The organism is Fulvimarina endophytica, assembly GCF_003403015.1.
Lineage (GTDB): Bacteria > Pseudomonadota > Alphaproteobacteria > Rhizobiales > Rhizobiaceae > Fulvimarina > Fulvimarina endophytica.
This window is the reverse complement of record NZ_QURL01000003.1, coordinates 225,290-450,153: the sequence shown is the minus strand read 5'-3', so window position 1 is coordinate 450,153 and position 224,864 is coordinate 225,290. Positions and strand designations below refer to the sequence as shown.

Here is a 224,864-nt window from a genome sequence, read left to right as displayed (position 1 = left end):
AAGACGCCCGTGCGGTCGGCGCGCCAGGAGAGCGTGGCGAGAAGGGCGATGGCGCCGCCCCCGCCGAGGGTCAGAACGGCCGAGCCACCGCTGCCGAAGGCGGCGTGCAAAGCGAGCAGGCCGAGATTGAGCCAGAGCAGTCCGAGGATCCACGGTCCGGCGTTGCGGCGCAGGGTTTCGAGCCTCGTCATATGGCGTTTTCCCTCATGCAGGCCTCGGCAAAGCGGCCGTCGAGGACGAGCCAGGCCCCTGCCGCGAACAATCGTTTCGTGAAGTCGTCGCCCTCGCCCTCGGCGACCGCGAGAAAATCGCGCCGTCCCATGGCGACGAGGCGTCCGCCGGCTTCCGTCACGATGCGGACGGGATGCCTGTCGCCGAAGGGCCCCGCCACGACCACGACGCGCGATCCCGTCGGCATGGCGATGGCGGCCACGAGGACGAGGAAGGACATGGCGATGGTGAGCGCGCCCAGAAGCGCGGAGCGGGAGCGGTTGGACATTGCCTGTTTCGGGACGACGACTGCCGGCGGCAGAAGATCAGATGACCTTAGGGATAGACACGAAAAGTTGACGATGGGTTAGCCATGACCGCCCGTGCGTGCAGGGTGGCCGCTTCTGCGGGTGCCGCGCGACAAAACTCCTCACGGGGCACATATTGGCGGAACCTGCCACAGTTAAGTATGCGGACCCTTCGAACGTCCGGACCTTCGACCGAGCCGCCCGAGCCAGCCCTTGAACGACCGCTTCGCCCCGCCCGAGACAGAAGAGACCACCGCCCCGCCGGCGGCTCTGCCCGCGCCGTTCCTCGCCTGGTTCGCGCGCCATGGCTGGGCGCCGCGGCCGCACCAGCTCGATCTTCTGGGGCGGGCGCAGGCCGGGCGCTCGGTGCTTCTCATCGCACCGACCGGGGCGGGCAAGACGCTGGCGGGCTTTCTGCCAGCGCTCACCGATCTGAGCCTTCGGCCGAAGGCGAAGCCGGGCAGCCGCCCGCGCGGCGTCCACACGCTCTACATCTCGCCGCTGAAGGCGCTCGCCACCGATATCCGCCGCAATCTGGAGCGGCCGGTGGAGGAGATGGGCCTGCCGGTGACGATGGAGACGCGCACCGGCGATACCAGCCAGATGAAGCGCCAGCGCCAGAAGCTGAAGCCGCCCGACATCCTGTTGACGACGCCCGAGCAGGTGGCTCTCCTGATCGCCTCCAAGGACGCGGCCGATTTCTTCGCGGACCTGCAATATGTGGTGTTCGACGAGCTGCACGCGCTCGTCACCTCCAAGCGCGGCCATCTCCTCGCCCTCGGCCTTGCCCGGCTGCGCAAGTTGGCGCCGGGCCTGAAGACCGTCGGCCTTTCGGCCACCGTCTCCGAGCCCGCCGAGCTCTGCCGCTGGCTGGTGCCCCAGAGGGCGGACGGGGACGCGATGGCCGATCTCATCCAGGTGACGGGCGGCGCGCGGCCCGAGATCACGATTCTCAAATCGGACCAGCGGGTGCCCTGGCAGGGCCATACCTGCCTCTACGCCATGGGCGAGATCTACGAGACGATCAAGGCGCACGGCACGACGCTGCTCTTCGTCAACACGCGCTTCCAGGCCGAGCTCCTGTTTCAGGAATTGTGGAAGATCAACGACGAGACCCTCGCCATCGCCCTCCATCACGGCTCGCTGGACGTGCAGCAGCGACGACGGGTGGAGGCGGCGATGGCGCGCAACGAACTGAGAGCGGTGGTCGCGACCTCCACCCTCGATCTCGGCATCGACTGGGGGGATGTGGACCTCGTCGTCCATGTGGGCGCGCCCAAGGGGGCCTCGCGCCTCGCCCAGCGCATCGGCCGCTCCAACCACCGGATGGACGAGCCCTCCAAAGCGATCCTCGTGCCCTCCAACCGGTTCGAGGTGATGGAGTGCCAGGCCGCGCTCAACGCCAACTATCTGGGCGACCAGGACACGCCCCCCTTGCGCGACGGCGCGCTCGACGTTCTCGCCCAGCACGTTCTCGGCATGGCGGTGGCCGCGCCCTTCCATGCCGATGCGCTCTACGAGGAGATCACGAGCGCTGCCCCTTACGCCTCGCTCACCTGGGAGACCTTCGAGCAGATCGTCGATTTCGTGGCGACCGGCGGCTACGCCCTCAGGGTCTACGAGCAATATGCCAAGATCCGGCGCACCGAGGACGGGACCTGGCGCATCACCCATCCGCGCATCGCCCAGACCTACCGGATGAATGCCGGCACGATCATCGAGGCGGTAACGCTGGACGTGCGGCTGGTGAAGAAGCGCACGAAATCCTCCATCCAGCGCGGCGGCTTCATCCTCGGCAAGATCGAGGAGGCGTTTCTGGAGACGCTGGGGCCGAACGACACTTTCCTCTTCGGCGGCGAGGTCCTGCGCTTCGAGGGCATCTTCGAGACGAGCTGCCTCGTGACCCGCGCACCCGGCGCCGAGCCCAAGGTGCCCTATTGGGGCGGCTCGAAATTTCCCCTCACCACCTTTCTCGCGGCCGAGGTGCGCGCGATGCTGGCCGATCCGGCCCGCTGGTGCGAGCTTCCCGAGCAGGTGGGGGAATGGCTGGAGCTTCAGGCCGAGAAATCGCTGCTGCCGGGGCCGGACGATCTTCTGGTGGAGACCTTCCCGCGCGGCGAGCAGTTCTTCATGGTGCTCTATCCCTTCGAGGGGCGGATCGCCCACCAGACCCTCGGAATGCTTCTGACGCGCCGGCTGGAGCGGGCACGGGCGAAACCCTTGGGGTTCGTTGCGACGGACTACGCGATCTCGATCTGGGGCAAGGCGGATTTGAGCGCCATGATCGCGGAGGGGCGCCTCTCCCTCGACGATCTCTTCGACGAGGACATGCTGGGCGACGACCTCGAAGCCTGGATGGGCGATTCATGGCTTCTGAAGCGCACCTTCCGCCAGTGCGCGGTGATCTCCCAGCTCGTCCAGCGCAACCAGCCGGGCTCGGAGAAGACCGGGCGTCAGGTGACGGTCTCGACCGATCTCGTCTACGACGTGCTGCGCGCCCACGAGCCGGACCACATCCTCCTGAAGGCCACCTGGGCGGACGCGGCCTCCGGCCTCCTCGACGTCGCCCGCGTCTCCGACCTCCTCGCCCGCATCAAGCACCACATCGTCCACAAGCCGCTGGACAAGATCTCGCCGCTGGCGGTGCCGATCATGCTGGAAGCCGGGCGGGAGAGGGTGGAAGGAGAGGCAAGGGACGCGGTGTTCGAGGAGGCGATGGTGCTGGAGGCGTTGGGGTGAGGGTGGCCACCCTTCTCTCGACATTCAAGGCGTCGCCTCCTCTCAGCGATGGCCGCCCTTAATATTCCGAGTTCACTTTGATATGTCGTCGTTCCAAATTTGCAGACTCGTCAACAAAGTAAGCGACACAATGAAGGGTTGCAGAATTCTGTTTTCTCAGGCCCTATCGCCATATGTCGCTGACTGCCGAAGATGCCCGTTATTATCTTGAGAGTGCGAAGACGCTAACTGGCCCTTTTCGCTGGAATGCCGTTCGGAAAGAAGAGCCTCAGAAAAGGACCGAGATTCAAAAGGAGCGCCCTGCGACTGCTGGTCGTTTGGATCTCTTGTCTCAGCTTGCGATTGGAAAAGCGCAGCCACGAAATATCCGATTGAGGGTTTCCGTTTTCCCGAGAAAGCCGAACGTTGCAACATTCCAACTTGAATGCGCAATGGTTCCGCCGAGAGGTAACCGGATCCATGTTCTTTACAGACTCGAATGGCATCCCTTCTCAGGGCACTCGAACCGCTTCGATTTAGCTGACGGCAATTTGGCTGGCCGGTATTTTGAAAACGGCGAAACCCATGAACATATATGTCTAGATCACGTCGATGATAATGGCGTCGTGAGGGCGGGCGATGTCCACGCAGCTCGGCCTCTTGCAGTTGACCCTCGTGATTTTAATGAAGCGCTGGCCTACGTTTGTGCTAGATTGAGTATCACGAATTGCAGTGAAATTTTACCGCCGGAGGCGCAAGGCGAATTACTATGATGTTGGGTTTGCTTCGATCCGAAAGCCCTGACGTCGCGAAGAGGGTTAGCGACGCGCTTTCTCGCATTGTTCGCGTGGAGGAAGAAGGTGGTAAGTATACAATCAACCTGCCGATCTTGTATCCGAACGGAAATGGATCTGTAGTCGAAATTACGCCTAACGGCGATAAGCTTTTCGTAAGCGATATGGGACTCGGGCACTTCGAAGCCGAATTTTCAGGCGCATCAAGTTACTATGATGCACAAGCCAATAGCGCTGCCTCGCGGTATGGCATTCGATATGACGGGCATAGTGTTTTTGCTATAAAAGTCGGCTTGCACCAAATTGAAGCTGCGATCGGAGCTGTAGCAAACGCATCTGTGCAGGCGGCAACACAGGCTATACATAAGTCTATTGAAGATACATCACGGCGCTGGAACGAAGACGTATTTGATCGCATTACGGATGCTTTCGACAAGAGTCTCATTGCGAAAACCATGGAAATAAATGGATTTCGTGATGCGTGGGAAGTTCACAACGTAGTTACCCTAGAGTCTGGCGGGAAGGCTGTTTTTGAGTTTGTAAGTCCACATACGAACTCAGTCTCGAACAAATTTATGATGTTCAGTGATATAGCCAATTCCGACGAAGCAAACCTTATTTCCCTCAACGGAGTAGTTGAAGACATCCCAAAATTCAATAAGGCGCGCGGAACTATGCTCAGCGATCTTGCTGAAATTATCGCCCTCGACGCGAGCAATGATGAATATCGTAGAGCTGCTTATCGAGTGATTGCAGCTTAAATATATATTCTTTCGGTCGCTGAAAATTACTATAATACCGAAGATATAAACTGCTCAAAAATGTGGAAAGTTGGTATTTTTATCCCGTTATAGCGAAATGGAAGAAGCCGGACTCACGGTGTGGCTCTAAGCTTTTGTTCTGCCGCATGATGCGTTCGGAAGGGTCATTCATTTTTCGCATCATGCTTTAACTGAATGGCACCCCCTAAGAGCGTGCTTAAATGAGCAATTTCGAGAACCGGCGATTAAACAAGTTGAGAGCGATCCGTCTATCTGCCACCTCACAACGCCCGCTCATAAATCCCCAGCGCCGCTTCATACGTCATTGGCCTCGGATTGTTCACCAGCAGGCGCTGCTGTTTCATGGCGTCTTCGGCGAGTTTGGGGAGGTTGTTGTGGCTGACGCCCACCTCGCCGAGGCGGGTGGGGATTTCGAGGGTCTGGCTCAGGGCGCGGAAGCCGTCGGCGAGGCCTTTGGCGGCGTTGGTCTGGGAGAGGCCGGCGAGATGGGGGAAGACGATGGGGCCGAGGTCCGCGTAGTGGGCCTCGGCGGCCTCGCGGTTGTAGTCGAGGACATGGGGCAGGACGAGGGCGTTGGAGAGGCCGTGGGGAACGTGGAAATGGCCTCCGAGCGGATAGGCGAGCGCGTGGACGGCGGCGACGGGGGCGTTGGCGAAGGCCATGCCGGCGAGAAGCGAGCCCAGCAGCATGGCCGCCCGCGCCTCCCGGTTCGACGGCTGTTCGCAGGCGATCCGGATGTTCGCGCCGAGAAGGGCGAGGGCCTCGCGGGCGAGGCAGTCGGAGACCGGGTTCTTCTTGTGGGCCGAGGTATAGGCCTCGATGGCGTGGACCATGGCGTCGATGCCGGTGGCGGCCGTCACCGATTTCGGCAGGCCGAGCGTCAGATCGGCATCGAGGATCGCCCAGTCGGGCAGGAGCTGGGGTGAGACGACGCCCTTCTTCTCCGCTTCGCCCGTGGTGACGATGGCGATCGGCGTCACCTCCGAGCCGGTGCCGGCGGTGGTGGGGGCGAGGACCAGCGGCAGGCGGGCGCCGCGCACCTGTCCGACGCCGTAGATCTCGCCGATCGCCTGCTGACCCGACAGAAGCACGGCGATCAGCTTGGCCGTATCCATGGAGGAGCCGCCGCCCACCGAGGCGATGCCGTCGCAGCCGGCCTTGCGGGCGGTCTCGACGGCCTCCAGCACCATGGCCTCGGGCGGATCGGCGGTGACCTCGGAGAAGATCACGGTCTTGATGCCGACATCGGCGAAGCCGTTGAGGGCCGCATTGGCAAGGCCGAGATCGAGAATGCCCTTGTCGGTCACCAGCATCACCGTGCGGCAGCCCATCTCGGCCATCAGCGGCCCGATTCGCGCGGTCGAGCCGATCTCGGACAGGATCGAGGGCGTGGTCTGGAAGGTGAAGGCGTTCATCGGACGGGTCTCCCGGGGCATGTCATTGCGGCGCCGGCGGAGGGTCTTGCAAAGACGGCCGCCGCCGGTCGGGCTCGACGGTGATATGGCGCGGGCCGGGCGTCAAGCGAGGCGATCGAGGTTCCGATCCCCGTTCGAGGGGCGCCGGAGGACGGGCGAGCGGCCGCGTCAGCCGGTCCTGCCGCGCCGGGACGATGTCGCGGCGGGCGGGCAGCAGGACCCGGCGACCGGGGCGATCGAGGACTGCGAAGCCGGCTGTGCGTGCGGCGCCAGCGTGTGGCGCGAGGCGTGGCGGCAGGAGGCGAGCACGACCTCGGGCAGCGTGTCCAGATGATCGGCGACGAGGCGGGCGAGGACCCGGCTTCCGACATCCACCAGATCGAAGGCGCGATTGCTTTTCAGCCATTCGCCGATCAGCCCGGAGACGGCGCAGAAATAGCCCGATGCGATGGCGCGCGGATCGCAGGCCGGCTGCCCCTCGCCCCTCTCCATCGCCCGGCGCGAGAGGGAATGGTGGAAGATGCGCGCGATCACCGCCCGCATCTCCTCGTCGGCGCTGGTGCGCCGCTCCATGGCCGGCTGCATCTCGCCCACATATTCGCAGCGGAACATGAGAATGGTCATCACCCGCTGGGCGCGCTCGTCGGAAGCCAGGAAGGCGAGCGCCTCCACCGTGTTGTCGTAGAGTTCGCGCACGCTGGGCGGCTCGGCATTGGCGGTGCGGAAGAAGCTCTCCTGGGGCAGGCGCGCCCGGTCCGCCACATCGCGCAACAGGTCGAGCTTGCCGGAAAAGTGCCAGTAAATCGCCCCGCGCGTGAGGCCGGCGGCCGAGGCGATCTGCGCGAGCGAGGTGCCGGCGACGCCGTTCTCGTAGAACAGGGTCTCGGCGGCGTCGAGGATCGCCTCGCGCGTGCGTTCCGCCTCGTCCTTGGTTCGCCGCATGGGGTCCTCCTTGCGCACCTACATTCATGTATGTATGTAATGATCCCGCAATGCAACACAATTGCGTCCCCCGCTTCAGGAAGAGACGGCTCATGCGACCCTTCGCGACATCGATCGGCCTCCCGATCGCCCTCACGCTCGCCGGTATCCTCGTCTGGCCGGTCGCAGGCGCGCTTGCCCAGGCAGGAGGCGGCGCGCCGCCGCCGCCCGCCGTGACGGTGGAGACCGTGAAGACGCGCACCCTGCCCGTCACCTACGAATATGCCGGCCGGGTGGCCGCCTCGCGCGAGGTGCAGATCCGCGCGCGTGTCGGCGGCATCCTCCTCCAGCGCGATTTCGAGGAAGGCTCGCGGGTCGCCGAGGGCGATCTCCTCTTCCGCATCGATCCGGCGACCTACGAGGCGGAAGTCGCGCTCGCCCGCGCGCAGGTGGTGGAGGCCCAGGCCCAGCTCGCCCAGGCAAGGCGCAGCGAGGAGCGCGCCCGCGCGCTCGCCCAGCGCGGCGCCTCCTCCCAGGCCAATCTCGACGACGCGATCTCGGCGCGCGAACTCGGCGAGGCACGGGTGGAGGCCGCGAACGCCCAGCTTCGCAGCGCCAGCCTGCAGCTCGACTATGCGACGGTGGAAGCCCCGGTCGGCGGCATCACCAGCCTCGAACAGGTGCCCGAGGGCAGCCTTCTCCAGACCGGCGACCTTCTGACCCGCATCGACCAGCTCGATCCGATCAACGTCAACTTCTCGGCCGCCGACACCGAGGCCCAGTCGATCCGCGAGCTGATCGAGAACGGCACCCTGAAGGGCGCGAGCGCGCCCGGCGACCTGAAGGTCTCGATCCGCTTCGGCGACGGCTCGACCTATGAGCGCACCGGCACGATCGACTTCACCTCCACCACGATCGACAGCCAGACCGGCACGATCCTGTCGCGCGCCGTCCTGCCCAATCCCGACCAGCGCCTCCTGCCCGGCCAGTTCGTGCGCCTGGTGGTGGAGGGCCTGTCGGTGGAGAACGCGATCACCCTTCCCACCGAAGCCCTGATGCAGGGGCCCCAGGGCACCTTCGTCTATACCCTCAACGCGGAGAACGCCGCCGAGGTGCGCCCGATCACCGTCGCCCGCGATCTCGACGGCTCCATCCTCGTCTCCCAGGGGCTCGAGGAGGGCGACCGGGTGATCACCAAGGGCGTCGTCAAGGTGCGGCCGGGCTCACCGGTCGATCCGCAGGCGGCCGAGGAGCCGGCAGAGCCCGAAGGGGGTGAGCCGGCCGGGAACGGCGCCGACGGCACCGCGCAGGCCGGCGAAGCTTCGGGCGCTGCGGGCGAGCCCGCCGAAAAGGCGACGAACGGCGGAGAGACCGCCGAGCCCGAGGCCGCCCCCGAAAAGGCCGCGAGCCGCAGCGGCCCGCCGGTTCCCCGCTCGGCCCTGCCCGACGGCGAGGCCGTGCGCCTTGCCCAGGGCAATCCGCTGAACCCGAAGGCCGAAGGCCGTGACCGCGCGGAGCTTATCGAATGAACGCCCGCTTCTTCGTCGACCGGCCGATCTTCGCGGCCGTCATCTCCATTTTGATCGTGCTGGGCGGCCTGATGTCGCTCACCTCCCTGCCGATCGAGCAGTATCCCCAGCTCGTGCCGCCCCAGGTGCAGGTGCGCGCCACCTATCCCGGCGCCTCGGCCGAGACCCTCGCCCAGACCGTGTCGGCGCCGATCGAACAGCAGATCAACGGCGTCGAGGACATGCTCTACATGCAGTCCACGAACTCCTCGACGGGTTCGGCGACGATCAACGTGACGTTCGCGGCCGGCACCGATCCCGACCAGGCGACGATCAACGTCAACAACCGCGTCCAGCAGGCGACCGCCTCGCTGCCCGAACAGGTGCAGCGCCTCGGCGTGACGGTGTCGAAGCAGAATTCCTCGATCCTCGCCGTCATCACCATGTCGTCGAACGATCCGCGCTACGACGCGACCTATGTGTCGAACTACGCGCTGCTCAACGTGATGGACGAGCTGAAGCGCCTGCCCGGTATCGGCCAGGCCCAGCTCTTCGGCGCGCGCGACTATTCCATGCGCATCTGGCTGCGGCCCGACGCGCTCGCCCAATACGGCCTGACGCCGGGCGATGTCGCGAACGCGATCCGCGACCAGAACGCCCAGTTCGCCGCCGGCCAGTTCGGCGCCGAGCCGAACAATTCCGATCTCGCCTTCACCTATTCGGTGACGACGGCCGGCCGCCTGCCGGATGCGCAGGCGTTCGAGAACATCATCCTGCGCTCGGACGAGAACGGCTCCTCGCTGCTCCTGAAGGACGTCGCGCGGGTGGAGCTCGGCGCCCAGGACTACGGCTTCAACGCCACCTATAACGGCACGCCGACGGTGCCGATCGGCATCTATCTCCAGCCGGGCGCCAACGCGCTCGACACGCTGGAGGCCGTGCGCACGCGCATGGACGAGCTCTCCGAGGCCTTCCCGGACGGCATCGCCTACGCCATTCCCTATGACACGACCAAGTTCATCCAGGCCTCCATCGAGGAGGTGATCCACACCTTCATCGAGGCGATGATCCTCGTCTTCCTCGTGGTCTTCCTGTTCCTCCAGTCCTTCCGCGCGACGCTGATCCCGATGCTCGCGGTGCCGGTCTCGATCATCGGCACCTTCGGCGCGCTTCTGGCGCTCGGCTTCTCGATCAACCTCCTCACCCTGTTCGGGCTGGTGCTCGCCATCGGTATCGTCGTCGACGATGCGATCGTGGTTCTGGAAAACGTCGAGCGCATCATGACGACGGAGGGGCTCGGCCCCAAGGAGGCGACGGCCAAGGCGATGAGCGAGGTGGCCGGGCCGGTCATCGCGATCGTGCTCGTCCTGTGCGCGGTCTTCGTTCCGGTCGCCTTTCTGGGCGGTCTCGCCGGCACCATGTACCGCCAGTTCGCGATCACCATCGCGGTCTCGGTCTCGATCTCGGGCATCGTCGCCCTGTCGCTGACGCCGGCCCTGTGCAGCGTTCTCCTCAAGAACAAGCATTCGCGGCCGATCGCCCCGTTCCGCTGGTTCAATGCGGGCTTCGACAGGGTGACACGGGCCTATGGGGCGGGCGTCGCCTTCTTCATGCGGCGCGCGCTGCTCTCGCTGGTGCTCTTCGCGGGCCTTGCGGGCGGGTCCTACTACTTCTTCCAGACCATTCCCGGCTCGCTCGTTCCCGAGGAGGACCAGGGCGTCAACTTCGCCGTCGCCATCCTCCCGCCGGCCGCTTCCCTGTCGCGCACGACCGAGGTGATGAACCAGGTCTCCGAGAACGTGCGCCAGCATCCGGCGGTCGCCGACGTCACGGCCTTCGCCGGCTTCGATCTTCTGTCGGGCTCGCAGAAGTCCTCGGCGGGCGTCGCCTTCATCACCCTCAAGGACTGGGCCGAGCGCACCGATCCCTCCCTCGACGCGCGCAATCTCACCGGCCAGTTCATCGGCATGAATGCGGGCATCCAGGACGGCATGGTGCTGGCCTTCAACCCGCCGCCGATCCAGGGCCTGTCGACGACGGGCGGCTTCGATCTCTTCGTGCAGGACCGGCGCGGCGCGGGCACGCAGGCACTTCTTGAGGCGACGAATGCGATGGTCGCGGCGGCCTCCGAGCGGCCGGAACTCGCGGGCGTGCGCACCACCTTCTCGGCCAGCGTTCCCCAATACGAGGTCGAGGTCGACCGGCAGAAGGCCAAAGCCCTCGACGTTCCGATCTCCTCGATCTTCGAGACCATGCAGTCGACCTTCGGCTCGCTCTATGTGAACGACTTCACGCTGATGGGCCGCAATTATCGCGTCTCGCTCCAGTCCGAGGCCGATTTCCGCGAGAAGCCGGACGACCTGCGCTTCGTCTACGTGCAGTCGTCGAGCGGCTCGATGATCCCGCTCGACACCCTGCTCAACGTCAAGCGCATCATCGGCCCCGATCTCCTCGAGCGCTACAACGCGTTCACCTCGGCCAAGATCTCCGGCAATCCCGCGCCGGGCTATTCCTCCGGCCAGGCGCTCGCCGCCATGCAGGAGGTCGCGGCCGCCGAACTGCCCGAGGGCTACGAGATCGCCTGGACGGGATCGGCCTATCAGGAGATCGCCTCGGGCGGCACGGGGCTCGTCGCCATCGGCTTCGGCATCCTGATGGTCTTCCTGATCCTCGCCGCCCAGTACGAAGGCTGGGCGTTGCCGATCGCGGTGCTTCTCGCGGTGCCCTTCGCCATGTTCGGGGCGCTTCTGGCGATCTTCATGCGCGGCATCGACAACGACGTCTATTTCCAGATCGGCCTCGTCACCCTGGTCGGGCTCGCGGCCAAGAACGCCATTCTCATCGTGGAGTTCGCGGTGCTGAAGCGCGAGGAGGGGCTCAACGCCTTCGAGGCGGCGCTGGAAGGGGCCAAGCTCCGCTTCCGGCCGATCGTCATGACCTCCCTCGCCTTCATCCTCGGCGTCGTACCGCTGGCGATCTCGACCGGTGCGGGCTCGGCCTCGCGCCATTCGATCGGTACCGGCGTCATCGGCGGCATGCTGTTTGCGACCTTCGTCGCGATCTTCTTCATTCCGCTGTTCTACAAGCTGCTCTCGCCGAGCGAGAAGACCATGGCGCGGCGGCGCGAGGAGGCGGCCGAGCGCGCCCGGGTGGAAGCCGGGGACGGCCGGGCGGCGCCCTCGCCCGCCGAATGATCCCGCCCGCCCCGCCGCCCTGTCATGGGGCGGTGGGGCGGGGATGCGGCCGCGCGCCGCACCCTTTACGGAGCCGCGGGCGGACGCCCCATCCATCGGATTGAAGGGAAATCCGAAAGGTTTTGGAAAATACCGGAGCCTAGTTTCCGCTGGCGACTAACAGGCGATTCGGTACGGACTATATGACGCTGATTGGGCTCGGGCTCGCGATCGCGGACCTTCTCGCGCCGAAGACGAACCGGCCGGGGCTCGGCGAAGGCTCCGCGCAGGGCGACGGCGAACGCGATCGGCGGCGCCGGCTGATGCGGATCGAGATCGCTCTCGGAACCGCCGTCTATCTCGGCTTCTCGGCGATCGACTGGCTGGTGGTGCCCGGCATAGCGCCGCTGCTCACGGTCCTGAAATTCGGGCTCGCTTTGCCGCTCGCCCTCCTTCTCCTGCGCTTCGTGGCCGACCCGGCGCGGTCGCTTGCCTCGCAGCAGGTCGCGGCGGGCGGCGTCGCGGTCGTGTTCGCCGCGCTCTTCGCCCTCGCACTCGCCCTCTCGAACGATCCGCATGCGCCGGTCTATCTGATGGCGACGAACGGTATCCTGATCTTCGCGGTCTCCCTCCTCGCCCTCCCCTTTCGCCTCGCCTCAAGTGTTGCCGCCTCGATCATCGCGATCGAGGTCGCGGCCGCCTCCGCCGCCCCCTTCGCCTCGGTGACGGCGGTCCTTGCAACCCTCTTCGCCTCGATCAGCATCGCCGCGCTCGCGCTCTACGCCAACGGGCGTCGATCGCAGGAGCGCCGCCGCCATTTCACGATGCTGCGGCGCGAGGAGGTGCGGCTCGCGACGATCGCGCGCCAGCGCGACATGCTCGTGCGGCTGGCCGCGATCGATCCTCTCACCGGGCTCCTCAACCGGCGCGGACTTGAGACAGATCTCGAGGCCAAGCTCGGCCGGGCGGACGGGCGCGACACGATCTCGGTGACGATGATCGATATCGACTGCTTCAAGGCCTATAACGACGCCTATGGCCATCCGGCGGGGGACGAGGTGCTGCGCAAGGTGGCCGCCTGCCTGCGCGAGATCTCGGGCGAGAGCGCATCGGTTGCGCGGTTGGGTGGCGAGGAATTCGTCGTCGTCGAGATCGGGGTCGAGGCATGCCTGCTGCGCCTCTGCGGCGAGCGCCTGCGCCAGAGCATCATGGCGCTGGAGATCGACCATCTCGCCAACACCGCCCTCGACCGGCTGACGGTGTGCATCGGGATCGCCTGCGACACCTGTCGGGGCTGCGATCTTCCCGCGCTCTTCGCGGCCGCCGACGAAGCGCTCTATGCGGCCAAGGCGTCGGGACGCAACCGGGTGGTCGTCGCAGGCACCACGGCCATGGACGGGGAGATCGCCCCGTCCGCCACCTCCGCCGACCCCCAGGCATCCTGACCGCGCATCGAAGCTTCGAGGATGGGGCGGCGCCCGCGGCCTTTACATTCGCCCGGCGATCGAAGACAAGCGGCGGAAACCACGGCGGCGAGACGGAAGGGGAGCGCTCAGATGATGATCATTCGTTCGATCGACGACCGGACCTTCCTGCCGATTATCGGCGCCGGCGCCCTCGCCTGATCGGTCTCGGCCCTCGCAAGAAGGGTCGATGCGACACGAAGAGGCGAGCGCGACCGGCGGGCCGGACCGAGGCGGACGAACGCCCGGCGGCCGAGTGGTCCATTCCACGACATCAGTCCGAGACACGGGGAGCCCGGCCGGCGCGAAAGAACGCGCAACGGGGCCCGTCCGGGGACGCGCCGAGACGGGCCAGCGTTCCGCATCCTAATCCAAGGTTTTCTACGAACCCATGACCGATCCCGAATTCACGCGCGGCGTCGCCGAAGCCGAAACCGCCCTGCGCGACCTCTTCGCCATGACGCCGCTGCAGCTCAACGAGCACCTGTCGGCCAAATACGACGCCCGCATCTTCCTGAAGCGCGAAGACCTGACGCCGGTGCGCTCCTACAAGATCCGCGGCGCCTTCAACTTCATGCGCAAACGCATGGCGAGGGGCGGTACCGATGCCCGCTTCTCCTGCGCTTCGGCCGGCAATCATGCCCAGGGCTTCGCCTTCGCCTGCCGCCATTTCGGCGTGAAGGGCCGCGTCTTCATGCCGGTGACGACCCCCCAGCAGAAGATCGCCAAGACGCGGACCTTCGGCGGGGATGCGATCGAGATCGAACTCGTCGGCGACTTCTTCGACGACTGCTACCGGGCGGCGAAGGCCTATGCGGCGAAAGAGAACGCCGAACTCGTGCCCCCCTTCGACCACGAGAACATCGTGGAGGGCCAGGCGACCGTCGCGCTGGAGACCCTCGCCCAGCTCGGCGGCGAAAGCGCCGACATCGTGGTGATGCCGGTCGGCGGCGGAGGCCTCGCCTCGGGGATGACGCGCTATTTCCACGGCATCGAGGCGGGCCCGCGCGATCTTCGCTTCGTCGAGCCGCTGGGCGCGCCGAGCCTCAAGACCAGCCTCGATTCGAAGGTACTCACCAAGATGGAGAAGATCGACGGCTTCGTCGACGGCGCCTCCGTCGCCGAGATCGGCCAGATCCCTTTCGACATCCTGAAGCGCTTCGACAGCAGCGTCGTGCATCTGGCGCCCGAGGGGCGGCTCTGCGGCACGATGCTGGAAATGCTGAACGTCGAGGGCATCGTGCTCGAACCCGCAGGCGCGCTGACGATCGACGCGCTGAAGGGGTTCGGCGCGAGCCTCAAGGGCAAGACCGTCGTCGCGGTCGTCTCGGGTGGCAATTTCGACTTCGAGCGGCTGCCCGACGTCAAGGAGCGGGCGCTGCGCTTCGAGGGCCTGAAGAAGTATTTCATCCTGCGCCTTGCCCAGCGGCCCGGCGCGCTGAAGGACTTCCTCGGCCTGCTCGGCCCGGACGACGATATTTCCCGCTTCGAATATCTGAAGAAGTCGGCGCGGGACTTCGGCTCGATCCTGCTCGGCATCGAGACCAAGGACCGGGAGAACTTCGCGACGCTGCTCGCACGGTTCGAGGCCTCGGGCATCCGCTACCAGGACATCACCAACGATCCGATCGTCGCCGACCTCCTGATCTGAGGAGGGGCAACACGGATCGCGGGGGCAGGATGGCGTGACGGGGCGGGCTCGGGTCCGCCCCCGAGGCATCAGCCCTGCCCTTCCACGGGCGCCCTTACGGGATCGTCCGGGGCGTTGGCTGGATCGGCTGTGCGACTGCGCCGCGCCGCGCGCGGTAGGAAACGACCGGGGTCCCGGTGCCGGGCCATAGCGAAGATTTTTCGCTCCGAAGGCGCGAAAGACAGGTTTTCTCTTCGCGCGCGGGTCTTATCTAAGGGCATGCTCCGATGGGGACGACCCCCACGGCTTTGCCGCGGAGCCTGTTCGACATCACGGGACGGCCCGATCCTGAAGGAGCCTCACATGGCCTGGGTCATTCTCGTTCTCGCCGGCCTTCTCGAAACCGTCTGGGCTTTCACCATGAAGCTCTCGGAGGGGTTCACGAAACCCTGGCCGACCGTCGTCACCATCGCCACCATGATCGCGAGCTTCGCGCTTCTCGCCACCGCCATGCGCACCCTGCCGCTCGGCACGGCCTATACGGTCTGGACGGGGATCGGCGCGATCGGCGCCTTCGTCGTCGGCATCCTGTTTCTCGGCGAGAGCGCCAACCCCGGACGCCTGATCGGGGCCGGCCTCGTCGTCGCGGGCCTTGCGGTCCTCAACCTGTCGAGTTCGAGCTGATCGCGCCTGCCGAGGCCGCCTGCCGCATCTCGTAGGATTGGAAGCTCGGCGTCCTCACCTCGCGCGTCGCGTAAGGCACGAAGCCGTGCTTGCGGTAGAGGCCGAGGGCGGCGGGATGGTCGAGGGTGTTGGTCTCGATGGTGACCCGTTCGGGCCCCTCGGCAAAGCCTGCCGCGATCGCCTCCTCGAAGACGGGCCCCGCAAGGCCCCGGCCGCGAAAGCCCGGCAGGATGGCGAAATGGACGATCCGCGCCGAACGCGCCATGCGCTTCACCTCGATCTCGAACCAGCCGGCGGTCTCGTGGCCGAGGCTTGCGAGATAGATGCGCGTGCGCGGATTGTGGATCTCGTCGGCCAGCGCCCTGTCGGGCAGGAGCCGCGAGGTCCAGTGATGGGCCGCCCCGACCGCGACGTAGAGCTCGCGATAGCGCTCGAGCGGCAGGCGGGGCACCTCGTCGACCCTGAGATCGTCCCGCCGCGCCGCGACCCGCACGCGGGCGCGGTGGGCCTCGGCGCTCATTTCGAGGCTCGTGACCCGGGTCGTCAGCAGTTCGACAGGCCTCACGAAGCCGTCTCGACCGGCGTATCGGCGGCCGAGCCCCATTCGCTCCACGACCCGTCGTAGAGCTTCACGTCGCGATTGCCGATGGTCTCGAAGGCAAGATTGAGGATCGCGGCGGTCACGCCAGAGCCGCAGCTCGTCACCGCCGGCCCGTCCGGATCGATGCCGGCCTCGCTCATGCGCGCGCGAAGCGCGTCCGCGCTTTTCAAGCGGCCGTTCTCCTGAAGATCGGCGAAGGGCAGATTGGCCGAGCCCGGCATATGGCCGGCGCGCACGCCCGCGCGCGGCTCGGCGACGGTGCCGGCGAAGCGCTCGGCCGGGCGCACATCGACGATTTGGCGCCCGCCGCCCGAGACGAAACCGCGCATGTCGCCGAGCCCGGCAACGGCCGAGGCGTCGAAGTCGGGCCTGAAGATCGCGGTCCCCACCGCCTGGGTTCCGGTTTCGAGCGGCCGGCCCTCGGCGGTCCAGGCCGGCAGCCCGCCATCAAGGACACGCACGTCGCGCGCGCCGAAGACGCGCATCATCCACCAGACGCGCGGGGCCGAGAACAGGCCCATCCCGTCATAGACGACGATCGTATCGGTGGCCGCAATGCCGAGCGCGCCCACTTTGGCGGCGAAGAGCTCCGGCGAGGGCAGCGTATGGGGCAGCGGCGAGCCGGGTTCGACGATCTCGTCCTGATCGAAGAAGACGGCGCCGGGCACGTGGCCCGCCTCGTATTCCGCGCGGGCCGAGCGCCCCTGGGCCGGCAGATACCAGGAGGCGTCGACGATCGACAGCCCGTCGCGGCCGAGTGCGTCCGAAAGGTCGGCGGGCGAGATGAGATGGGGGTTCTGGCTCATGGGACCTTCGCGAATGGGCGCCGGCGTGGGGCCGGCGGAATGTCGTGTAACGGCTTTGCGCGCACCGGGTTCGTCCTCGCCCGGCCGCTGGATGGCCCGGAGGCTCCCTCCCCCCCGAAGATCCTCCGATCGCACGTGCCATGCAAGATCGGCGAAGCGCGAGCGGACGGGAAAGGCGCCGAACGTCCTGGAGCCTCGGACCCGATCGAAGAACCGGGTCCGGGCCTTCGGCTCACCGCCGACGCATCGGATGGTCCGACAACCGGGTCCGCTTCTCCGGCCGATGCTAGAGCGCCCGGCGCGAAAACACCCGAACGCGAAAAAGGCCCGGGATACGACCCCCGAGCCTCTCATAACGATCATCCGTCCGGCACCTGCCCGCGGGCAGCGCCTATGGACGTCTCAGGCCTGGGCCAGCTTGTTCACGCGCTGGGCGAGGCGGGAAATCTTGCGCGAGGCGGTGTTCTTGTGGAACACGCCCTTGGAGGAAGCGCGCATCATCTCCGGCTCGGCCTGGCGGAGGGCCTCGGCCGCGGCACCCTTGTCGCCGGAGGCGAGAGCCTCCTCGACGCGGCGCAGGAAGGTGCGCACACGCGAACGGCGGGCGGTGTTGATCTCGGTACGGCGGGCGATCTTGCGCGCCGCCTTCTTGGCCGAAGGCGTATTGGCCATAGGGCGTCTCTTTCCTGTCTAGACTGATCGTCGTCAGATATGTCCGGTCCGCCCCACGGTCCCGCAGGCCGATCGAATGGCCAGGCACCGCCGCAAGGCGAAAAAGCGCCCGCGAGGGCGCTCAAAGTCTTGGGGCTGCTATAAGGGCCGGCGGCCGCCGCGTCAAGTATCGTCGCGCCCCGCCCCCCACCCGGATGGCCCGCCCGGATGGCGCCAGGGCGGCGTTTCGGATTTCCACATTCTTTTCGCGGCGATGGCGACCGGCCCGTTTCCCGGCCCCGGCGGGAGGGCGCCGGAAGGGTCCGGCCGCACCCCGCCTACGGCGGATCTGCGCAGCCAAGGCAGGAGCCGCGCAGTCGGGGCCGGCCGCAGGCGGCGCCGCGAACCCGTTCGGGGCGCTTTCGAAGGATTTCGGCGGTGGACATGGCTGGCCCGACTTGCGAGTGTTCCCGCACGTCACGGCGAAGGACGCCCCATCGAGGGCGCTCGCGGACAGAACGCGGATCGACCGATCTTGCAGCGCACAAGAATTGCCTCCCGATTGACCGGTCCGCATAAAAACGAGGCAAATAACCGGGTCCGCGATTGTTGCAATGCAACATAGACGCCGATAGTCATCGCGAAACCAAGATGCCCAAACCCAATGAAAAATGTCGGATTTACAATCGTTACCACTTCAAACTCGCCGTATAGCTTAAAAATTCGTGTATCGAATGCCGTGCAGCCCGTTGGGGAGGTGTTGAATGAGCATGACTGATGCCTTGCAGGTCCGGAACCTTTTCAAGGTCTTCGGAGACAAACCGCAGGAGGCGATCGATCTCTACCGGCGGGGCGACGACAAGGACGACATCTTCGCCAAGACCGGCATGATGCTGGGCGTCTGCGACGCCAGCTTCACGGTTCGCGAGGGCGAGATCTTCGTGGTGATGGGGCTTTCGGGCTCCGGCAAGTCCACCCTCGTGCGGATGCTGAACCGGCTGATCGATCCTTCTGCGGGCGAGATCATCGTGGCCGGCCAGGACATCGCGACCCTGAAGGAGGACGAGCTTCTGTCCTTCAGGCGCCAGCACATCTCGATGGTGTTCCAGTCCTTCGCCCTGATGCCGCACATGACCGTGCTTCAGAACGCCGCCTTCGGCCTCGAACTGTCCGGCGTGCCGCAGAAGCAGCGCGAGGAGCGCGCGCTCGACGCGCTCAAGCAGGTGGGCCTCGGGGCCTATGGCAGGAACTATCCCAACCAGCTTTCCGGCGGCATGCAGCAGCGCGTGGGCCTTGCCCGGGCGCTCGCCAACGACCCGACCATCCTCCTGATGGACGAGGCCTTCTCCGCACTCGATCCGCTGATCCGCACCGAGATGCAGGACGAGCTCCTGACGCTTCAGGCCGAGCAGCGCCGCACCATCGTCTTCATCAGCCACGATCTCGACGAGGCCATGCGCATCGGCGACCGGATCGCGATCATGCAGGGCGGACGGGTCGTGCAGGTGGGCACGCCCGAGGACATCCTCAACCGGCCGGCCAACGACTACGTCAAGTCCTTCTTCCGCGGCGTCAACGTGCAGAACGTCATCAGCGTCAAGGACATCGCCCGGACCGACGACATCGCCGTGCTCCAGTCCTCGCAGGCCGCCACCGAGGCGCTGCGGGAGATGGGCCATGCGGGCTTCGGCTTCGTGACCGGCCCCGACGGCCGCTTCGAGGGCGCGGTCTCGCGGGCCTCGCTGGAAGCGCGCGGATCGGGCGGGGATCTCAGCGGCGCCTTCCTGCAGAACGTCGACCCGGTCGGCGGCGATGCGACGCTCACCGATCTCATCCGGCCGGCCGCGCGCCACGAATGCCCGGTGCCGATCGTCGACGCGCGCGGCCTCTTCATCGGGGCCGTCAGCCGCAAGACCCTTCTGGAATCCATGCAACGCGATGGAGCGACCCATGGTTGAGATTGCACAGGCAGACAATCCCTGGGCGACCGGCGGCGCGTCGCAGCCCGCAGCCGGCGCCGCGACGGCCCCGACGGCCAGCGACGCCGCCGCGGCCAATCCCTGGGGCGGCGCAGGTTCGGGCGCACCCGCCGGCACCGACGTCGCCCAGCCGGGCGCGCCCGCCGCGACCCCGGACTGGCTGGCGAACGCAGCCCCCCCGCCCGATGCCCAGGGCTTCGACATCCTCCACCCCTTCGGCCAGCACGGCCATGCGGTGATCCCGCTCGACGACTGGGTGACGACGGGCCTCAACTGGGTGGTCGAAAATCTGCGGCCCATCTTCCAGGCGATCCGCATTCCCGTCGACGGGGTCCTCACCTTCATCGAGGCGACGCTCCAGAGCACGCCGCCGATCCTGATGATCCTTCTCATCGGGCTTCTCGCCTGGCAGATCTCGGGCCGGGGCCTCGCCATCGGCTCGGTGCTCTCGCTGATCTTCGTCGGGCTGATCGGGGCCTGGGAACAGTCGATGGTGACGCTCGCCCTCGTCTTCACCTCGGTCTTCTTTTGCGTCGTCATCGGCCTGCCCACCGGCATCTGGCTGGCGCGCAACGACCGGGCCGCGACGACCATGCGCCCGATCCTCGACGCCATGCAGACGACGCCGGCCTTCGTCTATCTGGTGCCGATCGTCATGCTGTTCGGCATCGGCAACGTGCCGGGCGTCGTCGTCACCATCATCTTCGCGCTGCCGCCGCTGATCCGCCTCACCAATCTGGCGATCCGCCAGGTGCCCGCCGATCTCATCGAGGCCTCGCGCAGCTTCGGCGCCTCCTCGCGCCAGATGCTCTACAAGGTGCAGCTGCCGATCGCGATGCCGACCATCATGGCCGGCGTCAACCAGACGCTGATGCTGGCGCTCTCGATGGTCGTCATCGCCTCGATGATCGCCGTCGGCGGCCTCGGCCAGATGGTGCTGCGCGGCATCGGCCGGCTCGACATGGGCCTTGCGACCGTCGGCGGCGTCGGCATCGTGATCCTCGCGATCCTGATCGACCGCATGACCCAGTCGCTCGCCCGCTCGCGCCGCGATCGCGGCAACAAGGCCTGGCACGAGGTGGGCCCGATCGGCTTCGTGCGCGGCGCGATGAGCCGCGGCTCGGCCGTGGCCGCCACCGAGGAACGCGCGGCCGCCGGCAAGGCTTCGGCCTGACGCCCGCTCCCCGCGTCACGAGAATCGGACCGGTGCCCCGCGCATCGGTCCGCGACCTTGCGGGCGTTCAGCTTCAAGCGAAGGCGCCCGCGATCCATCAACCATCACGAACAGGGAAGAGACCTATGACACTTGCATCCAGACGGACGGTTCTCGCACTTGCGGCCGCCCTCGGCTTCTCGCTCTCCAGCGTCGCGATGCCGGCCTTGGCGCAGGACGCTTCAAAGCCCGGCGAAGGCGTGTCCGTCATTCCGCTGAAGTCCTCGATCGCCGAGGAAACCTTCCAGACCCTTCTCGTCTCCAAGGCGCTCGAAGAACTCGGCTACGATGTCAGCGACATCAAGGAGATCGAATATGCCGCCGGTCACGTGGCGACCGCGAACGGCGACGGCACCTTCATGGCCGACCACTGGGACCCGCTGCATGCCGACTTCTACGCGGCCGCCGGCGGCGACGAGAAGCTCTATCGCGAGGGCGTCTATTCGCCGGGCGCGCTGCAGGGCTACCTCATCGACAAGAAGACGGCCGACGAGCACAACATCACCAATATCGAGCAACTGAAGGACCCGGAGATCGCCAAGCTCTTCGACGCCGACGGCGACGGCAAGGCCGATCTCGCCGGCTGCACGCCCGGCTGGGGCTGCGAGGCGGTGATCGAGCACCAGCTCGACGCCTACGGCCTGCGCGACACGATCACCCACAACCAGGGCGCCTATTCGGCGATCATCGCCGACACGATCACCCGCTACAAGGAAGGCAAGCCGGTTCTCTACTACACCTGGACGCCCTACTGGGTCTCCGGCGTGATGGTGCCCGGCAAGGACGTGACCTGGCTGAACGTGCCGTTCTCCTCGCTGCCCGGCGAGCGCTCCGAGATCGACACCGCCCTGCCGGACGGCTCGAACTACGGCTTCGAGGCGAACAACCAGAAGATCATCGCCAATCGCGCCTTCGCCGAAGCCCATCCCGATGCGGCCAAGCTCTTCGCGATCATGCAGGTCTCCTCGAACGACATCAGCGCCGAGAACCTTCTGATGCAGCAGGGCCAGGATTCGGAAACCGATATCGACGCCCATGCCGATGCCTGGATCGCCGGTCATCAGGAGCAGTGGAACCAGTGGCTCGACGAGGCGCGCGCCGCCGCCAACAAGTCCTGATCGGCGAGAGGCGGGAGCGGACGGGCGCCGGAGCGATCCGGAGCCCGCTCGGGCCGCCTCGGGCGATCATCACCTGAAGAACGAAGGGCCGGACGATCGAGGATCGTCCGGCCCTTTTCGTCTCGCCCCCGGTCCGCGTCGGACGATCTCGGCCTCGAGGCGACGTCTATTTCCGCCGCGACGCCCCGTGACGATCGATCGCGGCGGCGTAGAGGTCGAGCGTTCCGGCGGCAAGGCTTGCCCGCGTGAAGCGGCCGGCGGCGCGAAGGGCCTTGTCGCGAAGGGAGAGGCGCAGATCGCCGTCGGCGATCATCGGGCGCAGCACCTCGGCGAGCGCCGGCCCGCTATCGGCCTTTGCGAGAAGCCCCGCGCCCGCATCCCCGACGAAGCCGCGTGCCGACGGATCGAGGCCAAGGCCCGCCACCGGCCGGCCGAAGGCGAGCGCCTCCTGATAGACGAGACCGAAGGATTCGTAGCGCGAGGGTGCGGCGACGAGATGGGCCCGGCCATAGGCCGCGTCGAGCGCCGCGTCGTCGAGCCGGCCAAGGGGCTCCATCACCGCCCGCACCCCGTCGGAACGCTCAGAAAGATCGCCCGCCTCGATGCCTGCCAGACGCAGGGTGAAGCGCGGCAGGGCGCCGGAAGCGGTCTCGCGGGCGAGGATCTCGGAGGCTTCCATCAGGCAGTCGAAGCCCTTGCGATGCTCGGGCCGGCCGACGAACAGGATCTCGACCGCCTCGCCTGCCGGCGGATAGGGCGCCCTCGCTGCGGCCTCCAGCCGGGCGGGCGGCAGGGACAGGCCGACGACCGCGGACGGCGCGGCATCGCTCAAGCCGTAGAGCGCCCGGACCTTGGCCTCGTGCGGCGCGGTGTTGAAGATGTGCCCGTCCGAGCCCTTCGCGGTGCGCGCTTCGAGGCCGCAGGCGAAACGCCCGTCCAGCCGGTTTCGCAGCCCCTTGCCGGAGAGGGCCCCGCTGGTCGCGGCCGGCGTCGAATGGCGGGTGACGAAGGGCAGGCGGACGATCTGGGTCGCGAGCGCGCCGGGCGCATACCAGTTGGTCGCCTCCACGCAGTCGAACGGGGCCTTCACGTGATGGGCGGCAAGACGCCGGCCGAGCCAGCTCGGCCCGACCAGATGGCCGAGCGCCATGCGCCGGCGCAGGAAGCCCGCGACACCCGACTTCTCAGGCAGGCAGCCGACCACGCGGACGCCGCCATGGGTCTCGGTGCCGGACCGGTCGAGGCAGAACAGCGTCACCTCGACGCCCGCCCCGGCCAGACTCTCGGCGATCTCGCGCGCGGCGATCGCCAGCCCGCTCGCGCTCGGCGGATAGTCCCAGGCGAGGATCGCCGTCCTTCGGATGCTCATTGCGACAGAAGCCTTTCATAGACGGCGAGATAGTCCTCGGCCATGCGCCGGGCGGTGAAGCGGGCCTCGAAACGGGCGCGGATGCGGGCCCGGTCGAGACCGGATGCCTGCTTGAGGGCGTCCGCCGCCTCCTCCTCGGACGAGACGACGAAACCCGTCACCCCATCCTCCACGATCTCGCGCACCGAGCCGCGATCGAAGGCGACGACCGGGGTGCCGCAGGCCATGGCCTCGATCATCACGAGGCCGAAGGGTTCGGGCCAGTCGATGGGAAAGAGGAGCGCGCGGGCGCCTTCGAGAAGGGTCTGCTTGCCCGCATCGTCGAGGGGACCGACGAAGACCGCGTCCTCGCCGAGAAGCGGCTCCACCCGCTCGCGGAAATAGGTGGGATTGCCCACATCGACGGCGCCCGCAAGGCGGATCGGGACGCCGGCACCGCGCGCGATGCGGATCGCGGCATCGGGCTGCTTCTGATCGGTCATGCGGCCGATGAAGGCGGCATGGCCCGCTCGTCCCGAGCCGTGCCGATAGCGATTCGCCGCGATCCCGTGATGGACGACGCCCGCCCGGTTGGCCTCCGGGATGCCGCTCTCCTGGCTTTTGGAGATTCCGACCACCGGAAGGTCCGGAAACAGGGAAAAGAACAGCTGTCTATCAAGTTCGTCGACCCGCCAATGGATGGTCGTCAGCGACCTTTGGCGCCTCTCGCCGAGGAGCGCGGCATGGAAGAATTCGCCATGGCAGTGGACGATGTCGAACTGCGACAGGCGCTGGCGCACGGCCTCCATCTGCGCCGTCTCGAGCACCTGCGGGATCGAGGGCGGGACCCTGCCATGCCGCTCCTCCAGGGCTTTCAGGCTCGGCAGGTCGCCGATGCGCGGAACGTCGCAGCCGCTGTCGGACGGCGCAAAGAGCGTCACCTTCACGCCGAGACCGGACAGCGCGCGGCACAGATCGTCGACGACCCGTTCCGTGCCGCCGGAGGTCTCAGGGGGCGTTGGATAGATGACTGTCGAAACTTGGGCGACTCGAAGCGTTCTCATCGGCATCCATATGGGCGAAAGTTCTGTTTCGTCAGTCAGTCATAGAATCGGAGACGTGCCTTGTTCGTCGTACACGTCGCGCTTCAGGGATGCCTGAAGGCCAGGGATGTCCAATACGGTCTGACGCCGGATACCGGCGGTCATATCAAATATCTCCTGGAACTGGTCGAGGCCCAGGAGCGCGACCCCGCGATCGATCGGATCGTCATCGCCACGCGCGGCTTTCAGAGCGATCTCGGCGATGTCTACCGGGCGGGCTTCGAGAGGGTGAGTTCGAAGGTCTCGATCCTGCGTCTTGAAAGCGCACGGCCCGGCTATCTCGCCAAGGAGGACCTTCACACCGAGACGGCGAGCTATGCCGAGGCGCTCGCCGCCTGGCTCGAACTCCAGGACGCGCGGCCCGCCTATCTCCACGCCCATTACGCGGATGCGGCGACGGTGGCCGCGCGGGTGCGCGAGGCGATGGGCATTCCCTTCGTCTTCACCGCCCATTCGCTGGGCCGGGTGAAGATGGCGACGCTCGCGGGCAGCGCGATCAGCGAGGCGGAGCGCGCGAGCCTCATGGGGCGGATCGCCATCGAGGACGAGGCCTTCGCGAAAGCCGATCTCGTGATCGCCTCCTCGCGCGACGAGGCGGAACTCCAGTATGCCGACTTCGCCAGCTACGATCCCGGCAAGATCCGCATCGTCGAGCCGGGCAGCAATCTTGCGGCCTATCGCGACGCGGTCTGCGAGGACGAGGTGCGCGCCGAGCTCTCCCGCTTCCTGCGCGATCCCGAAAAGCCCGTCGTCCTCGCCATCGCCCGGCCGGTGCAGAAGAAGAACCTGCCCATGCTGGTCGAGGCCTTCGGCGCCGATCCCTGGCTGCGCGAGAACGCCAATCTGGTGATTCTCGCCGGCACGCGCGAGGCGATCTGCGATCTGGAGGGCGAGACGGCCGGCGAGATGCGGCGCATTCTGGAGGCGATCGACACGCACGATCTCTATGGCTGCGTCGCGATCCCGAAGACCCACCGGCCGATGGACGTGCCCTCGGTCTATGCGTTCGCGCGCGAGCGCGGCGGGCTGTTCGTCAATCCGGCACTCAACGAGCCCTTCGGGCTGACGCTTCTGGAGGCGGCCGCGAGCGGCCTGCCGATCGTTGCGACCGACAGCGGCGGGCCGAACGACATCGTCGAATACTGCCGCAACGGACGGCTCGTCGATCCGCGCGCGCCCGAGGCGATCGCGGCGGCCTGCCGGGCGATCCTCGCCGACCCCGCGCTCCATGCCGAATACGCCGCGAACGGGGCGAAGGCGGTGGCGGCCTATGACTGGCGCCGGCATGCCGAACGCTGCCGGATGCTCACCGAACGGCTGACGAAGCAGCCGGTCGGGCAGCCGGTCGGGCAGGCGAGCGGGCGGGCCGCGCAGCGCCATGCCGGATCGCGGGCGGGCCGGCGCAAGGCCGAGGCGCGCCAGCTCCTCGTCTGCGACATCGACAACACGCTGACCGGCTGCGAGAGCTGCATCAAGACCTTTTCGCGCTGGCATTCGCAGGAGAGCGGGCTCGACTTCTCCGTCGCCACCGGCCGTTCCTTCCATTCCGCCCTCTCGATCCTCGAAAAGCAGCACGCGCCCTATCCGCGCCTCATCGTCTCCTCGGTCGGCACCGAGATCCACTGGCTGACCGCGAACGGCATCACCTACGAGCGGGACGAGGACTGGAGCCGGCATATCGAGGAGGGCTGGCGGCGGGCGGAGATCGCCGAGGTGCTGGCGGGCGTTCCGGGGATCGTGCCCCAGGCGCCGCTGGAGCAGCGACGGTTCAAGCTGAGCTTCCTCACCGGCGGCGAGCCGGGCCTCGTGGAGACGATCCGCGCCCGGCTTCAAGCGCGCCACCTGTCGGCCTCCGTCATCCACAGTCACGGGCGCTATCTCGACATCCTGCCGGTGCGCGCCTCCAAGGGCGCGGCGATCACCTATCTGAAGCGGGTGCTGGGCCTCGGCGACGACGCGATCTTCGTGGCCGGCGACAGCGGCAACGATATCGAGATGCTGCGCGCGGTGCCCCAGTCGATCATCGTCGCCAACTATTCCGATGCGCTGGCGGCGCGCTCCGATCTCGCCCATTCCTATGTCTCGCGCGAGAGCTACGCCCTCGGCATCATCGAGGGCGTGCGCCACTTCAGGGGCCGGGCGGCGGCCGGAGCCCTGGCGCAGACCCTTCGATGATCAGCACGCTGACGCTGACGCGCAACCGCCGGGCCCATCTCGTGAACCTGATGGAGAGCCTTGCCCTCCAGACGGTGAAGCCGGACGAGCTGGTCGTCGCCTGCATGCAAGCGACGGTCGAGCCGGACCTGCCGGAGATCGGCATTCCGGTGCGCCAGATCCGCGTTCCCGGCGAGGCGCTGCCGCTCGCCGAGGCTCGCAACCGGGCGGCGGGTGAGGCGCGGGGCAGCGATCTCGTCTTCCTCGACGTGGACTGCATCGCCTCCCCCGGCCTCGTCGAGCGCTATACGGAGGCTCTGAAGGCCGCGCGCGGCCTGTTCCTCGGGGAGGTCCTCTATCTGCCGGAGGGGGCGGTGCGCCTGCCGCTCGATTTCGGCGCGCTGGATGCGGCCGGCATCGCGCACCCCTCCAAGCCCGCAATGCCCGAGACGGGCATTCGCGAGGAACCCGAAACCGGCGAGTTCTGGGGGCTGTCCTTCGCGATCCGCAAGAGCGTCTGGGCCGAACTCGGCGGCATGGACGAGGCCTTCACCGGCTATGGCGGCGAGGAGACCGATCTCGCCGCCCGGCTGGATGGCGCGGGCGTTCCCCTCTACTGGACCGCCGGCGCGCGGGCCTATCACCAGCACCATGCGGTGCACGTGCCCCCGCTTCACCATTTCGGCGCGATCCTTTCCAATGCGACCCGCTTTCACGAGAAGCACGGGCGCTGGTGCATGGACTACTGGCTCGGCCAGTTCGCGGGCGCAGGTCTCATCGAATGGACGCCGGGGGCGGACCGCATCCGCCTGAAGCGCGAGCCTCGCCCCGAGGAGATCGCGGCCACGCGGCAGCCGGGCACGGTGCGGTTCAGCTGACCGGCCGGCTCAGGCCCACAGATCGTCGGTAAGGCGCTCCAGCCAGCCGGCGGCCTTGGCGGCCGCGGCCGGATCGTAGAGCGGGACGATCGCCGTGAGGTCGAGGCGCCGCGCCTCCTCCATCATCGCCCGCCAGCCGGCGAGATCGGCCGGCCAGCCCGGGGCGTGGACGGCGGCGCCGAGCTTCGCCATCGCCTCGGCCTTGCGGGCCTGCTCGCCGAAATAGCGCCATTCGGGAATGACCACGAAGGGCCGGCCGACGCGGGCGATCTCGGTGACCGTGTTGTCGCCGGCGGACGCGATGACGATGTCGGCGGCGGCCAGATGATCGGTGACGTTCGCGACCCAGCCGAGCTCCTTCAGATTGGAGAAGTTGGTCTCGTGGCCCTCCTTGAGAGTCGGGCCGAGCACCAGCCATTCGGCATCCGGCAAGGCCCGCGCGCCGACGGTGAGGGGCGCGTAAGGGGTGCCCGCCCCGCCGCCGCCGGTGAGGACGACGACGATCTCGCGCACCGGATCGAGCCCGAGGCGGGCCCGCGCTTCTTCACGGGACGGAACCGCGTCGCGGGTCGTGCAGAGGCCCCCGGAATAGAAGGTCTTGGCGCGCAGATGGGCCGGATAGTCCCCCTGTTCGAGGCTTTCGTCGAAGGGCGCGAGCATGCCGACGCTCGATTCGTAGGAGCCGAGATGGCCGGCATCGGACCGGTCGCCATGCATGCGGATCTGGGCCGCCGGCACGGAGGCGATGCGCGACAGGAGCGCGATCTCGGAGGAGACGTCCACCACGAAGAGCCCGGTGCCCCGGTCGTCCAGATGGTCGAGAATGGCGCGCATGGTGGCGCGCATCTCGGCAAGGCCGAGGGGCACGCAGTGGAGCGAGGACGGCGTCGGCTCGGCATAGAGGCGCGGCGTCGGCACCGCCGCGCCGATCATGTTGGGCAGGGCGACGAGCTCGATCTCGCGGGAAAAGCCGTCGAAGAGATGGGGCCCCGCCGTCAGTACCGAGACGGGACGGGACTTCGAGAAGGCTTCGACGAGGGCCATGGTACGGTTGGCATGGCCGCGCCCCTGATGGTGGACGAAGAAGGCGATCGGCTTCGTCATCGCGCGTCTCCCCGACATGCGAAAGGAGTTCTGTGCAAGCGGGAATCGTCGTTCGTCATCGGTCCATCATGTCGGCGGGCATCGTCTCGGGCGGGCATCGGTGATCGGCGCGGCGCGCCGGGGGCCCCGAGAGGGAACGGGGCCGCGTCAGGGCCACAGATAGGCCAGCACCGGTGCGGGGTCGGACGGAGTTTGCCTAGCCGGCAAAGCGGCAGGCTCCATGATGTCGCGAAGCCCCCGTCTCAGGCGATCGGATGGAGCCGGATGCGACCTTTCGCCTCGAAGTCCTCGAAGATCGCCCGTTCGCGGGACCAGCGATGGCCGGACCAGCCTTCGAAGCCGAAGCCGAGGACGTCGATCGGACCGGCATAGCGCTCCAGCGCCCAGAGGAGCGTGAGAAGACCGGTCGAGGGCGCGTCCATGCCCCGTTCGGGCCGCTCGTAGCCGATGAGGCGGCAGGCCTTGAGGAAGATCGCGGCGGGCATGACGGCGACCGGCCTGCCGGCCGCCTCCAGCGCATGGACCGCCTCGGCCGCGTAGTTGCGCGCATCCGGCGCCGTGCGTTCGTCCTGCGACAGGGGCGGGTCGGCGAGATCGTCCTTGCCGGGATGGATCGGCAGAAGGATCTCGCCCGCCGTCCGGACCAAGAGGCGGTCCGCAAAGCCCGGCTCGTCCAGCCATTCACGCATCTGGCCGCCGCAATTGACGAGGACGAGATGGGTGGTGCGGGCGCCGTTGACGCCCGAAAAGCCGAAAGCGTTGTTGATGCGGATCACCACCTCGCCCGCATCGACGAAAGCCGCCCGATCGAGGGCTGTCGGCGCATTGCCGACGAGGCGGACGGAGGGGGACGGGGTCATCGCGGGTTCCGGCACCGGTTCCTTGGGGGCTTCGACCTGACAGGGCGCGCCGAGGCTCTAGATTGCGTGCCGACAGCCGATGCCAAGCCCGTTGGAGCCGATCATGCCCCTGCCCCGCTCCATCTTCGTTCTCACCGGTGCCGGCATCTCGGCCGAATCCGGCGTCGAGACCTTTCGCGACACGAACGGCCCCTGGTCGAAGGTCCGCCTCGAGGACGTCGCGACGCCCGAGGCCTTCCGACGCGACCCCGACGGGGTGCAGGCCTTCTACAATGCCCGGCGCGAAGGGCTTCGCCGGGTGAGTGCCAATCCCGCGCACGAGGCCCTGGCGAAGCTGGAGCGGGCGTTTGCGGGCACCCTCACCCTCGTCACCCAGAATATCGACGACCTGCACGAGCGGGGCGGGTCCTCGGCGGTGATCCATATGCATGGCGAGCTGAAAAAGGCCATCTGCGCCGCCTGTGGCTTCCGGCGCGCCCAGGACGGCGACATAAGGGTGGAGGAGGCCTGCCCCGCCTGTTCGCGCACCGGAACCATGCGCCCGGACGTCGTCTGGTTCGGCGAGATGCCCCATCACCTCGACGCGATCTTCGAGCGGCTCGAAGCGGCCGATCTCTTCGTCTCGATCGGCACCAGCGGGGCGGTCTATCCGGCCGCCGGCTTCGTGGCCCATGCGAAGAACGCCGGCATCCGCACGCTGGAGCTCAATCTGGAGCCCTCCGACGGCAGCTGGCAGTTCGACGAAGCGCGGCACGGGACCGCAAGCCGGCTCGTGCCGGCCTTCGTGGACGAGATCCTCTCAGGCCGTTTCGCCTGACGCCGGAAGCCGTCCGGCCGCGCGGTGCCGTTCGAGGGAGGCGAGATCGTCGAGATCTTCCAGAGTCTCGATAAGTGCGAAGCCGTCCCCGAGCAGGCGGGCCGTCACCTCGGCGAGCACCCGGTCCGTCGACCATTCCACGCCCGCAAAGAGATCCGGCGGTGGCCGATCGCGTGCGCCGACCATATAGAAGCCGCCGTCGAGGGCCGGACCGAAGACCATGGGTTTCACGTGAAGCGCGCCGAATGCCCGTTCCACGTGCGCCTTCCCGATCCCCGGAATATCGCTGCCGACGAGGACGACGGGCGCCTCAGGGACGGCCTGTGCGAGCGGCCGCATCATCCGGACGCCGAGATCGCCGCCCCCTTGCGCGATGCGGTCCGGGCCCTCCGGCCAGAGATCGCCGGCCTTTGCCGAACCATCGGGCGTGACGGCGAGAACCGTGCGCCAGCGCGGGTCGGCGAGTTCGCGAACGGTGCGCCGCAGACAATGCCGGTAGAGGGCGAGCGCTTGCGCCTCGCCGATCCCGGCCGCGAGCCGGGTCTTCACCGTTCCAAGGACCGGTGCCTTGGCGAAGACGACGAGGGTCGGGCGGGAAGGATCGAGCGTCATCGCGATTTCAGCCGGCCGTAGACGGCGGCGAGCCGGGCGGGGTGTGCGCCGCACCAATAGGCGAGGCGGAGGGCCCACATGGTCGCGATCGTGCGCAAGGGGCCGTTCGCCTCCCAGCGCCGGCCCGATGTCGAGACGCGCGCGGCAAGGCAGGCGGGGCGCGACAGGCGGCGCAACCGCTTGGACAGGGCGACATCCTCCATCAAGGGAATGTCCGGAAAGCCCCCTTCCGCCTCGAAGGCGCGGCGGGCGACGAAGATCGCCTGATCGCCGGTCGAGACACCCGTGAGGCGCGACCGGCGGTTCATCATCGCGGCAACGAGCCTCAGGATCGGCGGCTCGCCCTCGATCGTCACGTCGAAGCGACCCCAGTCGGCGCCGTCGTCGAGGGCGGCGAGAACGAGGCGTCCGGCATCCTCGGGCAGCCGCGTATCGGCGTGGAGAAAGAGGAGCGCGGTGCCTGCGGCAGAGGCCGCGCCGTCGTTCATCTGGCGGGCGCGGCCCCGGCGGGCCGCGATCACCCGGTCGGCGATCCCGGCCGCGATGGCGGCGGTCGCATCCGTGCTGCCGCCATCGGCAACGAGGATCTCGGCGCCGGGAGCAGCCCGGCGGGCGCTTTCGATCGCGGCGGTGATGCCGGACGCCTCATCGAGGACCGGCATGACGATGGAAAGCCGGGGGGTCGAGGTCTCCCCTTCGAAGCTTAGGCGCGCGTCCGCTTCCGCCGGGTGCGGGCTGGTGGAAAGGCTCGCCACGACGGCTCAGGGAAAGAGGCGGGTCACGATCCAGGGCGTGCCCGGCCCGGCCCGCTCGTAGAGCGCCCGGTCGTGCAGCCGGTATTCGCCGTTCTGCCAGAACTCGATCGCCTGGGGAACCAAGCGGAAGCCGGACCAGTGGGGCGGGCGCGGGATCGCCTCGCCCTCGTAGCGTGCATCCACCTCGGCGACCCGCGCCTCAAGCGCCTCGCGGCTTTGAAGCGGGCGCGACTGCTCCGAGGCACAGGCGCCGATGCGGCTGCCGCGCGGGCGCGAGGCGTAATAGGCGTCGGCCTCCTCGTCGTCGACGATCTCCACCGGCCCGCGCACCCGCACCTGCCGGCGCACGGACTTCCAGTGAAAGGCCATGGCCGCGCGCATGGAGGCGAGAAGCTGCTGGCCCTTGGTGCCCTCGAAATTGGTGTAGAAGACGAAGCCGCGCTCGTCGAAGCCCTTGAGGAGGACGATCCGCACATCGGGTTGGCCGTCCGGAAAGACGGTCGCAAGCGAGAGCGCGTTGGGATCGTTGGGTTCGGAGCGGGAGGCGGCCTCGAACCAGTCGGAGAACAGGGCGAAGGGATCGTCCGGCACGCTCTCGCCGCCGAGGCGCACATCGCCGCGCCGTTCGGTTCCGATGCCGTCCTGTCCGGATGCCGTCCTGTCCATCGCCCGCCCTTCTCCATTCCTTGCCGCAAGACGGTCCCGCTCGCCCGACGGTCCCGCTCGAAAGACATAAGGCGGAGGCGACCGGTTCTCAAAGCTGACCGGTTCTGAAAGCTTCTCTGTTCTGAAACCTTACGGGTCCGGCACCGCCTCTTTCAATGGCGGCGCGGAGGCTCCATATATCCGGTTTTGAACGTGATGCGCTCTCAAGGGAGCCTTCGACGACCCGTTCTCGCCCATGCATAAGGAAGACAAGCGCGATGCGCGATCCCTACTCGGTCCTCGGTGTTTCGAAATCGGCGAGTGAAAAGGAGATCAAGTCCGCTTTCCGCAAGCTCGCCAAGCAGTATCATCCCGACGCCCATCCGAACGACAAGACGGCGGCGGCACGGTTCAACGAGGCGAACCAGGCCTACGAGATCCTCGGCGACAAGGAGAAGCGCGGCCAGTTCGACCGGGGCGAGATCGACGGCGAGGGCAAGCCGAAATTCCAGGGCTTCGGCGGCTCGGGCGGCTTCGGCGGCGGCGCAGGCCCGTTCGGCTCCAGAGCACGGCCGGGCGGCGGCGGTGCGGGCGCGGGCGGCTTCGACTTCTCCTCCTCGCGAGGGGCGGGCTCCCAGTTCGACGCCGAATCGATCTTCTCGGACTTCTTCTCCTCCGCCTTCGGCGGCGCCGGCGCGCGCCGGCCGGGCGCGGCACCGGGCGCAGGACCTGCCGGCGGCGGCTTCTCGGCCGCCCGCGAGGCCTCGCGCAAGGGCGGCGATATCGAGGCCTCCCTCTCGATCACCCTCGAGGACATCGTCTCCGACAAGCGCATCGAGGTGGAGTTCTCCTCCGGCAAGAAGCTCGCGATCAAGCTGCCCGAGGGGGTGGAGGACGGCCAGACCATCCGCCTTCGCGGCCAGGGCCAGCCCGCGCCCGGCCCCTCGGGCCAAGCCGGCGACGCGCTGGTGCGCATCAAGCTCCTGCCGCACGAGCGCTTCCGGGTGGACGGCCGCGATCTTCGCGCCGACGTCTCCGTGCCCCTGAAGACCGCCGTCACCGGCGGCAAGGTGGCGGTGGAGACGCTGGAGGGCCGGGTCAATCTCACCATTCCCGCCTGGACCGATTCCGGCCGCACCTTCCGCCTGAAGGGCAAGGGGCTGACCACCAAGATCGGCACGCGCAACGATCTTCTCGTGACGACCCGCATCGCCCTGCCCGATGCCAAGGACCCCTTGCGCGAGGTTCTGGCCCGCGAACTCGCCCGGGAGGCCGCTGCGGACTGAGGCGCGGACGCCGCAAGGGAAGCGGGATGTCACGCCGTTGACGTCAATTTTCCGTCGAGGTTGCAACACAAGGTGTTCGCGGCGCGGCCCGGCCATTCTTGAAGGCCCGGCGGCGCTATGTCATACCGCACGCTTACGACGAACGAGAACCGCGGTCCCGGGGCCGCGGCAAGGAGTGGCAGCATGACCCAGATGACCGGCCTCATGAAGGGAAAACGAGGCCTCATCATGGGCGTCGCCAACAATCGGTCGATCGCCTACGGCATCGCCAAGGCCCTTGCCGAGCAGGGCGCCGAGATCGCGCTGACCTATCAGGGCGACGCCCTGAAGAAGCGCGTGGCGCCGATCGCCGAGGAGCTGGGCGCCCATCTCGCCGGCCATTGCGACGTGGCCGACGATGCCAGCGTCGACGCGGTGTTCGATCATCTCTCCGAGAAATGGGGCGGCATCGACTTCTTCGTCCACGCCGTCGCCTATTCCAACAAGAACGAGCTCACCGGTCGCTACGTGCTGACGACCCGCGAGAACTTCCTGCGCACGATGGATATCTCGGTCTATTCGTTCACCTCCGTCGCGGCCCGGGCCCAGCGCCTGATGAAGGACGGCGGCTCGATGCTGACGCTGACCTATTACGGTGCCGAGAAGGTGATGCCCCACTATAACGTGATGGGCGTCGCCAAGGCCGCGCTCGAGGCCTCCGTGCGCTATCTGGCGGTCGATCTCGGCAACCAGAACATCCGCGTCAACGCCATCTCGGCCGGCCCGATCAAGACGCTGGCCGCCTCCGGCATCGGCGATTTCCGCTATATCCTGAAATGGAACGAGTACAACGCGCCGCTGAAGCGCACCGTGACGACGGACGAGGTGGGCCAGTCGGCCCTCTATCTTCTCTCCGACATGGCGCGCGGCGTGACCGGCGAGGTCCATCACGTGGATTCGGGCTACCACACGGTGGGCATGAAGGCCGTCGACGCGCCGGACATCGCCGTCGTCAAGGACGAATAGTCCGCTCCGCCGGCTTCGAGCGCAAGGCGACACGTCCGGGTCGGCCTTTCGCGCGGAGCCGTTATCGTGCCGCGCGATGGTGTCCGAGGCGTCTTCCGACGGTCCGGCATCGTGCTTCGAAGGCCCGCCCCGCACTATCGAGACAGGTCCCATCATGGTCGTGGACGACATCTTCTTCTGCCGTCACGGCCAGACGGATTACAATGCCGAAGGCCGGCTGCAGGGCCGGCGCGACATTCCTCTGAACGCGCTCGGGCGCTTCCAGGCCAAGCGCAACGGCACCTATCTGCGCCGGCTTCTGGGCGAACGGGCGGGCGAGTTCCGCTTCGTCGCCTCGCCCCTGTCGCGGGCGCAGGAGACCATGCGCATCCTGCGCCGCGAACTCGGTCTTCCCGAAGACGGGTTCGAAACCGACGAGCGTCTCGTCGAGGTCTCCTATGGCGACTGGGAAGGCTCGACCCTCGAAGAGGTCGCGGCGCGCGACGCTCAGGCGATCGCCGCGCGCGAGGCGGACAAGTGGAACTATCGCTGCCCCGGCGCAACTTCGGAATCCTATGGCGATCTTCTCGCCCGGATCGAGCCGCTTCTGGCCGAACTCGAAGCCCGGACCATTCTCGTCTCCCATGGCGGCGTCAGCCGCGCGGTGCTGAGAAGCGCCGGCAAGGTGGGCGAATGGGACGCGGCGATGACCATCATCCCCCAGGACCGGCTTCTGGTGTTTCGCGAGGACGGCCCGCACTGGCTGTGAGCCGCCCCCTTTCGTGCCCCCCCGTTTCGTGAAAGCCCGGAGGGACGTGCGATCGGTCCGGGTCGGCCGTTCGCTGAGACCCCTCGCTCTGCCGCACGACGTGTTCGCAGACGTCATGCGGCTTTTCGAAATCATGCTCGAAACTTCGGCCGCCCTCAGGCCGTGAACGGATAGACGTTCTGTCCCTGGGAGAGATGGTAGATCACGTGGACCGGCATGCCGGGGCTGACGGCGGCGTAGTCGAAGTTTTTCGGCAGGTCGTAGACCTGCCCGTCCGAGAGCTGGAGCTGCTCGGACTCCTCGTTCACCTCGATGACCACGCCGTCCGCCTCGACGGCGCTTGCCGGAATGCTCATGGCGACCGACAGGAAGGAACTTGCGAAGAAAGCGACGATGCGTCGTGACATGGAACCGGCCTCGTTCTGATGATGGGCCCGGGTCGACATCCCGGCGGAGACCGGCCGCATCGACCCCCCTCCCGCCGGGCCTCTCCCCAGGCGCTGCTTGTCCGTCAGTAGTCGTTCCGATTATGGCAATTCCGCGCACGGGCGCCTAAGAAAATGCCCGTGCCGTTTGACGGTGCCGGACCGCCTGCCTTAGACCCCATCGAAAGGGTGGGCCGAAGCCCTGTCCCACAAGGTTTTCAGGTTTCGTTCACCATGTCGCACAACACGTTCGGACACCTCTTCCGCGTCACCACCTGGGGCGAGAGCCACGGGCCCGCCATCGGCGCCGTGATCGACGGCTGCCCTCCCGGCCTGCGCTTCACGCTTCGCGATCTCCAAGACCAGCTCGACCGGCGCCGGCCCGGCTCCTCGCGATTCGTGACCCAGCGGCGCGAGCCCGACGAGGTCCGGGTGCTGTCGGGGGTCCTGCCGGCCGAGGACGATCCCGAGGTCATGGTCGCGACCGGAACGCCGATCGCGCTCCAGATCGAGAATGTCGACCAGCGCTCCAAGGATTACGGCGAGATCGCCCGCCAGTACCGGCCGGGCCATGCCGACTACGCCTATGACGTGAAATACGGGCTTCGCGACCATCGCGGCGGTGGCCGGTCCTCGGCCCGCGAGACGGCGATGCGGGTGGCGGCCGGCGCGCTCGCCGCCAAGGTGGTGCCGGGCCTGAAGGTGCGCGGGGCGATCGTTAAGATCGGCGAGAAGTCGATCGACCGGGCGAACTGGGACTGGTCGGTGGTGGACCGGGAGGACAATCCCTTCTTCACGCCGGACGCCGCCTCGATTCCCGTCTTCGAGACCTATCTCGACGCCGTGCGCATGGAGCATGACAGCGTCGGCGCGGTGATCGAGGTGATCGCCGAGAACGTTCCGGCCGGGCTCGGCGCGCCGCTCTACGGCAAGCTCGATGCCGAGATCGCCGCCGGGCTGATGTCGATCAATGCGGTCAAGGGCGTCGAGATCGGCGACGGGTTCGCCGCCGCGGCCCTCAAGGGCACCGAGAACGCCGACGAGATGCGCATGGGCGAGGATGGCAGGCCGGTCTTTGCCGCCAACCACGCCGGCGGCGTCCTCGGCGGCATTTCCACCGGCGCGCCGATCGTCGCGCGCTTCGCGGTCAAGCCCACCTCCTCCATTCTCACCCCCCGCCGCTCGATCGACCGGGACGGGCGGGAGGTGGACGTCGTCACCAAGGGCCGGCACGACCCGTGCGTCGGCATCCGGGCGGTGCCGATCGGCGAGGCGATGGTCGCCTGTGCGATCGCCGACCACTACTTGCGCCATCGCGGCCAGACCGGCCGGATCTGACCGGAGCGGGAGGAGCGGGAGAAGCGGCACCTGCGGAAGGCGCGGCGAGGCCGTCGCTTCGTTATGTTCGTCTCGACATTTCGAGGCGGATGAGACCCTGGGGCACGATCCTCCCGAACGCTGTACGAAGGCGGCTTCGGCTGACATAGGTTTCCCATGACCCCATCATCCGAGACCGAACCGGCCGCCAGCCTTCGCATCCGCATCCTCTTCGGCGAGGCCGCGATGCTCGGCCCCGGCAAGGCCGATCTCCTGGAGCGGATCGGCGAGACGGGCTCGATCTCGGCCGCCGGACGGGCCATGGGCATGAGCTACAAGCGCGCCTGGCTTCTGGTGGAAGAGATGAACCAGGCCTTCCGCGAGCCGCTCGTCGCCTCCTCGCGCGGTGGACGCAAGGGCGGCGGGGCGAGCCTGACGGCGAGCGGAGAGACGGTGCTTGCCCATTACCGCAAGCTGGAGGAGATCATGGCCGAAGCGGGCGCCGCGCGGATCGCGGCACTGCAATCCATGCTGCGGGAGAAAGACGGATCGTGAGGGATTGATTGTCCGCGACGCCGCGCGATATGTTCGCCGGACTACAACACTCTCCGAGCGGAACCCGACCAGATGATGCCTCGATTTTCCTTCCGGACGGCTGCCCCGATCGCGGCCCTTCTCGCAATCGGCCTCGCCATCGGCGTTCCCCGCGCGACCGGCGCCGAGGAAATCACGGTCTTCGCCGCAGCCAGCCTCACCAATGCGATGGCCGATATCGAGGCGCGCTACGAGGCGACGACCGGCGACGCGGTCACGGTCTCGCTCGCCGGCTCCTCGGCTCTCGCGCGCCAGATCATCGAAGGCGCGCCGGCCGACATCTTCATCTCCGCCAATTCCGAATGGATGGACGAGGTGGAGAGGGTGGGCCTCGTGGAAGAGGGCACGCGGGTCGACCTCCTGCGCAACGAGCTCGTCCTCATCGCCCACGGTCTGCGGGCCCCGGCGGTCGAGATCGGTCCCGACATGGATCTCGCCGCGCTTCTCGGAGACGGAAAGCTCGCAATGGCGCTGACCAACGCCGTGCCCGCCGGCATCTACGGCAAGGAGGCGCTCGAGAGCCTCGGCCAGTGGAGCGCGGTCGAGGACAAGGTCGTCCAGTCCGACAATGTGCGCACGGCGCTGAGGCTGGTCGCCGCCGGCGAGGCTCCCTACGGCATCGTCTATGCCAGCGATGCGCGCGCCGAGCCGGACGTGACCGTGGTCGGCACCTTTCCCGAGGACAGCCACCAGCCGATCATCTATCCGGCGGCCGGCCTGAAGGGCGAGGACCGTCCCGCCGTGGACCGGTTCCTCGAATTCCTGAAGGGCCCCGAGGCGAAGGCGGCCTTCGAACGGCAGGGATTTCAGACCCTTGCGGAGTAGGATGTGACGGACTGGCTCGGCCCGGAGGAATGGCAGGCCGTCGCGCTCTCCCTGAAGGTCTCGTTCTGGGCGACGCTCGCCAGCCTGCCGGCCGGCATCCTGACGGCGTTCGCGCTGGCGCGCTGGCGCTTTCCCGGCCGCGAGCTCCTCAACGGCCTCGTTCATCTGCCGCTGGTCCTGCCGCCGGTGGTGACGGGCTATCTCCTGCTTCTCACCTTCGGGCGCAACGGCGCCCTCGGCGCCCCGCTCGCCGAACTCGGCATCGTCTTCGCCTTCCGCTGGACCGGGGCAGCTCTCGCCGCCGCGATCATGGGCTTTCCCCTGATGGTGCGCGCCATCCGCCTGTCCATCGAGGCGATCGACGTGAAGCTCGAACAGGCGGGCGCGACCCTCGGGGCCTCCCGCCCCTTCGTCTTCCTGACCCTCACCCTTCCGCTGATGCTGCCCGGCATCCTCGCCGGCACGATCCTCGCCTTCGCCAAGGCCATGGGTGAATTCGGCGCGACGATCACCTTCGTGTCGAACATACCGGGCGAGACCCGCACGATCCCGACCGCGATCTACGCCTTCCTCCAGGTGCCGGGCGGGGAGAGCGCGGCCATGAAGCTGGTTCTCGTCTCGGTCGCGATCTCCATGCTCGCCGTCCTCCTCTCGGAGGCGATCGGCCGGCGGATCGCCTCGCGCATCGAGGGCGTGTGATGCTGGAGGTGGCGCTCTCCCATACCTTCGCCGGCTTCGCGCTCGATGCCGAATTCACGGCCCCCGGCGGCATCACGGTGCTGTTCGGGCGATCGGGCTCCGGCAAGTCGACGATCGTCAACGCGCTCGCGGGCCTCCTCACCCCGCAAGCCGGCCGCATTCGCCTCGACGACCGGGTGCTTCTCGATACCGCGCGCGGCATCGACCTGCCGCCCCATCGCCGCCGGCTCGGCGCGATCTTCCAGGATTCGCGCCTGTTTCCCCATCTGACGGTGAGCCAGAATCTGGCCTATGGCGCCTTCTTCGCGCCGAAGGACGCGGCGCGCGAAAGCCGGGACAAGGTGGTCGAGATGCTCGGCATCGGCCATCTCCTGAAGCGAAGGCCGAGCGCGCTGTCGGGCGGCGAGAAGCAGCGGGTGGCGATCGGCCGGGCGCTGCTCGCCGCCCCGCGCCTGATCCTCGCCGACGAGCCCCTCGCCTCCCTCGACGAGGAGCGCAAGGCCGAGATCCTGCCCTATTTCGAGCGGCTGCGCGACGAGGTATCGGTGCCGATCCTCTATGTCAGCCATTCGGCCTCGGAGGTGGCGCGGCTCGCGACCACGATCGTCGTCGTCAAGGACGGGCGGATCGTGCGAAAAGGACGGGCCGAGGAGGTTCTGTCCGATCCGGCCGTTCTGCCGGCGGGCGTGCGCGAGGCCGGCGCGATCCTCGGCGCGCGGGTTCTTCGCCATGCCGAGGACGGGCTGACGGAGGTGGATGCCGGCGGGACCGTCCTGTTCATCGAGCGGATCGACCGGCCGGTGGGCGCCCCGCTGCGAATGCGCATCCATGCGAGCGACGTGATCCTCACGCGCGAGGCGCCGAGCGGGCTCTCCTCCCTCAACATGCTTCACGGCACGATCGAGGAGGTGCGGGCGGGCGAGGGCGCGGACGCGATGGTCGCGCTCTCCACCGGGGGCGGACGGCTCCTCGCCCGCCTCACCCGGCGCTCCGTCGCAAGCCTCGATCTCGCCCCCGGCGTCGCGGTCTACGCGATCGTCAAATCGGTCTCGGTCGCCCCCGGCGACATCGCGCCGGGGGCGACCGAGGAGCCGTGAGAGCGCGCGCTTCGGCGCGGCGCATCCGCAGCACTCGACCTTGAGACAATGGCGCGAAGGAGCGAGAGGAGCCTGCCACGGGCCGGGGCGGGGGCGCGATAGGAGGGCATGACGGCGTCCGCCCGCATCTCTCCTGATGCCGACGCCTCGACGCAGCGGCGGTTCTTTTCGCCATACATGGCCATGTCCGCCCTGCCGATCAGCGCATCGATGCCCTGCGGCCCGTCCCATGCCCCTTCGGCGATCCCGATGCTGAGGCCGACGCCGCTGAACCCGTGGCGCCGCGTCTCCAGAAGGAAGCCCCGCTCGATCCCGGCGCAGCCGGCATCGAGCCGCGCGCGGGCTTCCGGTCCGAAGGCGACGATGAGGAACTCGTCGCCGCCGAGGCGCAGCGTCAGATCGCAACCGCTCGCCTCGCGCCGCAGGACATCGGCGATGAGGCGCAGGAGATCGTCCCCCGTCGCATGGCCCCAACGATCGTTCACCTGCTTGAAGCGATCGACGTCGATCACCGCGACCGCGGTGCTGGCGGACGCCGCCGGCAGATAAGCGGGGTTCTTCAGATGGAGGCGATTGCCGAGGCCGGTGAGCGAATCGGTCTCGGCAGCCCTGGCGAAGCGCGCCCGCTCGGCGATGACGAGGGCGACGAGCACCAGCCCCACGAAGACGAGATGGACGAGAAGCAGGTTCAGCATGGCGATGTCGTGCTGGAGCCGCTCCTGCGCCCGCTCGACGAGACCGGCCTGCCGCGTATTGGCGAGCGCGCCGAGCCCTGTGAAGGCGCGTGCATCGGCCGAGAGCCGCTCGCTCGCCGCGAGCGCCTCCGCCTCGCTCAAGGGATCGGCCAGGAACCGGGCGGTCGCCTTGAGGCTCTCGGAGAGGTCGCGCTTGGCCTTCTCAGCCTCCGGAAAGACGATCCCCCCGACAGAGCTCGGAACCGTCGTCAGGCGTCCTGCCAGAATCGCGAGTTGCAGCCGGGCCTCGTCCTCACCGCCGTCGCCAAGGCGGCTTTGCAGGAGGGCCGCCTGAAGCTTGATGATCTCGACCTGGGTGCGGGTATAGGCGAACTCCATGTTGTAGCCGGAGATCGCGATCACCTGGGTCTGGCTCGCCTGGATCCGCTGGCTCATGGCGATGGCAAGGCCCGCGAAGAGGCAGGTGAAGACGATCAGCAGCCGGGTGAGCCCCCCGATGCCGGTCAGATGCCTGACGAGGCGGCCCATCAGGAAATCGTGATCCGCGTGATCTGCCAGATGCAACGGCCGAACCGGCTGCGATCGGCGATCTCGGGCCTTTCCTCGAAGGGGAACATGACGAAGGCCGGGCCCTTGGCCGAGACCGGCAGGAAGTCGCCGTCCTGGCGAATCACGAGAACCGCGCCGTCGGCCACGAGTTCGGCGATGGGTGCCGTGACGATGAAACCGTCGATCGCCTCGATGGAAATCTCGTCCGCGGCATCCTTTTGCGTGAAACTGGAGACGAAACGGGCGAGCGAGGGGCCCTCGAGATGGTGGACCTCGGGGCTCCAGGGCATGTGCGTCGTCAGCACGGTCTGCTCGAGGCCGGCGAGATCTTCGCGGCTGACGGTGCGCACCGGGCCGGACGGGCCGGCGATCGCGATGACGGGTGCGTCCGGCTTGTCCATCGGCAGGCGCGCGAGATCGGTGAGGTCGTCCCCTCCGCCCGCCGCCCGCGCCGTCCGGCTGCCGGGCGCGAGAAGCCCCGCCGTGCCGGCCAGTATCGCCGCGACGAGAAGGTCGCGCCTATTGAAATGTCCCATGCCCATCTCCCTTCCCGGTCGTTCCCGCCTGTCCCAAGCGAGGATCGCGAGGACGGAGCGGGCGTTCCCGGACGTCGGACAGCCGAGCTCGGGACGGGCGCCAGCCGGCGCGCAGACCCATAGTGAAGACGACACGTGCACATAGCGTTACCATTGATGGAAGGTTACCCGCACAGCTTGCGGGAACCCTACCCGAGCGGACGGGCCTATGCGCGCGGGGCCGCTGCGCCAGGTTGTCCGGGGACGGTCCAAATTGTCATTCCATCCGGACCGGGTTAGAGCTTTTCCATGCTGACGCGCTATTACCATCACCCGATCTTCGTCGAACACCTGACGGGCCCCGGCCATCCGGAGCGGCCCGAACGGCTCGTCGCAATCGAGCGGATCCTCGAAGACGAGATGTTCCAGATCCTCGACCGGGAGGAAGCCCCCGAGGGGGCGCTGGAGGCGATCACCCGCTGCCATCCCCAGGATTACGCGCAGGCCGTGGCCAAGGCGATTCCCGAGGAGGGCATGGCGCGCATCGACGGCGACACGATCATCAGCCCGAAGAGCTTCACCGCAGCTCTCCATGCGGTGGGCGCCGCGACGGCTGCGGTCGACGCCGTCGTCTCGGGCGAGATCCGCAACGCCTTCATCGCCGCCCGTCCGCCCGGCCACCACGCCGAGAAGACCACGGCCATGGGCTTCTGCCTGTTCAACACGGCCGCGATCGCCGCCCGGCACGCCCAGGCCGTCCACGGTCTCGAACGGGTGGCGATCGTCGACTGGGACGTCCATCACGGCAACGGCACCCAGGACATCTTCTGGACCGATCCGAGCGTTCTCTACTGCTCCAGCCACCAGATGCCGCTCTATCCCGGCACCGGCGCCAAGGACGAGACCGGCGAGGGCGGCAACATCGTCAACGCGCCGCTGTCTGCGGGCGACGGGAGCGAGAAGTTCAAGCAAGCCTTCGAGAGCCGCATCCTGCCGGCGATCGACGCCTTCCGACCCGATCTCCTCATCATCTCGGCCGGCTTCGACGCCCATTACCGCGACCCCCTCGCCAATCTCCAGCTGACCGAGGCCGATTTCGACTGGGCGACGGGAAAACTGATGGACGCTGCCGGGCGCCATTCCAGCGACCGTCTCGTCAGCATTCTGGAGGGCGGCTACGACCTGCAGGGCCTCGCCGTCTCGGTGAAGGCCCATGTGAAGCGCCTTCTCGAGGGCTGAGACCCGAACGTTTCCTCGCGACGCGCGAACAGACCGAAAGACGAAGACCTTCATGGCCGACGCCCCGACCGACGACATCCCCGCCGACGATTCCGACATCAAGCGCATGAGCTTCGAGGAGGCGATGGCCTCGCTGGAGCGAATCGTCTCGGATCTGGAGCGCGGCGACGTGCCGCTCGACCGCTCGATCCGCATCTACGAACGCGGCGAGAAGCTGAAGAATCACTGCGACCGCCTGTTGTCGGCCGCCGAGGACAAGGTCGAGAAGATCAAGCTCAACCGCGCCGGCAAGCCGGTCGGCACCGAGCCGCTGGACGGAGCCTGATCGGCACGACCCATTCCCGGTTCCGACGCTTTCAAGCGATACCGTCTCGGGCGCCAAGGCCTTTTCCCGTCATGCGATTTGACGACGCGGTGTCTTTGCGAAACGCTTGAATGGAATCGTTCAAACCCGATCTAAGGCGAACATGCCGGCCCAGAACGGGTACGCAACGCCCGAACCGACGAAGAGAAGAGGTCTCCGCCCCGTGTCCCGTTCCCTGAATACGCCTCTCCTCGACCAGATCGACAAGCCGGAGGATCTGCGCCGATTCAAGGAGAAGGATCTCAGGCAGATCGCCGACGAGGTCAGGGCCGATCTCATCGACGCCGTCTCCCAGACCGGGGGGCATCTGGGCGCGGGCCTCGGCGTCGTCGAGCTCACCGTCGCGCTCCACTACGTCTTCAACACCCCGGACGACCGGCTGATCTGGGACGTCTCGCATCAGGCCTATCCGCACAAGATCCTGACCGAGCGGCGCGCGCGCATGCGCACCATCCGCCAGGAAGGCGGGCTTTCGGGCTTTGCCAAGCGCACCGAGAGCCCCTACGACCCGTTCGGCGCCGGCCACTCCTCCACCTCGATCTCGGCCGGGCTCGGAATGGCGGTGGCCCGCGACCTGTCGGGCGGCGATAACAACGTGATCGCGGTGATCGGCGACGGCGCGATGAGCGCCGGCATGGCCTATGAGGCGATGAACAATGCCGGCGCGCTCGACGCGCGGCTGATCGTCATCCTCAACGACAACGACATGTCGATCGCCCCGCCGACCGGGGCGATGAGCCACTATCTCGCCCGTCTCGTCTCCGGCAAGACCTACCGGACCCTGCGCAACCGGGCCCGCGATCTCACCCACAAGCTGCCGGAATTCTTCCGCGAGGGCGCGCGCAAGACCGAGGAATACACCCGCGGCTTCTTCACCGGCGGCACCCTCTTCGAGGAGCTGGGCTTCTACTATATCGGCCCGATCGACGGGCACGATCTCGACGCCCTGGTGCCGATCCTGAAGAATGTGCGCGATGCCGGCCACGGGCCGATCCTCGTCCATGTGGTGACCAAGAAGGGCAAGGGCTACGAGCCGGCCGAGAACTCCGCCGACAAGTATCACGGCGTCTCCAAGTTCGACGTGATCACCGGCGCCCAGTCGAAATCCAAGGGCAACGCGCCGAGCTACACCTCGGTCTTCGCCTCCAGCCTCGTGGAGGAGGCGAGGCACGACGACAAGATCGTCGCCGTCAACGCCGCGATGCCCGCCGGCACCGGGCTCGACAAATTCGCCGAACTCTATCCGACCCGCAGCTTCGACGTGGGCATCGCCGAGCAGCACGCCGTCACCTTCTGCGCGGGACTGGCAACGGAAGGCTACAAGCCCTTCGCCACGATCTATTCCACCTTCCTGCAGCGGGCCTACGACCAGATCGTCCACGACGTGGCGATCCAGAAGCTGCCGGTCCGCTTCGCCATCGACCGGGCGGGCTTCGTCGGCGCCGACGGGGCGACCCATGCCGGCTCTTTCGACACGGCCTTCCTCTCGCCGCTGCCCGGCTTCGTGGTGATGGCGGCGGCCGACGAGGCGGAGCTGCGCCACATGGTGCGCACCGCCGTCGCCTATGACGAGGGCCCGATCTCCTTCCGCTATCCGCGCGGCAACGGCACCGGCGTCGACATGCCCGAGCGCGGCTCGGTGCTGGAGATCGGCAAGGGCCGCCTCGTGAAGGAAGGCTCCAAGGTCGCGATCCTCTCCTTCGGCACGCGCCTTGCCGACGCCATGCTCGCAGCCGAGGAACTCGACGGTTTCGGCCTGTCGACGAGCGTCGCCGACGCCCGCTTCGCAAAGCCGCTCGACACCGAGCTGATCGATCGGCTGGCTCGCAATCACGAGGTTCTGGTGACCGTCGAGGAAGGCTCCTCGGGCGGTTTCGCGGCCCAGGTTCTCCAGCATCTGGCGACCACCGGCATTCTCGACAGCGGCCTGAAGATCCGCCCGGTCGTCATGCCCGATCTCTTCGTCGACCATGGCGTTCCCGACGCGATGAACGCGGCCGCCGGTCTCGACCGGGCCGGCATCGTCTCCACCGTCTTCCGGGCGCTCGGCCGGGAAGCGGACGCGGCGGCGCGGCGCGCTTGACGGTCCGGCTGCGCGGCCACCACCTGCTCTGCATGCTCACCTATGTGGGCCGGGGCTACAGCGCGGCCTTCACTCGGAACTATGACGCGATCGCCGCGCGCATCGGTGCGGGCGAGGCGATCGAGATCGTGCCCGGGCCGGACGATATCTGCGCGCCGGTTCTTGGCGCGGCGGGGACCCACTGCTTCAACGAAAGCGTCGCCGAGCGCGACCGGCTCGCCCTTCGCGATCTGAGCGAAGCCTTCGGTCCGGGCTTTGCGGTCGGCTCGATCCTGCGCCTCGACGAACGGCGGATCGCCGCCTTCCGCAGGCAGTTCGCGGCCGGGACCACGCGCTCGGCTTGCCTCGACTGCGAGTGGAGCGATCTGTGCGACCGGGTCTCGGGCGAGGATTTCGCCGGGGCCCGCCTCACGCCGCCGGGGCCGGACGCCGCCCGGGCCTGAGGACCGCACCGGCCCGGCGCTGCCCGCACCCTTCGCGCCAGGATCCGCGCGATGTCCGGGGGCGATCGACACGCTCGCGGTTCGCTCCTTTCAGGCCTTTGCGGGGCGAAGATGCGACCGGCATGCGCCATCGCCGCGACGATCGGCGCCGGGCGGCTTGCCATTTTCTCCAATGCCGCCCAAGACGAGCCATGGCCATGACCGAAGACGATGCACGCATGCGGCTCGACGCCCTGATGACGGAACGCGGGATCGTACAGACCCGGGCGCGGGCGCGCGATGCGATCCTGCGCGGACATGTGCTCGTGGACGGCGCCGTGACGAAGAAGCCGGGCCTGCGCGTCGAGGCCGATTGCCGGATCGACCTCACCGATCCCGCCGCGTCCTATGTCTCGCGCGCGGCCCTGAAACTGATCGCCGGGCTCGACGCCTTCGATATCGAGGCCGAGGATCGTCTCTGCCTCGATATCGGGGCCTCCACCGGCGGGTTCAGCCAGGTTCTCCTCGAACGCGGGGCGGCAAGGGTCGTCGCCTTCGACGTCGGCCACGACCAGATGCACGCCTCGCTTCTTGGCGAGGAGCGGCTGACGAATGTCGAGGGGCTGAACGCGCGCGACCTGACCTCGGAGGACCTGGACGGCATGGTGCCGGAGCTTCTCGTCGCCGATGTGAGCTTCATCTCCCTGCGCCTCGCTCTGCCGCCCGCGCTCGATCTTGCGGCGGGCGGCGCGCGCGGCCTCTTCCTCATCAAGCCCCAGTTCGAGGCCGGCAGGGAGGCGATCGGCAAAGGCGGGCTCCTGAAGGACCCGGCGAGCGCCGAGGCCGTGGCGAAGAGCCTTGGCGAATGGCTCGCCGAACAGCCGGGCTGGCGGGTGGACGGCATGATCCCCTCCCCCATCTCCGGCGGCGACGGCAACCGCGAATTCATCCTGGCGGCGACGAAGGCCGGCCCGGACGCGGGGACTAGCCCGAACGCAGAGGACGGCGCATGAGCCGGACCCTCACCATCGAACGGCTCGGCGCCCAGGGCGACGGCGTGGCCGAGGACGCGGGCGGGCCGCTCTACGTGCCCTTCACCCTGCCGGGCGAGAGGGTTCGCGCCGATATCCTGAAAGGCGAGAAGCGCGGCGCGCCGATCGAGATCATCGAGGCCTCGCCGGAGCGCGTCGAACCCGACTGCCCCCATTTCGGCACCTGCGGCGGCTGCGAATTGCAGCATGCCTCCCCCGCCTTCTATGCCGAATACAAACGCGCGATCGTGGCCGAGGCGCTGTCGCGCCAAGGCATCGAGACGGACGTCAAGCCGCTCGTCCCTTGCGCGCCCGGCACGCGCCGCCGCGTGGTGCTGACGGCAGTGCGCGGCGACAGGACGCCTGTCCTCGGCTTCCACGAGGCCCATTCGGACCGCGTCGTTGCGATCGGCCCCTGCCCGGTCGCCATGCCCGGCATCGTCGCGGCCCTTCCCGCGCTCGAAAAGCTCGCCGCCATGCTGCTCGACCGCAAGGCACCCCTGAAGCTGACGGTCACCCAGACCGCCTCGGGCCTCGATGTCGCCGCGAGTGATGCGGCCAAGCTCAACGAGGAGCGCCGCCGTCAGGCTGTCGCCCATGCGCTCGCCTCGAACTTCGCCCGGCTCGCGGTCGATGGCGAGATCCTGATGAAGGCGCGCCAGCCCCACGTCTTCTTCGGCAAGGTGGCCGTGGCGCCGCCGGCCGGCGGCTTCCTCCAGGCGGTGACCGCCGCCGAGGACGCGATGGCCGCCCTTGTCGCGGGCCATCTCGCCAAATCCAAGCGGATCGCCGATCTCTTCTCGGGCTCGGGCGCCTTCGCCCTGCGGCTTGCGGCCCGCGCACGGGTGCATGCGGTGGAGGCGGAGGCGGGCGCGCTCGCCGCACTCGACGAGGGCTTCCGCATGGCCGAGGGGCTGAAGCCGGTGACGAGCGAGCGGCGCGATCTCTACCGCCGGCCGATGACGGTGAAGGAGCTGAAGGCCTATGACGGCGTGGTCTTCGACCCGCCGCGCGCCGGCGCCGAGGCGGTGTCGCAGGCGCTCGCCGCCTCACCCGTCAAGCGCGTGGCGGCCGTCTCCTGCAATCCGCAGACGCTCGCCCGGGACCTGCGCATTCTTCTGGACGGCGGCTACAGGCTCGTCTCGGTGACGCCGATCGACCAGTTCCTCTGGTCCCATCACGTGGAGGCCGTCGCGCTTCTGGAGCGCGGGCGGTGACGGAGTTCATCGAACAGTACGGCTACGGGTTCATCCTGATCGTCGTGCTGCTGGAATCCCTCGCCCTTCCGCTGCCCGGCGAAAGCTTGCTGGTCGCGGCCGGGATGCTGTCGAGCAATGGAGAGCTGAACCTCCTCCTCGTCCTCGGCGCTGCCTTTTTCGGATCGATCATCGGCGACAATATCGGCTATCTCATCGGCCGCAGATACGGCCGCGCGGTGGTGGTGCGCTGGGGCGGCAAAGTGGGCTTCGGCGAGGACAAGCTCGCAATGGTGGAGGACCGCTTCCAGCATTACGGCTTCATGATCGTCCTCGTCGCCCGCTTCGTCTTCATCCTGAGGCAGCTGAACGGGTTCGTGGCCGGCATGATGCGGATGAACTGGCTGCAGTTCCTGCTCTACAACTCGATCTCCGCGGCCCTGTGGACAGGCGCCTACGGCATCTCGGCCTATTATTTCGGCGAGGCGCTGAAGCATTTCCTCGACGAGCAGTCGACCATCGCGATCCTGGCGATCTCCGGCACGATCTGCGCGATCGGCATGTTCGGCACCTATCGGGTGCTGTTTTCCGGCGGGCCGGCGTCGAAGGACGGGGAGAGGGACGCTTCGGGCGAGGACGCGAAGGACGAGGCCTCGCTAAACGGGACGGCCGACAGGTCCCCGTCCTCATCCTCATCCTCGTCCTGACATTCGCTTCGTCTGGCGGCGGTCCTGCAGACTGTCAGTCTTTGCCTAGAAGATCCGGCCGGCGCGCGCGGGTGAGGCGTTCGGCCTCTTGCCGGCGCCAGCGCTCCACGGCCCCGTGATCGCCGGAGGTGAGGACGGCGGGGATGGTGCGGCCCTCCCATTCGGGCGGGCGGGTGTAGTGGGGATGTTCGAGGAGCCCGTTCTCGAAGCTCTCATGGGTGCCGGACTGCTGGTTGCCCATGACCCCCGGCAGGAGCCGGATCACCGCATCGAGAAGGACGAGGGCGGCGGTTTCACCGCCCGACAGCACGTAGTCGCCGATGCTCACCTCGCGAAGGCCGCGCCCCTCGATGACCCGCTCGTCGACACCCTCGAAGCGGCCGCAGAGAATGAGAGCCCCCTCGCCCGCCGCAAGCTCGCGCACGAGATCCTGGGTGAGCGGCCGGCCGCGCGGGCTCATCATCAGCTTCGGCCGCGTATCGCCCTTCGGGCACGCCGCATCGATCGCATCGGCGACGACGTCGGCGCGCATCACCATGCCGGCACCGCCGCCTGCGGGCGTGTCGTCCACCATGCGGTGCCGGCCACGGCCGAACTCGCGGATCTGGCGAATATCGAGCGACCAATCGCCGCGCTCGAGCGCCCGGCCTGCGAGGGAATGGCCGAGGGGGCCGGGAAACATCTCGGGATAAAGGGAGAGGACGGTCGCGCGGAAGGTCATGGACCTGCCCCTACACCATCCGATCCCTGACCGGTACCGGCTTTCGCATGGGCTTCCCTCTCAACGACGACGCATCGGATGGTCCGAAAACCCGGGTCCACTTTTCGGTCCGATGCTCTAGTTTGCCTGTCTATTCGCGGTTGTGGCCGTCGGCCGAACCCGTCCGGACGATTCGGACAGAAACGGGGCGGCGAGCGGCACGGTCGCTGAGGTTCGGGAGGAACGATGGGCGCGCTCAACATACTGGTCTTCATAGGCTTTACCGCCCTTGTCGGGATCCTGTCCTATCTGTGGACGCGCGGCACGGACGAGGAGAATTCCGACGGCTACTTCCTCGGCGGGCGCTCCCTCACCGCCCCCGTGATCTGCGGGTCCCTGCTCCTGACCAACCTGTCCACCGAGCAGATCGTCGGCCTTAACGGCCAAGCCTTCACCGACGGCATCCTCGTGATGGCCTGGGAGACGCTGGCGGCGATCGCGATGGTGGTGACGGCGCTCGTCCTCCTGCCGCGCTATCTCTATGGCGGCATCGCGACGATCCCCTCCTTCCTGGAGGATCGCTACGACAATACGACGAAGACCATCGTCTCGGCCCTGTTCCTTGCCGGCTATGTCGTCGTGCTCCTGCCGATCGTCCTTTATTCCGGCGCCCTCGCGCTCTCGACCATGTTCGACGTGCCTGAGCTTCTCGGCGTCGGCGACACGGCCGCCCTCTGGATCACGGTCTGGGCGATCGGCATCATCGGCTCGATCTATGCCATTTTCGGCGGCCTGAAGGCCGTCGCGGTGTCCGATACGATCAACGCGGTCGGCCTCTTCACCGGCGGTCTTCTGGTGCCGATCTTCGGGCTCCTCGTCGTCGGGGACGGCTCGATCACCGAGGGCCTGTCGACGCTCTGGAACGAGCATCCCGACAAGTTCGACGCGATCGGCGGGCCGGATTCCTCGATCCCCTTCGCGACGATCTTCACCGGCATGATGCTGGTCCAGCTGTTCTACTGGGGCACCAACCAGGCGATCATCCAGCGCGCGCTCGGGGCGAAGAACCTGAAGGAGGGCCAGAAGGGGCTTCTCTACGCCGCCGTCTTCAAGATCCTCGGGCCGATCATCGTCGTCCTGCCGGGCATCATCGCCTTCCACCTCTTTCCCGATCTCGATACGCCCGACCAGGCCTATCCGCGCCTCGTGACGGAGGTGCTGCCCTTCTATCTGGTGGGCTTCTTCGCGGCGGTGCTGTTCGGGGCGATCCTCTCCTCGTTCAACTCGGCGCTGAACTCCTCGGTGACGCTGTTCGGCATCGACATCTATCGCCAGTACATCAAGACGGATGCGAGCGACCGGGAGGTGGTTCGGGCCGGCAAGTTCTTCGGCATCGTGCTCGCCATCGCCTCGATGACGATCGCCCCCTTCATCGCCAATGCGCCGCAGGGCCTTTTCGGCTATCTGCAGGAGGTGAACGGCTGCTATTCGATCCCGATCCTGACGATCATCCTCGTCGGCATCTTCACCAAGCGCGTGCCGCCGATCGCGGCGAAGATCGCGCTCGCATCGGGCGTCGGCCTCTACATTCTCAGCCAGTTCGGCCTGAAATTCGCGGTGGGCGAGGACAATTATCCCCACTTCCTGCACGTGATGGCGATCCTCTTCGTCCTCAACGTCGTCATCATGCTGATCATCGGCAAGATGCGCCCGCGTGAGACGGACTATGTCGCCTTCGAAAGCGGCGCGGTGGAGATGAACCCGTGGACTCTGGCCTGGCCGGTCGGCATCGCCGTGACGGCGGTGGTCGCCTCGACCTACGTCATCTTCACGTAAATTCGCCCTCTCCAACGAAAAAGACCGCAGGAAGCTCAAGGCTTGCTGCGGTCTTTCAGTATACGGGGCGGCTCATCGCGGGCCGGCCGCGAGAGGGGTCGGAGGCGCGCTTCGGCCGCGCCCACCGGGGCTCACTCACCGGTGCGGGCGCGGGCATCGGCGTGCTGGCGCAGGGACTGTTCGAGGCGCGGGGTGCGGTTGCCGGCTTCGCGGGTGAGCTCGGAGAAGAAGGAGCGAAGGCGGGTGCCGAAGGAACGGGTCATGGTCTGTCCTTTGTGGTTCGGGTTCGTTCGATGGGAAAAGAGGATCGTCAGCCGTGGCGCTTTGCGCGAAGGGTGCGGCACTGGCGCGGGGCGGCGATGCTCGATGCGTTGGCGAGTTCGGTGAAGAACGATCCGACGCGGCTGCGGAGCGTTCCGGTCTCGGTTGTCTCGTTCGGCTTGGTCATCTCGAATATCTCCATCTTGTTGATTTAAATGTAATCGCTCGTGTCCCGGTTGAGAACCGATGCTGGGCGAAGGCTTTCATGCGTCAGGTGCAAGGCTCTGCGGATCGGGTCATCGGGCGATCGGATGATGAGACGGAGCTTTGCGCCCGGCCGCGCGCCTCGAGCGACCTCGCGGGCGGGTTACCTGCCGTGCCGCCGGCGCATCTGTTCGAGACGCTCGATCCGCTGGCCATGCTGGCGGGAGACGCCTTCGAGGCGGCGGACGATCCGCGTCAGAATGGATGGACGATGGTCGGTGTTCATGGCAGATCCTTCTCTTGCTGCAATGCAACATGGCCATTCCGCGCATTGCCCGGAAGACATGCGGAAGGGAGGCAGGCATGCGCTGGGCGCGGTGCTGCCTGGCCGAGGGCTTAACGGGATGTCAGGGTTTGGGGCTCTGCCCGGATGAAGACCGGGAGATGACCGGGACGGAACGGAACGGGACGGCGGCCGCAGCGGCCTCCCTTTCCGGAGAGTGTGCTACATAAACCAAGCTGCTTGATCGGTAGGTTTCGACCCCTTACAGTCGCCAGCACGCATATTTCGTGCGCCTTGAAGCAGACATTCGGAGATCCGGAAACGTCCCGGTGTCCCATCTCCGCTGGATCGCTTCGAAGTCTGGCGATGACAGGGCATTTATCCTCTTTCGCATTTCGGCCTACGCGACCATGTCTGTCGCATGAGCGAGACGATCCGAATTGCAACTATCGCCGATGCCGAGGCCGTTACCGCGCTTACCCGTTCAGCTTATGCCAAATGGGTGCCGTTGATTGGCCGCGAACCTATGCCCATGAAGGCGGACCATGCCGCCCACATCCGCGACCACCGCGCCGACCTTCTGTTTACAGGCGAGCAAATGGCAGCACTGGTCGAGACGATCCAGCATTCGGATCACTTGCTGATCGAAAACGTTGCTGTCGCGCCGGCATTTCAGGGGCGTGGTCATGGCAAGAGGATGGTGGCACACGCGGAACAAATCGCGGTCGCATTTGGACTTGGCGTCGTTCGGCTCTATACGAATGCGAAGTTCGAAGAGAACTTACTGCTCTATGCGTCTCTCGATTACAGGATCGAGCGAGAGGAGATGATGGGCGCAAGCGTTATCATCCACATGGTCAAGGAGGTTATGTAGGTGCCCTATTGGACCCGGCCGTTCTCGTAAAACCACGGAATTCGATCCCTTAGTGGCGGGATGCTATAGCCGCCGCCGCTCCTCCCAACGTTATCGCACCCACCTTATTGGCAATCCGCACGGCTGCGGGAGTTCGAAGGAACGTTCGCGCCTTATGAGCAAGGAAAGTCCACGTAAGATCGATCGCAGCGAGTGTAAGGAAGGTGATCCCGGCCAAGATCGCCCATTGCGCTAGCCCAATCGACGACAAGTCGATGAGTGAAGGCAGGAGGGCAAGATAGAACACCATGATCTTCGGGTTGCCGAGCGTCAGCGCCATACCAGTGGCGAACATCGAGATGGGTGACGTTCGGCGGGGTAGCTCGCCCTCGGCAATGCCCAACGGCTGACGCCACATCTTCACGGCGAGCCAAGCCAAATAGGCAACACCCAGCCATTTCAGGATTTCGAACCCAAACTGGAAGGTTTGCGCAAGGGCCGTCAGCCCTGCAATCGCCATGGTAAGCCATATGATCTCTCCGATCCACATGGCGAGGATGAAGGGAAACACATCCCGCCAGCCGTTTGTCAGGACACGAGAGACCAAAGCGGCGATGCTCGGACCCGGAGTGCCAGCGTTCAGGAGTAGCGCGCCGACAAAAAGGGCGACTGACATCAGTTCCATGGACCCCATCCTCGCCGATGCGGCTACGATCCCTTGCTGCGTTCGTAAGAGCCTGAACGCACCGTCCGCTTCAGACCAGAGCTTGTCTCAAAACGGACCGTCAGGAAACCACCCAATGCCGTCATGGAGAGGTACGTGACCCTGAGCTAAATCCGGGGCTCGCGTCATGCTTCCGTCGCGACCGCCGGGTGCTCCCGGCGGCCTCGCGGGGTCCGAAGGGTCCCGGACGGTCAGGCCGCGCCGCGCCTGACGAGGCGCACGGGCACGGATTTCGCCGCCGGCACATGGGCCCGGCGCGAATGGTGCCAGAGGGGGATGAGGGCGTTCAGCTCGGGATAGTAGCCGGCGCAGTCGCCCCTGGGCAGTTGCCAGGCATGGACGAGATAGTTCTCCACCCGGCGCACGATCCCGTCGTCGGCATGGGTCTCCACATCCACCCTGTCCCGGTCCGACAGGCCCATCCGCTTCATGTCCTCGGCATTCATCAGGATCACCATGCGGGTCCCGTCGACGCCGCGCAGCCGGTCGTCATAGCCGTAGATCGTCGTGTTGAACTGGTCGTTCGAGCGCACGGTCATGAGGTTGAGGACGTCGGCCGGGCGCGTGTCGATATCGGGGTCGACGTCGAAGCTTTCCGGCGGCAGGAAGTTCGCCTTGCCCGTCTCGGTGCGCCATTCGCGCCGCGTCGCGCCGATATCGCGGTGGAAGCCGCCCGGCGTCTCGAAGCGCGTGTTGAAGTCGCGAAAGTCGTCCGGATAGGCCCGCTCGATCGCGTCGCGCACTTTCGCGTAATCACCCGCCCATTCATCCCAGGGCACCGTGGACCTGCCCGCGACGAGCGCCTTGGCGAGTTCGGCGATGATTCGGGGCTCCGAGAGGAGTTCCTTCGAGGCCGGCTCCGTCTTGCCGAGGGAGGCGTGGATGCAGGCGGTCGAATCCTCCATGGAGACCGTCTGGGGCCGCCCGTTCTGCTCGTCGCGCTCCAGCCGGCCGAGACAGGGCAGGATATAGCTCTTCTCCGAGGCGAGGAGATGGTTGCGGTTGAGCTTGGTCGAGATCTGCACGTTGAGGCGCATCTTGCGCCAGGCCTCCTCCACGCGGCCCGTTTCGGGCACCGCGCGCGAGAAATTGCCGCCGAGACAGACGAAGCCCTTCACCGAGCCGTCGATGACGCCCTCGCAGGCCTCCACCGTGTCGAGCCCCTTCTCCTTGGGAACCGTGAAGCCGTAGAACGCCTCGAACTTTTCGTGGGGAATGAGTTCGACCTTCTCGGTGATGCCAACGGTGCGCTGCCCTTGCACGTTGGAATGGCCGCGGATCGGCGAGATGCCGGCCCCCTCCTTGCCCATCATGCCGCGCATCAGGAGAAGATTGCACAGCATCTGCACGTTCTCGATGCCGTGGCGGTGCTGGGTGAGGCCCATGCCGTAATTGCCGATGACGCGGCTCGCGCGCGAATAGACCCGGGCGACGTGTTCGAGATCGGCCCGCGTCAGGGTGGAGCAGCGCTCGATCTCGGCCCAGTCGGCATCGCGCACGAACGCCTCGAACCGGTCCCAGCCGTGGCAGTGCTCCTCGATGAAGGCGGTATCGAGAACGCGCTTGCCGCCCGTCTCCTTCGCCGCGTCGTCGAGGGCGAGGACGCCCTTGGCGATGCCCGTCATCGCCGCGATGTCGCCGCCTGCGCGCAGCTGGTAATAGTCGCTCGACATCTTCGTCCCCTCGTCCGGGGACAGCATCTCGCCGGGATGCTGGGGGCTCTTGAAGCGCATCAGCCCGCGTTCGAGAAGGGGATTGAAGGTGATCACCGGGGCCCCGCGCTTGCGCGCCTGCTGGATCCAGTGGAGCAGGCGCGGCGCGTTGGTGCCGGTGTTGTGGCCGAAGAAGAACATCATGTCGCAGGCGTCGAAATCGGCGAGCGTCACGGTGCCGACGGGCGAGCCGATCGATTCCGGCAGGCCGACCGAGGTCGATTCGTGGCACATGTTCGAGGAATCGGGCAGGTTGTTGGAGCCGTAGATCCGCGCCATCAGCTGCCACATATGCGAGGCCTCGAGCGAGGCCCGGCCCGAGACGTAGAAGACGACCGATTTCGGATCGAGCGCCTTCAGCTCCGAGGCGATGTCCGCGAAGGCGTCCGTCCATTTCACCGGCACGTATTGATCGAGCGTGCGGTCGTATTTCATCGGCGTCGTCAGCCGGCCCTGCTTCTCCAGGTCGTGATCGTTCCATTGCAGGAGTTCGGAGACGGTGTGGCGGGCGAAGAAGTCCCGGTCGCAGCGCTTGGGCGTGATCTCCCACAAGGTCGCCTTGACGCCGTTCTCGCAATATTCGAACGGGCGCGGCTCGGCGGGTTTGGCCCAGGAGCAGGAGACGCACTGGTAGCCGCCCGGCTTGTTCTGGCGCTCCAGCGTCGCCCAGACCGAGGAGAGGAGCAGGCCCTCCTGCTTCGATTTCTCCACGAGGGATTTGACCGAACCCCAGCCGCCGCTCGGGCTGTCATAGGGTTTGATCCTCGGATTGTCGGTGTTCTCGCTGCGATCCATGACGCTTCGGTCTCCCTTTCGGCTTGCCTGTCCTGAAGGTGGACACCCGCCCGTTTCCGGATGGCCGATCGAGAGTTAACGCCCGCGCGAGCAAATAGTTACCGAGGTTTTCGATCCGATCGGCGCGCCGGCAAACGACAGGGCGGACCGGACCGTGCCGTCAGCGCGTCACGACGAGCCGGGCGCCAAGCTTCAGCAGCGGCGCGATCCGCGCCATGTCGCGCGGCGCGATCGCGACGCATCCCTCCGTCGGCGGATAGCCCGGACGGGCGAGATGGAAGAAGATCGCGCTGCCGCCGAACCGCTTGCGCGAGGAGAGGTTCCAGTCGAGGATCACGACGGCATCGTAGAGCCGGTCGGTGCGCGCCATCTCCTCGCAGCTTGCCGGAAAAGGCAGGCGGACCGGGCGGTTATAGGCGGCATGGGTGGGCGCGTCGCACCATCCGTCGCGGCTGCGGGTGATGCGCCCGGGCAGCGGGCACCTGAGGGCTGGCAGCCTTCGATGGCGCCGGCGGATCGACAGGAGGGACATGGAAGCGACGGGGGTCGCGCCGTCGCTCTCGCGCTTGAAGATCGTCGTGGAGCTGCGCCCGAGCGCGCAGGGAACGCGGAAGGGACCGGCGGACAGGATGCCCCGGAGCGGCGAAAGGGGAGAGCGGCGGACGACGAGGGGCATGGCATTTCTCGGCAAACGACGATTCGGTGGCCGGCCATGTCGCTTTGTCGACCGGCTTCGCTATATATACGGCGATGACACACCGTCCGGTATAGACACGTGAAGGACGCATGAACCAGCGCTCGATTCTCATCGTCGACGACGACGACGATCTCCGTCAGACCCTCGCCGAACAACTCGCCCTGCACGAGGAATTCAACGTCAGCCAGGAAGCCTCCGCGATGAAGGGCATCCAGGCCGCGCGGGCGGGGGTGATCGATCTTCTCGTCATCGATATCGGCCTGCCCGACATGGACGGGCGCGAGGCGGTGAAGGTGCTGCGCAAGGGCGGGTTCAAGTCGCCCATCATCATTCTCACCGGCCAGGACGCCGATGCCGACACGATCCTCGGCCTCGAGGCGGGCGCGAACGACTACGTCACGAAGCCCTTCCGCTTCGCCGTTCTCCTCGCGCGCATCCGCGCCCAGCTGCGCCAGCACGAGCAGAGCGAGGACGCCACCTTCCAGATCGGCCCCTATGTCTTCAAGCCGAGCCAGAAGCTTCTGGTCGACGGCAAGGGCACGAAGATCCGCCTGACCGAGAAGGAGACGGCGATCATCCGGTTTCTCTACCGGGCCGACCGGAACGTCATCACCCGCGATATCCTTTTGGAAGAGGTCTGGGGCTATAATTCCGGCGTGACGACCCATACGCTGGAAACCCATGTCTATCGCCTGCGCCAGAAGATCGAGCCCGATCCGTCCAATGCCCGCCTTCTGGTCACCGAATCGGGGGGCTACAAGCTCGTTCCCTGATCCGGCCTCATCGAGGACCGCGCATTGAGCCTGCAAGACGATATCGACATCCTGCGCTCGGTGCCCCTGTTCGACGAACTGGACCTCGAAGCCCTGAGGCTGCTCGCCTTCGGCGCCGAGCACAGGCGCTACCGGGCCGGCGACACGATCTTTCGCGAGGCGGCGATCGCCGATGCCGGCTATATCGTCGGCAGCGGAACGGTGGTGCTCGCCCAGGGCCGGGACGAGGCGGTGCGGATCGTCGGGGCCTACGGCCCCGGCACGCTCATCGGCGAGATGGCGCTGATCACCGAGACGCGCCGGCCGGGCACGGCGCAGGCCGAGACCGCCTGCGACCTCCTGCGCATCACCCGCACCCATTTCCGCCGGCTGCTCGAGGAATATCCCCAATATACCGCGAGCGTGGAAGCGCGCCTGCGCGACCGCTTCGTGCAGATGACGCGTCAGATCTCCGCGATGGAGGGGCGATTCGCCTGACGCCTTCCGGCGGAGGGTAGGCCCGGTCCCCGGTTCGTCGCCGAAGGATCGCGGGGCGGACGCGACGGGTTCGATCCGGTCCGGCGCGCGACCGGAGGACACCGGCGCCTCTGCGCCGGCACGGGACCGTCTTCGAAGACGATCAGCCGGCGATGTCGACGACCCCGGCCTCGCCCGTCTCGCTGCCGAAGGCGAGGAGGCGGCCGCCGCCGTCCCAGGCCATGGTGCGCACCGGCGCCGTTCCGCCCCGGCGAAGCAGCGCCTCCTTCTGGTCCTGGAAGCGGACGGCGAGGATCATTCCGTCCTGATAGCCGATCGCGAGCATGTCCTCGGACGGATGGCAGGCGACCGCGGTGACCATGGTATCGCCGCGCGTGCCGAGTTCGAGCGGGGCCTTGCCCATCGGCCCGTCCTTGCCCGAAAACGGCCAGAGGATCGCCGCCGGCGCGCCCGTGGTGGCGAGGAACTTGCCCTTGGCCGACCAGGACCAGTCCTTCACCTTGGCCGGATAGCCCGTCATGCGCATGTGCTTGCCGTCGGAGACGCGCCAGCCGTGGAGGGCGTTCTCCTGCATGGTGGTGACGACGAAGCGGCCGTCCGGCGAGAAGGCGACGTCGAGATGGGCGCCCTTCCATTCGAGGAAGGCGGGTTCGGCCTCGGTGGCCGGAAAATAGAGCGAGGCCCCGTCATATCGCGCGATCGCGCAGCGAAAGCCCTTGGGCGCGAACGCGATGCCCTCGACCGTGCGCTCGAAGGCGCGCTGCTTCAGCGTGCCGTCGCCGGCGCGCGCATAGGCGGTGCGGCCCGAGCCGAAGCCGGCCGCGCCGTTCGGCCCGCCGGCAACGCTGGAGATCCATTTGGCGCCGATGGAGGCGAGTTCCGAAAGCTGCCCCTTCGCCCCGAGCGCCATCACCTTCCCGTCCTCGCCACCCGTCAGGAGGCGATCGGAGAACGGATCGTAGGCGGCGCAGAGAAGCCCCCCGTCATGGGCCTGGAGAACGGAGCCGCCGCCTGCCGGCAGGTGGAGGTGCCCGTCCGCGAGGGCGAAGACGGGGGTGTCGCCGAGAAAGACGGTGCGCTCGACGAATTCGCCGAGATCGTAGGGTGCGATGGAGGGCATTCTCGGGCTCAGGCTTCGTGCGGCGTGCGGGGCCGGGCGGCGCAGGCCGCAAAGCCCGCCTCCAGCTCCTCGCGGTCGAGATTGCGGCCGATGAAGACGAGGCGGCTCTCGCGCGGCTCGTCCGCGCGCCAGGCCCGCTGGTGATCGCCCTCGATGATCATGTGGACGCCCTGGACCACGTAGCGGTCGGGATCGCCGTCGAAGGCGATGATGCCCTTGAGGCGCAGGATGTTCGGCCCCTCCTCCTGGGTGAGCGCCTGGATCCAGGGAAAGAACTTGCGCTGGTCGATCTCGCCGGCCCGAAGGGAGATCGAGGTCACGGTCACGTCGTGGATCGGCGAGACCTCGCCATGGGCGTGATCGTGATCATGGCCATGATGATGGTGCCCGTGATCGTGGTGATGATCGTGATGATCGTGGCCGTGATGATGGTCGTGGTCGTGATCGCAGTCCGGGCCGCAGACGTGATCCGCCTCGTCATGGGCTTTGGCCGCCTCTTCGAGGAAACCGGGATCGTTGTCGAGCACCTTCTTCAGGTCGAAGGCCTTGCGCCCGAGCACCTTGTCGAGCGCGATGCCGGCCCGCTCGGTGCGGTGGATGACGGCATGGGGATTGATGGCCCGGACCGTCGCCTCGATCTTCGCCAGTTCCTCGCCCGAGACGAGGTCGGTCTTGTTGAGAAGGACGACGTCGGCAAAGGCGATCTGGTCCTCGGCCTCGCGGGAATCCTTGAGGCGCAGGGGCAGGTGCTTGGCATCGACCAGGGCGACGACGGCGTCGAGCTCGGTCTTGGCCCGCACGTCCTCGTCCATGAAGAAGGTCTGGGCGACGGGGACCGGATCGGCAAGGCCGGTGGTCTCCACGAGGATCGCGTCGAAGCGGCCCTTGCGGCGCGTCAGGCCCTCGACGACGCGCACGAGATCGCCGCGCACCGTGCAGCACACGCAGCCATTGTTCATCTCGTAGATTTCCTCGTCGCTCTCCACGATGAGGTCATTGTCGATGCCGATCTCGCCGAATTCGTTGACGATGACGGCATATTTGCGCCCGTGATCCTCCGAGAGGATGCGGTTGAGAAGCGTCGTCTTGCCGGAACCCAGATAGCCCGTGAGAACGGTCACGGGGATCGGTGCGCCTTCGGCTGCGGGCGCTTGCGCGGTCTGGCTTGCGGTGTTCGACATGGACGCCTCCTTGATGTGACGCGGCGCATATAGGCCCATTTCCGCGCGAATGCACGCGGTCCCGACAAGTCGGCAGCCTTGAGGGGTGGGCAGAGGCCCCGGTTGCCAGTCTCAGGATGCGAGGGCGCGGGCGAGATCGAGGAGCGCGGCCTCGTCCGCGGGCGCAAGCGCCTGCCGACGGGCGACGGCGATGTAAGCTTCCAGAAGCTCGCCCTGTTCGTTCTCGATCGGGAGGCGGACCTCGTCCCCGGCGAGCCGGTTGCGAAGCGCCATGAGGTCCGAGCGGATCTGCGGATAGAGATTGGGCTGTTGGAGGGCCGAGGCGACCAGCCGGCGGGCCGTCCCGATGCGCGCGGTGCCGGAAAGCTCGATCATCGCCCGCCCGCCTCGAAGGCCGAGACCTCCTCGACGAAGGCGAGGAACCCCTTCGCCTGGTGATCTGCGATCGCGCGGCCGATCTTCGCCGAGGCGAGCCGGGCATCGCCGACGACGCCCGCGGGGTTCAGATCGTCCGACATCCAGCCGAAGCCGTGCCGGCCATGGGCGGTGAGGAAACGGTTGGTGCGGACGAGATCGCGCTGGCGCGAGGGAAAGTCCGCGATGTGCTCGCGCCGCACGAGTTCGGGCGCCAGATGCAGCATCAGGCTCGTCTCCACCGCGCCGCCATGGATGCCCTCGGCGATTTCCCCGGCCGGAAGGAGGCCGTCGGGATAGCCGAAGCGCAGCCAGGAGGTCGTGGCGACGAAGAGCCCGTCTTCGGCGCGCAGATCGAGCGCGGTCTGGCTCATCATCGCCGAATTGCCGCCATGGGCGTTGACGATCGCCATGCGCTCGAACCCGGCGCGCTTCAGGCTTCGGCCGATCGCAAGAACGCAATCCCCGAAGGTGCGCCAGCCCAGATCGATGGTGCCGGGAAACCGGCCATGCTCGGCCGAGGCGCCGAAGCTCTGGACCGGCAGGAAGAGGCCCGGCCAGTCCGGCTCCGCGAGCGCCGCCACCTTAGCGACCATCGAACGGGCGAGGATCGCATCCGTGCCGAGCGGCAGATGCGGGCCGTGGGCCTCGACGGCCGCGACGGGCAGGATCGGCACGAGGCGCGGCAGGCGCGCGGCGGCTTCACCGAGGTCCCGCGTGGTCCAGTTCTCGAAAAATCGCTGCATAACCTGCCCGTTCGCCGTTCCCCGCCACCGAACACGACAGATGCGGCTTGGACAAGACGGGATTTCTCGCCATGGTCGCGGCGAAGAGGAGAGGGTGCGGCATGGCCGATGGCAAGAAGGATGTGACGGGACAGGTGCTCATGACCGCGCGCGCCGTGCGCGGGGCGGGCTCGGCCGAACTCGCCGCCCTCGGCCTTCATCCGGGCCAGGACACGATGCTTCTGGTCCTGCGCGAGAACGAGGGCATCTCGCTGAAGGATCTCGCAGCCTTCCTCGCCGTGCGCCCGCCGACGGTGACGAAGACCATCGCGCGGCTTTCGGCCCAGGGCTTCGTCGAGAAGCGGGCCGGCACGGGGGACGCGCGCCAGAACCACGCCTTCCTCACCACCGAGGGCCGGATGGTGGCCGGTGAGGTGAAGACCCTGAAGAAGCGCCTGCGCAAGATCGCGCTGAAGGGGCTCGACGCCAAGGAGCAGAAGGTGCTGCGCAAGCTTCTTCGCCGCATCGAGGACAATCTGGGCGGAGCCGGTCCCGGCGAGGAAACGCCTTGACCGCCCGTGCCTTGTTCCGGCGGACAAGCTGCGCCTTTGCGCTTTGGCTTCGCATTTGCGATAGATCGAGCGACGACATGACGAGGGCGTGACGAGGGCCGGTGGCGCAGAAGGTCAAACTATCGACGATCGCGGACGAGCTGGGCGTGTCCACCGCCACCGTCTCGCTCGCCCTTCGCGACAGCCCGCTCGTCGCCGATCAGACGCGGGACAAGATCAAGCAGACCGCGCGCGATCTCGGCTATATCTACAATCGCCGGGCCGCCTCCTTGCGCACCTCGCGCTCGGGGATCGTCGGCGTCTGCGTCCACGACGTCATGAACCCGTTCTTCGGCGAGATCCTGAAATATGTCGAGCACGAGCTCGACCGGCGCCGGCAGACCTTCATCCTCTCCAATCACTACGACGACCTGTCGAAGCAGCGCGCCTTCGTCGATACGCTCCTTCAGCTGGGCGCCGACGGGCTGATCCTGTCGCCGGCCGTCGGAACGCCCGCCGCCGACATTCAGCTCGCCGAGGGCAACGACCTGCCGACGGTGCTGATCGCGCGCACCATCGAGGGCGCGGGCGTCTGCGGCTTTCGCGGCGACGACGCCTTCGGCATGGCGCTGGCGGTCGACCACCTGATCGCGGACGGCCACCGGGCGATCGCGATGGTGGGCGGCACGGAGCAGACCTCAACGGGCCGCGACCGGGCGGCCGGATGGCGCTCGGCGCTGCGCAAGGCGGAGATCGAGCCGCGTCCCGAATGGCGCATCGAGGGGCCGCGCAGCCGCGATGCCGGCTTCCAGGCGGGCCTCGCCTTCGCGAAGATGGACGATCGCCCGACGGCGGCCGTCTGCTTTTCGGATCTCGTCGCCCTCGGCTTCATGTACGGGCTCGCCCGCGCGGGGCTGACGCCCGGTTCCGATATCGCGGTGATCGGCTATGACGACATCGAGGAGGCGGGCATCGCGACGCCCTCCCTCTCCACCGTTTCCAACGGACAGGCCGAGGTCGGCCACCGGGCGGCGGGCGCCCTTCTCGACCGGCTGGCGGGCAATCCGCCGAGCGAGGAGACGGTGCTGATCCGCCCCACCCTCAAGATCCGCGATTCGAGCCGCTTCCGGGGTTAGAGCTTCCCGCTTTCCCAAAGGCGATGCCTTGAGACGCCTCAGAACTGGTCGTGGGTCCGGGCGAGGCTGCGCGAGACGTCGATGAGGGATTCCAGCATGGCGTCGAAGCGCAGGCGCATGGCGTCGTCGGCGAGCGCTCCCTCCTCGTCGAAGGCCTGGCCCGCATGGGGAACCGCGCATTGGGTTGTGATCACCTCGGCGCCGACGGAGCGCATGATGGGCCGCCAAGCCTCCAAACCTTTCATGCCGCCGCCCTGGCCGGGGGAGATCGAGGCGAGCGCGACGACGAGGCCCTTGAAGGGCTGGACCGGACGGCCCTCGATGCGCCGCACGCGGCTTGCCCAGTCGATCGCGTTCTTGAGGATCGGCGGCACGGAGGAGTTGTATTCCGGCGAGACGATGAGCAGCCCGTCCTGGCGCGCGATGCGCTCGGCGAGCCTCATCCCGTTCTCGTGGATGCCGCGCTCGGCCTCGTCGTCGCCGTCATAGATCGGCATCGGATAATCGGCGAGATCGAGGAGCGTCAGCTTGACATCGGTCTTGCCGAGGAGACGCGCGGCCTCCATCGCCAGACGCTTGTTGTGCGAGCCGGACCGCTTGGAGCCGGCGATGATGGCGATCTTCGGATTCATGTCTCAGGCATCGATCTCGGAAAAGGCGAGATCGGGCTCGTAGATCCAGACCCGCGCGGGCGGAATATTGTTCCAGACGATATCGGTGGAGGAGACCGAGAAGACGCCCGGAACGGCGGGCACCGGCGGCGTCCACATATAGGAGAGCTGGGTGATGTTGCCCCCTGAGCGCAGGCGCGAGAAGTAGTCGCGGAAGAGCGTCTGGCGCCATTCGGCCTTCTCGGAGACGATGGGGATGGCGAAGAGGATCGCGGCGAACTTCTCGTCGCGCCGCTCGCCGAGGGTCGCATCGAGATCGAAGCCGTTGCCCTGGATCACGGTGATCTCCGGGAACCGCCGCTTCAGCGCATCGGCGAATTTCGGCTCGTACTCGATCGAGGTGATGCGCGCCGGATCGACGCCCTTTTCGAGAAGCGCACGCGTCACCGCGCCGAGACCCGGACCGAGTTCGAGGATCGGCCCGTCGAGTTCCGTGCTCGCCTTATCCACCATCTTGCGGCAATAGGCCTTGCTCGACGGGGCGACGGCGCCCATGGCGATGGGGTGCCGGATCCAGTTGGCGAAGAACGGGCCGAAATCGCCGTTCTTTCCGTCTCGCGCGAGGATGTGCGAATTGTCTGGCATCACTCTTCCCATGGCTCGGCGCGGGCGCGGCCCGGCGCGCATCGTCGGTTCGTCGTCCGCGCCCTGCTGCACTGCATCAGAGCGCTCTCGAACAGTTCTAGCCGCATCCGGCCGGGCGGCAAGGCGGGGCGGGTCGCGAAAGTCGGTACCGCCCGTCCCGCCTCGCCAGCGATCACACCCGTCCCGCGGGCGGCCGGCCCTGCCCTCAGGCCGTGCCGCCGGACGCCCTGCGATAGGCGATGACGCGGGCGGGCGGCAGGTTGCGCTTGATCCAGCCGCTCGTCTCGACGCTCGCGCCGATCTCGCCGGGCTTCACAGGCAGGGTGAGGGAATAGGAAAACTGGATGAAGGGGGCGCCGGGCTCCATGGCGCTCAGGCAGCGGCTCACCACCTCCTCGCGCACCGCATCGGGCTTGGTCAGGAGCGGCAGGCCGGAGACGACCGCCTCAAGGCGCGCTGGGCCGATGACGGAGCGCACATCGGCGGCGATCGCATAGGCATCGCCCTGAACGACGGTCGCACGCGGGAAGCGCAGCCTCAGAAGCGCGCAGAATTCGGCGGAATATTCGACGAGGACGAGCTTGTCCTCGGGCACGCCGCGCGCGATCAGGCATTCGGTGACGACGCCGGTGCCGGGACCGAGTTCCATAACGAGAGAGGTCTCGCCGAAGCCCGACGGGTCGGGAACATAGGCGGCCATGGTCTCGCCGAGCTGGCGCGAGGAGGGCGAGACCGCGCCCATGGTGAGCGGACGGCGAAGCCATGTGGTAAAGAAGCGGGCCTCGTCGGAAAGGCTGCGCTCGCTGCGCCGGGCCCTGCGGCGCAACGCCCGTTCCTGTGCCTCGGTCGGACGGACCGACGGCGAAAGGGGCTCCAGTAGAGACATGCGCGCGTTCAACCCCGTTGGTCGTTCGATGTCTCCCGCCGCTCCCGAACGATTCGGCGGGTCCGCGCCTTCATATAGGAAGCCGCGACCCGAATGTAGCCATGACGGGGCGTGCGGCTGCTCAAAAACCCGGCATGGCGGGTTCGGGGCGCCGCAAGGACCGGCCCCTCAGTCGCTGAGATTCTCGAAGAATTCCTTCATCCGCGAGAAGAAGCCGTTCGACTGGGGCGAGTTCTCGTGATTTCCGATCTCGTCGAATTCCTCGAGAAGTTCGCGCTGGCGCTTGGAGAGATTCTGCGGCGTCTCGATCGCGACCTCGATGAACAGGTCGCCCACCTGGGGCGAACGCAGCACCGGCATGCCCTTGCCGCGCAGGCGGAACTGCTTGCCCGACTGGGTGCCTTCGGGCAGCTTCACCCGCGCCGTGCCGTTGTCGATGGTCTGCACCTCGAAGGAGCCGCCGAGGGCGGCCTTCGTCATGGAGACGGGAACGGTGCAGTAGAGATCGGCGCCCTCGCGCTGGAAGAATTCGTGCGGGGCGATCGACAGGAAGATGTAGAGATCGCCGGCAGGCCCGCCGCGCAGGCCCGCCTCGCCCTCGCCGGCGAGCCGGATGCGGGTGCCGTCCTCGATGCCCTCGGGAATGTTGACCTGGAGCGTGCGCTCCTCCGGCAGGCGGCCGTCGCCGCCGCACTTGCCGCACGGATCGGTGATGACGCTGCCCTTGCCCTGGCAGGTGGGGCAGGTGCGCTCGATGGAGAAGAAGCCTTGCGCGGCGCGCACGCGGCCGACGCCGCCGCAGGTGGGACAGGAAGAGGGCGTCGTGCCGGGGCGGGCGCCCGAGCCGGTGCAGGCGTCGCACTGGATGGTCGTCGGCACGGAGATCTCGGCGGTCTTGCCGGTGAAGGCCTCGGCGAGGCTGATCTCCATGTTGTAGCGCAGATCCGATCCGCGCTCGCGGCCCGATGCGCCGCCGGCCGAACGGGCCCGGCCCCTTCCGCCCATCATCTCGCCGAAAATATCGTCGAAGATGTCGGCCATGGAGGAGGAGAAGTCGCCGCGGAAGCCGCCGGCACCGCCGCCGCCGCCGTTCTGGAAGGCGGCATGGCCGAAGCGGTCATAGGCCGAACGCTTCTGGGGGTCCTTCAGCACCTCATAGGCTTCGCCGAGTTCCTTGAAGCGGGCCTCGGCCGCCGCATCGCCCGGGTTCTTGTCCGGATGATACTGCATGGCGAGCTTGCGAAACGCGCTCTTCAGGCCCTTCTCGTCCACGTCGCGGGACACGCCGAGCGTTTCGTAGTAATCGGCCTTCATTCCAACTTCCAAACTGTTCCGGTTCGGCATCGAGGGGCGCCGGTCCGGCCGTCGCGCCGGATGTCGCCTCGCCTTCGTCGCCAAAGGTTCAAATGTCTTCGGCCGCAGACGCCGACGCGCCCCCGGCCCTCTTCGAATTCCGTCTCAACCGCCATGGGCGGCCGCCATGCCATGACCGCCGCGATGGCGGCGAGGATGCGCGAAGGAGAGCCGGCACGGTCCGCCGCCACGCTTGCCGCGAGGCATCGGCCCGATCTCTCGCGCCGTCACGCGATGTAGGAATGGTCGCGCGCCGATACCACAGCGCGAGCGGTTTTCATACCATGCGGGAAGACGGGCCACGCGGAAAGGACGACCGTGGGAAAAGAGGCCCATGGGGACGGACGGCGCGCGGAAGCCTCGAAGTCTCCCCACAGGGCTTTCGGTCCGATGCCGCAAGGGCCGGCCGCCCTCATGTCGTCGGCACGGCTCCGGTCCTCGGGGTTCCGGCCGGCCGGGGACCGGCGACGAGATGGGCGAGCCGGGGCTCGAGGAAACGGACCGACAGGACGCCGACGAGGATCGTCAGGATCATCGGCAGGATCATGAAGGCGTAGAAGTTGACCGAGCCGGTCTCGGCCAGCCAGCGGTCCCAGAGGACGCGCAGGAAGAAGAACTCGAAGACCGGGTGCCAGATATAGATGCTGAAGGAGGCGGCGGTGACCGGCAGCACGAAGGCGATCGCGCGGGTGGAATCGGGCGCCCGGGTCTCGGCGAGCGCGCTGAGATAGAGCGAGACGATGATGAGGCCGAAGCTCACATACCAGGGGGCGAGCGCCATCATGGCGATCACCGCGCAGGCCATGAAGGCGATGCCCGGCAGGGGCGAGGTGAGCGCGAGGCTGCTGCGGGCGACGAGACGGGCAAGGAGGCCGCCGATCATGAAGTCCGCGAACGCCCTGTAGGCCCCCATCGTATCCGCCGTCGTCCAGTGCCCGCTCGGAAAGACGCCGTGCGAGGACGCGATCTCGAGGCCCGTCAGATAGACGGCGACGAGGGCGGCGAGCCCGGCCGTGCCGCGCCAGCGCAGCGCGAGGACGATGAGCGGGAACATCGCATAGGAGAAGAATTCGGCGCTGACCGACCAGGTGACGTAGTTGAGCCCGAGCGTATCGGTGAAACCCAGGGCGTGGAGACCGAACAGCGCGTAGGGCAGAAGCTCGAAATCGGAGCGCCAGGGATAGTTCTGCGCGCCGTTCGCAAAGGCGAAGAGGGCGACCGCGACGAAGAACATCGTCGTCAGGACATGCAGCGGATAGAGCCGCGCGACGCGGCGGCGGAAGAAGGAGCCGTAGTCCGACAGGGTCTCCAGACGGCTCGCATAGCGGCTCGTGATGAAGAAGCCGGAGATCATGAAGAACATGTCGAGGAGCGGCAGCAGCCGGTAGAGGAAATCGATCCCCGCCTTGGTCTCGGCCGGTCCCCAGAACAGGAAATGGTAGATCATGACGAGCAGCGCCGCCGCGAACCGCCAACAGTCGAAGACCTTGAAATACACCGGGAGAGACTCCCTCGACGGGTTTGGGGGGACCGACGAAAGGCCCCGTGATCGATGATGGAACGACCACCCTATAGAAGGCACCGATCGGGCAGCTTGCAAATGAAAGGTTGAAACGAGGTTAAGAGGACGGCCCGGCGGCGGGGGTCCCTCCCGGCCCCGATCCATCCGGCGGGCGCGGGGCTCATCGAGAAAACGTGAGGACGGCGGCGCTGGAACCAAAATCGGGCGGTTCAAGTTGTCCGGGAAACATCAATTTGATCTCAACAGGAGACCGCTCATGATGCCGCTTCGTCATCTCATTCTCGCCGCTGTCATTCCCGTCAGCACGCTCGGCCTTGCCGCTTGCGGCGATTCCAGCGAGACGACCGAGACCACGACGCAGAGCGACACGGCGACGCCAGCCGAGGAGCCGGCGGCCACGACGACCGCACCGGCCGATACCGGGTCCACGACCTCGACCGACACCACCTCGGGCTCGACCACCGGCACGACCTCGACGACCGGCACCGATACGGGCACCAGCACCAGCACGGGCACGACGGGCACGACGGGCGGCACGACCGCGACGGACCCGGCCATGGAGAACCAGAACAACTCGACGACGACGGGCACCGGCACGGGCAGCAGCACCGGCACGACCCAGTAAGACCCGATCCCTCGGATCGGCGGCTTTCATAGAGAAGAGCCTTGCCTTTTCGGCGCTCCGGACCTTTGTTCGGGGCGCCTTTTTCGTATGCGAGCATGGACGGCGATGGATAAACAGGTTCTGATCGATGCCGATGCCTGCCCGGTCAAGGACGAGGCGATCGAGATCGCCTGCCGTCACGGGGCCGAACCGGTGCTCGTCTCCAATGGCGGAATGCGCCCCTCGCGTTTTCCCGATGCCCGGATCGTCACGGTGCCGTCGGGGGCGGACGCGGCCGACGACTGGATCGTGGAGGCCTGCCATCCGAGGAGCGTGGTGGTGACGACGGATATTCCGCTCGCGGCTCGGGTCCTGGAAAAGGGCGCGCCCGCGATCCGGCCGACGGGCCGCGAGTTCACGGCCGAGACCATCGGCGAGGCTCTCGCCATGCGCGCCTTCTCACAGCACCTGCGCGAGACCGGGGAATCGAAGGGCTACAACGCCGCCTTCCTGCCTGCCGACCGCTCCCGCTTCATGAGCGGCCTCGACCGGCTCCTGAAACGCCTTCCGCAGGACTGACGGCGGACGGGCGAAAAAACCGCGAGACGGGCCTCGCCCATTCGGCCGTCCTATTCGGCGGCGATGGCGCGGGAGTAGTACTGGCGAACGCCCTCGGCAAGGCTCACGAAGACCGCCCGGAGATCGGCCGCGAGGCGATCGAACCCCTCCGACTTCGTGAAGCTCCGCTCGTCGGCATAGAGCCCCCGGCACAATTCCACCTGCAGGGCATGCTCCGCGATGGCCGGGCGGCCGTAGCGCTCGGTGATGTAGCCGCCGGCATAGGGCTTGTTTCGGGCAACGCCGTAGCCCTGCCTCGAAAAGGCGGAGGTGAGAAGGGTGACGAGACCGGCGGCGGCACTGGTGCCGTAGCGATCGCCGATGATGACGTCGGGCCGGCGCCCGCCCTGGGCCGGCCGCACGGTGGAGGGCATGGAATGGCAGTCGACAAGGATCGCCATGCCGTGCACGCGCTTCGTCTCGGCAATGAGGCCCTCGAGCGCCTCGTGGAAGCTCAGATGATAGGTCTCGATCCGGGCGAGCCCCTCGGCTGCCGTCAGGCGCTCGCGATAGATCTCGGTGTTCTCGGCGACGATCCTCGGAATGACGCCGAGACCGCCGGCGACGCGGGCCGAACGCGTGTTCGCATGCTCCGGCAGATCGCCCGTGAACATCTGCGGGTCGAGTTCGTAGGGCTCGCGATTGACGTCGAGAAAGGCGCGGGGAAAGCTCGCCGCGATCATCGGCGCGCCGATCTCGCCCACGAACCGATAGAGTTCGTCCACGAACAGGTCCTCCGAGCGGCGGATGAGATCCGTCGACAGCCGCGATCCCTCGACGAAGGAGAGCGGATAATGGCGTCCCGAATGGGGCGAGCAGAACACCAAGGGCGTGCGCAGGCTGTCCGGCCGCGTAACGAGGAAGGCGGGCCTTTCACCCTCGGCCGTCGTGATGGTGGGAACGGAAACCAAAAACTTCCTCTCGTCTGCCTCGCGGATCGAATCTCGTCGGCGAGGACGATGCGGAGCGAGAGCTTCGACCGGCCGCCATCTGTCGGACCTTGACCGAAAATAGCGTCTTAACCCTCAAGTTCCAATCTTCTTAGGTTTCGCGGTCGCATTCTGCTATAGAGATGGCCGAGACATGGACGCTTTCACGAAAGCGTCACGCTTCAGCAACCTGGAAACCGACGATGACGAAAATTCTGCTGGCGGAAGACGACAACGACATGCGCCGTTTCCTGGCCAAGGCCTTGGAGCGGGCGGGCTACGACGTCGTCTCCTTCGACAATGGCGGCAGCGCCTACGAGCGGCTGCGCGAGGAGCCGTTCTCGCTGCTCCTGACCGATATCGTCATGCCGGAAATGGACGGTATCGAGCTCGCGCGGCGGGCGACGGAGCTCGACCCCGACCTCAAGGTCATGTTCATCACGGGCTTTGCCGCCGTCGCCCTCAACCCGGATTCCAAGGCGCCGAAGGATGCGAAGATCCTGTCGAAGCCCTTCCATCTGCGCGAGCTCGTCGACGAAGTCGGCCGGATGCTGGAAGACGCCGCCTGAGACGATCCCGGCCGGCCGGTCACGGGTTCGCACGAAGCGCCCTCGCCGCCGCCTGACGGAACGCGCCTGCGCCCTGCCGCGCCACCCTCTTCTGCGCGCCCGCCCCGACCGGCGGGCGCCTGTATAATTACTCGAGCGTCGATCCCGGTTTCGGCATTCCGGCCGGGGCACGGTTTCCACGACGGCGCACCGGGCGATCCGAAAACCGGCCTGACGGTTGGGTTCGATCCTCGGTCGAAGGCCGGCGCGCAGCCGCAGCCTCCCAATCCTTGTGGTCGCGCCTGCCCTCGCAGCGCTCGCTGCCCGCTGTCGCGAACCGGGCCGGCGCTGAAGGCGCCGAACGGCCTTCTCGCTCCCCTCGCCCTGCCTGTCACGGGCTTGTCATCCTCCCGCTTGCCGCCCCGCACCGGGCCTTGTCCGGCGCCGGGCGGCACGGCTGCGAAATTTCCCGATAATCGCACTTGACCGGCGCGCGACCCTATGGTCTACCGCCATCCGTCGGATGGGCGTGTAGCTCAGCGGGAGAGCACTTCGTTGACATCGAAGGGGTCACAGGTTCAATCCCTGTCACGCCCACCATCCGATCCCCCAGACAATCAGGCTTTCGATTCACCGCCACGGTGAACGATCAACCGGTTTCGCAAATCGGGGTGAAACTGGGGTGTCAGCCCAGCTTCCGGCGCCATAACGGCCAGCGGAAACGACCTTCGATCTGCCGGTTCATGGCATCCGTGATCGCTGCCGGCACGCAGCGAGCGGGTCGCACTCGATCGATCGGCCTTGCGCGGGCATCCTCCGGAATCGTCATCGGATCGCGTTCCGAGTCCTTTCGACACTTGCGACCCGGTCTCCTTCGAACCGCAAGCCGTTCCAACGATCGCCAGCCCTCCGTCTCAGGTCTCGGCCGCCATCACCTCGTCGAGCCGGCGGCGGCCTTCGGGCGTGCGCGGCGCAAGGCCGTCCTCGCGATAGGCGGTGGCGAGAAGGGCGCCGGACCGCGCCTCGATCGACCCGCGCAGCGCCTCGAAGAAATCGAGGCGTGAGAGGCCGGGCTCGATGGGGCGCAGGAACTCGGCGCGGATCGTCCCCTTCCATCGCCGCACGTCCTTGCGCGGCCAGTAGAGGCCGGAATTGAGCGCCACCGGCACCACGGGAAGATCGAGCGCCTCGTAGAGCCGGTAGATGCCCTGGCGATAGTCGGGGGCCGAGCCCGGCGCCGAGCGCGTGCCTTCGGGAAAGATGACGATCTGCCGGCCTTCCTTGACCGCCTTGTGGGCGTTTTCGAGCATGGAGGCGATCGCGCCGCCGCGCTTGGCGCGGTCGACCGGGATCATTCCCATCACCTTGGCGTAATGGCCGAAGAGCGGAATGCTCATCAGTTCCTTCTTCAGGATGAAGCTCGGCCGGTCGAGATGGGGCACGAGCGCGATGATCTCCCAGAAGGACTGGTGCTTGGAGGCGATGATCGCCTGGCCCTTCGGCAGCTGGTCGAGGCCGTCGAAGCGGGAACGGGTGCCCGCCACATGCTCCAGGATCCACAGGCTCGACCGGCACCAGGCATTGATCACCCGCCAGTTCGCCGCCTCCGAGCCGAACAGCATCACCGGCACGGCGAGAAGGATGCGGACCACGAAATTGGCGTAGAAGACGATCTGGAACGCGACGGAGCGCAGGATCAGCATGAAATGGCCCTCTGGCATGAACGCGGCGATGCACCGGCGCGAGCCTGTCGAAAGCTCATCGCGGGCGGCCGGTCAACCGCCAAGATGCGGTCCGGCCCGCTTCGCGTGGCTCGGGCGCGCCATGGGGAAGGTCGTTTCCGCGAGACGAAAGGGGCCGGAGCCCTCAGGCCGGGGACCCGGCATTGGCCGAGGAGACGATCGGCCCGCCGGAGGTGACCGCTGCACGCAGGCGCGCGGCCATCAGCTTGGCATATTCCGTCACCAGCACCTCCAGCCCGCGCCGGGTGGGGACGGAGCCGTCATGCCACAGATCGTCGAGACGCACGGCGACCGGCGTGATCCGCTCCACATCGCTCACCCGGTCGAACTCGATCATCGAGCGCTGGATATGATAGTCGCTGGTGACGAGGATGAGGTCGCGGAACCCGTGGCTGTCGGCCCAGCGCATGGCTTCCACCGCATTGCCGGCGGTGTCGAGGGCGGCGACGTCGATATCGACGCAGCAGTCGAACCAGGCGCGATCGGTGTTGGTGGTGCGGGCGAGCGCTCCGATGCTGGTTTCCTTGTTGACGCCGCTGATCAGAAGCCGCTTGCCGTGACCGTCCTTGAGGAGCGAGAGCGCCCGCTCGATGCGGTTGGCGCCGCCGGTGAGGACGACGATCGCATCGGCCGTCGGAACCGGCTCCATCTTCGAGGCTTCCGCCGTCGCCTCGGCGAAGCGCAGGAAGCCGCCGGCGAGGAAGCCGGCCGCGACGCAGACGAGGAGGCCGACGAGGGCGAAGCGATGGCGACGATCGCGGCGCAGCTTCTGCGACCAGGCGATGCGCGCGCTCCCCTCTTCATTCCTCTTCATCGGGCTGCTCCCATCGACATCTTGGCTTCGGCCTCTTCCCGAATGGCGTTCGCGACCGGGCCCACCGGTCTCATTGTCTAGAAACGCAAGCTGATGCCGGACCTGCGCAAAGGATCGAACCCTTAAAACTAGCGTTCAGTTTTCCACAGGCGATAGCATGTCGATCAGCGACAATTGCCGCACCACCGTGAAACGCGAGGTGAGCGCGGTCAGCCCGCCCACGAGAACGATGACGAAGGCGACGCCCAGATAGCCGCTCCAGCCGATCGCGAAGGAGCCGAAGAGCGCCGAGATCTGGTCGGCCTCGGGCCGGGCCTGATTGCTCTCGGTCCAAAGACCCATCATCCAGAACAGGACGACCGCCGCCGAGCCGCCGAACAGCGCGCCGATGAGACCCATGCGCAGGAAATGGGTCTGGAACTGGGCAGCGATGAATTCGGACCGCGCCCCGACGAAGTGCAGCACCTCGACGATCTGCTTGTTGCCGGCCATCGCGCCGCGCGTCGCAAAGACCACGGTCAGCGTGGTGGCGACGAGGACGAGGACGAGGACGCCGATGCCGGTGAGGATCATCGCGCTCGCCATGGCGACGAGGCGCGAGACCCAGGCCCGGTGATCGTCGAGCCGGGCCTCGGGCACCTCGCTCTGGAGCCGCGTGCGCAGGGCGTCGAAATCGGGCGGCGCGCCGGCATCGATCGAGACCACGACGAGGCGCGGCACGGGCAGTTCGTCGAGGGAGAGATCGCCGCCGAGCCAGGGCTCCAGAAGCCGGGAGGTGGCGCTGTCCGTCAGGCGCGCGGCCGCCGTCACGCCGGACGTGGCGCGGGCGACCTCCTCCACCGAGGAGAGCGCCGCATCCATGTCGAGCCCTTCGCGCGGGATGACCTGGACGGTGATCTCGCGCGAGATGTCGTTCTGCCATTCGGCGGCCGTCTTGGAGACGAGGCTGACCGCGCCGATGGTGAGGCTGGCGAGGAAGGTCATGATCGCGACGGTGATGACGAGCGCGCGTCCGGCCACGTTGCCGGGCGGCACGATCGGCGTCTGGCGCTCGCCCGCCCTCGCCTCGACGATCGTGCGGACCCGGTCGAAGGCCGGCTGGAAGCCCGAGGAAAAATCAGTCCTGGATGACAAGACGGCCCTCCCCGAGGACGAGGCGCCGTGCGCCGATCTGGTCCATCAGCCCGAAATCGTGGGTGGCGATGACGACGGCCGTTCCGGTGCGGTTGAGTTCGAGGAAGAGGCGCAGGAGCCGGCGCGCCATCGGCGGGTCCACATTGCCGGTCGGCTCGTCGGCAAGGAGGATGTCCGGCTGGTCGATGAGGGCGCGGGCGATCGCGGCGCGCTGCTTCTCGCCGCCCGACATGGTCGCCGGATAGGCGTTCATCCGCGCGCCGAGGCCCACCCATTCGATGAGATCGACGACGTCCTGGCGATAGCTCGCCTCCGAGCGTCCGCGCACGCGCAGCGGCAGGGCGACGTTCTCGAAGGTGGTCATGTGATCGAGGAGGCGGAAATCCTGGAAAACGACGCCGATCCGCCGGCGGATGGAGGGAAGGTCGCGGCGCGACAGGGTCGCGACGTCGCGGCCGAGCATGCTGATCGATCCGCGCGTCGGCTTCAGCGCGAGGAAGAGCATGCGCAGGAGGCTCGTCTTGCCCGCGCCGGAGGGGCCGGTGAGGAACTGGAACGACTGCTTGCGGATCTCGAAGTCGAGATCGCTCAGGATTTCCTCACCCGCATCGTAGCGCAAACCGACCTGATCGAACCTGATCACGAAATTCTCTGTCCCGAATTCGAATGGTGTCTTTCGCAAGGGTGGCGTGCCGCGAACGCCTCCGCCCCAAAAGCGGCGAAACTCCGGCGGGCCGCCACGCCCGCCCGTTCGCGGCCGGCCGGGCCGAACGCGAACTCAAGGCTCGGCGATCATCGACCCTTCACCCTGCGCGAGCCTCGCGCGAGGCTCGAATGATTGGTAAACGGGAAACCGAAACCATGACCGAGCCCCTTTCGAGGCATGATCGCAATGCATGAACGGAACAATCCGTCCGAGACATCCCGCCCCGCCGGACCGCAGGCAAGCGGGCCGCGTCGCCGCCCCCTGGTGATCGAGGGCAGCGCCCGCAGGCTCGGCGAAGGCGGCGACCGGCCGGTCTTTGCCGGCCAATCGGGGCATGGCGCCTCGGGGTATGGCTCATCTCGGCATGGCGTCACGGGGCACGGCGCGGGCCGGCGCAGCGGTCCCCATGGCGCCGCCCAGCCGCAGACGCAGACGCCCTCGCGACCGAATGCGCCTTTCGTGCAGGCCCCGGCGCGCTCGCATGTGCCCGGCGGCCATGCCCCCTCCTTCTTCAAGCGCCGCACGGAACCGGAGGTCGATCTCTTCCGCCATGGCGGGCCGCGCGCGAAGGATGCGGCCGAGGGGCCTGTTACCGAGCCCTCGAACCTGCCGCTCGCCATCGCGCTGGTCGCCGGGGTGATCTCGGCCTTTCTCTTCGTCCTGCCGAGCGTTTTCGGGCTGACCGGCGATGCGGCGACGCGGGCGCGCGAACCCCTGACGATCGAGACCGGGTCCGGCGACGGCCTGACCTTCGGCGATCTCGCCACCGAGATTTCGGCGCGCAACGGGGAACCCGTGCTCACCGTTTCGGGCCGGGTCTCCAACAGCTCGCCAGACGCGGTCCTCGCCCCGCCGATCGAGATCGTGCTTTCCGATCCGGCCGGCCGGCGCATCGTCCGCCGCCTCGACGTCGCCCGGCGGGCGGTCGGGGCGGGCGAGAGCCTTAGCTTCTCGTCCTCGGTCCTTCTTCCGGCCGTCGCGGCCCAAAATTTCGAGGTCTCGCTGCGGCCGGTGGGCGCGCAGGTGGCGAAATGATCGTTTCGGGTCAGCGGATCGAGGAGTTGTTCGGCGAGGCGGAGATCGCCCGCGAGGTCGAGCGCATCGCAAGGGAGATCGAGGCGGGCCTGCCGAAGGACGGCGCCGGCCTTCTCGTTCTCTGCGTGCTGAAGGGCGCCTTCGTCTTCACCGCCGATCTCATCCGCGCGCTCAGCCGCCTCGGCGTCTCGCCGGAGGTCGATTTCCTGTCGGTCTCGAGCTACGGCGCGGGCCGCACCAGCGGCGAGCTGCGCCTGACGCGCGATATCGAGGGATCGGTCGCCGGGCGCGATGTGGTGATCGTGGAGGATATCCTCGAGAGCGGGCGCACCCTCGCCTTCGCCGGGGACCTTGCCCGCACGCGCGGCGCGCGCTCGGTCCGCTCGGTGGTCCTCCTCGACAAGCGCGGCCATCGCAAGGCCGATATCGAGCCCGATCATCTCGGCTTCGTCTGCCCCGACAAGTTCGTGGCCGGCTACGGAATGGATGCCGGCTACAGGTTCCGCGAACTGCCCTTCGTCGGGGCCGTGACGGAGGATTGAGAGAGCCGCGCCATCACGGCGACGGGCGACAGGGGGCCGGAGCGGGCCGGACATCCGGCGGGGAAGTGCCCTTGGGTGAGCTTCGCTGTGCGTCCGACAAGGCCGCGCCGAATCCAGCCTCGCGCAAGTTCGGAGTGAAACTTTCGATCAAGGCTTTGGCTTTAGACCTTCAGAACAGGCGATGTTCGCTTGTGGGTCCGAGCGCCGGAGTGGGACGAGCTCCCGTCCCGACCACCCCCGCTTCCCGCGGGACGGACCCCGACAACGGGACCGATACGGTTCGAAGACGGATCAGGAGAGATCGGACATGGCGAAGATACTGGTTGCGGAAGACGAGCAGGCGGTGCGCCATCTCGTGTCCCGCGCCCTGCGCATGGACGGCCACGATGTCTGCGAAGCCGAGGACGGCGTCGAGGCGCTCGAGCTTCTGGAGGAAATGGACGGGCGGGTCGATCTCGTCCTGTCCGATATCCGCATGCCGGCCATGACCGGCATCGAGCTCGCCCACGAGACCGCGCGGCGCTGGCCGCAGATCAAGATCGTTCTGATGACCGGCTATGCCGAGCAGAAGGAAGCGGCCGAGAGTCTCGCGGCGGTGATCGAGGACGTGCTCGACAAGCCCTTCGCCATCCAGAGCGTGCGCACGCGCGTCAGCGAACTCGTGGCGGGCGGCCTCGATGCGCGCGGTCCCGGGCGGGCCTACGCCTGAGGGCGCGCCGCCCTTTTTTCCGAAGGTTTCGCGAGTGAGGTCAGGCCGGAGCGGTGCCGCCTATTGGGGCGGGCCCTCGTCGAAGCCCGTGAACACGGTGATCGTCTGGTCGCGCGGCGGCGCGAAGGCGATCCGCTCGTCGGTATAGCTGAAATTCTGGGCGTTGGTGCCCGAGGCCGTGGTCGGAACGCGGCCGAGATCGGAATAGATCACGTCGTCGCCGCGCAGGACGGCGATGCGCAGGGGAAGCTCCACCGCCCCGGGTCCGGCGGGGCCCGGCGCGATGCGCCCGCCCACATCCACCTTCATGCGGAACTGACCGTCGACGATACGGCAGGTGGCCTGGGCGCCGATGATGTTGGCGCTGTAGGCGAGCTGGCCGTCCACCTCCTTGTCGAGGATGTTGGTGCCGTCGCGCACCTGGACCTTGGGACAGGAGGGAGCGGGCTCGCCCAAGGCGGCAAAACTCGTATCCTGGTTGGCGGGCGGCGGCGGGGCGCCGAGGCTGGCCGCCGTTTCGTTCAGACCCTCGCCCTGGCCGGAGGAGGAACAGGCGGCGAGCATGGCGGCCATGCCGACGCCCGCCAGGGACAGATACGAGCGTTTCCGCTTACCATGGTTCATCGATCGGTTCTTCCCTTTCCCTTCCCCGAGGGTCTATACCCTTGTGCCAAGCCTGACATGAGCGCCCGGCGACGGACGTCAATCGCTGGCTTTGACGCCGCAACATGACATTGCCAAGGCAGGCAAGGCCTGAAGAGGCGTTTGCGCCGAACCTGCATGGGAGATCACGTGGAATATGTAAGTACGCGGGGAGATGCTCCCCGTCTCGGTTTCGCCGATACCTTGCTGGCGGGGCTGGCGAGCGATGGCGGGCTCTACGTGCCGACCGCATGGCCGCAGCTTCACCCGGAGACGATCCGCGGATTTCGCGGGGCTCCCTATGCCGACGTCGCCTTCGCGGTCCTCAGCCCCTTCGTCGGCGAGGACATTTCCGAAGCCGACCTGAAGCGCATGATCGACGAGGCCTATGCCACCTTCCCCCATCCGGCGGTGGCTCCTCTCGTCCAGATCGGGGCGAACCACTTCCTCCTCGAACTCTTCCACGGCCCGACGCTCGCCTTCAAGGACGTCGCCATGCAGCTCATCGCGCGGCTGATGGACCATGTCCTTTCGGAACGCGGCGAGCGCGCGACCATCGTCGGCGCGACCTCGGGCGATACCGGCGGCGCGGCGATCGCCGCCTTCGCGGCGAGCGAGCGGGCCGATCTCTTCATCCTGTTCCCCAAGGGCCGCGTCTCGCCGGTGCAGCAGCGCCAGATGACGACCTCCGGGGCGAAGAACGTGCACGCCGTCGCGGTGGAGGGCACCTTCGACGACTGCCAGGCTCTCGTGAAGGCCATGTTCAACGACCGGCGCTTCCGCGAGGAGGTCGGCCTGTCGGGCGTCAATTCGATCAACTGGGGCCGGATCATGGCCCAGATCGTCTATTACTTCACCGCCGCCGCCAGCCTCGGCGCGCCGGACCGCACGATCTCCTTCACCGTGCCGACCGGCAATTTCGGCGATATCTTCGCGGGCTTCGCGGCCAAGCGCATGGGCCTTCCCGTCGACCGGCTGATCGTCGCGACCAATGCCAACGACATCCTGGAGCGCACCCTGCGCACGGCGCGGTACGAGACCGACGGGGTCGTCGCCACCATGTCGCCCTCCATGGACATCCAGGTCTCCTCCAATTTCGAACGGCTCGTCTTCGAGGCGAGCGGACGGGACGCGGATCTCGTGCGCCGGCTGATGCAGCAGCTCTCCCAGAGCGGCTCCTTCACCTTGCCCGATCCCGTGATCGAGGCGATCCGCACCGAGTTCGACGCCGGACGCTGCGACGAGGCGCAGACCTCGACGGTGATCCGCGAGGTGCTGGAAGACTGCGCCTATCTCCTCGACCCGCACACGGCCGTCGGCGTCCACGTGGCCGAGGAGCGCATGGGCGCATCGCCGATGGTCACCCTGTCGACGGCCCATCCGGCGAAGTTTCCCGATGCGGTCGAGAAGGCCTGCGGCAGGTCTCCCGCCCTTCCGCCCAGCCACGGGGACCTGATGCAGAAGCGCGAGACCTTCGACGGCCTTCCCAACGATCTCGGCGCGCTGCAGGACTTCGTGCGCGAACGCTCGCGCGCGGGCTCCAAGGCCGGCGAGGCGGTGCGATGACCCGGAACCTCACCCGCCTCGACAACGGCGTCACGGTCATCACCGACCGCATGGACAATCTCGAAAGCGCCGCGCTCGGCTTCTGGGTGAAGTCGGGCGCGCGCGACGAGGAGGAGAACGAGCACGGCATCGCCCATCTCCTCGAGCACATGGCCTTCAAGGGCACCGACCGGCGCAGCGCCCGGGGTATTGCCGAGGAGATCGAGAACGTGGGCGGCGAACTCAACGCCGGCACCAGCGTCGAATCTACCTCCTATTATGCCCGCGTCCTCAAGGCCGACGTGCCGCTCGCGATCGACATTCTCGGCGACATCCTCCTCAATTCGCGCTTCGATCCGGCCGAGCTGGAGCGCGAGCAGCACGTGATCCTGCAGGAGATCGGCGCGGCCGAGGACACGCCCGACGACATCGTCTTCGATCATTTCCAGGAGACCGCCTTCGGCAACCAGGTCCTCGGACGCCCGATCCTCGGCACGCGCGAGAGCGTCACCGGCTTCACCTCCGACGACCTCAGATCCTATCTGAAGCGGCAATACGGTCCGGACCGGATCGTGGTCTCGGCGGCCGGTGCCGTCGACCACGACGCGGTGAGCGCCCAGGTCGAGGCGCTCTTTGCCGGCAGGTCGCACGAGATCGTCGCCTCCCCCGCCGCATCCGGCGCATCCGAGCGCCGTCCGGCCACCTATACGGGCGGCGAGTTCCGCGAGAACCGCGACCTCGCCGATGCCCAGCTCGTCCTCGGCTTCGAGGGCCGGCCCTATTACAAGCGCGATTTCTACGCCTCCCAGGTCCTCTCCATGGTTCTGGGCGGCGGCATGTCCTCGCGCCTCTTCCAGGAGGTGCGCGAGAAGCGCGGCCTCTGCTACTCGATCTACGCCTTCCACTGGAGCTTCTCCGATTCCGGCCTGTTCGGCATCCATGCCGCGACCGGCGAGGACGAGCTTGCCGAACTCGGCGAGACGATCGTCCAGGAACTCGGACGGGCCTGCGAGGCGATCGGCGAGGACGAGGTGCGCCGGGCGCGCGCCCAGATGCGCTCCAGCCTGATGATGGGCCAGGAAAGCCCGTCCATGCGGGCCGGCCAGATGGCGCGCCAGCTGATGTTCAACGGGTCGATCATCACCAATGAGGAGCTGATCGAGCGCATCGAGGCGATCGATGCCGGCCGCCTGAAGGATCTGGCCGGCCGTCTCTTCGTCGACGGCGTCCCGACCCTTGCCGCCATCGGAAAGCTCGACAAGCTCGCCGGCGCCGACGCGCTCGTCTCGCCCCTTGCGGGCGCCGGCGACCAGCGACCGCGCCTTGCGGGCCTCGCCTGAGGCAGGGCGCGTCGTGCATCTCCTCGATTCCCTGGTCAGGCCCCGGTCTCCGGTCCTGATCGGGGAGCGCGTCCTGTTGCGGATGCCGAAGCGCGCAGACTACGAGGCCTGGGCGAGCCTTCGCGGCGAGAGCCAGGGCTTCCTGCGCCCCTGGGAGCCGGAATGGACCGCGGACGAGCTGTCGCTGAGGGCCTACCGGGCGCGGCTGCGGCGCTATTACGGCGATGTGCACCAGCGCAGCGGATGGACGTTCTTCGTGTTCGACCGCGAGGGGAGCGTGCTGATGGGCGGGTTGACGCTCGGCCAGATTCGGCGTGGAGTCGCCCAGGTCGCCACGCTCGGCTACTGGATGGGCGAACGATTCGCCGGCCAGGGCCTGATGCGCGAGGCGGTGACGGAGGTGACCCGCTTCGCCTTCGCCAGCGAGAGCCTGCACCGGGTCGAGGCCACCTGCCTGCCCTCCAACGGGCGCTCGGTGGCGCTTTTGAAGCGTTGCGGCTTTTCCCGCGAGGGTCGGCTGCGGCGATATCTGAAGATCGCCGGAACCTGGGAAGATCATGACCTCTACGCGCTGCTTGCCGAAGAATGGCCGTGATCGGACGCGACAGACGGGACAGACACGAGATGAGAGCATCGAGTACGCCGTGCCGGCTTCACCAGACCCTGCCATGACCGCCGGCGCACGCAGAGACGGAGCGGCGCTGATCCTTGCCGGATCGAACGCCTCTCTTCGCCGCGCCGTCCTCTTCGTCTTCGCCCTTCTGTCGGCGCTCGTCTTTCTCGCGCCGTCCGCCCGCGCGCTCGACGTCGTCGCCGTCTCGCCCAACGAGGCGGTGATCAACCTGCAGCCGGCGATGGAGATCCACCGCAATGCCGGACGCAATTTCCAGGTCTCGGCGGTTCCCGGCCCAGAAGGCATCGTGCGGCGCATCGAGATCGATGCGACGAGCCCGGACTCGAACGGCGACTGGGCCGTCTTCGCGCTCACCAACGAGAGCGACGAGCAGATCGACCGGCTGATCGTCGCCCCCCATTTCAAGCTCGCAGGATCGGGCGTCCTGTCGCCCGATCTCGGCTCCCAGCGCATTGCCGCCATCACGCCGAGCCAGGGCTTCGCGCTCGAACGCCAGCCTTCCAGCGAGGCCGACGAATTCCTCGTCACGCTCGATCCGGGCGCAATCGTGACCTTCGTCGCCGAACTCTCGGCCGAGCGCCTGCCCGATGTCAGGCTCTGGGAGCCGGCCACCTATCGCGAGAACGTCAACGCCTTCACCCTCTATCGCGGCATCGTGCTCGGCATCGCCGGCCTCCTCGCCGTCTTCCTGACGATTCTCTTCGTCATCAAGGGATCGGCGATGTTCCCGGCCGCCGCCGCCCTCTCCTGGTCGGTGCTCGCCTATATCTGCATCGACTTCCAGTTCTGGGAAAAGCTCATTCCCTTCGCACCGGGCCAGGAGCCGGTCTGGCGGGCGGGGGTCGAGGTGTCCTTCCTCTTCACCCTCCTCCTCTTCCTGTGCGCCTATCTCACCCTCAATCGCTGGCACGGCTATCTGACGATCGTCTCCAGCCTCGTTCTGGCGGCCGCCGCCGCGCTCGGCGTCTACGTGCTCTTCGATCCGGTGAGCGCCGCCGGCATCGCGCGCCTGTCGATCGGCGCGACGGCCGCGCTCGGCCTCGCCGCGATCCTCACCTTGAGCTTCAAGCGCTTCGACCGGGCGGTGATGCTGCTGCCCACCTGGCTCCTCCTCATCGTCTGGGTCTGGGCCGCCTGGCTCACGGTCACCGGCCGGGTCTCCAACGACATCATCCAGCCGGCGCTCGGCGGCGGCCTCGTCCTCATCGTGCTCCTCATCGGCTTCACCGTCATGCAGCACGGCTTTGCCGGCGGAACGCTCGCCGAAGGCCTCGTCTCCGATCTGGAGCGCCGCTCCCTCGCCTTGTCGGGTTCGGGCGATGCGATCTTCGACTGGGACATTCCCCGCGACCGCATCTTCATCGATTCGGACGGGGACATGCTGTCCGCTCTTCCTGTGGAGAAGATGAACGGGCCGGCGCGCAACTGGCTGCCGATTCTTCATCCCGACGACCGCGACCGCTTCAAGCTCACCCTCGACACCATCCTGGAACATCGGCGCGGCCGCATGCATCAGGACTTCCGGGTGCGCGATGCCGACGGCCACTATCACTGGCTGGCGCTGCGGGCCCGGCCGATGCTGGGGACCGACGGCGAGGTGATGCGCTGCGTCGGCACGCTGAAGGACGTGACGGCCGCCAAGAAGGCCGAGGACCGGCTGTTGCAGGATGCCCTCGTCGATCAGCTCACCGGACTTCCCAACCGGGAGGTGTTCATGGACCGGCTGGAGGCGGTCAACCGCCTCGCCGCCGATTGCCAGGAGGTCCAGCCGACGGTCTTCGTCATCGACATCGACCGGTTCAAGCAGGTCAACGACGATTTCGGACTTGCCACCGGCGACACGATCCTGCTCACCCTCGGGCGGCGCCTGAAGCGGGTGCTGAAGGCGCAGGACACCCTCGCCCGGCTTTCTGGCGACCAGTTCGGCGCGATCCTCCTCTCCGAGACGACGGCCGACGGCGTGGCGGCGGCGGCCGAGCGCATGCGCGAGGCGCTGTCGGCCCCGATCGGCTTTGCCGACCGCGACATCGTGCTCACGGGCTCGATCGGTCTCACCGGCTGGTCCGCGGACCAGACGGCGCCGGAAGCGGTGATGGAGGCCGATCTCGCAATGCATCAGGCCAAGCGGATGGGCGGCGACCGGATCGAGCCCTTCCGCCCGTCCTACAAGGCCATCGGCTCCTCGCGCATCGCGCTGGAGACCGATCTCAGGCGCGCCTTCGATCGGCACGAGCTGACGCTCGCCTTCCAGCCGATCATCGCGCTGGAGGACGGCCGGATCGCCGGTTTCGAAGCGCTGATCCGCTGGGATCATCCAAGGCGCGGCAAGATCTCGCCGAACGAGTTCGTGCCCCTCGCCGAGCGCTCCGGGCTCATCATCCAGATCGGCCAGTTCGCCCTCGAGGAAGCCGCCAAGCGCCTCAGCGACTGGCACCGGGTGACCGGCGACACCTCGCTCTTCATGTCGGTCAACGTGTCGAGCCGCCAGCTCATCACCCAGGACCTGATCTCGGACGTCGAAACGGTGCTGACGCGCTACCGCCTGCCGCCGGCTTCGCTGAAGCTGGAGATGACCGAGTCCCTCGTGATGGACAATCCCGAGCTCTCGGCCCAGCTCCTCGCCCGGATCGTCGAACTCGGCGTCGGCCTGTCGCTCGACGATTTCGGCACGGGCTATTCCTCCCTCGCCTATCTGATGCGCTTCCCCTTCGACACGCTGAAGATCGACCAGTCCTTCCTCAGGCACAACGCCCAGCCCCAGCGGCCGGTGATCCTGAAGAGCATCGTGACGATGGCCCAGGATCTCGGCCTGAGGATCGTCGCGGAGGGCATCGAGAGCCGGGACGATGCCGCGAGCCTGCGCGAGATGGGCTGCGATTTCGGGCAGAGCTTCCTGTTCTCCAAGCCCCTCAATCAGGAAGAGGCGCGCCAGGCGCTTCTAGCAAAGGACTCAGGCCTGAAGCGCACCGCGTAAGGGGGTGCGTAAGGGGTGTGGAAGCGCGGCGGGAGACGGCGCGTCGGCGAAGGGGACGAGAGAGGCGGGCGCACGGCCCGCGGCCCCCGTCTCGGCCCTTGGCCGTCTCCCATGGCTCCTCCCCCTCCCGGGTCAGGCGTGGCCGGCCTCTGCATTGAGGAAGGCCTGGTTGATGCCGAGGAGAGCCAGCGCCTGCTCGTATTTTTCCGAAAGATCGGCGGAGAAGACGATCGAGAGATCGGCCTTGCAGGTGAGCCAGCCGTTCTGGGCGATCTCCTCCTCCAATTGTCCGGGCGCCCATCCCGAATAGCCGAGCGCCATGATCGCCGTGCGCGGTCCCACCCCTTGCGAGATCGCGCGCAGGATATCCGTCGTCGGCGTCAGCGCCACGTCCTCGTCGACGGCGACGGTGGATTCGGAATCGTAATCGGCCGAATGGAGGACGAAGCCCCGACTCTGCTCCACCGGCCCGCCCCGGCAGACCGAGACCGACAGGGCGCTCGAAGGCGCGCGGATATCGCTCTCGCTCTCGACGATGCCGAGCTGGGTGAGGAGTTCGGTGAAGCTCGTCGGCTGCGGCTTGTTGATGATGAAGCCCATCGCGCCGTTGGGCGAATGGGCGCACAGATAGATGACCGTCCGCTCGAACGGCTCTCCCTCGATCCCCGGCATGGCGATGAGGAAATGGCCTTCGAGGGAGGTTGCGGTCTCGCTGATGCTGACTTTCGAGGGCACGCGGCTCGTCTCCGGTGAAGGCGCGATGCTGCCGGGACAGGGAGGGACCGGACGGACGACATCACGCGTCGAAACAGGTGCTTCGGGCGGCGGCGCTCGGGTCTGGCCCGTGCCGCGCCTTCGGCTTGGGTCTTCCTAAGGTGACATCGCGGCCATGGTTTTGCCAGTCCGCAAATCGCCCGAGCGAGGTCACGTCATGGCGCGCGGCGCTCGCGTCCCCGGCGCGCGCGATGGCGCATGGCCCCGCGAAGGCCTTCGGGGCCGGCATTCCCGCCCGCCACCGCAGCGGAGCCGCGACCTCGATCCCGCGACATCCGGTACGACATCGAGGAACCGGGGCCATGTTTCGGTCCGATAGGTCGGGCAGAAGCGGGGCGGCACGCCGAGAGGATCACGATCATGTTCGCCACGCTTTCACGCAGACCCGCAAGCCTCGCGCTCCTTGCCGTAAGCCTCTCCATCCTAGGCCCGGCAGGTCTCGCGTCGAAGGCCCTCGCCTTCGGCCCCGAAAGCGCGAGCCCGGTCGCCGATCTGCGGCTGATTGCGTCCGAACCCGGTCCCGGCGGCAGAATCGAGGGCGTCTTACGGATCGATCTCGAAGAGGGCTGGAAGACGTACTGGCTCGATCCGGGCCCTTCCGGCATTCCGCCCCGGATCGACGTTGCGGCGGGACCGGATGCCGGGACAACGACGCTTTTCGCCCCGATCCCCCATCGCTTCGGCGAGGATCTGGCGCGGGCCAACGGCTATGACGCGGATGTGGACCTGCCCTTCGTGCTCGAACCCCGGACGGCGAAGACGGGCGAGAAGGCCGATCAGGGGCCGGTGACGGCGGAGGTCTTCATCGGCGTGTGCAGGGAGATCTGCGTGCCGGTGCAGGCGAGCCTTAAAGCCGAGAGCGGCGAAAATGGAGACGGGGACGGGGACGGGGCGATCGCTGCGGCGTTCGAGCGGCTGCCCGTGCCGCTTTCGCCCGGAACCGTCACAGCGCGGATCGAGGGCGACAGCCTTCTCGTCGGCCTTTCGGGGACGCGAAGCGTCAGCGACGCCTTCGTCCTCGGGCCGAAGGGCTGGTATTTCGGCGAGCCCGGCGAGCCGAGCCGCAGCGCGGGCCAGACGGTCTTCCGCGTGCCGATCGAGGAACGCCCGAAGGCGAAGGCGAAGGCGGACGCCGGTCCCGGCGACGCGCTCCCGCTGGAGGTCCTGTTCGCGGACGGGGGCAAGGGGCTGAGCGCGACAGTCGAGGCGCGCTGACGCTTCGCACCGGCCCCGGTCTTCGCGCCATCAGTTGCGGCAGGAAGACGCCCGAGCTTCAGCCCCGGCGCTTCTTCTTGAACGGCTCCATGCCGTCATTGGCCAGCTGGTCGGCGCGCTCGTTGCCCTCGTGACCCGCATGGCCCTTCACCCAGTGGAAGGTGACGTCGTGGCGCTGGCGCTCGGTATCGAGGCGCTGCCAGAGTTCGGCATTCTTCACCGGCTTCTTGTCGGCGGTCTTCCAGCCGTTCTTCTTCCAGCCGTGGATCCACTTGGTGATGCCGTCGCGCATATAGGCCGAGTCCGAATGCAGATCGACGGCGCAGGGGCGCTTGAGGGCCGAGAGGGCCTCGATGGCGGCAAGCAGTTCCATCCGGTTGTTGGTGGTGTTGTCCTCGCCGCCCTTCAGCTCCTTGCTGTTCTCGCCGAAGCGCAACAGGACGCCCCAGCCGCCCGGCCCCGGATTTCCCGAGCAGGCGCCGTCGGTATAGATCTCGACCCGCTTTTCTTCGCTCAACCCGTCTCTCCGATCGCCGTGTAGCCGTATTCGCCCGCGCTCGCCACGGTGCGGTGGAAGCGCAGCTTGCGCAGGTATTCGCGCGGGTCCTTCTTGGTGACGAAGCTGCCGTCCGGCACCGTCAGCCAGTCGTAGAGCCGCGTCAGGAGGAAGCGCATGGCCGCGCCCCGGCACAGGAGCGGCAGCGCCGCGACCTCGGCCTCCTCCAGGGGGCGCACCGACTGGTAGCCGGACAGAAGCGCCGCGCCCTTGGTGAGGTTGAAGCTGCCATCGGGCTCGAAGCACCAGGCGCAGAGCGTGATGGCGATGTCGTAGGCGAGGAGATCGTTGCAGGCGAAGTAAAAGTCGATGATCCCCGACAGGTCGCCGGCAAGGAAGAACACGTTGTCGGTGAAGAGATCGGCATGGATGACGCCCGCCGGAAGCCCCGTCGGCCAGCGGGCCTCAAGATGGTCGAGTTCGGAAAGGATCTCCCTCGAAAGACCGGCCTCTACCGTGTCGACGCGGTCCGGACAGGACTGAAACAGCGGGCGCCATGTCGGCATGGAGAGCCCGTTCGCCCGGTGCATCGGAAAGCCCTGCCCGATCGCGTGGAGCCTTGCCATCGCCTCGCCGACCGCGCGGCAATGGGCCGGCATCGGGCGCCGGGCCCCCATGCCTTCGAGGAAGGTGAAGATCGCGGCGGGCCGTCCGGCGAGTTCGCCGAGCGTCTCCCCGTCGCGCCGGGTCACCGGCAGGGGGCAGGACAGGCCGTGGCCGGCCAGATACTGCATCAGCCCCAGGAAATAGGGCAGGTCCCCGGCATTCACCCGCTTCTCGTAGAGCGTCAGGATGAAGGTGCCGCCGGTCGTGCGCAGGAGGAAATTCGAATTCTCGACCCCTTCCGCGATTCCCTTGTAGGAAAGCACCTGGCCGATATCGTAGCCGGCCATGAATTCGAAGAGTTCGGTTTCACCGACCTCGGTATAGACGGCCATGATGTCCTCGCCTCACGCAGGGCCGTTGACGAAGGCCATGTCCGCCGGCGTCAGCGGCGTGTCGCGCAGGGCCCGCATCACCGGGAAGAGCTCGTTCTCCTCCGCCGTCTGGACGATTTCCAGATCGACATCGAAGCCCTGGCGCGCCTTCTCGATGATCGCATCGATCAGGATGTCAGGGGCGGACGCCCCGGCCGAGAGGGCAAGGCGCGCGCCGTCGGCGATCTCGCCCCAGGGAATGTCCCGCTCGCTCTCGACCAGGATCGCGTCCTTCGCGCCGAAGCGCTTGGCGACCTCGACGAGGCGCTTGGAATTGGAAGAGTTGGGCGCGCCGACGACGACGAAGAGATCGGTGCCCTCCGCCGCGACCTTCACCGCGTCCTGACGGTTGGTCGTCGCATAGCAGATGCTCTCGGAGGAGGGCGCGGAGAGCTCCGGGAACTTCGCCATCAGCGCGTTCACCACGCCCGCCGTGTCGTCCACCGAAAGCGTCGTCTGCGTGATGAAACCGAGGGCGGAGGCATCGGCCGGCTCGAAGGCCGCGACGTCCTCCTCGGTCTCGATCAGCGTCACCGAGCCCTCGGGAAGCTGGCCGAGTGTGCCGACGACCTCCGGGTGCCCGGCATGGCCGATGAGAAGCACGTGGCGGCCGAGCTTGACGTGGCGCAGGCCCTGCTTGTGCACCTTGGAGACGAGGGGGCAGGTGGCGTCGAGATAGAACATGTCCCGCGCTTCCGCCCGGGCCGGCACCGATTTCGGCACGCCATGGGCGGAAAAGACCACCGGCTGGCCGTCGTCGGGCACCTCGGTCAGTTCCTTCACGAAGACCGCGCCCATGTCGCGCAGCCCGTCCACCACATATTTGTTGTGCACGATCTCGTGGCGCACATAGACCGGCGCGCCGTATTTCTTGAGGGCGAGGACCACGATCTGGATCGCGCGGTCGACGCCGGCGCAGAAGCCGCGCGGCTCGCACAGCTTCAGCGTAAGGCGCGGCTTGGCCTCGACGGGTGCGGAAACGGATGCGGGGTCCGTTGCGGGGGCGGTGCTATCGGTCAGGGTCATGGCGCGAATGAAGGCATGAGACCTCCCCCTGTCAAGCGCGCGGTCCGCGCGCGCCGCGCAGCGCCCGGACCTGACGGCCGACGAGCAGTCCGGTCATGACCACGAGCACGCAGCCGATGCCGTACCAGGTCAGCGCGTATTGCAGGTGGTTGTTCGGGATCGAGACGATGGTCTGGCCGCCCACGGGCAGCTGGCGCGATGTGGGATCGCGGTCCGCATCGACGAAGAAGGGGACGAGTTCGACCTCCGAGCCGAGGGAAAGTCCCTCGGACATGGCCGCGAGATCCCGCCAGAAGAAGGTGTCCTTCTCCGGATCGTTGTCCGGGACGAAGTAGCCGGGCTTCTCGGTGGGTGCGTTGCGGGCCACCCCTTCGATCCTCACCTCCCCTTCCGGCTGGCTGCCCGGCCGCGTCGACGGGTCGCGCGCCTCGTAGGGCACGAAGCCGCGATTGACGAAGACGATGTGACGGTCGGGCGTCAGGAGCGGCGTATAGACGTTCCAGCCGGTCTGGCCGTCGAAGGTGGAGAAGAAGAAGCGCTCGCCCTCGTTGAGGAAGCGGCCCTCGATCGTGATCGGCTGGTAGTCCACGTCGCCGGTCTCGGCGTAATCGGCGAGCGCTTTATCCAGCGAGACGGGGGCAGCCCCCATGCGCGCGTCGATCCGCTCGATCAGCGCCGTCTTCCACTGGAGGCGCTCGGCCTGCCAGGTGCCGAGGCCGAACAGGATGACGATGCCGACGAGGCAGAGGACGAGGGCGATGGTGAACTTGACGCGGCCCATGGGCTCGGGCCGGCGCGCCTCTGCCAGCGCCTCCTCACCGGCCGCGCTCATCGATCGTCGCTCGTGCGCGAAGAGGGCGAATCGATCGGCTCGCCCGCCTTGCCGGGCGCATGCGAGGCGCCGCGATCGGCCGGGGTCTCGATCCGTCCCTCGCGGGCGCGGTTGGCATAAGTGAGCGTCAGGGTGACACCTTTCAGGAGCCGCATCAGCGGCAAAGTGAGGATCACCGCGAGCGGCAGCCAGATGAGGAAATGGACGTAGAGCGGCGGCTCCATCGCCACCTGCAGCCAGAGAGCGAGGCCGCAGACGAGGAAGCCGATGATCAGGATGACGAAGACGACCGGACCGTCGCCCGTATCGGCGAAGCCGTAATCGAGGCCGCAGACATCGCAGGATCTGGCGGGCTTCAGGAAGCCGGCGAAGAGCCGGCCCTCGCCGCAATGGGGACAGCGGCCCGCAAGGCCCGCCCGGACCGGATCTGGCTCGCTGCGGCCTGTCTCGCTCATGGTCTCGTCCTTTTTCTTGCGGGTCCGCAAACCAAAGGGGCGGGCCTTTCGGACCCGCCCCTTCTCAAACCTGTTGCCGGCGGCCCTGATCAGGCCGCGTAGAAGGGTGCACCCCAGCCGCCCCACACATAGATGGAGAAGAAGAGGAAGAGCCAGACCACGTCGACGAAGTGCCAGTACCAGGCGGCCGCCTCGAAGCCGAAATGCTTCTGGGGCGTGAACTGGCCGGCCATCGCCCGGATGAGGCAGACGATCAGGAAGATCGTGCCGACGAGGACGTGGAAGCCATGGAAACCCGTCGCCATGAAGAAGGTCGAGCCGTAGATCGAGCCCGAGAAGGCGAAGGGGGCATGCATGTATTCGAAATACTGCACGTAGCTGAACAGGACGCCGAGGGCGACCGTGAGCGCCAGACCCGCCTTCAGGCCCTTGCGATCACCGTGGAGCAGCGCGTGATGGGCCCAGGTGACGGTGGTGCCGGACAGGAGCAGGATGATCGTGTTGAAGAGCGGCAGATGCAGCGGGTCGAGAACCTCGATGCCGACCGGCGGCCACTGGCCCCCGAGCACCTCGGTGCGCGATGCCTGGATCGCCTCGTTGGGGAAGAGGCTCGCATCGAAGAAGGCCCAGAACCAGGCGACAAAGAACATCACCTCGGAGGCGATGAACATGATGATGCCGTAGCGCAGGTGCATCGACACGACGCGCGTGTGCTTGCCCTCCAGGCTCTCGCGAACGGCGTCCGACCACCAAGCATACATCGTGTAGAGAACGATCGCGAGACCGAGGACGAAGATCCACGGCGTCGCGAGATTGATGCCGAACAGGTTGAAGTCCTGGGAGCCGGTCCAGCGGAACAGCGCGACCGCTCCGAACAGCATGACGAACGCGCCCACGGAACCGATGAACGGCCAGGGGCTCGGGTCCACCATATGATAGTCATGCTTGGCGTGCGCGTCAGCCATTCCGCCTCTCCCCATTCTCGGCGCCGGCCCCGTCCTGTCGGGATCCGGCGGCTTCGGCCTGTCGATCGTCCGGCGAGCGCGCCGTCGCGCCCTCCGTCCGGGTGGTCATGTTCATAAAGCGCCTTGGCCCGCTTCGGAAGTGTCCGTTTGGGCAGCACGCGCGATTTCGTCCGGATCGTCGATCGGGAAGAAGGTGTAGGACAGCGTGATCGCATATCCGTTCTTCAGCTCCTCCGCCTCGCGGATGTCCGGATCGACGAAGAAGGTGATCGGCATGTCGACGCTTTCGCCCGGCTGGAGCACCTGCTCGTCGAAGCAGAAGCATGCGATCTTGTTGAAGTAGATGCCGGCGGCGTCGGGCGTCACGTTGAACAGCGCCTGCCCGACGATGGGCTTGTCCGAATTGTTGACGGCCCGGTAGGAGGTCTCGGAGGTCTCGCCGAGGCGCACGGTGATCGCGCGGTCGTTCGGGCGGAAGGTCCAGGGCAGGCCCTTGGCGACATTGCCGTCGAAGCGCACCGTGATGGTCTCGTCGCTTGCCTGAAGCGTGTTGGCCTCGGCGCGCTGGGTCGTGCCGCCATAGCCGGTGACCTGGCAGAAGAGCTGGTAGAGGGGCACGGAGGCGTAGGCCGCGCCCACCATGCCGAAGATAAAGGCGGTGCAGGAGGCCGCGATGATGCGGTTGCGGCGGCGGGCGGCGGGCTGATCCGCCTTCGCCGGCACTGTTCCGCGCTCGTGGTTCGGCTTGGCTTCGTTCATCACGACCCCATCTTGATCAGCGAGACGACGTAGAAGACGCCGACGAGGACGAGGAGCGTCAGCGCGATCGCGATCGAGCGCTTGCGCCTCGCCTTCTCCTCGGCCGGCGTGAGCTTGACCGTTTCGGGCTTGTCCTTCTCGCTCAAGCCACAGCTCCGATCAGGCCGGTCACCGTGGTCTCGGCGAGGAGCGTGACGAAGAGGCCGAAGAGATAGAGGATCGAGAAGCCGAAGAGCTTCTTGGCCGGGATCATCCGCTCGTCGCCATCGGCCATCTTCAGGACGCCGTAGGCGTGCTTCAGGAACAGGGCGCCGAGGACGATGGAGACGGCGCCGTAGACCGGACCCGCGAAGCCCATGACGAAGGGCAGGATCGCCACCGGGACGAGGACCAGCGAATAGGCGAAGATCTGGCGGCGGGTGGAGGCTTCACCGGCGACATTGGGCAGCATCGGCACGCCGACCTTGCCGTATTCCTTCATCTTGAAGAGCGCGAGCGCCCAGAAATGGGGCGGCGTCCACAGGAAGATGATGGCGAAGAGCACGAAGCTCTCGATCGAGACGCTGCCCGTCACGGCCGCCCAGCCGATCATGGGCGGGAAGGCGCCGGCGGCGCCGCCGATGACGATGTTCTGCGGCGTCGAGCGCTTGAGGCCCATGGAATAGACGACGACGTAGAAGAAGATGGTGAAGGCGAGGAAGCCGGCCGCGAACCAGTTGGAGACGAGGCCGAGGGTCATGACCGAGAGGATCGACAGGAGGATGCCGAAGCCGAGGGCGGCATCCGGCTCCACGCGGCCCGAGGGAATCGGCCGGGTGCGGGTGCGCTCCATGTTCTGATCGATGTCGGCGTCGTACCACATGTTGAGCGCGCCCGAGGCGCCGGCACCGACCGCGATCGCGACGATCGAGATGATCGCGAGGAAGGGATTGATCGACCCAGGGGCGAGCGCCATGCCGCACACGGCCGTCAGCACCACGAGCTGCATCACCCGCGGCTTCAGGAGCGCGAAGAAATCCTTCGGCTCGGCCATGGAGATGGCGGGCGCTGGGGAGAGGGTGCTGGTCTCGATCGTCGACAAGGGCGGAAATCCCGAGGTTCGTGGCAATGGCGACGTGGCACCGGCGTCGTGCGGTTCACGTCCTGGCGATGGCGCCCGGGCGATCCTTGCGTCCCGCGACCCCGCCCGAGCCGATGCTATGGGACGGGGAGAAGCGGGGATCATGGCCGGTGGGCGGCTTCATCGGTGAGGGCCCGGCCGCTACCGGCCGGGCCCTCCAATGGCGGGAAAGCGTCGTCTGCGCTGCGGGTCAGCTGACCCGCGGCAGCTCTTCCCACTGGTGGTAGGGCGGCGGCGAGGAGAGCTTCCACTCGAGGGTGGTCGCGCCTGCGCCCCATGGGCTCTCGCCTGCGACCCGCTTGCGGGCGAAGGCTTCCCAGACGCCGTAGAGGAAGACCAGGACGGCGATGCCGGAGAGGTAGGACCCCATCGAGGAGACGAAGTTCCAGCCGGCGAAGGCGTCCGGATAGTCCACGTAGCGGCGCGGCATGCCGGCGGCGCCGAGGAAGTGCTGCGGGAAGAACAGGATGTTGACGCCGACGAAGGTCATCCAGAAGTGAACCTTGCCGATCGTCTCGTTATACATGTAGCCGGTCATCTTCGGGAACCAGTAGTACCAGCCCGCGAAGATGGCGAAGACGGCGCCGAGCGACAGCACGTAGTGGAAGTGGGCCACCACGTAATAGGTGTCGTGCAGCACGCGGTCGAGGCCGGCATTGGCGAGCTTGACGCCCGTCACGCCGCCGACGGTGAACAGGAAGATGAACCCGATCGCCCACAGCATCGGCGTCTTGAAGGTGATCGAGCCGTGCCACATCGTGGCGATCCAGGAGAAGATCTTGATGCCGGTCGGCACCGCGATGACCATGGTCGCGAACACGAAGTAGCGCTGGGTGTTGAGCGAGATGCCCGAGGTGTACATGTGGTGCGCCCACACGACGAAGCCGACGACACCGATCGCCACCATGGCATAGGCCATTCCGAGATAGCCGAAGACCGGCTTGCGCGAGAAGGTGGAGACGATGTGGCTGACGATGCCGAAGGCCGGCAGGATCAGGATGTAGACTTCCGGATGGCCGAAGAACCAGAACAGGTGCTGGTAGAGGATCGGGTCGCCGCCGCCGGCCGGATCGAAGAAGGTCGTTCCGAAATTGCGGTCGGTGAGGAGCATGGTGATCGCACCGGCGAGGACCGGCAGCGACAGGAGAAGCAGGAACGCGGTGACGAGCTGCGACCAGACGAAGAGCGGCATCTTGTGCAGCGTCATGCCCGGAGCGCGCATGTTGAGGATCGTCGTGATCAGGTTGATCGCGCCGAGCAGCGAGGAGACGCCGGCAAGGTGGAGCGCGAAGATCGCGAGATCCACGGCCGGTCCCGGATGGCCGGTGGTCGACAGCGGCGGATACATGGTCCAGCCGGTGCCCGCACCGTTGGAGCCCGGCGCACCCTCGACGAAGAGCGAGGCGATGAGCAGCAGGAAGGACGGCGGCAGCAGCCAGAACGCGATGTTGTTGACGCGCGGGAAGGCCGTATCGGGCGCGCCGATCATGATCGGCACGAAATAGTTGCCGAAGCCGCCGATGAGGGCGGGCATGACCACGAAGAAGATCATGATCAGGCCGTGGCCCGTGGTGAAGACGTTGTAGATCTGCGGATCGGAGAAGATCTGCAGACCCGGCTCCTGCAATTCGGCGCGCATGGCGACCGAAAGAGCGCCGCCGACGATGCCGGCGAAGATCGAGAAGATCAGGTAGAGGACGCCGATGTCCTTGTTATTCGTCGAATAGACCCAACGAACCCACTTCGAAGAAGGGGTATGATCGTCATGGTCGTGAGTGGCTCCATATGCCATCGTGATGAGATCTCCCTGAACCTTGGGGGTTCGTTAGCGTGACGCGACCGAGGTCCCGGACCGGGCGGTCTCGAGAGCGGCGTTCAACTGTTCGTTCGCCGCCGAGACGTCGTCCTGGGCGGCCTGATACCAGGCGTCGTACTGTTCCCTGGAGACCGCGCGAACCGCGATGGGCATGTTCGAATGGGCGGTTCCGCACAGCTCGGAGCACTGACCGTAGAAGATGCCTTCGCGATTGGCCTCGAACCAGTATTCGTTGAGACGGCCCGGCACCGCGTCGACCTTCACGCCGAGCGAGGGGACGGCGAAGGAATGAATGACGTCCGCCGCGGTGGAGATGACGCGCACCACGGTATCGACCGGGACGACCACCTCGTTGTCGACCGCGAGAAGACGCGGATAGACCTCGAGATCGCCCTTCTCGGCATGGGCCTCGTCCTGGGCCTCGACCGTATCGGTGAGCTGGCCGATCGGATAGGAGGCGAAGGAGACGGTCGCGGCCGGATCCTCGGCGGTCTCGAGCGGCTGATACTCGTATTCCCAGTACCACTGATAGCCGGTCGCCTTGACGGTGAGCTCGGGCTCGCGCGGCGGATTGTACTGGTTGGTGAGGAGCTGGAAGGAGGGAATCGCCAGAAGCAGGAGCACGATCACCGGCGCCAGCGTCCAGATCACCTCGATCGTGGTGTTGTGGGCGGTGCGCGACGGGTTCGGATTGGCCGCGGCCCGGTAGCGGAACACGCACCAGGCCAGAAGCCCGGCGACGAAGATCGTGATCGGCACGATGAAGAAGAGCGAATAGTCGCTGAACCAGTGGATCTGCTCTTCGATCGGCGAATAGGCCGTCTGCAGACCGAGCTGCCACGGATGCGGCTTGCCGATGACGGTTTCGCCGGCTTCCTGGGCAAGCACCGCCCCTGTTCCGGCCAGCAATGCTCCGACCGTCAAGCTCCAAGCTTTCACGCTGTTCCTCCTTATCCGGCCGTATCGGGCCGGGCAGCCACTCGAACCTTCCGGTCGGATCGATGCGGCTCAGGCGTGGAGGGGACGATGGCTCGTCCGGCAAGCGCGCAAGGCAAACCCGACCAGTTGGATTGAGCGCTTGAACCATGAAAACTCGAAACCCGCAACACCTCGGGAGCCGCTTTCCGTGCGACATAGACCCGCGCGAAGACCCCGCGCGCCTGCCTGTGGGACGGCTTCGACGGACGCCCCCGCGGCGGGCTCGAAGGACGTTTCCGCCCGGCGACAAGGGCCCCGATCGCCGGCCTGGAGAGCGGTGCGCGGACCGGGAGCGCCGCCGTCGGACCCCGGTGCCGCAGGGCGCGGCGCATGGGTCTTCGACCAATGGACGACGCGTTCGGGCGCGCTTCGCCTCCGTGTCAGGATGGGGCCATGTTCATGCCGCATGTTTGATGGAACGCAGGCGCTCACGCACGAAGGCATACGCCGTTCGCCCCGCGCTTCCACGAGTTCCCGACGACGAGGATGTCATGTTTCCTTCCCGCAATGCTGCCGATCGGCCACGCCCGAGAGGGATCGGCACCCTTGCCGCGCTGCTTCTTCTCGCCTCGGCGGGGGCGGCGAGCGCCCAGTTCGCCTCCGATCCGATCGGGCGGCTGAAGAGCCAGCACGGCGCCTGGGGCATCGTCTGCTCGACGCCTGCGGGCGCGCCCGGCGAGCAATGCCTGATGCGCCAGGTCGTGCTGCCGCCCGATCGGCGCGAGATCGGCTTCTCGGTCTCGATCCTGCATCTGGCCGACGGCACGGGCACGATCCTGAGGGCCCGCGCGCCGCTCGGCATCATCCTGCCGAACGGGCTGCGCCTCCACATCGACGGCGAGTTCATCGGCATCACGCCCTTCCTGCGCTGCTTCGATACCGGCTGCATCGCGGACGTCGCCCTCGACGAGGCGCTGACCGAGAAGCTCTCCAAGGGGCAGGAGGCGACGTTCTCCTTCTTCCAGACGCCCGAGGAGGGGATCGGCATCCCGGTCTCGCTCGATGGCTTCACCGCCGCCTACGACGCCCTGCCCAAGCCGCAGCCGCAGGCTGGCAGTGCTGCGACGCCGCAGGAACCGGCCGCCGCGCAGTAGGCGGGAGGGCAGACGGGCGCCGGGGGCGCCTTGGTTTAAAGACCGGCGCGCGCGACCTATCTTGGCGAGACTGAACGAACCGCATGGCGTCCGCCATGCGCGCCAAGCGGAGACCATATGATGTCCATGTCCCTGATCGAGCGCTTCGACGTCTCGAAGGCCGAGATCGAGGCGGTGCTCGGGGAGACCCTCAAGGGCGCCGACGACGGCGAACTCTACATGGAATATCGCGAGAGCGAATCGCTCTCCTTCGACAACGGGCGGCTGAAGGGCGGCAATTTCGGCATCGACCAGGGCTTCGGCCTGCGCGCGGTCGCGGGCGAGGCTGTGGGCTTCGCCCATGCCGACGATTTCTCGATCGCCGCCCTGAAACGGGCCTCCGACGCGGTCGCCACGGTGAAATCGGGCTATCGGGGCACCTATGCCGAGCCGCCCCAGGGCACCAATGCGAGGCTCTACGGCGAGGAGAACCCGATCGGCTCGCCGAGCTTCGAGGAGAAGGTGAAGCTTCTCCAGGCGGTCGACGCCTATCTGCGCGATGCCGGCGAGGACGTGCGGCAGGTTTCGGCGACGGTCGGCGCCCAGTATCAGGTGGTCGAGATCCTGAGGGCCGACGGACGCCTCGTGCGCGACGTGCGCCCGCTGGTGCGCTTCAACGTCTCGGTCGTCTGCGGCGAGGGCGAGCGCCAGGAGACCGGCTCCTTCGGCGCGGGCGGGCGCACCGGCTTCGGCGACTTCATGATCGAGGACACCTGGCAGGCCATCGCCGACCGGGCGCTCGCCCAGGCCCGCACCAATCTGAAGGCCGTGCCCGCCCCGGCGGGTGCCTTCGACATCGTGCTCGGTTCGGGCTGGCCCGGCGTGATGCTGCACGAGGCCGTCGGCCACGGGCTCGAAGGCGATTTCAACCGCAAGAAGACCTCGGCCTTTTCCGGCCTGATGGGCCAGCAGGTGGCCGCGAAAGGCGTGACGGTCGTCGACGACGGCACGATCGCGGAGCGGCGCGGCTCGCTGACGGTGGACGACGAGGGCACGCCGACGAACCGCACGGTGCTGATCGAGGACGGCAAGCTCGTCGGCTACATGCAGGATCGCCAGAACGCCCGGCTGATGGGCGTGAAGGCGACCGGCAACGGCCGGCGCCAGTCCTATGCCCACGCCCCCATGCCGCGCATGACCAATACGATGATGCTCGGCGGCGACTACAGCCCCGAGGAGATCCTCGCTTCGGTCAAGGACGGGATCTATGCCGTCTCCTTCGGCGGCGGCCAGGTGGACATCACCTCCGGCAAGTTCGTCTTCGGCTGCACGGAGGCCTATCGCATCCGCAACGGCAAGGTGGAGGAGCCCCTGAAGGGTGCCATGCTCATCGGCAACGGCCCCGACGCCATGCACCGGGTCGCGATGGTGGGCAACGACCTCGCCCTCGATACCGGCATCGGCATGTGCGGCAAGAACGGACAGGGCGTTCCGGTCGGCGTCGGCCAGCCGCATCTGCGCATGAACCAGATCACCGTCGGCGGCACCGAGGCCGAGTAAGGCCCGAGGCCGCCCGGCTTGTCGGCCCCTCCCCCGGAACTGATGACACATGGGGCACGAGCGGCGCGGGGCGTCTCTCGCGTCGCTGCGCGGGCCGGCGCGCTGCGGGCCCTTCGACGAAGCGGACCGGATGCGAGGCTCAAAGCCGTTCCGCAACATATGACTGCTTAATTATCAGCCATGCCTATTTTTTAGGATTGCGCGATCCCGCGAGCAGGATAGGCTCGATCATGTCCTGGTTCTTCCGCAAGGGAATGACCACGACATCAAGTCGATCCAGCGGGAGGTCGATCGGCGACGTCGTCAACGCGAACGAGGTTTCGCCATGATCGCCATCACTCTTCTTCTCTGCCTGCGAACAGAACCCCAGGACTGCCACAACGAGAACGTCGCCTTCGACGGCACGCTCATGCAATGCGCGCTGTTCGGACAGGCGGTCGCGGCCGAACACCTGAAAGGCCGGCCCAAATGGGCGCTGCGACGCTATCGCTGCGGCGCCTCCGACCTCGCCGAGGCCTGAGGCCTCGGAGCGAACGCGTGGAGAGCCCGTGTTCGAGGCTCGTCGCGAGGGCGCGCCGGGACGTGCGGGCGAAAGGTTTCTTCGACGCGAGAAAGGCCGGAGCGGATGCCCCGGCCTTCCTGTCCTGCCTGCCCTGTGAGGACGGATCTTACTCCGCCGCTTCGCTGTGGCTGGTGCCGGTGCTCTTGGCGGCTCCCGCATCCACCGAGCCGAGCGCCTTGCGCACGCCCTCGGCATAGGCCGGGTCCACCTTCTCGAAATGCGCCAGCTGGCGCTCGACGATGAACTCGGGCACACCCGCCATATGGCCCGCGATATTGGCGAAGAGGCGCTGCTTCTGGGCGTCGTCGAACATCTGGAACAGGGCGCGCGGCTGCGAATAGTGGTCCGCGGTCCCGCGATAGTCGTAGCGCCCGACCTCGCCCGCATAGCGGTGCGGCGGCTCCTGGACCGAGGGGTCCTCCACCGGGCCGCCGAAGCTGTTCGGCTCGTAATAGGCGTCCGGATTGGTCATCAGCCCGTGCGGCATGGTGCCGTCGCGATGATAGTGGGCGACGGGGCTCTTCGGCTTGTTGACCGCGAGCGAATCGTAATGGGTGCCGATCCGGTAGCGATGGGCGTCGGGATAGGAGAACAGGCGGCCCTGCAGCATCCGGTCCGGCGAGAAGCCGATGCCGGGCACGACGTTGGACGGGTTGAAGGCGGACTGCTCGATCTCGGCGAAGTAGTTCTCCGCGTTGCGGTTGAGCTCCATCTCGCCGACCTTGATCAGCGGATAGTCCTTGTGCGGCCAGATCTTGGTGAGATCGAAGGCGCTCCAGCCGGTCTTCTCCTCGAAGGCCTTCTCCTCGCCCTCGGGCATGACCTGGATGTAGAAGTCCCATTTCGGGAACTCCCCGCCCTCGATCGCGCCGAACAGGGCTTCCTGATAGCTCTCGCGGCTCTTGCCTATCACCGTCTCGGCCTCGGCATCGGTGAAGTGCTTGTGGCCCTGACGGGTCTTGAAGTGGAACTTCACCCAGAACCGCTCGCCCTCGGCATTCCACAGGGAGAAGGTGTGCGAGCCGTAGCCGTTCATGTGCATGGGCGTCTGCGGGATGCCGCGATCCGACATCAGGATCGTCACCTGATGCAGGCTCTCGGGGCAGAGCGACCAGAAGTCCCAGGCCGCCGTCGCCGAGCGCATATTGGTCTTCGGATGGCGCTTCTGGGTGTGGATGAAGTCCGGGAACTTGTAGGGATCGGCGACGAAGAAGACCGGCGTGTTGTTGCCGACGAGATCCCAGTTGCCTTCCTCGGTGTAGAACTTCAGCGAGAAGCCGCGAACGTCGCGCTCGGCGTCCGCCGCGCCCTGCTCGCCGGCGACCGTGGAGAAGCGGGCCAGAAGCTCGGTCTCGGCGCCCGGCTGCATGACCTTGGCGCGGGTGTATTTCGAGACGTCCTCGGTCACCTTCAGGGTGCCGTAGGCGCCCCAGCCCTTGGCGTGCACCACGCGCTCGGGGATACGCTCGCGGTTCTGGTGGGCGAGCTTCTCGATGAGCTGGTAGTCCTCGAGGAGGACCGGACCGTGGGTGCCCACGGTCTTGGAATTCTGGTTCGACGCGAGCGGCGCGCCGGCCGTCGTGGTCAGTCTCGGGCGATCGGCCATGGGACCTCCTGATCGGTTTCATCGGTCGGGCGAGAGGCGCCCTGACCGAATGGAATGGTTCCAGTCCGAGCCTCGCAGATCCCGGCGATCATTTCCAATCGCATTTGACGCGCAGCGTCATCGGTTTATCTGATGAAGCATGCTCACCGTCCGCCAGATGCGCTATTTCCGCGAACTCGCCCACACCCTCCATTTCGGGCATGCGGCCCGCGCGCTGAACATCAGCCAGCCCGCTCTGTCCGGCCAGATCGCCCAGATGGAGGCCTTCTTCGGAACCGCCCTCTTCGAGCGCCGACCGGCCGGGGTGACGCTGACGGCGGACGGCGAACTCGTCGCCGGGCGGATCGAAAGCATCCTCGCCGATCTGCACGATCTTGAAAGCCTGGCAAGCCAGGGCGAGGAGACCCTGTCCGGCCGCCTTCGGGTCGGGCTGATCGCGACCGTCGCGCCCTATCTCCTGCCGAGCCTCCTTGCCGGTCTCGGCAAGGCCCATCCGCATCTCGTCTGCGAGGTGCGCGAATCGGTGACGGACCGGCTGCTCGCCGATCTGAAGCGCGGCGAGATCGACTGCGCCGTGGTCGCCCTGCCCCTGCAGGAGGAGGGTCTCGCCACCCTCCCCCTCTTCGACGATCCGTTCTTTCTCGCCGCCCCGATCGACAGGGCGGCGGATCTGCCGAACCCGGTGCCGGCCTCGATCGTCGGCGAGGAGCGCATCCTGCTTCTGGAGGAAGGCCACTGCCTGCGCACCCAGGCCGTGGACATCTGCCGGCTGTCGGACGGGCGCGAGCGGGCCGTCTTCGGCGCAACGAGCCTCGCCACGCTGCTGCGCATGGTGGCGGGCGGTCTCGGGGCGACCCTCATTCCCTCCATGGCCGTCCGGGACGAGACGCGGGGCGGGGGCCTTGCCATCCTGCCCTTCGCCGAGCCGGTGCCCTATCGCCGCCTCGTCCTCGCCTTCCGCCCGACGACGGCACGGCGCGCCGATTTCGAGGCGTTCGCCCGCGCGACACGCACGGCCTGCGAAGAGGCGATCGCGGGTGCGGACCCGGCGATCCGAAGCCCCATCACGGCGCGATGACGAGGAGTTCAATCCCGCCGCCCGAACCCCTGGAAAGGCGCGGTTCGCGCCGGTGAACGCGCCCGCCCGCCGCCTTCCGGGCGAGGGACCCGGCGAGCATTCGCCGCCGCCGCCTCCTATCTCGTCTTCGAGCCTTAAGCTTCGCAGCGCTTAACGACTGGCCGCTTGGCCGGCGGAACGGCCGTAGCGAGGCTTCCAGACCCTTCGACGAGGAGACCGCGAACCGATGCGCATTCCAGGACATGTGATCGCCCCGATCCTCTCACTTCTTGCGGCGGGCACCGTTCTCGCCGGCACAACGGGCCGGGCGGCGGCCGAGGAGAGGTTCACCATCGAGGGCAGCGAGGGCACGAGGCTTTCGGCCACCAGCCACGGAGCGTTCGACGAGCCCTGGGCGATGGCCTTCCTGCCGGACGGCGCCATGCTGGTCACGGAAAAGGCCGGCACTCTGCAACTCGTCGCGGAGGATGGCGGGAAGACCCCGGTCGCCGGCGTTCCGGCGGTCGCCTATGGCGGCCAGGGCGGGCTCGGCGACGTGGTGCTCGATCCCGACTTCGCCGAGAACGGCGTCGTCTATCTGACTTTCGCGGAAGCCGGCACCTCCGGCAACGGCGCGGCGATCGCACGCGGCATCCTCGAGCGGGACGGCGCGCGCCCGGCACTGACCGGCGTCGAGGTGATCTGGCGCCAGAGCCCCAAGGTGAGCGGCAACGGCCACTATTCCCACCGCATCGTCTTCGGGCCCGAGGGCTCGGACCAGGAAGGCTTCATGTTCGTCACCTCCGGCGACCGCCAGAAGCAGGACCCGGCCCAGGACATGACGGGCAATCTCGGCAAGATCCTGCGCCTCAACCCGGACGGCACGGTGCCCGCCGACAATCCATTCCAGAGCGAAGGCCCGATCGCCGGCCAGGTCTGGACGCTCGGCAACCGGAACATCCTCGGCATCGATTTCGACAGCCGGAACCGGATCTGGGAGGTCGAGATGGGTCCGCGCGGCGGCGACGAGCTGAATCTCGTCGAGCGGGGCGGCAATTTCGGCTGGCCGCTCGCCTCCGACGGCATCAACTATTCGGGCGTGTCGATCCCCGATCACGATCCGGCGTCGGACGGGTTCGTCGCGCCCAAACTCTCTTGGACGCCGGTGATCTCGCCGGCGAGCCTCCTGATCTATGGCGGCGACGTCTTTGCCGACTGGCGCGACGACGCGCTGATCGCGGCTCTTTCGGGCGAGGCCCTCGTCCATGTCTCGATCGACGACGAGACGGCGAGCGAGACCGAGCGCTTCTCCTGGGACAGGCGGGTGCGCGAGGTGGACGAAGCCCCGGACGGCGCGGTCTTCGTGCTGGAGGACGGGCCGGACGGCCGCCTCATCGAATTGCGGCCCGGCGAAGGGGGATGACCCCGGCGACCGGCGGCAGAGCGACGGCGACGCGGAGGCTGCATCTCCCGGTGCCGACCCCCTCAGTGTCCGGACTCCTCGGCCTCCGGCGAGCCACGGGTGCCGGTGAGGGTATAGGTGAGCCCGTCCCGCGCGTAGTCGGCGATGGCAGAGCCTGCGAAATAGTTCGGGACGACCCGCAGGGTGAGGCGCGAGCCGAAGCCCGATCGCGGCGGCTCGCCGATCGCCGGACCGCCGCTTTCGGCCCAGACGAACCGGAAGCCGTCGCTGCCCGAAAGGTCCCAGCGGATCGAGACGAAGCCGGAGGTGTTGGAGAGCGCGCCGTATTTCGTCGCATTCGTCGCGAGTTCGTGGATGGCCAGCGCGAGCCCCAGCGAGCGCTGCGCCTCGAGCCGGACGGAGGGACCGCTGATCTCGAACCGGCCGCCCTCGTCATGGGGCGCGACCGATGCCTCGACGATATCGACGACTTCGGCCGCCGACCAGCTCGTCGCCGTCAGCGCGTCCTGGGCCCGTGCGAGGGCCATGATCCGGGCCGAGGCGAGTTCGGCGGCCTTTGCCGGATCGGAGGCGTTGCGCAGGCTCTGGGAGACGACGGCCTGGACCATCGCAAGGGTGTTCTTCATGCGGTGGGAGAGTTCGCGCTGGAGGATCCGCCGCTGGCGTTCGCGCTCTTTCTGATCGGCCAGAAGCAGCTTCTGGCTTTCCAGGAGCGCGTTCGAGCGCACCTTTTCCTCCTTCAGCTCGATGACCGCCGCATGCAGGACATGGATCAGGACGACGTCCACCCAGATGATGCAGACGTAGAAACCGAGCGCGACGAGCACGAAGGGATTGACCGCGAAGCTCTCGAAGGGGGCGATGAACCAGAACCAGGCCGAGAGCCCGCAGGCGGCGGCACAGGCAAGGCCCGGACGGGTGCCGGCGAAGAAGGTCGTCAGGATGACGGCGGGAAAGAAGGTCAGATAGGGAAAGCCGGCGGGAAGCAGGTGGTCGACGGCGAAGCGTGTGGCGAGCGCCACCGCGAAGGCGCCGGCAGCCAGCCCCCACCTGAGAGGCGCCGATGCCCTTACCGCCTCCGCCCGTTCAAACAATCTCATGCGCGATCCTCCGGCCACCCCTGGCCGCCCGTCCCCGCGCTGCCCCTATCATTCGATGCTTCCACGAAGCTTTCGCTCCGCATCGCCGGACAATGCAAGCGCCGTGCTGTCGCGCCCGAAAGGGCTCGCTGCCGGTGAAGATCGCCGCCTTCGCTTGCGCGCGTCCCGGCGCGCGAGGCAACACGGCGGATGCAACGACATGCAGCCATGCGTGTGCGATCCCGCCCGCGCAACCTCTTGAGAAGGTGCCGCAGAGCCCGAGGCCGTCAAATCGATGATTTCGGGGAAAAACTGGAGCGGGCGATGGGATTCGAACCCACGACCCCAACCTTGGCAAGGTTGTGCTCTACCACTGAGCTACGCCCGCCCGCTCCGACCGGGCGACTGATGCGTCCCGGCGACGGGGGCTGTATCGCGCAAAGAGCGCGGGAATGCAATATGGGGTTCGGATAATTTTCGCGCGGGTTCGCAAAGCCCCGGAAAGGCTTGCACCGAGGGGCGTTTCTGCGCGCCCGCGAGCGCTTCCGGCGGGGTGCGGAACGCGGCCTTGCGGGGTCGTCGGCAGCGATGGCGAACGATTGCGGGATCGGCCGGCCGGGACCATAGATTGCACAGGGCCGCCGTGACGAAGGGTTCGGCGATGGGAAGGGATCAATGCAGATGACGGCGAGACGTGAGGACCTGATGGCGTTTCTCAGCGAGAACGGGATCGAGACCCAGACGGTCGAGCATCCGCCGCTCTTTACCGTCGAGGGATCGAGGGCGGCGCGCGGCGAGATCGAGGGGGCCCATACCAAGAACCTGTTCCTGAAGGACAAGAAGGGCACGATCTTCCTCGTCGTCGCCGACGAGGAGAGCGAGGTCGCGCTGAAGAGCCTGCACAAGCGCATCGGCGGCTCGGGCCGCCTCTCCTTTGCCAGCGCCGAGCAGATGCTCGACCTTCTCGGCGTCGAACCGGGCTCGGTCACGGCCTTCGGCGTCCTCAACGACCGCGAGCATCGCGTGAGCGTGGTTCTGGACGAGCGGCTTCTCAATGCCGATATCGTCAACGCGCACCCGCTGACCAATACCGCGACCACCTCCATCCGACGCGAGGACCTGTTGCGGTTCTTCCGGTTGACGGGCCACGAAATTCTCGTCACCAGACTTGGCGACGACGACGAAACGAGCGGATACGAGGCGAACGCCCAATGAGCGACAACCCCTACGCCAACTCTTCTTCCGGCTCCTACGGCGCAGGTGGCGCCCCCGCACGGGGGCCGTCCGCCCCGGGCGCGGCGACGCCGGCGCTCCAGGGCTTCGGCGAGAGCGCGGCCCCGGCCGGCGATCTCGTCAAGGACACGACGACGCGCGACTTCTCCAGGGACGTCATCCAGGAGTCGCGCAACCAGCCGGTCCTCGTCGACTTCTGGGCGCCCTGGTGCGGGCCCTGCAAGCAACTCACCCCGGTTCTGGAACGGGTGGTGCGGGCAGCCGGCGGGCGGGTGAAGCTCGTCAAGATGAACATCGACGAGCACCCCTCGATCGCCGGCCAGCTCGGCGTCCAGTCGATCCCCGCCGTCTTCGCCTTTCTCGACGGACAGCCGGTGGACGGCTTCATGGGCGCGCTTCCCGAGAGCGAGCTGACGAAGTTCATCGACAAGGTGGTCAAGATGGCCGGCCCCTCGAGGGGCGGCGGCGATCCGATCGCCGAGGCGCTGACCCAGGCGAACGAGCTTCTGGAAGCCGGCGACACCGCCAATGCCGGCCAGATCTTCGGCGCCATCCTCCAGCACGAGCCCGGCCATGCGGGTGCGACCGCGGGGCTCGCCGAGTGCTATATCGCAGCCGGCGACGAGGTCCGGGCCGGCGAACTCGTGGACGCCCTGCCCGAGACGGCGGCGAGCGACCCGGCGGTGGCCGCCGTCAAGGCCAAGCTGAAGCTGCGCCAGGAAATCGCCGGCCTCGGCGATCCGGCCGAACTCGAAAGCCGGCTCCAGGCCGATCCCGACGATCATCAGGCCCGGTTCGACCTCGCGCTGATCGCCGAGGCGCGCGGGAAGCGCACGGAAGCTGCCGACGGGCTTCTGGAGGTGATGCGGCGCGACCGGGAGTTCGCCGAGGACGGCGCCCGCCGCAAGCTTCTCGAACTCTTCGAGGCCTGGGGTCCGACCGATCCGGCCACCAAGGATGCCCGGCGCAAGCTCTCTTCGCTCCTCTTCCGGTAGGGCGCACGAACGCCTCGCGCGAATTTGCAGGCGCGCGAGCGGCCACGCGACGGGGAGTCCGGCAAGCATCTCCGCCCGGCCCTTGAGTTCGGGCCACGGGTGCCCACTTCCAGTTCTCCAACGAAAGAGGGAGACGAAGCGTGGCACAGGCTGGGAATCGCGTCTATCGCGAGGTGTCCGATCTGCCAGAACGCGTGCCGGTCTTTCCTTTGAGCGGCGCGCTGCTGCTTCCGGGCGGCCAGTTGCCGCTCAACATCTTCGAGCCGCGCTATCTGGAGATGATCGACGACGCCATGGCGTCCGACCGGCTGATCGGCATGATCCAGCCGAGCCTCGACGGAACGCTGAAGGCGAACGGCGATCCGGAACTGTGCCGGGTCGGCTGTCTCGGCCGGATCACCTCCTTTTCCGAGAGCGGCGACGGGCGCTACATTATCGCGCTCCAGGGCGTCGCCCGGTTCCGCGTCATCGAGGAAGAGGACAGCCGGCGGCACTATCGCCTCTGCCGGATCAAGGCCTTCGCCGGCGATCTCACCGAGGCGGCCGGCGCCGTGCCGGTCAACCGCCAGGGGCTGCTGTCGATCTTCCGGCGCTATCTGGAAGCCAACCAGCTCGAAGCCGACTGGGAAAGCGTCAAGTCGGCGCCGGACGATCTCCTCGTCTCGGCGCTCTGCATGATGATGGCGCCCCAGGGCGCGGCCGAGCGCCAGGCGCTTCTGGAGGCCGAAGACCTGCAGCAGCGCACCGAGACCCTGATCGCGATCACGGAGATGGCGCTTGCCGAGGACGGCGAGGACGAAGGCGGTCCGCGGACCCTCAACTGAACGGGCAGGATGGCGGCGGTACTCGAAGACGGGCGTTCGAGCGAGGAAGGGCCGAAGCGGTTCTTCGTCCTCAGCGGCTGTTCGGGTGGCGGCAAGTCCTCCATCGTCGCAGCGCTCGCCCGGCGCGGCGTCGCCGTCGTGCCGGAGCCCGGACGGCGCATCGTGGAGGCGGCCGAGGGCCCGCGCGATCCGGTGCTGCCGTGGAACGATCTCGAAATCTTCGCCAGGGCAGCGATCGCGATGGCGAAAGCCGATTACGAGGCGGCGAGGAGCCGCGAGGGTCCGGTCGTCTTCGACCGCAGCCTGATCGATGCCTGGGCCGCGCTCGAAGCGGTCTCGGGCAAGAGGATGCCGCAGGAGGAGAGCGATCGCCACCCTTATGCGAGCCCGGCCCTTCTCGTGCCGCCATGGCCCGAGATCTGGCAGCGCGACGAGGCCCGGCGCCACGACTTCTCGTCCGCCTGCGAGGAATACGAACGCCTCCTCGCCATCCACCGGCGGCTCGGTTATCAGGTCGTCATCGTACCGAAGGCGCCGGTCGAGGAGCGGGTGGATTTTTGTCTTGCGCGGATCGGCCATTCTGCCGAAACCGCTCTGTCCACACGATCCGGGGATCATTCATGAACGACCGCTCCGCCATCGGCCAGCCCGACCCGAAGCTTCTCGAAATGCTCGTCTGCCCCCTCACCAAGGCGACCCTTCGCTACGACCGGGAGGCGCAGGAGCTCGTCAGCGTGAAGGCCAAGCTCGCCTATCCGATCCGGGACGGCATTCCGATCATGCTGCCGAGCGAGGCGCGCGAGATCGAGGACTGATCGATCCCACCGCCGGCCCCATCGCCGGCCCTGCGATCTGCGGTGGCCGACCGTCTTGACGGCGCATCTTTCGCGCGCTTCGATGGCCGGTCACCCGCCTTGCGACACAAGACCCACGGGAGCCCGTCATGAGCGTCGCCTTCGTCAAGGAACCCAACGAGGATCAGGTCGAGGTGCTGCCCGACCGCGATCTCGGCAGCGATCCGAACATCGTCACCCGGCGCGGCCTCTCGAAGATCGACGAGGAGATCGACGGCCTCAACAGGCGGAAGGACGCGGCCCGCGAGGCGGGCGACAAGGTGGCGATCGCCCATATCGACCGGGATCTGCGCTACTGGCTGACGCGCCGGGCGACGGCCGACGTCGTGGTGCCGCCGCCCTCCCCCGCGACCGCCCAGTTCGGATGCCGCGTGACGATCGAGCGCGAGGACGGGCGTGAGCAGAGCTTCACGATCGTCGGCATCGACGAGGCAGATCCCGGCACGGGCTATCTGTCCTATCTGTCGCCGCTCGCCCGCAGCCTCGTAAACAAGGGCGTCGGCGACGAGATCCGCATCGGGGGACCCAAGCCCCAAAGCGCCGAGATCGTCGCGATCTCCGCCGGCTGAGGCTGGGGCGCCGGGGGGCTCGGACGCCTCTGGTCAGACCAGCGAGACGCCGGTCAGATCCATCACGACGCCATAGGCGAGGAGACCGAGCGCCAGCATTGCGAGGGTGAGCCCGATCGCGCTCGGCCAGTCCTGAAGGATCGTGTGGCAGAGCCGCGTCGTCAGGACCAGCGAGGCGATGGAGAGGAGCGAGCCGACGAGCGCGAGGTTCGGCCCCATGCCCACCATCAGGACGAGGGCGAGATAGGGCGCGAACATCCAGGTGATGAGCGCGGCGCCCCAGTTCGTCGCAACGACGAGGGGCGAGACCTTGCGGCTCCACCCGATGCGTCTTGCGACCAGGATCAGGCACAGGATCGGCAGGAGCCAGGCCAGGAGATCGGCCATCAGATGGGCGCCATAGGCCTCGATCGAGCCGGCATTCGGCACGAACTCCGCTTCTCCGTCTGCCTCGTACTGCATCCAGGACAGGAACAGGGCCGGCAGCGCGACCGCGATGGCGGCGAAGGAGCGATAGAATCCGTCGGCGGACAGGTCGAGCCGGTCGAGGCCGCTCTTCCTGCCCATCATCAGCGCGAAGGCGCCGGAGAAATTGCCGAGGATCTCGTTCACGTCAGGGGCGGGCCGGGGCGTTTGCGGCGAACCAGCGGGAAAGGAATCGGTCATAGATTTCGGTCAAAGCCTCTAGATCGGCCAGGGGCACGCGCTCATCGATCATATGCATAGTCTGGCCCACGAGACCGAACTCGACAACCGGGCAGACCGACTTGATGAAGCGCGCATCCGAGGTGCCGCCGGTGGTCGAGAGGACGGGCGTGAGCCCCGTCACGCTCTCGGCGGCCTGCGAAATCGCCTCGATCAGCGGCTCGGAGCGCGTCAGGAAGGCCTCGGAGGGCCGTCCCAGCCATTCGATCTCGACGACGGCCGGTTCTTTGCCGGCTCGAAACTTCAGGGCCTGCCGGGCGCATTCGATGCGCCGCGACACTTCGTCCTTCAGCGTCTCGGGCGTCCAGGCATCCGAGAAACGGATGTTGAAGGCGAGGCGCGAGCGGCCGGGAATGACGTTCGTCGCCTCGTTGCCCGTATCGATGGAGGTGATCTCCAGATTGGTCGGCGGAAAGGCCTCGGTGCCCGCGTCGAAGGGCTCGGCGAGAAGCGCCTCGCCGATGGCGAGCACGGCGGGCACGGGATTGTCCGCAAGATGGGGATAGGCGACGTGGCCTTGCGTCCCGCGAACGGTGACATGGGCTGACAGGGATCCGCGCCGGCCGATCTTGATCATCTCGCCGAGAACGCCCGGATTGGTCGGCTCGCCGACGAGGCAGGCATCGGGACGCTCGCCGCGCTCGGTGATCCAGTCGAGGAGCTTCACCGTGCCGTTGATCGCCGGCCCCTCCTCGTCGCCGGTGATGAGGAGGGAGATGCGCCCGTCCGCGCCCCCGCCCGCGTCTTCACCCTCGTTTGAGCTCCCGCCGCGCGCCGCGCGCCGGGCAAGGGCCGCGAGAAAGGCCGCGATGGCGCCCTTCATGTCCACCGCGCCGCGCCCGTAGAGGACGCCGTCGCGGATCTCGGCGCCGAAGGGCGGAGCGCTCCAAAGGCTCTCCTCGCCGGTGGGCACGACGTCCGTATGGCCGGCAAAGCAGAGATGGGGCCCGCTTCCCCGGGCCGCGAAGAGATTTTCGACGTCCGGGGTGCCGGTTTCGGAAAAGACCGGACGGGAGACCGAAAATCCGAGCGGGACGAGGAGGGCCTCGAGTTCCGCGAGCGCCCCGCCCTCGGCCGGCGTCACCGACGGACAGCGCAACAGGCGCGAGAGGACGGCGGCCGGATCGGTGGGATCGAAGCCCGGAACGGCGGAGGCGGAGGAGGCAGAGGACATGACGGCTCGAAATCGGAAGGCGGATGGAAGGGGCGGGCGACAGGGCGTCGGAGCGGAACATCGGCCGCGGATCTCCGCCTGTTCGATGCGGAAGATACGGGCCGAACCGTCAAGCCCGATGCCGGGATCGGACCTGACGGTCTGAGGCGTCTTTGCCACAGCGCGGGAACGAATGCGACCGCAGGGCCCCGCGTCACCGATTTGCCGCGATCGGGCCCGAACGGAGGATTTCGACGATCAACCCCTCGGACGAACCTCGATGATCTCCTGTCTTCGTGTGTCCCTCGTGCTCGGCGCCTGCGCCATCGCCCCGCTCTCGGCCTGCGTGCCGAACTCCGCCTCGGTTCTGGAAAGCGCTTCGGCCCCGGTTCCTCAGGCCCGTCCCGCAGAAGGGCCGAGCCCCGCGGCGGTCGCCGCCATCGCCGACAAGAACGTCTTCACGCGCGACCGCGAAATCGCCGCCCGCGAGGTCGCCAAAGCCGCCGACAAGGGCACGATCTCCGGCAGCGCCGCCATCGACGGCCTGATCGAGAAGCATGCGGCCGAAAACGACATTCCGGTCGAACTCGCCTATGGCGTGGTGCGCGTCGAAAGCCGCTACAATCCGAAGGCGCGCGGGCGCGGCGTCTACGGCCTGTCCCAGATCATGCCTTCGACGGCCCGCTCCCTCGGCTTTTCGGGCTCCTCGAACGATCTTCTCGATGCCGACACCAATCTGCGCTACGGCATGAAATATCTGAAGGGCGCCTGGGAGAAGGCCGGCCACGACGTCTGCCGCACGGCGATGAAATACAAGGGCGGCCACCGGGCGACGCGCATGACGCGCTCGGCCTCCTCCTACTGCTCCAAGGTCAAGGCGCACATGGCCGAGATCGCCAAGCGCAAGGCGGCGGGACAGGCGACCTCCGACATTTCCATGCGCAAGGACGCGGCGCCCGCGACCTCCACCGGGTCCTGATCCGCTCCCTCGAGCGGCCATATGAGGACGGCGGACGGCGGACGCCTCCGCCTCAGCCCTTCGGCAGGACGAAGAGCATCGGCCCCAGCCGGTCGCGGCGGTAGTCGATCCGGCCCGCCGGATAGCTGAGGCTCGAGACCTGCCCGTCGAAGAACAGCGCGTCCTTCACGCCCACCGTGTCGCGGAAGAAGAGGGCGAAATCGTAGAAGTTCACCGGCTTGCGCGTCAAAGCGAGATAGACCGTGCGGCCGTCCTCGCTGACACCGACGCCGTTCCTCACATAAAGACTGTCCGAGCCCGGAATGAAGCGCGGATGCACCGCGCCTTCGACGAGTAGCATCGGCCCGGACTGGGTGGCGAGGTCCGGCGCGTGGCTCTCTTCGAGATAGCGTTCGGTCTCGCGCACGAAGGCGCGGCCGTCTTCCACGAAGAAGACCCCGTTCGGCCGCAGGGAGAAATTGCCGGAGCCGGTGCCGAGCACCGCCCCCTTCACCTCCCGCCCGTCCTGGATCGTCAAGCCCACGGGCCGCCGGTCCTCGTGATACATGCCGGCATTCATGGCGAGAACGGGCTTGGCGGAAAGGCTCGCCTCGGCCCGATCGAAGGTCTCGTAGGGACGCCCCTCCCCGTCGACCGCGCGCAAGGCAAGGTCGTGGGTTCGAAGCGAGACCTCGCACAGGATCACCTCGACAGAGCCCGCCATCGCGATGCGGCAGAGCCCCTGATGGCCCGCAGGAAGGCCCGGCACCGGCATCAGCCAGGCCAGGAAGCCGGCCGCGAGGATGGCCGGCAGGGAGGTCGAGAACAGTCTCGCCATCGCGTCGTCCCCCTTCCCTGCCCGCCCGCGCCCGCGCTCAGTTGCGCAGGAGATCGTTGATCGAGGTCTTGGAGCGGGTCTGCTCGTCGACGCGCTTGACGATCACGGCGCAATAGAGGTTCGGGCCGGGCTCGCCGTTCGCCATGGCGCGGCCGGGCATGGAGCCTGCCACCACCACCGAATAGGGCGGGATCTCGCCATAGGAGACCTCGCCGGTGGTGCGATCGACGATCTTGGTGGACTTGCCGATATAGACGCCCATGCCGAGCACCGAGCCCTCGCGCACGATGCAGCCCTCGACCACCTCCGAACGCGCGCCGATGAAGCAGCCGTCCTCGATGATGGTGGGGCCGGCCTGAAGCGGCTCGAGCACGCCGCCGATGCCGACGCCGCCCGACAGGTGCACGTTCTTGCCGATCTGCGCGCAGGAGCCGACCGTCGCCCAGCCGTCGACCATGGAGCCCTCGTCCACATAGGCGCCGAGATTGACGAAGGAGGGCATCAGGACGACGTCCTTCGCAATGAACGCGCCGCGCCGCACGATGGAGCCGGGAACGGCCCGGAAGCCGGCCTCGCGGAAGCGGGCGGCATCCCAGCCGGCGAACTTGGAGGGCACCTTGTCCCACCAGGTCGCGCCGCCGGCGCCGCCCTCGATGATCTCCATGTCGTTGAGGCGGAAGGAGAGGAGCACGGCCTTCTTCAGCCACTGGTTCACGGTCCAGGTGCCGTCCGCGCCGCGCGACGCGACCCGGGCCTTGCCCGTGTCGAGGAGTTCCATCGCCGTCTCCACCGCCTCGCGCACCTCGCCGGTGGTCGAGGCCGAGATCGAGGCGCGGTCCTCGAACGCGGTCTCGATGGTGGTCTCGAGGCTGGTCTGGTCCATGGCGCTCATCGCTTGATCGTCCTTCTTGTCGTTCGTGGCGGAAGGGGCGGATCGCCCGCCCGTTCGAGATCGCGGCGGACCTTGGAGCGCGATGGCATCCGATCCAATCGAACACCGCGCTCCAGACTCTCCGTTCCGCAGGATACGGGCGGAAAACCGGTGCCCGCCTTTCCTCGTCCTGCTCTAGCGGAGAGCGCGCGGATTCGAAACTGCCTTGCACGCGATTTGCGCGGCGGGCGGTCGAAAGCGATGTTCGAAATCCGCGAAAGGACGCGCCGACGCTGGCGGCGGCGGCAGGTGCGCATTCGGACGATGGCGCCGGATCTTCGGCCTGCGGTCCGGACCGGGGCCCTCAGACGCCGAGAGCGTTTCGGATCCGGGCCATCTCCGCGTCGCGTTCGCGCTGGCGGCGGCCGGCTTCGGCGATGCTGCGTTCGACGATCCCCGCATCGATCGCCGAACTTGCGCCCGAGCGCAGCGCCCGGGCACTGCGTTCGCGCCCGGCATTGGCCGCGAGCGCATCGGCGACCTGACGATCGAGCGCGCCGATCTCCTCGACGAGAGCGGCACGACGCGGCGAGGCGGCCGTCATGGCGGCGAGATCGCGGCTGAGGCCGGCGAGATCCCGCCGCTGGCGCTCGAGCGACCGGCGTTCGCCGCGAAGAGCGGAGAGAAGGGCGTCGGCCTTCGCGTCGAGGCCGGACAGATCGCCCTCGAGTGCCCGGCGCGAGCCGTCGAGGCTTGCAAGCAGCGCCGTGCGATCGTCGATGCGCTGGCCATAGGCGCCGGTCGCCTGGCCGCAGACGCCGCCGGCGAGGCCGCCCTCCCGCGGATCGCTCGTCACGCCCGAACAGCAGCCGGACAGAAGGAGAGCGAGGGAGACGAGGGCGCCGGAGCGAGCGAGCGCCGTCACAGCCCCGCCTCCAGGCGCGCGAGCCTCGTCTTCTCCTGCTTCAGCTTGGAAAGATTGGCCTCGGTCCGCCCGGCCTCGGCCGAAAGCGCGCCGCGCCCGCTCGCATCCTGGCTCTGGCGCAGGAGAACCTTCAAGGCATCGCGCTGGCGCTCGGCGTCCTGGATCGAGGTTTCGATGATGGCGCGATTGCCGGCGATCGCCTCGCGAACCGTGCGCGCCTCCTGCGCATTCGCGGCCTTCGTCCGGCGCAGGGTGGCGATCTCCGCCTCGCGCCGCTCGACGACCCGTCGCGCCGCGCTCACCAGCTGGCTCAGTTTCGCGTTCGCCGCACGGGCATTCGCGATCTCGGCGTCGAGCCGGTCCTCGCGGGTCGCATAGTCGCGCTTGGTCTCGGCTACCGCCGTGCCCCCGAGCGCGCCGAGCGCCGTGCCGGCCACCGAACCGATCAGCGCGCCGCGCAAGGCGCCGTCACTGCCGCCATTCGCCTGACCGATGACAGCACCCGCAACCGCGCCCACGAGAGCCCCGAGCACGGCCCCCTCGCCCACCGTTCGCCGGTAGTCGCTGCTGGCCGCATAGAGCGCGCGGTCGGCCGGCCCGGCATCTACCCCCGGCGCCGGCATGCTCTGGCATCCGGCGCCCACCACGATCAGGCAGGCAAGAAGCGCTCCCGGCACGAGACGTCGCGGCATGTCGGTGATCTCCCCCGAGTGACACCCTCATAGGTTGAATAGCTTTCCTTCCTGTAATATTCAACCATAGCGATAATACTTGTCTGAAATACACGCTTCAGGCGTCTGCGAAGGGGGAGAAGGCGGATGGGGGAGTTTAAAATCGACACGGGGCCGGTCGACGGAACCCCGGTCCCTACCGCTCCGGTGACCGGCATGGTCGGCGCCGTCAGACTGGTCAATACGATCGAGGTGACGAAGATCGTGCGCGGCGAGGACGGGGTCTATCGCTACGGTCCCGAGATCACGTTCGAACATCGCAGGGTTCCGCGCACGCTCGTCAGAAAGAGCGAAGATGGGAATGGGGACGGGCTTCGCCGGATCAGCCGCGTCTGCGAGGAATTCCATCTGAGCGCCAAGGCCGCGAAGGCGCAGGAGGTGAACGAGACATGGTCGCTGAATCTCTCCTTCATGCCCCTGGCCCAACGCCGCACGGAGGTGCTGAAGCTTCTGAAATCCGTGGACAAGCTTCCCCGCTTCATCTTCGAGGACCATGCGGACTTCGAGGGTGAATTCTCCGATCCGGGCCGGCGGCGGGCGGCGAGCGACGAGGAGGCCTGGAATGCGATCGCGAGCGCCTCGAAGCGCTACCCCTATGTCATGGAGCGCGTGTTCGTCGCCGTTTTGGGCGGGGGCGATGTCGCCCCCTACCGGGAGTTCGAGGACGGGAAGGTCGAAAAGGTCAAGAATAGCCGTGAGCTGAGCCTCGTCGCCGGGCTCGTCGAGGACCGGGAACGGGCACGCGCGAGCGTCATGCAGAGCCCCAGACTGATGAAGCGCTACGAGCAGACCGGCGAAGGCCGTCTGTATCGCCGCACCCTGCCCGATGCGCCGATGATCCATCTGCATGTGGAAGTGGCCCAGCACGCCCCCATTCATCTCGCTCTCGCGGTCGATCAGGCCCTGAGCGGGGCCGGCGCACGACACGAGACATGGCTGGGGAAGCCGGTCGCCGACTATGCCGACTATCTGTTCGAGCAGCACATGGTGGCGTCCAACGATCGCAGGGAGGAGGACGAGCTCTCCCCGCCGACCCTCGGCGGCGATGCGGCCGACCGCCTCGTCCAGCCGGGCGGGATCGAATGGGAGATCGGCCGTTACGACGAGGACGATCCGGACGACAGGGACTGAGCCCCGCCCCGCCATGTCCTCCGCTTCCCCACCCCGGTCGACCCCACCCTTCGTGGTCGCCATCCGCGCAAGGCTCGAAAACAGGGAGACCACCGGGACGGGCCTCCTCTGCGATCCCTGGCATGTGGCGACATGCGCCCATGTCGCCGGGCTTCTGACGGATGAGGGGCAGAGTAAAGGCTATCGGAGCTCCCTGAACGAGCCCGCTCCGTCCGGCCTCGTCGCCTACAACCAACATGCGACCATCGAGGTCTCCTTCGATCCGGGAGACGAGGAGGGCTGGATCGAGATAGCCGGTTATCCCGAGGAAGATAGGATGAACGACCTCGCGATCGTGAGACTGCCCCGGCCCTTCTACGGGATCGCCTTCCCCCCGATCGCAGGCGGCGGACGCCTCGCGCACGACACGCAGAGGATTGCCTTCGGCCACCAGTGCAAAGCGCTCATGCACTCCGAAGCGCGAGCGTCCGGGACGAAGACGATGAACGGACCGGGCGGCGCCTACTACACGGCGATCCATCTTGGAGACCCGCAAGGGTTCAGCGGCGGTCCGGTCTTCCTCGAGCAGGACGGGATCGACCGCCTGGAGGGCCTGACCTCGATCGGCGGTCTTGCCTCCGCCACAGGCGTCGTCGTCAGTTTCGACCGGCTGAGACTGCTCCTCGAAAGGCTGCCGGGTTGGCGGCCGCTCGAGGAGCAGCCGAGGCAGCCGGGCTCGTCCACGCTCCAGACGGGCCATCTGTCCCTGTTCGACATTCCGCTCGGTGAGCGACGGGCGATGACCCTTCGATGGGCCGATCCCATCTCGGCCTGGCGCGCGCTGCGCCCGATATGCGCGGGCGCGGCGATGGAACTGAAATCCGGGCGAGCTGCGGCCGGGGCCAACCGGGTGCCCTATGATGCGGCCGGCCCGAAAGAGGCCGAGGACCTCGTCGAGACGCTCCGCAGGAAGACGCAGGCGCCGCTGCGACTGCCGATGCGCTCGGAACTCGAAGCCCTCTGCGCCGACCGGAGCGCGCAGGCCGGACGGTCCGTCTCGAGCGCGGCCTGGACCGGGCTGCCGCTGCTCATGCGGTATTTCGACGAGGAGGCATGGCCGGGAACGCCGGTGGAATCGTGCGAATGGGCACGGGACGGGGACGCGGTCCGGCTCTTCCGGCGCGACGAGGCCCATGACCGGATCGTCCCGTGCGAGCCCGGCGGCGGCCAGCCTCCGCGCTCCGTATTCTCGCAGATCCGCCGGGTGGTGCGGCCGATTCTCGACGGGAGCGCGCGATGATCGGGGAACGCGGCGAGACCGCCGATCCGCATGGCGAGGAGACCGGCACCGGGCACGGGCGCGCGGAGCCGGGCGCCGCATCGGCCCATGCCGGGAGCGGGGCCGCCTTCGGTCCCCACCGCGAGGCCTTCTCCGCGGGCGAGGCGCAGCCCGGCGAGACCTCCGACGCTCTCGACGAGACGCATCGAAAGGGGACCGACGGTGCGGATCTCTCCCTCGATGTCTCGTCGTCCGATCGAAACAGCCCCCTCACCCGCATCGACCCGCCGACGATCGAGACGATGGTCCGCCGATGGGGTGCCCATGACAGCTTCGCGGCCCTGTGCGAGGCGGTCGTCTGCGAGATCGTCGAGAAGGATCTGCGGCTCGTCCCGATCGCCTGCCGCACGAGCGTCGACGAGATCGCCCTCGCCATCGCCGCGAGTCTTTCCGAGGGGGAGATCTTCGAGACCGCGCCGGGGATCGGGGTGACCGAACTCCTCGACGCCCTGCCCAGGCCCCGCGCCGGAAACACACGAATTCTCGTCCTTCGCCGCAGTCTCGCAGGCGCCCCGCCGCAGCAGCCGAGCATCCTCTCGATGCTTTCGGTGCGGCCGGGTGTTTCGACCGGCGACGTCGAGGCGCTTCTGACGGAGCGTGCGGTCCGGCTGATCGTCGCGATCGAGGAGGGTCCGCGGACCGACTGGCGCGACCTCGTCGCGCTCGATCCGCGCCCCTACATGATCCCATGGATCGAGCCGTTCGTCGCACGCCTCGCCGATCCCTATCTCGGCCTGCCGCGCGCGCTGCGGACCGAGATCGCCGCGACGATCCGGCAGTCTGCGCTGGACGAGCAGGCGGACTGGCAGGCCCGCGAAGTCGCCGCCTACCACCATCTCAATGTCTGCCTCGACGGCAAGGCGTTTCTCAACGCGCCGAGGGAGGAGATCGACCGGGCCCTCAAGGCCTCCGAGCAGGGCATGTGGGGTGCGAGGCAAGGACTGGAAAAGTCGATCGAAGACCTCTTCGCCTTCGCGACCGCCGGGCGCATTCCAGGCCTTCTCTTCACGATCGGGCTTCTCCTCGGTCGCGTCTCACCCGGCAATCTCGCCGCCCTCGCCGAGCGTCTGCTCGCAAGCCAGCCCGCGCCCTCGGTGGGCCACCTGCCGGAGGACCTGCGCGAGACCTGGTTCCGGGACTGCGAGGAGGCCGAACGGTTCGGCCAGGCAAGACCCGCTCTTCCCGGCTGGCACGCGATTCACGACCACGACCCCGACGGATATTCCCGCCAAGCCCATCTCGTGGTCCGCAACGATCTCTGCCGACCCGAAGCCCGCTTCAACGACGCCGTCGCCGCCGCCGTTCTCGCCAGGACCCAGCCGACCTTTCTGTCCCGCCTCCTGGCGCTCACCCTCGATCCCGGCTTCTTCCAGCCGTCCGCCGCATTCTTCAGGGCGGATCTCGTGCGGCTCTGGCTGAGACTGGTCGAGGCGACCGGCCTTCGCCCGCAGGACGGCACCGTCTCGCCCGGCCAGCACACCCAGATCGCCCTCTTCGCCGAAGCGATCAGCCGCGCGAGGGCCCCCGTGTTCCTGACCGACCGCTACGGCGAGCGGTTTCTGCACGACCGGCCCATGTGCGAGGATGCCGCCGAGATCCTCGGCGAGATCGTCGCCTTCGACGCCGAACGCGGCCTGTCCTCACGCCACCTCGTCAACGCCATCCTCCTTAATCTGGCCGAACGTCTCGGCTATGCCGACCTGACCGTGATCCTCGGACGCTTCCTCCTCGATCGCGGCGGCGCCTGGGACGACGGGGTGGCGGCAGCCGATCTCGCCCACTTCGCCGTAGGGCCGCAGCTCGGGACGGGTTTCAACCGGGACGAATGGCGCGACCAGATCCTCTCCGCCCTCGTGGAGGCGCAGGACAGGAACCTGCCGAAGCATTTCGCGCCGGACCAGGGCGGTTACGCGCCGCTGACCACCTGGCTGTCCGGCCTGCGCACCGCGCCGGCGCCCCATGGCTTGCCGGCGCAGGCGATCGCGACCCATTGCGAGGAGCACGCGGTCCAGCTCGACATCGTCTTCCCGCCCCCGCCGACCGAACATCCCCCTTCGGCTCTCGCCGTCGAGGCGTTCTACGGCTCCGAGGAGGCGGCGGACGGCCGGTCGTGGTCGCTCATCGAGCGGATGCTCGTGCGCGATCCCTCATCCTGGCTGCGCGACCGGCGCCTCTATCTCGCCCATCTCGACCGGATGGCGCCCGAAGGCTCGCGCCGGCAGACCTTCATGACGCCGGAACGATTCGTCCAGTGGCGGCTGAGCGACGTGATCCGCGTGCTCTTCGCCGGGGCGGACGAGCCGTCGGCTCGCGTCCTCGTTCCGGGCGGTGCGGCCCGCTTCCACGAGGCGCTGGTGAGCCCGGCGGTCCGCGCGATGCTCGTGCGGATGGGCGAGACCATGTCCCTCACGGCCCCGAGCTCGATCAGGCGCATCGTCGAATGCGTGCTCAAGGCCGAAGGCGCGCAGGCAGGGGAGCCGAGGGCGCGGGCCGATCTGGAATGGCTGACGCTCTTTCCGGCAGCGCTGCTCGCCGAATGGCGCATGCGCCTCTTCGGCGAGGACGAATTGCCGAAGGCCTCGCCAGAGCGGACGCGGCACCGGAAGGTTCTGCAGGAGCTGCACAGGAGCGTGCGCGCCGCCGGGCGGTCCGAAGCGATCGCGACCGCCTTCCGCGCCCTTGCCGAGGCGCAGGCCCTTCTTGCCGAACGGCCGAGCCTGCAGCTGACCGATGCCACACGCGCCCGCTTCGCCAGCAAGAGCCAGATGTTCGCGGAATATGCGGACATCTTCGCGCAGCACACGGTGGCGACCAGATGAGGACCAGGGGAGACGAGACCGCGTGACCGAATTCGAATACATGATGCGGCTCGTGGAGGGCGAAGCCGCCCCGCGAAACGGCGACGTCGTCCATGTCGTTCTCGATCAAGCCGGCCGGCCGGTCGATCGATCCTCCCGGGTCGCGCAGATCGGCGGCCGCCTGTTCGGCAAGCGCCATGTCTACCGGTTCGATCTCGCCCGCACGGTGAGACTGCAGGACGTCTCGAGCGTCTTCCGGCCCTTCCTCGCGGACGAGAGGACGGAACTGGATTTCCGCCTCGAAGTCGCGCCGGTTCGCGACCGGCTGGAGACGACCGCGCAGGCGCTCCACAGCGCGCACGAGAGCCCCCACCAGGTTCTCCTCGGCATCCTGCGGTCGATCTTCGGCGACCTCGTCGATCGCGATCTGGGCCGGGGAAGCGGCGACATCCGCAATCGCATCCTTTCGGACCGCGAACGCTGGGAAGCCGAAATCGTGCGCGAGATCGAAGCGCGCACCGGCCTGAAGGCCACGATGATCCTCCAAGGTGCCGTCGAGGACGGGGAGATCACGATCGAGACGTCCGGCCTCGAAGTCGTGCCGCGCGATCTCTCCCAAGGGGCGGTTCGCCTTCGTGTGAAGGCGGTGATCGAGCCGACCTTCAGCGCCCGCCGCGACACCCGGCTTCCCGAGACCGACATCGACCGCATCGCGCTCCTCGATGGCGTCGTCGGCGCGGCGTTCCGCAACGAGATCTGGCTCTACGACTACTGGTACGACGTTCCGACCGTCGAGCGGGTCCTCACCGAACGGCTTGACGGCGTCCTGGCCTCGAGCGGCTATCGCTGCCGGACGCTGCGTACCGATCCGAGCGGATCGAAGCCGAACGCCGAGGAACAGGTGCTCGCCGACATCGTCTGGACCGGACCGAAGAAGCGCGAGATCCGCTTCACGATCGACGCCACCTTCCGCCTCATGCGTGAAGGCGGCGGCCGCTACGACCGCACCGGGCCGCAACCGCGCAAGCTCTGGCTCGAAAAGCGTGGCCTCGACGCCATCAAGCTCGCGATGCACCAGCGCGAGTTCTTCGATCTGTCGAACGGCGAATTGCGCCGCATCACCGACGAGGTGGGCGCCATGCTCGCCGCCTATGCCGAGACCGAGATCGGGCACAGGATCGATCCCGTGACGACCGGCGCCAACCTGCCGGAGCGTCGCTGGTTTTCGACCAATTCCGTCGACGTCCCGAAGGCCGCCTACTGGACGAAGCACAATGTCCTGCAGGTGGAGATCGCCGCGAGCGCTCAGGTCTCCTTCGAGAAGCTCGGCGCCCTGATCGACTATCTCGACCAGCGCACGACGCCTCGCGTCGGAGAAGGCTACGACGCCAAGATCGAAACCCTCGTCAGGACGACCATGCAGTCGGCCATTCGCGAGACGATGGAGCAGATCGAGTATTCCGGTTTCTTCGAGCAATGGGAACCGCCGGCGGACATGCGCGCGCAGATCGAAGCGGGACGGGGAACGCCCTTCGTTCGCCCGCGGATCGAGACGGCCATCCGGGCACGCTTGAAAGAGATCGGAGCGAGCGTCGGCGAGGTTTCGGTGCGCGCGGTCGACACCCAACTGAAGCCGTTCATCGACAGGCTCCGCTCGTTCCAGACGATCATCGTGACCGGAATGGTCTTTCCTAAAGGCGCAAAGTCGAGGCCCGAGGAGCGGGCTTATGCCATCACCATGGGCTCGCTTTCGCTGCAGCCCGATGGTGTGGCGACCATTCTGCAGAACGGCCTCGGGGCGCTGACCCGGGAGTCCATGGAAGGGGTGGTTCGAAACGCCGCGGAGCCATGTCTGAAGACGATGACCTCGGCCGACCTCGACGCTCTCGATGAGGCCGGCTCAGGCGGTGGACGGATGTCAGCCGAATTCGGAACCCTCGAGACAATTGTGCGCGGCGCGCTCCTGCGTAATTTCGGCTTCGTCGTGACTCTTGAACGCGTCGAGGTCAAGACGTCCGAACTGGCGCTTCTCGGCCGCGACGTTCATAGCGAATCCTACGACCGTCTGCGTCGGATTTACGACGACGACCGATACAACAAGGATTTGGATCGGGAGTTCGAGAGAAGGCGCCGGGAGTCACTGACGGAACAGCTCGAACATCTCTACAACTTGAGGCGCAGCAACCGAATGGTGACCGATTCAGATATCCGATCGGCCCGGCAGATCGACCAGGAGATCGAACGGCTGACGGAGGAGCGTTTGCGGCTCAGCCTCCCGGCCGAAGGCCGCCACCGCAGCCGCTTCGCGAGCGAGGCGAAAAGAGCCGGCCTCGGCGGTATCGACGACGCGGACGAGGCCGACGCAGGCGAGGCGACGGACCACCGGGAAGAGCCTGCGGAACGCAGCGCCTCCCCGCAGCCCGGCGCGCCGCAGCGGGCATCGCGGCGAGCCGTCGACGACTATGGCGCGGACGACTGAGCATCCCGTCCCGAACCGGCCCGACACCCCGTTCGGGCGCGCCCTCACGAACGCCAGGACATGTTCGCGACCATGACTCCGCTCCGGGCCATCGCGGCCTTCGACCCTCTCGCCGTCCTTCGCGATCCGAAGGCCCTGATGCCCCTTCTCGGCACGGTCCTTATTCTCGTCTTCAGTGTGCTCTTCGTCGTTTGGGCGGTGTGGAGCGAGTCGGCCGGCTGGCCGATTCCTTCCCAGACCCTGCGCGACATCGTCCGCCGCTTCTTCTCCCAGCCCTTCTCCGCCGCGATGACCGCCGGCATCTTCGTCCTCACCGCCCTTCTCGGCCTGTCGCGCTACGGCTCCGCACTGGCGAAGCTCAGGCGCGAGAGCGCGATCGCCGAGAACGCCCATTCGAAGATCGACCGGCCGGAGACGCTCGACGAGATCCGAAGACGGATGGAGGACCGCAGGGAGCCGAGCGCGCAGGTGTTCTTTTCGGAAGGGGCCGAGAAGCCGGCCGGGCTCGACCGTTCGGCGACCTTCGCCATGGCCGACGGGATCGTGCGGGACGGGCGCACCTTCCGCTACGACCCGGTGACGAGCGTCGTCGAACGCGTCGTCCACCGGGTCTCGAACGGCAGCCAGGAGCTGCGCGACACCCAGCAGTTCGGCATTCGCCTCGGCATTCTCGGCACCTTTCTCGGCATGACCTCGGCGCTCGCCCAGGTCGTCGGCCTGGTCGGACCGGACCAGACTCTCGAGACCTCCTCGCTCGCCATCCGGGACGTGGTCGCAGGTCTCTCGGTGGGGTTCGGCACCAGCGTCGCGGCGCTTCTGGCAGCCCTTCTCCTCCAAATCCTCGGATGGAGCCTTTCGGGGCGCGAGAGCGAATTCGAGGAAGCGCTCCAGAAGCTCGCCGCGCGGATGCAGGGCCTCTGGCGCGAGGCGGAAAGCATGGGTTCGATCGGGACGCAGATGGACGGGCTGAAACAGGCCCTCGTCGAGACTCAACGGCACCTCGAGAGACAGTCGAAGGCGCTCGGCGCGGATCGGGCGGCCATGGGCGAGGCCTACCTCGAGGCGGCCGACATTCTGAGGCATCCCGTCGCCGCGCTGCGCGAGACCGGAGAGACCTTCAGGGCGGTCCTCGCCGACCAGCACAAGGCGGTCGAGGACATGGGCCGGACGACGCTTTCGGTCGCAAGCCTGCAGAAGACGATCGCGAACCATGTGGAAGGTGCCGCGCAACGCGCGACGGCGGCCCAGATCGAGGGCGTCGAGACCATGCGCCGGAGCCTGTGCGAGATGTCGGAGCGCCTTGCCCGCGAACTGGCGGAAGGCCTGGCGGCCAGCCGGTCCGTTACGGCGGCGAACGAACGCCTCGCCGATCTCGGTGCGCTGAAGGTGGCACTCGAACGCCAGACCCGCATGCAGGGCCGCCTTCAGGCCGCCCTCCTCGTCCTGTGCGTTCTTCTGTCCCTCGGCCTCGCCCTCGCGATCGCGGCCACCGCCGGCCTCCTACCCTCGCAGGAGCGCGGCATCGCACCCGCCGCGACGACGAGCCGGGTCGTGCCGCAATGAGGCCGCGCCCTTCATCGAGGGGAGAGGGCGACGACTTCAACCCGATCGTCGACCTCGTCCTGTCGATCCTCGCCGTCAGCATTCTGCTCCTCGCGCTCGTCGGCCGCGACGGGGCGATGCGCATCGGCGAATTGGAGGCCCGCATCGGTGCCGTCCGGCCTCCGGAAGCCGGCATTCCGGTCCCGCCGCCGGCGCCCGGGCGCTCCTCCGCAGACCCGGCGAACCCCGCGCTGGACGCCGAGGAGCCTGCCGAGGCCATCCTCGCGCGCACGCGCTATCACCGGGCGGTTCTGGGCACGAGCCCTCCGCGGAGCGCGGACGGCTTCCTCGCGGCCGGCCGGATCGAGGACGAGGTGATCCCCGAGATCCGAACCGTTCTCGGCCGGGACCTTGCCGGCGGCGAAAGCCTGCTGGAGGCCATGCAGGCGAACGGGCTGGTCATCGAAGTCGATACCGCCGCCCGTCCCCGCCAGACCCTGTCGGATGCCTGGCGCGAAAGCGTCGCGGTGGCCGAGCGGCTGCGCGCGGGGCTAACGGCCTCGCCCCTGCCGCTCGCCTGCATCGCCATCGTGCCCTTCGGCCCCGAGCGCTCGAGCCTCGTGAGCGCGCTGTCCCGGCGCGGCGGGCCGGAGGGCAACGCGCCGCCGCTCGCGGGCGCGCAGCTCGGACCCGTCGCGACCCCGGCCCTCGGCTCCCTGCTTTCAGGCCAGAGCGGCGAGACGACGATCCGCATCGTCGCGGAGGCGACGCTTCTCGATACGTCCCTCTGCGATCACGAGAGCCTTCGCCGGGCGATCGTCGACTGGATCGCCGCCGATTAGGCCTCCTTCCCGAGGACGGCATGAAGAAAGTACGGCGCTCCCCTCTCGCGAGGGGAGCGCCGCGCCTGGTTCGTCGTCCGTCGCCGGGGGCGGGGTCAGCCCCTCGGATCGATCACCCGGTCGCCGATCCGCGGCCATTCGCCGAAGCGGCGCAGCGTGCTCGTATAGAAGCAGCGCTGAACCCAGCGATAGGGCCGGCCGGTCTCGTCGAAGCGCGCCTCGAACGAGCGCCGACCATGCAGCAGCCGGTGATTGTCGATGAAGACCAGCCGCCCCGGCGTCACGTGCACGTCGATCGTCACGGCGTCGATCGCTTGGCGGAAGGCCGCGAGAGCATCGGCCCCCGCCTTGGTCCGCGCGGCCAGCATGTCCCCGTAGAACGCGGCGACGAAGGAGGGCGCCTCGCTTGGCCCGTGGACGATCGCGGTGGGACGGGCGGCGGCCCCTCCCTCGCCGCGCCAGCGTTCGGGCTTGGCGATGGTGAAGGCCTCGGGATCGCGCAGGATCGCCTCGACCTTCGGCCCCACAAGTTCGAGCGCGGCCCGGCCATCGGAAACGAGCGTTCCGGGCCCGGTGCCGGGCTCGGGACTGACGCCGATGAGGGCGAGGCCGTCCGGGGCACGGTCGCCCGGAAGAAGCCGCGCGAAGGCGTTCTCCACATGGGGCGAGAGTTCCTGACGGGCCCCGAGGCCCGTCAGGCCTTCGAGATGCGAGCGCTTGGGCGAGAGGTTCGAGACGAGCCCGGCCCCTTCGCTCGCGATGCCGTAGGGTTCGCCGAGAAGCGCGGTGAAGCCCACGAGCAGGGCTTCGCTGAGATCGCTCGCCTTGCCCCGCTCCTGGCCTTCCGGGTCGACGAGCCCGCGACGCACGTTCGGATCGAAGGGCAGGTTCTCGATCGAGACCGGCGCGGGCGGGCAGGCGCCGTTCTTCAGGGTGTCGAGGAGGCGCAGCGTCGAGAGATCGAGGGCGCTGGCGACGGCCGTGCGCGCGGCGACGACGAAATCGGCATAGGGCGCGCCGCGCTTTCGCGGATAGGGAATGTCGCCCGCGAGGGCTTCGAGCTTGTTGCGCTCGTTGCCGGTGAGGTCATAGGTGGTCAGCCGGGTCATGTGCAGCTCCTTCTGTTGCCTGCACGAACCCAAGGAGTTTTCACGGATGGGCCCGCCGACCGGCTCGGGCGACCATGGAACGGCCGACCGGGAGGAGCTTTGATTCCCGATTCGTTCGCGAACGAGGGTTGCGGAACACAATAAGAACAGATATCACTGTTCAGGTTTTGTTTGAGAAGGCTCCGCACCCCATGCTGACGCGCAAGCAGCACGAACTTCTGTCTTTCATCGACGAGCGGTTGAGCAAGACCGGGGTCCCGCCGTCCTTCGACGAGATGAAGGATGCGCTCGAGCTGAAATCGAAGTCCGGCATCCACCGTCTCATCACGGCGCTGGAGGAACGGGGCTTCATCCGGCGCCTTCCCAACCGGGCTCGTGCGCTCGAAGTGCTGAAGCGGCCGGAATCCATGCGCAGGGCCCAAAGCGAGGCCTCGGAGGCACCGCCCCGGCGCGGCTTCACGCCGAGCGTCATCGAGGGCTCGAAATCCCAGACCGCACCCATCAAGGGGCGAGACGCCGCTCCCGCCCATGGCGGCGCCGGCGAGACGGTCTCGATCCCGGTCATGGGCCGCATCGCGGCCGGCGTGCCGATCTCGGCGATCCAGCACAACACCCATTCGATCGCGGTCCCGCCCGACATGCTGACCGGCGGCGAGCACTACGCCCTCGAGGTGAAGGGCGATTCGATGATCGAGGCCGGCATTCTCGACGGCGATACCGTGGTGATCAGGCGCGGCGACACCGCGACCCAGGGCGAGATCGTCGTCGCCCTCGTCGACGACGAGGAGGCGACCCTCAAGCGCTTCCGCAGGAAGGGCGACACGATCGCGCTGGAAGCGGCCAACCCCGCCTACGAGACCCGGATCTTCGGGTCGGACCGCGTCCGCGTTCAGGGCCGGCTCGTCGCCCTCATCCGCCGCTACTGAGACGCCAGGGGCGTTCGGGGGGGGGGGGGGTCGGGGGCATCCGATGCGCCGTCGCGCCGGATTGTGTCTCGCCGAGGCAACCGGGGGGCCTCCGGGAAAATCGGGAGAATCTTAGTACCGGGTCGGTTGGATTCCGGGGCGTCGTCGTGCCGGGTGCCGGGGTGCCGGGGTGCCCGGGGTGCCGGGGTGCCGGGGTGCCGGGGTGCCGGGGTGCCGGGGTGCCGGGGTGCCGGGGTGCCGGGGTGCCGGGGTGCCGGGGTGCCGGGGTGCCGGGAGGATGCGTCTCGACGTGCGCCCTGCAAGCCTCATCGGGCGTTTTTCACGCGTCAGGGTGGCGGGGGTCCCGTCACGTCCGCGCCCTCCATCGCATCCGCACCGCCCGCCAACCCACCCGCCGCCGCCCCGGGGTCGGGCACGGGCTCGGTTTCAGGCTTTCGCCAGTATTCCGGCCAGGGGGCGAGGCGATGCCGGTTCCAGGCCGGGGGGTCCTCGGGAATCGAGCGTTCGACGACGATCCGCCCCGTAGACACATCCCGCGAGACGGCGAGCGAGCCGGTGCGGCGCAGTGTCCTCAAGGTCACGAGCGGCGTTCCCGAACGGCAAGTTGAGCGCCGGATCGCCCGGGCGACGAAGGCGAGATCGCCGCTGTCGCAGGCCTCGCCCGTCAGGCGATAATCGGTCGTATAGGCGATGCGCAGGCCGCTGGATGTCGTGAAGCGGCAGATGGCGGCCTCGCAGCCCTCCAGACCCGCGATGACGGCCTGCGCCGAGCCCGTGCTTCCATCCGCGCCCGCGCTCCCATAGGCCCGCTCCCACTGTTCGGCGACGAAGCCGTTCGGCCTCTCGCGCGAGAAGGCGAGCGCGCCGTCCGAAAGAAGCGCGAAGGTCTTGCCGTCCTCGAAGATCAGGAGTTCGGGCGCGGGCGGGCGGATCGCCGCCGCAAGAAGCGCGAGCGCGAGGACCGGTACCGCGAACCATCGCAGGCGCCCGGCGGGGATGGTGAAGATCAGCAGCGCCGCCGTCATCAGAACGAGGGCCAGCGGCGAGACGAGCCCCAGCACCGGGTCGGCGAGACGGGCCTGAAGCGCCTCGGCCATGCCGATCACCCCCTGAAGGCCGATCCCCATCAGCTTGAAGGCCGGAGCATCGAGCCCGAAGGGCATCAGCACCATGGCGACGAGGGCGGCCGGCATCACGAGGAAGGAGAACAGCGGCATCACGAGCACATTGGCGACGATGCCGAAGGGCGCGAGGCGCTGGAAGTGATAGACGGCATAGGGCGCGGTCGAGAGCCCCGCAACGAGGGCGGTGGCGGCCGAGCCCACCAGCAGCACCCGCAGGAGACGGCCCGCCAGCGAAGGGGTTTGCCGCCGGGTCCCCGCCGCGCCGCGATGCCGGCTCCAGGCACCATAGACGCCGACGAGACCGATGGTCGCCGCAAAGCTCATCTGGAAGCTCGCGGTCATCACGGCGTGGGGATCCAGCGCCAGAATGAGGATAGCGGCGATCGAGACGTTGCGCATGGTGATCGCCGGCCGGTCGGCGAGGACGGCGACGAGCATCACGCAGAGCATCAGGAAAGCCCGGTCGGTGGCGACGCTCGATCCCGACAGGACGAGATAGAAGGATGCGACCGCGATCGCCGCGACGGCCGCGATCTTCTTGATCGGGCGATCGAGCGCCAGACGGCCGGACAGAGCGAGGCCCCGGCGCACGCAGACCATGGCGAAGCCCGCGACGAGCGCCACGTGGAGGCCCGAGATCGCGAGGATATGGGCCAGGCCCGTCGCGCGCAGGGCCTCGGTCACCGTCTCGTCGATGCCCTCGCGCTGGCCGGTAACGAGCGCGGCGGCGACCGCACCGGGCTGGCCGGGGATCACCGCGCGGATCCGTTCGGTCACCGCGCCGCGCATGGCCGAGATGCGGCTTCGCAGCCACTCGCCGAAGGACGGCGCCCGCTTCTCGGCGCCCGGCGGCGCCGGTGCGCCCATCGAGAACCCGTAGGCGCCGAGCCCGTCGAAATAGGGGGCGAAGGCGAAGTCGTAGCCGCCCGGATAGGCCGGCCCCGATGGCGGGCGCAGGCGCACCAGCCCTTCGTAGCGCTCCCCCGGTTTCAGCACCTCGTGGCGCGACGAGACGAGGATGCGGGCCCGCTCGGGCGGGCGCGACAGGACAGGGCGCTCGGTTCCCTCGATCTCGACCACATATCGCGAGCGCCCCTTCGCATCCCTCTCGTGGCTGAGGACCCGGCCGCTCACCTGAACGCTCGCCTCGCCGGAAAAGATCGTCGTCGTGGTGCGCTCGCGCTCGATCAGCGCGGCGGCCTGTCCGGCAAGGAAGCCCGAGACCGTGAGGAGAAGGATCGCGCGCAGGCCGGGCCGGCCGGCGCCCGCCCCGAAGACGGCGTGCGCGAGAAGGACCGCGAGGGTGGCGGCCGGCAGAAGAAGGGATGCGTGAAGCCCGTAGATGCACACGATCCCCGCCGCCATGGTGACGGGCAGGAGGTGAAACGGTGTGCGGTGGGCGCGCTCGCGCTCCCATTCGGCGGAGAACCAGTCGCGGGCAGCGTTGCGGGAAAGACGCGGGAGCCGCAGGGCGAAGGGGTTCGCGCGGCCGGACGGGATCGCCCCCGCCGCCGCCCCGAAGCTCTCTTCGTCCGCCCGCTGCCTCACCCGCCCCGCGCCCGTTCCTTGTCTCCCCGGTCGCGTATGCTACACACGCCGCGATGAAACGGAACGGTGCTTTCCGTCCATAGAACCCTTCAGGAGCGCGGGCGCCCGGTATCGAACCCGGGCGACCCGCTCCAGACACTCGAATTTTCGCATCGCAAGACCCGGAGACCCAGACTTCCCCGGGGTCCGATGCCCATAACGATCGGAGCATTCATGACGAATGGCGTCGTCACCCGCTTCGCGCCCTCGCCCACCGGTTTCCTGCATATCGGCGGCGCGCGCACGGCCCTTTTCAACTGGCTCTATTCGCGCGGGCGCGGCGGGCGCATGCTGCTGCGCATCGAGGACACCGACCGCGAGCGCTCGACGCCCGAGGCGGTGGAGGCGATCATCGAGGGCCTGAAATGGATGGGGCTGGACGCCGATGGCGAGCCCGTCTCCCAGTTCGAGAACGCCGCGCGCCACCGGGAGGTCGCCGAGGAGCTTCTCGCCAAGGGCCAGGCCTACAAGTGCTATGCGAGCCAGGAAGAGCTCGCCGAGATGCGCGAGCGCGCGAAGGCCGAGAAGCGCGCGCCGCGCTATGACGGGCGCTGGCGCGACCGCGATCCGTCCGAGGCGCCCGAGGGCGTCGATCCGGTGATCCGCCTGAAGGCGCCCCTCGACGGCGAGACGGTGGTCGACGACAAGGTGCAGGGCCGCGTGGTGTTCAACAACAAGGAGCTCGACGATTTCGTGCTCCTGCGCTCGGACGGCTCGCCCACCTACATGCTCGCCGTCGTCGTCGACGACCACGACATGGGCGTCACCCACATCATTCGCGGCGACGATCACCTCACCAACGGCGCGCGCCAGACCCTGATCTACAAGGCGCTCGGCTGGGACGTGCCGGTGATGGCCCATATCCCGCTGATCCACGGGCCGGACGGGGCCAAACTCTCCAAGCGTCATGGCGCGCTCGGCATCGAGGCCTATCGCGCCATGGGCTTCCTGCCCGTCGCCCTGCGCAACTATCTCGTGCGCCTCGGCTGGGCCCATGGCGACGACGAGCTGATGTCCACCGAGGACATGATCGCCTGGTTCGATGTCGGCGACATCAACAAGGGCGCGGCGCGCTTCGACTTCAAGAAGCTCGAGGCGCTGAACGGCTGGTGGATCCGCCAGTCCGGCGACGCGGAACTCGCCGACATGCTGATGGTCGAGCGCGACCACCTGCCCAATGGGGAGATCCTGAAGCGCAAGCCCGACGAGGAGACCCGTGCCCTTCTTCTCGCCGCCATGCCCGGCCTCAAGGAGCGGGCCAAGACCCTCGTCGAGCTGACCGACAGCACCACCTATCTCTTCGCGCAGCGCCCGCTTCCCATGGAGGAGAAGGCAGAGGCCATTCTGAACGATGGCGGCCGCGAGACGGTTCGCGATCTCCTGCCGCGCCTCGAAGCTGCCGGCGAATGGTCTGTCGAAGCGCTGGAGGCCGAGGTTCGCGCGTTTGCCGAGGAGAAGGACATGAAGCTTGGCAAGGCCGCCCAGCCGCTTCGCGCGGCACTCACCGGACGCTCGACCTCGCCGGGCGTCTTCGACGTTCTGGCGGTGCTCGGCCGCGAGGAAAGCCTTGCCCGACTAAAGGATCAGTCGGCAGGGTGAGCCTTGTGCTCTACCGGCTTGCCTGCGGCGCGTCATATTGCGCCGCGAGAGCTCAACTTGTTCCGCCCGCGCGGATGCAGTAGGCATTGCTCACGACAACCTTGTGCGCTGCAGCAGGCCTTCGGGCTCCGCTGCGGTCGCCAACGGAAGGGAAACAGATGACGGATCAGTCCGCGAAATTCTCATTGGGCTCGGATGAGGCCGACCTGCCGATCTATTCGGGGTCGATCGGTCCCGACGTCGTGGATGTCACCGGTCTCTACAAGGATACCGGTCTCTTCACCTTCGATCCCGGCTTTTCCTCGACCGCATCCTGCGAATCGAAGATCACCTATATCGACGGCGACGAGGGAATCCTGCTCCACCGGGGCTATTCCATCGATGAACTGGCCGAGAAGGGCGATTATCTCGAGACCTGTTATCTGCTTCTCTACGGCGAGCTTCCGACCGCCCGCGAAAAGGAAGACTTCGTCTACCGCGTGACGCGCCACACCATGGTGCACGAGCAGATGAACCGGTTCTTCACCGGCTTCCGCCGCGATGCCCATCCGATGGCCGTGATGGTCGCCTGCGTCGGCGCCCTGTCCGCCTTCTATCACGACTCGACCGATATCGCCGACCCGCACCAGCGCATGGTCGCCTCGCTGCGCATGATCGCCAAGATGCCGACGATCGCGGCCATGGCGTACAAGTACCATATCGGCCAGCCCTTCGTTTATCCGCGCAACGACCTCGATTACGCGGAAAACTTCCTGCACATGTGCTTCGCCGTGCCGTGCGAGCCCTACGAGATCAATCCCGTCCTCGCCAAGGCGATGGACCGGATCTTCACGCTCCACGCCGATCACGAGCAGAACGCCTCCACCTCGACGGTGCGCCTCGCCGGCTCCTCGGGCGCCAATCCCTTCGCCTGCATCGCGGCCGGCGTCGCCTGCCTCTGGGGCCCCGCCCATGGCGGCGCGAACGAGGCGGCGCTCAACATGCTGATGGAGATCGGCACGAAGGACCGCATCCCCGAATTCATCAAGCGGGCCAAGGACAAGAACGATCCGTTCCGCCTGATGGGCTTCGGCCACCGGGTCTACAAGAACTACGATCCGCGCGCCAAGATCATGCAGAAGACCTGTCATGAGGTGCTGGACGAGCTCGGCGTGCGCGACGATCCGCTTCTGGAAGTGGCGATGGAACTCGAGCGCATCGCGCTCACCGACGAGTACTTCATCGAGAAGAAGCTTTATCCGAACGTCGACTTCTACTCCGGCATCACGCTGAAGGCTCTCGGCTTCCCGACCGCGATGTTCACGGTGCTCTTCGCCGTGGCGCGCACCGTCGGCTGGATCGCCCAGTGGAAGGAGATGATCGAGGATCCCAAGCAGCGCATCGGCCGTCCGCGCCAGCTCTATACGGGCGCGCCCCAGCGCGACTATCTGCCGGTCGACGGCCGCGGCTGACGGCTTGACGGCGAGCGCGGGGGTCCGGTTCCGGCCGGGGCCCGCGCCGCGACGCGCCACGGTCTGCGGGGCCTCGATCCGGCGCGGCCGGGGCTTCAGATCCCTCGAAAACAAAAAGGCCCGGCCATCCCCTCGGATGGCCGGGCCTTTTTCGTTCTGGGCATCGAGGAACTGATGCGAAGCGGGCCGGGCTCGACGACCCGGTACCAGGAGCCCAGGTACCGGGCGGCGTTCGGCGTCCCCCGGCCCCGGAGCGACCCGCCGGGTCGGGCAGGCCGAGGAGCCGGCCAGACGGTCTAGCGGAAGAGATCACCATAGGTCTGGCGCAGCACGTTCTTCTGCACCTTGCCCATGGTGTTGCGCGGCAGTTCGTCGACGAAGACGATGCGCTTGGGCTGCTTGTACTTAGCGAGCCGCTCCTTCAGCGGCGCGACGATGGCAGCCTCGTCCAGCGGCTTCGACGCCACCACCACGCCGACGACGCCCTCGCCGAAATCGGGGTGAGGCACGCCGATGACGGCGCTTTCCACGACGCCGGGCTGCTCGTCGATCGCAAGCTCGACCTCCTTCGGATAGACGTTGTAGCCGCCCGAAATCACGAGGTCCTTGTCGCGCCCGACGATCGAGACATAACCGTCCGCATCGACGACGCCGAGATCGCCGGTGACGAAGAACCCATCCTCGCGAAACTCCGAGGCAGTCTTTTCCGGCATACGCCAGTAGCCGGCGAAGACGTTCGGCCCCCGGACCTCGATCGAGCCGATCTCGCCATCCGGCAGGCTCTCGCCGCTCTCGCCGGTGATCCTCAGCTCCGTGCCCTTCAACGGGAAGCCGACGGTGCCCGCCCGGCGCTCGCCCTCATAGGGGTTGGAGGTGTTCATGTTGGTTTCGGTCATGCCGTAGCGCTCGAGGATGCGCTGGCCGGTGCGGGCCTCGAAGGCCCGGTGGGTCTCGGCGAGAAGCGGCGCGGAGCCGGAGGTGAAGAGCCGCATATGGCCGGCGCTTTCGGGCGTCAGCCGCTCGTCGGCCAGCATGCGCGTATAGAAGGTCGGGACGCCCATCATGGCGGTCGCCTGCCCGAGACGGGCGAAGACCGCGTCGAGATCGAACTTCTCGAGGAAGATCAGGGACGCGCCGGCGGCGAGCACCGTGTTCGTTGCGACGAACAGGCCGTGGGTGTGGAAGATCGGCAGGACGTGGAGGAGAACGTCGCCCTGAGTGAACGCCCATTCCTCGCGCAGGACCTCGGCATTGGAGAGAAGATTGCCGTGGCTGAGCATCGCGCCCTTGGAGCGGCCGGTGGTGCCCGAGGTGTAGAGGATCGCGGCGAGATCGTCCTCGCCGCGCGCGACCGGCTCGAAGGAGGCGTCGGCCGCCTCGGCCGTCCGCATGATCGTGCCGGCGTCCCCGCCCCCGCTGCCGAGCGTCTCCAGCCGCGCGCCGGCGGCCTCGGCGATCGGTCTCAGACCGTCTGCCGCCTTCGGCGAGGCGACGAAGACGCGTGGTTCGGCATCGTTGAGGAAGTATTCGATCTCGCTCGGCGTATAGCCGGTGTTGAGCGGCAGGAAGACGCCGCCCGCGCGCACCGTCGCGAGATAGAGGAACAGGGCCCCGATCGACTTTTCGGCCTGGACGGCGACCCGGTCGCCCGGCTCGACGCCGAGGGAGACGAGGACATTGGCGAGCCGGGCGGTCTCCTCGTCGAGATCGCGATAGGTGAGGCTGCGTCCGTCGGCGAGCGTGGCGAAGATGCGGCCGGGCTCCTTCAGGCCCTCGCGCGTCAGTCCGTCGAAGAGGTGGTTCGTCATGCGGCGTGTCCCTTGGCAGTCACGGCGTCGGTGCGCCGTTCGGAGCCTGCGGGCAGAAGCTGCCGCACCTGCCGGCTGGCCGCCACGGCGGCCTCGTCGGCATAGGCTTCGTGACGCTCCTCGACCTTCGGAAGATCGTAGAGATAGTTGACCATCAGGCCCTTGGCGCGCTTCAGGCCGCCGGGCGAGATGTCGGCCCGGTGCATGATGCGGTTCAGCATCGCGCCATTGCCGAGATGGAAGCGGGCGACGGGATCGATCGGCTGGCCGTCGCCTCGCCGCTCGGTGAGGAAATAGCGTGCGGCGAGCGACAGGAGGCCCGGCCGCGCGGCCTCGGCCTGCTTCTCGTCGAAGGCCCAGCCCTCCTCGGCGATGATCGAGAGCGCCCGCTTCTCGCCCGCGTCGAGGCGCGCGACGAACGTCTCGTCCAGCCCGTCGACCCAGCGCGCGAAACCTGGCACCGGCGAGAGGGTGACGAAGGTCGAGAGCCCCGGCACGCTGTCCTTCAGGTCCTCGGCCACCTGCTTGATGAGGAAGGAGCCGAAGGAGACGCCGGCAAGGCCCTTGTGGCAGTTCGAGATGGAATAAAAGACGGCGGTCTCGGCCTCGCGCGGCTCCAGCACCTCCCGCTCGTCGGTCAGGACCGCGCCGATGGAGGCGGGGATGTCCCGCGTCAGCGCGACCTCGACGAAGATCAACGGATCGTCGGGGATCGAGGGGTGGAAGAAGGCGAAGCAGCGCCGGTCGCTGGGGGCAAGGCGCGAGCGAAGGGCATCCCAGTCGTCGATCGCATGGACGGCCTCGTAGGCGATGATCTTTTCGAGGATGCGCGCCGAGGTGTCCCAGTCGATCGGCTTCAGGACCAGGAAGCCGCGATTGAACCAGGAGCCGAAGAGATGGCGCAGGTCCATGTCCACGGGCTTCAGGCCCTCGTAGTCGTCGGCGAGGAGCGGCAGCAGATATTCGCGCAGGCGCACGAGTTCGGCCGTGCCCCCCGGGGCGAGATTGAGCCTGCGGAAGAGCTCCTGGCGCGGCGGCTCGGCCTCGCGCTGGAGCCGCGACAGGGTCTGCGGACCCGGCTCGGCGGCATAGGCGCCGGCCGCTTCCACGAGGCGCTCGCGATGGGGCGAGAAGTCCTCGGCCAGCATCCGGAAGAAGGCCGCGCGCCCGTCCGCGTCGAGCCCCCGGATGCCCGAAAGGATGTCGGCGGCGATCCTCACCCCCGTCGCCTCGCCGCGCGAGCGCACGAGCTTCGAGCAGAGCGCCTTCAGTTCCTCCACGCTCGTCGTCCGCTCGTTCGGCTGGTCGGAAAACCAGGAGCGCGGCGTGAACGAGCTCAGGAGATCGGAGAGAAGCGAGATTCGGCTCATAGGCTCGGTCCCATGATGAGATCCGGGAGGAAGAGGGCGATCTGCGGGAAGAGGCAGAGCGTCACGATGCCCGCGACCATGCAGAACACGTAGGGCATGGAGCCCCTCAGGATCTGCCCGAGGGAGATGTCCGGCGCGATGCCGTTGATCACGTAGAGATTGAGCCCGACGGGCGGCGTGATCAACCCGATCTCCATGTTGATCGTGAGGATGACGGCGAACCAGTAGGGATCGAAGCCGGCATCGGTGATGATCGGCAACAGGATCGGCGCGGTCATCAGGATCACGCCCACGGGCGGCAGGAAGAAGCCGGCGACCAGCAGGAAGAGATTGATGATGCCGAGCAGGACCCAGCGATTGACGTCCATGTCGGCGATCGTCTGGGCGATGGTCTGGGTGATGAACATGGAGGACAGCGCGAAGGCGAAGATCTCCGAGGCCGCGATGATCATCATGATCATCACGCTCTCCTTCAGCGTGTCGCGGAAGATGACGGGCATCTGCCCGAACTTCCAGGTGGTGGAGAAGATGCCGTAGACGATGGCGACGAGGACGAGGCAGAACAGCGCTCCGATGCCGGCCGCCTCGGAGGGCGTCGCCACGCCGCCATAGAGGACGTAGAGGACGGCGACGATGATGGCGAGGAAGGGCAGGACGCGGGGCAGCGCCTGGAAACGCTCGCTCATCGTGTAGCTGCGGGTCAGCTCCGACAGGCCGATACCGCGCCGTTTGCAGGCCCAGATCGTGTAGATCATGAAGTAGACGGTGAGCATCAGGCCGGGGATGAGGCCGGCCAGGAACAGGCGTCCGATCGAGGTCTCGGTCGCGATGCCGTAGATGATCATGGTCACCGAGGGCGGGATCAGGATGCCGAGCGTGCCGCCGGCGGCGATCGAGCCCGAGGCGATCTCGGGCGGATAGCCGCGCTTGCGCATTTCCGGGATGCCCATCTTGCCGATGGCCGCGCAGGTCGCGGGCGATGAGCCCGAAAGCGCCGAGAAGATCGAGCAGGCCCCGAGATTGGACAGGACCAGCCCGCCCGGCACCCGGTTCAGCCACCGGTCGAGCGCCTCGTAGAGGTCCTTGCCCGCCGGCGAGGAGGCGACCGCCGCGCCCATCAGGATGAACATCGGGATCGCGACGAGCCCGAAGGAGGCGATCGAGGTGAAGAACTGCTCGCCGATCGTATCGAGGAAGGAGATGCCGTAGGAGGCATAGAGGGCGCCGAAGGCCACGAGGCCGAGGGCGAAGGCGATGGGCGTTCCGATCCCGAGCAGTGCGAAGAGCACCACCATCATCACGAGGCCTGAAAGAAGCGGCGTCATCGGCTGGCCTCGGCGGTTTTCGTCGTTTCGGAGAAGAGTTCGGTCTGGTCTGCGAGGGGGCTCTCGGGCACGTCCGGCCCGTCGAGGAAGAGGCGGAGGATCTCGGCCACGTACTGGACGCTCAGCATGATGAAGCCGGCGGCCATGGGCAGGGTCGGAATCCAGAGCGGCACCGCCCAGACGGTCTCGCTGCGCCAGCCATATTCCCAGGTCTCCATCAGGTAGAAGGAGGTGGCGTAGGCGAGAAGACCGGCAAACAGCAGCGAGGCGAGGCCCGAAAGGACCTGGAGGACGAGGCGCAGCTTGGGCGGCGAGGCGATCTGCAGGAGATCGACATTGACGTGCCCGCGCACGAGAAGGGTCCAGGGCGCGCCGAGGAAGGTCGCGCAGACGATCGCGTAGATCGTGTATTCGGTCTGCCAGACCGTCGACTGGCCGAGGAAATAGCGCACGAACACCATGTGCGCGACCGACAGGACCGCCGAGGCGAGAAGCAGCGCCGACACGAAGCCGAGGGCTTTCGAGATGGCGGACGAGACGGCGATGAAGCCACGCATGCGAAGGGGCCTCCGGTCGAATTCGGGGTTCGGGGGGAATGGTCGCGCGCGATCGGCTGCGATCGGGCGCGAGACACGGATGTCGAGGCTCGCGAGCCCGCTTAGGCCCGCGAGGCGGCGAGCCGGCGGCATCGCCGGCCCTCGGTCGAAAATCGCCGCGCGGCACCGAAGCGCGCGGCGGTATTCAGGCCCGTTATTGGACGGCGAGCGCCTGGTCGATCAGCTGCTGGCCGTTCGGAACCTCTGCGGCGAAGTTCTTGTAGGAGGTCTCCTTGGCGATCGCGAGCCAGGCGTCGTAGTTCTCCTTCGACATCTCGACCACCTCGACGCCCGCATCCTTGTAGGTGGTGACGAGCTCGTCATCGAGCTTGGCGGCCTCGGTCGCGAAATACTCCTCCGCCTTCTGGCCGGCGGCGAGGAGCGCCTCCTTCTGGGCGTCGTTCAGGCGGTCGAAGGAGCGCTTCGACATCAGGATCGGCTCGTACATGAACCAGAGGGCGTTCTCGCCGGGCGCCGTCAGGCAGGTCGCCACCTCGTAGATGCGGTAGGAGACGAGGGAGCCCGAGGAGGTGTTCGCTCCGGTGAGGACGTTCTGCTGGATGCCGGTATAGATTTCCGAGGACGGCATCGAGGAGATCGAGGACCCGGCGCCGACCAGCATCTGCTCGAAGGCCGGGCCGGCGGCCCGGAGAATCTGGCCCTGCGCCGTATCCGGCGAGGTGATGCACTTGGTGTTGGAGACGAAGCCGCCCGCGAGCCAGGCATCGGACAGGACCATGGCGCCGGCATCGTCGACGATGGACTTGATCGATTCCATGAACTCCGAATCGTTGAGGCGCGCAGCGCGCTCATGGCTGCCAACGAGGCCCGGCATCAGGGTCGCGGAGAATTCCGGGTGCCGGCCGGAGGCGTAGTCGAGCGGGAAGGCCGTGACGTCGACCTGCCCGCGCGTCACCGCTGCCCACTGGTCGCGCGGCTTGAACAGGGAGCCGCCGGGGAAGATCTGCATGGAGAGGCCGACATCGGCGGCCTCGATCTCGCGCTTGATGATCTGCACCATCTCGTCGCGCACATCGCCCTGGCCGCCGGGCCACTGGTGCGAGGCGCGCAGGGTCACGTCCTGGGCGAGCGCCGAGGTGGTCAGCGCGGTGGTGGCGAGCGTCGCGGCGGCGAGCGCCGACAAGAGAAGCGTCTTCATGGTTAGTCCTCCCGATTGTTCTTGGTCACGCCTCCCAGCGCGGTCGGTGGATGACACCAGATGTTGCATGCGATGTCAAAGCCCTTGTATACAATTTCGTGATGAGGGCGGAGACCGGCACCCCGTCGCGGTCCATTCCCCGGATCGGGGGCAGGCCGGAACGCGGGCAGCGGAGCGCGGAGAGGGAGGTGCGACGGGCATGGCGACACGCAAATCGGAACATCTTCGCGGCGCGATCCGCGAGGCGCTCGAACAGGAGATCCTGACCGGAGAGCGCCAGCCGGGCGAGCGGCTGGACGAGCAGGCGCTCGCCTCGCGGTTCGGCGTGTCGCGCACCCCGGTGCGCGAGGCCCTGCACCAGCTTGTCGCGACCTCGCTGGTGGAGTTGCGGCCCAATCGCGGCGCCTTCGTGCGGCAGGTCTCCCTGCGCGAACTCGTCGAGATGTTCGAGGTGATGGCGGAACTGGAAGCGATGGCCGGGCGGCTCGCCGCACGCCGGGCCGAGCCCGCGCCGCTCGCCAGGCTGGAAGCCGCGCTGAAGGCCTGCGAGAGCGCCGCGCAATCGGGCGATGCGGATGCCTATTATGCCGAGAACAGTCTGTTCCACGAGGCGATCTACGATGCCTGCGGCAACGCCTTTCTCGCCAGCGAGGCCAAGCGCCTGCACCAGCGCCTCAAGGCCTATCGCCGGCTTCAGCTGCGGGTACCCAAGCGCATCGGCCAATCCCTCGCCGAACACCGCCTGATCGTCTCGGCGATCGCGGCGGGGGAGGAGAAGGCGGCCGAGCGCGAACTGCGCAAGCACATCACCATCCAGGGCGAGCGCTTCGCCGACTTCGTCTCCAGCGTCCAGCGCCGCGACGCGGCCGAATAGCCGCGCGGCATCGCGACGGCCTGCGGCTCCGAAGCGCCATGCCGGAACCGGTACCCGCTCAGTGGCCGGCGGCCCGTCCCCTCTTCCGAGCTTTCTTCGAAGCTTCCCATTCGCGTCCCGCCGCGCCATGGTGGCGCGATGGCATCGCTTCCCCCTTCCCCCGCAAGGTCCGGCCGGCCTTCCCGTGTCCTCCTCGTGGGGGCGACGGGAACGATCGGGCGCGCGGTCGCCCATGCGCTCACCGAAGCCGGGCACGAGGTCACCTGCTTCGTGCGCCCCCGGTTCGTGCGGCTCGGGGCGGGCGTGAACCTCCGTCCCCAGGCGCACGATCCGCGCGGCCTTCCGCCAAGCGCCAGGGTCCGCTTCGGCGATGTCCGCGATCCGGGCTCGATTGCGCGCGACGCGATCGCGGGCGACCGGTTCGACGCCCTCGTCTCCTGCCTTGCCTCGCGCACCGGCACGCCGTCGGATGCGGATGCGATCGACCACCGCGCCAATTCGCATGTGCTGAAGGCCGCCATCGGCGCCGGTGCGAAGAAGGCCGTTCTCCTGTCCGCGATCTGCGTGCAGCACCCGCGCCTCGCCTTCCAGCGGGCGAAGCTCGCCTTCGAGGCCGAACTCACGGCCTCCGGCATCGACTATTCGATCGTCCGCCCCACGGCCTTCTTCAAGTCCCTGTCAGGACAGGTCGACCGGGTGCGCCGGGGCAAGCCCTATCTTCTCTTCGGCGACGGAACACTCACCGCGACGAAGCCGATCGCGGATGCCGATCTCGCCCGCTATATCGTCCGCTGCCTGGACGATCCGGCCTTCAGCAACCGCATCCTGCCGATCGGCGGGCCGGGACCGGCCATTTCGCCGCGCGATCAGGGCCTCTTCCTGTTCCGGCTTCTCGGCAGGCAGCCGCGTTTCCGGCAGGTGCCGCCCGCTCTTCTGACAACGATCGGAACGGCTCTCTCGGTCGCCGGGCGGGTCAGCCCGGCGCTGATGCGCAAGGCCGAACTCGCCCGGATCGGCCACTACTACGCGACCCAGTCCATGCTCGTCCTCGACCCCGAAACCCGTCGCTACGAGGCCGATCTGACGCCCGAGACCGGCGAGCGCACCCTGTTCGACCACTACCGCGATCTCGTCTCGGGCACTGAAACGCACGAGCGCGGCGATCACGCCGTGTTCTGATCGCGCCGCGCCCTGCCCGCCGTTCTCAGGCGGGCGGCATGACCGGGCCGCATCTCTCGACCGCCCGCCGGGCCGCGGGCACGGCCATCAGGCGCTCGAAATAGGCCGAGACGGATGGATGGTCGGCAAGGGCGCCCGCATAATTCGCCATTGCGAGAAGATAGGAGATCTGGATGTCGGCGAGCATGGGCGTCTCGCCCATCAGGAAGGCGCGGCCCTCCAGCGAATTTGCGAGATAGGCCATGATGGTGGCGAACTCGGTCCTCATCTTCTCGTCGACCGGCGCACCGCTCTTGCGGCCCCAGAAATGGGCGACCACCGAGCGCGACATGGTGCCTTCCACGAAATCCAGCCATTCGTCGTGCCGCGCCGCATCCTCGGAATGGGCCGGCGGCTGATGGGCGTTGCCGCCGTAGCGATCGTCGAGATAGCGCAGGATCGCGGCCGATTCCGACAGCGTCAACGCGCCGTCCTCGATCACCGGCGACTTGCCGAGGGGATGGACCGCCTTCAGCTCCGGCGGCGCACGATAGGCGTCCGTGCGCTTGTAGGACTTGAGATCGTATGGCGTGCCGATCTCCTCGAGCAGCCAGACGACCCGCATGGCCCTGGAATATTCGAGGTTGTGAACTGTGATCATCCTGTCGCCTCTCTCCCTGGCTCGAGCGTCGCCGTCTCGGCCGCCCGCACTCCGTCGCCACCATGCCGGCCGAAGGCTCGCCGGTCGAGTGGTTCGATAGAGCTCCTCATCCGTTCCGGGATCGGGGCATTCGCCGAGCGATCACGCCCCATGGTCCTACGACCCGAAGACCCGAAGACCCGGCCGGACATTCGCTCCGGTGGCCTTCAACGGATCCTAGCGTGACGATCGGATTTGGCGATGGCGGCACCCAGCGCCACGCTGGCGAAGATGGCCGAGGCGATCGCGTTCCAGCCGGCGAAGGAAAGGCCGAGGAAGCGGCCGGCGGCCTCGTCGCAGGAGGGCGCGTGCACCGCGTCGATGGTGGCGAGAAGGTTTCCGGCCGAAAGATCGGCCCCGCCGCCGCCCGCGCATTCGGCCGGGCCCGGCCAGAAGCCCCATTCCACGCCCGCATGGAAGACGGCGAGATAGAGCGACCAGAGCATGAGGCCGCCGAGGACGAGGAGAAGGCCGCGCACGAGAACGGGGCTCGCCCGGCCGGCGGCCGCGATCGCGGCTGCGAGCGCGACGGGGATCGCGATGTAATAGGGCGTGCGCTGGGCAAGGCAGAGGGCGCAGGGGATATAGCCCCCCACATACTGGAAGAGGAGCGCGGTGCCGACGGTGCCCATGGTGCCGAGAAGAAGCACCATCGCCGCCGCGCTCTGGCGAAAGCCCGTCGCGCGAACCCGGTCTGTAATCATGTCCTCGCCTCTCCTGCGGCCCTGATCCGCCGGGCTTACCAGATCGCAGGGCGGCCCGCGAGGCGGGTGTCGTTAACGCGATGTTAAACAATTCATTCCAATCTTTCCGGGCAAGGGACGACGGCCGCGCCGGACCGGTTGGGGAACCGCCGGCGCGATGGAGCGAGAGCTCCCGTCCGGGGGACATGCCGGAACGGGCGAACCGCGAGGGGCGGTGCGCCCGTTCCGTTCGCCCGTCCGTCGGCGCCCGCGATCGCGCAGGCCGCATCGCCCGTCCCCACAAGCACCCGCCCTCCCTCGTCCCGTATCCCGAGACCGAAGCCCCGAAGAACGCCCATGCGCTGGGGAAAACCGGCGCGCGCCATGGACAGGGGGCCGCCGTGCTGCTCAAGTGGAGGTTCGCTTCGCGGGCAGGTCTGCCCGCCTGCCGGGCCATGCCCGGACTGCCGAAGGATCAAAGCCCGTGGACGCTTTCTCGCCGGATACCCTGCTGAACGGCTTTACCGCCGTCGTTGATTATCTGAACGGCATCCTGTGGGGCTATGTCCTCGTCTACGGCCTCCTCGCCATCGGCGTCTTCTTCACCCTGCGCCTCGGCTTCATCCAGTTCCGGCACTTCCCGGAATTCTTCAAGGTGGTCAAAGGCTCGCGATCGGGCGACAAGGCCGGCATCTCGCCGCTTCAGGCGCTGACCGTCTCGCTTGCCTCGCGCGTTGGCACGGGCAATCTGGCGGGCGTCGCCGTCGCCATCACCCTCGGCGGGCCGGGCGCGATCTTCTGGATGTGGATGGTCGCCCTCGTCGGCATGGCGACGGCCTATGCGGAATCGGCGCTCGCCCAGCTCTACAAGATCCGCAACGAGGACGGCCAGTATCGCGGCGGCCCGGCCTTCTACATGGCTCGCGGCCTCGGACTGCCGTGGATGGGCGCCCTCTTCTCGATCTTCCTGATCATCGCCTTCGGCCTCGTCTTCAACGCGGTCCAGGCCAATTCCATCGCCGGTGCCACCGAACAGTCCTTCGGCCTCGACCGGTTCTATGTGGGCATCGGCCTCGCCGTTCTCGCCGGCGTCGTCGTCTTCGGCGGCATCCGCTCCATCGCCCGCGTCGCCGAGGTGGTCGTGCCCTTCATGGCGATCGCCTATCTCCTCGTCGCCCTCTATGTCTGCGTGGTCAACTATTCCGAGGTGCCGGGCGTCCTGTGGACCATCGTCTCCAGCGCCTTCGGCTTCAACGAGGCGGCGGGCGGCGTCACCGGCGGCCTGATGGCGGCGCTCCTCAACGGCGTCAAGCGCGGCCTCTTCTCCAACGAGGCCGGCATGGGCTCGGCCCCGAACATCGCGGCCGTCGCCACCCCCCAGCCGCATCATCCCGCAAGCCAGGGCCTCGTCCAGGGCCTCGGCGTCTTCATCGACACGCTGATGATCTGCACCGCGACCGCGCTGATGATCCTCCTGTCGGGCGCCTATGTCCCCGGCCAGGAGGTCGACGGCATCACCCTCACCCAGAGCGCGCTCAACGCCCATCTGGGCAGCTGGGGCGGAAGCTTCGTCGCCATCGCGATCTTCTTCTTCGCCTTCACCTCGATCATCGGCAACCTGTCCTATGCCGAGAACGCCATGACCTTTCTGGGCGCGGGCGGACGCATCGGCATGAGCTTCGTGCGCGTCGGGGCGCTCGCAATGGTGATCTGGGGCTCGATCGAATCGGTCGACACCGTGTTCAACGCCGCCGACGCCTCCATGGGCCTGATGGCGACCCTCAACCTCATCGCCATCGTGCTCCTGTCGGGAACCGTGGTGAAGCTCACCAAGGACTATTTCGCCCAGAAGAGCACCGGCCTCGAGCCGACCTTCGACAACGACATGTATCCCGAACTGCGCGGCAAGGTGGATTCGCGCATCTGGACCATGGAGGGCGATATCGGGCCGAAGCCCGGCCTGCGGTAAGGCGCTCGCTGCCGATCCCCATACCTCGAAAGGGCCGGTCGCCATGCCGGCCCTTCTTCGTTTCGCGAGCGCGTCGCCCGCCCCTATCCCGGCTCGTTCGATGCGAACGCCTTCGCGATCTCGCCGGGCCGCGTCAGCCAGATCTCGTCGCGGTGCCGGGCGATATGCTTGAGCGCCCGCTTCAGGGCCCGCAGGCGGAACGGCTGGCCGCTGATATAGGGATGAAGCGCGATGCTCATCACCGCCGGGGCCTGCCGCGAGACCTCCAGCATCTCGTCGAACTGGGCGACGATCATTTCGGAAAATTCCTCCGCGCCGGTATAGCGGGCGGTGATCGCCGGAATGTCGTTGATCTCGTGGCTGTAGGGCACCGAAAGGATGCGCCCGCCGTCGCGGGTCGCCATCCATGTGGGCTGGTCGTCATGGCACCAGTCGAGGAGATAGGTGTAGCCCTCCTCCTTCAGGAGATCGATCGAGACCTCGCTCTGGGAGATCCAGGGCGCGAGCCAGCCGGCGGGCAGCGCGCCTTCACGCTCCCGGAAGATCGCGCTCGCCTCGCCGATCAGCGCGCGCTCCGCGTCCTCCTCCATCACCCCCTGGCGCTCAGCATTGGTGCGGCCGTGGGCGACGATCTCGTCGCCGCGCTCGCGGAACGCCTCGATCAGGCCCGGGCAGTCCTCGTAGACGCAGGAATTGGGAAGAAGCGCGAGCGGCATGTCCAGCGCGTCGAAGGCGTCCCGCATGCGCCAGACGCCGATCCGGTTCCCCCATTCGCGCCAGGCATGGTTGAGGATGTCGGGATGCTGCTGCTTGGGCGCGAGCGCCGCCCCGTCACCCTCGCCGAAGGAGAAGGTCTCGATGTTGAGCGCCACGTAGACGGCGAGGCGCTTGCCGTTCGGCCAGTCGAAGACGGGCCTGCCGGGAAGGGCGCAATAGGGATAGCGATCGTGGTCGCGAGTCGAGGTCATGGATCACCAGAAGCGATTGAGGTCGTCATCCGGGCGATCTAGAAGCGGTGGACCCGCCTGGTAGCTGCGGGCATCGGCCGCATGGCGATCCGAGGGGCCCTCGAGCCCGCCCGCCTCACGTCCGGCCGAGATAATCCTGTTCGAACTGCACCGGCAGGAAGAAGGCGGTAAGGGCGAGACCGGCGGCGAGGCCCGCCGGCACGTAGAAGGCGATCTGCGGCAGCGCGATCTGCAGGAAGGCGCCGCCGATCGCGCCCACCAGCATTCCGAGCCACGGCACCACATGGAGAAGGAACGCGAAATTGCGCGTTCCCGTCACGAGCCGCCCGAGCCCTTTTCCGAGGCGCGACAGGGCGCCGGTCACGTAAGTGAGGCTCACCGGATGGCCGGCGACGCTTTCCACGGCCGAGTTCAGCGCGCCCATCGCGAGGACGGCCGGGACGAGGGCGAAGATCGTATGCGTGCCGTCGAACAGGATGCCGCTCGCGGCGAGCAGCGCCGAGACGAGGAGGAGAAGCGGCCAGATGCGGTAGCCCGTGACATGCAGGGCGATGGCGCCGATCATGTTGCCGAGGACGAAGACCGCGAGGATCATCGCGATGCGCAGGGCGTCGTCGAAACGCCAGTCCGCGAAGGCGATGGCGAAGCGCGTGGTGTTGCCGCTCATGAAGGAGACGAAGTCCCCGGTGGCGAGGAAGCCGATGGCATCGCTGATGCCGGCGAGCATCGAGATGGCGAAGACGAAGACGAAGCCCGTGACGGTGCCCCGGGCGCCGCGCCGCTCCGACATCGCAGCTTTCAGGCCGAGTTCGGAGAACCTGCCCCTGTCCCCGCTGGCCCCGCCATCCTCGCCGTTCCGGCGCTCCCCGCTCCCGCCCGTCATTCCGCGGACCCCGCCCTTCGCCCTATCTTCGGCCCGGCTCGCCGGGCGCACGCGCCTCGATCGCGAGCGCGTGGACGCCGGAATTCAGTTCGTCGGCCAACAGCTTGTTGATCGCCCTCTGCCGCGCGATCCGGCTTTCGCCGGCAAAGCGCGCGGAGACGATCCGGACCCTGAAATGGGTCTCGCCCGAACCGTCGAAGGCCTCGTGATGGGAGCTGTCGGCATGATGATGGCCGGCATGCAGATGGCTCTCATCGATCACGGCGAGGCTTTCGGGTTCGAAGGCGGTGGTGAGCTTCTCTTCGATGGTGGACTTGACGGTCATCTTCTGGTCCTTCCATAGGCCTATCGCGCCTGCCGGTCGCCGGCCGGATCATGGCCTCTTCGGGTCCCGTCCGGAACCCGGGGAGAGGCCCGTCCGTTCGGCCGCGCACCCCGATCGCGAACCCGTCCCTCTTCCGGGCTTTTTCCGATCTGTCAATTCTTGTTCGCTCGCTCTCAAAGGCCCATAGTTCGCCGCGATGAAACTCGACTCCAAATATTTCGACACGATCCGGGTCAAACGCCGTGGTCCGGGGGCTGCCAAGGCCAAGCCGGAGACGCCGGTCTGCGCCTGGGAAGGCTGCACCAAGCCGGGGACCCACAAGGCTCCCCTCGGCCGCGACAGCGAAGGCCAGTACCTCAACTTCTGCGTGGACCACGTTCGCCAGTACAACAAGAGCTACAACTACTTCTCCGGGCTCGGCGACGAGGATATCCGCAAATATCTCAAGGACTCCCTCACCGGGCACCGCCCGACCTGGTCCATGGGACACAACGCGACCTCGCCGAACGCGGCAAAGCCCCGCCGCCGCAAGCGCGGCGAGCCCTTCGACTGGGCGGCCGCCGGCGATACGGCCGAGGGCCGCGCCGAGCCCCAGCGCCGGGTGCGACCGCTCGAGCAGAAGGCGCTGGAGACCATGAACCTCCAGACGAATGCCAGCGGCGAGGACGTGCGCCTGCGCTACAAGGAACTCGTCAAGCAGCTCCATCCGGACGCCAATGGCGGCGATCGCGGCCACGAGGAGCGGCTGCGCGACGTGATCCAGGCCTACAAGCTCCTGAAACAGGCCGGCTTCTGCTGACATCCCCCGTCCCCCTCCACGGTCCCGCCCGGAACTGCCGCGCGTCGCTTTGCAGCGGGCCGGGCATCGATTCTGCGGCACGGGGTTCCAGATTGAGGTTCCATCGGGGCCCGTCTGGCGCTAATTGCGAAACGCAAGGGATCGCGGAACCGGCACCCGGCCGCTCGCTGCGGCCTTGGACGACGCATCGCGGCAGGGGGCGCGGCACATCTCGCGGCCCGGATCGCGGCGCCGCGATCTGGCGCAGCGGACTTCGAGGCGTGGGGCTTAGGCCTCGCGGCGCCGGGACACGGATGGAAAGAAGTTGGGTCGAGGGGCCGGCCGATCAGCGCCCCTCCGCCCGGTTGAAACGACAGGATACAGGAGCCGCGCGGGCGATGACGCATCCGGGGCGGCCTTCAGGAGGCAAGATGAGTGCAGCGGAACAGGAAGTGGCCCCTCTCCCGGACGCCACGATCTCCGTCCGCGAAACCTTCGGTTTCGAGAGCGATCTGACGGTTCCCGCCTTCAAGGAGGCGGACGGGCACGTGCCGGAGATCGACCCCGACTACATCTTCGACCGGCCGACGACGCTGGCGATCCTGGCGGGCTTCGCGCGCAACCGTCGCGTGATGGTCTCGGGCTATCACGGCACCGGCAAGTCGACCCATATCGAGCAGGTCGCAGCCCGCCTCAACTGGCCCTGCGTGCGCGTCAATCTCGACAGCCACGTCTCGCGTATCGATCTCGTCGGCAAGGATGCGATCACCGTTCGCGAGGGCAAGCAGGTCACCGAATTTCGGGACGGCATCCTGCCTTGGGCCTATCAGAACAATGTCGCCCTCGTCTTCGACGAATACGATGCCGGCCGGCCCGACGTGATGTTCGTCATCCAGCGGGTGCTGGAGGCGTCCGGCCGCCTCACCCTTCTCGACCAGAGCCGCGTCATCCGGCCCCATCCCGCCTTCCGTCTCTTCGCCACCGCCAACACGGTGGGTCTCGGCGATACGACCGGGCTCTATCACGGCACCCAGCAGATCAACCAGGCGCAGATGGACCGCTGGTCGATCGTCACGACGCTCAACTATCTGCCGCACGACAACGAGGTCGAGATCGTCCTGTCCAAGGTGAAGGACTGGAAGAAGAGCGACAAGGGACGCCAGACCGTCAGCCGCATGGTGCGCGTTGCCGATCTCACCCGTTCGGCCTTCGTCAACGGCGACCTGTCGACCGTGATGAGCCCGCGAACCGTCATCACCTGGGCCGAGAACGCCGAGATCTTCGGCGATGTGGGCATGGCCTTCCGCCTGACCTTCCTCAACAAGTGCGACGACCTCGAGCGCTCCCTCGTCGCCGAGTTCTACCAGCGCGCCTTCGGCACCGACCTGCCGGACAGCGCCGCCAATCTGGTTCTCGACTGACGACCGCAGCGCTGCCCGGAGTAACGCTCCGGGCAAAGGTCCGCACGAGGATCGGACCCGGCCTTCGGGACCTTGTCCCGAAACCTTGGGTGCCGGCAGGCCGCGACACCTCAGTCGTAGAGCTTTCTCAAGGCCGTCATGTTGTCCTCGCCATAGCCCTTTGAGATCGCCCGCTCGATGATCTCGTGCACATGGGCGACGAGCGGTGCCCGGTCCTTGCCCGCAACGCTCAGGGCATAGCGGAAATCCTTCTCGATCAGGTCGACCGGGAATTTCGGCTCGAAATCGCGCGCGATCATCGTCTTCGTCAGATAGCCGGCATTCGGCGCCCAGACCGAGGTCTTGGCGATCGCCTCCACCGCCGTCTTCGTGTCAGTCGGAGAGCGGTCCAGCATGGCGACGATCTCCGCCCAGGCCGCGACGTTGATGCCGAGCAGCGCATTGGTCGCAAGCTTCACCCGCGCACCGTCGCCCCAGCCGCCCACATGGGTCGAGGCCTTGCCGATGGGTTTGAGATGAGGCTCGCAGCGCGCGACGGTCTCGGCGTCTCCGCCCAGGAAGAAGACGAGTTCGGCATTCTCGGCCTGTGGCAGGGTTCCCGAAACGGGGGCTTCCAGAAGATCGACCCCCTTCGCCTTCATCGCCTCGCCGAGTTCCTTCACCCAGCCCGGCTGGAGCGTCGAGATCTCGACCGCGACCGTGCCGGATCTCATGCCGGCGAGGGCGCCGCGCTCCGCGTCCAGCCAGACGGCGCGCGACGCCTCGTCGTCGGCCACCATCGCCATCACGAGATCAGCGCCATCGGCCGCCTCGCGCGGGCTGGCGGCCCTGCGGGCGCCCGCGTCCACCAGCGGTCTCGTCTTCTCCTCGCTGCGGTTCCAGACCACGAGATCGTGGCCGGCTTTCAGAAGATTGGTCGCGATCCGGCTGCCCATGGCACCGAGACCGAGAAAAGCTGTCTTCGGCATGAAACTGTCCCTTGCTCTGCTGGCATCGCCTCCGACGCCTTGCGAGCGTGCGGGAGGAATGAGCCCGGGTAACGTCCCCGTGAGCCCGAGGGTTTCGTGAAGCTCTCTGGTTCATGCCGAAACGCCCTGCCGGCGGACCTTGCCGCAGCGCGGAGGCTCCTGTTTCTCGCTGACGCATCGGATGGCCCGAAAACCGGGTCCATTTTTCCGTCCGATGCGGTAGCCCTCAGCCCGCCACGACGGCGTTGCGCCCCCTCGCCTTGGCCTCGTAGAGCCGCTCGTCGGCGACATGGAGGATGCGGCGAAGCTCGGTCCCGTCCCCCGGCACCGCCGCGACCCCTATGCTGGCGGTGAAGGCGATCCGGTGGCCCTCGTGGCGAAGATGCGCCGTCTCGATCGTCTTCCGCAGCGTCTCCGCGATCCCGGCGGCCTCGACCGGCGAAACCTCCGGCAGGAGGACGCAGAACTCCTCCCCGCCATAACGGAAGGCCTCGCCCTTTCGTCCGGCGCTCTGGCTGAGGATCGTCGATAGGCGTTTCAGAACCTCGTCGCCCGTCTCGTGGCCGTACCGATCGTTGATCGCCTTGAAGTGGTCGATGTCGAGAAGGACGATCCCGTAGCCGGTCCGGTGGCGTTCGAAGCGGGCGATCTCGGCGCCGAAGCGCTGGTAGAAGGCGGCCCGGTTGCCGAGATCGGTCAGCGGATCGGTGAGGGCCCGGTGCTTCAGCGCCTCCTCGGCCCGCGCCCGCGAGGTCTCGTAGGCATAGGAGAAGCCGAAGATGCAGAGGGCGACGCCCGCCACGTCGAGGAGCGAGGCATGCGTGCCGTAGTCCGCATCGCCGCCGAAGCGGCGATAGTAGAGGACGAAGGCGATCGAGAGGAAAACGACGGTCATCGCGCTGCCGAGGGCACGCCCGAGAAGCATCAGCGACAGGATCGGAATCAGCAGCACCCAGGCGAAGACCGAATTGGACACCTGCGGCGTCGAGATGATGAGCATCATCGCCGAGTTGAAGAGCACGAGATAGAGGAAGGACCAGAGAAGCAGCCGGTTGGTCTTTCGCACCACCGGGATGAGCGACAGCGCGAAGGCGGCCATGCCGAGTTCGGCCGCGACGGCCACGAAGTTCCCGTTGACATAGTTGAGAGCGCTGAAAACCAGCCCGAAGGCGGCCGTAAAGAGGAAGAGGCCGAGGAGGACCGTGCGGCGATAGGCCTCCGAAGTGTCGAATATGCTCGCCCTCGGGAGCGTCGTCTGGGTCATGGGCATGCACCGGAAATCACGCGTTCTGCATCGCAGATACGTTTAAAGGTCGCAGGTGAAAAGTCCGTCACGCGCGGCGGTCCGTCAGCCGGGCGCCTCGCGCCCTGCCCGCGATCGGTCCTCGGGTCACAGATCCTTCGTCTTTCGCGCCCGCGCTCCCTTGCCCATCGCCGCCGAAAGCCCTTATCTCGTCCCCATGAGCAAGATCGGCGACAACAAGCGGCCCGCCCCCACCAAGTCGGCCAATCGCGAACCCTTCCGGCGCTCGCTGGCCAACACGCTGCGCGCGATCGCCGGCGATCCGGAGCTGGAGGTGACCTTTTCGGTGGACCGGCCCGGCATGGCCGGAAATTCCGCGCGTCTGCCGGAACTGCCGAAGCGGGCCACCGCCAACGATGTTTCGGTCACGCGTGGCGTCGCCGACGCGATGGCGCTGCGCCGGGCGCGGCACGATCCGAAGCTTCATGCCAGCCTCTCGCCGGCCGGTGCGGGCGCGCGCGCGATCTACGACAGCGTCGAGCAGGCGCGCTGTGAGGCGATCGGCGCCAATGCCATGCCCGGCATGGGCGACAATCTCGCCTCCATGCTGGAAGACAAATATGCCCGCTCCAACCTCTCCGACGTCACCGAGCGCGCCGAGGCGCCGATGGAGGACGCCGTCGCGCTGATGGTGCGCGAGGCGCTGACCGGACGGGCCGTTCCGCCGAGCGCCGAGGCCCTCGTCGGCGTCTGGCGCGACTTCGTCGAGGAGAAGGTCGGCGCGCGCTTCTCGAACCTCTCCGGCGTCGCCGAGAACCAGGAAGCCTTCGCCCGCGCCGTGCGGGACGTTCTCGTCTCTCTCGAAATGGCCGAGGAACTCGCCGAACCCGAAGAGAACGACGAGGACGAGGAGGACGACGAGGAGGAACAGGGCGACAATCAGGTCCGCAACGAGGAGGAAGGCGGCGCCGAGAAGGAGGACGGCACCGAGGACAACCAGACCGAGAACGCCGACGAGGAGGCCGAGAGCGAGGACAGCTCCGAGGCCGAGGATTCCGAGGTCACCTCCGACGACATGGTCGACAACGGCGACGAGACCTCCGAGACGCCCGGCGAGGCGAGACGGCCCGAACCCAAGGAACACGACCCGCTCCAGAAGATCGAATACGAGGTCTTCACGAGAGCCCATGACGAGGAGATCGGCGCCGAGGAACTCTGCGACGAGGCCGAACTCGACCGGTTGCGCGGCTTTCTCGACAAGCAGCTCTCCTCCCTCCAGGGCGTGGTCGGGCGCCTCGCCAACCGGCTGCAGCGGCGCCTGATGGCGCAGCAGAGCCGGTCCTGGGACTTCGATCTGGAAGAGGGCTATCTCGATCCGGCGCGGCTCTCGCGCATCGTGATGGATCCGATGCAGCCGCTCTCCTACAAGATGGAGCGCGACACGGAGTTTCGCGACACGGTCGTCTCGCTGCTCATCGACAATTCCGGCTCCATGCGCGGGCGGCCGATCACGGTCGCGGCGACCTGCGCCGACATCCTGGCGCGCACCCTCGAGCGCTGCGGCGTGAAGGTCGAGGTGCTGGGCTTCACCACCCGGGCCTGGAAGGGCGGCCAGTCGCGCGAGGCCTGGCTGAAGGCCGGCAAGCCGCCGCGCCCCGGACGGCTCAACGATCTGCGCCACATCGTCTACAAGGGCGCCGACGCCCCCTGGCGACGGTCCCGGCGCAATCTCGGCCTGATGATGCGCGAAGGGCTCCTGAAGGAGAATATCGACGGAGAGGCCCTGATCTGGGCCCATTCGCGCCTGACGAAGCGGCCCGAACAGCGCCGCATCCTGATGGTCATCTCCGATGGCGCGCCGGTCGACGATTCGACGCTCTCGGTCAATTCCGGCAATTTCCTCGAACGCCATCTGCGCGCGGTCATCGAGGAGATCGAGCAGCGCTCGCCGGTCGAGCTGCTCGCCATCGGCATCGGCCACGACGTCACGCGCTATTATCGGCGGGCCGTCACGATCGTCGATGCCGACGAACTGGCCGGCGCGATGACGGAACAGCTCGCCGCCCTCTTCGAGGACGAGGGGCCGGCGATGCAGTCCACCTATCGGCGCCGCAGCGTTCGCATGCGCTGACGGCGCGCAAAGAGCCCCGCCGATGCCCGTTCGCCCCTCCCTGCGCCTTGCAGCCCCGCTTCTCGCCTGTCTCCTCGCCGGCACGGCGGAAGGCGGTGCGACGGGTGTCCTGCCGGTCACGATCACAGCCCAGCCGATCGCCGCCTTCGACAAGGGCAGCAAGGATACGCGCTTCGGCGCCCTGCGCTTTGTCGGCGGCTTCTCCTTCACGGCCCGCGGCGCCTCCGTGGGCGGGCTCTCCGGCCTCGTTCTCAGACATGACGGGCGGGACTTTCTCGCCGTCAGCGACGACGGGCGCTGGCTCTCGGGGCGGATCGCCCGCGACGAGAACGGCGTGCCGACGGGTCTCGAGGAGGCGGAGAGCGCGCCGATGCTCGGGGCGGGCGGCGTGCCGCTCGACGGCAAAACCGATGCGGATGCCGAAGGGCTCGCGCGGCGGGGCGCGGACGAGATCCTCGTCTCCTTCGAGCGCCGGCCCCGCATCCTTGCCTATCGCGGCTTCCCGCGCCCCTTCGCCAGTGTTCCCGAAACCCTCGACCAGCCGGTGCCCTTGCGCGAACTGCGGATCAACAAGGGGCTCGAAGCCCTCGCCGTCTCGCCCGAGGCCTCGCCGCTCGAAGGGGCGGTCGTCACCATCGCCGAAGGCTCGATCGACGAGGCGGGCAATCTCTTCGCCGGCATTCTCGATGGCCCGCAGCAGGGCGTCTTCAAGCTGCGCAAGGACGAGCGCTGGCAGGCAAGCGACGCCGATTTCCTGCCCGGCGGCGATCTTCTGGTTCTGGAACGGCGCTATGAGGGGTTCTTCGGCGGGCTCGGCACCCGCATCCGCCGCATCGCGGGCGGCGACATCACGCGGGGCGCGCTCGTCGACGGACCGGTGATCTTCGAGGCCGATCTCGGCCAGGAGATCGACAATCTGGAAGGGCTCGCCGTCTGGAGCGATGCCTCGGGCGCGACCCGCCTCACCCTGATCTCGGACGACAACCACTCCTTCCTCCAACGCAATCTCCTTCTGGAATTCGTGCTGGAAGACGATCGGCGCTGAAACCCGATCAAGGCCGGGGCCGGCTCAGGCGGAGATCTGCCGGGGCGGCAGGAGCTGGCCGATGATGATCCGGTAGGGCACCAGCGCGAAGGCTGCGATCGCGAGCTTGAGCGACAGATCGCCGAGTGCCCAGGAGACCCAGCGCGGCGCCTCGCTCGAAAGAACGCCGAAGAGCGGCGCACTTTCCAGGGCATAGGCGTCATTCGGGCCGATCAAGGCGAAGACCGGCGCGAAGGCGATGCCGAAGAAGATCACCGTGTCGACCACCGATCCAGAGAGCGAGGAGGCGGCGGGCGCACGCCACCAGCGATCCTGGCGCAGCCGGTTGAAGACGAAGATGTCGAGAAGCTGGGCGACGAGGAAGGCCAGCCCCGAGGCGATCGCGATGCGGGCGATGCGCGCCCCGCCCGTCGAATAGGGCACGAGCCCGGCCTTGAAGAGGAGCACCGGCACGATCAGCGAGCAGGCGACCGCCGTCGCAAACCCCGCATAGACCACGCGCCGCGCCACCGCCGGCCCGTAGAGCCGGTTGGTGATGTCGGTGACGAGGAAGGCGAAGGGATAGACGAAGGCGCCATAGGTGAGGATGTCGGCGAGATCGAGCGAGCCGATCGTGACGAACATCGGATACTGGACCGCGACATTGGCGGACAGGACGATGAGGGCCATCGCGAGGACGGCGAACCAGTGGGTCTTCAGGAACGTCATGGATCGAGCCTCGATCAAGGAGCCGGCGGACCCGCCCGATGTCCGCTTGGCCAATGGGGCATGGGGGAGACGGCGCAGGGGATTATATCCGGCATGGGCATCGGATGGGTATGAAACGCACGAAAACGCCGCGGCGGAAAGGTCCGCAGCGGCGTTCGCAAATCATTCGATGAAACGTCGGGCGTTTCAGGCAGCCGCTTCGGTCGTCTCGGCGAGCTTCTTGGTGATCTGACGCTTCAGGAGACGGGCGCGCTGGGACAGCTCGTTCTCGCCGGCCTTCAGGAGGAAGGCGTCGAGGCCGCCGCGATGCTCGACCGAGCGCAGGGCATGGGCCGAGACCCGCAGGCGGTAGCGCTGGCCGAGAGCGTCGGAGATCAGCGTGACGCTGCACAGATTGGGCAGGAACCGGCGACGGGTCTTGTTGTTGGCGTGGGACACGTTGTTCCCGGACATGACGCCCTTGCCGGTGAGTTCGCAGACGCGCGACATGAGGATCACCTTCTCTTCATATGCTGAACGCCTGTCCGCCTCGCGCCGCCGAAACCGGCGCGATCCATGCGGGCAGGCATGATCGGAAATTGGGGTTGGCTATAGTCCGCATGGTCCGGCCCGTCAAGCCGTGCCGGCACCTTGCGGACGCACCTTCGATGACTGGGCGATTACTGGGCGTTCGATCCGCCGTTCGGAGCCTGGGCATCTCCGGTCCCGGAGGTGGAACCCGCACCGTCCGAGGCCCCGGCATCGCCGCTCGCCTCTCCGGAGAGCGGCGCATCGGGCGCCTGCTCCACGGCGGACGGGCTCTCCACCGGGGGGATGAAGGTGCTGTCGGCGGCGTTCGGCGCGCTCTCGCCCGGATTGGCCGGGATCTGGCCGGTCGCCGCCCCGTCGTTCGCGGCTCCGTTGGTCGCGCCCTGCGCATCGCCGGTGCCGGTGCCGGTGCCGGTCTCGACCGCACCTGCCGGCTCGCCTTGGGTGGCCGCATCGCCGGTGCCGGCCGGGGCCGATGGCGTCTCGCTCGCCGGCGCGCCGGCCTCCGGAGCCTCGGTTCCCGTATCGGCCGCGCTGCCCGTATCGGGAATGAGCGAGGGCGAGGCGGTCTCGCCGTCCGCCGGGGCTGTCGGTGCCGCCGCGCCGTCCGTGCCGGCCGCAGGAGCGGTTTCGCTCTCGCCGCCCGGAAGCCCGCCGAGTTGGTCGAGCAGGCTGCCGCCCTCGGTCTGCTGGTTGCCCTGGCCGGAGGGGAGCTGATCGAGAATGTCGCCCGGCTGCGCGCCGTAACGGGCGAGGATGCCGAGCGTCAGCGAGGTGAGAAAGAAGCCGGCGGCGAGGATTCCCGTCGTCTTGGTCAGGGCGTTGGCGGCGCCGCGCGCCGACATCATGCCGCCGCCACCGCCGCCGATTCCGAGCGCGCCGCCTTCGGAGCGCTGGAGCAGCACCACCACGACGAGGGCGATGACGATCACCAGGTGGATGACGATGAGAATGGTTTCCATGAGTGTTCCAGGACGCGCGATGGGTCTGTTATGAGCGGCGAACGCTCTTTTTCTTAGGTCGGATTGCGCGCCTTCTACAGAAAGCGGCCTGTCATTCCAAGCCGATTTCGAGATCGGAGAAATCCGGTTCGAACGGGTCGCGTCCGTCGGGGCGCGCCGCATGCTCGCAGATGGCGATGAAATCGGCCGCTTTCAAACTCGCCCCGCCCACCAGCGCGCCGTCCACATTGTCGATATGGAGGAGCTCCAGCGCATTGCCGGGATTGACCGAGCCGCCGTAGAGCAGCCGGATCGCCTCGCCGGTCTCGCGGCCGAACCGGTCGGTCAGGGTCTTGCGGATGAAGGCATGGGCCTCGGCCACCTCCCCGCTCGACGGCGTGCGCCCGGTGCCGATCGCCCAGATCGGCTCATAGGCGACGACGAGCCTGTCTCCGCGCGCGCCGCTCGGCACGCAGCCGGCCAGCTGTTCGCCGAGGCGATCCAGCGTCTTGCCCTCGTCGCGCTCGCCTTGCGTCTCGCCGATGCACAGGATCGGCACGAGACCGGCCCGCCAGGCGGCGTTCACCTTGGCCTTCACGATCTCGTCGCTCTCGGCGTGATCGGCCCGGCGTTCCGAATGGCCGACGATGACGAAGCTCGCGCCCACATCCTTCAGCATCTCGGCGGCGATGTCGCCGGTATGGGCGCCCTTCGCCTCGGAATGGCAGTCCTGGCCGCCCACCTTCGCCACGTTGTGAAGGATGCCCCGGCTCGCCGAGAGCATGGTGGCGGGGGGACAGATCACGATCTCGCAACCTTCGGTGCGTCCGTCCTTGACCGCGTCGGCGATCCCCTTCAGTTCCGTCAGGGAGCGCAGCATGCCGTTCATCTTCCAGTTTCCAGCGATCAATGGCGTCGTCATACTATCCTCCTGATGCGCGAAGAACTCCCGCGTCCTGACGATCCGACCTAATCCCATGACCGGGCGAAATCAATCGGAAGCTGCCGGCTTGCACCGCTTCGGCCCCTTTCCTATGAGTATGCCGCGCGCCGCGCGGCCTTCGCCGAACGACCACAAGGGACTGTCATGCTCAACACGCTCCGCAACGCGACGACCGGCTGGACCGCCAAGATCCTGCTGATCCTCCTCGTGGTCAGTTTCGCCGTCTGGGGCATCGGCGACGTCTTCCGCGCCGGCAACCAGACCTCGGTCCTCAGCGTCGGCGAGACGGAAGTGCCGCTCACCGAATACGCGCTGGCCTACCGGCAGGCCTCGTCCGGCATCAGCCGCCAGCTCGGCCGCAACCTCACGCCCGAGGAAAGCGCGGCCTTCGGCATCGACCAGGCCGTCCTCAGCCAGCTCATTTCCGGCGCGATCCTCACCGAGCAGGCGCGCGCCCTCGGCCTCGGCCTCTCCGACCAGCGTCTCGCCCGGCTGATTTCCGAGGACCCGAGCTTCCAGGACGCCTCCGGCAATTTCTCGCGCGCCCAGTTCGCGAACCTTCTCAACCAGATCGGCCTTCGCGAAGCCGATTACATTGCCTTCCAGGAAGACGCGGCGATGCGCACGCAGATCGTCGATGCCGTGACCAACGGCATCGCGGTGCCGGAGGCCTACGAGCAGGCCCTCGGCCTCTTCAACGGCGAGCGCCGCAATGTCAGCTACGTCTCGGTCGGCCCCGCCGCGCTTCCTGAGGAGCCCGCGCCGAGCGAGGAGCAACTCGCCGCCTATTTCGAGGAGAACAAGGAGAATTACGGCGCGCCGGAACTGCGCGGCCTTCAGGTCGCGCGCCTGACCCCCGAGGCGATCGCCGACGAGAGCGCGATCACCGAGGAGGAAATCGCGGCCGATTACGAGCAGTTCCAGAGCCGCTACGGCCAGCCCGAGCGGCGCGAGATCGACCAGATCGTCTTCCCGGACGCCGCCGCCGCAGAGGAGGCCGCGCAGAAGCTCCAGAACGGCGCGACCTTCGAGAACGTGGTGCGCGGCGCAGGGCGCAGCCCCGCCGACGTCTCCCTCGGTCTCGTCGCGCGCTCCGACATCTCCGATCCGGCCCTTGCCGAAGCCGCCTTCTCGCTTCAGAGCGGTGAGACCTCCGGCGTCGTCGACGGCCGCTTCGGCCCCACCATCCTGCGCGTCGGCGAAATCGAGCCGGCGAGCGTCCAGCCGCTCTCGGAGGTCGAGGGCGATATCCGCCGCGCCCTCGCGCTCGACCGCGCGACCCAGACCCTCGACACCGCCTACCGCACCTATGAGGACGCGCGCGCCGGCGGTGCGACCTTCCAGGAGGCCGCCGACGAGGCCGGCCTCACCGTCGAGACCTTCGAGGCGGTGGACAGAAGCGGGCGCGACGCGGACGGCCAGCCGATCGACGGCATCTCCGGCGAGAGCGAACTCCTGACGGAAGCCTTCCAGACCGAGCCCGGCTTCGACAACGTCCCGATCCAGACCGCCGGCAGCGGCACGCTCTTCTTCGACGTCACCGCCATCACCCCGGCGCGCGATCGGACCCTCGACGAGGTGCGCCAGCAAGTCCTCGGCGACTGGACAGCGGCGGAGATCGAAAGACAAGTGATCGCCCGTGCCGAGGCCCTGGCGAACGAGGCGCGCGGCGGCAAGTCCCTGCAGGCGATCGCCGAGGAGAACGGCCTCACCGTCGCCACCGCCAACGCCATCACGCGCCAGAGCGGGGCCGGCGAGATCGGTGCAGAGGCGAGCCAGGCCGCGTTCGCGGGCGGCAAGGGAACCATCGCCGCCGCCAAGGGGCGCGGCGCTCTGGAACAGGTGGTGCTCCAGGTGGACGAGATCGCACCGCCGGCCTCGCCTCTCGACAATGTCAACCAGACCGAGATCGGCCAGGTCGAACGACAGCTCACCGACGATCTCGTCTCGAGCTATGTGACGCGTCTGCGCTCGGACTATCCGCTGCAGATCTATCCGAACGGGATCGAGAACGCCAAGAGCCTCATCCGATGAGCGATCGCATCAAGCCCCATCTCGCCAAGGTCGCGAATGGCGAGGCCCTGACGCGCGCCGAGGCCGAGGACGCCTTCTCCATCCTGATGTCGGGCGAGGCGACGCCGGCCCAGATCGGCGGTCTCCTGATGGCGCTCAGGGTGCGCGGCGAGAGCGTCGCCGAGATCGCTGGCGCGGTCTCGGCCATGCGCGCCAACATGACCCGCGTCGAAGCCCCCGCCGGCACGGTCGACATCGTCGGCACCGGCGGCGACAATGCCGGAACCGTCAACATCTCCAGCGCCTCCGCCTTCGTCATCGCCGGATGCGGCGTGCCGGTGGCAAAGCACGGCAACCGCGCCCTGTCCTCGCGTTCGGGCGCGGCCGACGTCCTCGCGGCCCTCGGCGTCGACATCGATCTGAGGCCCGACCAGCTCTCCGGCGTCATCCGGGAGGCGGGCCTCGCCTTCCTCTTCGCGCCGAACCATCACGCGGCCATGCGCCATGTGGGCCCGTCGCGCAAGGAACTCGGCACGCGCACGATGTTCAACATCCTCGGGCCCATGACCAATCCGGCGGGGGTCACGCGCCTCCTCATCGGCGTCTTCGGCCCCGAATGGATCGAGCCGATGGCCGAGACCCTGCGCGAACTCGATACGGAAGCGGCCTGGGTCGTCCATGGCGACGGTCTCGACGAGATGACCGTGACGGGCGAGACCCGGGTCGCCGAACTCAAGAACGGCGAGATCCGCACCTTCACCGTCACGCCGGAGGAAGTGGGCCTGTCGCGCGCGACGCTCGCGGACCTTGCCGGCGGCGAGGCGGCCGACAACGCCCGTCGCCTGTCCGCTCTCCTCGACGGGGAGCCCGGCGCCTATCGCGACATCGTGTGCCTCAATTCCGGCGGCGCGCTCGTCGTCTCCGGCAAGGCCGCTACCCTTCAGGACGGCGTCGCGATGGCGCAGGCCTCCATCGACGAAGGCCGCGCGAAGGCCGCGCTGCAACGGCTTGCCGACGTCACCCAGCGCCTCGGAAGGAACGGCCAATGAGCGAAAACTCGAGCGAAACGCCGCCCGAGGCCGACATCCTCGAGCGGATCGAGGCCTATAAGCGCGAGGAGATCGCGGCTGCGAAAGCGCGCACGAGCCTTGCCGCTCTCGAAGCTGCGATCGCGAAGGCGGACGCCCCGCGCGGCTTTCTGGAGGCGATCCGCCGGAAGATCGCCGCCGGCGACATGGCGCTCATCGCCGAGGTGAAGAAGGCGAGCCCCTCCAAGGGCGTCATCCGCGAGGACTTCGACCCGCCCAAGATCGCCCGCGACTACGAGCGCGGGGGCGCGGCCTGCCTGTCGGTCCTCACCGACGAGCCGAGCTTCATGGGCCATCCGGACTTCCTGAAGGCCGCGCGTGCCGCGACCGCCCTGCCGGTCCTGCGCAAGGACTTCATCTACGATCCCTACCAGGTGGCCGAAGCCCGGGCCTGGGGCGCCGACGCGATCCTCGTCATCATGGCGGCGATCGACGACGCGACCGCAAGCGCGGTGGAAGAGGCCGCGATCAGCTACGGCATGGACGTTCTCGTCGAGGTGCACGATGCGGCCGAGACCGAACGCGCCCTGAAGCTCAAATCGCCGCTCATCGGCATCAACAACCGCAATCTCAGGACCTTCGAGGTGGCGCTGGAGACGGCAGAGACCCTGTCGGAAATGGTTCCGGACGACCGGGTGATGGTGGGCGAAAGCGGCATCTTCACCTATGCCGACTGCCTGCGCCTCGCCGATCGCGGCATCCGCTGCTTCCTCGTCGGCGAAAGCCTCATGCGCCAGGGCGATGTGGAGGCCGCGACCCGCGTGCTTCTCGGCGAAAAGCGGCCGGATCTGCCGGCGTGAGCGAGCCGACACGGACAGACGGCCGGACGCTCACCCATCTCGATGCCTCGGGCTCGGCCTCGATGGTGGATGTGGGCGACAAGTCCGAGACCGTGCGCACCGCCACCGCCGAGGGCCATATCCGCATGAAGCGGGAAACCCTGCGCCTCATTGCGGAAGGACAGGCGAAGAAAGGCGATGTCGTCGGCATCGCGCGCATCGCCGGCATCATGGGGGCCAAACGCACCCATGAGCTGATCCCCCTCTGCCATCCGCTCCTCCTCGACAAGATCGGCGTCGAGCTGACCATGGACGAGGACCTTCCGGGCCTTCGCGTCACCGCGCTCGCCCGGGTTTCGGGCAAGACCGGCGTCGAGATGGAGGCGCTCACCGCCGTCTCCGTCGCCCTTCTCACCGTCTACGACATGGCGAAGGCCGCCGACCGGGAGATGGAGATCGGCGGCATCCGTCTCCTGACGAAGGCGGGTGGGCGTTCGGGCGATTACCGGGCGGACGGAACGGGCAGCGACCTGGGCAAGGCCCCGTGAGCCTTCTGCCCGTCGAAGAGGCCCGCCGCCGCGTTCTCGAAGGGGCAGGTCCCGTCTCGCGCACCGAAAGCGTACCCCTGCGGGCCTCTCGCGGACGCGTTCTCGCCGTCGATCTCGCCGCCCGCCGCAGCCAGCCCGGTTTCGATGCCTCCGCCATGGACGGCTATGCCGTTCGCGCCGCCGACGCGGCCACGGGCTCCATCCTCGCGGTTCTCGGCGAGGCGGCGGCCGGACATGGCTGGGAGGGTTCGGTCGGGGAAGGCGAGGCGCTGCGCATCTTCACCGGCGCCCCCCTTCCCGCAGGGGCCGACGCGATCCTCATTCAGGAGGACACCGAGCCTGCCGGCGAAGGCCGCATTCGCGTTACCGAGAGCCCGGCTCCCGCCGCCCATATCCGGCGCGCCGGCATCGATTTTGCGGAAGGCGCGATCCTGATGCGGGCCGGAACGCGCCTGACCAGCGGCGCCGTCGCGCTCGCGGCGAGCGGCGGCTATCCCGATCTTCAGGTTCTCGCTCGCCCGCGCATCGCGATCCTTGCCACCGGCGACGAACTCGTCCTTCCGGGCGACGCCCTCGGACCCCACCAGATCGTCGCCTCCAACACGTTCGGCATCGCAGCCCTCGTCGAGGAGAACGGCGGCGAGGTTCTCGATTGCGGCATCGCACCCGACGACGAAAGCGCGATCGCGGCCCGCTTCGACGAGGCATACGAGGCGGGCGCGGACGTTTTCGTGACCATCGGCGGGGCCTCGGTCGGCGACCATGATCTCGTCGGAAAGGTGTTCGCGGACCGGGGCGTCGAACTCGATTTCTGGAAGGTCGCGATGCGGCCGGGAAAGCCTTTCATGGCCGGGCGCAAGGGAGCGATGCGGATCGCCGGCCTGCCGGGCAATCCGGCCTCCTCGCTGGTCGCCGCGACCCTCTTCCTCGCCCCCCTGGTGCGCCGGCTCGCAGGGCTCGCCGACCGGCCCTTCACGCGCGAGGGCGTTCTTCGCGCGGACATGCCGGCGAACGGTGCGCGCGCAAATTTCGTGCGCGCCGTCTTCGAGGGCGAGGACGAGGCGGGACGCCCGCGTCTTCTGCCCCTCGGCAAGCAGGATTCCTCGCTGCTCTCGGTCTATGCGCGCGCGGACGGGCTTCTGATGCGCCCCGTTGACGCGCCGGCGGCCAAAGCCGGAGATCCCTGCCTTTACGTGCCTCTGGGCCTCGACGGGTAGACGTCCGCAGCATCAGCCCAAAGCCAAACCGGCTCATGGACCCCGGTTTTCGGATTAAGGTCCGGAAGCGCTATTCTTCCGGTTCGGTCGAGAACAGAAGCGGATAGCCGTGTTCGCGGGCAAGATCCGTCGCCTCGGTCGCCTTGGTCTCGGCGACGTCGCGCGGATAGACGGAGACGACGCAGGAGCCCTTCTGGTGCGCCGTCATCATCACCACCTCGCCCTCGCTGTCGGAGAGGCGAAAGACCGAGCGCAGCACCAGAACCACGAATTCGCGCGGGGTGTAGTCGTCGTTGAGAAGAAGCACCTTGTAGAGCTTCGGCCGCTCCGTCCTGGGCTTCACCTTGGTCTGCCTGTCGATGGCGGCGCCAGCCATGTCGGCCTCCGAAACTGATGATGGTCGGGTCTTGCTTCGTTCCGGGAGCCGCCCTCGAAGGGGCCGAACTGCCGGCCCGAACGACGCCGGGACGACGCGGATCGGGGGCGCCGGACGGGGGCGCCGGACCGGGACGCAAGACCTCGACCGGCCCTTTCGCCGCTCTGTTAGGCACTTGCGGCCACAAGCGCAACCGCTGCCGCGCCCTCGTGACAAGACGCCGCCGGCCCCGCCATGGCCCGCATCCTTCGAGCGCGTTCGCCGCGTGCGGACGACCCCGGCCCCTCCCTGTCGAACCCGGAACCCCGCCTTGAACGCCGCCGGGGCCCCCTTACCTGACGGTCTCGCCGGCCCGCATGCAGCGCGCCGGGACCCGTTCCCGATCCGATGAGAAGCCGTCCACCATGAAGACACGCCCGCTCGGCCGCACCGGCCTTTCCGTCTCCGAACTCTGCCTCGGCACGATGACCTTCGGCAGCCAGAACACGGAGGCCGAGGCCCACCGGCAGCTCGACCGCGCGGTCGAGCGCGGCGTGGATTTCGTCGACACCGCCGAGATGTATCCGACGACGCCCATGAAGGCGGAAACCGTGGGCCGCACCGAGGCCTATGTCGGCTCCTGGCTCGCCAAGCCCGGCAACCGCGAAAAGGTGAAGATCGCGACCAAGATCACCGGCGAGGGCTCGTCCATGGTGCGTGGCGGCGCGCCGATCTCGCGCGCGACCCTCACCGAGGCGGTGGATGCCAGCCTGAAGCGGCTGCAGGTCGAGGAGATCGATCTCTACCAGTTGCACTGGCCGAACCGGGGCTCCTATCATTTCCGCAAGTCATGGACCTTCGATCCAAGCACGCAGGACGCGGATCAGGCCAAGGCCGACATGCTGGAGATCCTTCAGACCGTGGCCGACCTCCAGAAGGCCGGCAAGCTGAAGCATTTCGGCCTCTCCAACGAGACCGCCTGGGGCACCACCCGCTTCTGCGCGATCGCCGAGGCCAACGACCTGCCGCGCCCGGTCTCGATCCAGAACGAGTATTCCCTGCTCTGCCGCTATTTCGATCTCGACATGGCCGAGACGGCCCTCCACGAGGATGTCGGCCTTCTCGCCTATTCCTCGCTCGCGGCGGGCATTCTCACCGGTAAGTATTCGGGCGGGGCGATCCCGGAGGGCTCGCGCGCCTCGATCAATGACGGCCTCGGCGGGCGCCTCGCCTCTTCCGGTATTACGGGCGTCGCCGACGCCTATGTGGCGATCGCAAGGAAGCACGGCCTCGATCCGGTGGAGCTCGCCTATGCCTTCTGTCTCACCCGGCCGTTCATGACCTCGGTGATCATCGGCGCGACCTCCATGGAACAGCTCGACATCGCGCTCGGCGCCTCGGACGTGACCTTGAGCGACGAGGTGCTCGGCGAGATCGCCGAGATCCACCGCGCCCATCCGATCCCGATGTGATCGACGAACGAGAAACGGGCGCCCGACAAACGGGCGCCCGATCGTGACGCGATCGGAGTTCGGAGATCGGACCGAAAGTGGATGCCGGCGCGCGTCCTTCAAGGCCGACACCGCCGGGGCGATGCCTCAACCGCGCTTCAGAACCGTATCGAGTTCGCGCCGTTCCTCGTCCGTCAATTCGGCGACGGCCGGCGCATCGGCCCGCCGGCGGCGCATGGAGACCACCGCATAGCCGAGACCGGCGAGAAGCACCGCGACGGGCGTTGCCCAGAGCGCGATGGTGCCGAGCGAGACGCGCGGCTGCAGCAGCACGAATTCGCCATAGCGCGAGACGAGATAGTCGATGACTTCCTCGTTCGTGTCGCCGGCCACCAGGCGCTCGCGCACGAGGACGCGGAGGTCCTTGGCGAGACCCGCATTGGAATCGTCGATCGACTGGTTCTGGCAGACCATGCAACGAAGGCCGGCGGAAAGCTCGCGCGCGCGCGCCTCGAGCGCCGGATCGGAGAGGATCTCGTCCGGCTCCACCGCATGGGCGGGCGCAACCCCGAGAAGGGTATCCGGCGCACCGAGAAGCGGAGCGCAGGTGCCGAGGAGGAGCGCGAGCGCGCTCGCACGCAGGAGACGCCCGGCCGGTCTCGGGCCCGTCGTCCGCCCCTTGGGTCTCATCCGTCTCATCCGCGTGCTCCCGCGGCTCCGGCGAGCCGCGATTTGCGGGCCGCCGGCGCACCGACGCGCAGCCGCCGGTCGGCGAGCGAGACGACGCCGCCGATCGCCATGAAGATCGTGCCGATCCAGATCAGGGTCACGAACGGCTTGTACCAGATGCGCACCACCGTCGCCCCGCCATTGGCCGTGGAATCGCCCAGCGAGAGATAGAGCTGGGAGAACCAGTGGGTGCGGATGCCCGCCTCGGTCGTCGGCATCTGCCGGGCCGTATAGAGGCGGCGGGCGCTTTCCATGGTGCCGAGCGTCGTGCCGTTCTCCATCACGGTGAAGTTGCCGACCTCTTCGGTATAGTTCGGCCCGTCGCGCTCGCTCATGCCGTCGAAGCGGATCTCGTAGCCGCCGGCCCCGCGCACGTCGCCCGGTGCCATGGTGGTCACCACCTCGGTCTGGAAGGCCGAGACGCAGACGATGCCGACCACGGTGACGCCCAGCCCGAAATGGGCAAGCGCCGTGCCGAAGGCCGAACGCGGCAGGCCCTTCAGCCGGGCAAAGCCGGTCGACAGGCCCACTTTGCGGAAATTCGCCCGCTCCACGAGATCGACGAGGCTGCCGATAAGGAGCCAGATGCCGAGGCCGAGGCCGAGGGATGCCAGGACTTCGGTGCCCTGCGTGAGCGCGAGCGCGATGATCACGGTCAGGAGCGCTGCGCCGATCGCCCAGTAGAGGCGCTGGGTCGCGCCCGCGATATCGCCCCGCTTCCAGGCGAGCAGCGGCCCGAAGGGCACGGCGAGGAGGAGAGGCACCATCAGCGGCGCGAAGGTGAGGTTGAAGAAGGGCTCGCCGACGGAGATCTTCTCGCCGGTCAGCATTTCGAGAAGCAGGGGGTAGAGCGTGCCGACGAGCACGGTCGCCGTCGCCGTCGTCAGGAACAGGTTGTTGAGGACCAGCGCCCCCTCCCGGCTGATCGGCTGGAAGAGGCCGCCCGATTCCAGCGTCGAGGCGCGGAAGGCGAAGAGCGCCAGCGAGCCGCCGATGAAGACGCACAGGATCATCAGGATGAAGATGCCGCGCGAGGGATCGGTGGCGAAGGCGTGGACCGAAGTCAGCACGCCCGATCGCACCAGGAAGGTGCCGAGCAGCGACAGGGAAAAGGTGAGGATCGCAAGCAGGATCGTCCACACCTTCAGCGCCGAGCGCTTCTCCATCACCACCGCCGAATGCAGGAGCGCGGTGCCCGAGAGCCAGGGCATGAAGGAGGCGTTCTCCACCGGGTCCCAGAACCACCAGCCGCCCCAGCCGAGCTCGTAATAGGCCCAGTAGGAGCCCATGGAGATGCCGAGGGTGAGGAAGATCCAGGCCGCCAGCGTCCAGGGCCGCACCCAGCGCGCCCAGGCCGCGTCGATCTTGCCGTCCATCAGCGCCGCCACGGCGAAGGAGAAGGCGATCGAGAAGCCCACATAGCCGAGATAGAGCAGCGGCGGATGGATCGCGAGGCCCACGTCCTGGAGGATCGGGTTCAGGTCCTCGCCCTCGAAGGGCGCCGGGAAGAGGCGCGTGAACGGGTTCGAGGTGAACAGGATGAAGGCGAGGAAGGCGGTCAGGATCCAGGCCTGGACCGACAGCACGTTGGCGCGAAGGGTGGGCGGGAGATCGCGCCCGAAGCTTGCGACGAGCGCGCCGAAGAGCGCGAGGATCAGCACCCAGAGGAGCATCGAGCCTTCGTGATTGCCCCACACGCCCGAGATCTTGAACAGCATCGGCTTGGCCGAATGGGAGTTCTGGTAGACGTTGAGAACCGAGAAATCGGAATTCACATAGGCGACGGTGAGCGCCGAGAAGGCGAAGCCGAGAAGCAGGAACACGCCGAGGGAGGAGGCCTGGCCCACCTCCATCATGCGCGCATCGCCGCGCCGGGCGCCGAGCGCCGGCACCACCGACTGGATCAGCGAGGCGGCGAGCGCCAGGATGAGGGCGTAGTGGCCGAGTTCGACGATCATACCCCGGCTCCCTTTTCGTCTGCCGCTTTCGGCCGCGAATTGTCGTGGTCCCAGAGGCCGCGCGCCTTCAGGTCGTCCACCACTTCCTTCGGCATGTAGTTCTCGTCGTGCTTGGCGAGCACGGTGTCGGCGAGGAAGAGGTGGTCGGGGCCGAGCGTGCCTTCCGCGACGACGCCCTGCCCCTCGCGGAAGAGGTCGGGCAGGATGCCGGTATAGGTCACCGGCACGCTCTGGATCGTGTCGGTGACGCGGAAGGTCACCGTCTCGCCCTGGTCGCGCACGACGCTCCCCGTCTCCACCATGCCGCCGAGGCGGATGCGCTGGCCGGGGGCGGGCGTCTTCTCGACGATATCGGTCGGCGAATTGAAATAGGCGACCGAATCCGACATCGCGGTCAGGACGAGAGCGGCCGCCACGGCGACCACCGAAACCATGCCGCCGATCGACAGAAGGCGTTTTCCCTTGCGGGTCATTGGGGTGTTCCTCCCTCGCGGGCCTCGAGGCCGAGCGACCGGCCGAGGTTCGAGATTTCCTGACGCGCCGTATCGTCCTTCGAAAACACCCCGAGCGCGCGATCGAGCGCACCCTGGGCCTTCTCGTCCTCACCAAGGACCGAATAGGAGCGGATCAGCCTCAGCCATCCTTGCGCGTCGTTCGGGTCCGTATCAAGGCGCTCGGCCAGACGCGACACCATGCCTTCGATCATGGCGACCCGTTCGCCCGCATTCATCTGCGAGGCGGCGGCGATCTCCTCGGGGCCGGGCCCGGGCCCGGGCTCGCCCGCCGTGGCTTGCGCCTCGGGGCGCGCCACCGGGGAGCCGCCTGCGGCCGCCTGCGCGGGTGCGGGAGCCTCGGTCTCGGCCTGTGCCTGTGTCTGTGCCTGAGCCCCCTCGCCCGGCTGCGTCCCTTCGGCGAGCGCCGGAAGGCCGGCCTTCTGCCGCGCATCGGCGAGCGCGCTTTGGGCGATCGGCATCCAGGGCGCGTCGGGCTGGCTCTTCTCGATCAGCGCCTCCCAGGCGGCGGCCGCGTCCGCGTTCTCGCCCTCCTGGCTGAGATCGAGGGCGACGAAGAAGCGGGCCGGCAGATAATCGGGGCGCGCCTGGAGGGCGCGCTCGAAGAGGCCGCGCGCCTCCTCCGTCACCTCGCCGCCTGCGGACTGGGTCAGGGCCTCGCCGAGACCCGAATCGCGCACCGGGTTCGGTCCGAGAAGGCGGTTCGCGTTGCGGAAGGCCTGGATCGCGTCCTCGGTGCGGCCCATGCGCAGATAGATCGGCGCGACCACGGCCCAGCCCTCGCCGTCCTCGGGCTCGGCCCGCAGCCTCTCCTCGGCGCCCGCGATCAGCATGCCGATGCCGCCATCCTCGCCGACCCCGCCGGACGGGGCGGGCTGGGCCCGGGCCGACAGCGGCAAGTCCGGCAGCCCTTGAGCGCCGAAATGGCGATAGGCGGCAAGCGAGATCGCCGGCACGAGCACCACCACCGCGATCCCCGCGAGAATGCTCTTGCGTCCGACGGGGGCCGCGAACTCGTCGTCGCCCCGCCCTCCGGCGGCCGCATTGGCCTTCAGGAGCCGGCGCCCGATCTCGGCACGCGCGCTTCCAGCCTCAGCCTCGGAAAGCGTGCCGCGCTCCACATCGGCCTCCAGCTCCTCGAGCTGGGCGCGGTAGACCTCCACATCGTGCGCCGCACGCGCCTCGGCCGATCCGATCCGCGAGGAGAAGAACGGATGGACGAGCAGCAGCACGACGCCGAGCGTCATACCCGCCACGATGAACCAGAAGATCATTGAACCGACTAAAACCCGAATTATCCCAAGACCACGACCTGCCGCAGCCGGCCGCGCCATCCCTTGGAAATGTTCTAGCAGAACCGCCCGGGACCCCCAAGCGGAACCGATCTTACGAATTCGTCATGAGATCCGGGCTTGTGCGCACGAGGGGCGAGCGCCGCCCTTCGCCGTCTCGTGCCGCCGGACGACGCCCGGACTGGCAGCGGACAATCGATAAGCGATGCGCTCACAGATCCGGCTGGTCTCAGACGAGGACCCAGGTCCCCTCCGGCGACTTGCAGGCGGTGCCGATCATGCCGTTCGCGCCCGCCCCGTCCACATACTGGGTGAAGCTGCGGCAGTCCTGGGAGCCGACCCGGTAGACCTGGGTCGGCACGACGCGGCCCGAGACCCCTTCGGCCGACCATGCGACCGGCTCGCCCGTCGAGCCGAACTGGAGCGCCTGATATTCCGCCTCCACCGCCCGCGCCCGCGCGCCGGAGGGCAGGCGCTGGGCGTAGGCGCTGCGGCCGATGATGCCGCCGTCGAGGGAGGCGGCCCCCGGCGAGGAGGGGGCGAGGCCCGCGCCCGGCAGCGACAGACAGCCATTGAGCGACAGAGCGAGACAGGCGAGGAGGGAGACGGTGAACGGCTTGCGGGGCATCGGGGTCGTCGAACTCCGGAACGGTCGGCGGCGGCTGGAAGGCGTCTGTCTTCGATCCGTCGTCTCGTTCCTCATGTCAAGCCGGTCTCGACGCGCGAAAGCGGCAGGGCGACGACGACCGCGAGCCCGCCGAGCCGCGATGTCTGAAGCCGTACCTCTCCCTGATATTCGCCGGCCGTGTCGGAGACGATCGACAGGCCGAGCCCGCTTCCCGGCACGGTCTCGTCGAAGCGCCGGCCCCGTTTGAGGGCCGCCTGACGCTCCTCCTCGTTCAACCCCGGCCCATCGTCCTCGACCACCGTCTCGAAACGGTCGGGCCCGGCGGGCCGGCAGGCGATCACCACCCGGCCCTTCGCCCATTTGGAGGCGTTTTCGAGGAGATTGCCGACGATCTCCTCGTAGTCCTGGCGCTCCCCGGCGAAGACGAAATCGGGCACGGGTCCCGGCGCGAAACCCACCTCGATCCCCGGATTGAGCTTGGCGACCACCCGCACCAGGCGTTCGAGCACGGGGCGCACGGGCGTGCGATAGACGATGCTCTGCGTCTGGGCCGCCACGCGCGCGCGGTCGAGATAGTGCTGGACCTGCTCGCGCATGCGCCCGCCCTGTTCCTTGACGATCTGGCCGCTCGCCCCGCCGATCCTGTCGGCCTCGTTGACGAGGACCGCGATCGGCGTCTTCAGGGAATGGGCGAGATTGCCGACCTGGGTGCGGGCGCGCTCGACGATGCGCCGGTTGTTGGCGACGAGGGCGTTCATCTCGGCGGCGAGCGGCGCGATCTCGGCGGGAAAGCGGCCCTCCAGCGTCTCGGCCTTGCCGGCCCTGACCCGCGCAAGCGCCTTTCGCACCGTGCGCAAGGGGCGCAGGGCCCACAGGATGACGCCGGCATTGATGATCACGCTGCCGAGGCCGACGAGGACGAGATAAAGGGCGAGCCGGGTGTCGAAGCGGGCGATGTCGCCCTTCAGTTCGCTCTTGTTGCCCATCACGCGAAACCTTGCCGCCCGGTTCGATTCGTCGAGCACCACCTCCGTTTCGAGGATTCGCAGCTCCTCGCCGTTCAGTCCCGGCTTGTCGTAGGTGCGCTGGTAGTCGAAGGCGAAGGGAACCCTGTCCAGCGGCTCGCTCGCGATCGCGGAAAATCCGAGCGAGGAGGAGGTCAGGCGGCCGGTGAGGTCGGGGCTGACGGGAACGATCTCCCAGTACCATCCCGAGGAGGGCTGGACATATTTCAGGTCGCCGAGATTGGGGCTGCCCGACAGCGACCCGTTCTCGTTCACCGAGACGCTGTTGATGAGATTGAAGAGCTGGGCTTCCAGAAGCGCGGCGAAACCGTCCTCGGCCGCCTGTCGGTAGAGGGCGGAGATGAGGATGCCGACGGCCAGAAGCGCGGCGACGGTCCAAAGGCTCGACATGCCGACGACGCGCACGGCGAGCGAGCGGCTGACGAAGCGCCCGATGCGCGAGAGCGCCCGGGGCCTTGCGCCGCGATGCGCCTCGATCCGCGCCCGGCTCGTTTCCTGCGAGGCGGAGGCGGCGTCCACCGCGCTCTCAGCCATGCCGCAGCCGGTAGCCCTGGCCCCGGATCGTCTCGATCAGGTCGAGGCCGATCTTCTTGCGGAGCCGGCCGACGAAGACCTCGATCGTGTTGGAATCGCGGTCGAAATCCTGGTCGTAGAGATGCTCGATGAGTTCGCTGCGCGAGACCACGCTGTCCTGGTGGTGCATCAGATAGTCGAGCAGCCGGTATTCGTGGGAGGTGAGCTTCAGGGGCGTGCCGTCGACGCTGACACGCGCCGTGCGCGTGTCGAGCCGCAAGGGGCCGCATTCCAGTTCCGAACTCGCATGGCCGGCCGCGCGGCGGATCAGCGCCCTCACGCGCGCCAGCACCTCCTCGATGTGGAACGGCTTCGTCACGTAGTCGTCGGCGCCCGCATCGATGCCCGCCACCTTGTCGCTCCAGCGGTCGCGGGCGGTCAGGATCAGAACGGGCATGTTCCTCTGCTCGCGCCGCCAGCGCTCCAGAACGCTGATCCCGTCCATCACCGGCAGGCCGACATCGAGAACCACGGCGTCGTAGGGCTCGGTCTCGCCGAGGAAGTGTCCCTCCTCGCCGTCCGCGGCCTCGTCCACCACATAGCCCGCGCCCTGCAGCGCCTCGCGCAGCTGGCCGCGCAGATGACCGTCATCCTCGACGACGAGAACGCGCATGTCCCACTCCTTATCCTCGCGGCACCGGCCCTCAGGGCCGGATGGTGATCACGGTCCGTCTCGGCTTGCCGTTGTCCTGCGACGGCACGAGCACCGTGATGTGGCAGACCGTCGAGCCGTTTTCTACGCTCTGGGAGACCGACATCATCTGCCCGCCGCTCTGGCTCTCGGCCTGGCGCACCTCGGCCTGGGAACAGCTCCTGGGCGGGCCGCCCTGGCCTTGGCCCTGTTCCTGCCCTTGTCCCTGGCCACGCCCCTGCGCGCCGGCGACATCGAGGGAACCGAACAAGAGAGCGAGACCCGCAAGAGCTGCGAGCGCGAACGGAGCACGCCGGATGTCTGTCTTCATGGTCATGCTCGATCGCCGTTCGCGTCATCTCAAACCGTGGCCGCCCGCCCTCCATCTAGCGCTCTTTTCGTGAACTGCCGCTGAATGGAACGGATCGCGGACGACCCGCCCGAAAGCGGGCCGTCCTTCGGGCGATCCTATCGTTCCCGGCTGCCCGATGCCAACCGGGCGAGCTTCCCGTTCCCCGCCGCCCGACGCCGATCGGGCAAGCTTCCCCGTTCAGTGCAGCAGCTTCTCCGCCCTCAGCCGTCCGTAGATGGCGACGAGCGCGCCGATGGCGGCCGCCGTATCGAGGAGCGCGGTCGTCGCCGCGCTCTGGATCGCATCGGACACCTCCAGCCCGAACAGGCCGCCGAGCGCGGCCGCAAGGGCGACGAGGCCGCCCCAGACCGTGCGCGAGCGATACCATTCCTTCTGATCGATCATGCGCTTCTCCTTCTTCCTTCAGGGTCCGGCCGGTCACCTTCCCGGCCGCTCGAAGCTCCGTGTCGCGAATACACCCGGCCCCCAGACCGGCGAGACCTGGGCGACCTCAAGGGTCAGGCGGTCCGGCAGGCGCGAGAACGCCGCGATCTGCGCGTCCGGCGACAGGCGCAGCCCGGTCTCGGACACCTCGGCGGCGAAGACCCCGCCGCCATCGCCAGCCGCATCGCCCCTCACCCGCAGGCGGTAGATCTCCCGCTCCTCGCCCAGCGGCACGTCCTCGGCCTGCCAGCTGTCGCCGCCGACCCGCGTTCGCCGGATCCAGCCGAGCCGCACCGCGCCGTCCGGCTCGAAGAGCGCCGACAGATGCACCGGGGCATAGGGCCGCACCGCCCGAAGGCCGAGGCTCGCCCGCGCCATGGTCACCGCCGGATCGTCGAGCGGCCGCCCGATCGGGGCGAACCTGAGATCCAGCGGCTGGCCGATCTCGGTTTCGGTGAGCAACAGCGGCTCCACCGCCTCGTTCAGGAGAACGAAGCGCGAGCCCGGCGCGAAGGGCAGGGCCGCCTCGCCTTCGGTCCCGGCCTGTCCGCGAAGAAGTCCGGTGAGCCGGAAGAGGCCCGGCTCGATCTCGTCGGCGGCAAGGAACTGAAGCACCTCCAGGCGCCCGTCCTCCGCCACGATCGCCGCAGCATTGGCACCCGACAGGAGGTCCGCGTGAGAAACCGAGTAAAGGCCCCCGCGCGCGATCCGCACGGCGATCCGGTTGCCCGGGTCGCGCCGTCCGGCGGGCCCCGGCATCAATGCCTCCTCAAGACGCCCCATCACCGCCGGCTTCGAGACCACCGTCCGGCGCCTCAAGCCCCCGCCTTCGGGGGCGATGTCGATGGCGTAGGGCATCCAGGGCCGCGCACTCAGCGCGAGCGCGCCGATCGACGGGTCACGGCCGGGAAGCAGCGGGAGATCGAGAAGCGCGAAGGCCGGCCGCGAGGCCGCAATCGGCCCCCTTTGGTCGCTCGCGGGTCCGTCCCCGGCCTCCGGCCCTCGCCCCGGGGCTTGCGTAAAGGCGAGGCGCCGCGCCTCCACCTTTCGCGCCGCCCCGGTCTCGATCCGCGTCACCAGCCATTGCCCCGGTCGTCCCGTCACCGAAAGAACGTCGCCGGGCTCGATCTCGACCCGGTTCGGCGCCAGCGCGAATGTCGCCGTCTCGCGCGCCCCGTCCGCCTCGGCGAGGAGCCGGGCGGCGCAGCGGGCCGCAAGCTCCCGGTCCATCACCGCCGGCGCGCTCGAAAGCCCGGTTCGCGGCACCTCGGCCTCGCTGCGGGCCGCGCTCGCGACGGCCGGCTGAAAGGCGAGATCGGGATCGAGATAGCCGATCGCGATCTCGTCCGGCCTCTCGCCCGCCTCCGCCCGCAGCCTCTCGCAGAGCGGCCCCTCGCCGTCCACCAGCGCCCCGATGGCGACCTCGTCGTGACGCCGGTCGAGGGAGCGGAAGCAGATGTCGCCGCCCCCCGCGAAGGCGATGGCGCCGACGAGCGACAGGATCGTCTCCACGTCCTCGCGGGCCGGGCGCGGGCCCTCGATCACATAGCCGCCGAGCAGTCCGTCGAGCCCCGAGACGTCGTATCCTGCGATGCCGTGATCCTTGAGGATCGCCGCGATCAGCGCGTCGGCCGGGGCGTTGGCGAGCCGCCCGTTCAGCCAGTGGCCGAGCCGCCAGTTGGCGCCGTCGCTCCACAGATCCGAGCGGGCCGGAAAGGCCGGATAGGGCCGCGCATCCCAGGTCCAGACATGGATCGCGCCGGGCTCAACCATCGGCCCGCCATAGACCGGCGAGATCGGATTTCGCGCCTGCGGCCCCGGCCCGATCCCCGCCTCCCAGCCGGCGAGCGCCGCCTCCAGGAAGCGGCGCTGGGCGAGATCGTCGCGAAAGCCGCGCGAATGATAGGGCGCGTGGCTCTCGGAGGATTTGGGATCGGTGAAGACGTTCGGCTGGTTGCCGCCCCGGTCGATGGCCGGGCAGCCGATCTCGGTGAACCAGATGGGCTTTCCCATCGGCACATAGGGCGAGACCTCGCCCGTCTCGGCCCCGCCCGGCCCCCGCTCGCGGTGGTGGTTCGACCACCAGCCCTTCATGTCCTTGTCGCGGTAGACGAAGGGCGTGCCGCCCGCCCCGTCGGTGATCGGCGTGCGCCGGCCCGCGCGCCGGTCGGCCGCACTCGCATAATACCAGTCGAACCACTCGCCGGTATCGAGGGAGGCTGTAAGCGCCGCCCGGTCGTAGGGCGAGGCGACGCCGCCTCCCGGATCGCCCTCGCCGCGCCAGTCGGAGAGCGGCAGATAGTTATCGATCCCGATCACGTCGATCGCGGGCGAGGCCCAGAGCGGATCGAGATTGAAGCGCATCTCGCCCGCCCCGTCCGCCGGGCGGTAGCCGGCATATTCGCTCCAGTCGGCGGCATAGGTGACGACGGCATCCGGCATCATCGCCTTCACCTCGCCGGCGATGGCGATCAGCGCCTCGACGAAGGGAAAGCGTCCCGCCTCGTCGCGCAGCCGCGTGAGGCCGCGCATTTCCGAGCCGATCACGAAGGCGGCGGCGCCGCCGCGCCGGGCCAGATGCGCCTGATGGAAGATCATCCGGCGATAGGACCATTCCGGCGGGCCGCGATAGGTCAGCCGCTCGCCGCGCCAGGCGAAGTCGCCGGGAGACGCGGTGCCGACGAACCGGTCGATGTCGGCCCTCGCCCCCGCCGTCCGGTCCGCCGTTCCGGTTTCGCTCTCTGCGCGGTCCAGCGTCATGCGCCCGCGCCAGGGAAAGGCCGCCTGCTCGAGCCCGCCATAAGGGTCCGGCAGCCCGTTGCCGGCCGGCACGTCCATCAGGACGAAGGGATAGAAGGTGACGGCGAGCCCGCGTGCGCGAAGCTCGGCGAGCGCCCGCAGAACGCCCGCATCGCTGGGCGTTCCGCCATAGGCCGGCGCGCCGTTTTCAAGGCTCACCAGTTGCGCCTCTCCGCGCGTCAGATCGCCGACGCGCCAAGCCTCGGTCTCCCGGCGGGCGCTGATCTCCACCTTCGGACGAAGGCTCGCATGGCCGGCCCTCAGATCGTCGGCGAACCAGGCGCTCACCAGCGCCGCCCGTTCGAGGGCCGGCATCACCGCCTGCATCTCGTCCATGGAGGCCGACCAGTCGCTCGGGCCGAAGGAGACGGTCCGGTTGATCACCCGGTCCTCCCCCTCGGCGATCGCCTCGCGCACGGGGCGCGGATCGAGCCCGTGCTCGCTCGCCCCCGGAATGATGGTGATCGCCTTCACCGCCCCTTCCAGATCGCCGATCGCCCGCATCACCTCGCAGGAGATCTGCGGCACCCGGTTGCCCCAGCGCGCGAGCGCCAGCCGCTCGAACACCAGATAGGCGAGCCCGCGATAGGCCGGCGCGCGGCCCTCGCCCTGCCTCGCCTCGATCAGCGGATCCGGCGACTGGTCCTCGCCGCCGCGATGAAGGCGCACGGTGACATCGCCCCGGTCGAGCTCCTCGCCATCGGCCCAGATGCGCCGGATGCCGGAGATCGGCCCTTCGCAGAGGCCCACGGCGAAATTGGCGAAATAGCTGTAGCTCGTCACCTCGACGCCGCCCGCGCCGCCGCCCTTGCCGCCCTGGCGCTCGGTTTCGGCCTCCTCCTCGAAGCGCGTCGCCCAGATCACCTGGCCCGCGACCCGTGCCGTGCCGTAGACGCGGGCAATGCCCCCGCCTTCGTCGGCCTGCATGATGCGGGCCGCATCGAGACGCGGCCCCTCGCGCCGCTCGCGGGTGCCGAAGAGGGAGGCATCGATCGCGGACCCGGCGAGCCCGCCGGCCGCGCGTCCGAGAACGGCGCCGAGCGGCCCCGCGACGGCACCGCCGAGCGCCGCGCCGGCCGCCTGGAGAAGCAGCGTTGCCATGACGTCAGACCTTATGGAGTGTCGGGAAAGCGGAAGAGGCCGGCGAGCCGGCGCATCCAAGCCTCGGGGATCGCGGAGGAGACGACCGCGCTCCCCTCATAGGCGTGGACGAGGCGCCCTTCGGCATCGAGAATGCCGCAATGGCTGGCCGGCAGCCGCTCGCGCCAGCGGAACAGAAGGACGTCGCCCGTCAGCGGGGCCTCGCCGGTCCTCTCGTCCAGATGCCGCCGCGCGGCTTCCAGCATCAGCTCGCCCTCGCCCCGCACGGCCCAGTCGACATCGTAGGCTCCGGGCCGCTCGGCCTCGCGGCCGTAGAGTTCGCCCCAGACCCCGCGCACGAGGCCGAGGCAGTCGCAGCCGACGTCTTTCCGTCCGCCCTGATGGCGATAGGGCGTGCCGATCCAGGTCCCAGCGATGCGCGCGGCCCGCCATCCGATCTCCCGCGGCATCTCGCCCGCCTCACGGCGCCAGAGGGCGGCCGTCATGGCGATCGCCGGATTTGGCGACGCCGAGCACCGCATCGCTGCCCGGAACGTGCGGAAAGCCCCGGAAGTTCGCGAGGTTGGCGAACCGGCCGGCGCAGGTCGCGGCCCGCTTGTCGCAGCCCTTCGTGATCCGGACCCGGTCGCCCTCCTCCGGCAGCACCGGCAGGGCGCATGTCGGCACGATCTCGAGTCCCGTCCCGGGATCGATCCCGGCGCTCGCGATCTCGAAGGCGAGCCCCGCCGCAGGTCCCGTCAAAAACTCCACCCGCCCGTGGGCGTAGTCGTGCGCGGCAGGCGCATCGCCCGGATCGAGCACCACGATCCGTCCGCGCACCGCCCTCACCATCGCCTCGCGCCGCAATCCGCGCCCGTCGAGATCCACGCCGCAGCGCCGATCGCCGAACACGGCGTCGCAGGTCCGCCGGTAGAGCCGGCCGCGCACCCGGTCGAGATCGGCCATGCGCGAGCGCAGCTCCACCGTGAAGGCGAGATCGCCGCGCCGGATTTCGCCGACGGTCTGAACATCGGTCAGGGCATGGGCGCTCTCGGGCCTCGTCCAGTCCACCAGAAAGCTCTCGACCCGCGCCCCGTCATAGCGCCCGGCTGCGATATCGGCTTCCTCGATGCGATCGGAGGCGAGCGCCCCCGTCACCTCGCGCGTCCCGGCGGACAGGCCGAGCGCGCTTTCCGCCTCGCTCGCCCCGAACCCGCTGCGTGCCTCGAAGCGCGTGCCGGCGAAGACGAGATCCTCGTCGTGATCGGTGAAACCGAGAACCATGCCGTCCGCCCGGCTCACCCGCCAGCATTCGCACAGCGTCGTCACCGGCCCCGCCAGCGCCTCCTTCAGGCTCGTCGGAAACCTCTTCACAGGCGCACCTCGATCAGGGGAATGGACGGGATCTCGCCGGCCTCGAAGGCCGTCACGTTGACGAGAAGCTGGTCGGTGTCGAAACGCACCGGCACGTCGAAGGCGAAGCCCGCCGACACCACGGCCCTCGGCTCCGGCGGCGCATCGAGGAGGATCGCGCCTCCCCCCGCCTCCAGCATGAAGCCCCCTGAGAGCTCGGTGCCGCCGACCGCGACCCGCAAGCCCTCCGCCACGGCCTTGGCGATCGGCCGGACATAGGCATCCGGGCCGGTTCCGTAGCGCTTGACGAGATCGAAGCGCCGGCGCTCGCCGTCGCCGGTTCCCAGGAACACGTCGAAGCCGCCCGGCGCCCGGCCGAACGGGCCCGTATGCCAGTCCATGGGATCGCGGAACCGGAACCCGACGAGGCTCCCGCGCCGGGCCTCGAAGAAAGCGGTCACCTCGGAAAGATCGGCGAGACTGCGCACGCCCGAGCCCGCGTCGTATCGCCGGAAGCCGTGGGCGCCGCGCTGGTTGCGATGCTCGAACCCGGTCGACAGGCGCACGATCTCGACGCGCCGTTCCGGCCCGCCGCTCGCACCGAAGCCGATGCGCAGCGGGAAGCGTTCCTCTGAGAAGGCCGCAATGCCCATGGCTCAGAGCCCCCGCCGGCCGCGCCCTGCGGCCCGGGCGAGCATGGCGTTGATCTGCATCTCCGATTTCCTGAAGCTCTCGGCGTTCGCCGTCGTCACGTTGAAGACGATCGACGGACCGCCCCCTCGTCCCACACCGCCGGCCGCAACGCCGAGGCGCCCGTCGGACCCGCGCGCGAGCGGCAGGATCGCCTCGGCCCCGGCCTCGCCCATCAACCCCAGCCCGCCGCCGCCGTTGCCGCCACCCATTGGAAAGAAGCTCGGCCGCGCGACGACGCCGCCCTTGGCGAAGGGGGTCACCTTCGCGCCGCCGCCCTGAAGGCCGCCGAGCGCCCCGGAGAGAAGCGCCTCGAACGGTTTCAGCGCGGCGTCGAGGGCGATGTCGGAAAGACGGGAGAGGAGCGAGCGCATCACCTCGTCGAGGGACCTGCCGCCGCTCGCCGCCCCCTTCAGGGCGCCCGTCAGCGCCGAGCCGAACCGGTCCGCCTTCTGGGACAGCGCGTCGAGCGCCGCCGAAAGCTCCGCCGTGTCCGCGCTCATCGAGACGCGGATCGTTTCCTCTTCGTCCATTGCGAGATCCTATGGCTGGTCGGGAAAGCGGGTCATGAGGGCGAGGAGGTCGGCAGGGCTCGGCGCCCGCGCGCCCGACCTTCCGCCGAACGCGCCCATGGCGGCGGCAAGCTCGCGCGGCGTCGCCGCCCAGAAGTCGCGCGGGCTGAGCTTCAGGACGCCGAGCCCGAAGGCGAGGACATCGTCCCAGGGAAAGGCCGCGGCGGCCTGGGGGTCTCCCGCCACGGCAGGGCGGGGTCCGGCAGTTCCCCGCCCGGCACTCCTCCTCCCCGCGACCCGCCCGCCTCCTCGCCTGTCTCGTCGCCCTCGCCGAAGGCCGCCGTCAGGAGCTCCACCGCGAGCCTCGCCGCCCCCGAGACGCCGCCCTCGAAGCGCATGGCCGCCACCTCGTCGAGGCCGACCGCCTCGCCCGCCCCGCGAAAGCCGGCGGCGATGATCACGGCGAGATCGCGTGCCGAAAGCCGGCCGGCGGAAAGCCGCGCGGCGAGCGCCGGCAGGTCCTCGGCCCCGAAGGCGGTCTCGAGATCGGCGAGCGCGCCGAGCGTCAGGCACAGCCGGCGCTCGGTGCCGTCGACGACGGCGCCCACCTCGCCCCTCCGCCGGTTGGCGGGAACACGATCAGATCGCATCGAAGGCCAGCGCTCCCGCCGATTCCATGGCGATCTCGAAGGTCACCTCGCCATTGTGCTCGCCTGCATATTCGAGCGCGGTGATCTGGAACGGCCCCCTCACCCGGCCGAAATCCGGGATCACCGCCTCGAAGCCCGTGATCCGCCCGTCGAAGAACGCGCCGCGCAGCCTCGCATCCGAGGCCGCGTCCTTGAAGATGCCGCTTCCCGAAAGCGAGGCGCGCTGGACCCCCGCCCCGCCCAGAAGCTCGCGCCAGCGACCGGCGCTCTCGGTATCGGTCACGTCCACGGTCTCGGCGTTGAAGGCGAGCTTTCGGGCGCGAAGCCCCGCCACCGTCAGATAGCCGCCGCCACCGTCCTCCATCTTCAGGAGAAGGTCCTTGCCCTTCTGCGCCGCCATCCCGCGTCCCTCCGTCTCGTCTTAAAAAATCGCCCATGAAAAAAGCGGCCCTTTCGGAGCCGCTTCGGTCTTCTCGCATCATGTATGGGTCTGGCCGGCCCGTCGCCGGGCCGGTCCCTCACCCTCTTCTTCGGAGCGCCAGCCTCAGGCGACCGTCTCCGTCACCGCGCGAAAGCGCAGGATGCCGTGATAGGTCGCGCTCTCGGGCTCCTGCCGGGCCTCCGCGAACTGCAATTGCAGGTTCACCAGATGATGGCCCTCGAGCGGCAGCGCCGCGTCGTTCAGGGTCTCGGAGACCCGGTCCATGATCGCATAGGTCTCCTGCTTGCCGCCGCCCTTGGCCCAGACATGCAGGGTCAGGATATGCTCCGAGCCGTCCTCGGTGCCCGTCGACCAGTCGACGACCGCCGTGCGTCCGAGGGTGAGGTAGGGAAAGGCCGCGCGCTCGGGCCGGCGGTCGAACACCTTCGGGCCGCCGAGCAGCCCCGTCAGGCCGGGATCGGCCGTCAGCGTCCGGAAGATCGATTTCTGCAGTTCCGCACTTGGTTGCACCATGCGTCCTCGCCTCCTGCGTCCCGTGTCGGAGCGATCCTGCGGCACCCTTGCGCCCCCGGGGCCCCGCGAGCCCCTGGGGCTTCCGAGACGCCTTGAGGGCCAAGGGCGAATGCGCCGATCGCATCCTGTCACATATGGTTATCTATCGTGATCATGTGGCCATTTCGGCACGGATGCACGCTGAATCTCGCGATGCTCGTTCACAGTTTCGTAAACGCGGACCGATCGCCCGCCCCGTCCGGCGTCCGGCGGAAAGCGCCGAGGGCCGAGAGGTTCGACGTCGCCGGAAGATCGCCGGGTCGCAGGTCCCCCCGCCATCCCGCTTCCTCGTCCCGGACCCCGCGTTCTCCGGTTCCACGGGCCGCCCGCTCCGCCAGCCGGCGTGCAAGGTGCGAGCGCAGACCGGAGAGATCGCTCGTCGCGGAGAGGTCCATCAGATCTCCTCGACGCACAGGCAGAGAAGAAAGCGGCCGGTCTCGTCCGGGTCGTGAACGGTTTCGATCGCAAGCAGCCGTTCGCCGATCCGAAACCGCCCGCCCCGCGCCGCGCCGGACCCCGCCCGGCAAAGGACCCGGTGGCGCTGCACCGCCTCCACCCGGTCGAACCGCTCCCGGCGCTCGGGCGCGCGCGGCTCGATGCGGACCGAGAGCGGGTTTGCGGGCGCCCAGACCGTCGAAACGCCGCCCGCTCCGTCCGAGGTCTCCACCGGCTTCTCCAGAACCGCCTGGGTCCGCAGGAGCCCCGGATCGAGAACGAGACGCCGTCCCGTCCTCACAGTCTCACCCGCCTCGACGGGCGCAGGAGCCGCCGCGCCTCGGCCGGCATCGTGTGGACGCCGCCATCGGCGACGGCGAGCCGCATCTCGAACCAGGCCGAGGCCGCGATCAGGATCGCCTGCTTCACCTCGGCCGGCACCTCCTCGGACGCGAGCCCCGCCGTCACGGTCACGTCGATGCCGTTGGCGCCCGCCGCAAACACGGCGCGCGACAACCGGATCGAGGCCCGGTCCGGCGCGATCGCCGCATGGATGCGGGGATCGAAGCTCGTCTCCTCGCCGCGCCGGTCATAGGCGAGAACCCCGTCGACGCTGACGACCGGTCGCTTCGGAGCCGCGATCCATCCGTCCGGCGGCGCCTCGTCCATGACGAGGCGGAACGCGCGCGGCCCGAAGGCCAGTCCCAGTTCGCTCTCCGCCGCCTCGCTCGCGGCGCCGAGGAGAAGCGCCAGCACCTCGTCCTCGTCGCCGCGCTCGATGCGCGCCCAGGCCTTGGCCTCGGCAAGGCCGACCGGCGATACGGTCCGGCCGAGATCGATCGCCACCATGGCTCCCGCTCCTCGTCTTCGTGTCGATCATGGAAGGATCCGGGACCGGCGAGGGCGAACGCCCCCGCCGGTCCCGGTCGCCCGAAAGGCCCCGGTCAGGCCGCGAAGGTCAGCAGCTTGCCCGCGTCGAAGTCCTGCACGCCGCCGCCCACGCGCTTGGTGGTGTAGAAGAGGACGTAGGGCTTGGCCGAATAGGGATCGCGCAGCACGCGCACGCCCTGCCGGTCGACGATCAGGTAGAAGCGCTTGAAGTCGGCGAAGACGATCGCGCTCGCCCCGTCGGCAACGTCCGGCATCTCCTCGGCCTCGACCAGCGGGAAGCCCATCAGCAGCGCCCGGCTTCCCGCGCCCGTCGGCGGCTGCCACAGATAGTTGCCGTCCGCATCCTTCAGCTTGCGCACCACGGCCTGGGTCCGCCGGTTCATCATGAAGGCGCCGTTCTGGCGGTAGCCCGCCTTCAGCGCATAGATGAGGTCGATCAGCCGGTCGGCCGCCTTGCCCGGCCCGAAGCCCCCGGCGGTGCCGGTCTTCAGCCGCCCCACCTTGCCCCAAGTCCACGCATCCTCCTCCACGAGGTCGTAGGTCATGAAGCCGCGCGGCTTGTTCACCCCGTCGCCCTTGACGAAGGCCTGTCCCTCCTGGGCGGCGAAGGCCTGCTCCACCTCCTCGCCGATCCAGCGGTCGAGATCGATCGCCGCATCGTCGAGAAGCGCGTTGGAGGCCGCCGGCATGGCGTAGAGCTCCATGGTCGGGAAGACGAGCTCGGCCAGCTGAGGCGCGGCCGTCTCCGGGCGCGTCTCGGTCTCGCCCACCCAGCCGGTCTGGGCGCCGGACAGTGCGAAGGGCTTCTTCAGCACCGCGCCGGAAACCGTGCGCACCATTGCGAGCGAGCGCACCGGCGAGATCGAGGCGAGGCGGCGGCCGATCTCGGCTTCCGTCTCGTCGGGCACCAGAAAGCCGCCATCGGCGCCGCTCGCCCGCGACATGCCCTTGGCCTCGATCCGGCGCAGCCGGCTTTCGTCGCCGCCCCGCGCATAGGCCTCGAAGGCCTGCTTGTGCTCGCTCGGCTCTGCCGCGCCGCTGCGCTCCTCGGTGCCGATCTGCGGACGCGTGCCCTTCAGCACCAGCCGCTCCATGCGCTTCTGCTGGTCGTCGAGCGCCTGGGTCAGGCGCTCCACCTTCTCCTCCGTCACCACGTCCGCGCTCATGCGCTTCTCGATCTGGCCGAGCCGCTCGTCATTGGCCTCGCGGAAATTCTCGAACACGGTCATGAACCGGTCGTGGGCGGCCACCGCCTCGGGGTTGTGCGCCTTGGTTTCGGGCGCGCCGATGCTGTCGTTCATTCGCGGAACTCCTTGCTGGTTTTAAAATGCGAGGGGAAATGAAAGGTCAGGCCGCCCCGGCCGGGCGGCCGGCGGCGCTCACCCGTGCGAAGGCCGGCAGGCCGGGAATGCCGGGTGCGCCCGGCGCTCTCAGCCGGGCACCCTCCTGCATGGGAAAGGAGACGAGCGAGATCTCCCACAAATCGATCGTCACGAGCCGTCGCCGGTTCGGCGGGCTCGCCCGCCGCGCGAGCTTGGCGCGAAAGCCGATCGACAGGCCGTCGAGCGCGCCGGCCGCAATCAGCGCCGCCGCCTCGTGTCCGGCCGCAGCGCTCACCGCGATCTCGCCCTTCGCATAGAGCCCGAGCCGGTCCTCGCGGATCGTCGTCCAGCGCCCCACCGGCCGGGCCGGATCGTGATGCCACAGCATGCGGATCGCCTCCGGTCCCCGCCGCATCAGGCTCGCGGCAAAGGCGCCAGGCTCGATCACGTCGCCGGAAAGATCGGCCCGGCCGAACAGGGCCGCATAGCCTTCGATGGCGACGAACAGCGTCGATCCCGGCCCGCTCGTCGCACCGGCAAGCCCCGGTGGAGGGATCGCGGCACGGCCCGTGCTCAATCGGGCCTCCCGCATCGCCCGAAGAAAGTCTTGACAATTTGAACGATCTGTTGCACCTCTGCACCTGTCCTGAATTCTTGATGTCGTGGCATTCTCGAACAGCACCCTCGGTCACGAGCGGTGCTGTCTTTTTGTCCGGGCCTCTCGTCGGAGCCTCGTCCTCCTTCCCGAGGCCCGCCTCAGCCCTCCCGCCCGTAGCCGACCGCCAGGCGCTTCTCGTCCCGGGTCAGGAAGTCGGCGCCGGCAATGCGCGCCCACAGGGCCTCGCGCTCCACCGACAGCCCTTCCACCGCGTCGAGATCGACACCGAGTTCCAGCCCGTCATCGCCGAAATGGCCGCCGAGCCAGGTGCCGAGCGCGCCCATGACGCGGCCGATCATCGGCAGCACGGTCAGGCGGTAGAAGGCCCGGTTCGCCTCGGCGTAGTTGGCATAGGTGAGGTCGCCCGGAATCCCGAGCAGCATGGGCGGAACCCCGAAGGCGAGCGCGATGTCGCGTGCCGCCCCGTGCCGCGCCTCCATGAAGTCCATGTCCTTCGGGCTCAGCGCCATCGCCTTCCAGTCGAGCCCGCCCTCCAGGAGCATCGGCCGCCCGGCCGCGCCCGCCCCGGCATAGCCCGTCTCCAGCTCCGCCTTCAGCCGGTCGAACTGCTCGGGCGAAAGGTTCGCCCCGTCGGCCGGCTGGTAGACCAGCGCCCCGGAGGGCCGCGCCGAATTCTTCAGGAGCGCCGCGTTCCAGTCGGCCGCCGCGTTGTGGAGATCGACGGCTGCCGCCGCCGCCGCCATCGGCGCGAAACCCTGCTGATCGGACAGGGGATGGAAGAGCCGCAGGTGCAGGAGCTGTGCCAGACGCCCGTCATCGCCCTCGGCGGAAAACCTTCGCACCGACGAGCCCACCCGGTATTCGTAGGCCTCCGGCCATCCGTCGCGTCCCGCGATCGCCCGCACCCGGTCCGGCCTCAGGCCATAGAGCGCGGCGACCGCGCCGTCCGGGGCAGCGGCCTCCAGATAGGCATCGCCCGACAGAAGCAGATAGCCGCACAGGGTCTCGACGAGGCTCGCCCGGTCCTCGCCCGCATTGGGACGGGCAAGAAGGCGCAGCACCGGATGATCGGAAAGTTCGCGTCCCTCCTTCAGAAGCACCGGCGGAATGGCGCCCGCCGCCTGCGAGATCATCCGCACGCAGCGATAGGCGACGGGATTGCCCATGAAGCCGGTGCGCGCCATCGCCTCGAAGCTGCGCGCGACCCGCCCCTCGCCGCCCGGCCCGGTCAGGAGGAAGGCGCCGCCATAGAGCGGGGCACCCGCCGATTTCTCCTCCCGCGCACCGGCCACCTTGCGGCCGAGCGGGATCGGTCCGGCACCCAGAAGGGATGCCAGTCTGGTTGCAAGGCCCATCAGCCTTCTCCTTCCTCGATGAATTGCGGGCGTTTCCGCGCAAGGCCCTGGCGAACGCGCAGACAATCGTGGATTGCCGGCCGCTCGCGCACGGGGCGTCACATCATGCGCACGCGCGGCGCCCCGTCGCTTCCCGAAAGCGCCGTCACCGCCCAGACGAGGGCGTCGAGCCGGTCGGGCGAGCGAGAGCCGGTCAGGCCCTCGGGACCGAAATCGGCCATCTCGTCCTCAAGCTCCGGAAAGGCGCCCACATGGCGCACCCGTCCCTGCTCGTAGAGCGCGGCCACGGGTTCCGCCCGCAGCCATTTGCCCCGGGTCGCGCGCACCGCCCGGTAGGGCAAGTCGGGCGCGATCGTGCGCAGCACGGCCTCCACCATGTCGCCGCCCTGGTTCACCTCGGCGACGATCCGGTCGGCCTGAAGCTCCTCGCAGAGCGCGACCGCCGCCCGCGCCCAGCCCTCGGGCTTCACGCCCTGCCGGCTCCTGTCGGCGAGAACGTAGAAACAGCCGTCGCCGGCCCGCCCGACGGCGACGATGCCGCAGGCATCGCTGCGCCGGTTGGCGCTCGCCGGCGGGTCCACCGCCACGACGATGCGTTCCAGATCGGGCGCGGCGCGCACCCGGCCGCGGTCGATCGCGGCCCTTGAGAACAGCGCGTCCTCCCGGTCGGCCAGAAGCTCGCCGTCGAGTTCCTGGCGTCCGAGCCGCGTGCCGCCGTAACGCTCCTGCATCGCCTTCAGGAAGCCGGGCGCGAGATGGCCGGCATTCTCGGCCGTGCGCATCCGCGTCACCACCGTCTGCCGGTCCTCCATCAGCCGCTTCAGCGCCGGCACGTTGCGCGGCGTCGTCGTGAACAGGGCCGCGGGCCGCTCGCCCAGTCTCAGCGCCAGCATCAGATTGTCGAAGGTCTCCTCGGCCTTCACCCATTTGCCGAGTTCGTCGCCCCAGGCGGCGTCGAACTGGTAGCCGCGCACGGAATCCGGGTCCTCCGAGGAGAAGATCTGCGCCATCGCCCCATTGGCGAAGGTCAGCCGCCGCCGGCTCACCTCGTAGACGGGCGGGCGTTCGCCCCCCACGGCCCTGAGCCCGCTTTCGCCCTCGATCATCACCTCGCGGGCATCGGCGAGGGTTTCGGCCACGAGCGCGATGCGCATATGCGGCCGGCTCGCGAAAGGTTCGAGCCCGAGCGCGAGGGCCGTGATCCACTCGGCCCCGGCCCGCGTCTTGCCCGAGCCGCGCCCGCCGATCAGCAGCCAGTGCCGCCAGTCGCCCGGCGGCGGTCTCTGCTCGGGGCGCGCAAAGAGCGTCCAGTCGGATGCGGTCCGGCGCACCGCCTCGTCGCAGGAGGCCCTGAGGGCCTCGTCGACGCCGGTCCAGAAGGCGCCCTCTACGCCCCCGCAGCCGGTCTCCGCCGTCATCGGCCCGCCGTCGCGCATCCCGCGCCGGCCCCGGGTGTTCCGCCATCCGCAGGGGCCGCAGACCGCGGCGGAGCCGCGCCCTCGGGCTCCGGCTCCGCCTCGGGCTTTGGCTCGGGCACCGTCTCGTCCGGCCCGAACATCCCGCCCTCGCCCGATCGACCGGCCTCGCGCCGCTGGCGGTCGAGAAGGCGCAGCCGCCGCAGAAGGTCGTCGCGCATGCGCCGGCCCTCCTCCTCGCTGGCCACGTCCGGCTCGCCGGCCAGCGCCTCGATCCGCCGCGTGTCGAGCAGCTTTTCCAGCGTGCGCACCATCTGGCCGATCATGTCGATCCGGTCCTTGCCGGACAGCTTCGCCTTCGCCGCCGTCCCGGCCTCGCCCGCCTCCCCGGATATGAGACCGAATTCCTGAAAAACCGCCTCGACCCGCTCCACCTCGGCCAGAAGGAGATCCATCAGACGATCCGACACCAGACGCCGCCCCGCCAAATCGCGCCCCTCCCCTTCGTCCTCGACCGATCGCAGGTCCAGTAAACCCGCACCCCGGAAACGCAAAAAGGCGAAGCTCGCCGCTCCGCCTTCGCCACTTCTCCGATTGTGTCCTGAACCTATCCGAGGACCGTCACGCTGTCAATGACTATTTTCCTATCTCTTAGAAATTCGTTCCGAACGCCCGCCGTCACCCCGCCTGGCCGACGATCTCGCGCGTCGCGTCGAAGGCGATGTCCTTGTTGCGATCCATCACGTAGCGCAGATCCCAGTCGTCCCGGCACAGATAGACCGGGCGGTCGTCCCGGTCGCGAACCACCTGGGTCGCATTGTCCTTGATGAACTGCTTGAGGGTCTGCTCGTTCGAGCAGCGGATCCAGCGCGCCACGTTGTATTGCACCGGCTCGAAGGTCACGTCGGCCTTGTATTCGCCCGAGATGCGCGAGGCGAGCACGTCGAGCTGCAGCGGGCCGACGACGCCGACGATCCAGTCCGAGCCGAAGGTCGGGCGGAACACCTGGACGAGACCCTCCTGGGCGAGGTCCTCGAGGCCCCGGCGCAGCTGCTTCATCTTCATCGTGTCCTCGAGGCGCACCCGGCGCAACACCTCGGGCGCGAAGGCCGGCAGGCCGGTGAAGCGGAAGCTCTCACCCTCGGTCAGCGTGTCGCCCACCTGCAGGGTGCCGTGGTTCGGAATGCCGATCACGTCGCCCGCATAGGCCTCCTCGGTCAGGGAGCGCTCCTGCGCCACGAAGTAGATCGGGTTCGACACCGCGATCGCCTTGCCCGAGCGCACATGGTCGAGCTTCATGCCGCGCTTGAAGTGGCCCGAGCAGAAGCGCACGAAGGCGACCCGGTCCCGGTGCTTGGGGTCCATGTTCGCCTGCACCTTGAAGACGAAGCCCGAGACCTTCTCGCCCGAGGGATCGACCGGCCCCTTGTCGGAGGGCTGCGGGCGCGGCTCGGGCGCATGGGCGGCGATGAGGTCCATCAGGCGGTCGACGGCGAAGTTCTCGAGCGCCGAGCCGAAGATCACCGGCGTCAGGTGCCCGTCGCGATAGGCCGCGGCATCGAAGTCGGCATAGCCTTCGAGCGCGAGTTCGGCGGCCTCCCGGAAGCCGTCATGGGTGGCCTCGCCGAGCCGCGCCTTCAGCGCCGGATCGTCGAGCCCGCCCTCGTAATGGGTGGTCTCGTGGGTCTTGGCGGCGATGAAGTCGTTGCGCTTCAGGTCGTAGCAGCCCTTGAACAGCCCGCCCTGGCCCACCGGCCAGATCATCGGCGCCACGTCCATCGCCAGCTGCTCCTCGATCTCGTCGAGCAGCTCGAAGGGGTCGCGCCCCTCCCGGTCGATCTTGTTGACGAAGGTGATGATCGGAATGTCGCGCAGGCGGCAGATCTCGAACAGCTTGCGCGTCTGGCCCTCGATGCCCTTGGCCGCGTCGATCACCATGATCGCCGAATCCACCGCCGTCAGCGTGCGGTAGGTGTCCTCGGAAAAGTCGCTGTGGCCGGGCGTGTCGAGAAGGTTGAAGTTGATGCCGTCCTTCTCGAAGGTCATCACCGAGGAGGTGACCGAGATGCCGCGATCCCGCTCGATGTTCATCCAGTCGGATTTCGCCCGCGCCTTGTTGCCCTTGGCGCGCACGGCGCCCGCCATCTCGATCGCGCCGCCGGTGAGGAGGAGCTTCTCGGTCAGCGTCGTCTTGCCGGCATCGGGATGGGAGATGATCGCGAAGGTCCGCCTCGTCGTATAGCTCTCCTTCGCCCGCGGGCGCGCCCGGCCCTCGGTCTCGCCTGTCTCGATCGGTTCTGCGAGGCTGCTCATCTCTTGGCCCTTGCGGATAGAAGCGGATGGAAAAGGTGTCGCGGACGCCGCCGCCCGGTGCGCTCGCCCGGATCGCGCGGCCGCCCGGCCGGCATCGCGCCGCGCATCGGGCACGGCGCGATGCACGGCATATGGGTATCGTTCCGGCCGATGTCGCACGACTGGCCCCGTTACGGAAGGCCCGACCCCTCGGCCCGGCCCCGAAAAGCCCGAGGGCGCCGCCCCGCGGGAAGCCCCAAACCAATGAAGGGGCAGCGAATTCTGGCGCCGGTTGTCGCAGCCGCCTTCCCATCCGCCCCGCTTTGCCGGTAGACTGGCAGCGGGAGAGACGGCGCTCGCGCGACCGATCGCGGTGCGCCGTTTCGCTGATCGTAGGAGGAAAGTCTTCGTGTCCAGACATCTGTTGAGTATCGCCGCGGCCTTCGTCGTCATTCCCTCGCTCGCCTTCGCCCACGGGCCGACCCGCCAGAAGGTCAGCGAGAGCGTCGAGATCAACGCCGCGCCGGACAAGGTCTGGGCCGTCCTGTCCGATTTCGGAAACATGTCCTGGCATCCGCGCGTCGAGAGCGTCACCGCCACCAAGGGCAACGAGGTCGGCTCGGTCCGCACCATCACCTACACCACCGGCGGCACCATGGACGAGGAACTGTCCAAGCTCGACGCCGACAAGATGCGCCTCGGAACCTTCATCGGCCACACCAATGTCGACGTCATCCCGGCCACGAACTACTCCTCCAACGTCATGGTGAAGCCGGGCGACGGCGAGAACACCTCCGAGGTCACCTGGAACGCCGCCTTCTATCGCGGCTATCCGAACAACGATCCGCCGGCCGAGCTCAACGACGAGGCCGCCGTCGAGGGCGTCAGCGCCTATGTCAAGGAAGGGCTCGACGGCCTGAAGAAGGCTGTCGAAGCGGGATCGTGAGCCCGTTCATCCGCCGCCGGCCCCGCGCCGGCGCGGGCGGGTTTGCCGGCTTATCGGCGCTTCTGATCCTCGCCCTTACCGGTCCGTCCGGTGCAGGCGAGCGGGCCTTCGTGACCAATCAGGACGGCGGCAGCATCTCCATCGTCGATCTCGCGACCATGGAGATCTCCGGCACCGTGCCGATGGACGGCAAGCCCGCCGGCATCGCCGTATCAGACCGCTATGCCTATGTCTCGCGGCCCGAGGCGAAGTCCGTCGGCGTGATCGATCTTGCCACCGGCAAGGCCCTGCCCGAGATCGAGGTGGGCGGCGGCCCGCTCGGCATCGCCGTCCATCCCTCGGGCGCGCCGGTCTATGTGGCGGACTGGTTCTCCCATTCCCTGCTGGTGGTCGACCCCAAGACGCGGGCCGTCACGACCCGGTTCGAGACCGGCGAATCCCCCTCGGGGGTCGCGGTGACGAAGGACGGGTCGGTGGTCGTCACCGCCGATCGCGATTCCGATCAGGTCTCCTTCATCGATACGCGGAGCGGCGAGGCGCTCGCCCGCGTCCCCGTCGGCAAGCGCCCCTTCGGCGTCACCATCTCGCCCGATCAGGCCCGCCTCTACGCGGTCAATGTGGGCAGCGACGACGTCACCGTCCTCGATCTTCGCAGCCACGAGGTGCTCGCCACCGTCCCCGTCGGCTCGCACCCCTACGCCGCCGCCGAGGCGAACGGCCGCGTCTTCGTCACCGATCAGTATGGCGGCACGCTCTCGGTCTTCGATGCGAAGAGCTTCGAGCCCGTCGAGCGGATCGAGATCGGCGAATATCCCGAAGGCATCGAGGCGAGCGCCGACGGCCGTTACGTCTACGTCGCCAACTGGTTCGACGACAGTCTCGCCAAGGTCGATACCGAAAGCCTTCGGATCGTCGGAACGGTCGATGTCGGAAGCGGCCCGCGCGCCTTCGGCACCTTCATCACCGAAACCGAGCCGAACAAGGAGCAAGATCAATGATGCGTTCGCACATCGTCACCGGCACCGACACCGGCAGACCCGCCCGGCGCGCCGCCGGTCTCGCTTTGGCCCTCGTCCTTGCCGCAGCCGGGCCGAGCCTTGCCCAGGATGCGGCGACGCCCGGCGCGGGGGCAAGCGCGGATCCGGCCATGACGAGCGGCGGGGCATCCCCGTCCGAGGCCGCGCCCGTCGCTGCCCCCGGTGCGTCACCTGCCGCCCCGTCCGGGGCTCGCCCCGCAACGGCCGGGCTCGTCCCCTCGCCCCAGTCCATGGTCGTCGGCCCCGGCGGCGCCTCGCCGTCCCTGCCGGGCCTCACGCCAAGCGCCTCCACGTCCGATTATCCGACCGTCGCCTCGGCCGATTACGTCTTCGGCTGCATGGCGACCAACGGCCAGTCGCGGATCGCCCTCGAGCAGTGCTCCTGCTCCTTCGACGTGGTCGCCTCGCTGATCTCCTATCCGAGCTATGTGGAAGCCTCGACCTTCCTCTCCATGGGTCAGGTCACCGGAGAGAAGGGCGTCCTCTTCAAGTCGAGCGAGGAGGCGAAGCGATCCGTCGGCGACCTGCGCCGCGCCCAGGCCGAAGCCGAGGTCCGCTGCTTCGAGTGATACCGGCCCGAGCGGGGCCTGAGCTCATCGCCGGACGACACCGGCCCGGCGGCCGAACCGGCTTGCCGAACCCCGATATTCGGGGTCCGGCCTCTGGCGGCCGCGTCGGCCGGTCAGTTCGTCTCGACGGGCAGACCCGCTTCCTTCCAGCCCGAAAGGCCGCCCGTGATGCGATGGGCGTCGTAGCCCATCTCAGAGAGGATCGCGGCGGCGAGCACCGCCCGGCCGCCCGACGCGCACAGGACATGCACCGGCCGCTTCTCGTCATGGGCCGCGCGCAGCACCGGATCGGCGCCCTCGAGCGTCGTGTCCGCCTTGAACTCCAGAAGCCCGCGCGGCACGTGATGAGCCCCCGCGATCGTGCCGCTCGTGCGAAGCTCCTCGGCCTCGCGCACGTCGAGGATCAGACCGTCCGCGTCATGGGCCTCTTTAGGGGAAACCGAGGCACCCGCCCGGCTCTCGGCCGCAGATACCAGCTCTTTCAACGTCTTCGCCATGGTGAAGGCTCCTTCGCATGATGCGTTGCCCTCAAAGGTCGGGCGGGCAGCCCGTCCCTTCAAGGCATTCAGGCACCCCTCGCCGATCGGCCCACCCGCTCCATCGCCCCCTTCGGAGCATCGACCATGGTTCAGGCGGAAGCGTCCGGCCGCCCGAAGCGGGCCCGGTCGCTCTCGCATTCGCCCCGCGCATGGCACCCCGGAACATGGTCGTTCACGAAGCCCATGGACTGCATGAAGGCATAGCAGGTGGTGGGGCCGACGAAGCGGAACCCCTCGCGTCGCAGCGCCCTGGAGAGGCGCGTCGAGGCGGGCGTCACCGGGTTCTCGCCGAGCCATCGCAGCGTCATCACCGAAGGCCGCTCCTCGGCCGGTGGCTCGAAGCCCCACAGAAAGGCCGCGAGCGAGCCCTCGCGCTCGATGAGGCGCAGCGCGGCTGCCCCATTGCCGATCGCCGCCTCGATCTTGCCGCGATGGCGGATGATCCGCGCATCGGCCACCAGGCGCTCCACGTCCTCGCGCCCCATGGCGGCGACCCGCTCGATCTCGAAGCCGTGGAAGAGCTCGCGAAACGCCTCGCGCTTCTTCAGGATCGTGATCCAGGACAGGCCCGCCTGAAAGCCTTCGAGGCACAGCTTCTCGAACAGCCGTCGATCGTCGGCGACGGGCCGGCCCCATTCGGTGTCGTGATAGTGCTGGTAGAGCGGGTCGGTGCCTACCCACCGGCAGCGCATGCGCCCGTCCGCGCCCTCGATCAGCCCTGTCTCTTCGCCCTCGTCCATGCGGGCGAGAATAGGCCGCGCCCCCGCTGAAGACAATGCCGCGAGCCCGCCCCGGCCAAGGCCCTTGGCTCGTCCGTGCGACGCATCCGCGCGCCGCCCGCCCCATCCCCGCCCAAGGCCAGCCGTGCAGCACCGCAACAGGCAGGGCGCGCTGCGCTGGCCGGGCTCTCGACAGGAGGCGGCGGGAGGGCCAGAACGGAATGCACACCATCAGAGCAGTCGCCCCATGATCCAGTCCCGCCTCCCCTTCCGCCGCAACGCCCCCCGGCGCTCCCTGGGCGTGCGCCCATCAGCCGGGCGCGTATTCGCCGGGCGCGTATCAACAGGGCCCTTACGAGCCGGACCCGTGCGCTCCGCGCTTCTCGCGGCCCTCCTTGCGGCCCTTCCCCTGCCGGCGCTCGCGACACCCGCCCTCGTCGTCGATGCCGACAGCCGCGCCGTGCTCCTTGCCGAGGATGCGGGCGATCCCTGGTATCCCGCCTCCACCACCAAGCTGATGAGCGCCTATGTCACCTTCCGGGCGATCGCGGCCGGCGAGGTGGATCTCGAAACGCCCGTCGTCGTTACCAAGCGCGCCATGGGCGAGGCCTCGCTCCATGCGGGCCTGTCGGCCGGGCGCGCCATGACGCTGCGCGATGCGCTCTACGCCATGCTCGTCGGCTCGGCCAACGAGGTCGCCATTTCGCTCGCCCAGACCGTCGGCGGCAGCGTCGAAGGCTTCGTCGACCGCATGAACGCGGCCGCCGCCGAACTCGGCATGAACGCCACCCGTTTTGCCAATCCGAACGGCCTCTTTGCGCCCGAACAGCATGTGACGGCCCGCGACCTCGCCCTTCTGGGCCTCGCCGTCACCCGCGATTTCCCGGAATATCTGCCGATCTTCGAGACGAGCGAGGTGGTCGTCGACGGCAAGCGGCTGGAGAGCGAGAACACGCTTCTGACGGGCTATGAGGGAACCCTCGGTCTCAAGACCGGCTTCCTCTGCGCCTCGGGCCGCAACATCGTGGCGCTGGCCGAGCGCGGCGGGCGCAGCATTCTCGTCGTCCTTCTCGGCGCCACCACCGGGCGCGAGCGGGCCGAGCGCACGGCCATGCTGATGACCGAGGCCTTCGAAGGCCGGCTGCAGCCCACCGGCCTCTCGCTGGAGGCGATCCCCGACCGGCCCGAAGTCCCGCCTCAGGACATGCGCGTGCGCCTGTGCACCGATGCCGCGGCCGCCTATGAGACCGAGCGCAACCGGCTCTATCCCATGGGGCTTGCCGGCCAGCCGAGCTATCTCGACGCCGCCATCGCGCCGCGCAGCCACGCCATCACCACCTGGCTCCAGCCGGTCACCGTCAAGGTCCCGGTTCCCCGGCCCCGCCCCGCCGGCCCGCAAGGGTGATCGCGGCCGGTGCGGTTCCGGCCGAGGTGTGGCGCCGGTCCGGCTTTTCGGCGCAAAACTGAAGACGGGCGCGTTTTTGGGGTGGCGCCCGGCGGCGTCTGGCGCTAACGGGAAGGCCCATGGCGCGATATATCTTCATCACCGGCGGCGTGGTCTCCTCACTCGGCAAAGGCATCGCTTCGGCGGCGCTCGGCGCTCTCCTTCAGGCGCGCGGCTACCGCGTGCGCCTGCGCAAGCTCGACCCCTATCTGAACGTCGATCCGGGCACGATGAGCCCGACCCAGCACGGCGAGGTCTTCGTCACCGACGACGGCGCGGAGACCGATCTCGATCTCGGCCATTACGAGCGCTTCACCGGCCGCTCGGCCAACCGGCACGACAACGTCACTACCGGCCGCATCTATCAGGACATCATCGCCAAGGAGCGGCGCGGCGATTATCTCGGCGGCACGGTGCAGGTCATTCCGCACGTCACCGATGCGATCAAGGCGTTCGTCCTCGAGGGCAACGAGGACTACGATTTCGTCCTCTGCGAGATCGGCGGCACCGTCGGCGACATCGAGGCGATGCCTTTCATGGAGGCGATCCGCCAGCTCGGCAACGACCTGCCGCGCGGCGGGGCGATCTACGTCCACCTGACGCTGATGCCCTATATCCCGACCGCGGGCGAACTGAAGACCAAGCCCACCCAGCATTCGGTGCGCGAGCTGCGCGCCATCGGCATCCAGCCCGACATCCTCCTCGTGCGCGCCGACCGGCCGATCCCGGCCGAGGAGCGGCGCAAGATGAGCCTGTTCTGCAATGTGCGCGAGATCGCCGTCATCCAGGCGCTCGACGTCGCGACGATCTACGACGTGCCGATCGCCTATCACAACGAGGGCCTCGACACCGAGGTTCTCGCTGCCTTCGGCATCGATCCGGCGCCCAAGCCCCAGCTCCAGCGCTGGCATCAGGTGGTGGAGAACATCCGCAATCCCGAGGGCGAGGTGACTATCGCCGTCGTCGGCAAGTATACCGAGCTCAAGGACGCCTACAAATCGCTGATCGAGGCGCTCCAGCACGGCGGCATCGCCAACCGGGTGCGCGTCAAGCTCGACTGGATTCCCTCCGAGGTCTTCGAGGAGGAGGACCCCGCTCCCTATCTGGAACGGGTGAGCGGCATTCTCGTGCCGGGCGGCTTTGGCGAGCGCGGGTCCGAGGGCAAGATCCTCGCCGCCCGCTTCGCCCGCGAGCGCGACGTTCCCTATTTCGGCATCTGCTTCGGCATGCAGATGGCGGTCATCGAGGCCGCCCGCTCCCTCGCCGGCATCGAGGCCGCCTCCTCCACCGAATTCGGCGACACGAAGGAGCCGATCGTCGGCCTGATGACCGAATGGCTGAAGGGCAACGAGCTCGAACAGCGCGCCAAGGAAGGCGATCTGGGCGGCACCATGCGCCTCGGCTCCTACAAGGCCGCCTTCAAGCCCGGCTCGCGCATCGCCGAGATCTACGGCGCGACCGAGGTCGAGGAGCGCCACCGTCACCGCTACGAGGTCAACCGCGCCTATCGCGAGCGCCTGGAAGAAGCCGGCATGGTCTTTGCCGGCATGTCGCCGGACGGCCTCCTGCCCGAGACGGTGGAACTGCCCGACCATCCCTGGTTCATCGGCGTCCAGTATCACCCGGAGCTGAAGTCCCGTCCCTTCGAGCCCCATCCCCTGTTCACGAGCTTCATCCAGGCAGCCGTCGAACGCTCGCGGCTGGTGTGAACGCCGCCTTACGGCAAGCCAAGGAAGGTCCCATGCGCGCGCTCGATCACATCGTCATGCCCTTTGCAGCTCTCGGTGAGGCCCGGGGCTTTCTCGAAAGCCTCGGCTTCACGGTCGCTCCCGAGGCGCGCCATCCCTTCGGCACGGGCAATGCCTGCGTCTTCTTCTCCTCCGGGCCCTTCCTCGAACCCCTCGCCCGGCTCGACGAGGCGGCGTGCACGGCGGCCGACAGGGAAGGCAATCTCTTCGTGCGGCGCGACGCGGCCTTCCGCGACCGCCCGGTCTCGGCCTTCTCGGCCCTCGCCCTCGCCTCCCCGGACATCCATGCCGACCGGGAGAGCCTCGCCCTTCTCGGCCTTGCCGAACAGGCGAGCGTCGATTTCTCGCGCGTCCTGACGCTCGGTGACGGCACGACCGCCGATCTTTCCTTCAGCCTCGCCTTCGCCAAGGATTTCTCGCCGCGCGCGCCGAGCCTCTTCCTGTGCGAGCAGCGCGGCGGCGCGGGCGTCGATCGCGGCGCCCTCACCCGCCACGAGAACGGCGCGAGCGCGATCGCGGGCGTCGAGTTCGCGACCACCGATCTCGACGCGGCCGAGGCCTATCTCACCGGTGTTCTCGGCGCGGAAGGCGAGGAGGACGAGGACGGCGACCTGCGCTTTGCGACCCCCGCCGGCTTCGTCTCGGTGGTCGAGGTGGGCGGCGCGGAGGTTCCCTCCTTCGCCCTCGGCGCGCTCATCGTCGAAACCTCCGATCTCGACGCCGTCCGTCGTCTCTTCGAGGCCCGTTCCATCGACTTCGAGGACGAGGATGATAGTCTGGCGGTCGCCTGCCCCAACGGGCCGGGACGTCTCGTCTTCGTCTGATCCGCGCGGGGGTCCGGCACCGATCGCGACACGGATCGGGCCGGCACGGCGGCCAACGCAGTTTCCGCGGGCTCGAACAACGCCCCCGGCGCCCATGCTTCAGGGATCGCAAGCCATGAACATCGTCAGCCACGCCGTCACCGCGCACGGGGTCACCTTCTCCGGTTCGGCCCCCTTCGCGCTCATCGCCGGGCCCTGCCAGATGGAGAGCCGCGACCATGCGATGATGATCGCAGAGCGCATGAAGCGGGTCACCGCCGATCTCGGCATCGGCTACGTCTTCAAGGCGAGCTTCGACAAGGCCAATCGCACCAGCCTCAAGGGGAAGCGCGGCATCGGCCTTGCCGAGGCGCTTCCCGTCTTCGAGGAGGTGCGCCGGGAGTTCGACCTGCCCGTCCTCACCGATGTCCACACCGAGGCTCAGTGCGAGGAGGTCGGCGCGGTCTGCGACATCCTCCAGATCCCGGCCTTCCTCTGCCGCCAGACCGACCTTCTCGTCGCCGCCGCCAGGACCGGCCGGGTGATCAACATCAAGAAGGGCCAGTTCCTCGCGCCCCACGACATGAAGAACGTCGCGGCCAAGGTCACCGAGAGCGGCAATCCGAACGTCCTCCTCACCGAGCGCGGCGCCTCCTTCGGCTACAACACCCTCGTCTCCGATTTCCGGGGCCTGCCGATCATGGCCGAAACCGGCCTGCCGGTGGTCTTCGACGCCACCCATTCGGTGCAGCAGCCGGGCGGCCAGGGCGGGTCCTCGGGCGGCGAGCGCCGCTTCGTCGAGACGCTGTCGCGCGCAGCCGTCGCCGTCGGCGTCGCCGGCCTCTTCATCGAGACCCACGAGGACCCGGACAACGCCCCGTCCGACGGCCCCAACATGGTGCCGCTCGAGCGCATGCCCGATCTCCTGAAGCGCCTGAAGGCGATCGACGATCTGGTGAAGGGTTTTTGACGCCCATCCCACCACTCGGCCCCCACGATCCGGCCCAGACGAACCTGCCTCGACGACCCGGCATTGACCCCCGACCGGGCAAAGCGTTTCGACCCGGCCTGACTTGCCTCCGTCATGTTTTGCGAGCATGACCGCAGGCACCAAACACCACCCTCAGCGGAGACCTTTCCCATGACCGCCATCATCGACATCATCGGCCGCGAGATCCTCGACAGCCGAGGCAATCCGACGGTCGAGGTGGACGTCGTCCTCGAGGACGGCTCCATGGGCCGCGCCGCCGTCCCGTCGGGCGCGTCCACCGGTGCCTACGAGGCCGTGGAACTGCGCGACGGCGACGAGCGCTATCTCGGCAAGGGCGTCCAGAAGGCGGTCTATGCGGTCAACAGCGAGATCGTCGAGGAGATCGTCGGCATGGAGGCCGAGGATCAGCTGATGATCGATGCGACCCTCTCCGATCTCGACGGCACCGAGAACAAGAGCCGGCTCGGCGCCAACGCCATTCTCGGCGTCTCGCTCGCCGTCGCCAAGGCCGCCGCGGAAGCCGCCGGCCTGCCGCTCTACCGCTATGTGGGCGGCCCGTCCGCCCATGTGCTGCCGGTGCCGATGATGAACATCATCAATGGCGGCGCCCATGCCGACAATCCGATCGACTTCCAGGAATTCATGATCATGCCCGTCGGCGCCGAGCGCTTCTCCGACGCGCTGCGCATGGGGGCCGAAACCTTCCACACGCTGAAGAAGATGCTGAAGGATGCCGGCCACAACACCAATGTGGGCGACGAAGGCGGTTTCGCGCCGAGCCTCGGCTCGCCGAAGGAAGCCCTCGACTTCATCATGCGCGCCGTCGAGAAGGCCGGCTACAAGCCGGGCGAGGACATGTTCGTCGCCCTCGACTGCGCCGCCACCGAATTCTGCAAGGACGGCACCTACGATCTTGCCGGCGAGGGCCGCAAGCTCTCCTCGGGCGAGATGGCCGGCTATCTGAAGGAGCTGTCCGAGGCCTATCCGATCATCTCGATCGAGGACGGCCTCGACGAGGACGACTGGCAGGGCTGGACCGAACTCACCCGCTCCATCGGCTCGAAGGTGCAGCTCGTCGGCGACGACCTGTTCGTCACCAATTCGCAGCGCCTCAAGAAGGGCATCGAGATGGGCGCCGGCAATTCGATCCTCGTCAAGGTGAACCAGATCGGCTCCCTGTCGGAGACCCTCGACGCCGTCTCCGTCGCTCACCGCGCCGGCTACACCGCCGTCATGTCGCACCGCTCGGGCGAGACCGAGGATTCCACCATCGCCGATCTCTCGGTCGCCACCAATTGCGGACAGATCAAGACCGGCTCGCTCGCCCGCTCGGACCGGGTCGCCAAGTACAACCAGCTCCTGCGCATCGAGGAAGAGCTCGGCAGCCAGGCCGATTACGCCGGCCACGGCATCCTGCGCCGGCGCGGCTGACACCGCCCGGCGGCCGCCGGAGCATCGTCGAGACATGAAAAAGCCGGCGCATCCCGAGGATGCGCCGGCTTTGCTATACGGTGTCCGCCGTGTGCGAAGCGGTCCTTAGTTGGTCGTGCCCGTGGACGAACCCGTCGTGCCGCCGGTCGAGCCGCCCATCGTGTCCGAGGAGCTGCCACCGGACATGCCCGTGGACGAGCCGGTCGACATGTCCGACGAAGATCCGCCCGACATGCCCGAGGACGACGAGCCCGACATGTCCGAAGACGAGGAACCGCTCGCCATGCCGCCCGGAGCCGGCTGGGCGCCCATCACGCGGCCGCTCGTGTCGATCATCATCAGCACCTGCTCGCCATCCGGCGTCTTCGCCTGGATCATGTAGGCGGCGTCCATGATCTGCGGATCGGTGTAGCCGGCATCCTCCAGCGCCTTGATCACCTTGTCCTGCGAGGCGACCATGTCCTGGCTCGACATTCCGCCGCCCATGGACGACGACGAGGAGGACGAGGAATCGCTCGACATGGAGGAGCCGGTGTCACCCGACATGGACGAACCCGTGTCGCCGGACATCGACGAGCCGGAACCGCCCGACATGGAGCCGGAGTCACCCGACATCGTGGACGAGGAGGACGGGGCCGAGGTCGCGGGATCGCTGGACGTCGTCTGGGCGAGGGCCGGCGAAAGGGCGAGGGCTGCTGCGGCGGTTGCGAGAGCAAGGCGTTTCATGAAGGAAGTCTCCCGATTGTTTCGTCTGCCTGACGGCGTGACGTTCGCAGCGTTAAGGCCTGCCCCTCTTCCATCGTTCCGTTTTTCCGGCGTCGAATTTTCTCCTGCGACCTCGATCTGGAGCAACGCCTTCTCCAAAAACCCCGCTTTTCGGGGCCTTATGGGACCGTGTCCGCCCCGCGCTGCTTTTCAGTGGCCGGCTACAGGACGAAGACGTTCGGTCCCCGTCCCCGTCCCCATCCTCGTCCCTATCCCGCCGCGCTCAGTTCCCTCGCTCGTCCAGTTCGTCGGCCACCTGGCCGTAGCTGATCAGCGCGAACAGCGCCGAGCCGCCCAGAACGTTGCCGATGAGTGCCGGCAGGTGGAAGCCGAACACCGCCTGATGCAGCGCGACCTCGCCGGAAAAGACCAGGGTGAAGGCCTCCACCGAGCCGGCCACCACGTGCGCGAGGTGGAAGAGCGCGATGAGCGAGGTGAGGAGCGCGATGACGACGAAGCCCGAGCCCTTGGCGGACGGCATCAGCCAGACTACCGTCGCCATGATCCAGCCGGCCGCGATGCCGCGCAGCAGGATGTCGAAGAAGTCTCCCGCCGTTCCCTCCCGGCTCACCTCGATCGCGGCCGCGACGATATCGGGGGTGTTCAGAACGTCGAAGGCGATCCCGAGGGCGAAGATCGCCGTCCCCACCACATTGGCCGCAAGAACGATCGACCAGAGCCGCGCGACCGCGAAGACGCCGCGCATGGTCGGGCGGGCGATGACGGGCAGCACTGCCGTCAGCGTGATCTCGGTGAAGAGCTGCTGGCGCGCGAGGATCACGATGAGAAAGCCCACCGAATAGCCGAGACTGTCCACCAGCGGGGTCCAGTGCGCATCGGGCAGATAGGCCCTCAGCGCCGCTTCCGTATAGACCGAGAAGCCGATCGAGAGCCCGGCCGCGAGCCCCGACCACCAGAGGCTGCGATTGGGCCGGGTCAGCTCGTCCTCGCCCTCCTGGCGCACGATCTCGTAGACCGCGAGCGGCCGCAGCTTCATGCGGTGGTCGACCTCCTCGAGCTCGCTCGAGGTCAGGGACGAGCCCTCCACCTCCAGCCGGTGCTCGGTCACACGGCTCGCATGGGAGCGGTCGTTGCCCGTACCCGTGTCCGTGCCAGTGCCGGCGCCCTCCGAAGCCCCGGTCCCTTCCTCGTCCCCGCCATAGGAGACCGCATCGTCACCCTGTTTGCTCTCGGTCATTCGTTCGCCATCTTCGCAATGAGGATCGTGGCAGCCTTCGGCTCGCCCACCCGTCCCTTGGGAAAATCCCCGTCTGCGGGGAATCTTCGTGAGGTTCGATCTAGTCGCTCACGCGTGAACTTCTATCAGGTGCGGCGCTTGGGCCTTGTCCTTCGCCTCGCCGGACAATCCAACCGGAAGCCGGGAATGCGCCTGCCGCTCCTCATAGCCCTTCTCGCAATGCTCGCGCCGAGCCTGTCGCCGGCCCGCGCCGATCCTTCGCTGGACAAGCGCTTCGAGACGTTCCTCGAAGAGGAGATCTGGCCGCAGGCCAAAGCGTCGAGCGTTCCGCGTGAGATTTTCGAGGCCGCCTTCGCCACTGCCGCGCTCGATCTCGATCTTCCCGATCTCATCCTTCCCGGCGCCTCCGAGCCGGTGGAGCGGATCAACTTCCAGGCCGAATTCAGGAACGGTTCGGACTATCTCTCCGAGCGCGCCGTCGGCGCGACGGTGGCTGGCGGCCGGACCCTTCTCGAGCGCCACGCCCGGCTCATCGCCGAAATCGAGGCGCGCTACGGCGTGCCGGGGCCGATCCTCGTTTCGATCTGGGGCCGCGAATCCTCCTTCGGCAAGGCCGCGATCCCCCACGACGTCTTCTCGGTCCTCGGCACCAAGGCCTTCCTGTCGCGCCGAAAGGAGATGTTCCGCAAGGAGTTGATCGCGGCCCTCAAGATTGCGGCGAACGGCGACCGGCAGGTTTCCGAGATGAAGTCCTCCTGGGCCGGCGCCCTCGGCCAGCCCCAGTTCATGCCCTCCAAGTTCCTCGACTACGCGGTCGATTTCGACGGCGACGGCAAACGCGACATCTGGTCCTCGGTGCCCGACACCCTCGCCTCGATCGCGAACTATCTGAAGAGCCATGGCTGGGTCGCGGGCCGCGACTGGGGGTTCGAGGCCCGGTTCCCGCAAACCGTCTCCTGCACGATGGAAGGCCCGGACAAGGGCCGACCGATCGCCGATTTCGTCGCCGATGGCGTTGCCCGCGTCTCCGGCCGCCCCTTCCCCGAACACGAGGTCGCGGCCGAGGGCCATCTCCTGATGCCGGCCGGGCGCACCGGCCCCGCTTTCGTCGCCACCCGGAACTTCTACGTCCTCAAGACCTACAACAATTCCGATCTCTACGCCCTCTTCGTCGGCCATGCGGCGGACCGGATGGCCGGCAGCGGGAAGCTCGCCACCGGCTGGACACCCACGGATGCCCTGACGCGCGGCGATGTCGCCGAGCTTCAGCGCAGGCTCGTCGCGAGGGGCCACGATGTCGGCGGCGTCGACGGGCTCGCCGGCTTCAAGACGCGGCGCGCCATCGGCGCGGTGGAGAAGGAACTCGGCCGGTCCGAAACCTGCTGGCCCTCCCGCGCCCTCCTGGCGGAGCTGGACTGAGGCTTGAACGGCCGGGTTTTACGGGTCATTCACCCATATTGTAATAGTTTCGCCACATCTTCCGTGAAAGGTCGACGGAAGACGGGCGCGCTGGGGAGCGCGCCGGCTCGAACCATCGGCTCGAAGCGCTCGAAGCGGCCGCTCGATCCGGTGCCGAAACAGGAGACTGGAGCTTGAATTTCGGGTCGCGGACGCGATCTCCAAGCGCCAGGAAACGGGGAAATCATGAGGACGAACGCTTGAAGCGCTTCGGTGTCATCGCGTCTCTCAGCATCGGCGTCGTCGGCGTCTCGGGCTATGCCGTCGCCGATCGCCTGAATTCGGTCTGGGACAGCCTGCCCCTGCAGAGCGCCGAGGACGGTTTCGATATCCCGACATCGGCGACCAGCATCACGGTTCCCTTCGCCGAAGCCGATGGCGACCCGGTCGTCGTGGCGACCGCCACCCCCTTTTCCGCCGGTCCCGGCTCGGCTGACGAGATGCGCCCCTCCGGTGCGGCCGAGGCGCTCGAGGCGATCGCCGCACGCAGCCCCGGCGTCGCCTTCTCCTCGCCCGCCTTCCGCCAGGAAAACCCGGCCGTCCTCGCCTTCACCGGCCCCGCCGATCTCCTGACCACGGCCGCGTCCTCTTCCGCCAAGCCCGTAGCCGCCCCCGCTTCGGGAGACGCAGGGACGCAGGACGCGCCGAAATCGCTCGCCACCAAGCTCTTCGACACCGAAGACGAGACCTGGCGCAGCTCGATCTATTCCGACAACCGTCTCATCGGCTCGATCGTCGCCGCCGACGGCTCCCCGTCCGATCCCGCAAGCCTCGTCGAGGCGGTCAAGGGCGCGCGCTACGTGCTCCTCGGCGAGATCCACGACAATCCGGATCATCACCGCCTCCAGGCCGGCATCGTGCGCCGGGTGGCAGAGGACGACGCCAAACCCGCCCTCGTCTTCGAGATGATCCCGGCAGGCTTTTCCGAACTCCTGCGCAATCTCGACGCCTCGACGCCGGGAAATCTCACCGAACTCGCCAGGACCCTGCGCTGGAACGAGCGCGGCTGGCCCGACTTCTCGATCTACGAGCCGATCTTCAAGGCGGCCGCCGACAACCAGCTCCCCATCCGGGCCGGCGATCTCGACCGCGACACGATCCGCAATCTGTCGGCCGGCGGTCTCGATGCGGTTCCGGCCGTCGAGCGCGCCCGCCTCGGCCTCGATCTTCCGGTCGATCCGGCGCTCAGCCAGGATCTGAAGGACGAGCTCGCCGCCTCCCATTGCGGTCTCCTGCCACAGGCTGCCCTCGCGCCCATGGAATTCGTCCAGCGCCTGCGCGACGGTTCGATGGCCGCATCCATGATCGAGGCGGCGAAGGAGAACGGCTCGGCCATCCTCATCGCCGGCTCCGGCCATGCCCGCACCGATCGCGGCGTGCCCGCGGTCATCGAGGGCCTGACCGGCACGGACGAATCCGTCGCCGTCCAGATGGTCGAGGTCTCCTCCTCGGAGGCGAACGCCCCTCTCGACTACGGTCTGTCGAACGACACGCCCGCCCCCTTCGACTTCACCATCTTCACGCCCCGCGCGAACACCACCGATCACTGCGCCGAACTGAAGGCCAAGATGACCGGCGCCGCCGACAAGCCGGCCCCGGCCGAAGGCCAAACCGCGAACTGACCGCAACCGGACGGCCGGCCGGCGGGCAGGCATCCCCGGCGATCGCCGCGCGACCCCTTCCTTTCATCCATTCCGCTCGCGCCGATCGCCCGGCTTTGCCGGCTTGCGCGATCCCAGAGCCGCGTCCGGCGATCCGTGCATCCCTGCGTCCGTGCGTCCGTGCGTCATCCCCGAACGCGTGCGGCCGCCGCATTCCTTCGAATGCGGCGGCCGGCCAATGGTCTTCGATGGCGCCGGTCGATCAGGCGGCGTTGAAGTCGTAGGGGTCCTGCGGCTGCGCCATCGCGTGTGAAGCCGCGGCCTCGATCCCGGCCCCGGCAAAGTCGAAAAGCTCCTGCGCAGAGGCTTCGAAGGCGGCGCCGAACGATCCCGAACCCGGGAAGGTGAAGGAGAACCCGTCGCTGCCACCGCTCGTGCCGGTGCCGTCCGTCGATGCGAAGAGGGCATCGAAGGCGTCCCCGCCATCCGTGAGGTCGACCTCGCGATCGTCGAAGACGAGGCGCTCGACGCCGCGCATCTCGACGCTCTGGGTCTCGCTCGCAAGTTCGAAGCCCCGGACGCTGCTCGTGCCCGTGTAATCGGTGCTGTTGCCCGAAAGGATCACGGTGTCCGTGCCGCTTCCGCCGTCGACGAAGTCGTTTCCGCCGCCAAGCTCGATGACGTCGTCCCCGGACCCGCCGAGGAGCCGGTCGTCGCCCGTTCCCCCGATCAGACGATCGTTGCCCGAACCGCCCTCGAGGACGTTGTCGCCCGAACCGCCGTTGAGGACGTCGTTGCCCGAGCCACCCGACAGGACGTCGTCGCCGTCTTCGCCGTTGAGGATGTCGTCGCCCGCGCCGCCGAGAAGCCGGTCGTCGCCGGCCCCGCCGACGAGGATATCCTTGCCGGACCCGCCATTGAGGGTGTCGCCGGCATCGCTCGCAAAGAGGATGTCGTTGGACGACGTGCCCCTCTCGCCGATCAGGTAGTCGATGCCGCCAAGGCGCAGCGTCTCGACACCGGTGAGGGTGTCCGTGCCGCTCTCGGCCGAAGCGAGCGTGATCTCTCCGCTCTCGGCCCGCGTGAGCCGCACGTCGCCGGCCGCTTCGTCGTAGACCGCGATATCCCTGCCGGACCCGCCGTCGATGATGTCGTCGCCGCCGTCGCCGCGCAGAAGATCGTCGCCCTCGCCGCCGAAGAGGCGGTCGTTGCCCGATCCGCCGAACAGCTGGTCGTTGCCCGCATCGCCGAAGATCCGGTCGTTTCCGCCGTCGCCGAAGAGGATGTCGTCGCCCTCCCCGCCGTAGAGCGTATCGAGCCCGCCACCGCCATAGACGATGTCGTTGCCGGCCCCGGCCCGCACCTCATCATTGCCGCGGCCCGCATTGATGCGGTCGTCGCCCTCGCCGCCGTCGATCATGTCGAAGCCGCTTCCGGTGACGATGACGTCGTCGCCCGCTCCGGCCATGATCGTGGCGCGGACATCGCCGGTCGAAACCCTGTCACCGCCCGAGGTCAGCGTGAGCTCCACGCTCTCGAAGCCCTCGATGCGGGTTCCGTCATTGGCGCGGATCGAGCCCGCGCCGTCGTTGAGGATCACGACGGGCGTGCCGTCCGAGCCGCGCGAGAAATCGACGATCGCCCGATCCTCGCCCGCACCGCCGACGATCCAGTCGAGCGGCCCGGCGGAGACCACGTCGTCGCCATCGCCCGCATCCACGTAGTCGGCGGTGGGCGAGGGGTCGAGAACGTCGATGACGTCATTGCCCGCGCCGCCGTAGATTTCGTCGGAGCCCGCGCCGCCGATGAGGATGTCGTCGCCCTCCCCGCCGAGGATCAGATCGTCTCCGGTCCCGCCGTCGATGCGATCATCGCCCGCCTCGCCGAAGAGCCTGTCGGAGCCGTCGCCGCCGAGGATCGCGTCCGCGCCCTCCCCGCCGAAGACGGTGTCGTCGCCAGAGCCGGCATCGACCGTATCGTCGCCGGCATCGGCGAAGATCGTGTCGTCACCCTCGCCGCCGCGCAGCACGTCGTCGCCGGCCAGTCCATGCAAGCGGTCGTCGCCGCCCAGACCGTCGATCTCGTCCGCCCCGTCGGTGCCGAGCAGGCGGTCGTCCTCCTCGGTGCCGAGGATCGGTCCTCCGGCCTCGACGAGCGAGACGGTGTCCTCCCGGAAGGCGAGGTTCTGGATGCGCTCGTCTTCGAGGGGCCCGGTATCGGCCTCCGAATAGATCTTTCCATTGCCGTCGACCACGCCGTCGCCATCGCGATCGATATCGCCGGAGAAGTTCTCGAAGAGATATTCGGCGAGCGCGTCCTGCTCGGTCCCGTCCTCGGCGAAGGTCGCTTCCCCGGAGACGAGGCCGTCGGCCGCCCCGTCACCGTCGAGATCGTTGAGATCCACGCGCTCCAGCCCCTCGCCGGTCGGGAAGGGATAGCCGTCGCCGCCATCGGCGAGGAAGCTCAAGGTCACGATGCGGAAGGTCTGGGACGGATCGCCCGCGATCTCGCCGTCGACCACGAGGTCGAACAGCGCCTCGCCGGCCTCGTTCACGATCGAGGCGTTGACGATCCGCTCGCCCGCCGGGCGGGACGGATCGAAGGAGAGTTCGATGCCCGAAAGCTGCGGGAACCGGCCGGAGACCCCCGGCAGCGCGCCGACGCCGTATTCGAGAATGTTGACGAGATCGGCGCGGGTGATCGTCAGGAGCGAGAGCGAATTGTTGAAGGCGAGCGCCGTCGCGATGTCGTTCTCGGAGATCCCACCTTCCGGCTTCACGACATTGCCTTCGCTGTCGACGATCTCGCCGTTCGGCAGGCGCACCGCCTCGGTGGCGCCCGCCGGAACCGTGACCTCGCCGATCGAGGCCCGGATGCCGCCGCCATTCTTGATGGAGACGAGGACCGGCCCCTCTTCGCCGAGTTCGGCGGCCGCCCGGTTGGCATAGGCAAGGTTCGCATCGGCCGTCAGATTGCCGAGATTGGTCGCCTGGGTGCGCACCCCGTCCGGATCGGTCGCGGTGGAGAGGCCGGAGCGGTTGCCGTTCAGATAGGTGTCGGAGATCCCGAAGACATTGCCTTCGGTGGCGACGATCTGCGCCTCGATCTCGTCGACGATCTGCCGGATTTCCGGATCGACGAGATCCTCGGCGCCGAGATCGGCGACCCCTTGCGCATCCGTCGCATAGGCGCCGGAGACGTCGGCATCGTAGCTGTCGGCGATGATGTGACCGTTCTCGTCGAACTCGACGACGAGGCGGCCGACATATTTGTACGACCCGTCCGTGTTGACGATCGCGACCGGGTTTCCGTCCGCGTCCTGCGTAAAGATCGGATACTGGCCCTGGTCGCTGTCGCCGTCGCGCGGGCGGTCGTTGTCGTCGAAGAGCCGCGTGTTCGAGCCGCCGGCAATCACGATGTCGACGCCGGAAAGGCGCGTGGCGAGCGCCTCCTCGATGCCGATCCGCTGCATGTGCGCGGACAGGATCACCTTGTTCATGTCGGGATTGGCTTCGAGGATCGCGTCGACCTCGGCCTGGATCACGAAGGCCAGCGCGTCGAGCTGATCCTCGGTCGGCGTGTCGTCGAATTCGAGCGGCAGGATCTCGAGCGAGCCCGTCGAGGAGATGCGGGCGAGCGTCGGCGTCGTCGCGCCGACCACGCCGATCTTCTCGCCGCCGACCTCGATGACGGTGGACGACGTGACGACGCCGCCCTGCGGCGCCTGGCCACCGTCGATCTCAAGCGCCGCCAGATCGGGCTGCGTCGCAAAGTTCAGATTGGCCGAGAGATAGGGGAAGGCGGTCCCGGCGAAGTCGGCGCCGAGGATGTCGCCCCCGGCCGAGCCGTCGATCAGGGCCGCGAGGGCCGCCGGTCCGAAGTCGAAGTCGTGATTGCCGAGCGCGCTCGCCTGGATGCCGAGTTCGTTCTGGATCTGGATCGAGGCGAGGCCGCGGGCACCATAGAGCGCCTGCGAGGCATTGGCGAAGACGCCCGGAATGAAGAGGTCGCCGGAGGACAAGGTGAGCGTGTTGTCCGCGATCCCGTCGGCGCCGAGATCCTGGGCCCGCAGCGCGTTCAGCACCGCCGAAAGGTTCGGCGCCGCCTCGATCGCGCCCGACAGCGCTTCCTGATCGGAGAAGTGGAGAAGTTCGAGCGTGTAGTTTCCGCCTGCCACGGGGGTGTCCTCGCTAAGGTTCATGCCGACGACGATCGGATCGTGGTCGGAGGAGCGATAGGGGTTGGTTCCGTCGAAGATCCCGGGGTCGCGGCCGAACTCGAGATTGTAGTCCAGCGCATCCGCCTCGTCGGCATTGATGTGCCATTCGATGGCGTCGACGATCTTGTCGAAGAGATCCATCGAGGCGAAGGCGTAGTCGAGCGTGCCGATCAGCCCGTCGAAGACGAAGGAATAGGCCGAGTTGAGGAGCGCCGCCGCGACGTCGACGAAGCCGGCCGTCCCGGTCAGGTAGTCGATCGGATCTTCCGAGGCATAGGCGTTGAAGTCGCCGACCAGCATGACGTTCGAGGTGTCCGATCCGGTCGGGTTCGTCTTCAGCCAGGCGTCGAGGGCCTCGGCCGCAAGAAGGCGCATCTGGTTGAAGTTGCCAGCCCCGTCGCCCGCATCGGCGTCGGCCCCCTCGCCGGACCCGCCCTTCGACTTGAAGTGGTTGGCGACAACCGTGAGAAGACCGCCGTCGGCGTCGAGCTCCTGGAACGTGACGGCGAGCGGCGAGCGGTTGGTGCTCGGGCCGTCGAAGACGCTGCCGCCGGCCGCGCCGCCATTGTTGTCGACGGTGGAGCGATCGAGGATCGACTGGTCGACCCCCTCGTCCGTGAGGATCGCCGGCGAGGTGCCGTCGGCGACCTTCACCTTGTCGGCGCGGTAGATCATGCCGACCGCGATGGCATCGCCGCCGACGAATTCCTGGCCCGGATCGACATAGGCATAGGTGTCGCCGTCACCGTGCGCGTTGAGCGCCTCGACCAGCGCCGCGATCGCGATGCCGCGATCGCCTTGCGCGCTCTGGTCGCCCGGCGAGCGGCCGCCGGCAAGGAAGTCGTTCTCCAGTTCGATCAGGCTGACGATATCGGCGTCGAGACCGGAGATCGCCTCGACGAGCTTGGAGAGCTGGCGATCGTATTCCGCCGTGGAGCTGGTGCCCGGCACGGCTCCCTGCGGGCTCGTATCGGCCCCGCGCGGCTCGAGGTTCTGGTTCGGTCCGACATCGTCGGCGCCCGTGTCCGGGAACTGGTCGAGCGTCGTGAAGAAGTTGAGGACGTTGAAGGCCGCGACCTTCAGATTGCCGCTCGGCGACAGCATCTCGGCCGGACGCTCGTTGGCGTTCTCGAAGCTGTTCGCGTCCTCCTCGGTCGCACGGATGCGCCAGGTCGCGCCCGAGACGGCATTGCCGGCGAACTTGTAGTCGAGAATGCCGGAAAGCCCCGTAACCGTGTCGCCCATGCGCGGCGCGGTGCCGGTCGAGTAGTTCTCGAAGCCCTGAAGGTTCGAGATCGGCTGGTTCTGGGTGTTCAGACCGTCGTCATAGGTGATCGTACGGCTGCCGACCGTCTCGATATAGGCCGCGTTTCCGGCGGCATCCGGCGCGTTGTACTGGGTGAACTGGAACGGGCGCTCGCCGGTAATCGTCGTGCCCGCCGGGCCGGCCTGCTCGAAGCCGTTCGTGTCGAACAGCTTGATCTCGTTGAACCGGTCGAGCTGGAACTGCTCGGTGATCGTCAGGGTCTCTTCCACCGTGACGCGCATGCCCTCATAGGCTTCCAGATCCGGCTGCACGTCGCCATTCTGGCTGAGGCTCGTGCCGGCGGCGGGAAGCTCGATGACCGCCGCGCTCGGCAGCGCATTGCCCGAGGAGACGATCTCGATCACGCCGCCGCGCGAGACGTCGAGCTGGGTCTCGCCGAAGAACTCGGCCACCGTCCCGGTGATGCGGACCTTGTCGCCGATCGCGACATCGGTGAGGAGATTGCCGGTTCCCTCGAAGATGAACAGGCCTTCGGAGGAGCGGGCGTCGCCATCGGCGTCGCTATCCTCTTCCTGCACGTAGAAGCCGCGCAGATTGCGGCCCTCGTCGCCGTCGCCGTTCTGGAAGTCGCCCACCACGATCGCCTCGATCGTCACGGTCTCGCCGCGCAGCGGGCTGCCGGAGGCATCGCCGAAGCCGTCGTCGCGCTGGGTGTCGGGGGTTCCCTGGATGGCGGAGATGAGGGTGATCGCCGGCTCGTTCGGCTCGCCCGGTTCCTCCGGCTCGCCTGGCCCCTCCGGGCCCTCCGGCGCAGTCCCGCCGAGGTCGTAGACGGTCAGGGTGTTCGAGCCCTCGTTGGCGACCACCAGCAGGTTGGAGCCCGATCCGCTGTCGGCGGCGGCAACGAACTTCAGGCCCTCTGGCGCCGCGTCCCCCTCGGCGAGATAGGCCCCCACATAGGTCGCGGCTTTCGGGTCGGAGATGTCGAAGGCGAAGGTCGCATTGGCCCGCTCCAGCCCGACAAAGGCGTAGACGCGGCCATCGACGATGCCGATCTCGATCGCCTCGGGCTCCACGCCCTTGTTGTCGGAACGGCCGTCGTCATAGATGCCGAGCTCGGCGGCGATGCGGTCCAGCATGTCGCCGGAATCGTAGACGAGATCGCCGTCCTCGTCCCGGATCGAGAAGGAGCGGGCGCCGAAGGAGAAGAGCGCCTCGAAGACGCCGTCGCCATCGACGTCGCCGTCGACCGTCGAGACGGTCAGGCGGCCGAGCGCACCGGCGGCCTGGAGGGCTGCGGCATTCGGGAAGGCATCGGCGTCGAGCGTCAGGCTCCCGGCGCGCGCGGCATCGACCTCCCGGTCGTCGCCCTCGTTGGCGAGAACGGTATAGGTCCGCCCGTCCACCGTATAGGTCGCCACCCCATCCGGCATGTAGATGCCGTTGACATTGGCCGGATCGAAGTCGATCGCATCGTCGCGATCGCTCGGATCGAGGGCATTGCCCGGCAGGGAATGGTTCTTGTAGCCGAGCCCCTGGATGTCGGAGATCGTGAAGCCGTCGAAATTCGTGATGTCCTCGATCACCGCGACGGCATTGTTCTCCTGCAGCGTGATCACCGCGCGATTGCCCGTCAGGGTTACGTATTCGGGCTCGATATCGGCCGCGACCGAGGGCGCTGCGTCGTTGACGCGCGCACCCATGGCGCGCAGCGCCTCGGCGGTGATGGAGGCATGGGTGAAATCGTGGGTCGCGACGGTCGAGGCCGAGGGATCGGAGGCGTCGATCGCAATGATCGAGACCGAGCCGTTCGGGTTCACGGCGGCGTCGGGCTCGTTGCTCGCGCCCGAGGATTCCCCTTCGTTCGCAACGACGACGAAGCGCCCGTCGGCGGAGATGGCGAGACTGTCGGGAAGAGCGCCGACCGTGACCGAGCCGCGATAATCGCCGGTCGCGGCGTCGAAGAAGAGGACGGAGCCCTCGGCGGTCTTGTCGGCGGCCGGCAGTGCGGCGACGACGAGGCCGCCCGCCACCGCGACGGAGGTGAAGGCGGAATTGTCGAAGGCCTCACCGGTCGCCGAATCGATCAGCGTGGTCGGGTCGATCACCGCGATCAGCGTCAGCCCGTCGACACCGTCATCGGGATCGTCGTTGAACGGATCGGACCCGTCGATGATCTGGAGCCCGATATCGGACGTCACGAAAAAGCGCTTCGTCGCACTGTCGAAGGCGACGATCTCGGCGCCCGAAAGTTCGATCGAGGCGGAGCGGCGGGGCGCGATCCCCGCGTCCCCGCCCTGATCGCCGCCGTCATTCGCGCCCTCGTCGTCGAATGCGATGGTCTGGCCCGCATTCACGGTCCCGCGCGTCTCGGCCGCCGGGCCGCTCCAGGCAAATTCCGCGCCTTCCGATCCGGTGCCCGTGCGCTGGAGCGAATAGCCGACCGGCGTGTCGCCACCCTCCGCGACGCCGATGTCCCGGCTCGTCATGCCGGCAGCCGGGCCGTCCGTCGCCGTCAGGCTTCCCTCATAGCTCAGGAACTCGACGACGCCCTGCGGTCCGACCAGCGCGATCGCATCCGGGCTGCCGTTCTGAATGCCCGGCGTCTCCACGGTAATGAAGCGCACATTGCCGGTGATCGCGCTCATCGCCTCGCTCAGCGCGTAGCTCGCATAGCTCGCCCCGTTGCTGCCGTTGTAGAGGACGATGCTGAACCCATCGAGATCCGCATCGGCCGGCCCGGCCACCTCCACGAACTCGCCGACATCGGCGCCGCTATTGTCGTAGTGGAATTCGTTGATGAAGAAATTCATGGGAGACCCCCGCCCGATAAGACCAAATCGAGGCGGTTCCTAGGGTCGTTCTGTAACGGTTGGATGAAGCTTTAAAGAAAGATTAATCCGGGGATTCCGTTACATGACTGTCATGGAATGGGACTACGGCAGACCTTCCTTGCCGGCGATCCGGCGAGGACAAGAGTTCCTGTCGAACGTCGAGTACTCCATGGCTTCCAACGGCATCATCTCCCGCGCGGGTCTCTCCGGGTCGCTTCCGGTCCTCGCGGTCTTCTCGTTGGCGATCAACGTCCTGCTTCTCGTGCAGCCCCTCTACATGCTGCAGATCTACGACCGGGTGCTGGCCTCGGCCTCCTTCGAGACGCTCGGCTACATCTCGCTCATCGCGGTCGCGGCCCTCGTCCTTCTCGGCCTGATGGACGCGGTGCGCGGGCTCCTGTCCGCGCGCATCGCCGCCCGGCTCGACGAGCGGCTGGGCCCGCAGGCGCTCCTTGCCGCCATGCACGGCCCGCGTGCCCGCGAGGGCGACGTGCAGCCGATGCGCGATCTGGAGGCGATCCGCAACTTCGTCTCCAACAAGCTGCTGCTCGCCCTGTTCGACCTGCCCTTCGCCCCCTTCTTCATCGCGATCCTCTACCTCATCCATCCGAACATCTTCTGGCTGACGCTCTATGGCGCGGGCGCCCTCGCCCTCGTCGCCCTCCTCAACCAGCTCGCCTCCGCAAGACCCGCCTCCCGCGCCGCCGCGACCTCCATCGAGGCGACGGGAACGGCCCAGTCCTTCGTGCGCGGCCAGGAGAGCCTGAAGGCCATGGGCATGATCGAGAACGCCATGGCCATGTGGGGCCGCTCCGAGAGCCGTGCGCTTCGCGAACAGGGACGGGCGGCGAGCATCAATGCCTGGTTCGCGGGCCTCTCCAAGACCCTGCGCATGTGCCTCCAGATCGCGATCCTCGGCTATGGCGGCTATCTGGTCCTCCAAGGGGAGATGACGGCGGGCATGATCTTCGCGGCCTCCCTGATCTCCGGCCGCGCCCTGCAGCCCATCGACCAGCTGATCGGCGGCTGGAAGGGTTACGTCGAGACCGCGAAGGCCCGCAAGCGGCTTCTCGAAGCCCTGTCGAAGGTGACGGACGAGCGCAGCAAGACGGAGCTTCCGGCAGCTTGCGGCCGCATCGACGTCACCGGGCTTACCGTCTTCGCGCCCACCGCCGAGCCCGGCGACGCCCCGCTCCTCAAGGCCGTGTCCTTTTCCGTCTCGCCCGGCGAATGCGTCGTCGTCCTCGGGCCCTCGGGCGCCGGCAAGTCGACCCTGATGCGCACCCTCGTCGGCGCGGTACCGCCCCATTCGGGCACTGTCCGCATCGACGGTTCGCAGATCGAGCACTGGCGCTCGTCGGCGCTCGGCGAGCGCATCGGCTATCTCGGCCAAGACGTCGAACTCTTTCCCGGAACGGTCGCCGAGAACATCGCCCGCTTCGCCCCCGAGGCAGACGACGCCGATATCGTCTCGGCCGCCCAGATGGCCGGCGTCCACGAGCTCGTCCGCCGCCTGCCGAAGGGATACGACACCCGGATCGGCCCCGGCGGCCTTGCCCTGTCCGGCGGTCAGCGCCAGCGGATCGGCCTTGCCCGCGCCTTCTTCCGCCTGCCCGCGATCCTCGTCCTCGACGAGCCGAATGCGAGCCTCGACACCGAAGGCGAGGCCGCGCTCGATCAGGCGATCCTCGCCGCGAAGGCCAACGGGGTCTCCGTCGTTCTCGTCACCCAGCGGCGCACGATCGTCGAGCGCGCCGACAAGGTGCTGCTCCTCGGCAATGGAGAGGTCGAGGATTTCGGCCCCCGCGAGGAGGTCGTCGCCCGGCGCACCGAAAAGCTGAGGGCGACCCGGCGCAAGCCCGATATCGCCGGCCGGCCGGCCCAGACCGTCCCTGATCGCGAGGCCGTCAACAACGAGGCCCGCCCCCTGCCCGGCGCGGTCCCCGCATGAGCCGTCCGCGCCGTCCGAGCCCGGCGCCCCATCCCTTGAGCCCCTTCAGCCTCCCGGCTGAGACCGCCGCACCACAAGACGAGTTCGCTCCGCGATGACCCAGCCGAACGAGACCTTCCGCCTGCCGAACGTGAAAAGCGGGATCGCCGGGATCACCGTCGCGGGCCTCGCCTCCTGCGGGCTCTTCCTCGCCGCCTTCGGCGCCTGGGCGGGAATCGCCCCGATCTCCGGCGCCGTGGTCGCGTCCGGCGTCGTCGCCGCGGCCGGCCAGAACCAGAACGTCCAGCACCTGGAAGGCGGGATCGTCGCCGAGATCCTGGTCGCGGAGGGCCAGCGGGTCGAGAAGGGCGAGCCGCTCCTGACCCTCGACGCGACGCCCGCGACGGCCCGCCGCAACCGGCTCCAGACCCAGCTCATCGGCCTCGATGCGAAGGCTGCACGGCTTGCCGCAGAGCGCGACGGGGCGGACCGTCTCGATTTTGCCGCCGATCTCGTCCGGCGTGCCGGCGAAGAGGGCCTCGGCGACCTCCTCGACGAGCAGCGCAAGGAGTTCGAGGCCCGCCTCGAGCGCCACCGTCAGGAGCGCTTCATCCTCGATCAGCGGCTCTCGGCGCTCGCCGAGCAGATGGCCGGGCTCGGCGCCCAGAAGACGGCGATCCGGTCCCAGATCGAGATCGTCCGCGACGAGGCGGGCCGCAAGGAACGGCTTTTGTCGCGCGGTCTCACCAACCGGTCGGAATATTCGGCGCTGGTGCGCAGCGAGGCCGATCTCGTCGGGCAGCTCGGCCAGATCAAGGCGAGCCTCCTTGCCTCGCGCATGCAGTCGGCCGAGGCGCGCGAACAGATCGCCAAGCTCGACACCAAGCGCGTGGAGACGGCGCTCACCGAGCTCAACACGACGCGTGTCGAGCGCGCGGACCGGGCCGAACAGCTGGACGAGGCCTTCGACGTCCTGTCGCGAACCGTCATCCGCGCGCCCTCGGACGGGATCGTCGTGCGCATGGCCGTCAATGCGGTGGGCGGCGTGGTCGAGCCGGCAAAGCCCGTGGTCGAACTCCTGCCGACAGCCGAGGAGCTGATCGTCGACGCGAAGGTCCCGCCCCGGGATATCGACGCCCTCTTCCTCGGCCAGGAGGCGCGCCTGCATTTCAGCGCGCTCAACGCCCGCCGCACGCCGACGGTGGACGCGCATCTCACCTATCTGTCGGCCGACCGGCTGAGCGACCCCCAGAGCGACCAGCCCTACTACACCGCCCGCCTCGCCCTCGATGGCGACCTGCCGGAAGGCTTCGACGCCGCCGACATCTATCCCGGAATGCCGGTCGAGGTGTTCATCTCCACCGAGGAACGCAGCTTCGTCGACTATCTCGTCAAACCCATCGAAGACAGCCTCGCCCGCGCCTTCCGCGAGGAGTGAGGGGAGAGTTCCTGCGCCTGATGCTATCGGCGCAGCCGTTCAGTTTTGCTCACTTCCTGCATCGTCGACATAGCGGCGCGCGGTGGCGCGAATGCGATCGGTGAAGTCGTAGATGTGGTCGAGGCTGTCGATCCGAACACGCTCTTCCTTCTCGCCATCGAACAGGCCCAGATATTTCACCGAACGGTTGAACCAAAGGCGAGCGAGTGGTTTCCGATTGTTGTTGTCGATCAGAATGCCACAATAGGTTTTCTGGTCCCGCATGACGACGCGATTCGTCGCGATGACCTCGCGCGCGATTGCCCGAACGATCATGAATCCTTCCTTCTCCTCGTCAGTTGTGACGATCTCGTCCTCGCTGACGGGTTCCGCTTCGGTCATCGGCTCGACATCCACTGCGTTCGTGCTGGCGAGAGCGGTGCTGATACGCGCTTGGACTAAATCCCGGATCAACTCGCGGAAGGCGCCTTTGACCATCGGCGCGTACTGCTCCTTAACCGATGCGGTAAACCTACCATCGTAAATGTCGGCCATGATCAGGCGGACGAAATCATCGGTCGGCTCTTCCATGAGCTCGGTGATCTTTCGCTTGAGAAGCGAAGTGTATTTCAAGCGGTTTGCCGACTGAAGGACGCCATCGACATCGAAATCGTCTTTTCCGAATTTCTTGATTTCGGGCAGGAGGCTCGAATTGATTTCAGCGAGATCAAACGTGAGGAAAGGGCGATCGTCCAAGCGGTTCGGTGCTTCAAGATCGGTGTGAAACTGGAAGGTTCGACCATTCGTAAGGATCGCGAATTTTGCGTCGGTGACCGAGAAGTAGCGGTAGAGTTGCGCGAGGTGATGCTTGTCGAGGGTAGTCGTGATCGGCTTGCATTCGATCAGAATGCGGATGCTTCCGCCCATTTTGATCGCGTAGTCGACCTTCTCGCCTTTCTTACCAACGGCATCGGCCGTAAATTCCGGGACGACTTCGCCAGGATCGAACACGTCGTAACCGAGGGCGGAGAGAAACGGCAGAACGATCGATGTCTTCACCGCTTCCTCTGTCACCATCGCGCTTGAGTGGTTGCGTATGCGATCCGACAGACCTTGCAGTTTGATTTCCAGCGACAAATAAGCCTCCCTTAAAATAAATCGTGAAGATTTTCTTTAAGATAGCTAAATGCGCGCGCAAGCGTCCAGTCCCCCGAAATGGACCGAGCTGCGATCGGCTGTCCTGATTGCTATGCGGTTACTCGTCACCGCACATCATCGCTTGATTTTGAGAAGCTCGACTTCGACGCTTTTGATATAATTCGCTTTTTGAAGTCTGCTTCGACCGACACGCATCGAAGCGCCACGCCAAAACCCGCGAAATTTGGGTGGGCGGAAGAAATGGTGCCGCTTGCGTGACTCGAACACGCGACCTACGCATTACGAATGCGTTGCTCTACCAACTGAGCTAAAGCGGCCCGGCCGGCACTGCCGGCAGACGGGTTCTGATAGCGTCAAACGCGGTCCGGTTCAAGGTGCCGATCCGGCTTTTTGCGCCCGGCCCGGCAAGGCCCGCGACAGGATAGTCACCTCCCCCTTCGCTCCGCACCCCTCAGCCCGGAGCCCGGAGCGAACGTCCAATAGTGCGGGCATCGACCGTGATCGCATGCCGGATCAGGAGATGCAGCCGCCGCTCGAACGCATCCATCCGACGTGCCAGCATACGATCAGGTCCGCTTCGTGAACGAAACGTCATGCAACGCGCAGCGCGCCGTCGCGGTTATCATCACGTCCGGCGCGGCGGGGTGCGCAGTTGCGGGACCCGCCTCGTCTCGCACATGCGCGCCGCCCCGCGCCGGATGTGATAGTCGCCCGCGATCGGGACAGTCGCCCCAGCGACTTTTTGCGGCGGCGCCATATCCTGTTCCTTCGAGACGCGTGTCGACGGGCAGGCGGGCGTCGGCGATCGCCGGCATTCGACGTGACATTCAGGACGTGACCACCAAGGAGAAGGCGTTCCCATGCAACTTCAGGACAATGTCGCCATCGTCACCGGGGCTTCCTCGGGCATCGGCAAGGCCATCGCGCTGCGCTTCGTGAAGGAAGGCGGCAAGGTCGCCATCGCGGACATCAACATGGAGGGTGCGAAGGCCGCCGTCGCCGAGATCGAGGCGATGGGCGGCGAGGCCATGGCCGTCGAGATGGACGTGACCGACGAGGACGCGGTCATGAGCGGCACCGATGCGGTGGCCGAGCGCTTCGGCCGGATCGACACCATGGTCTCCAATGCCGGCATCCAGATCGTCCATCCCGTCGAGGACTTTCCCTATGGCGAGTTCAGGAAGATGGTCGATATCCACCTCGGCGGCGCCTTCCTGCTCACCAAGGCCTGCGTCAAGCACATGTATCCGGCCAAATCCGGCTCGCTCATCTATATGGGCTCGGTCCACAGCCACAGGGCCTCGGCGCTGAAGTCCGCCTATGTCGCCGCCAAGCACGGCATTCTCGGCCTGTCGCGCGTCATGGCCAAGGAAGGCGCCAAGCACGGGGTGCGCTCCAACGTCATCTGCCCGGGCTTCGTGAAGACCCCGCTCGTCGAGAAGCAGATCCCCGAACAGGCCAAGGATCTCGGCATTTCCGAGGACGAGGTCGTCTCGCGGATCATGCTCGGCGAAACGGTGGATACCGAGTTCACCACCATCGAGGACGTGGCCGATGTCGCCGTCTTCCTCGCCGGCTTCAAGACCAATGCCCTCACCGGCCAGTCGGTCACCGTCAGCCATGGCTGGCACATGGCCTGATCCGCCTTCCGCCGCGCGCTTCGGGTTCAGGCCCGGCGCGCGGCTTTCGGATCTCTCCCGGGCCGAAGGCGTTCTTTCGACTTAGCCGGCTTCCTTCGCGCGGTGGTCCAAATAGAGCCGCACGGCGTCCTGCACGTGGCGGAACCGGTCGCCGCCCAGATTCTTGCCGCCATACCACCGCGTGACGACGACGAGATGGTCGAACATCTCCGCCCGCTCCAGCATGCGCACGATCACCATGCCGGCGCCCGCCTCCCCGTCGTCGTTCTTGGCCGGGCCGTCCTTCGTCACATAGGCCCAGGAATGATGGGTCGCCTTGGCGAACCTCTTGCGGCTCCGCAACGCCTCGATCAGGGCCCGCGCCTCGGCCTCGCTCGAACAGGGCGCGCCAGAGACCGCGTATTTCGAGCCGCGATCGGAGATGATCTTGTCGAGGACGAGCATGGCGGGTCCCTTGCGAAGAGGGGGATGGCGAAGATCGGCGAGGCGAAGATCCGTGCCCCTAACGGGCAAGGCGAGGCAGCGAGGCGAGCGCGACACCGGCGGGCCGCATGGGAGGCTGCGCCACGGTCGCGCGGATGCTATTCGCGCCGTCCCCGCCCCGCAACCGTCGCTTCCCCCATTCCGCCGCGGTCCTCGCGTCCCGTCCCGAAGCCCCGTCCCGCCCCCCGATGCGCCCACCCCGATCCACGCCAACGGCAGACGTGATCGCCAGACGCCTCGCATTCTCCCCCCTCCGCCTCCATCTTGGCCTCGACAGACCCACGGACCCGAGAGAGGCGCGCCGGCCGGTGCGCGAGTGAGATGACGGTGCAGTTTTCCTTCGACAACAGCTATGCCCGCCTCGGCGCGGGCTTCCATCAGCCGGTCGCGCCGACGCCCGTCGCAGAGCCCGGCCTGATCCTCCTCAATCGCGGCCTCTGCGCCGAACTCGGGCTCGATGCCGAGGCGCTCGACGGCCCGCTGGGCGCCGAGATCCTGTCGGGCAATCGTCTGCCCGAGGGCGCCGAGCCGATCGCGGCCGCCTATGCCGGCCACCAGTTTGGCAATTTCGTGCCCCAGCTCGGCGATGGCCGCGCGATCCTTCTCGGCGAGATCGTCGCGCCCGATGGCCGCAGGTTCGATCTCCAGCTGAAGGGCAGCGGTCCCACCGCCTTTTCGCGCAGCGGCGACGGGCGGGCAGCGCTCGGGCCGGTCTTGCGCGAATATCTCGTCTCGGAGGCGATGGCCGCCCTCGGCATCGCGACGACGCGGGCGCTCGCCGCGACGCGAACCGGCGAGCCGGTCCTGCGCGAAAGCGTCCTTCCCGGCGCGGTCCTTGCCCGCATCGCCTCCAGCCATGTGCGCGTCGGCACGTTCCAGTTCCACGCGGCGCGGGGCGACCGCGAGGCCCTTCGCCGGCTCGCCGATCACGTCATCGCCCGTCATGATTCCGAGATCGCCGGAGGGTCCGATCCCTACCGCGCCTTCTTCGAGGCCGTCTGCGCCCGCCAGGCGCGCCTCGTCGCGCGCTGGATGGCGACCGGCTTCGTCCACGGCGTCATGAACACCGACAACACGTCCATCGCCGGCGAGACCATCGATTACGGCCCCTGCGCCTTTCTCGATGCCTACGACCCGGACGCGGTCTTCTCCTCCATCGATCGGGGCGGCCGCTACCGCTATGCCAACCAGCCGGGCATCGCGCGCTGGAATCTCGCCCGCCTCGCCGAATGCCTGCTGCCGCTCTTCGATGCCGACGACGACAAGGCCGTCGCCATTGCCGAGGATGGCCTCAGAGGCTTCGCGGAGGTTTTCGAGGCCGCCCATCTCGAGGCGTTCCGGGCCAAGATCGGTCTGGCCACGCAGGAGCCGGAGGATGCGACGCTGATCGAGGATCTCTTCGCGGTCATGGCGCGGGCGAAGGCCGATTTCACCCTGACCTTCCGCCGTCTCGGCGCCGTGGCCGACGGGTCGGACCCGGACGCGGCCCTTCGCGAGGGGTTCGGGGACCGCGCCTCGCTTGAAGATCGGGAGGCCTTCTCGGCATGGACGGAGCGCTGGCGCACGCGCCTCCAACGCGATGCGAGCGACCCCGCGGAGATCCGCGCGGGGATGGACCGGGTCAATCCCGCTCTCATTCCCCGCAATCATCTCGTCGAGACAGCGCTCGGAGCCGCCGCGTCCGGCGATCTCGGCCCCTTCCTGCGCCTCAACGCGGCGCTCGCGGCACCCTTCACCGAGCGGCCGGACCAGGCCGACCTTGCCGCCCGCCCGCCCGAGCGCGAAACGCCCTACCGCACCTTCTGCGGCACCTGAAGCTTTCATCACGGCCGCGCGCGGCGATCGCATCGGCGGAAAGGAGGCTCGCGCCATGGCGCTGGTCGGCATCATCTCCGATACCCACGGGCTTCTTCGGCCCGAGGCCCTCGCGGCGCTCGCCGGGGTCTTCCACATCCTTCATGCCGGCGATATCGGGGCGCCGGACATCGTCCCGCGCCTTGCCGAAATCGCGCCGGTCACCGCCATCGCCGGCAATATCGACACGGAGGACTGGGCGGGCGCCTTTCCCGAAACGGTCACGCTCGACCTGATGGGCCGCCGGGTCCACATGCTGCACGATCGCAAGGCCCTCGCGCTCGATCCGGCGGCCGACGCCGTCGATCTCGTGATCGCGGGCCATTCCCACAAGCCGGGTCACGAGCGGGCGGACGGCGTCCTCTTCCTCAATCCCGGCAGCGCGGGCCCGCGCCGCTTCAGGCTGCCGGTGACCCTCGCCGTCATGGATTTCTCGGCCCCCGTCCTCGAGCCGGTCTTTCGCGACCTCGTCTGATCGCCCGTCGCCACCGGCAGGCGGATGACGCCGAAACGATCAGGACCGCACGGCCGCCCGTTCGAGCCCCGTGCCATGCCGGCTCACGTTCCGGTCTCCTGCAGGGCGCCGACGAGGAAGGGCTCGGGCAGCGGCTCGCTCTCGCGCACCACCACACGGCTGCCGTTCGGCACCCGGCGTTCCAGGTCGATCACGTCCTGGTTGAACATGCGGATGCAGCCGGCCGAGACCGAATTGCCGATCGAGGACGGGTCGTTCGTGCCGTGAATGCGGTAGAGCGTATCGCGGCCGTTCTTGTAGAGATAGAGCGCCCGTGCCCCGAGCGGGTTGCCGAGCCCGCCTTCCAGCCCGCCCGCATGGGGGCCGTAGCGCTCGGGCTCGCGCTCGATCATGTTGCTTGTGGGCGTCCAGCGCGGCCAGGCGGCCTTGCGCGCCACCGTCGCCTCGCCCTGGAACGCGTAGCCCGCCTTGCCGACGCCGACCCGGTAGCGCATCGCCTGGCCATCCTCCATCACGAGATAGAGAAAATGGGCACCCGGATCGACGACGATCGTGCCGGGCTGTTCCGGCCCGTCATAGGCTACCAGCTGGCGGGTGTTCTCCTCGGTGAGATATCGCGCCGGGATCGCCGGAAGGGTCCGGCCGTCGTCGAAGAAGGCATCGTAGCGCGGATCGGTGGGAGCCGGCGCGCTGTAGGCGATCGGCGGTGCTGCGGGCTCGAATGTCGTGCAGCCGGTCAGAAGGGCGAGCGAGCCGAGGAGGAGCGCCGTGCGCACGGTCTTGTCGCGGGCCATGGGGAAACGTCCGTTCTTGTCCGGGACCTTCGATCGGGCATGCGCCTTCATCCGGTCCCTCTGCGTTGAAACTCTGTCGGACCATCGCCTTCAAGCTTAAGACAGGCTTAAGCCGCGTGGCCGATGGGCATCGCAGCGGCTCGCACGACAAGCGGGCGATACTGCGGAAGGCCGGAGGGAAACCGCCATGCGCATCCTCATCGTCGAGGACGACGAGATCCTGGGCCAGGGCCTCGAAGCCGGGCTCGCAATGTCGGGCTTCACCACGGATTGGGTGGAGACCATGGGCGATGCGGACGCGGCCCTGCGCACCGGGGCCTTCGCGGCCCTGGTTCTCGACGTGATGCTGCCCGACGGCACGGGCCACGATCTTCTCGCCCTGATGCGCGGGCGCGGCGACCGCACGCCGGTCCTTCTCCTCACCGCGCTCGACAGCCTGTCCGACCGGGTCAGGGGGCTCGACGGGGGCGCCGACGATCACCTCGGAAAGCCGTTCGAACTCGCCGAGGTCGCGGCACGCCTCAGGGCGCTCGCCCGCCGGGGCGGCGCCCATGCGGCCGCCGTCCTCTCCCATGGCGCGATCGTCCTCGATCCGGCCCGGCTCTCGGCCACCATGGCCGGCAGGCCGGTCGCCCTGTCGCGCCGCGAATTCTCCATCCTCCATGCCCTCATGGAGCATCCCGGCAAGATCGTCTCGCGCCTTCAGCTGGAGGACCGGATCTACGGCTTCTCCTCGGGCGTCGAGAGCAATGCGGTGGAGGTCCACATCCACAATCTGCGCCAGAAGTTCGGGCGCGAGACCATCGCCACCGTTCGCGGCCTCGGCTACCGGCTGGGAGGGGAAGCGCCGTGACCTCGTCCCTCCGCTCGCGCCTCTTCGCCATCCTGGCGCTCGCCACCTGCCTCGTCTGGGCCTTCGCCGCCGGCTGGATCTGGCTGTCGACGCGCGCCGAGGTGGAGCGGGTGCTCGACAGCCGCCTCGTGGAGGCCGCCCGCATGGTCTCCTCGCTGATCGACAGCCAGGAGATCGGCACGACCATGGCCGCCCTCGACACGATGCCGGCGCCCGAGCCCCACGCCCACACGGCCTATGAGCGGCAGATCTCCTGCCAGATCTGGTCGCTCAGCGGCACGCTCGTCGGCCGCTCGGACGGTGCGCCGACCGCGCGCCTCAGCGAAGCGCCCTCGGGCTTTTCCGACCGCATGGTGGAAGGCGAGACCTGGCGCGTCTACACGGTGCGAAACGAGAATCTCGGGGTCGAGGTGCTGGTCGGCGACAATATGAGCATTCGCCGCCGGCTCGTCGCCGACATGATGACGGGCCTTGCGATCCCCATGGGTCTCGGCCTGCCGATCCTCGGCGGCTTTCTCTGGCTCGGCGCCGGCCGGGGCCTTCGCCCGCTCGGCCGGCTCGCCGGCGGGCTCGAGGCGCGCCGGGCCGAGGATCTGGAGCCGATCCCGGCGGACGGCGCGCCGAGCGAGATCCGCACCGTGGTCACCGCCCTCAACGGCCTCTTTGCCCGCGTCACCGAGGCCCGCGACCACGAGCGCCAGTTCCTCGCCTTCGCCGCCCACGAGCTGCGCACGCCGCTCGCCGGCCT

At 67.9% G+C, this 224,864-nt stretch carries 208 protein-coding genes, 3 tRNA genes and 1 pseudogene (2 of these 212 running past the window's edge); 98 read left to right on the top strand and 114 right to left on the bottom strand.

Features of this window, described 5'->3' with window-relative positions:
• Window positions 1–191, bottom strand: the 5' end (the start) of a protein-coding gene (locus tag DYI37_RS08595; protein ID WP_116682785.1) for a methyl-accepting chemotaxis protein. 1,435 nt of this gene lie to the left of the window's left edge; the window shows 191 of its 1,626 coding nt (coding positions 1–191); the start codon lies at window positions 189–191; its stop codon lies off the left edge, out of view.
• Window positions 188–499, bottom strand: a complete 312-nt coding sequence (locus DYI37_RS08590) for a hypothetical protein (RefSeq protein ID WP_116682784.1) — start codon at window positions 497–499, stop codon at window positions 188–190. The genes DYI37_RS08595 and DYI37_RS08590 overlap by 4 nt, the downstream gene beginning before the upstream one ends.
• Before the next feature lie 232 nt (window positions 500–731).
• On the opposite strand from DYI37_RS08590, the gene DYI37_RS08585 reads away from it, so the two are divergent.
• From DYI37_RS08585 to DYI37_RS19765, 3 genes are all read left to right on the top strand, one after another.
• Window positions 732–3,257, top strand: a complete 2,526-nt coding sequence (locus DYI37_RS08585) for a ligase-associated DNA damage response DEXH box helicase (protein WP_116682783.1) — start codon at window positions 732–734, stop codon at window positions 3,255–3,257.
• Window positions 3,258–3,430: 173 nt separating this feature from the next.
• A complete protein-coding gene (locus DYI37_RS19770; RefSeq protein ID WP_147307902.1) occupies window positions 3,431–4,009 on the top strand; it encodes a hypothetical protein in 579 nt (192 codons plus the stop codon).
• A complete protein-coding gene (locus DYI37_RS19765) occupies window positions 4,006–4,791 on the top strand; it encodes a hypothetical protein (protein ID WP_147307901.1) in 786 nt (261 codons plus the stop codon). Before DYI37_RS19770 ends, DYI37_RS19765 begins: the two co-directional genes overlap by 4 nt.
• Before the next feature lie 281 nt (window positions 4,792–5,072).
• Here the strand turns inward: DYI37_RS19765 and DYI37_RS08580 are convergent, their stop codons facing one another.
• The gene (locus DYI37_RS08580; RefSeq protein WP_116682782.1) at window positions 5,073–6,227 is read right to left on the bottom strand and encodes an iron-containing alcohol dehydrogenase; all 1,155 of its coding nucleotides are present in this window, start codon (window positions 6,225–6,227) and stop codon (window positions 5,073–5,075) included.
• Between the two features lie 168 nt (window positions 6,228–6,395).
• Window positions 6,396–7,169 (bottom strand): TetR family transcriptional regulator, encoded by a 774-nt coding sequence (locus tag DYI37_RS08575; protein ID WP_116682781.1) that lies wholly within the window; start codon window positions 7,167–7,169, stop codon window positions 6,396–6,398.
• Window positions 7,170–7,261: 92 nt separating this feature from the next.
• On the opposite strand from DYI37_RS08575, the pseudogene DYI37_RS08570 reads away from it, so the two are divergent.
• From DYI37_RS08570 to DYI37_RS08550, 5 genes and pseudogenes are all read left to right on the top strand, one after another.
• Window positions 7,262–8,425 (top strand): annotated as a pseudogene (locus tag DYI37_RS08570) (efflux RND transporter periplasmic adaptor subunit); the annotation flags it as partial.
• A gap of 248 nt (window positions 8,426–8,673) precedes the next feature.
• Window positions 8,674–11,850 (top strand): efflux RND transporter permease subunit, encoded by a 3,177-nt coding sequence (locus tag DYI37_RS08565; RefSeq protein ID WP_116682779.1) that lies wholly within the window; start codon window positions 8,674–8,676, stop codon window positions 11,848–11,850.
• Window positions 11,851–12,032: 182 nt separating this feature from the next.
• Window positions 12,033–13,274, top strand: coding sequence for a GGDEF domain-containing protein (locus DYI37_RS08560; RefSeq protein WP_116682778.1), 1,242 nt, complete (start codon window positions 12,033–12,035; stop codon window positions 13,272–13,274).
• Between the two features lie 409 nt (window positions 13,275–13,683).
• A complete protein-coding gene (ilvA, locus tag DYI37_RS08555; RefSeq protein ID WP_116682777.1) occupies window positions 13,684–14,943 on the top strand; it encodes a threonine ammonia-lyase IlvA in 1,260 nt (419 codons plus the stop codon).
• 342 nt (window positions 14,944–15,285) lie between these two features.
• The gene (locus tag DYI37_RS08550) at window positions 15,286–15,606 is read left to right on the top strand and encodes a DMT family transporter (RefSeq protein ID WP_116682776.1); all 321 of its coding nucleotides are present in this window, start codon (window positions 15,286–15,288) and stop codon (window positions 15,604–15,606) included.
• On the opposite strand, the gene DYI37_RS08545 is transcribed toward DYI37_RS08550, so the two are convergent.
• From DYI37_RS08545 to rpsT, 3 genes are all read right to left on the bottom strand, one after another.
• Window positions 15,584–16,171 (bottom strand): GNAT family N-acetyltransferase, encoded by a 588-nt coding sequence (locus DYI37_RS08545; RefSeq protein ID WP_245413835.1) that lies wholly within the window; start codon window positions 16,169–16,171, stop codon window positions 15,584–15,586. The genes DYI37_RS08550 and DYI37_RS08545 overlap by 23 nt on opposite strands.
• Entirely contained in the window at window positions 16,168–17,013 is an 846-nt protein-coding gene (gene sseA / locus DYI37_RS08540; protein ID WP_116682774.1) for a 3-mercaptopyruvate sulfurtransferase, read from the bottom strand. The genes DYI37_RS08545 and sseA overlap by 4 nt, the downstream gene beginning before the upstream one ends.
• 402 nt (window positions 17,014–17,415) lie before the next feature.
• Window positions 17,416–17,685, bottom strand: a complete 270-nt coding sequence (gene rpsT / locus DYI37_RS08535) for a 30S ribosomal protein S20 (protein ID WP_116682773.1) — start codon at window positions 17,683–17,685, stop codon at window positions 17,416–17,418.
• A gap of 743 nt (window positions 17,686–18,428) precedes the next feature.
• Here rpsT and proV point away from each other — a divergent pair.
• The 3 genes from proV (at window position 18,429) to proX (ending at window position 21,974) form a co-directional block, all read left to right on the top strand.
• Window positions 18,429–19,622: a glycine betaine/L-proline ABC transporter ATP-binding protein ProV gene (gene proV / locus DYI37_RS08530; protein WP_147307900.1), complete on the top strand. Its 1,194-nt coding sequence runs from the start codon at window positions 18,429–18,431 to the stop codon at window positions 19,620–19,622.
• Complete coding sequence (proW, locus tag DYI37_RS08525) at window positions 19,615–20,817, top strand: glycine betaine/L-proline ABC transporter permease ProW (RefSeq protein ID WP_116682772.1); 1,203 nt, start codon at window positions 19,615–19,617, stop codon at window positions 20,815–20,817. The genes proV and proW overlap by 8 nt, the downstream gene beginning before the upstream one ends.
• Before the next feature lie 125 nt (window positions 20,818–20,942).
• Entirely contained in the window at window positions 20,943–21,974 is a 1,032-nt protein-coding gene (gene proX / locus DYI37_RS08520) for a glycine betaine/L-proline ABC transporter substrate-binding protein ProX (protein WP_116682771.1), read from the top strand.
• Between the two features lie 166 nt (window positions 21,975–22,140).
• Here the strand turns inward: proX and DYI37_RS08515 are convergent, their stop codons facing one another.
• Window positions 22,141–23,343: a glycosyltransferase family 4 protein gene (locus DYI37_RS08515; protein ID WP_116682770.1), complete on the bottom strand. Its 1,203-nt coding sequence runs from the start codon at window positions 23,341–23,343 to the stop codon at window positions 22,141–22,143.
• Complete coding sequence (locus tag DYI37_RS08510; RefSeq protein WP_116682989.1) at window positions 23,340–24,386, bottom strand: glycosyltransferase family 4 protein; 1,047 nt, start codon at window positions 24,384–24,386, stop codon at window positions 23,340–23,342. The genes DYI37_RS08515 and DYI37_RS08510 overlap by 4 nt, the downstream gene beginning before the upstream one ends.
• A gap of 60 nt (window positions 24,387–24,446) precedes the next feature.
• Here DYI37_RS08510 and DYI37_RS08505 point away from each other — a divergent pair, with 60 nt between their 5' ends.
• A complete protein-coding gene (locus tag DYI37_RS08505) occupies window positions 24,447–26,600 on the top strand; it encodes an HAD-IIB family hydrolase (protein ID WP_116682769.1) in 2,154 nt (717 codons plus the stop codon).
• Window positions 26,597–27,457 (top strand): glycosyltransferase family 2 protein, encoded by an 861-nt coding sequence (locus DYI37_RS08500; protein WP_116682768.1) that lies wholly within the window; start codon window positions 26,597–26,599, stop codon window positions 27,455–27,457. Before DYI37_RS08505 ends, DYI37_RS08500 begins: the two co-directional genes overlap by 4 nt.
• A 9-nt stretch (window positions 27,458–27,466) precedes the next feature.
• On the opposite strand, the gene DYI37_RS08495 is transcribed toward DYI37_RS08500, so the two are convergent.
• Both DYI37_RS08495 and DYI37_RS08490 read right to left on the bottom strand, forming a co-directional pair.
• Window positions 27,467–28,561 (bottom strand): glycosyltransferase, encoded by a 1,095-nt coding sequence (locus DYI37_RS08495; protein WP_116682988.1) that lies wholly within the window; start codon window positions 28,559–28,561, stop codon window positions 27,467–27,469.
• 242 nt (window positions 28,562–28,803) lie between these two features.
• The gene (locus tag DYI37_RS08490; RefSeq protein WP_116682767.1) at window positions 28,804–29,421 is read right to left on the bottom strand and encodes a glycosyltransferase family 29 protein; all 618 of its coding nucleotides are present in this window, start codon (window positions 29,419–29,421) and stop codon (window positions 28,804–28,806) included.
• 103 nt (window positions 29,422–29,524) lie between these two features.
• Here DYI37_RS08490 and DYI37_RS08485 point away from each other — a divergent pair, with 103 nt between their 5' ends.
• On the top strand, window positions 29,525–30,238 hold the full coding sequence (locus tag DYI37_RS08485; RefSeq protein WP_116682987.1) for an NAD-dependent deacylase: 714 nt from the start codon (window positions 29,525–29,527) through the stop codon (window positions 30,236–30,238).
• Here DYI37_RS08485 and DYI37_RS08480 read toward each other — a convergent pair.
• The 3 genes from DYI37_RS08480 to pdxH form a co-directional block, all read right to left on the bottom strand.
• Complete coding sequence (locus DYI37_RS08480) at window positions 30,221–30,850, bottom strand: TIGR04282 family arsenosugar biosynthesis glycosyltransferase (protein WP_116682766.1); 630 nt, start codon at window positions 30,848–30,850, stop codon at window positions 30,221–30,223. The genes DYI37_RS08485 and DYI37_RS08480 overlap by 18 nt on opposite strands.
• Window positions 30,847–31,512 carry a TIGR04283 family arsenosugar biosynthesis glycosyltransferase gene (locus DYI37_RS08475; RefSeq protein ID WP_116682765.1) on the bottom strand — a complete coding sequence of 222 codons (666 nt, stop codon included), beginning with the start codon at window positions 31,510–31,512 and terminating at the stop codon, window positions 30,847–30,849. Before DYI37_RS08475 ends, DYI37_RS08480 begins: the two co-directional genes overlap by 4 nt.
• Before the next feature lie 99 nt (window positions 31,513–31,611).
• The gene (gene pdxH, locus DYI37_RS08470; RefSeq protein ID WP_116682764.1) at window positions 31,612–32,271 is read right to left on the bottom strand and encodes a pyridoxamine 5'-phosphate oxidase; all 660 of its coding nucleotides are present in this window, start codon (window positions 32,269–32,271) and stop codon (window positions 31,612–31,614) included.
• Window positions 32,272–32,528: 257 nt separating this feature from the next.
• Here pdxH and DYI37_RS08465 point away from each other — a divergent pair, with 257 nt between their 5' ends.
• The 3 genes from DYI37_RS08465 to DYI37_RS08455 all read left to right on the top strand — a co-directional run bounded on the left by DYI37_RS08465 (window position 32,529) and on the right by DYI37_RS08455 (window position 35,289).
• Window positions 32,529–33,536 (top strand): DnaJ C-terminal domain-containing protein, encoded by a 1,008-nt coding sequence (locus DYI37_RS08465; protein ID WP_116682763.1) that lies wholly within the window; start codon window positions 32,529–32,531, stop codon window positions 33,534–33,536.
• A gap of 183 nt (window positions 33,537–33,719) precedes the next feature.
• Complete coding sequence (gene fabI, locus DYI37_RS08460) at window positions 33,720–34,541, top strand: enoyl-ACP reductase FabI (protein WP_116682762.1); 822 nt, start codon at window positions 33,720–33,722, stop codon at window positions 34,539–34,541.
• Between the two features lie 154 nt (window positions 34,542–34,695).
• Complete coding sequence (locus DYI37_RS08455; protein ID WP_116682761.1) at window positions 34,696–35,289, top strand: histidine phosphatase family protein; 594 nt, start codon at window positions 34,696–34,698, stop codon at window positions 35,287–35,289.
• A gap of 155 nt (window positions 35,290–35,444) precedes the next feature.
• On the opposite strand, the gene DYI37_RS08450 is transcribed toward DYI37_RS08455, so the two are convergent.
• Window positions 35,445–35,696: a DUF1344 domain-containing protein gene (locus DYI37_RS08450; RefSeq protein WP_116682986.1), complete on the bottom strand. Its 252-nt coding sequence runs from the start codon at window positions 35,694–35,696 to the stop codon at window positions 35,445–35,447.
• Window positions 35,697–35,948: 252 nt separating this feature from the next.
• On the opposite strand from DYI37_RS08450, the gene aroC reads away from it, so the two are divergent.
• The 5 genes from aroC to modC all read left to right on the top strand — a co-directional run bounded on the left by aroC (window position 35,949) and on the right by modC (window position 40,246).
• Window positions 35,949–37,052 carry a chorismate synthase gene (gene aroC, locus DYI37_RS08445; protein WP_116682760.1) on the top strand — a complete coding sequence of 368 codons (1,104 nt, stop codon included), beginning with the start codon at window positions 35,949–35,951 and terminating at the stop codon, window positions 37,050–37,052.
• Window positions 37,053–37,208: 156 nt separating this feature from the next.
• Window positions 37,209–37,586: a winged helix-turn-helix domain-containing protein gene (locus DYI37_RS08440; protein ID WP_116682759.1), complete on the top strand. Its 378-nt coding sequence runs from the start codon at window positions 37,209–37,211 to the stop codon at window positions 37,584–37,586.
• A 75-nt stretch (window positions 37,587–37,661) separates the two neighbouring features.
• A complete protein-coding gene (gene modA, locus DYI37_RS08435) occupies window positions 37,662–38,450 on the top strand; it encodes a molybdate ABC transporter substrate-binding protein (RefSeq protein WP_116682985.1) in 789 nt (262 codons plus the stop codon).
• A 3-nt stretch (window positions 38,451–38,453) separates the two neighbouring features.
• Window positions 38,454–39,149 (top strand): molybdate ABC transporter permease subunit, encoded by a 696-nt coding sequence (gene modB, locus DYI37_RS08430; RefSeq protein ID WP_116682758.1) that lies wholly within the window; start codon window positions 38,454–38,456, stop codon window positions 39,147–39,149.
• Window positions 39,149–40,246, top strand: coding sequence for a molybdenum ABC transporter ATP-binding protein (modC, locus tag DYI37_RS08425; RefSeq protein ID WP_116682757.1), 1,098 nt, complete (start codon window positions 39,149–39,151; stop codon window positions 40,244–40,246). Before modB ends, modC begins: the two co-directional genes overlap by 1 nt.
• Here modC and DYI37_RS08420 read toward each other — a convergent pair.
• A complete protein-coding gene (locus tag DYI37_RS08420; protein ID WP_116682756.1) occupies window positions 40,177–41,469 on the bottom strand; it encodes a GGDEF domain-containing protein in 1,293 nt (430 codons plus the stop codon). The two genes, modC and DYI37_RS08420, sit on opposite strands and share 70 nt — an antisense overlap.
• The gene (locus DYI37_RS08415; protein ID WP_147307899.1) at window positions 41,469–42,026 is read right to left on the bottom strand and encodes a putative pterin-binding protein; all 558 of its coding nucleotides are present in this window, start codon (window positions 42,024–42,026) and stop codon (window positions 41,469–41,471) included. Before DYI37_RS08415 ends, DYI37_RS08420 begins: the two co-directional genes overlap by 1 nt.
• Window positions 42,027–42,314: 288 nt before the next feature.
• Here DYI37_RS08415 and DYI37_RS08410 point away from each other — a divergent pair, with 288 nt between their 5' ends.
• The 7 genes from DYI37_RS08410 to DYI37_RS08380 all read left to right on the top strand — a co-directional run bounded on the left by DYI37_RS08410 (window position 42,315) and on the right by DYI37_RS08380 (window position 49,047).
• Window positions 42,315–43,244 (top strand): histone deacetylase family protein, encoded by a 930-nt coding sequence (locus tag DYI37_RS08410; protein WP_116682754.1) that lies wholly within the window; start codon window positions 42,315–42,317, stop codon window positions 43,242–43,244.
• A gap of 52 nt (window positions 43,245–43,296) precedes the next feature.
• The gene (locus tag DYI37_RS08405) at window positions 43,297–43,569 is read left to right on the top strand and encodes an exodeoxyribonuclease VII small subunit (RefSeq protein ID WP_116682753.1); all 273 of its coding nucleotides are present in this window, start codon (window positions 43,297–43,299) and stop codon (window positions 43,567–43,569) included.
• A gap of 202 nt (window positions 43,570–43,771) precedes the next feature.
• On the top strand, window positions 43,772–45,691 hold the full coding sequence (gene dxs / locus DYI37_RS08400) for a 1-deoxy-D-xylulose-5-phosphate synthase (RefSeq protein WP_116682752.1): 1,920 nt from the start codon (window positions 43,772–43,774) through the stop codon (window positions 45,689–45,691).
• Entirely contained in the window at window positions 45,688–46,134 is a 447-nt protein-coding gene (locus tag DYI37_RS08395; protein WP_116682751.1) for a DUF1284 domain-containing protein, read from the top strand. Before dxs ends, DYI37_RS08395 begins: the two co-directional genes overlap by 4 nt.
• A 191-nt stretch (window positions 46,135–46,325) precedes the next feature.
• Window positions 46,326–47,126 carry a TlyA family RNA methyltransferase gene (locus tag DYI37_RS08390; RefSeq protein ID WP_116682750.1) on the top strand — a complete coding sequence of 267 codons (801 nt, stop codon included), beginning with the start codon at window positions 46,326–46,328 and terminating at the stop codon, window positions 47,124–47,126.
• Window positions 47,123–48,361 carry a class I SAM-dependent RNA methyltransferase gene (locus tag DYI37_RS08385; RefSeq protein WP_116682749.1) on the top strand — a complete coding sequence of 413 codons (1,239 nt, stop codon included), beginning with the start codon at window positions 47,123–47,125 and terminating at the stop codon, window positions 48,359–48,361. Before DYI37_RS08390 ends, DYI37_RS08385 begins: the two co-directional genes overlap by 4 nt.
• Window positions 48,358–49,047, top strand: coding sequence for a DedA family protein (locus DYI37_RS08380; protein ID WP_116682748.1), 690 nt, complete (start codon window positions 48,358–48,360; stop codon window positions 49,045–49,047). The genes DYI37_RS08385 and DYI37_RS08380 overlap by 4 nt, the downstream gene beginning before the upstream one ends.
• Window positions 49,048–49,081: 34 nt before the next feature.
• Here DYI37_RS08380 and trmD read toward each other — a convergent pair whose 3' ends face one another.
• Window positions 49,082–49,768: a tRNA (guanosine(37)-N1)-methyltransferase TrmD gene (trmD, locus tag DYI37_RS08375; RefSeq protein WP_116682747.1), complete on the bottom strand. Its 687-nt coding sequence runs from the start codon at window positions 49,766–49,768 to the stop codon at window positions 49,082–49,084.
• Between the two features lie 225 nt (window positions 49,769–49,993).
• Between trmD and DYI37_RS08370 the strand changes: the two genes are divergently transcribed.
• On the top strand, window positions 49,994–51,583 hold the full coding sequence (locus DYI37_RS08370) for a solute:sodium symporter family transporter (protein ID WP_116682746.1): 1,590 nt from the start codon (window positions 49,994–49,996) through the stop codon (window positions 51,581–51,583).
• A 131-nt stretch (window positions 51,584–51,714) separates the two neighbouring features.
• Here DYI37_RS08370 and DYI37_RS20430 read toward each other — a convergent pair whose 3' ends face one another.
• From DYI37_RS20430 to DYI37_RS20425, 3 genes are all read right to left on the bottom strand, one after another.
• Window positions 51,715–51,846 (bottom strand): hypothetical protein, encoded by a 132-nt coding sequence (locus DYI37_RS20430; protein ID WP_280987107.1) that lies wholly within the window; start codon window positions 51,844–51,846, stop codon window positions 51,715–51,717.
• Window positions 51,847–51,893: 47 nt separating this feature from the next.
• Window positions 51,894–52,031, bottom strand: coding sequence for a hypothetical protein (locus DYI37_RS19950; RefSeq protein WP_158555116.1), 138 nt, complete (start codon window positions 52,029–52,031; stop codon window positions 51,894–51,896).
• Between the two features lie 180 nt (window positions 52,032–52,211).
• Complete coding sequence (locus tag DYI37_RS20425) at window positions 52,212–52,334, bottom strand: hypothetical protein (protein ID WP_280987104.1); 123 nt, start codon at window positions 52,332–52,334, stop codon at window positions 52,212–52,214.
• Window positions 52,335–52,752: 418 nt separating this feature from the next.
• Here DYI37_RS20425 and DYI37_RS08365 point away from each other — a divergent pair, with 418 nt between their 5' ends.
• Window positions 52,753–53,205 (top strand): GNAT family N-acetyltransferase, encoded by a 453-nt coding sequence (locus DYI37_RS08365; protein WP_116682745.1) that lies wholly within the window; start codon window positions 52,753–52,755, stop codon window positions 53,203–53,205.
• A 49-nt stretch (window positions 53,206–53,254) separates the two neighbouring features.
• Here the strand turns inward: DYI37_RS08365 and DYI37_RS08360 are convergent, their stop codons facing one another.
• The 3 genes from DYI37_RS08360 to DYI37_RS08350 all read right to left on the bottom strand — a co-directional run bounded on the left by DYI37_RS08360 (window position 53,255) and on the right by DYI37_RS08350 (window position 57,091).
• The gene (locus tag DYI37_RS08360) at window positions 53,255–53,869 is read right to left on the bottom strand and encodes a LysE family translocator (RefSeq protein ID WP_116682984.1); all 615 of its coding nucleotides are present in this window, start codon (window positions 53,867–53,869) and stop codon (window positions 53,255–53,257) included.
• A gap of 230 nt (window positions 53,870–54,099) precedes the next feature.
• Entirely contained in the window at window positions 54,100–56,415 is a 2,316-nt protein-coding gene (locus DYI37_RS08355; protein WP_116682744.1) for an FdhF/YdeP family oxidoreductase, read from the bottom strand.
• A gap of 160 nt (window positions 56,416–56,575) precedes the next feature.
• On the bottom strand, window positions 56,576–57,091 hold the full coding sequence (locus DYI37_RS08350; RefSeq protein WP_116682743.1) for a L,D-transpeptidase family protein: 516 nt from the start codon (window positions 57,089–57,091) through the stop codon (window positions 56,576–56,578).
• 110 nt (window positions 57,092–57,201) lie between these two features.
• On the opposite strand from DYI37_RS08350, the gene DYI37_RS08345 reads away from it, so the two are divergent.
• Both DYI37_RS08345 and DYI37_RS08340 read left to right on the top strand, forming a co-directional pair.
• A complete protein-coding gene (locus DYI37_RS08345) occupies window positions 57,202–57,885 on the top strand; it encodes a response regulator transcription factor (RefSeq protein ID WP_116682742.1) in 684 nt (227 codons plus the stop codon).
• Between the two features lie 24 nt (window positions 57,886–57,909).
• On the top strand, window positions 57,910–58,362 hold the full coding sequence (locus DYI37_RS08340) for a cyclic nucleotide-binding domain-containing protein (RefSeq protein WP_116682741.1): 453 nt from the start codon (window positions 57,910–57,912) through the stop codon (window positions 58,360–58,362).
• A gap of 142 nt (window positions 58,363–58,504) precedes the next feature.
• Here DYI37_RS08340 and DYI37_RS08335 read toward each other — a convergent pair whose 3' ends face one another.
• From DYI37_RS08335 to DYI37_RS08320, 4 genes are all read right to left on the bottom strand, one after another.
• On the bottom strand, window positions 58,505–59,482 hold the full coding sequence (locus DYI37_RS08335) for a WD40 repeat domain-containing protein (protein WP_116682740.1): 978 nt from the start codon (window positions 59,480–59,482) through the stop codon (window positions 58,505–58,507).
• Between the two features lie 8 nt (window positions 59,483–59,490).
• Window positions 59,491–60,663: a CobW family GTP-binding protein gene (locus tag DYI37_RS08330; RefSeq protein WP_116682739.1), complete on the bottom strand. Its 1,173-nt coding sequence runs from the start codon at window positions 60,661–60,663 to the stop codon at window positions 59,491–59,493.
• Between the two features lie 111 nt (window positions 60,664–60,774).
• Window positions 60,775–61,038 (bottom strand): hypothetical protein, encoded by a 264-nt coding sequence (locus DYI37_RS08325; RefSeq protein WP_116682738.1) that lies wholly within the window; start codon window positions 61,036–61,038, stop codon window positions 60,775–60,777.
• Window positions 61,035–61,823 (bottom strand): creatininase family protein, encoded by a 789-nt coding sequence (locus tag DYI37_RS08320; protein WP_116682737.1) that lies wholly within the window; start codon window positions 61,821–61,823, stop codon window positions 61,035–61,037. The genes DYI37_RS08325 and DYI37_RS08320 overlap by 4 nt, the downstream gene beginning before the upstream one ends.
• Before the next feature lie 101 nt (window positions 61,824–61,924).
• On the opposite strand from DYI37_RS08320, the gene DYI37_RS08315 reads away from it, so the two are divergent.
• Both DYI37_RS08315 and DYI37_RS08310 read left to right on the top strand, forming a co-directional pair.
• Window positions 61,925–62,374, top strand: coding sequence for a MarR family winged helix-turn-helix transcriptional regulator (locus DYI37_RS08315; RefSeq protein ID WP_116682736.1), 450 nt, complete (start codon window positions 61,925–61,927; stop codon window positions 62,372–62,374).
• A 101-nt stretch (window positions 62,375–62,475) separates the two neighbouring features.
• Window positions 62,476–63,489, top strand: coding sequence for a LacI family DNA-binding transcriptional regulator (locus tag DYI37_RS08310; protein ID WP_116682735.1), 1,014 nt, complete (start codon window positions 62,476–62,478; stop codon window positions 63,487–63,489).
• A 38-nt stretch (window positions 63,490–63,527) separates the two neighbouring features.
• On the opposite strand, the gene DYI37_RS08305 is transcribed toward DYI37_RS08310, so the two are convergent.
• The 5 genes from DYI37_RS08305 to DYI37_RS08285 all read right to left on the bottom strand — a co-directional run bounded on the left by DYI37_RS08305 (window position 63,528) and on the right by DYI37_RS08285 (window position 68,482).
• A complete protein-coding gene (locus DYI37_RS08305) occupies window positions 63,528–64,121 on the bottom strand; it encodes an NADPH-dependent FMN reductase (protein WP_116682734.1) in 594 nt (197 codons plus the stop codon).
• A gap of 3 nt (window positions 64,122–64,124) precedes the next feature.
• Window positions 64,125–64,745 carry a class I SAM-dependent methyltransferase gene (locus tag DYI37_RS08300; protein ID WP_245413833.1) on the bottom strand — a complete coding sequence of 207 codons (621 nt, stop codon included), beginning with the start codon at window positions 64,743–64,745 and terminating at the stop codon, window positions 64,125–64,127.
• Between the two features lie 205 nt (window positions 64,746–64,950).
• The gene (locus DYI37_RS08295; RefSeq protein WP_425365032.1) at window positions 64,951–65,571 is read right to left on the bottom strand and encodes a class I SAM-dependent methyltransferase; all 621 of its coding nucleotides are present in this window, start codon (window positions 65,569–65,571) and stop codon (window positions 64,951–64,953) included.
• 228 nt (window positions 65,572–65,799) lie between these two features.
• Window positions 65,800–66,945 (bottom strand): molecular chaperone DnaJ, encoded by a 1,146-nt coding sequence (gene dnaJ, locus DYI37_RS08290; RefSeq protein WP_116682733.1) that lies wholly within the window; start codon window positions 66,943–66,945, stop codon window positions 65,800–65,802.
• 451 nt (window positions 66,946–67,396) lie between these two features.
• Window positions 67,397–68,482 (bottom strand): acyltransferase family protein, encoded by a 1,086-nt coding sequence (locus tag DYI37_RS08285; RefSeq protein WP_245413832.1) that lies wholly within the window; start codon window positions 68,480–68,482, stop codon window positions 67,397–67,399.
• Between the two features lie 280 nt (window positions 68,483–68,762).
• On the opposite strand from DYI37_RS08285, the gene DYI37_RS08280 reads away from it, so the two are divergent.
• Together DYI37_RS08280 and DYI37_RS08275 are read left to right on the top strand one after the other, a co-directional pair.
• Window positions 68,763–69,131, top strand: coding sequence for a hypothetical protein (locus DYI37_RS08280; RefSeq protein WP_199520112.1), 369 nt, complete (start codon window positions 68,763–68,765; stop codon window positions 69,129–69,131).
• Window positions 69,132–69,236: 105 nt separating this feature from the next.
• Window positions 69,237–69,689 carry a YaiI/YqxD family protein gene (locus tag DYI37_RS08275; RefSeq protein WP_116682731.1) on the top strand — a complete coding sequence of 151 codons (453 nt, stop codon included), beginning with the start codon at window positions 69,237–69,239 and terminating at the stop codon, window positions 69,687–69,689.
• A gap of 50 nt (window positions 69,690–69,739) precedes the next feature.
• On the opposite strand, the gene DYI37_RS08270 is transcribed toward DYI37_RS08275, so the two are convergent.
• Entirely contained in the window at window positions 69,740–70,639 is a 900-nt protein-coding gene (locus DYI37_RS08270) for an N-formylglutamate amidohydrolase (protein ID WP_116682730.1), read from the bottom strand.
• Between the two features lie 221 nt (window positions 70,640–70,860).
• On the opposite strand from DYI37_RS08270, the gene cpdR reads away from it, so the two are divergent.
• Complete coding sequence (gene cpdR / locus DYI37_RS08265) at window positions 70,861–71,226, top strand: cell cycle two-component system response regulator CpdR (RefSeq protein WP_116682729.1); 366 nt, start codon at window positions 70,861–70,863, stop codon at window positions 71,224–71,226.
• 504 nt (window positions 71,227–71,730) lie between these two features.
• Window positions 71,731–71,805, top strand: a tRNA-Val gene (locus DYI37_RS08260).
• Between the two features lie 314 nt (window positions 71,806–72,119).
• Here the strand turns inward: DYI37_RS08260 and DYI37_RS08255 are convergent.
• The 4 genes from DYI37_RS08255 to ftsE all read right to left on the bottom strand — a co-directional run bounded on the left by DYI37_RS08255 (window position 72,120) and on the right by ftsE (window position 75,538).
• Window positions 72,120–72,908: a lysophospholipid acyltransferase family protein gene (locus tag DYI37_RS08255; RefSeq protein WP_116682980.1), complete on the bottom strand. Its 789-nt coding sequence runs from the start codon at window positions 72,906–72,908 to the stop codon at window positions 72,120–72,122.
• Window positions 72,909–73,071: 163 nt separating this feature from the next.
• The gene (locus DYI37_RS08250; protein ID WP_116682728.1) at window positions 73,072–73,761 is read right to left on the bottom strand and encodes a YdcF family protein; all 690 of its coding nucleotides are present in this window, start codon (window positions 73,759–73,761) and stop codon (window positions 73,072–73,074) included.
• Between the two features lie 135 nt (window positions 73,762–73,896).
• On the bottom strand, window positions 73,897–74,895 hold the full coding sequence (locus DYI37_RS08245) for a cell division protein FtsX (protein WP_199520111.1): 999 nt from the start codon (window positions 74,893–74,895) through the stop codon (window positions 73,897–73,899).
• Window positions 74,879–75,538, bottom strand: coding sequence for a cell division ATP-binding protein FtsE (gene ftsE, locus DYI37_RS08240; protein WP_116682727.1), 660 nt, complete (start codon window positions 75,536–75,538; stop codon window positions 74,879–74,881). The genes DYI37_RS08245 and ftsE overlap by 17 nt, the downstream gene beginning before the upstream one ends.
• A gap of 240 nt (window positions 75,539–75,778) precedes the next feature.
• On the opposite strand from ftsE, the gene DYI37_RS08235 reads away from it, so the two are divergent.
• The 3 genes from DYI37_RS08235 to DYI37_RS08225 all read left to right on the top strand — a co-directional run bounded on the left by DYI37_RS08235 (window position 75,779) and on the right by DYI37_RS08225 (window position 77,887).
• Window positions 75,779–76,636: a hypothetical protein gene (locus DYI37_RS08235; RefSeq protein WP_116682726.1), complete on the top strand. Its 858-nt coding sequence runs from the start codon at window positions 75,779–75,781 to the stop codon at window positions 76,634–76,636.
• Complete coding sequence (gene hpt / locus DYI37_RS08230) at window positions 76,633–77,178, top strand: hypoxanthine phosphoribosyltransferase (protein WP_116682725.1); 546 nt, start codon at window positions 76,633–76,635, stop codon at window positions 77,176–77,178. Before DYI37_RS08235 ends, hpt begins: the two co-directional genes overlap by 4 nt.
• 307 nt (window positions 77,179–77,485) lie before the next feature.
• Window positions 77,486–77,887, top strand: a complete 402-nt coding sequence (locus DYI37_RS08225; RefSeq protein WP_116682724.1) for a response regulator — start codon at window positions 77,486–77,488, stop codon at window positions 77,885–77,887.
• A 60-nt stretch (window positions 77,888–77,947) separates the two neighbouring features.
• Here DYI37_RS08225 and DYI37_RS08220 read toward each other — a convergent pair whose 3' ends face one another.
• Entirely contained in the window at window positions 77,948–78,511 is a 564-nt protein-coding gene (locus DYI37_RS08220; protein WP_116682723.1) for a hypothetical protein, read from the bottom strand.
• 156 nt (window positions 78,512–78,667) lie between these two features.
• Between DYI37_RS08220 and thrC the strand changes: the two genes are divergently transcribed.
• The 4 genes from thrC (at window position 78,668) to DYI37_RS08200 (ending at window position 85,022) form a co-directional block, all read left to right on the top strand.
• Window positions 78,668–80,095, top strand: a complete 1,428-nt coding sequence (gene thrC / locus DYI37_RS08215; RefSeq protein ID WP_199520110.1) for a threonine synthase — start codon at window positions 78,668–78,670, stop codon at window positions 80,093–80,095.
• Complete coding sequence (locus DYI37_RS08210; protein WP_116682722.1) at window positions 80,092–81,414, top strand: M16 family metallopeptidase; 1,323 nt, start codon at window positions 80,092–80,094, stop codon at window positions 81,412–81,414. The genes thrC and DYI37_RS08210 overlap by 4 nt, the downstream gene beginning before the upstream one ends.
• Before the next feature lie 82 nt (window positions 81,415–81,496).
• Complete coding sequence (locus tag DYI37_RS08205) at window positions 81,497–82,009, top strand: GNAT family N-acetyltransferase (RefSeq protein ID WP_199520109.1); 513 nt, start codon at window positions 81,497–81,499, stop codon at window positions 82,007–82,009.
• A gap of 73 nt (window positions 82,010–82,082) precedes the next feature.
• Window positions 82,083–85,022: a putative bifunctional diguanylate cyclase/phosphodiesterase gene (locus DYI37_RS08200; protein WP_116682721.1), complete on the top strand. Its 2,940-nt coding sequence runs from the start codon at window positions 82,083–82,085 to the stop codon at window positions 85,020–85,022.
• 132 nt (window positions 85,023–85,154) lie between these two features.
• On the opposite strand, the gene DYI37_RS08195 is transcribed toward DYI37_RS08200, so the two are convergent.
• Window positions 85,155–85,757, bottom strand: a complete 603-nt coding sequence (locus DYI37_RS08195) for a YqgE/AlgH family protein (RefSeq protein WP_116682720.1) — start codon at window positions 85,755–85,757, stop codon at window positions 85,155–85,157.
• A 399-nt stretch (window positions 85,758–86,156) separates the two neighbouring features.
• Here DYI37_RS08195 and DYI37_RS08190 point away from each other — a divergent pair, with 399 nt between their 5' ends.
• Window positions 86,157–87,011 (top strand): protein-disulfide reductase DsbD domain-containing protein, encoded by an 855-nt coding sequence (locus DYI37_RS08190; protein ID WP_158555115.1) that lies wholly within the window; start codon window positions 86,157–86,159, stop codon window positions 87,009–87,011.
• A gap of 58 nt (window positions 87,012–87,069) precedes the next feature.
• Here the strand turns inward: DYI37_RS08190 and rnhA are convergent, their stop codons facing one another.
• The 11 genes from rnhA to coxB all read right to left on the bottom strand — a co-directional run bounded on the left by rnhA (window position 87,070) and on the right by coxB (window position 96,456).
• Complete coding sequence (rnhA, locus tag DYI37_RS08185) at window positions 87,070–87,528, bottom strand: ribonuclease HI (protein ID WP_116682718.1); 459 nt, start codon at window positions 87,526–87,528, stop codon at window positions 87,070–87,072.
• Window positions 87,525–88,505 (bottom strand): homoserine kinase, encoded by a 981-nt coding sequence (locus tag DYI37_RS08180; RefSeq protein ID WP_116682717.1) that lies wholly within the window; start codon window positions 88,503–88,505, stop codon window positions 87,525–87,527. Before DYI37_RS08180 ends, rnhA begins: the two co-directional genes overlap by 4 nt.
• A gap of 12 nt (window positions 88,506–88,517) precedes the next feature.
• Entirely contained in the window at window positions 88,518–89,570 is a 1,053-nt protein-coding gene (gene ispH, locus DYI37_RS08175) for a 4-hydroxy-3-methylbut-2-enyl diphosphate reductase (protein WP_116682716.1), read from the bottom strand.
• 31 nt (window positions 89,571–89,601) lie between these two features.
• Window positions 89,602–90,402 carry an SURF1 family protein gene (locus DYI37_RS08170; protein WP_116682715.1) on the bottom strand — a complete coding sequence of 267 codons (801 nt, stop codon included), beginning with the start codon at window positions 90,400–90,402 and terminating at the stop codon, window positions 89,602–89,604.
• The gene (locus DYI37_RS08165) at window positions 90,399–90,857 is read right to left on the bottom strand and encodes a DUF983 domain-containing protein (protein ID WP_116682976.1); all 459 of its coding nucleotides are present in this window, start codon (window positions 90,855–90,857) and stop codon (window positions 90,399–90,401) included. The genes DYI37_RS08170 and DYI37_RS08165 overlap by 4 nt, the downstream gene beginning before the upstream one ends.
• 89 nt (window positions 90,858–90,946) lie before the next feature.
• Complete coding sequence (locus DYI37_RS08160; protein ID WP_116682714.1) at window positions 90,947–91,822, bottom strand: cytochrome c oxidase subunit 3; 876 nt, start codon at window positions 91,820–91,822, stop codon at window positions 90,947–90,949.
• Window positions 91,823–91,933: 111 nt separating this feature from the next.
• Window positions 91,934–92,581, bottom strand: coding sequence for a cytochrome c oxidase assembly protein (locus DYI37_RS08155; RefSeq protein ID WP_116682713.1), 648 nt, complete (start codon window positions 92,579–92,581; stop codon window positions 91,934–91,936).
• Window positions 92,581–92,727, bottom strand: a complete 147-nt coding sequence (locus DYI37_RS08150; RefSeq protein ID WP_116682712.1) for a protoheme IX farnesyltransferase — start codon at window positions 92,725–92,727, stop codon at window positions 92,581–92,583. The genes DYI37_RS08155 and DYI37_RS08150 overlap by 1 nt, the downstream gene beginning before the upstream one ends.
• A complete protein-coding gene (locus DYI37_RS08145) occupies window positions 92,724–93,614 on the bottom strand; it encodes a heme o synthase (protein ID WP_425365037.1) in 891 nt (296 codons plus the stop codon). The genes DYI37_RS08150 and DYI37_RS08145 overlap by 4 nt, the downstream gene beginning before the upstream one ends.
• A gap of 277 nt (window positions 93,615–93,891) precedes the next feature.
• On the bottom strand, window positions 93,892–95,493 hold the full coding sequence (gene ctaD / locus DYI37_RS08140; protein ID WP_116682710.1) for a cytochrome c oxidase subunit I: 1,602 nt from the start codon (window positions 95,491–95,493) through the stop codon (window positions 93,892–93,894).
• A 33-nt stretch (window positions 95,494–95,526) separates the two neighbouring features.
• Window positions 95,527–96,456, bottom strand: coding sequence for a cytochrome c oxidase subunit II (gene coxB, locus DYI37_RS08135; protein ID WP_116682709.1), 930 nt, complete (start codon window positions 96,454–96,456; stop codon window positions 95,527–95,529).
• 530 nt (window positions 96,457–96,986) lie between these two features.
• On the opposite strand from coxB, the gene DYI37_RS08130 reads away from it, so the two are divergent.
• From DYI37_RS08130 to DYI37_RS08120, 3 genes are all read left to right on the top strand, one after another.
• Window positions 96,987–97,589 (top strand): invasion associated locus B family protein, encoded by a 603-nt coding sequence (locus DYI37_RS08130; protein ID WP_116682975.1) that lies wholly within the window; start codon window positions 96,987–96,989, stop codon window positions 97,587–97,589.
• A 126-nt stretch (window positions 97,590–97,715) separates the two neighbouring features.
• On the top strand, window positions 97,716–99,128 hold the full coding sequence (tldD, locus tag DYI37_RS08125; RefSeq protein WP_425365036.1) for a metalloprotease TldD: 1,413 nt from the start codon (window positions 97,716–97,718) through the stop codon (window positions 99,126–99,128).
• A gap of 325 nt (window positions 99,129–99,453) precedes the next feature.
• Entirely contained in the window at window positions 99,454–99,648 is a 195-nt protein-coding gene (locus tag DYI37_RS08120; protein WP_116682708.1) for a hypothetical protein, read from the top strand.
• Between the two features lie 148 nt (window positions 99,649–99,796).
• On the opposite strand, the gene DYI37_RS08115 is transcribed toward DYI37_RS08120, so the two are convergent.
• Window positions 99,797–101,296, bottom strand: a complete 1,500-nt coding sequence (locus tag DYI37_RS08115; RefSeq protein ID WP_116682707.1) for a catalase — start codon at window positions 101,294–101,296, stop codon at window positions 99,797–99,799.
• A gap of 139 nt (window positions 101,297–101,435) precedes the next feature.
• On the opposite strand from DYI37_RS08115, the gene DYI37_RS08110 reads away from it, so the two are divergent.
• Complete coding sequence (locus DYI37_RS08110) at window positions 101,436–102,374, top strand: hydrogen peroxide-inducible genes activator (protein WP_116682706.1); 939 nt, start codon at window positions 101,436–101,438, stop codon at window positions 102,372–102,374.
• 226 nt (window positions 102,375–102,600) lie between these two features.
• The gene (locus DYI37_RS08105) at window positions 102,601–103,776 is read left to right on the top strand and encodes a PQQ-dependent sugar dehydrogenase (RefSeq protein WP_116682705.1); all 1,176 of its coding nucleotides are present in this window, start codon (window positions 102,601–102,603) and stop codon (window positions 103,774–103,776) included.
• A 62-nt stretch (window positions 103,777–103,838) separates the two neighbouring features.
• Here DYI37_RS08105 and DYI37_RS08100 read toward each other — a convergent pair whose 3' ends face one another.
• Window positions 103,839–104,876 carry a sensor histidine kinase gene (locus DYI37_RS08100; RefSeq protein ID WP_116682704.1) on the bottom strand — a complete coding sequence of 346 codons (1,038 nt, stop codon included), beginning with the start codon at window positions 104,874–104,876 and terminating at the stop codon, window positions 103,839–103,841.
• 292 nt (window positions 104,877–105,168) lie between these two features.
• A tRNA-Gly gene (locus DYI37_RS08095) sits at window positions 105,169–105,243 on the bottom strand.
• A gap of 293 nt (window positions 105,244–105,536) precedes the next feature.
• Between DYI37_RS08095 and DYI37_RS08090 the strand changes: the two genes are divergently transcribed.
• The 6 genes from DYI37_RS08090 to DYI37_RS08065 all read left to right on the top strand — a co-directional run bounded on the left by DYI37_RS08090 (window position 105,537) and on the right by DYI37_RS08065 (window position 109,330).
• Window positions 105,537–106,070, top strand: coding sequence for a prolyl-tRNA synthetase associated domain-containing protein (locus DYI37_RS08090; protein WP_116682973.1), 534 nt, complete (start codon window positions 105,537–105,539; stop codon window positions 106,068–106,070).
• Window positions 106,067–107,083, top strand: coding sequence for a thioredoxin (gene trxA, locus DYI37_RS08085; protein ID WP_116682703.1), 1,017 nt, complete (start codon window positions 106,067–106,069; stop codon window positions 107,081–107,083). The genes DYI37_RS08090 and trxA overlap by 4 nt, the downstream gene beginning before the upstream one ends.
• A gap of 140 nt (window positions 107,084–107,223) precedes the next feature.
• Complete coding sequence (locus DYI37_RS08080) at window positions 107,224–107,907, top strand: LON peptidase substrate-binding domain-containing protein (RefSeq protein WP_116682702.1); 684 nt, start codon at window positions 107,224–107,226, stop codon at window positions 107,905–107,907.
• A 9-nt stretch (window positions 107,908–107,916) separates the two neighbouring features.
• A complete protein-coding gene (locus DYI37_RS08075; protein ID WP_116682701.1) occupies window positions 107,917–108,531 on the top strand; it encodes an AAA family ATPase in 615 nt (204 codons plus the stop codon).
• Complete coding sequence (locus tag DYI37_RS08070) at window positions 108,528–108,722, top strand: Trm112 family protein (protein WP_116682700.1); 195 nt, start codon at window positions 108,528–108,530, stop codon at window positions 108,720–108,722. Before DYI37_RS08075 ends, DYI37_RS08070 begins: the two co-directional genes overlap by 4 nt.
• 128 nt (window positions 108,723–108,850) lie before the next feature.
• Window positions 108,851–109,330, top strand: coding sequence for a GreA/GreB family elongation factor (locus DYI37_RS08065; RefSeq protein ID WP_116682699.1), 480 nt, complete (start codon window positions 108,851–108,853; stop codon window positions 109,328–109,330).
• Between the two features lie 33 nt (window positions 109,331–109,363).
• Here the strand turns inward: DYI37_RS08065 and DYI37_RS08060 are convergent, their stop codons facing one another.
• Both DYI37_RS08060 and dapE read right to left on the bottom strand, forming a co-directional pair.
• On the bottom strand, window positions 109,364–109,942 hold the full coding sequence (locus DYI37_RS08060; RefSeq protein WP_116682972.1) for a hypothetical protein: 579 nt from the start codon (window positions 109,940–109,942) through the stop codon (window positions 109,364–109,366).
• Between the two features lies 1 nt (window position 109,943).
• Window positions 109,944–111,209 (bottom strand): succinyl-diaminopimelate desuccinylase, encoded by a 1,266-nt coding sequence (gene dapE / locus DYI37_RS08055; protein WP_116682698.1) that lies wholly within the window; start codon window positions 111,207–111,209, stop codon window positions 109,944–109,946.
• A 259-nt stretch (window positions 111,210–111,468) separates the two neighbouring features.
• Here dapE and DYI37_RS08050 point away from each other — a divergent pair, with 259 nt between their 5' ends.
• Window positions 111,469–112,167, top strand: coding sequence for a lytic transglycosylase domain-containing protein (locus DYI37_RS08050; RefSeq protein WP_158555114.1), 699 nt, complete (start codon window positions 111,469–111,471; stop codon window positions 112,165–112,167).
• Window positions 112,168–112,219: 52 nt separating this feature from the next.
• Here DYI37_RS08050 and DYI37_RS08045 read toward each other — a convergent pair whose 3' ends face one another.
• The 4 genes from DYI37_RS08045 to DYI37_RS08030 all read right to left on the bottom strand — a co-directional run bounded on the left by DYI37_RS08045 (window position 112,220) and on the right by DYI37_RS08030 (window position 115,472).
• Window positions 112,220–112,984: a phosphodiester glycosidase family protein gene (locus DYI37_RS08045; protein WP_116682696.1), complete on the bottom strand. Its 765-nt coding sequence runs from the start codon at window positions 112,982–112,984 to the stop codon at window positions 112,220–112,222.
• 37 nt (window positions 112,985–113,021) lie between these two features.
• Window positions 113,022–113,876 (bottom strand): 2,3,4,5-tetrahydropyridine-2,6-dicarboxylate N-succinyltransferase, encoded by an 855-nt coding sequence (gene dapD / locus DYI37_RS08040; RefSeq protein WP_116682695.1) that lies wholly within the window; start codon window positions 113,874–113,876, stop codon window positions 113,022–113,024.
• A 343-nt stretch (window positions 113,877–114,219) separates the two neighbouring features.
• Window positions 114,220–114,780, bottom strand: coding sequence for a hypothetical protein (locus tag DYI37_RS08035; RefSeq protein ID WP_116682694.1), 561 nt, complete (start codon window positions 114,778–114,780; stop codon window positions 114,220–114,222).
• The gene (locus DYI37_RS08030; protein ID WP_245413831.1) at window positions 114,777–115,472 is read right to left on the bottom strand and encodes a complement resistance protein TraT; all 696 of its coding nucleotides are present in this window, start codon (window positions 115,470–115,472) and stop codon (window positions 114,777–114,779) included. Before DYI37_RS08030 ends, DYI37_RS08035 begins: the two co-directional genes overlap by 4 nt.
• Window positions 115,473–115,598: 126 nt before the next feature.
• Here DYI37_RS08030 and DYI37_RS08025 point away from each other — a divergent pair, with 126 nt between their 5' ends.
• The 6 genes from DYI37_RS08025 to DYI37_RS08000 all read left to right on the top strand — a co-directional run bounded on the left by DYI37_RS08025 (window position 115,599) and on the right by DYI37_RS08000 (window position 125,621).
• Window positions 115,599–116,642, top strand: coding sequence for a hypothetical protein (locus DYI37_RS08025; protein WP_147307898.1), 1,044 nt, complete (start codon window positions 115,599–115,601; stop codon window positions 116,640–116,642).
• Window positions 116,643–116,694: 52 nt separating this feature from the next.
• Window positions 116,695–117,921, top strand: a complete 1,227-nt coding sequence (locus DYI37_RS08020; RefSeq protein ID WP_199520107.1) for a trypsin-like peptidase domain-containing protein — start codon at window positions 116,695–116,697, stop codon at window positions 117,919–117,921.
• Complete coding sequence (locus tag DYI37_RS08015; RefSeq protein WP_116682691.1) at window positions 117,918–120,779, top strand: hypothetical protein; 2,862 nt, start codon at window positions 117,918–117,920, stop codon at window positions 120,777–120,779. The genes DYI37_RS08020 and DYI37_RS08015 overlap by 4 nt, the downstream gene beginning before the upstream one ends.
• A 22-nt stretch (window positions 120,780–120,801) precedes the next feature.
• Window positions 120,802–123,237, top strand: coding sequence for a hypothetical protein (locus DYI37_RS08010; RefSeq protein WP_116682690.1), 2,436 nt, complete (start codon window positions 120,802–120,804; stop codon window positions 123,235–123,237).
• Between the two features lie 72 nt (window positions 123,238–123,309).
• Window positions 123,310–124,800, top strand: a complete 1,491-nt coding sequence (locus DYI37_RS08005) for a hypothetical protein (RefSeq protein ID WP_147307897.1) — start codon at window positions 123,310–123,312, stop codon at window positions 124,798–124,800.
• Complete coding sequence (locus DYI37_RS08000; protein ID WP_116682688.1) at window positions 124,797–125,621, top strand: hypothetical protein; 825 nt, start codon at window positions 124,797–124,799, stop codon at window positions 125,619–125,621. Before DYI37_RS08005 ends, DYI37_RS08000 begins: the two co-directional genes overlap by 4 nt.
• Window positions 125,622–125,716: 95 nt before the next feature.
• On the opposite strand, the gene DYI37_RS07995 is transcribed toward DYI37_RS08000, so the two are convergent.
• Window positions 125,717–126,730 (bottom strand): TauD/TfdA family dioxygenase, encoded by a 1,014-nt coding sequence (locus DYI37_RS07995; RefSeq protein WP_116682687.1) that lies wholly within the window; start codon window positions 126,728–126,730, stop codon window positions 125,717–125,719.
• A gap of 191 nt (window positions 126,731–126,921) precedes the next feature.
• Here DYI37_RS07995 and lexA point away from each other — a divergent pair, with 191 nt between their 5' ends.
• Entirely contained in the window at window positions 126,922–127,656 is a 735-nt protein-coding gene (gene lexA, locus DYI37_RS07990) for a transcriptional repressor LexA (RefSeq protein WP_116682686.1), read from the top strand.
• Window positions 127,657–127,982: 326 nt separating this feature from the next.
• Here the strand turns inward: lexA and DYI37_RS07985 are convergent, their stop codons facing one another.
• Window positions 127,983–130,328, bottom strand: a complete 2,346-nt coding sequence (locus DYI37_RS07985; protein ID WP_116682685.1) for a ComEC/Rec2 family competence protein — start codon at window positions 130,326–130,328, stop codon at window positions 127,983–127,985.
• A 189-nt stretch (window positions 130,329–130,517) separates the two neighbouring features.
• Here DYI37_RS07985 and gltX point away from each other — a divergent pair, with 189 nt between their 5' ends.
• Together gltX and gltA are read left to right on the top strand one after the other, a co-directional pair.
• Entirely contained in the window at window positions 130,518–131,966 is a 1,449-nt protein-coding gene (gene gltX / locus DYI37_RS07980; RefSeq protein WP_425365031.1) for a glutamate--tRNA ligase, read from the top strand.
• A 158-nt stretch (window positions 131,967–132,124) separates the two neighbouring features.
• Window positions 132,125–133,417 (top strand): citrate synthase, encoded by a 1,293-nt coding sequence (gene gltA / locus DYI37_RS07975; RefSeq protein WP_116682683.1) that lies wholly within the window; start codon window positions 132,125–132,127, stop codon window positions 133,415–133,417.
• Window positions 133,418–133,713: 296 nt separating this feature from the next.
• Here the strand turns inward: gltA and DYI37_RS07970 are convergent, their stop codons facing one another.
• The 5 genes from DYI37_RS07970 to dctP all read right to left on the bottom strand — a co-directional run bounded on the left by DYI37_RS07970 (window position 133,714) and on the right by dctP (window position 139,675).
• On the bottom strand, window positions 133,714–135,225 hold the full coding sequence (locus DYI37_RS07970; protein ID WP_116682682.1) for a malonate--CoA ligase: 1,512 nt from the start codon (window positions 135,223–135,225) through the stop codon (window positions 133,714–133,716).
• A complete protein-coding gene (locus DYI37_RS07965) occupies window positions 135,222–136,595 on the bottom strand; it encodes a malonyl-CoA decarboxylase (protein WP_116682681.1) in 1,374 nt (457 codons plus the stop codon). The genes DYI37_RS07970 and DYI37_RS07965 overlap by 4 nt, the downstream gene beginning before the upstream one ends.
• Window positions 136,592–137,920: a TRAP transporter large permease gene (locus tag DYI37_RS07960; RefSeq protein WP_116682680.1), complete on the bottom strand. Its 1,329-nt coding sequence runs from the start codon at window positions 137,918–137,920 to the stop codon at window positions 136,592–136,594. The genes DYI37_RS07965 and DYI37_RS07960 overlap by 4 nt, the downstream gene beginning before the upstream one ends.
• Complete coding sequence (locus DYI37_RS07955) at window positions 137,917–138,477, bottom strand: TRAP transporter small permease subunit (RefSeq protein WP_116682970.1); 561 nt, start codon at window positions 138,475–138,477, stop codon at window positions 137,917–137,919. The genes DYI37_RS07960 and DYI37_RS07955 overlap by 4 nt, the downstream gene beginning before the upstream one ends.
• Window positions 138,478–138,670: 193 nt before the next feature.
• A complete protein-coding gene (gene dctP / locus DYI37_RS07950) occupies window positions 138,671–139,675 on the bottom strand; it encodes a TRAP transporter substrate-binding protein DctP (RefSeq protein WP_116682679.1) in 1,005 nt (334 codons plus the stop codon).
• A gap of 199 nt (window positions 139,676–139,874) precedes the next feature.
• On the opposite strand from dctP, the gene DYI37_RS07945 reads away from it, so the two are divergent.
• Both DYI37_RS07945 and DYI37_RS07940 read left to right on the top strand, forming a co-directional pair.
• Window positions 139,875–140,549, top strand: a complete 675-nt coding sequence (locus DYI37_RS07945; RefSeq protein ID WP_116682678.1) for a GntR family transcriptional regulator — start codon at window positions 139,875–139,877, stop codon at window positions 140,547–140,549.
• A 138-nt stretch (window positions 140,550–140,687) separates the two neighbouring features.
• Complete coding sequence (locus tag DYI37_RS07940) at window positions 140,688–141,728, top strand: NAD(P)H-binding protein (protein ID WP_116682677.1); 1,041 nt, start codon at window positions 140,688–140,690, stop codon at window positions 141,726–141,728.
• Window positions 141,729–141,753: 25 nt separating this feature from the next.
• Here DYI37_RS07940 and DYI37_RS07935 read toward each other — a convergent pair whose 3' ends face one another.
• On the bottom strand, window positions 141,754–142,368 hold the full coding sequence (locus DYI37_RS07935) for a glutathione S-transferase family protein (RefSeq protein WP_116682676.1): 615 nt from the start codon (window positions 142,366–142,368) through the stop codon (window positions 141,754–141,756).
• A 206-nt stretch (window positions 142,369–142,574) separates the two neighbouring features.
• Window positions 142,575–143,111 (bottom strand): disulfide bond formation protein B, encoded by a 537-nt coding sequence (locus tag DYI37_RS07930; RefSeq protein ID WP_116682675.1) that lies wholly within the window; start codon window positions 143,109–143,111, stop codon window positions 142,575–142,577.
• A 490-nt stretch (window positions 143,112–143,601) separates the two neighbouring features.
• Between DYI37_RS07930 and DYI37_RS07925 the strand changes: the two genes are divergently transcribed.
• Complete coding sequence (locus DYI37_RS07925; protein WP_425365035.1) at window positions 143,602–145,059, top strand: alanine/glycine:cation symporter family protein; 1,458 nt, start codon at window positions 143,602–143,604, stop codon at window positions 145,057–145,059.
• A gap of 83 nt (window positions 145,060–145,142) precedes the next feature.
• Here DYI37_RS07925 and DYI37_RS07920 read toward each other — a convergent pair whose 3' ends face one another.
• The 3 genes from DYI37_RS07920 to DYI37_RS07910 form a co-directional block, all read right to left on the bottom strand.
• Window positions 145,143–146,027, bottom strand: a complete 885-nt coding sequence (locus DYI37_RS07920) for a polysaccharide deacetylase family protein (RefSeq protein WP_116682673.1) — start codon at window positions 146,025–146,027, stop codon at window positions 145,143–145,145.
• Window positions 146,028–146,142: 115 nt separating this feature from the next.
• A complete protein-coding gene (locus tag DYI37_RS07915; RefSeq protein ID WP_199520106.1) occupies window positions 146,143–146,910 on the bottom strand; it encodes a YoaK family protein in 768 nt (255 codons plus the stop codon).
• Window positions 146,911–146,932: 22 nt separating this feature from the next.
• Entirely contained in the window at window positions 146,933–147,235 is a 303-nt protein-coding gene (locus DYI37_RS07910) for a BolA family protein (RefSeq protein WP_116682672.1), read from the bottom strand.
• A gap of 196 nt (window positions 147,236–147,431) precedes the next feature.
• On the opposite strand from DYI37_RS07910, the gene DYI37_RS07905 reads away from it, so the two are divergent.
• Both DYI37_RS07905 and cobS read left to right on the top strand, forming a co-directional pair.
• A complete protein-coding gene (locus tag DYI37_RS07905) occupies window positions 147,432–148,034 on the top strand; it encodes a J domain-containing protein (protein ID WP_116682671.1) in 603 nt (200 codons plus the stop codon).
• Between the two features lie 410 nt (window positions 148,035–148,444).
• Window positions 148,445–149,434: a cobaltochelatase subunit CobS gene (gene cobS / locus DYI37_RS07900; protein ID WP_116682670.1), complete on the top strand. Its 990-nt coding sequence runs from the start codon at window positions 148,445–148,447 to the stop codon at window positions 149,432–149,434.
• Window positions 149,435–149,544: 110 nt separating this feature from the next.
• Here cobS and DYI37_RS07895 read toward each other — a convergent pair whose 3' ends face one another.
• Together DYI37_RS07895 and DYI37_RS07890 are read right to left on the bottom strand one after the other, a co-directional pair.
• Entirely contained in the window at window positions 149,545–150,402 is an 858-nt protein-coding gene (locus DYI37_RS07895; protein ID WP_116682669.1) for an NAD(P)-dependent oxidoreductase, read from the bottom strand.
• 226 nt (window positions 150,403–150,628) lie between these two features.
• On the bottom strand, window positions 150,629–151,666 hold the full coding sequence (locus tag DYI37_RS07890; RefSeq protein ID WP_158555113.1) for a GGDEF domain-containing protein: 1,038 nt from the start codon (window positions 151,664–151,666) through the stop codon (window positions 150,629–150,631).
• Window positions 151,667–151,862: 196 nt separating this feature from the next.
• Here DYI37_RS07890 and cobT point away from each other — a divergent pair, with 196 nt between their 5' ends.
• Together cobT and DYI37_RS07880 are read left to right on the top strand one after the other, a co-directional pair.
• Window positions 151,863–153,776: a cobaltochelatase subunit CobT gene (gene cobT / locus DYI37_RS07885; RefSeq protein WP_116682667.1), complete on the top strand. Its 1,914-nt coding sequence runs from the start codon at window positions 151,863–151,865 to the stop codon at window positions 153,774–153,776.
• 22 nt (window positions 153,777–153,798) lie between these two features.
• Window positions 153,799–154,821 (top strand): esterase-like activity of phytase family protein, encoded by a 1,023-nt coding sequence (locus tag DYI37_RS07880; RefSeq protein ID WP_116682666.1) that lies wholly within the window; start codon window positions 153,799–153,801, stop codon window positions 154,819–154,821.
• A gap of 24 nt (window positions 154,822–154,845) precedes the next feature.
• Here the strand turns inward: DYI37_RS07880 and DYI37_RS07875 are convergent, their stop codons facing one another.
• The 4 genes from DYI37_RS07875 to tpiA all read right to left on the bottom strand — a co-directional run bounded on the left by DYI37_RS07875 (window position 154,846) and on the right by tpiA (window position 157,920).
• A complete protein-coding gene (locus DYI37_RS07875; RefSeq protein WP_116682665.1) occupies window positions 154,846–155,529 on the bottom strand; it encodes a queuosine precursor transporter in 684 nt (227 codons plus the stop codon).
• 186 nt (window positions 155,530–155,715) lie between these two features.
• Window positions 155,716–156,018 carry a 50S ribosomal protein L28 gene (gene rpmB / locus DYI37_RS07870; protein WP_116682664.1) on the bottom strand — a complete coding sequence of 101 codons (303 nt, stop codon included), beginning with the start codon at window positions 156,016–156,018 and terminating at the stop codon, window positions 155,716–155,718.
• Window positions 156,019–156,188: 170 nt separating this feature from the next.
• Window positions 156,189–157,019 (bottom strand): preprotein translocase subunit SecG, encoded by an 831-nt coding sequence (secG, locus tag DYI37_RS20540; RefSeq protein ID WP_116682663.1) that lies wholly within the window; start codon window positions 157,017–157,019, stop codon window positions 156,189–156,191.
• 91 nt (window positions 157,020–157,110) lie between these two features.
• The gene (tpiA, locus tag DYI37_RS07860) at window positions 157,111–157,920 is read right to left on the bottom strand and encodes a triose-phosphate isomerase (RefSeq protein ID WP_116682662.1); all 810 of its coding nucleotides are present in this window, start codon (window positions 157,918–157,920) and stop codon (window positions 157,111–157,113) included.
• A 165-nt stretch (window positions 157,921–158,085) separates the two neighbouring features.
• On the opposite strand from tpiA, the gene DYI37_RS07855 reads away from it, so the two are divergent.
• From DYI37_RS07855 to DYI37_RS07835, 5 genes are read left to right on the top strand one after another with little or no spacing between them, the layout of a single operon-like run.
• On the top strand, window positions 158,086–159,975 hold the full coding sequence (locus DYI37_RS07855) for a peptidyl-prolyl cis-trans isomerase (RefSeq protein ID WP_116682661.1): 1,890 nt from the start codon (window positions 158,086–158,088) through the stop codon (window positions 159,973–159,975).
• Window positions 159,972–161,003, top strand: a complete 1,032-nt coding sequence (trpD, locus tag DYI37_RS07850) for an anthranilate phosphoribosyltransferase (RefSeq protein ID WP_116682660.1) — start codon at window positions 159,972–159,974, stop codon at window positions 161,001–161,003. Before DYI37_RS07855 ends, trpD begins: the two co-directional genes overlap by 4 nt.
• Window positions 161,000–161,842: an indole-3-glycerol phosphate synthase TrpC gene (trpC, locus tag DYI37_RS07845; RefSeq protein ID WP_116682659.1), complete on the top strand. Its 843-nt coding sequence runs from the start codon at window positions 161,000–161,002 to the stop codon at window positions 161,840–161,842. The genes trpD and trpC overlap by 4 nt, the downstream gene beginning before the upstream one ends.
• Window positions 161,839–162,369: a cyclic pyranopterin monophosphate synthase MoaC gene (gene moaC / locus DYI37_RS07840; protein ID WP_280987058.1), complete on the top strand. Its 531-nt coding sequence runs from the start codon at window positions 161,839–161,841 to the stop codon at window positions 162,367–162,369. Before trpC ends, moaC begins: the two co-directional genes overlap by 4 nt.
• Window positions 162,366–163,586, top strand: a complete 1,221-nt coding sequence (locus tag DYI37_RS07835; RefSeq protein WP_116682658.1) for a molybdopterin molybdotransferase MoeA — start codon at window positions 162,366–162,368, stop codon at window positions 163,584–163,586. The genes moaC and DYI37_RS07835 overlap by 4 nt, the downstream gene beginning before the upstream one ends.
• Before the next feature lie 70 nt (window positions 163,587–163,656).
• Here DYI37_RS07835 and clpS read toward each other — a convergent pair whose 3' ends face one another.
• A complete protein-coding gene (clpS, locus tag DYI37_RS07830; protein ID WP_116682657.1) occupies window positions 163,657–163,962 on the bottom strand; it encodes an ATP-dependent Clp protease adapter ClpS in 306 nt (101 codons plus the stop codon).
• 404 nt (window positions 163,963–164,366) lie between these two features.
• Here clpS and DYI37_RS07825 point away from each other — a divergent pair, with 404 nt between their 5' ends.
• Window positions 164,367–165,413: an aldo/keto reductase gene (locus tag DYI37_RS07825; RefSeq protein WP_116682656.1), complete on the top strand. Its 1,047-nt coding sequence runs from the start codon at window positions 164,367–164,369 to the stop codon at window positions 165,411–165,413.
• Window positions 165,414–165,539: 126 nt separating this feature from the next.
• On the opposite strand, the gene DYI37_RS07820 is transcribed toward DYI37_RS07825, so the two are convergent.
• The 26 genes from DYI37_RS07820 to DYI37_RS07690 form a co-directional block, all read right to left on the bottom strand.
• Window positions 165,540–166,091 (bottom strand): cytochrome c-type biogenesis protein, encoded by a 552-nt coding sequence (locus DYI37_RS07820; RefSeq protein ID WP_245413830.1) that lies wholly within the window; start codon window positions 166,089–166,091, stop codon window positions 165,540–165,542.
• Window positions 166,088–168,079 (bottom strand): heme lyase CcmF/NrfE family subunit, encoded by a 1,992-nt coding sequence (locus DYI37_RS07815; protein WP_116682654.1) that lies wholly within the window; start codon window positions 168,077–168,079, stop codon window positions 166,088–166,090. The genes DYI37_RS07820 and DYI37_RS07815 overlap by 4 nt, the downstream gene beginning before the upstream one ends.
• Window positions 168,076–168,552, bottom strand: coding sequence for a cytochrome c maturation protein CcmE (gene ccmE, locus DYI37_RS07810; protein WP_116682653.1), 477 nt, complete (start codon window positions 168,550–168,552; stop codon window positions 168,076–168,078). Before ccmE ends, DYI37_RS07815 begins: the two co-directional genes overlap by 4 nt.
• Window positions 168,549–169,865 (bottom strand): c-type cytochrome biogenesis protein CcmI, encoded by a 1,317-nt coding sequence (ccmI, locus tag DYI37_RS07805; RefSeq protein WP_116682652.1) that lies wholly within the window; start codon window positions 169,863–169,865, stop codon window positions 168,549–168,551. Before ccmI ends, ccmE begins: the two co-directional genes overlap by 4 nt.
• A gap of 247 nt (window positions 169,866–170,112) precedes the next feature.
• Entirely contained in the window at window positions 170,113–170,511 is a 399-nt protein-coding gene (locus tag DYI37_RS07800; RefSeq protein ID WP_116682651.1) for a hypothetical protein, read from the bottom strand.
• A 71-nt stretch (window positions 170,512–170,582) separates the two neighbouring features.
• A complete protein-coding gene (locus tag DYI37_RS07795) occupies window positions 170,583–171,926 on the bottom strand; it encodes an ATP-binding protein (RefSeq protein WP_245413851.1) in 1,344 nt (447 codons plus the stop codon).
• A 136-nt stretch (window positions 171,927–172,062) separates the two neighbouring features.
• On the bottom strand, window positions 172,063–172,722 hold the full coding sequence (locus DYI37_RS07790) for a response regulator transcription factor (protein ID WP_116682649.1): 660 nt from the start codon (window positions 172,720–172,722) through the stop codon (window positions 172,063–172,065).
• A 31-nt stretch (window positions 172,723–172,753) separates the two neighbouring features.
• A complete protein-coding gene (locus DYI37_RS07785) occupies window positions 172,754–173,077 on the bottom strand; it encodes a hypothetical protein (RefSeq protein ID WP_116682648.1) in 324 nt (107 codons plus the stop codon).
• A 213-nt stretch (window positions 173,078–173,290) separates the two neighbouring features.
• On the bottom strand, window positions 173,291–173,497 hold the full coding sequence (locus tag DYI37_RS07780) for a hypothetical protein (RefSeq protein WP_116682647.1): 207 nt from the start codon (window positions 173,495–173,497) through the stop codon (window positions 173,291–173,293).
• A gap of 33 nt (window positions 173,498–173,530) precedes the next feature.
• On the bottom strand, window positions 173,531–177,436 hold the full coding sequence (locus DYI37_RS07775; RefSeq protein ID WP_116682646.1) for a baseplate multidomain protein megatron: 3,906 nt from the start codon (window positions 177,434–177,436) through the stop codon (window positions 173,531–173,533).
• 11 nt (window positions 177,437–177,447) lie between these two features.
• On the bottom strand, window positions 177,448–177,921 hold the full coding sequence (locus DYI37_RS07770; protein WP_425365030.1) for an NlpC/P60 family protein: 474 nt from the start codon (window positions 177,919–177,921) through the stop codon (window positions 177,448–177,450).
• The gene (locus DYI37_RS07765; protein WP_116682645.1) at window positions 177,896–178,789 is read right to left on the bottom strand and encodes a DUF2163 domain-containing protein; all 894 of its coding nucleotides are present in this window, start codon (window positions 178,787–178,789) and stop codon (window positions 177,896–177,898) included. The genes DYI37_RS07770 and DYI37_RS07765 overlap by 26 nt, the downstream gene beginning before the upstream one ends.
• Entirely contained in the window at window positions 178,786–179,421 is a 636-nt protein-coding gene (locus DYI37_RS07760; protein ID WP_116682644.1) for a DUF2460 domain-containing protein, read from the bottom strand. Before DYI37_RS07760 ends, DYI37_RS07765 begins: the two co-directional genes overlap by 4 nt.
• A gap of 3 nt (window positions 179,422–179,424) precedes the next feature.
• Window positions 179,425–179,991, bottom strand: a complete 567-nt coding sequence (locus DYI37_RS07755; RefSeq protein ID WP_116682643.1) for a phage tail tape measure family protein — start codon at window positions 179,989–179,991, stop codon at window positions 179,425–179,427.
• Between the two features lie 9 nt (window positions 179,992–180,000).
• A complete protein-coding gene (locus tag DYI37_RS07750; RefSeq protein WP_116682642.1) occupies window positions 180,001–180,216 on the bottom strand; it encodes a phage tail assembly chaperone in 216 nt (71 codons plus the stop codon).
• Entirely contained in the window at window positions 180,144–180,578 is a 435-nt protein-coding gene (locus tag DYI37_RS07745; RefSeq protein WP_342634937.1) for a gene transfer agent family protein, read from the bottom strand. Before DYI37_RS07745 ends, DYI37_RS07750 begins: the two co-directional genes overlap by 73 nt.
• Before the next feature lie 31 nt (window positions 180,579–180,609).
• A complete protein-coding gene (locus DYI37_RS07740) occupies window positions 180,610–181,020 on the bottom strand; it encodes a phage major tail protein, TP901-1 family (RefSeq protein ID WP_116682640.1) in 411 nt (136 codons plus the stop codon).
• A 144-nt stretch (window positions 181,021–181,164) separates the two neighbouring features.
• A complete protein-coding gene (locus tag DYI37_RS07735) occupies window positions 181,165–181,575 on the bottom strand; it encodes a DUF3168 domain-containing protein (RefSeq protein WP_116682639.1) in 411 nt (136 codons plus the stop codon).
• A gap of 433 nt (window positions 181,576–182,008) precedes the next feature.
• A complete protein-coding gene (locus DYI37_RS07725) occupies window positions 182,009–182,350 on the bottom strand; it encodes a head-tail adaptor protein (protein WP_116682637.1) in 342 nt (113 codons plus the stop codon).
• Window positions 182,347–182,898: a head-tail connector protein gene (locus DYI37_RS07720; protein ID WP_116682636.1), complete on the bottom strand. Its 552-nt coding sequence runs from the start codon at window positions 182,896–182,898 to the stop codon at window positions 182,347–182,349. Before DYI37_RS07720 ends, DYI37_RS07725 begins: the two co-directional genes overlap by 4 nt.
• 95 nt (window positions 182,899–182,993) lie before the next feature.
• A complete protein-coding gene (locus DYI37_RS07715; RefSeq protein WP_116682635.1) occupies window positions 182,994–184,241 on the bottom strand; it encodes a phage major capsid protein in 1,248 nt (415 codons plus the stop codon).
• A 46-nt stretch (window positions 184,242–184,287) separates the two neighbouring features.
• Window positions 184,288–184,839: an HK97 family phage prohead protease gene (locus tag DYI37_RS07710; protein WP_245413829.1), complete on the bottom strand. Its 552-nt coding sequence runs from the start codon at window positions 184,837–184,839 to the stop codon at window positions 184,288–184,290.
• A gap of 179 nt (window positions 184,840–185,018) precedes the next feature.
• Complete coding sequence (locus tag DYI37_RS07705; RefSeq protein WP_116682633.1) at window positions 185,019–186,236, bottom strand: phage portal protein; 1,218 nt, start codon at window positions 186,234–186,236, stop codon at window positions 185,019–185,021.
• 98 nt (window positions 186,237–186,334) lie between these two features.
• Window positions 186,335–187,654: a DNA-packaging protein gene (locus DYI37_RS07700; protein ID WP_116682966.1), complete on the bottom strand. Its 1,320-nt coding sequence runs from the start codon at window positions 187,652–187,654 to the stop codon at window positions 186,335–186,337.
• Window positions 187,651–188,106, bottom strand: a complete 456-nt coding sequence (locus tag DYI37_RS07695) for a hypothetical protein (protein WP_147307896.1) — start codon at window positions 188,104–188,106, stop codon at window positions 187,651–187,653. Before DYI37_RS07695 ends, DYI37_RS07700 begins: the two co-directional genes overlap by 4 nt.
• Window positions 188,107–188,329: 223 nt before the next feature.
• The gene (locus tag DYI37_RS07690; RefSeq protein WP_245413828.1) at window positions 188,330–189,964 is read right to left on the bottom strand and encodes a peptide chain release factor 3; all 1,635 of its coding nucleotides are present in this window, start codon (window positions 189,962–189,964) and stop codon (window positions 188,330–188,332) included.
• Between the two features lie 388 nt (window positions 189,965–190,352).
• On the opposite strand from DYI37_RS07690, the gene DYI37_RS07685 reads away from it, so the two are divergent.
• From DYI37_RS07685 to DYI37_RS07675, 3 genes are all read left to right on the top strand, one after another.
• Window positions 190,353–190,889: an SRPBCC family protein gene (locus DYI37_RS07685; protein WP_116682631.1), complete on the top strand. Its 537-nt coding sequence runs from the start codon at window positions 190,353–190,355 to the stop codon at window positions 190,887–190,889.
• The gene (locus DYI37_RS07680; RefSeq protein ID WP_245413827.1) at window positions 190,886–191,887 is read left to right on the top strand and encodes a YVTN family beta-propeller repeat protein; all 1,002 of its coding nucleotides are present in this window, start codon (window positions 190,886–190,888) and stop codon (window positions 191,885–191,887) included. Before DYI37_RS07685 ends, DYI37_RS07680 begins: the two co-directional genes overlap by 4 nt.
• A gap of 269 nt (window positions 191,888–192,156) precedes the next feature.
• On the top strand, window positions 192,157–192,495 hold the full coding sequence (locus DYI37_RS07675) for a hypothetical protein (RefSeq protein WP_116682963.1): 339 nt from the start codon (window positions 192,157–192,159) through the stop codon (window positions 192,493–192,495).
• A 113-nt stretch (window positions 192,496–192,608) separates the two neighbouring features.
• On the opposite strand, the gene DYI37_RS07670 is transcribed toward DYI37_RS07675, so the two are convergent.
• The gene (locus DYI37_RS07670; RefSeq protein ID WP_116682630.1) at window positions 192,609–192,992 is read right to left on the bottom strand and encodes a rhodanese-like domain-containing protein; all 384 of its coding nucleotides are present in this window, start codon (window positions 192,990–192,992) and stop codon (window positions 192,609–192,611) included.
• 131 nt (window positions 192,993–193,123) lie between these two features.
• Window positions 193,124–193,774 carry a DNA-3-methyladenine glycosylase I gene (locus tag DYI37_RS07665; protein ID WP_116682629.1) on the bottom strand — a complete coding sequence of 217 codons (651 nt, stop codon included), beginning with the start codon at window positions 193,772–193,774 and terminating at the stop codon, window positions 193,124–193,126.
• 346 nt (window positions 193,775–194,120) lie between these two features.
• On the opposite strand from DYI37_RS07665, the gene DYI37_RS07660 reads away from it, so the two are divergent.
• The 5 genes from DYI37_RS07660 to eno all read left to right on the top strand — a co-directional run bounded on the left by DYI37_RS07660 (window position 194,121) and on the right by eno (window position 200,170).
• Window positions 194,121–195,158: a D-alanyl-D-alanine carboxypeptidase family protein gene (locus DYI37_RS07660; RefSeq protein ID WP_245413826.1), complete on the top strand. Its 1,038-nt coding sequence runs from the start codon at window positions 194,121–194,123 to the stop codon at window positions 195,156–195,158.
• Between the two features lie 119 nt (window positions 195,159–195,277).
• Window positions 195,278–196,906: a CTP synthase gene (locus DYI37_RS07655; RefSeq protein WP_116682627.1), complete on the top strand. Its 1,629-nt coding sequence runs from the start codon at window positions 195,278–195,280 to the stop codon at window positions 196,904–196,906.
• A 32-nt stretch (window positions 196,907–196,938) separates the two neighbouring features.
• A complete protein-coding gene (locus tag DYI37_RS07650) occupies window positions 196,939–197,769 on the top strand; it encodes a VOC family protein (protein ID WP_116682626.1) in 831 nt (276 codons plus the stop codon).
• Between the two features lie 115 nt (window positions 197,770–197,884).
• On the top strand, window positions 197,885–198,718 hold the full coding sequence (gene kdsA / locus DYI37_RS07645; protein WP_116682962.1) for a 3-deoxy-8-phosphooctulonate synthase: 834 nt from the start codon (window positions 197,885–197,887) through the stop codon (window positions 198,716–198,718).
• Between the two features lie 171 nt (window positions 198,719–198,889).
• Window positions 198,890–200,170, top strand: coding sequence for a phosphopyruvate hydratase (gene eno, locus DYI37_RS07640; RefSeq protein ID WP_116682625.1), 1,281 nt, complete (start codon window positions 198,890–198,892; stop codon window positions 200,168–200,170).
• Window positions 200,171–200,275: 105 nt separating this feature from the next.
• On the opposite strand, the gene DYI37_RS07635 is transcribed toward eno, so the two are convergent.
• Window positions 200,276–200,896 (bottom strand): hypothetical protein, encoded by a 621-nt coding sequence (locus DYI37_RS07635; protein WP_116682624.1) that lies wholly within the window; start codon window positions 200,894–200,896, stop codon window positions 200,276–200,278.
• 262 nt (window positions 200,897–201,158) lie between these two features.
• Window positions 201,159–202,133: a formate/nitrite transporter family protein gene (locus tag DYI37_RS07630; RefSeq protein ID WP_116682623.1), complete on the bottom strand. Its 975-nt coding sequence runs from the start codon at window positions 202,131–202,133 to the stop codon at window positions 201,159–201,161.
• Window positions 202,134–202,319: 186 nt separating this feature from the next.
• Between DYI37_RS07630 and DYI37_RS07625 the strand changes: the two genes are divergently transcribed.
• Window positions 202,320–203,552 carry a lytic murein transglycosylase gene (locus DYI37_RS07625; RefSeq protein ID WP_116682961.1) on the top strand — a complete coding sequence of 411 codons (1,233 nt, stop codon included), beginning with the start codon at window positions 202,320–202,322 and terminating at the stop codon, window positions 203,550–203,552.
• Between the two features lie 239 nt (window positions 203,553–203,791).
• Window positions 203,792–205,213: a ChaN family lipoprotein gene (locus DYI37_RS07620; RefSeq protein WP_116682622.1), complete on the top strand. Its 1,422-nt coding sequence runs from the start codon at window positions 203,792–203,794 to the stop codon at window positions 205,211–205,213.
• A gap of 241 nt (window positions 205,214–205,454) precedes the next feature.
• On the opposite strand, the gene DYI37_RS07615 is transcribed toward DYI37_RS07620, so the two are convergent.
• Entirely contained in the window at window positions 205,455–213,491 is an 8,037-nt protein-coding gene (locus DYI37_RS07615; RefSeq protein ID WP_116682621.1) for an ExeM/NucH family extracellular endonuclease, read from the bottom strand.
• A 190-nt stretch (window positions 213,492–213,681) separates the two neighbouring features.
• On the opposite strand from DYI37_RS07615, the gene DYI37_RS07610 reads away from it, so the two are divergent.
• Both DYI37_RS07610 and DYI37_RS07605 read left to right on the top strand, forming a co-directional pair.
• Entirely contained in the window at window positions 213,682–215,463 is a 1,782-nt protein-coding gene (locus DYI37_RS07610) for a type I secretion system permease/ATPase (RefSeq protein WP_158555112.1), read from the top strand.
• Window positions 215,464–215,557: 94 nt separating this feature from the next.
• Window positions 215,558–216,880 (top strand): HlyD family type I secretion periplasmic adaptor subunit, encoded by a 1,323-nt coding sequence (locus DYI37_RS07605; protein WP_116682619.1) that lies wholly within the window; start codon window positions 215,558–215,560, stop codon window positions 216,878–216,880.
• A gap of 39 nt (window positions 216,881–216,919) precedes the next feature.
• On the opposite strand, the gene DYI37_RS07600 is transcribed toward DYI37_RS07605, so the two are convergent.
• Both DYI37_RS07600 and DYI37_RS07595 read right to left on the bottom strand, forming a co-directional pair.
• Complete coding sequence (locus DYI37_RS07600) at window positions 216,920–217,996, bottom strand: type I restriction endonuclease (RefSeq protein WP_425365029.1); 1,077 nt, start codon at window positions 217,994–217,996, stop codon at window positions 216,920–216,922.
• A gap of 262 nt (window positions 217,997–218,258) precedes the next feature.
• A tRNA-Thr gene (locus tag DYI37_RS07595) sits at window positions 218,259–218,334 on the bottom strand.
• A gap of 543 nt (window positions 218,335–218,877) precedes the next feature.
• Here DYI37_RS07595 and DYI37_RS07590 point away from each other — a divergent pair.
• Window positions 218,878–219,657, top strand: coding sequence for a 3-hydroxybutyrate dehydrogenase (locus tag DYI37_RS07590; protein WP_116682617.1), 780 nt, complete (start codon window positions 218,878–218,880; stop codon window positions 219,655–219,657).
• A gap of 81 nt (window positions 219,658–219,738) precedes the next feature.
• Here the strand turns inward: DYI37_RS07590 and DYI37_RS07585 are convergent, their stop codons facing one another.
• Complete coding sequence (locus DYI37_RS07585) at window positions 219,739–220,101, bottom strand: YigZ family protein (RefSeq protein ID WP_116682616.1); 363 nt, start codon at window positions 220,099–220,101, stop codon at window positions 219,739–219,741.
• Window positions 220,102–220,461: 360 nt separating this feature from the next.
• Here DYI37_RS07585 and DYI37_RS07580 point away from each other — a divergent pair, with 360 nt between their 5' ends.
• Both DYI37_RS07580 and DYI37_RS07575 read left to right on the top strand, forming a co-directional pair.
• A complete protein-coding gene (locus tag DYI37_RS07580) occupies window positions 220,462–221,955 on the top strand; it encodes a protein adenylyltransferase SelO (protein WP_116682615.1) in 1,494 nt (497 codons plus the stop codon).
• Between the two features lie 55 nt (window positions 221,956–222,010).
• The gene (locus tag DYI37_RS07575; RefSeq protein ID WP_116682614.1) at window positions 222,011–222,469 is read left to right on the top strand and encodes a metallophosphoesterase family protein; all 459 of its coding nucleotides are present in this window, start codon (window positions 222,011–222,013) and stop codon (window positions 222,467–222,469) included.
• Between the two features lie 83 nt (window positions 222,470–222,552).
• Here the strand turns inward: DYI37_RS07575 and DYI37_RS07570 are convergent, their stop codons facing one another.
• Window positions 222,553–223,263: a L,D-transpeptidase gene (locus tag DYI37_RS07570; RefSeq protein WP_116682960.1), complete on the bottom strand. Its 711-nt coding sequence runs from the start codon at window positions 223,261–223,263 to the stop codon at window positions 222,553–222,555.
• A 187-nt stretch (window positions 223,264–223,450) separates the two neighbouring features.
• Between DYI37_RS07570 and DYI37_RS07565 the strand changes: the two genes are divergently transcribed.
• Window positions 223,451–224,116, top strand: a complete 666-nt coding sequence (locus DYI37_RS07565) for a winged helix-turn-helix domain-containing protein (RefSeq protein WP_116682613.1) — start codon at window positions 223,451–223,453, stop codon at window positions 224,114–224,116.
• Window positions 224,113–224,864, top strand: partial view of an ATP-binding protein gene (locus tag DYI37_RS07560; protein ID WP_116682612.1) — the 5' portion only. The gene runs 622 nt beyond the window's last position; 752 of the gene's 1,374 nt are visible here — the first part of the coding sequence; the start codon lies at window positions 224,113–224,115; the stop codon falls past the right edge of the window. The genes DYI37_RS07565 and DYI37_RS07560 overlap by 4 nt, the downstream gene beginning before the upstream one ends.

Excerpts from the sequence above, each read along its gene's own strand:
- DYI37_RS08590 (WP_116682784.1), bottom strand. The coding sequence starts at position 499 with ATGTCCAACCGCTCCCGCTCCGCGCTTCTGGGCGCGCTCACCATCGCC.
- DYI37_RS19770 (WP_147307902.1), top strand. The coding sequence starts at position 3,431 with ATGTCGCTGACTGCCGAAGATGCCCGTTATTATCTTGAGAGTGCGAAG.
- DYI37_RS19765 (WP_147307901.1), top strand. The coding sequence starts at position 4,006 with ATGATGTTGGGTTTGCTTCGATCCGAAAGCCCTGACGTCGCGAAGAGG.
- DYI37_RS08580 (WP_116682782.1), bottom strand. The coding sequence starts at position 6,227 with ATGAACGCCTTCACCTTCCAGACCACGCCCTCGATCCTGTCCGAGATC.
- DYI37_RS08575 (WP_116682781.1), bottom strand. The coding sequence starts at position 7,169 with ATGCGGCGAACCAAGGACGAGGCGGAACGCACGCGCGAGGCGATCCTC.
- DYI37_RS08565 (WP_116682779.1), top strand. The coding sequence starts at position 8,674 with ATGAACGCCCGCTTCTTCGTCGACCGGCCGATCTTCGCGGCCGTCATC.
- DYI37_RS08560 (WP_116682778.1), top strand. The coding sequence starts at position 12,033 with ATGACGCTGATTGGGCTCGGGCTCGCGATCGCGGACCTTCTCGCGCCG.
- ilvA (WP_116682777.1), top strand. The coding sequence starts at position 13,684 with ATGACCGATCCCGAATTCACGCGCGGCGTCGCCGAAGCCGAAACCGCC.
- DYI37_RS08550 (WP_116682776.1), top strand. The coding sequence starts at position 15,286 with ATGGCCTGGGTCATTCTCGTTCTCGCCGGCCTTCTCGAAACCGTCTGG.
- sseA (WP_116682774.1), bottom strand. The coding sequence starts at position 17,013 with ATGAGCCAGAACCCCCATCTCATCTCGCCCGCCGACCTTTCGGACGCA.
- rpsT (WP_116682773.1), bottom strand. The coding sequence starts at position 17,685 with ATGGCCAATACGCCTTCGGCCAAGAAGGCGGCGCGCAAGATCGCCCGC.
- proV (WP_147307900.1), top strand. The coding sequence starts at position 18,429 with ATGAGCATGACTGATGCCTTGCAGGTCCGGAACCTTTTCAAGGTCTTC.
- proW (WP_116682772.1), top strand. The coding sequence starts at position 19,615 with ATGGTTGAGATTGCACAGGCAGACAATCCCTGGGCGACCGGCGGCGCG.
- proX (WP_116682771.1), top strand. The coding sequence starts at position 20,943 with ATGACACTTGCATCCAGACGGACGGTTCTCGCACTTGCGGCCGCCCTC.
- DYI37_RS08515 (WP_116682770.1), bottom strand. The coding sequence starts at position 23,343 with ATGAGCATCCGAAGGACGGCGATCCTCGCCTGGGACTATCCGCCGAGC.
- DYI37_RS08510 (WP_116682989.1), bottom strand. The coding sequence starts at position 24,386 with ATGAGAACGCTTCGAGTCGCCCAAGTTTCGACAGTCATCTATCCAACG.
- DYI37_RS08500 (WP_116682768.1), top strand. The coding sequence starts at position 26,597 with ATGATCAGCACGCTGACGCTGACGCGCAACCGCCGGGCCCATCTCGTG.
- DYI37_RS08495 (WP_116682988.1), bottom strand. The coding sequence starts at position 28,561 with ATGACGAAGCCGATCGCCTTCTTCGTCCACCATCAGGGGCGCGGCCAT.
- DYI37_RS08490 (WP_116682767.1), bottom strand. The coding sequence starts at position 29,421 with ATGACCCCGTCCCCCTCCGTCCGCCTCGTCGGCAATGCGCCGACAGCC.
- DYI37_RS08485 (WP_116682987.1), top strand. The coding sequence starts at position 29,525 with ATGCCCCTGCCCCGCTCCATCTTCGTTCTCACCGGTGCCGGCATCTCG.
- DYI37_RS08480 (WP_116682766.1), bottom strand. The coding sequence starts at position 30,850 with ATGACGCTCGATCCTTCCCGCCCGACCCTCGTCGTCTTCGCCAAGGCA.
- DYI37_RS08475 (WP_116682765.1), bottom strand. The coding sequence starts at position 31,512 with ATGCCGGTCCTCGATGAGGCGTCCGGCATCACCGCCGCGATCGAAAGC.
- pdxH (WP_116682764.1), bottom strand. The coding sequence starts at position 32,271 with ATGGACAGGACGGCATCCGGACAGGACGGCATCGGAACCGAACGGCGC.
- DYI37_RS08465 (WP_116682763.1), top strand. The coding sequence starts at position 32,529 with ATGCGCGATCCCTACTCGGTCCTCGGTGTTTCGAAATCGGCGAGTGAA.
- fabI (WP_116682762.1), top strand. The coding sequence starts at position 33,720 with ATGACCCAGATGACCGGCCTCATGAAGGGAAAACGAGGCCTCATCATG.
- DYI37_RS08455 (WP_116682761.1), top strand. The coding sequence starts at position 34,696 with ATGGTCGTGGACGACATCTTCTTCTGCCGTCACGGCCAGACGGATTAC.
- DYI37_RS08450 (WP_116682986.1), bottom strand. The coding sequence starts at position 35,696 with ATGTCACGACGCATCGTCGCTTTCTTCGCAAGTTCCTTCCTGTCGGTC.
- aroC (WP_116682760.1), top strand. The coding sequence starts at position 35,949 with ATGTCGCACAACACGTTCGGACACCTCTTCCGCGTCACCACCTGGGGC.
- DYI37_RS08440 (WP_116682759.1), top strand. The coding sequence starts at position 37,209 with ATGACCCCATCATCCGAGACCGAACCGGCCGCCAGCCTTCGCATCCGC.
- modA (WP_116682985.1), top strand. The coding sequence starts at position 37,662 with ATGCCTCGATTTTCCTTCCGGACGGCTGCCCCGATCGCGGCCCTTCTC.
- modC (WP_116682757.1), top strand. The coding sequence starts at position 39,149 with ATGCTGGAGGTGGCGCTCTCCCATACCTTCGCCGGCTTCGCGCTCGAT.
- DYI37_RS08420 (WP_116682756.1), bottom strand. The coding sequence starts at position 41,469 with ATGGGCCGCCTCGTCAGGCATCTGACCGGCATCGGGGGGCTCACCCGG.
- DYI37_RS08415 (WP_147307899.1), bottom strand. The coding sequence starts at position 42,026 with ATGGGACATTTCAATAGGCGCGACCTTCTCGTCGCGGCGATACTGGCC.
- DYI37_RS08410 (WP_116682754.1), top strand. The coding sequence starts at position 42,315 with ATGCTGACGCGCTATTACCATCACCCGATCTTCGTCGAACACCTGACG.
- DYI37_RS08405 (WP_116682753.1), top strand. The coding sequence starts at position 43,297 with ATGGCCGACGCCCCGACCGACGACATCCCCGCCGACGATTCCGACATC.
- DYI37_RS08390 (WP_116682750.1), top strand. The coding sequence starts at position 46,326 with ATGGCCATGACCGAAGACGATGCACGCATGCGGCTCGACGCCCTGATG.
- DYI37_RS08385 (WP_116682749.1), top strand. The coding sequence starts at position 47,123 with ATGAGCCGGACCCTCACCATCGAACGGCTCGGCGCCCAGGGCGACGGC.
- trmD (WP_116682747.1), bottom strand. The coding sequence starts at position 49,768 with ATGACCTTCCGCGCGACCGTCCTCTCCCTTTATCCCGAGATGTTTCCC.
- DYI37_RS08370 (WP_116682746.1), top strand. The coding sequence starts at position 49,994 with ATGGGCGCGCTCAACATACTGGTCTTCATAGGCTTTACCGCCCTTGTC.
- DYI37_RS20430 (WP_280987107.1), bottom strand. The coding sequence starts at position 51,846 with ATGACCCGTTCCTTCGGCACCCGCCTTCGCTCCTTCTTCTCCGAGCTC.
- DYI37_RS19950 (WP_158555116.1), bottom strand. The coding sequence starts at position 52,031 with ATGACCAAGCCGAACGAGACAACCGAGACCGGAACGCTCCGCAGCCGC.
- DYI37_RS20425 (WP_280987104.1), bottom strand. The coding sequence starts at position 52,334 with ATGAACACCGACCATCGTCCATCCATTCTGACGCGGATCGTCCGCCGC.
- DYI37_RS08365 (WP_116682745.1), top strand. The coding sequence starts at position 52,753 with ATGAGCGAGACGATCCGAATTGCAACTATCGCCGATGCCGAGGCCGTT.
- DYI37_RS08360 (WP_116682984.1), bottom strand. The coding sequence starts at position 53,869 with ATGGAACTGATGTCAGTCGCCCTTTTTGTCGGCGCGCTACTCCTGAAC.
- DYI37_RS08355 (WP_116682744.1), bottom strand. The coding sequence starts at position 56,415 with ATGGATCGCAGCGAGAACACCGACAATCCGAGGATCAAACCCTATGAC.
- DYI37_RS08350 (WP_116682743.1), bottom strand. The coding sequence starts at position 57,091 with ATGCCCCTCGTCGTCCGCCGCTCTCCCCTTTCGCCGCTCCGGGGCATC.
- DYI37_RS08345 (WP_116682742.1), top strand. The coding sequence starts at position 57,202 with ATGAACCAGCGCTCGATTCTCATCGTCGACGACGACGACGATCTCCGT.
- DYI37_RS08335 (WP_116682740.1), bottom strand. The coding sequence starts at position 59,482 with ATGCCCTCCATCGCACCCTACGATCTCGGCGAATTCGTCGAGCGCACC.
- DYI37_RS08330 (WP_116682739.1), bottom strand. The coding sequence starts at position 60,663 with ATGTCGAACACCGCAAGCCAGACCGCGCAAGCGCCCGCAGCCGAAGGC.
- DYI37_RS08325 (WP_116682738.1), bottom strand. The coding sequence starts at position 61,038 with ATGATCGAGCTTTCCGGCACCGCGCGCATCGGGACGGCCCGCCGGCTG.
- DYI37_RS08320 (WP_116682737.1), bottom strand. The coding sequence starts at position 61,823 with ATGCAGCGATTTTTCGAGAACTGGACCACGCGGGACCTCGGTGAAGCC.
- DYI37_RS08315 (WP_116682736.1), top strand. The coding sequence starts at position 61,925 with ATGGCCGATGGCAAGAAGGATGTGACGGGACAGGTGCTCATGACCGCG.
- DYI37_RS08305 (WP_116682734.1), bottom strand. The coding sequence starts at position 64,121 with ATGAATCCGAAGATCGCCATCATCGCCGGCTCCAAGCGGTCCGGCTCG.
- DYI37_RS08300 (WP_245413833.1), bottom strand. The coding sequence starts at position 64,745 with ATGCCAGACAATTCGCACATCCTCGCGCGAGACGGAAAGAACGGCGAT.
- dnaJ (WP_116682733.1), bottom strand. The coding sequence starts at position 66,945 with ATGAAGGCCGATTACTACGAAACGCTCGGCGTGTCCCGCGACGTGGAC.
- DYI37_RS08280 (WP_199520112.1), top strand. The coding sequence starts at position 68,763 with ATGATGCCGCTTCGTCATCTCATTCTCGCCGCTGTCATTCCCGTCAGC.
- DYI37_RS08275 (WP_116682731.1), top strand. The coding sequence starts at position 69,237 with ATGGATAAACAGGTTCTGATCGATGCCGATGCCTGCCCGGTCAAGGAC.
- cpdR (WP_116682729.1), top strand. The coding sequence starts at position 70,861 with ATGACGAAAATTCTGCTGGCGGAAGACGACAACGACATGCGCCGTTTC.
- DYI37_RS08255 (WP_116682980.1), bottom strand. The coding sequence starts at position 72,908 with ATGCTGATCCTGCGCTCCGTCGCGTTCCAGATCGTCTTCTACGCCAAT.
- DYI37_RS08250 (WP_116682728.1), bottom strand. The coding sequence starts at position 73,761 with ATGAAGAGGAATGAAGAGGGGAGCGCGCGCATCGCCTGGTCGCAGAAG.
- DYI37_RS08235 (WP_116682726.1), top strand. The coding sequence starts at position 75,779 with ATGATCGCAATGCATGAACGGAACAATCCGTCCGAGACATCCCGCCCC.
- hpt (WP_116682725.1), top strand. The coding sequence starts at position 76,633 with ATGATCGTTTCGGGTCAGCGGATCGAGGAGTTGTTCGGCGAGGCGGAG.
- DYI37_RS08225 (WP_116682724.1), top strand. The coding sequence starts at position 77,486 with ATGGCGAAGATACTGGTTGCGGAAGACGAGCAGGCGGTGCGCCATCTC.
- DYI37_RS08220 (WP_116682723.1), bottom strand. The coding sequence starts at position 78,511 with ATGAACCATGGTAAGCGGAAACGCTCGTATCTGTCCCTGGCGGGCGTC.
- thrC (WP_199520110.1), top strand. The coding sequence starts at position 78,668 with ATGGGAGATCACGTGGAATATGTAAGTACGCGGGGAGATGCTCCCCGT.
- DYI37_RS08210 (WP_116682722.1), top strand. The coding sequence starts at position 80,092 with ATGACCCGGAACCTCACCCGCCTCGACAACGGCGTCACGGTCATCACC.
- DYI37_RS08205 (WP_199520109.1), top strand. The coding sequence starts at position 81,497 with ATGCCGAAGCGCGCAGACTACGAGGCCTGGGCGAGCCTTCGCGGCGAG.
- DYI37_RS08200 (WP_116682721.1), top strand. The coding sequence starts at position 82,083 with ATGACCGCCGGCGCACGCAGAGACGGAGCGGCGCTGATCCTTGCCGGA.
- DYI37_RS08190 (WP_158555115.1), top strand. The coding sequence starts at position 86,157 with ATGTTCGCCACGCTTTCACGCAGACCCGCAAGCCTCGCGCTCCTTGCC.
- DYI37_RS08180 (WP_116682717.1), bottom strand. The coding sequence starts at position 88,505 with ATGGCCGTCTATACCGAGGTCGGTGAAACCGAACTCTTCGAATTCATG.
- ispH (WP_116682716.1), bottom strand. The coding sequence starts at position 89,570 with ATGACCCTGACCGATAGCACCGCCCCCGCAACGGACCCCGCATCCGTT.
- DYI37_RS08170 (WP_116682715.1), bottom strand. The coding sequence starts at position 90,402 with ATGAGCGCGGCCGGTGAGGAGGCGCTGGCAGAGGCGCGCCGGCCCGAG.
- DYI37_RS08165 (WP_116682976.1), bottom strand. The coding sequence starts at position 90,857 with ATGAGCGAGACAGGCCGCAGCGAGCCAGATCCGGTCCGGGCGGGCCTT.
- DYI37_RS08160 (WP_116682714.1), bottom strand. The coding sequence starts at position 91,822 with ATGGCTGACGCGCACGCCAAGCATGACTATCATATGGTGGACCCGAGC.
- DYI37_RS08155 (WP_116682713.1), bottom strand. The coding sequence starts at position 92,581 with ATGAACGAAGCCAAGCCGAACCACGAGCGCGGAACAGTGCCGGCGAAG.
- DYI37_RS08145 (WP_425365037.1), bottom strand. The coding sequence starts at position 93,614 with ATGGCCGAGCCGAAGGATTTCTTCGCGCTCCTGAAGCCGCGGGTGATG.
- ctaD (WP_116682710.1), bottom strand. The coding sequence starts at position 95,493 with ATGGCATATGGAGCCACTCACGACCATGACGATCATACCCCTTCTTCG.
- DYI37_RS08130 (WP_116682975.1), top strand. The coding sequence starts at position 96,987 with ATGTTTCCTTCCCGCAATGCTGCCGATCGGCCACGCCCGAGAGGGATC.
- tldD (WP_425365036.1), top strand. The coding sequence starts at position 97,716 with ATGTCCCTGATCGAGCGCTTCGACGTCTCGAAGGCCGAGATCGAGGCG.
- DYI37_RS08120 (WP_116682708.1), top strand. The coding sequence starts at position 99,454 with ATGATCGCCATCACTCTTCTTCTCTGCCTGCGAACAGAACCCCAGGAC.
- DYI37_RS08115 (WP_116682707.1), bottom strand. The coding sequence starts at position 101,296 with ATGGCCGATCGCCCGAGACTGACCACGACGGCCGGCGCGCCGCTCGCG.
- DYI37_RS08110 (WP_116682706.1), top strand. The coding sequence starts at position 101,436 with ATGCTCACCGTCCGCCAGATGCGCTATTTCCGCGAACTCGCCCACACC.
- DYI37_RS08105 (WP_116682705.1), top strand. The coding sequence starts at position 102,601 with ATGCGCATTCCAGGACATGTGATCGCCCCGATCCTCTCACTTCTTGCG.
- DYI37_RS08100 (WP_116682704.1), bottom strand. The coding sequence starts at position 104,876 with ATGAGATTGTTTGAACGGGCGGAGGCGGTAAGGGCATCGGCGCCTCTC.
- DYI37_RS08090 (WP_116682973.1), top strand. The coding sequence starts at position 105,537 with ATGACGGCGAGACGTGAGGACCTGATGGCGTTTCTCAGCGAGAACGGG.
- trxA (WP_116682703.1), top strand. The coding sequence starts at position 106,067 with ATGAGCGACAACCCCTACGCCAACTCTTCTTCCGGCTCCTACGGCGCA.
- DYI37_RS08075 (WP_116682701.1), top strand. The coding sequence starts at position 107,917 with ATGGCGGCGGTACTCGAAGACGGGCGTTCGAGCGAGGAAGGGCCGAAG.
- DYI37_RS08070 (WP_116682700.1), top strand. The coding sequence starts at position 108,528 with ATGAACGACCGCTCCGCCATCGGCCAGCCCGACCCGAAGCTTCTCGAA.
- DYI37_RS08065 (WP_116682699.1), top strand. The coding sequence starts at position 108,851 with ATGAGCGTCGCCTTCGTCAAGGAACCCAACGAGGATCAGGTCGAGGTG.
- dapE (WP_116682698.1), bottom strand. The coding sequence starts at position 111,209 with ATGTCCTCTGCCTCCTCCGCCTCCGCCGTTCCGGGCTTCGATCCCACC.
- DYI37_RS08050 (WP_158555114.1), top strand. The coding sequence starts at position 111,469 with ATGATCTCCTGTCTTCGTGTGTCCCTCGTGCTCGGCGCCTGCGCCATC.
- DYI37_RS08045 (WP_116682696.1), bottom strand. The coding sequence starts at position 112,984 with ATGGCGAGACTGTTCTCGACCTCCCTGCCGGCCATCCTCGCGGCCGGC.
- dapD (WP_116682695.1), bottom strand. The coding sequence starts at position 113,876 with ATGAGCGCCATGGACCAGACCAGCCTCGAGACCACCATCGAGACCGCG.
- DYI37_RS08030 (WP_245413831.1), bottom strand. The coding sequence starts at position 115,472 with ATGCCGCGACGTCTCGTGCCGGGAGCGCTTCTTGCCTGCCTGATCGTG.
- DYI37_RS08025 (WP_147307898.1), top strand. The coding sequence starts at position 115,599 with ATGGGGGAGTTTAAAATCGACACGGGGCCGGTCGACGGAACCCCGGTC.
- DYI37_RS08015 (WP_116682691.1), top strand. The coding sequence starts at position 117,918 with ATGATCGGGGAACGCGGCGAGACCGCCGATCCGCATGGCGAGGAGACC.
- DYI37_RS08005 (WP_147307897.1), top strand. The coding sequence starts at position 123,310 with ATGACTCCGCTCCGGGCCATCGCGGCCTTCGACCCTCTCGCCGTCCTT.
- DYI37_RS08000 (WP_116682688.1), top strand. The coding sequence starts at position 124,797 with ATGAGGCCGCGCCCTTCATCGAGGGGAGAGGGCGACGACTTCAACCCG.
- DYI37_RS07995 (WP_116682687.1), bottom strand. The coding sequence starts at position 126,730 with ATGACCCGGCTGACCACCTATGACCTCACCGGCAACGAGCGCAACAAG.
- lexA (WP_116682686.1), top strand. The coding sequence starts at position 126,922 with ATGCTGACGCGCAAGCAGCACGAACTTCTGTCTTTCATCGACGAGCGG.
- gltX (WP_425365031.1), top strand. The coding sequence starts at position 130,518 with ATGCCCATAACGATCGGAGCATTCATGACGAATGGCGTCGTCACCCGC.
- gltA (WP_116682683.1), top strand. The coding sequence starts at position 132,125 with ATGACGGATCAGTCCGCGAAATTCTCATTGGGCTCGGATGAGGCCGAC.
- DYI37_RS07970 (WP_116682682.1), bottom strand. The coding sequence starts at position 135,225 with ATGACGAACCACCTCTTCGACGGACTGACGCGCGAGGGCCTGAAGGAG.
- DYI37_RS07965 (WP_116682681.1), bottom strand. The coding sequence starts at position 136,595 with ATGAGCCGAATCTCGCTTCTCTCCGATCTCCTGAGCTCGTTCACGCCG.
- DYI37_RS07960 (WP_116682680.1), bottom strand. The coding sequence starts at position 137,920 with ATGACGCCGCTTCTTTCAGGCCTCGTGATGATGGTGGTGCTCTTCGCA.
- DYI37_RS07955 (WP_116682970.1), bottom strand. The coding sequence starts at position 138,477 with ATGCGTGGCTTCATCGCCGTCTCGTCCGCCATCTCGAAAGCCCTCGGC.
- dctP (WP_116682679.1), bottom strand. The coding sequence starts at position 139,675 with ATGAAGACGCTTCTCTTGTCGGCGCTCGCCGCCGCGACGCTCGCCACC.
- DYI37_RS07945 (WP_116682678.1), top strand. The coding sequence starts at position 139,875 with ATGGCGACACGCAAATCGGAACATCTTCGCGGCGCGATCCGCGAGGCG.
- DYI37_RS07940 (WP_116682677.1), top strand. The coding sequence starts at position 140,688 with ATGGCATCGCTTCCCCCTTCCCCCGCAAGGTCCGGCCGGCCTTCCCGT.
- DYI37_RS07935 (WP_116682676.1), bottom strand. The coding sequence starts at position 142,368 with ATGATCACAGTTCACAACCTCGAATATTCCAGGGCCATGCGGGTCGTC.
- DYI37_RS07930 (WP_116682675.1), bottom strand. The coding sequence starts at position 143,111 with ATGATTACAGACCGGGTTCGCGCGACGGGCTTTCGCCAGAGCGCGGCG.
- DYI37_RS07920 (WP_116682673.1), bottom strand. The coding sequence starts at position 146,027 with ATGACCTCGACTCGCGACCACGATCGCTATCCCTATTGCGCCCTTCCC.
- DYI37_RS07915 (WP_199520106.1), bottom strand. The coding sequence starts at position 146,910 with ATGACGGGCGGGAGCGGGGAGCGCCGGAACGGCGAGGATGGCGGGGCC.
- DYI37_RS07910 (WP_116682672.1), bottom strand. The coding sequence starts at position 147,235 with ATGACCGTCAAGTCCACCATCGAAGAGAAGCTCACCACCGCCTTCGAA.
- DYI37_RS07905 (WP_116682671.1), top strand. The coding sequence starts at position 147,432 with ATGAAACTCGACTCCAAATATTTCGACACGATCCGGGTCAAACGCCGT.
- cobS (WP_116682670.1), top strand. The coding sequence starts at position 148,445 with ATGAGTGCAGCGGAACAGGAAGTGGCCCCTCTCCCGGACGCCACGATC.
- DYI37_RS07895 (WP_116682669.1), bottom strand. The coding sequence starts at position 150,402 with ATGCCGAAGACAGCTTTTCTCGGTCTCGGTGCCATGGGCAGCCGGATC.
- DYI37_RS07890 (WP_158555113.1), bottom strand. The coding sequence starts at position 151,666 with ATGACCCAGACGACGCTCCCGAGGGCGAGCATATTCGACACTTCGGAG.
- cobT (WP_116682667.1), top strand. The coding sequence starts at position 151,863 with ATGAGCAAGATCGGCGACAACAAGCGGCCCGCCCCCACCAAGTCGGCC.
- DYI37_RS07880 (WP_116682666.1), top strand. The coding sequence starts at position 153,799 with ATGCCCGTTCGCCCCTCCCTGCGCCTTGCAGCCCCGCTTCTCGCCTGT.
- DYI37_RS07875 (WP_116682665.1), bottom strand. The coding sequence starts at position 155,529 with ATGACGTTCCTGAAGACCCACTGGTTCGCCGTCCTCGCGATGGCCCTC.
- rpmB (WP_116682664.1), bottom strand. The coding sequence starts at position 156,018 with ATGTCGCGCGTCTGCGAACTCACCGGCAAGGGCGTCATGTCCGGGAAC.
- secG (WP_116682663.1), bottom strand. The coding sequence starts at position 157,019 with ATGGAAACCATTCTCATCGTCATCCACCTGGTGATCGTCATCGCCCTC.
- tpiA (WP_116682662.1), bottom strand. The coding sequence starts at position 157,920 with ATGACGACGCCATTGATCGCTGGAAACTGGAAGATGAACGGCATGCTG.
- DYI37_RS07855 (WP_116682661.1), top strand. The coding sequence starts at position 158,086 with ATGCTCAACACGCTCCGCAACGCGACGACCGGCTGGACCGCCAAGATC.
- trpD (WP_116682660.1), top strand. The coding sequence starts at position 159,972 with ATGAGCGATCGCATCAAGCCCCATCTCGCCAAGGTCGCGAATGGCGAG.
- trpC (WP_116682659.1), top strand. The coding sequence starts at position 161,000 with ATGAGCGAAAACTCGAGCGAAACGCCGCCCGAGGCCGACATCCTCGAG.
- clpS (WP_116682657.1), bottom strand. The coding sequence starts at position 163,962 with ATGGCTGGCGCCGCCATCGACAGGCAGACCAAGGTGAAGCCCAGGACG.
- DYI37_RS07825 (WP_116682656.1), top strand. The coding sequence starts at position 164,367 with ATGAAGACACGCCCGCTCGGCCGCACCGGCCTTTCCGTCTCCGAACTC.
- DYI37_RS07820 (WP_245413830.1), bottom strand. The coding sequence starts at position 166,091 with ATGAGACGGATGAGACCCAAGGGGCGGACGACGGGCCCGAGACCGGCC.
- DYI37_RS07815 (WP_116682654.1), bottom strand. The coding sequence starts at position 168,079 with ATGATCGTCGAACTCGGCCACTACGCCCTCATCCTGGCGCTCGCCGCC.
- ccmE (WP_116682653.1), bottom strand. The coding sequence starts at position 168,552 with ATGACCCGCAAGGGAAAACGCCTTCTGTCGATCGGCGGCATGGTTTCG.
- ccmI (WP_116682652.1), bottom strand. The coding sequence starts at position 169,865 with ATGATCTTCTGGTTCATCGTGGCGGGTATGACGCTCGGCGTCGTGCTG.
- DYI37_RS07800 (WP_116682651.1), bottom strand. The coding sequence starts at position 170,511 with ATGCCCCGCAAGCCGTTCACCGTCTCCCTCCTCGCCTGTCTCGCTCTG.
- DYI37_RS07795 (WP_245413851.1), bottom strand. The coding sequence starts at position 171,926 with ATGTCGAGCCTTTGGACCGTCGCCGCGCTTCTGGCCGTCGGCATCCTC.
- DYI37_RS07790 (WP_116682649.1), bottom strand. The coding sequence starts at position 172,722 with ATGCGCGTTCTCGTCGTCGAGGATGACGGTCATCTGCGCGGCCAGCTG.
- DYI37_RS07785 (WP_116682648.1), bottom strand. The coding sequence starts at position 173,077 with ATGACCATGAAGACAGACATCCGGCGTGCTCCGTTCGCGCTCGCAGCT.
- DYI37_RS07780 (WP_116682647.1), bottom strand. The coding sequence starts at position 173,497 with ATGATCGATCAGAAGGAATGGTATCGCTCGCGCACGGTCTGGGGCGGC.
- DYI37_RS07775 (WP_116682646.1), bottom strand. The coding sequence starts at position 177,436 with ATGGCAACGCTGCTTCTCCAGGCGGCCGGCGCGGCGCTCGGCGGTGCC.
- DYI37_RS07770 (WP_425365030.1), bottom strand. The coding sequence starts at position 177,921 with ATGACGGCCGCCCTCTGGCGCCGTGAGGCGGGCGAGATGCCGCGGGAG.
- DYI37_RS07760 (WP_116682644.1), bottom strand. The coding sequence starts at position 179,421 with ATGGGCATTGCGGCCTTCTCAGAGGAACGCTTCCCGCTGCGCATCGGC.
- DYI37_RS07755 (WP_116682643.1), bottom strand. The coding sequence starts at position 179,991 with ATGGACGAAGAGGAAACGATCCGCGTCTCGATGAGCGCGGACACGGCG.
- DYI37_RS07740 (WP_116682640.1), bottom strand. The coding sequence starts at position 181,020 with ATGGCGGCGCAGAAGGGCAAGGACCTTCTCCTGAAGATGGAGGACGGT.
- DYI37_RS07735 (WP_116682639.1), bottom strand. The coding sequence starts at position 181,575 with ATGGTGCAACCAAGTGCGGAACTGCAGAAATCGATCTTCCGGACGCTG.
- DYI37_RS07720 (WP_116682636.1), bottom strand. The coding sequence starts at position 182,898 with ATGGTGGCGATCGATCTCGGCCGGACCGTATCGCCGGTCGGCCTTGCC.
- DYI37_RS07715 (WP_116682635.1), bottom strand. The coding sequence starts at position 184,241 with ATGAACGACAGCATCGGCGCGCCCGAAACCAAGGCGCACAACCCCGAG.
- DYI37_RS07705 (WP_116682633.1), bottom strand. The coding sequence starts at position 186,236 with ATGGGCCTTGCAACCAGACTGGCATCCCTTCTGGGTGCCGGACCGATC.
- DYI37_RS07700 (WP_116682966.1), bottom strand. The coding sequence starts at position 187,654 with ATGACGGCGGAGACCGGCTGCGGGGGCGTAGAGGGCGCCTTCTGGACC.
- DYI37_RS07695 (WP_147307896.1), bottom strand. The coding sequence starts at position 188,106 with ATGGATCTCCTTCTGGCCGAGGTGGAGCGGGTCGAGGCGGTTTTTCAG.
- DYI37_RS07690 (WP_245413828.1), bottom strand. The coding sequence starts at position 189,964 with ATGAGCAGCCTCGCAGAACCGATCGAGACAGGCGAGACCGAGGGCCGG.
- DYI37_RS07675 (WP_116682963.1), top strand. The coding sequence starts at position 192,157 with ATGGTCGTCGGCCCCGGCGGCGCCTCGCCGTCCCTGCCGGGCCTCACG.
- DYI37_RS07670 (WP_116682630.1), bottom strand. The coding sequence starts at position 192,992 with ATGGCGAAGACGTTGAAAGAGCTGGTATCTGCGGCCGAGAGCCGGGCG.
- DYI37_RS07665 (WP_116682629.1), bottom strand. The coding sequence starts at position 193,774 with ATGGACGAGGGCGAAGAGACAGGGCTGATCGAGGGCGCGGACGGGCGC.
- DYI37_RS07655 (WP_116682627.1), top strand. The coding sequence starts at position 195,278 with ATGGCGCGATATATCTTCATCACCGGCGGCGTGGTCTCCTCACTCGGC.
- DYI37_RS07650 (WP_116682626.1), top strand. The coding sequence starts at position 196,939 with ATGCGCGCGCTCGATCACATCGTCATGCCCTTTGCAGCTCTCGGTGAG.
- kdsA (WP_116682962.1), top strand. The coding sequence starts at position 197,885 with ATGAACATCGTCAGCCACGCCGTCACCGCGCACGGGGTCACCTTCTCC.
- eno (WP_116682625.1), top strand. The coding sequence starts at position 198,890 with ATGACCGCCATCATCGACATCATCGGCCGCGAGATCCTCGACAGCCGA.
- DYI37_RS07635 (WP_116682624.1), bottom strand. The coding sequence starts at position 200,896 with ATGAAACGCCTTGCTCTCGCAACCGCCGCAGCAGCCCTCGCCCTTTCG.
- DYI37_RS07630 (WP_116682623.1), bottom strand. The coding sequence starts at position 202,133 with ATGACCGAGAGCAAACAGGGTGACGATGCGGTCTCCTATGGCGGGGAC.
- DYI37_RS07625 (WP_116682961.1), top strand. The coding sequence starts at position 202,320 with ATGCGCCTGCCGCTCCTCATAGCCCTTCTCGCAATGCTCGCGCCGAGC.
- DYI37_RS07615 (WP_116682621.1), bottom strand. The coding sequence starts at position 213,491 with ATGAATTTCTTCATCAACGAATTCCACTACGACAATAGCGGCGCCGAT.
- DYI37_RS07610 (WP_158555112.1), top strand. The coding sequence starts at position 213,682 with ATGGCTTCCAACGGCATCATCTCCCGCGCGGGTCTCTCCGGGTCGCTT.
- DYI37_RS07605 (WP_116682619.1), top strand. The coding sequence starts at position 215,558 with ATGACCCAGCCGAACGAGACCTTCCGCCTGCCGAACGTGAAAAGCGGG.
- DYI37_RS07590 (WP_116682617.1), top strand. The coding sequence starts at position 218,878 with ATGCAACTTCAGGACAATGTCGCCATCGTCACCGGGGCTTCCTCGGGC.
- DYI37_RS07585 (WP_116682616.1), bottom strand. The coding sequence starts at position 220,101 with ATGCTCGTCCTCGACAAGATCATCTCCGATCGCGGCTCGAAATACGCG.
- DYI37_RS07580 (WP_116682615.1), top strand. The coding sequence starts at position 220,462 with ATGACGGTGCAGTTTTCCTTCGACAACAGCTATGCCCGCCTCGGCGCG.
- DYI37_RS07575 (WP_116682614.1), top strand. The coding sequence starts at position 222,011 with ATGGCGCTGGTCGGCATCATCTCCGATACCCACGGGCTTCTTCGGCCC.
- DYI37_RS07570 (WP_116682960.1), bottom strand. The coding sequence starts at position 223,263 with ATGGCCCGCGACAAGACCGTGCGCACGGCGCTCCTCCTCGGCTCGCTC.
- DYI37_RS07565 (WP_116682613.1), top strand. The coding sequence starts at position 223,451 with ATGCGCATCCTCATCGTCGAGGACGACGAGATCCTGGGCCAGGGCCTC.